The 230686-nt window shown below is 64.0% G+C and carries 204 protein-coding genes, 1 tRNA gene, 2 pseudogenes and 1 riboswitch (1 of these 208 cut by a window edge); of the genes and pseudogenes, 100 read left to right on the top strand and 107 right to left on the bottom strand.

The genetic code is table 11. The features are described from left to right. Positions 1-3148 carry the 5' portion of a YhdP family protein gene (locus AWB75_RS09275; protein ID WP_061123775.1) on the bottom strand. It extends 1160 nt beyond the left edge of the window, so only the first 3148 of its 4308 coding nucleotides appear in the window; it begins with the start codon at positions 3146-3148; its stop codon lies beyond the left edge, outside the window. A gap of 141 nt (positions 3149-3289) precedes the next feature. On the opposite strand from AWB75_RS09275, the gene glnE reads away from it, so the two are divergent. Further along, complete coding sequence (gene glnE / locus AWB75_RS09270; protein ID WP_456061777.1) at positions 3290-6130, top strand: bifunctional [glutamate--ammonia ligase]-adenylyl-L-tyrosine phosphorylase/[glutamate--ammonia-ligase] adenylyltransferase; 2841 nt, start codon at positions 3290-3292, stop codon at positions 6128-6130. A 3-nt stretch (positions 6131-6133) separates the two neighbouring features. Here the strand turns inward: glnE and recN are convergent, their stop codons facing one another. Further along, positions 6134-7786, bottom strand: coding sequence for a DNA repair protein RecN (gene recN / locus AWB75_RS09265; RefSeq protein WP_061123773.1), 1653 nt, complete (start codon positions 7784-7786; stop codon positions 6134-6136). 31 nt (positions 7787-7817) lie between these two features. Continuing rightward, positions 7818-8714 (bottom strand): NAD kinase, encoded by an 897-nt coding sequence (locus AWB75_RS09260; RefSeq protein ID WP_061123772.1) that lies wholly within the window; start codon positions 8712-8714, stop codon positions 7818-7820. Positions 8715-8900: 186 nt separating this feature from the next. Here AWB75_RS09260 and hrcA point away from each other — a divergent pair, with 186 nt between their 5' ends. From hrcA to AWB75_RS09245, 3 genes are all read left to right on the top strand, one after another. After that, entirely contained in the window at positions 8901-9917 is a 1017-nt protein-coding gene (hrcA, locus tag AWB75_RS09255) for a heat-inducible transcriptional repressor HrcA (protein ID WP_061123771.1), read from the top strand. A 136-nt stretch (positions 9918-10053) separates the two neighbouring features. Then, on the top strand, positions 10054-11121 hold the full coding sequence (gene hemH / locus AWB75_RS09250) for a ferrochelatase (RefSeq protein WP_061123770.1): 1068 nt from the start codon (positions 10054-10056) through the stop codon (positions 11119-11121). A 25-nt stretch (positions 11122-11146) separates the two neighbouring features. Further along, positions 11147-11554: an RNA-binding S4 domain-containing protein gene (locus AWB75_RS09245; protein WP_061123769.1), complete on the top strand. Its 408-nt coding sequence runs from the start codon at positions 11147-11149 to the stop codon at positions 11552-11554. Here AWB75_RS09245 and AWB75_RS38060 read toward each other — a convergent pair. Further along, the gene (locus tag AWB75_RS38060) at positions 11526-11687 is read right to left on the bottom strand and encodes a hypothetical protein (protein ID WP_200821986.1); all 162 of its coding nucleotides are present in this window, start codon (positions 11685-11687) and stop codon (positions 11526-11528) included. The two genes, AWB75_RS09245 and AWB75_RS38060, sit on opposite strands and share 29 nt — an antisense overlap. A gap of 381 nt (positions 11688-12068) precedes the next feature. Here AWB75_RS38060 and grpE point away from each other — a divergent pair, with 381 nt between their 5' ends. The 4 genes from grpE to pabB all read left to right on the top strand — a co-directional run bounded on the left by grpE (position 12069) and on the right by pabB (position 18041). Beyond that, complete coding sequence (gene grpE, locus AWB75_RS09240) at positions 12069-12671, top strand: nucleotide exchange factor GrpE (RefSeq protein ID WP_061123767.1); 603 nt, start codon at positions 12069-12071, stop codon at positions 12669-12671. Between the two features lie 213 nt (positions 12672-12884). Continuing rightward, positions 12885-14840, top strand: coding sequence for a molecular chaperone DnaK (gene dnaK, locus AWB75_RS09235; protein WP_061123766.1), 1956 nt, complete (start codon positions 12885-12887; stop codon positions 14838-14840). A 239-nt stretch (positions 14841-15079) separates the two neighbouring features. Continuing rightward, complete coding sequence (gene dnaJ, locus AWB75_RS09230) at positions 15080-16216, top strand: molecular chaperone DnaJ (RefSeq protein WP_061123765.1); 1137 nt, start codon at positions 15080-15082, stop codon at positions 16214-16216. 37 nt (positions 16217-16253) lie between these two features. Next, complete coding sequence (gene pabB / locus AWB75_RS09225; RefSeq protein ID WP_061123838.1) at positions 16254-18041, top strand: aminodeoxychorismate synthase component I; 1788 nt, start codon at positions 16254-16256, stop codon at positions 18039-18041. Positions 18042-18047: 6 nt separating this feature from the next. Here pabB and dgoD read toward each other — a convergent pair whose 3' ends face one another. Next, the gene (dgoD, locus tag AWB75_RS09220; RefSeq protein ID WP_061123764.1) at positions 18048-19196 is read right to left on the bottom strand and encodes a galactonate dehydratase; all 1149 of its coding nucleotides are present in this window, start codon (positions 19194-19196) and stop codon (positions 18048-18050) included. Between the two features lie 139 nt (positions 19197-19335). Between dgoD and AWB75_RS09215 the strand changes: the two genes are divergently transcribed. Further along, positions 19336-20013, top strand: a complete 678-nt coding sequence (locus tag AWB75_RS09215; protein ID WP_087086544.1) for a FadR/GntR family transcriptional regulator — start codon at positions 19336-19338, stop codon at positions 20011-20013. Positions 20014-20022: 9 nt separating this feature from the next. On the opposite strand, the gene AWB75_RS09210 is transcribed toward AWB75_RS09215, so the two are convergent. Further along, positions 20023-20883, bottom strand: a complete 861-nt coding sequence (locus AWB75_RS09210) for an MBL fold metallo-hydrolase (RefSeq protein ID WP_061123837.1) — start codon at positions 20881-20883, stop codon at positions 20023-20025. 142 nt (positions 20884-21025) lie between these two features. Between AWB75_RS09210 and AWB75_RS09205 the strand changes: the two genes are divergently transcribed. Further along, entirely contained in the window at positions 21026-22039 is a 1014-nt protein-coding gene (locus AWB75_RS09205) for a DedA family protein/thiosulfate sulfurtransferase GlpE (protein WP_061123762.1), read from the top strand. Between the two features lies 1 nt (position 22040). Here the strand turns inward: AWB75_RS09205 and AWB75_RS09200 are convergent, their stop codons facing one another. The 14 genes from AWB75_RS09200 to AWB75_RS09135 all read right to left on the bottom strand — a co-directional run bounded on the left by AWB75_RS09200 (position 22041) and on the right by AWB75_RS09135 (position 36879). Further along, on the bottom strand, positions 22041-22970 hold the full coding sequence (locus tag AWB75_RS09200) for a DMT family transporter (RefSeq protein WP_061123761.1): 930 nt from the start codon (positions 22968-22970) through the stop codon (positions 22041-22043). Positions 22971-23108: 138 nt separating this feature from the next. Continuing rightward, entirely contained in the window at positions 23109-23495 is a 387-nt protein-coding gene (gene gloA / locus AWB75_RS09195) for a lactoylglutathione lyase (protein ID WP_061123760.1), read from the bottom strand. A gap of 79 nt (positions 23496-23574) precedes the next feature. Beyond that, the gene (locus AWB75_RS09190; RefSeq protein WP_061123836.1) at positions 23575-24504 is read right to left on the bottom strand and encodes a M48 family metallopeptidase; all 930 of its coding nucleotides are present in this window, start codon (positions 24502-24504) and stop codon (positions 23575-23577) included. Positions 24505-24589: 85 nt separating this feature from the next. Beyond that, positions 24590-25363 (bottom strand): lysophospholipid acyltransferase family protein, encoded by a 774-nt coding sequence (locus AWB75_RS09185; RefSeq protein WP_061123759.1) that lies wholly within the window; start codon positions 25361-25363, stop codon positions 24590-24592. Positions 25364-25377: 14 nt separating this feature from the next. After that, positions 25378-25935 (bottom strand): D-glycero-beta-D-manno-heptose 1,7-bisphosphate 7-phosphatase, encoded by a 558-nt coding sequence (gene gmhB / locus AWB75_RS09180; protein WP_061123758.1) that lies wholly within the window; start codon positions 25933-25935, stop codon positions 25378-25380. Between the two features lie 12 nt (positions 25936-25947). Next, entirely contained in the window at positions 25948-28047 is a 2100-nt protein-coding gene (gene glyS, locus AWB75_RS09175) for a glycine--tRNA ligase subunit beta (RefSeq protein ID WP_061123757.1), read from the bottom strand. Between the two features lie 17 nt (positions 28048-28064). Continuing rightward, a complete protein-coding gene (gene glyQ / locus AWB75_RS09170) occupies positions 28065-29084 on the bottom strand; it encodes a glycine--tRNA ligase subunit alpha (RefSeq protein WP_087086543.1) in 1020 nt (339 codons plus the stop codon). A 185-nt stretch (positions 29085-29269) separates the two neighbouring features. Then, complete coding sequence (lnt, locus tag AWB75_RS09165; RefSeq protein WP_096031690.1) at positions 29270-30937, bottom strand: apolipoprotein N-acyltransferase; 1668 nt, start codon at positions 30935-30937, stop codon at positions 29270-29272. A gap of 96 nt (positions 30938-31033) precedes the next feature. Beyond that, a complete protein-coding gene (locus tag AWB75_RS09160) occupies positions 31034-31939 on the bottom strand; it encodes an HlyC/CorC family transporter (protein ID WP_061123756.1) in 906 nt (301 codons plus the stop codon). A gap of 185 nt (positions 31940-32124) precedes the next feature. Then, entirely contained in the window at positions 32125-32805 is a 681-nt protein-coding gene (locus tag AWB75_RS09155; RefSeq protein ID WP_061123755.1) for a gamma-glutamylcyclotransferase, read from the bottom strand. A gap of 24 nt (positions 32806-32829) precedes the next feature. Further along, a complete protein-coding gene (gene ybeY, locus AWB75_RS09150; protein WP_061123754.1) occupies positions 32830-33294 on the bottom strand; it encodes an rRNA maturation RNase YbeY in 465 nt (154 codons plus the stop codon). After that, entirely contained in the window at positions 33294-34412 is a 1119-nt protein-coding gene (locus AWB75_RS09145) for a PhoH family protein (RefSeq protein ID WP_061123753.1), read from the bottom strand. Before AWB75_RS09145 ends, ybeY begins: the two co-directional genes overlap by 1 nt. A gap of 12 nt (positions 34413-34424) precedes the next feature. Next, on the bottom strand, positions 34425-35795 hold the full coding sequence (gene miaB, locus AWB75_RS09140; protein WP_061123752.1) for a tRNA (N6-isopentenyl adenosine(37)-C2)-methylthiotransferase MiaB: 1371 nt from the start codon (positions 35793-35795) through the stop codon (positions 34425-34427). 100 nt (positions 35796-35895) lie between these two features. Then, positions 35896-36879, bottom strand: coding sequence for a LysR family transcriptional regulator (locus AWB75_RS09135; RefSeq protein ID WP_061123834.1), 984 nt, complete (start codon positions 36877-36879; stop codon positions 35896-35898). Positions 36880-36978: 99 nt separating this feature from the next. Between AWB75_RS09135 and AWB75_RS09130 the strand changes: the two genes are divergently transcribed. Genes AWB75_RS09130 through AWB75_RS09120 form a run of 3 tightly spaced genes read left to right on the top strand, consistent with a single transcriptional unit; the run spans position 36979 to position 39277 of the window. After that, complete coding sequence (locus AWB75_RS09130; RefSeq protein WP_061123751.1) at positions 36979-37356, top strand: VOC family protein; 378 nt, start codon at positions 36979-36981, stop codon at positions 37354-37356. An 18-nt stretch (positions 37357-37374) separates the two neighbouring features. After that, on the top strand, positions 37375-38553 hold the full coding sequence (locus tag AWB75_RS09125; RefSeq protein WP_061123750.1) for an MFS transporter: 1179 nt from the start codon (positions 37375-37377) through the stop codon (positions 38551-38553). A gap of 37 nt (positions 38554-38590) precedes the next feature. Then, entirely contained in the window at positions 38591-39277 is a 687-nt protein-coding gene (locus tag AWB75_RS09120) for an HAD family hydrolase (protein WP_061123749.1), read from the top strand. Positions 39278-39280: 3 nt separating this feature from the next. Here AWB75_RS09120 and ribB read toward each other — a convergent pair whose 3' ends face one another. Then, complete coding sequence (ribB, locus tag AWB75_RS09115; RefSeq protein ID WP_061123833.1) at positions 39281-40003, bottom strand: 3,4-dihydroxy-2-butanone-4-phosphate synthase; 723 nt, start codon at positions 40001-40003, stop codon at positions 39281-39283. Positions 40004-40176: 173 nt separating this feature from the next. Continuing rightward, a riboswitch (FMN riboswitch) is annotated at positions 40177-40339 on the bottom strand. 102 nt (positions 40340-40441) lie between these two features. After that, positions 40442-41938, bottom strand: a complete 1497-nt coding sequence (gene glpK, locus AWB75_RS09110) for a glycerol kinase GlpK (protein WP_061123748.1) — start codon at positions 41936-41938, stop codon at positions 40442-40444. 207 nt (positions 41939-42145) lie between these two features. On the opposite strand from glpK, the gene AWB75_RS09105 reads away from it, so the two are divergent. Then, on the top strand, positions 42146-42526 hold the full coding sequence (locus AWB75_RS09105) for a hypothetical protein (RefSeq protein ID WP_061123747.1): 381 nt from the start codon (positions 42146-42148) through the stop codon (positions 42524-42526). Positions 42527-42599: 73 nt separating this feature from the next. Here the strand turns inward: AWB75_RS09105 and AWB75_RS09100 are convergent, their stop codons facing one another. Beyond that, positions 42600-42797 (bottom strand): hypothetical protein, encoded by a 198-nt coding sequence (locus AWB75_RS09100; protein ID WP_061123832.1) that lies wholly within the window; start codon positions 42795-42797, stop codon positions 42600-42602. Between the two features lie 460 nt (positions 42798-43257). Here AWB75_RS09100 and AWB75_RS09095 point away from each other — a divergent pair, with 460 nt between their 5' ends. The 4 genes from AWB75_RS09095 to AWB75_RS09080 all read left to right on the top strand — a co-directional run bounded on the left by AWB75_RS09095 (position 43258) and on the right by AWB75_RS09080 (position 48035). Beyond that, positions 43258-44895 carry a gamma-glutamyltransferase family protein gene (locus AWB75_RS09095; protein ID WP_061123746.1) on the top strand — a complete coding sequence of 546 codons (1638 nt, stop codon included), beginning with the start codon at positions 43258-43260 and terminating at the stop codon, positions 44893-44895. 127 nt (positions 44896-45022) lie between these two features. Further along, positions 45023-46348 carry an MFS transporter gene (locus tag AWB75_RS09090; protein WP_061123745.1) on the top strand — a complete coding sequence of 442 codons (1326 nt, stop codon included), beginning with the start codon at positions 45023-45025 and terminating at the stop codon, positions 46346-46348. A 311-nt stretch (positions 46349-46659) separates the two neighbouring features. Further along, complete coding sequence (locus AWB75_RS09085) at positions 46660-47484, top strand: ferritin-like domain-containing protein (RefSeq protein WP_061123744.1); 825 nt, start codon at positions 46660-46662, stop codon at positions 47482-47484. A 41-nt stretch (positions 47485-47525) separates the two neighbouring features. Further along, on the top strand, positions 47526-48035 hold the full coding sequence (locus tag AWB75_RS09080) for a hypothetical protein (RefSeq protein ID WP_061123743.1): 510 nt from the start codon (positions 47526-47528) through the stop codon (positions 48033-48035). A gap of 37 nt (positions 48036-48072) precedes the next feature. Here AWB75_RS09080 and AWB75_RS09075 read toward each other — a convergent pair whose 3' ends face one another. From AWB75_RS09075 to AWB75_RS09060, 4 genes are all read right to left on the bottom strand, one after another. Beyond that, positions 48073-49632 (bottom strand): DEAD/DEAH box helicase, encoded by a 1560-nt coding sequence (locus tag AWB75_RS09075; RefSeq protein WP_061123742.1) that lies wholly within the window; start codon positions 49630-49632, stop codon positions 48073-48075. A gap of 240 nt (positions 49633-49872) precedes the next feature. Next, positions 49873-50493, bottom strand: a complete 621-nt coding sequence (gene trhA, locus AWB75_RS09070; RefSeq protein ID WP_061123741.1) for a PAQR family membrane homeostasis protein TrhA — start codon at positions 50491-50493, stop codon at positions 49873-49875. Positions 50494-50590: 97 nt separating this feature from the next. After that, positions 50591-51889 (bottom strand): c-type cytochrome, encoded by a 1299-nt coding sequence (locus AWB75_RS09065; protein WP_061123740.1) that lies wholly within the window; start codon positions 51887-51889, stop codon positions 50591-50593. Positions 51890-51910: 21 nt separating this feature from the next. Then, positions 51911-52657: a c-type cytochrome gene (locus AWB75_RS09060; protein WP_061123739.1), complete on the bottom strand. Its 747-nt coding sequence runs from the start codon at positions 52655-52657 to the stop codon at positions 51911-51913. Positions 52658-53128: 471 nt separating this feature from the next. Between AWB75_RS09060 and AWB75_RS09055 the strand changes: the two genes are divergently transcribed. Beyond that, entirely contained in the window at positions 53129-54061 is a 933-nt protein-coding gene (locus tag AWB75_RS09055) for a copper resistance D family protein (RefSeq protein ID WP_061123831.1), read from the top strand. Between the two features lie 15 nt (positions 54062-54076). On the opposite strand, the gene AWB75_RS09050 is transcribed toward AWB75_RS09055, so the two are convergent. The 7 genes from AWB75_RS09050 to hda form a co-directional block, all read right to left on the bottom strand. Next, positions 54077-54376, bottom strand: coding sequence for a hypothetical protein (locus tag AWB75_RS09050; protein ID WP_061123738.1), 300 nt, complete (start codon positions 54374-54376; stop codon positions 54077-54079). Positions 54377-54489: 113 nt separating this feature from the next. After that, positions 54490-55305, bottom strand: coding sequence for a 3-methyl-2-oxobutanoate hydroxymethyltransferase (gene panB / locus AWB75_RS09045; protein WP_061123737.1), 816 nt, complete (start codon positions 55303-55305; stop codon positions 54490-54492). Positions 55306-55351: 46 nt separating this feature from the next. Next, complete coding sequence (locus tag AWB75_RS09040) at positions 55352-56032, bottom strand: deoxynucleoside kinase (protein ID WP_061123736.1); 681 nt, start codon at positions 56030-56032, stop codon at positions 55352-55354. After that, entirely contained in the window at positions 56029-56589 is a 561-nt protein-coding gene (gene folK, locus AWB75_RS09035; protein WP_061123735.1) for a 2-amino-4-hydroxy-6-hydroxymethyldihydropteridine diphosphokinase, read from the bottom strand. Before folK ends, AWB75_RS09040 begins: the two co-directional genes overlap by 4 nt. Before the next feature lie 80 nt (positions 56590-56669). Next, positions 56670-58256, bottom strand: a complete 1587-nt coding sequence (gene pcnB, locus AWB75_RS09030; RefSeq protein WP_061123734.1) for a polynucleotide adenylyltransferase PcnB — start codon at positions 58254-58256, stop codon at positions 56670-56672. Next, complete coding sequence (locus AWB75_RS09025) at positions 58249-58935, bottom strand: histidinol-phosphatase (RefSeq protein WP_061123733.1); 687 nt, start codon at positions 58933-58935, stop codon at positions 58249-58251. Before AWB75_RS09025 ends, pcnB begins: the two co-directional genes overlap by 8 nt. Before the next feature lie 11 nt (positions 58936-58946). Next, on the bottom strand, positions 58947-59717 hold the full coding sequence (gene hda, locus AWB75_RS09020) for a DnaA regulatory inactivator Hda (RefSeq protein ID WP_061123732.1): 771 nt from the start codon (positions 59715-59717) through the stop codon (positions 58947-58949). A 237-nt stretch (positions 59718-59954) separates the two neighbouring features. On the opposite strand from hda, the gene purM reads away from it, so the two are divergent. Next, positions 59955-61010 (top strand): phosphoribosylformylglycinamidine cyclo-ligase, encoded by a 1056-nt coding sequence (purM, locus tag AWB75_RS09015; protein ID WP_061123731.1) that lies wholly within the window; start codon positions 59955-59957, stop codon positions 61008-61010. Between the two features lie 474 nt (positions 61011-61484). Here the strand turns inward: purM and AWB75_RS09010 are convergent, their stop codons facing one another. The 3 genes from AWB75_RS09010 to mutL form a co-directional block, all read right to left on the bottom strand. Further along, positions 61485-62684 carry a hypothetical protein gene (locus AWB75_RS09010; protein WP_143746413.1) on the bottom strand — a complete coding sequence of 400 codons (1200 nt, stop codon included), beginning with the start codon at positions 62682-62684 and terminating at the stop codon, positions 61485-61487. Positions 62685-62868: 184 nt separating this feature from the next. Beyond that, complete coding sequence (miaA, locus tag AWB75_RS09005; protein WP_061123729.1) at positions 62869-63810, bottom strand: tRNA (adenosine(37)-N6)-dimethylallyltransferase MiaA; 942 nt, start codon at positions 63808-63810, stop codon at positions 62869-62871. Beyond that, a complete protein-coding gene (gene mutL, locus AWB75_RS09000) occupies positions 63807-65780 on the bottom strand; it encodes a DNA mismatch repair endonuclease MutL (protein WP_061123728.1) in 1974 nt (657 codons plus the stop codon). Before mutL ends, miaA begins: the two co-directional genes overlap by 4 nt. Before the next feature lie 203 nt (positions 65781-65983). On the opposite strand from mutL, the gene AWB75_RS08995 reads away from it, so the two are divergent. Beyond that, positions 65984-66643, top strand: coding sequence for a DedA family protein (locus tag AWB75_RS08995; RefSeq protein ID WP_061123830.1), 660 nt, complete (start codon positions 65984-65986; stop codon positions 66641-66643). A 59-nt stretch (positions 66644-66702) separates the two neighbouring features. On the opposite strand, the gene AWB75_RS08990 is transcribed toward AWB75_RS08995, so the two are convergent. Continuing rightward, the gene (locus AWB75_RS08990) at positions 66703-66954 is read right to left on the bottom strand and encodes a GlsB/YeaQ/YmgE family stress response membrane protein (RefSeq protein ID WP_061123829.1); all 252 of its coding nucleotides are present in this window, start codon (positions 66952-66954) and stop codon (positions 66703-66705) included. Positions 66955-67458: 504 nt separating this feature from the next. Between AWB75_RS08990 and AWB75_RS08985 the strand changes: the two genes are divergently transcribed. From AWB75_RS08985 to AWB75_RS08975, 3 genes are all read left to right on the top strand, one after another. Next, complete coding sequence (locus AWB75_RS08985; protein ID WP_061123727.1) at positions 67459-68391, top strand: peptidoglycan DD-metalloendopeptidase family protein; 933 nt, start codon at positions 67459-67461, stop codon at positions 68389-68391. 71 nt (positions 68392-68462) lie between these two features. Further along, complete coding sequence (bamE, locus tag AWB75_RS08980) at positions 68463-68981, top strand: outer membrane protein assembly factor BamE domain-containing protein (protein WP_061123828.1); 519 nt, start codon at positions 68463-68465, stop codon at positions 68979-68981. Between the two features lie 56 nt (positions 68982-69037). After that, positions 69038-69385, top strand: coding sequence for a hypothetical protein (locus AWB75_RS08975; RefSeq protein ID WP_235012046.1), 348 nt, complete (start codon positions 69038-69040; stop codon positions 69383-69385). 7 nt (positions 69386-69392) lie between these two features. On the opposite strand, the gene AWB75_RS08970 is transcribed toward AWB75_RS08975, so the two are convergent. From AWB75_RS08970 to AWB75_RS08955, 4 genes are all read right to left on the bottom strand, one after another. Next, positions 69393-70013, bottom strand: coding sequence for an isochorismatase family cysteine hydrolase (locus tag AWB75_RS08970; protein ID WP_061123725.1), 621 nt, complete (start codon positions 70011-70013; stop codon positions 69393-69395). A gap of 372 nt (positions 70014-70385) precedes the next feature. After that, the gene (locus tag AWB75_RS08965) at positions 70386-71411 is read right to left on the bottom strand and encodes an IS110 family RNA-guided transposase (protein ID WP_061123724.1); all 1026 of its coding nucleotides are present in this window, start codon (positions 71409-71411) and stop codon (positions 70386-70388) included. A 372-nt stretch (positions 71412-71783) separates the two neighbouring features. Continuing rightward, positions 71784-72275 (bottom strand): hypothetical protein, encoded by a 492-nt coding sequence (locus AWB75_RS08960; protein ID WP_087086540.1) that lies wholly within the window; start codon positions 72273-72275, stop codon positions 71784-71786. Positions 72276-72411: 136 nt separating this feature from the next. After that, on the bottom strand, positions 72412-73089 hold the full coding sequence (locus tag AWB75_RS08955; RefSeq protein ID WP_061123723.1) for a glycine zipper 2TM domain-containing protein: 678 nt from the start codon (positions 73087-73089) through the stop codon (positions 72412-72414). A gap of 191 nt (positions 73090-73280) precedes the next feature. Between AWB75_RS08955 and AWB75_RS08950 the strand changes: the two genes are divergently transcribed. Then, the gene (locus tag AWB75_RS08950; protein ID WP_061123722.1) at positions 73281-74186 is read left to right on the top strand and encodes a glutamate/aspartate ABC transporter substrate-binding protein; all 906 of its coding nucleotides are present in this window, start codon (positions 73281-73283) and stop codon (positions 74184-74186) included. A 7-nt stretch (positions 74187-74193) separates the two neighbouring features. Here the strand turns inward: AWB75_RS08950 and AWB75_RS08945 are convergent, their stop codons facing one another. The 3 genes from AWB75_RS08945 to AWB75_RS08935 all read right to left on the bottom strand — a co-directional run bounded on the left by AWB75_RS08945 (position 74194) and on the right by AWB75_RS08935 (position 77086). Continuing rightward, entirely contained in the window at positions 74194-74748 is a 555-nt protein-coding gene (locus tag AWB75_RS08945) for a carboxymuconolactone decarboxylase family protein (RefSeq protein ID WP_061123721.1), read from the bottom strand. 8 nt (positions 74749-74756) lie between these two features. After that, a complete protein-coding gene (locus AWB75_RS08940) occupies positions 74757-76088 on the bottom strand; it encodes an aspartate aminotransferase family protein (protein ID WP_061123720.1) in 1332 nt (443 codons plus the stop codon). A gap of 137 nt (positions 76089-76225) precedes the next feature. Then, the gene (locus AWB75_RS08935) at positions 76226-77086 is read right to left on the bottom strand and encodes a MurR/RpiR family transcriptional regulator (protein WP_061123719.1); all 861 of its coding nucleotides are present in this window, start codon (positions 77084-77086) and stop codon (positions 76226-76228) included. A 346-nt stretch (positions 77087-77432) separates the two neighbouring features. Between AWB75_RS08935 and AWB75_RS39635 the strand changes: the two genes are divergently transcribed. The 3 genes and pseudogenes from AWB75_RS39635 (at position 77433) to AWB75_RS39425 (ending at position 78697) form a co-directional block, all read left to right on the top strand. Further along, a complete protein-coding gene (locus AWB75_RS39635) occupies positions 77433-77966 on the top strand; it encodes a hypothetical protein (protein ID WP_061123718.1) in 534 nt (177 codons plus the stop codon). Beyond that, positions 77938-78198 (top strand): annotated as a pseudogene (locus AWB75_RS39630) (hemagglutinin repeat-containing protein); the annotation flags it as partial. The gene AWB75_RS39635 and the pseudogene AWB75_RS39630, both read left to right, overlap by 29 nt. A 58-nt stretch (positions 78199-78256) precedes the next feature. Further along, on the top strand, positions 78257-78697 hold the full coding sequence (locus AWB75_RS39425; protein WP_087086552.1) for a hemagglutinin repeat-containing protein: 441 nt from the start codon (positions 78257-78259) through the stop codon (positions 78695-78697). Here the strand turns inward: AWB75_RS39425 and AWB75_RS08915 are convergent. The 4 genes from AWB75_RS08915 to AWB75_RS08900 form a co-directional block, all read right to left on the bottom strand. Beyond that, positions 78654-78730: transfer RNA gene (locus AWB75_RS08915), tRNA-Met, on the bottom strand. The two genes, AWB75_RS39425 and AWB75_RS08915, sit on opposite strands and share 44 nt — an antisense overlap. 89 nt (positions 78731-78819) lie before the next feature. Then, positions 78820-80478, bottom strand: a complete 1659-nt coding sequence (locus tag AWB75_RS08910; RefSeq protein WP_061123716.1) for an MFS transporter — start codon at positions 80476-80478, stop codon at positions 78820-78822. Between the two features lie 231 nt (positions 80479-80709). Then, positions 80710-82281, bottom strand: coding sequence for a sensor histidine kinase (locus AWB75_RS08905; RefSeq protein WP_061123715.1), 1572 nt, complete (start codon positions 82279-82281; stop codon positions 80710-80712). Between the two features lie 10 nt (positions 82282-82291). Beyond that, complete coding sequence (locus AWB75_RS08900; protein ID WP_061123826.1) at positions 82292-83023, bottom strand: response regulator transcription factor; 732 nt, start codon at positions 83021-83023, stop codon at positions 82292-82294. A 34-nt stretch (positions 83024-83057) separates the two neighbouring features. On the opposite strand from AWB75_RS08900, the gene AWB75_RS37650 reads away from it, so the two are divergent. From AWB75_RS37650 to AWB75_RS08860, 9 genes are all read left to right on the top strand, one after another. Then, positions 83058-83216 carry a hypothetical protein gene (locus tag AWB75_RS37650; protein WP_159462774.1) on the top strand — a complete coding sequence of 53 codons (159 nt, stop codon included), beginning with the start codon at positions 83058-83060 and terminating at the stop codon, positions 83214-83216. Positions 83217-83307: 91 nt separating this feature from the next. Further along, positions 83308-84378, top strand: coding sequence for a recombinase RecA (gene recA, locus AWB75_RS08895; RefSeq protein ID WP_061123714.1), 1071 nt, complete (start codon positions 83308-83310; stop codon positions 84376-84378). Positions 84379-84397: 19 nt separating this feature from the next. Then, a complete protein-coding gene (gene recX, locus AWB75_RS08890) occupies positions 84398-85396 on the top strand; it encodes a recombination regulator RecX (protein WP_061123713.1) in 999 nt (332 codons plus the stop codon). 114 nt (positions 85397-85510) lie between these two features. Then, the gene (locus AWB75_RS08885; protein WP_061123712.1) at positions 85511-86140 is read left to right on the top strand and encodes a DUF2889 domain-containing protein; all 630 of its coding nucleotides are present in this window, start codon (positions 85511-85513) and stop codon (positions 86138-86140) included. 123 nt (positions 86141-86263) lie between these two features. After that, on the top strand, positions 86264-87430 hold the full coding sequence (sucC, locus tag AWB75_RS08880) for an ADP-forming succinate--CoA ligase subunit beta (protein ID WP_014190527.1): 1167 nt from the start codon (positions 86264-86266) through the stop codon (positions 87428-87430). A gap of 95 nt (positions 87431-87525) precedes the next feature. Then, a complete protein-coding gene (gene sucD / locus AWB75_RS08875; RefSeq protein ID WP_061123711.1) occupies positions 87526-88407 on the top strand; it encodes a succinate--CoA ligase subunit alpha in 882 nt (293 codons plus the stop codon). Positions 88408-88513: 106 nt separating this feature from the next. Beyond that, complete coding sequence (locus AWB75_RS08870) at positions 88514-89224, top strand: TerC family protein (RefSeq protein WP_061123710.1); 711 nt, start codon at positions 88514-88516, stop codon at positions 89222-89224. A gap of 108 nt (positions 89225-89332) precedes the next feature. Next, positions 89333-89923 (top strand): pilin, encoded by a 591-nt coding sequence (locus AWB75_RS08865; RefSeq protein ID WP_096031689.1) that lies wholly within the window; start codon positions 89333-89335, stop codon positions 89921-89923. Between the two features lie 177 nt (positions 89924-90100). Further along, complete coding sequence (locus AWB75_RS08860) at positions 90101-91906, top strand: PglL family O-oligosaccharyltransferase (protein ID WP_061123709.1); 1806 nt, start codon at positions 90101-90103, stop codon at positions 91904-91906. A gap of 15 nt (positions 91907-91921) precedes the next feature. On the opposite strand, the gene moaC is transcribed toward AWB75_RS08860, so the two are convergent. Then, positions 91922-92419, bottom strand: coding sequence for a cyclic pyranopterin monophosphate synthase MoaC (moaC, locus tag AWB75_RS08855; protein WP_061123708.1), 498 nt, complete (start codon positions 92417-92419; stop codon positions 91922-91924). Positions 92420-92595: 176 nt separating this feature from the next. Between moaC and AWB75_RS08850 the strand changes: the two genes are divergently transcribed. Beyond that, the gene (locus AWB75_RS08850; protein ID WP_061123707.1) at positions 92596-94572 is read left to right on the top strand and encodes a M48 family metalloprotease; all 1977 of its coding nucleotides are present in this window, start codon (positions 92596-92598) and stop codon (positions 94570-94572) included. Here AWB75_RS08850 and AWB75_RS08845 read toward each other — a convergent pair. The 6 genes from AWB75_RS08845 to AWB75_RS08820 form a co-directional block, all read right to left on the bottom strand. Beyond that, the gene (locus tag AWB75_RS08845; RefSeq protein WP_061123706.1) at positions 94569-95159 is read right to left on the bottom strand and encodes a DUF2946 family protein; all 591 of its coding nucleotides are present in this window, start codon (positions 95157-95159) and stop codon (positions 94569-94571) included. The two genes, AWB75_RS08850 and AWB75_RS08845, sit on opposite strands and share 4 nt — an antisense overlap. Before the next feature lie 6 nt (positions 95160-95165). Next, positions 95166-96239: a YheT family hydrolase gene (locus AWB75_RS08840; RefSeq protein WP_061123705.1), complete on the bottom strand. Its 1074-nt coding sequence runs from the start codon at positions 96237-96239 to the stop codon at positions 95166-95168. Positions 96240-96288: 49 nt separating this feature from the next. Beyond that, a complete protein-coding gene (locus AWB75_RS08835) occupies positions 96289-96735 on the bottom strand; it encodes a nuclear transport factor 2 family protein (protein WP_061123704.1) in 447 nt (148 codons plus the stop codon). Between the two features lie 209 nt (positions 96736-96944). Next, entirely contained in the window at positions 96945-98018 is a 1074-nt protein-coding gene (gene waaF / locus AWB75_RS08830; protein WP_061123703.1) for a lipopolysaccharide heptosyltransferase II, read from the bottom strand. A gap of 129 nt (positions 98019-98147) precedes the next feature. Beyond that, positions 98148-98345, bottom strand: a complete 198-nt coding sequence (locus AWB75_RS08825; protein WP_008351333.1) for a zinc-finger domain-containing protein — start codon at positions 98343-98345, stop codon at positions 98148-98150. 66 nt (positions 98346-98411) lie between these two features. Next, positions 98412-99332: a branched-chain amino acid transaminase gene (locus tag AWB75_RS08820; protein WP_087086539.1), complete on the bottom strand. Its 921-nt coding sequence runs from the start codon at positions 99330-99332 to the stop codon at positions 98412-98414. Positions 99333-99702: 370 nt separating this feature from the next. Here AWB75_RS08820 and AWB75_RS08815 point away from each other — a divergent pair, with 370 nt between their 5' ends. From AWB75_RS08815 to AWB75_RS08775, 9 genes are all read left to right on the top strand, one after another. Further along, positions 99703-100458, top strand: coding sequence for an AzlC family ABC transporter permease (locus tag AWB75_RS08815; protein WP_061123824.1), 756 nt, complete (start codon positions 99703-99705; stop codon positions 100456-100458). Next, complete coding sequence (locus AWB75_RS08810; protein WP_061123701.1) at positions 100455-100778, top strand: AzlD domain-containing protein; 324 nt, start codon at positions 100455-100457, stop codon at positions 100776-100778. Before AWB75_RS08815 ends, AWB75_RS08810 begins: the two co-directional genes overlap by 4 nt. Positions 100779-101163: 385 nt before the next feature. Next, on the top strand, positions 101164-102360 hold the full coding sequence (locus AWB75_RS08805) for a phosphoglycerate kinase (protein ID WP_061123700.1): 1197 nt from the start codon (positions 101164-101166) through the stop codon (positions 102358-102360). Positions 102361-102703: 343 nt separating this feature from the next. Further along, positions 102704-104140 (top strand): pyruvate kinase, encoded by a 1437-nt coding sequence (pyk, locus tag AWB75_RS08800; RefSeq protein ID WP_061123823.1) that lies wholly within the window; start codon positions 102704-102706, stop codon positions 104138-104140. A gap of 177 nt (positions 104141-104317) precedes the next feature. Further along, complete coding sequence (gene fba / locus AWB75_RS08795) at positions 104318-105382, top strand: class II fructose-bisphosphate aldolase (protein WP_035497826.1); 1065 nt, start codon at positions 104318-104320, stop codon at positions 105380-105382. A gap of 155 nt (positions 105383-105537) precedes the next feature. Then, on the top strand, positions 105538-106428 hold the full coding sequence (locus AWB75_RS08790) for a phosphoribosylaminoimidazolesuccinocarboxamide synthase (RefSeq protein ID WP_061123822.1): 891 nt from the start codon (positions 105538-105540) through the stop codon (positions 106426-106428). Positions 106429-106438: 10 nt separating this feature from the next. Next, positions 106439-106951: a 5-(carboxyamino)imidazole ribonucleotide mutase gene (gene purE / locus AWB75_RS08785; protein WP_061123821.1), complete on the top strand. Its 513-nt coding sequence runs from the start codon at positions 106439-106441 to the stop codon at positions 106949-106951. 137 nt (positions 106952-107088) lie between these two features. After that, complete coding sequence (locus tag AWB75_RS08780) at positions 107089-108276, top strand: 5-(carboxyamino)imidazole ribonucleotide synthase (RefSeq protein ID WP_061123699.1); 1188 nt, start codon at positions 107089-107091, stop codon at positions 108274-108276. 21 nt (positions 108277-108297) lie between these two features. Further along, positions 108298-109320 carry an L-threonylcarbamoyladenylate synthase gene (locus AWB75_RS08775; RefSeq protein ID WP_061123698.1) on the top strand — a complete coding sequence of 341 codons (1023 nt, stop codon included), beginning with the start codon at positions 108298-108300 and terminating at the stop codon, positions 109318-109320. A 1002-nt stretch (positions 109321-110322) separates the two neighbouring features. On the opposite strand, the gene AWB75_RS08770 is transcribed toward AWB75_RS08775, so the two are convergent. The 4 genes from AWB75_RS08770 to dacB form a co-directional block, all read right to left on the bottom strand. Further along, the gene (locus AWB75_RS08770; protein ID WP_235012044.1) at positions 110323-110823 is read right to left on the bottom strand and encodes a GNAT family N-acetyltransferase; all 501 of its coding nucleotides are present in this window, start codon (positions 110821-110823) and stop codon (positions 110323-110325) included. Next, entirely contained in the window at positions 110813-111121 is a 309-nt protein-coding gene (locus AWB75_RS08765) for a type II toxin-antitoxin system TacA family antitoxin (protein ID WP_061123697.1), read from the bottom strand. The genes AWB75_RS08770 and AWB75_RS08765 overlap by 11 nt, the downstream gene beginning before the upstream one ends. A gap of 300 nt (positions 111122-111421) precedes the next feature. After that, positions 111422-112528, bottom strand: a complete 1107-nt coding sequence (locus AWB75_RS08760; RefSeq protein WP_061123696.1) for an SGNH/GDSL hydrolase family protein — start codon at positions 112526-112528, stop codon at positions 111422-111424. A gap of 245 nt (positions 112529-112773) precedes the next feature. After that, positions 112774-114399: a D-alanyl-D-alanine carboxypeptidase/D-alanyl-D-alanine endopeptidase gene (dacB, locus tag AWB75_RS08755; protein ID WP_061123695.1), complete on the bottom strand. Its 1626-nt coding sequence runs from the start codon at positions 114397-114399 to the stop codon at positions 112774-112776. Between the two features lie 262 nt (positions 114400-114661). Between dacB and AWB75_RS08750 the strand changes: the two genes are divergently transcribed. From AWB75_RS08750 to AWB75_RS08720, 6 genes are all read left to right on the top strand, one after another. After that, positions 114662-115324, top strand: coding sequence for a response regulator (locus AWB75_RS08750; protein ID WP_061123694.1), 663 nt, complete (start codon positions 114662-114664; stop codon positions 115322-115324). Further along, on the top strand, positions 115324-116625 hold the full coding sequence (locus AWB75_RS08745) for an ATP-binding protein (protein WP_061123693.1): 1302 nt from the start codon (positions 115324-115326) through the stop codon (positions 116623-116625). The genes AWB75_RS08750 and AWB75_RS08745 overlap by 1 nt, the downstream gene beginning before the upstream one ends. A gap of 547 nt (positions 116626-117172) precedes the next feature. Further along, positions 117173-118690, top strand: coding sequence for a DegQ family serine endoprotease (locus tag AWB75_RS08735; RefSeq protein WP_061123692.1), 1518 nt, complete (start codon positions 117173-117175; stop codon positions 118688-118690). 140 nt (positions 118691-118830) lie between these two features. Further along, positions 118831-119325, top strand: a complete 495-nt coding sequence (locus AWB75_RS08730) for a peptidase associated/transthyretin-like domain-containing protein (RefSeq protein WP_061123691.1) — start codon at positions 118831-118833, stop codon at positions 119323-119325. A gap of 145 nt (positions 119326-119470) precedes the next feature. Further along, positions 119471-119848, top strand: coding sequence for a DUF427 domain-containing protein (locus AWB75_RS08725; protein WP_061123690.1), 378 nt, complete (start codon positions 119471-119473; stop codon positions 119846-119848). A 75-nt stretch (positions 119849-119923) separates the two neighbouring features. Beyond that, a complete protein-coding gene (locus AWB75_RS08720; protein WP_061123689.1) occupies positions 119924-120724 on the top strand; it encodes a CoxG family protein in 801 nt (266 codons plus the stop codon). Here the strand turns inward: AWB75_RS08720 and AWB75_RS08715 are convergent. After that, positions 120721-121676, bottom strand: a pseudogene (locus AWB75_RS08715) (GlxA family transcriptional regulator). The gene AWB75_RS08720 and the pseudogene AWB75_RS08715 sit on opposite strands and share 4 nt — an antisense overlap. Before the next feature lie 128 nt (positions 121677-121804). Here AWB75_RS08715 and AWB75_RS08710 point away from each other — a divergent pair. After that, positions 121805-122437, top strand: a complete 633-nt coding sequence (locus AWB75_RS08710; RefSeq protein ID WP_061123688.1) for a cysteine hydrolase family protein — start codon at positions 121805-121807, stop codon at positions 122435-122437. Here AWB75_RS08710 and AWB75_RS08705 read toward each other — a convergent pair. Further along, positions 122420-123064 (bottom strand): TetR family transcriptional regulator, encoded by a 645-nt coding sequence (locus AWB75_RS08705; protein ID WP_061123687.1) that lies wholly within the window; start codon positions 123062-123064, stop codon positions 122420-122422. The genes AWB75_RS08710 and AWB75_RS08705 overlap by 18 nt on opposite strands. Positions 123065-123528: 464 nt before the next feature. On the opposite strand from AWB75_RS08705, the gene AWB75_RS08700 reads away from it, so the two are divergent. The 6 genes from AWB75_RS08700 (at position 123529) to AWB75_RS08675 (ending at position 136055) form a co-directional block, all read left to right on the top strand. After that, positions 123529-124833, top strand: a complete 1305-nt coding sequence (locus AWB75_RS08700) for an efflux RND transporter periplasmic adaptor subunit (protein WP_061123686.1) — start codon at positions 123529-123531, stop codon at positions 124831-124833. 15 nt (positions 124834-124848) lie between these two features. Further along, a complete protein-coding gene (locus tag AWB75_RS08695) occupies positions 124849-128034 on the top strand; it encodes an efflux RND transporter permease subunit (protein ID WP_061123685.1) in 3186 nt (1061 codons plus the stop codon). A 1-nt stretch (position 128035) separates the two neighbouring features. After that, entirely contained in the window at positions 128036-129562 is a 1527-nt protein-coding gene (locus tag AWB75_RS08690) for an efflux transporter outer membrane subunit (RefSeq protein WP_061123819.1), read from the top strand. Between the two features lie 595 nt (positions 129563-130157). Further along, positions 130158-131369 carry an efflux RND transporter periplasmic adaptor subunit gene (locus AWB75_RS08685; RefSeq protein ID WP_061123684.1) on the top strand — a complete coding sequence of 404 codons (1212 nt, stop codon included), beginning with the start codon at positions 130158-130160 and terminating at the stop codon, positions 131367-131369. A 17-nt stretch (positions 131370-131386) separates the two neighbouring features. Then, positions 131387-134566: an efflux RND transporter permease subunit gene (locus AWB75_RS08680; RefSeq protein WP_061123683.1), complete on the top strand. Its 3180-nt coding sequence runs from the start codon at positions 131387-131389 to the stop codon at positions 134564-134566. 1 nt (position 134567) lies between these two features. Next, positions 134568-136055 carry an efflux transporter outer membrane subunit gene (locus tag AWB75_RS08675; protein WP_061123682.1) on the top strand — a complete coding sequence of 496 codons (1488 nt, stop codon included), beginning with the start codon at positions 134568-134570 and terminating at the stop codon, positions 136053-136055. 199 nt (positions 136056-136254) lie between these two features. Here the strand turns inward: AWB75_RS08675 and AWB75_RS08670 are convergent, their stop codons facing one another. Then, the gene (locus tag AWB75_RS08670; protein WP_061123681.1) at positions 136255-137646 is read right to left on the bottom strand and encodes a nucleobase:cation symporter-2 family protein; all 1392 of its coding nucleotides are present in this window, start codon (positions 137644-137646) and stop codon (positions 136255-136257) included. 335 nt (positions 137647-137981) lie between these two features. Between AWB75_RS08670 and AWB75_RS08665 the strand changes: the two genes are divergently transcribed. The 4 genes from AWB75_RS08665 to fghA all read left to right on the top strand — a co-directional run bounded on the left by AWB75_RS08665 (position 137982) and on the right by fghA (position 142765). Beyond that, positions 137982-139427 (top strand): xylulokinase, encoded by a 1446-nt coding sequence (locus tag AWB75_RS08665; protein WP_061123680.1) that lies wholly within the window; start codon positions 137982-137984, stop codon positions 139425-139427. A gap of 105 nt (positions 139428-139532) precedes the next feature. Next, entirely contained in the window at positions 139533-140762 is a 1230-nt protein-coding gene (locus AWB75_RS08660) for an AGE family epimerase/isomerase (protein ID WP_061123679.1), read from the top strand. A 36-nt stretch (positions 140763-140798) separates the two neighbouring features. Beyond that, positions 140799-141905, top strand: a complete 1107-nt coding sequence (locus AWB75_RS08655; protein ID WP_061123678.1) for an S-(hydroxymethyl)glutathione dehydrogenase/class III alcohol dehydrogenase — start codon at positions 140799-140801, stop codon at positions 141903-141905. A gap of 14 nt (positions 141906-141919) precedes the next feature. Further along, the gene (fghA, locus tag AWB75_RS08650; protein WP_061123677.1) at positions 141920-142765 is read left to right on the top strand and encodes an S-formylglutathione hydrolase; all 846 of its coding nucleotides are present in this window, start codon (positions 141920-141922) and stop codon (positions 142763-142765) included. Between the two features lie 719 nt (positions 142766-143484). Here the strand turns inward: fghA and AWB75_RS08645 are convergent. The 4 genes from AWB75_RS08645 to AWB75_RS08630 are packed head-to-tail and all read right to left on the bottom strand — an operon-like array spanning position 143485 to position 146528. Continuing rightward, positions 143485-144273, bottom strand: coding sequence for a metal ABC transporter permease (locus AWB75_RS08645; RefSeq protein ID WP_061123676.1), 789 nt, complete (start codon positions 144271-144273; stop codon positions 143485-143487). Positions 144274-144275: 2 nt separating this feature from the next. Further along, entirely contained in the window at positions 144276-145166 is an 891-nt protein-coding gene (locus AWB75_RS08640; RefSeq protein ID WP_407642139.1) for a metal ABC transporter ATP-binding protein, read from the bottom strand. Next, on the bottom strand, positions 145154-146035 hold the full coding sequence (locus AWB75_RS08635) for a metal ABC transporter solute-binding protein (RefSeq protein ID WP_061123675.1): 882 nt from the start codon (positions 146033-146035) through the stop codon (positions 145154-145156). The genes AWB75_RS08640 and AWB75_RS08635 overlap by 13 nt, the downstream gene beginning before the upstream one ends. Positions 146036-146069: 34 nt before the next feature. Next, positions 146070-146528 carry a Fur family transcriptional regulator gene (locus tag AWB75_RS08630; RefSeq protein ID WP_061123674.1) on the bottom strand — a complete coding sequence of 153 codons (459 nt, stop codon included), beginning with the start codon at positions 146526-146528 and terminating at the stop codon, positions 146070-146072. 311 nt (positions 146529-146839) lie between these two features. On the opposite strand from AWB75_RS08630, the gene AWB75_RS08625 reads away from it, so the two are divergent. The 8 genes from AWB75_RS08625 to AWB75_RS08590 all read left to right on the top strand — a co-directional run bounded on the left by AWB75_RS08625 (position 146840) and on the right by AWB75_RS08590 (position 155013). Further along, on the top strand, positions 146840-147613 hold the full coding sequence (locus AWB75_RS08625) for an L-iditol 2-dehydrogenase (RefSeq protein WP_061123673.1): 774 nt from the start codon (positions 146840-146842) through the stop codon (positions 147611-147613). A 370-nt stretch (positions 147614-147983) separates the two neighbouring features. Then, complete coding sequence (locus AWB75_RS08620) at positions 147984-149243, top strand: ABC transporter substrate-binding protein (RefSeq protein ID WP_235012047.1); 1260 nt, start codon at positions 147984-147986, stop codon at positions 149241-149243. Positions 149244-149306: 63 nt separating this feature from the next. Beyond that, a complete protein-coding gene (locus tag AWB75_RS08615; protein WP_061123672.1) occupies positions 149307-150245 on the top strand; it encodes a carbohydrate ABC transporter permease in 939 nt (312 codons plus the stop codon). Then, on the top strand, positions 150242-151093 hold the full coding sequence (locus tag AWB75_RS08610) for a carbohydrate ABC transporter permease (protein ID WP_061123671.1): 852 nt from the start codon (positions 150242-150244) through the stop codon (positions 151091-151093). The genes AWB75_RS08615 and AWB75_RS08610 overlap by 4 nt, the downstream gene beginning before the upstream one ends. 10 nt (positions 151094-151103) lie before the next feature. Further along, positions 151104-151817: an HAD family hydrolase gene (locus AWB75_RS08605; protein ID WP_087086537.1), complete on the top strand. Its 714-nt coding sequence runs from the start codon at positions 151104-151106 to the stop codon at positions 151815-151817. Between the two features lie 48 nt (positions 151818-151865). Beyond that, a complete protein-coding gene (locus tag AWB75_RS08600; protein ID WP_061123670.1) occupies positions 151866-153002 on the top strand; it encodes an ABC transporter ATP-binding protein in 1137 nt (378 codons plus the stop codon). 130 nt (positions 153003-153132) lie between these two features. Next, on the top strand, positions 153133-153984 hold the full coding sequence (locus AWB75_RS08595; RefSeq protein ID WP_061123815.1) for an MOSC domain-containing protein: 852 nt from the start codon (positions 153133-153135) through the stop codon (positions 153982-153984). A gap of 147 nt (positions 153985-154131) precedes the next feature. Beyond that, positions 154132-155013, top strand: a complete 882-nt coding sequence (locus AWB75_RS08590) for a glycosyltransferase family 25 protein (RefSeq protein WP_061123669.1) — start codon at positions 154132-154134, stop codon at positions 155011-155013. 1 nt (position 155014) lies between these two features. On the opposite strand, the gene AWB75_RS08585 is transcribed toward AWB75_RS08590, so the two are convergent. From AWB75_RS08585 to dalD, 3 genes are all read right to left on the bottom strand, one after another. Beyond that, positions 155015-155962 carry a sugar-binding transcriptional regulator gene (locus AWB75_RS08585; protein WP_061123668.1) on the bottom strand — a complete coding sequence of 316 codons (948 nt, stop codon included), beginning with the start codon at positions 155960-155962 and terminating at the stop codon, positions 155015-155017. A gap of 814 nt (positions 155963-156776) precedes the next feature. Beyond that, on the bottom strand, positions 156777-158258 hold the full coding sequence (gene xylB, locus AWB75_RS08580) for a xylulokinase (RefSeq protein WP_061123667.1): 1482 nt from the start codon (positions 158256-158258) through the stop codon (positions 156777-156779). A 176-nt stretch (positions 158259-158434) separates the two neighbouring features. Next, a complete protein-coding gene (gene dalD, locus AWB75_RS08575; protein ID WP_061123666.1) occupies positions 158435-159814 on the bottom strand; it encodes a D-arabinitol 4-dehydrogenase in 1380 nt (459 codons plus the stop codon). A 366-nt stretch (positions 159815-160180) separates the two neighbouring features. Between dalD and AWB75_RS08570 the strand changes: the two genes are divergently transcribed. The 3 genes from AWB75_RS08570 (at position 160181) to AWB75_RS36960 (ending at position 163378) form a co-directional block, all read left to right on the top strand. Next, the gene (locus tag AWB75_RS08570; protein WP_061123665.1) at positions 160181-161722 is read left to right on the top strand and encodes an FGGY-family carbohydrate kinase; all 1542 of its coding nucleotides are present in this window, start codon (positions 160181-160183) and stop codon (positions 161720-161722) included. A gap of 307 nt (positions 161723-162029) precedes the next feature. After that, a complete protein-coding gene (locus AWB75_RS36965; protein WP_143746412.1) occupies positions 162030-162992 on the top strand; it encodes a hypothetical protein in 963 nt (320 codons plus the stop codon). A gap of 8 nt (positions 162993-163000) precedes the next feature. Next, entirely contained in the window at positions 163001-163378 is a 378-nt protein-coding gene (locus AWB75_RS36960; protein ID WP_143746411.1) for a hypothetical protein, read from the top strand. A 105-nt stretch (positions 163379-163483) separates the two neighbouring features. Here the strand turns inward: AWB75_RS36960 and AWB75_RS08550 are convergent, their stop codons facing one another. Together AWB75_RS08550 and AWB75_RS08545 are read right to left on the bottom strand one after the other, a co-directional pair. Continuing rightward, positions 163484-164308: an EAL domain-containing protein gene (locus AWB75_RS08550; protein ID WP_061123814.1), complete on the bottom strand. Its 825-nt coding sequence runs from the start codon at positions 164306-164308 to the stop codon at positions 163484-163486. A gap of 44 nt (positions 164309-164352) precedes the next feature. Further along, a complete protein-coding gene (locus AWB75_RS08545) occupies positions 164353-164562 on the bottom strand; it encodes a hypothetical protein (RefSeq protein ID WP_061123661.1) in 210 nt (69 codons plus the stop codon). Here AWB75_RS08545 and hmgA point away from each other — a divergent pair. Both hmgA and fahA read left to right on the top strand, forming a co-directional pair. Then, on the top strand, positions 164561-165886 hold the full coding sequence (gene hmgA, locus AWB75_RS08540) for a homogentisate 1,2-dioxygenase (protein ID WP_061123660.1): 1326 nt from the start codon (positions 164561-164563) through the stop codon (positions 165884-165886). The two genes, AWB75_RS08545 and hmgA, sit on opposite strands and share 2 nt — an antisense overlap. Next, positions 165883-167169, top strand: coding sequence for a fumarylacetoacetase (gene fahA / locus AWB75_RS08535; RefSeq protein WP_061123659.1), 1287 nt, complete (start codon positions 165883-165885; stop codon positions 167167-167169). The genes hmgA and fahA overlap by 4 nt, the downstream gene beginning before the upstream one ends. A gap of 3 nt (positions 167170-167172) precedes the next feature. Here fahA and AWB75_RS08530 read toward each other — a convergent pair whose 3' ends face one another. Both AWB75_RS08530 and AWB75_RS08525 read right to left on the bottom strand, forming a co-directional pair. Continuing rightward, positions 167173-168318, bottom strand: a complete 1146-nt coding sequence (locus AWB75_RS08530) for an MFS transporter (RefSeq protein WP_061123658.1) — start codon at positions 168316-168318, stop codon at positions 167173-167175. A 22-nt stretch (positions 168319-168340) separates the two neighbouring features. Further along, the gene (locus AWB75_RS08525; protein WP_061123657.1) at positions 168341-169513 is read right to left on the bottom strand and encodes an MFS transporter; all 1173 of its coding nucleotides are present in this window, start codon (positions 169511-169513) and stop codon (positions 168341-168343) included. Positions 169514-169786: 273 nt separating this feature from the next. Here AWB75_RS08525 and AWB75_RS08520 point away from each other — a divergent pair, with 273 nt between their 5' ends. Continuing rightward, positions 169787-170230, top strand: coding sequence for a hypothetical protein (locus AWB75_RS08520; protein ID WP_407642138.1), 444 nt, complete (start codon positions 169787-169789; stop codon positions 170228-170230). On the opposite strand, the gene pdeM is transcribed toward AWB75_RS08520, so the two are convergent. The 4 genes from pdeM to AWB75_RS08500 form a co-directional block, all read right to left on the bottom strand. Beyond that, on the bottom strand, positions 170193-170888 hold the full coding sequence (gene pdeM, locus AWB75_RS08515; RefSeq protein WP_061123656.1) for a ligase-associated DNA damage response endonuclease PdeM: 696 nt from the start codon (positions 170886-170888) through the stop codon (positions 170193-170195). The genes AWB75_RS08520 and pdeM overlap by 38 nt on opposite strands. A gap of 263 nt (positions 170889-171151) precedes the next feature. Continuing rightward, positions 171152-173755 (bottom strand): ligase-associated DNA damage response DEXH box helicase, encoded by a 2604-nt coding sequence (locus AWB75_RS08510; protein ID WP_061123655.1) that lies wholly within the window; start codon positions 173753-173755, stop codon positions 171152-171154. Beyond that, complete coding sequence (locus AWB75_RS08505) at positions 173752-175407, bottom strand: ATP-dependent DNA ligase (protein ID WP_061123654.1); 1656 nt, start codon at positions 175405-175407, stop codon at positions 173752-173754. The genes AWB75_RS08510 and AWB75_RS08505 overlap by 4 nt, the downstream gene beginning before the upstream one ends. Continuing rightward, positions 175404-176447 carry a ligase-associated DNA damage response exonuclease gene (locus AWB75_RS08500; RefSeq protein WP_061123653.1) on the bottom strand — a complete coding sequence of 348 codons (1044 nt, stop codon included), beginning with the start codon at positions 176445-176447 and terminating at the stop codon, positions 175404-175406. The genes AWB75_RS08505 and AWB75_RS08500 overlap by 4 nt, the downstream gene beginning before the upstream one ends. A gap of 278 nt (positions 176448-176725) precedes the next feature. Between AWB75_RS08500 and AWB75_RS08495 the strand changes: the two genes are divergently transcribed. Beyond that, complete coding sequence (locus AWB75_RS08495; RefSeq protein ID WP_087086535.1) at positions 176726-177232, top strand: plasmid fertility inhibition factor family protein; 507 nt, start codon at positions 176726-176728, stop codon at positions 177230-177232. A gap of 114 nt (positions 177233-177346) precedes the next feature. On the opposite strand, the gene AWB75_RS08490 is transcribed toward AWB75_RS08495, so the two are convergent. Then, entirely contained in the window at positions 177347-178345 is a 999-nt protein-coding gene (locus AWB75_RS08490; protein WP_061123651.1) for a LysR family transcriptional regulator, read from the bottom strand. 728 nt (positions 178346-179073) lie between these two features. Here AWB75_RS08490 and AWB75_RS08485 point away from each other — a divergent pair. Beyond that, entirely contained in the window at positions 179074-179922 is an 849-nt protein-coding gene (locus tag AWB75_RS08485; RefSeq protein ID WP_061123650.1) for an aldo/keto reductase, read from the top strand. An 18-nt stretch (positions 179923-179940) separates the two neighbouring features. Here the strand turns inward: AWB75_RS08485 and AWB75_RS08480 are convergent, their stop codons facing one another. From AWB75_RS08480 to AWB75_RS08435, 10 genes are all read right to left on the bottom strand, one after another. Beyond that, positions 179941-180360, bottom strand: coding sequence for a hypothetical protein (locus AWB75_RS08480; protein WP_061123649.1), 420 nt, complete (start codon positions 180358-180360; stop codon positions 179941-179943). Between the two features lie 80 nt (positions 180361-180440). Beyond that, positions 180441-182510 (bottom strand): ABC transporter ATP-binding protein, encoded by a 2070-nt coding sequence (locus AWB75_RS08475; protein ID WP_061123648.1) that lies wholly within the window; start codon positions 182508-182510, stop codon positions 180441-180443. Continuing rightward, positions 182507-183364, bottom strand: coding sequence for an ABC transporter permease (locus AWB75_RS08470; RefSeq protein WP_061123647.1), 858 nt, complete (start codon positions 183362-183364; stop codon positions 182507-182509). The genes AWB75_RS08475 and AWB75_RS08470 overlap by 4 nt, the downstream gene beginning before the upstream one ends. Then, positions 183361-184368 carry an ABC transporter permease gene (locus AWB75_RS08465; protein WP_061123646.1) on the bottom strand — a complete coding sequence of 336 codons (1008 nt, stop codon included), beginning with the start codon at positions 184366-184368 and terminating at the stop codon, positions 183361-183363. The genes AWB75_RS08470 and AWB75_RS08465 overlap by 4 nt, the downstream gene beginning before the upstream one ends. Positions 184369-184382: 14 nt before the next feature. Further along, a complete protein-coding gene (locus AWB75_RS08460; RefSeq protein ID WP_061123645.1) occupies positions 184383-186044 on the bottom strand; it encodes an ABC transporter substrate-binding protein in 1662 nt (553 codons plus the stop codon). 132 nt (positions 186045-186176) lie between these two features. Then, on the bottom strand, positions 186177-186659 hold the full coding sequence (locus tag AWB75_RS08455; protein WP_061123812.1) for a cupin domain-containing protein: 483 nt from the start codon (positions 186657-186659) through the stop codon (positions 186177-186179). Positions 186660-186756: 97 nt separating this feature from the next. Beyond that, a complete protein-coding gene (gene fusA, locus AWB75_RS08450) occupies positions 186757-188862 on the bottom strand; it encodes an elongation factor G (protein ID WP_061123644.1) in 2106 nt (701 codons plus the stop codon). Between the two features lie 213 nt (positions 188863-189075). Next, positions 189076-189615, bottom strand: a complete 540-nt coding sequence (locus AWB75_RS08445; RefSeq protein WP_235012038.1) for a DUF192 domain-containing protein — start codon at positions 189613-189615, stop codon at positions 189076-189078. A gap of 122 nt (positions 189616-189737) precedes the next feature. Continuing rightward, positions 189738-189944 (bottom strand): hypothetical protein, encoded by a 207-nt coding sequence (locus tag AWB75_RS08440; RefSeq protein ID WP_061123642.1) that lies wholly within the window; start codon positions 189942-189944, stop codon positions 189738-189740. A 384-nt stretch (positions 189945-190328) separates the two neighbouring features. Next, positions 190329-190904 carry a pseudouridine synthase gene (locus AWB75_RS08435; protein WP_061123641.1) on the bottom strand — a complete coding sequence of 192 codons (576 nt, stop codon included), beginning with the start codon at positions 190902-190904 and terminating at the stop codon, positions 190329-190331. A gap of 181 nt (positions 190905-191085) precedes the next feature. On the opposite strand from AWB75_RS08435, the gene icd reads away from it, so the two are divergent. After that, positions 191086-192342 (top strand): NADP-dependent isocitrate dehydrogenase, encoded by a 1257-nt coding sequence (icd, locus tag AWB75_RS08430; RefSeq protein ID WP_061123640.1) that lies wholly within the window; start codon positions 191086-191088, stop codon positions 192340-192342. Between the two features lie 160 nt (positions 192343-192502). On the opposite strand, the gene AWB75_RS08425 is transcribed toward icd, so the two are convergent. After that, positions 192503-192709, bottom strand: a complete 207-nt coding sequence (locus tag AWB75_RS08425) for a cold-shock protein (RefSeq protein ID WP_061123639.1) — start codon at positions 192707-192709, stop codon at positions 192503-192505. Between the two features lie 524 nt (positions 192710-193233). Here AWB75_RS08425 and clpS point away from each other — a divergent pair. Together clpS and clpA are read left to right on the top strand one after the other, a co-directional pair. Next, complete coding sequence (gene clpS / locus AWB75_RS08420) at positions 193234-193548, top strand: ATP-dependent Clp protease adapter ClpS (RefSeq protein WP_008351199.1); 315 nt, start codon at positions 193234-193236, stop codon at positions 193546-193548. Then, on the top strand, positions 193545-195848 hold the full coding sequence (gene clpA / locus AWB75_RS08415; RefSeq protein ID WP_061123638.1) for an ATP-dependent Clp protease ATP-binding subunit ClpA: 2304 nt from the start codon (positions 193545-193547) through the stop codon (positions 195846-195848). The genes clpS and clpA overlap by 4 nt, the downstream gene beginning before the upstream one ends. Positions 195849-196105: 257 nt before the next feature. Here the strand turns inward: clpA and dut are convergent, their stop codons facing one another. From dut to AWB75_RS08380, 6 genes are all read right to left on the bottom strand, one after another. After that, a complete protein-coding gene (gene dut / locus AWB75_RS08405) occupies positions 196106-196552 on the bottom strand; it encodes a dUTP diphosphatase (protein ID WP_061123636.1) in 447 nt (148 codons plus the stop codon). After that, complete coding sequence (locus tag AWB75_RS08400) at positions 196549-197565, bottom strand: LLM class flavin-dependent oxidoreductase (protein ID WP_061123635.1); 1017 nt, start codon at positions 197563-197565, stop codon at positions 196549-196551. Before AWB75_RS08400 ends, dut begins: the two co-directional genes overlap by 4 nt. Beyond that, positions 197562-198830, bottom strand: a complete 1269-nt coding sequence (coaBC, locus tag AWB75_RS08395) for a bifunctional phosphopantothenoylcysteine decarboxylase/phosphopantothenate--cysteine ligase CoaBC (protein ID WP_061123634.1) — start codon at positions 198828-198830, stop codon at positions 197562-197564. The genes AWB75_RS08400 and coaBC overlap by 4 nt, the downstream gene beginning before the upstream one ends. Continuing rightward, positions 198830-199342, bottom strand: coding sequence for a signal peptidase II (lspA, locus tag AWB75_RS08390; protein WP_061123633.1), 513 nt, complete (start codon positions 199340-199342; stop codon positions 198830-198832). The genes coaBC and lspA overlap by 1 nt, the downstream gene beginning before the upstream one ends. Continuing rightward, entirely contained in the window at positions 199342-202173 is a 2832-nt protein-coding gene (gene ileS, locus AWB75_RS08385) for an isoleucine--tRNA ligase (RefSeq protein WP_061123632.1), read from the bottom strand. Before ileS ends, lspA begins: the two co-directional genes overlap by 1 nt. A gap of 101 nt (positions 202174-202274) precedes the next feature. Continuing rightward, complete coding sequence (locus tag AWB75_RS08380; RefSeq protein ID WP_061123631.1) at positions 202275-203270, bottom strand: bifunctional riboflavin kinase/FAD synthetase; 996 nt, start codon at positions 203268-203270, stop codon at positions 202275-202277. 161 nt (positions 203271-203431) lie between these two features. On the opposite strand from AWB75_RS08380, the gene purN reads away from it, so the two are divergent. The 6 genes from purN to nadC all read left to right on the top strand — a co-directional run bounded on the left by purN (position 203432) and on the right by nadC (position 210299). Beyond that, the gene (gene purN / locus AWB75_RS08375; protein WP_061123630.1) at positions 203432-204082 is read left to right on the top strand and encodes a phosphoribosylglycinamide formyltransferase; all 651 of its coding nucleotides are present in this window, start codon (positions 203432-203434) and stop codon (positions 204080-204082) included. After that, positions 204079-205377 (top strand): RsmB/NOP family class I SAM-dependent RNA methyltransferase, encoded by a 1299-nt coding sequence (locus tag AWB75_RS08370; RefSeq protein ID WP_061123629.1) that lies wholly within the window; start codon positions 204079-204081, stop codon positions 205375-205377. Before purN ends, AWB75_RS08370 begins: the two co-directional genes overlap by 4 nt. A gap of 3 nt (positions 205378-205380) precedes the next feature. Then, complete coding sequence (locus AWB75_RS08365) at positions 205381-206751, top strand: mechanosensitive ion channel family protein (RefSeq protein WP_061123628.1); 1371 nt, start codon at positions 205381-205383, stop codon at positions 206749-206751. Between the two features lie 234 nt (positions 206752-206985). Beyond that, positions 206986-208182 (top strand): DesA family fatty acid desaturase, encoded by a 1197-nt coding sequence (locus AWB75_RS08360; RefSeq protein WP_061123627.1) that lies wholly within the window; start codon positions 206986-206988, stop codon positions 208180-208182. A 126-nt stretch (positions 208183-208308) separates the two neighbouring features. Beyond that, positions 208309-209436 (top strand): quinolinate synthase NadA, encoded by a 1128-nt coding sequence (gene nadA / locus AWB75_RS08355; protein ID WP_061123626.1) that lies wholly within the window; start codon positions 208309-208311, stop codon positions 209434-209436. Then, the gene (nadC, locus tag AWB75_RS08350) at positions 209436-210299 is read left to right on the top strand and encodes a carboxylating nicotinate-nucleotide diphosphorylase (RefSeq protein WP_061123625.1); all 864 of its coding nucleotides are present in this window, start codon (positions 209436-209438) and stop codon (positions 210297-210299) included. The genes nadA and nadC overlap by 1 nt, the downstream gene beginning before the upstream one ends. Here nadC and nadB read toward each other — a convergent pair. The 4 genes from nadB to radC form a co-directional block, all read right to left on the bottom strand. After that, positions 210296-211894, bottom strand: a complete 1599-nt coding sequence (gene nadB, locus AWB75_RS08345) for an L-aspartate oxidase (RefSeq protein WP_061123624.1) — start codon at positions 211892-211894, stop codon at positions 210296-210298. The two genes, nadC and nadB, sit on opposite strands and share 4 nt — an antisense overlap. Positions 211895-212088: 194 nt before the next feature. Next, positions 212089-212256, bottom strand: a complete 168-nt coding sequence (gene rpmG, locus AWB75_RS08340) for a 50S ribosomal protein L33 (protein WP_014190626.1) — start codon at positions 212254-212256, stop codon at positions 212089-212091. 11 nt (positions 212257-212267) lie between these two features. Then, positions 212268-212501, bottom strand: coding sequence for a 50S ribosomal protein L28 (gene rpmB / locus AWB75_RS08335; protein WP_008351171.1), 234 nt, complete (start codon positions 212499-212501; stop codon positions 212268-212270). Positions 212502-212749: 248 nt separating this feature from the next. Then, positions 212750-213496: a RadC family protein gene (gene radC, locus AWB75_RS08330; RefSeq protein ID WP_061123623.1), complete on the bottom strand. Its 747-nt coding sequence runs from the start codon at positions 213494-213496 to the stop codon at positions 212750-212752. Between the two features lie 213 nt (positions 213497-213709). On the opposite strand from radC, the gene AWB75_RS08325 reads away from it, so the two are divergent. The 7 genes from AWB75_RS08325 to AWB75_RS08295 all read left to right on the top strand — a co-directional run bounded on the left by AWB75_RS08325 (position 213710) and on the right by AWB75_RS08295 (position 220653). Next, on the top strand, positions 213710-214165 hold the full coding sequence (locus tag AWB75_RS08325) for an FKBP-type peptidyl-prolyl cis-trans isomerase (RefSeq protein ID WP_061123622.1): 456 nt from the start codon (positions 213710-213712) through the stop codon (positions 214163-214165). Positions 214166-214167: 2 nt separating this feature from the next. Further along, positions 214168-215130 carry a 4-hydroxy-3-methylbut-2-enyl diphosphate reductase gene (gene ispH / locus AWB75_RS08320; protein WP_061123621.1) on the top strand — a complete coding sequence of 321 codons (963 nt, stop codon included), beginning with the start codon at positions 214168-214170 and terminating at the stop codon, positions 215128-215130. 425 nt (positions 215131-215555) lie between these two features. Then, a complete protein-coding gene (locus AWB75_RS08315) occupies positions 215556-216776 on the top strand; it encodes a branched-chain amino acid ABC transporter substrate-binding protein (protein WP_061123811.1) in 1221 nt (406 codons plus the stop codon). Positions 216777-216992: 216 nt separating this feature from the next. After that, positions 216993-217943: a branched-chain amino acid ABC transporter permease gene (locus tag AWB75_RS08310; RefSeq protein WP_061123620.1), complete on the top strand. Its 951-nt coding sequence runs from the start codon at positions 216993-216995 to the stop codon at positions 217941-217943. 24 nt (positions 217944-217967) lie between these two features. After that, positions 217968-219137 carry an ABC transporter permease subunit gene (locus AWB75_RS08305; RefSeq protein WP_061123619.1) on the top strand — a complete coding sequence of 390 codons (1170 nt, stop codon included), beginning with the start codon at positions 217968-217970 and terminating at the stop codon, positions 219135-219137. Between the two features lie 16 nt (positions 219138-219153). Further along, positions 219154-219930, top strand: a complete 777-nt coding sequence (locus AWB75_RS08300) for an ABC transporter ATP-binding protein (protein WP_014190633.1) — start codon at positions 219154-219156, stop codon at positions 219928-219930. Continuing rightward, a complete protein-coding gene (locus AWB75_RS08295) occupies positions 219931-220653 on the top strand; it encodes an ABC transporter ATP-binding protein (protein ID WP_014190634.1) in 723 nt (240 codons plus the stop codon). It abuts the gene before it with no gap. Between the two features lie 54 nt (positions 220654-220707). On the opposite strand, the gene AWB75_RS08290 is transcribed toward AWB75_RS08295, so the two are convergent. The 3 genes from AWB75_RS08290 to AWB75_RS08280 form a co-directional block, all read right to left on the bottom strand. Continuing rightward, entirely contained in the window at positions 220708-221130 is a 423-nt protein-coding gene (locus tag AWB75_RS08290) for a GNAT family acetyltransferase (RefSeq protein ID WP_061123618.1), read from the bottom strand. Beyond that, complete coding sequence (locus AWB75_RS08285) at positions 221127-222311, bottom strand: acetylornithine transaminase (RefSeq protein ID WP_061123617.1); 1185 nt, start codon at positions 222309-222311, stop codon at positions 221127-221129. The genes AWB75_RS08290 and AWB75_RS08285 overlap by 4 nt, the downstream gene beginning before the upstream one ends. A 273-nt stretch (positions 222312-222584) precedes the next feature. Further along, positions 222585-223616 (bottom strand): CDP-6-deoxy-delta-3,4-glucoseen reductase, encoded by a 1032-nt coding sequence (locus AWB75_RS08280; RefSeq protein WP_061123616.1) that lies wholly within the window; start codon positions 223614-223616, stop codon positions 222585-222587. Positions 223617-223698: 82 nt separating this feature from the next. On the opposite strand from AWB75_RS08280, the gene AWB75_RS08275 reads away from it, so the two are divergent. Continuing rightward, positions 223699-224826, top strand: a complete 1128-nt coding sequence (locus tag AWB75_RS08275) for an NAD-dependent epimerase/dehydratase family protein (protein ID WP_061123810.1) — start codon at positions 223699-223701, stop codon at positions 224824-224826. Here the strand turns inward: AWB75_RS08275 and AWB75_RS38055 are convergent. From AWB75_RS38055 to AWB75_RS08260, 4 genes are all read right to left on the bottom strand, one after another. Further along, entirely contained in the window at positions 224823-224999 is a 177-nt protein-coding gene (locus AWB75_RS38055) for a hypothetical protein (RefSeq protein ID WP_200822948.1), read from the bottom strand. The two genes, AWB75_RS08275 and AWB75_RS38055, sit on opposite strands and share 4 nt — an antisense overlap. 164 nt (positions 225000-225163) lie before the next feature. Continuing rightward, positions 225164-225886 (bottom strand): pseudouridine synthase, encoded by a 723-nt coding sequence (locus tag AWB75_RS08270; RefSeq protein WP_061123615.1) that lies wholly within the window; start codon positions 225884-225886, stop codon positions 225164-225166. 189 nt (positions 225887-226075) lie between these two features. After that, entirely contained in the window at positions 226076-227170 is a 1095-nt protein-coding gene (locus AWB75_RS08265; RefSeq protein ID WP_061123614.1) for a TIGR03118 family protein, read from the bottom strand. 107 nt (positions 227171-227277) lie between these two features. Then, positions 227278-228945: a hypothetical protein gene (locus tag AWB75_RS08260; RefSeq protein WP_061123613.1), complete on the bottom strand. Its 1668-nt coding sequence runs from the start codon at positions 228943-228945 to the stop codon at positions 227278-227280. A 279-nt stretch (positions 228946-229224) separates the two neighbouring features. Here AWB75_RS08260 and AWB75_RS08255 point away from each other — a divergent pair, with 279 nt between their 5' ends. The 3 genes from AWB75_RS08255 (at position 229225) to AWB75_RS08250 (ending at position 230612) form a co-directional block, all read left to right on the top strand. Further along, positions 229225-229644 (top strand): hypothetical protein, encoded by a 420-nt coding sequence (locus tag AWB75_RS08255; protein ID WP_061123612.1) that lies wholly within the window; start codon positions 229225-229227, stop codon positions 229642-229644. Beyond that, a complete protein-coding gene (locus AWB75_RS37645; RefSeq protein WP_159462773.1) occupies positions 229638-229796 on the top strand; it encodes a hypothetical protein in 159 nt (52 codons plus the stop codon). The genes AWB75_RS08255 and AWB75_RS37645 overlap by 7 nt, the downstream gene beginning before the upstream one ends. Positions 229797-230207: 411 nt before the next feature. Beyond that, on the top strand, positions 230208-230612 hold the full coding sequence (locus tag AWB75_RS08250; RefSeq protein ID WP_061123611.1) for a hypothetical protein: 405 nt from the start codon (positions 230208-230210) through the stop codon (positions 230610-230612). Positions 230613-230686: the final 74 nt, after the last annotated feature.

Here is a 230686-nt window from a genome sequence, read left to right as displayed (position 1 = left end):
TGAAATGGATGGCGGCGCGCGTCGGGATGAACTGCCTGACGTTCTCGCTCATTGGCGGGCGCGGCGTGTCGGCAACGGCTGTGGATGACGGCGCGGCCGCGCTGATTTCGGCGAAGGTCTTGCGCCAGGCGTCGGCATCGAGTTCGTTCAGATCGACGGCCGCGCTCACGCCTTCGGCCGGCAAGTCCGCGTGTTTGTTCACGCCGATCGCGCCGCGTGCCACCTTCAGGCGCGCGCGCATGTTCATCGGCTCGGCGGCGTCCTGCGGATCGATCTTCACCTGCGCGCGGCCGATCTGCTGCAGCACGTAATGCGCTTCCAGCGGCCCGACGCTCAGCTTCGCGTCATGCAGATCCGAAGCGCCGCCCGCCGCGGGCTGGAACGTGAAGGAGAGGGGCATCGGCGTGCCTTTCGCCTTGCCGAGCGGCGCGGGCAGATCGATGCCGAGACCCGTCAGATCCGAGCTCGCCTGCACGTTCGGCAACGCGTTCTTCGCGCCGCGCACGTGCAACTCGTAAGGCGCGGCGCCGTCGATGCGCTTCATGAACTGCGCGAGCTGCGGACTCATGCGCACGTTCAGGCGTTCAGCCGCGTCCGCGCCGATGCGCCCGTTCACGTCGATCGCATAACTGCCGTCGGGCTGCACGCCGCCCTTCGCGCGCACATCGCCGCCGAGCAGTTGCGCGGTCAGGCCGTCGAGCGTGACGGTTTTCGCGGCAAAGTCGGCGCGACCGCGCAGATGCGTGAGCGGCGGCAGCGTGCCGTACGTGACTTCGTCGTTGGCGAACGTGATCGAGCCTTTGTATTCGGGCTTCATCGGCGGCAGCGGCGCGGGCGGACGGTAGCGCGGAATGCCGAGCGTGAGCGCGAGGTCGGCGTCGCCCTTCGCCTCGATCTTGCGCGTCGCGTGCTTCGCCATCAGGCCGAGCGAGCTGTCGTCGACGTACTGGAGCATGTCGGCGAGCGGCCCGCGCGCTTTGCCGTCGATCCACAGCTTCGTCTCGCGATTGCCGGTGTCGTCGATCCGCCCGACGACCTTGGACACCTGCACGCGGCGGTAATGTCCTTTGTCGATATCGAAGCCGAGCTTGTTTTGCGCGAGCGTGAAGGTGCCGTCGATGCCCTCGAACGCAGGCCAGAAATTCGGCAGGCCGTTGGCCATCTTGCGCGGCGGGAATGGCGTCGGATCGAACTTGCCGCCGCTGAAGGGCGCGTTGATGCGAAAGATTCCCGCATCGGGAAACTTGGCGTACGGGAAGCGCGTGAGATCGCCGTGCACTTCGATCGTCCCGTTCCTCGCGACGCCCGCCTGCAGCGCATGGCCGAGATACACGCGCACGCGCTCGGTCAGGCTCGTCGGCAGATAGCGCACGAGGCTCGTCACCTTCAGATGCGCGACCTTCGCTTTCAGATCGAGATTGCCGCGCCCGTGGCCCTGGTTCCAGTAATCGGCGGTGACTTCGCCTTCGGCGTCGGCGTTCTTCACGTGCAGCGTGTCGAGATGAATCGTGAACGCGCGGCGCAGTTCACCCGGCGCGACCGCGTCCGCGACGGTCCAGCGCGCCTTGCCCTGCAGCGAATCGAAGGTGAGGCGCGGATCGTCGAACGCGCCCGGAATGATGACGGCCGCGTTCTTCGTGTCGATGGTGATCCTGCCTTCCTTCTCGTTCGCGTCGACGCTGCCCCACAGATTGTCGACGCCCGGAATGCCGGCGCGCGGATGATTGTTGATCGTGAGGCCGGGCGGCGGTTCCTGCGCCTGCACGCTGATTCCCTCGAGGTCGGCCTTGAGCGCGTAACGCACCAGCGGCGCGTCGCCTTGTCTGCGCTGTCGCTGCGCTTCTTCCTCGGTCTTCGGCGCGGCGCGCTCGGAAAAGAGCGTGTAGTTCGACACCTGGCCGCGCGGATTGATGCGCACGAGCTCGTTGAGCACCTTCGCCGGCACCGGCAGCGCGCGCACGAACTCCGCGAGGATGCCGATATCGACGGTATCGCCCGTCAGCCGCAGCAGTTGCCCCTTGCCGACGCTCGGCGGCCGATACGTGCCCGTGAGCGCGCGCGACACCAGCAGGCGCGACACCGGCGTACCGCCGTCGAGCGGCAACTGGCCGAGCTCCGCGTGAAGATCGCGCAGATTCAGCGTGTATTCGGTGTCCTTCCTGTCGATGCTCCAGCCGAAGCGCGCGATCGGCAGATCGAGACGCGGCTGCGTCGCACGCACGCGCAGCGCGACGTTCGAGCCGGTCAGCGCGCCGGACGCGTTTTGCAACTCGCCGCCCGCGAAGTTCAGCCAGATCTCGTTGTTGATGCGGCCGCTGTACATCTGGAACGGCGTCTTAACGTAGCGCGCGAGCGTCGGCAGATCGACGGGGCCGGTCGACACGTAGAGCTGGCCGCTCCAGTTCGCGGGCGCGCCCATCGCGGAAAACGGCTGATGACGGAAGTCCGCGCGGAAGTCGAGCGGGCCGTGCAGCACTTCGCCGTCGGCGGGCGCCTGAAGCGCCAGCCGATGCCGCGTGCCGTCGTTGATGATCGCGAGATGCAGCCGCTTGAACGCGATCTCGGGCGCGGCGCGTCCGGCGTCGCGCCAGCGCAGCGTGCCGTCGCGCAGGAGGATGCGGTCCTGGCCGAGCAGCCAGGTCGTGAACGCGTTGGAGCCGGTGCGATGCGTGGGAATCGGCACGCCCGCGACGGAGAGCGCGCCGTCGGCGTTGCGCGCGATGATGACATCGGGGCCATCGACGGTCAGATCCGCGAGCTTTGGCCGCAGATGCAGGAGCGACGCCCACGCGATGCTCGCGCTCGCATGCGGCACGGCGAGCCCCGGCGCGCCGTCGGCGGCGTCGATGCGCAGATTGTCGATATCGAGCGTCGGCGAAAGCCCCGACCATCGCGCGGAAATCCTGCCGATGCGCAACTGCGCGTGAATCTTCGACGAGACCAGTTGCTCGATTTGCGGCCGGAACGAATCGACCTGCGGCATGACGATGTAGCGCAGGCCGACATACACGCCCGCGACCGCGAAATATGCGATGGCCGCGATGACGAGAACGAACTTGAAGACGCGTGAAAGCACGCGCTCGGCGTTGCCGCTGGGCTTGGCTTGTCCAACTTCGGTCGGGTCGACGGATGGTCTGCTGTCGGACATGCTGCGGCTGTTCGGCGATATGGTAGTTTTGCGTGTTTGACGCTGAAATGTAACACGGGCATGGCGGGGACGGCCGCTGCCTGCGCACTCGTAAATGCTCGCTAAGCCGCGCCCGGCAAGACTCGCGGCGCGTTGCGCGAACTGCTATGTGTTTCCCGAAGCAATGAGCGAACCCAATCTTTCATGACCGACGCCACTCTTCTCAGTTCCGACTATTCCAACTATGCGGCGCGCGCGTATGCGGCGCGTCCCGAACTGGCGTCGTACGTCGCGCAGTGGGCGCAATCGCGCATCACGCGCGCATGGATCGAAGCGCGGCTCGATGCGCACTGCGCGCCGCGCACCGAAAACGGCGTGCTCGACGAAGCCGCTTTGAAGACCGCGCTGCGCCGCCTGAGAACCGACGTCTTCTGCACGGTGATGGAGCGCGATCTTGCGGGCGCGGCCGATGTCGCCGAAGTCACCGGCGCGATGACCGATCTCGCCGAAGTGACCGTGCAGCGCGCGCTTGCCGTGCTGTCGGCGGATCTCGAAACGCTGTTCGGCGAGCCGCGCGGACCGGACGGCGAACGTCTCACGCTTGGCGTCGTCGGCATGGGCAAGCTCGGCGGGCGCGAGCTGAACGCGTCGTCGGATATCGACCTGATCTTCGTTTATGAAGAAGATGGCGAAACCTCGGGCGGCACGCGCTCGCCGCTGCCGACGCAGGAATTCTTCACACGGCTAGGCAGACGGCTGATCGGCGCGCTCGCGGAAATCACGCAAGACGGCTACGTGTTTCGCGTCGACATGCGGCTGCGTCCCAATGGCGATTCCGGCCCGCTCGTGTGCAGCCTCGGCATGCTCGAAGAATATTTTTACGTGCAGGGCCGCGAGTGGGAGCGCTACGCGTGGATCAAAGGCCGGCTCGTATCGGAGACGCACAGCGATTCGGCGAAGCGCCTCGTGAAGCAGCTCGAAGCCATCGCGACGCCGTTCATTTACCGGCGCTATCTCGACTACGGCGTGATCGCGGCGATCCGCTCGCTGCATCAGCAGATCCGGCAGGAAGCAAAGCGGCGCGCGTCGATGCGTCCCGACAAGGCCGACGACATCAAGCTCGGGCGCGGCGGCATTCGCGAGATCGAATTCAGTGCGCAGGTATTTCAACTGATCCGCGGCGGGCAGGCGGCGGATTTTCGCATTCGTCCGACGCTCGCGGTGCTCGAACGCGCCGCCGCCCACGGCCTGCTCGCGTCGAACATATGCGATGCGCTGTCCGACGCCTATCTCTTCTTGCGCACGGTCGAGCATCGGCTGCAATACCGCAACGACGCGCAGACGCACGCGATGCCCGTCGCCGACGACGAGCGCGCGCTGCTCGCGAAATCGCTCGGCTTCGCGGACTATGCCGCGCTGATGAAAAAGCTCGACGCGCATCGCGAACTGGTCGAGCAGCAGTTCGACGCGATCTTCGCCGACAAGGTCAGCGGGCAGGGCGGCTGTGGCGTCGCGGAAGATTCGGTGGCGTCGTGGATCTGGAGTAGCGCGCTCGCCGACGACTCCGCACAGGAAGAGCTCGCCGCGCGGCTTGTGGAACTCGGCTTCGCCGATCCCGCGCCGGTGCTTGCGCGTCTGACGGGCGTGTGGAATTCGGCGCGCTATGCGGGCTTGCCGTCGCGCAGCCGCGAGCGCTTCGATATCGTCGCGCAGCGGGGGCTCGAAGCCGTGCAGTCGATCGACGCGGCACGGCGTGTCGACACCATCACGCGCCTTTTCGATCTGCTGGAAGCCACAGCCAGGCGGGGCGCGTATCTCGCGCTCCTGACGGAATATCCGGCGGCGCTCGCGCGCGTGCTGTCGGTGCTGTCGGGTTCGCGCTGGGCGGCGGGCTATCTGATCCGCCATCCGCAGTTGCTCGACGAACTGCTCGACGACGAAGCCATCGCGAGCCCGTTCGACTGGGCTGCGTTCAAGCGCTCGCTGACCGCGCGGCTCGACGCCGCCGAGGACGCGGAGCATCAGATGGATCTGCTGCGTCACGCGCATCAGGCCGAAGTGTTCCGCATTCTGCTGATCGATCTCGCCGGGCATTTGAGCGTCGAGCACGTGAGCGACCGCCTGTCCGAGCTCGCCGATGCCGTGCTCGACGTCACGGTTCAGACCGTGTGGAAGCAGTTTCCGAAGCGGCATTGCGAGACGCCGCGCTTTTCCGTCATCGCGTATGGGAAGCTTGGCGGCAAGGAGCTGGGCTACGCGTCGGATCTCGACCTCATCTTTCTCTACGACGATCCGCACGATTCCGCCGCCGATATCTACGCGATGTTCACGCGCCGTCTCATCACGTGGCTCACGGCCGCGACCGGCGCGGGCACGCTGTTCGATGTCGATCTGCGTTTGCGGCCCAACGGCGAATCCGGGCTGCTCGTGACCGATCTAGCATCGTTTCGCCGCTATCAGATTCGCGAGGGCGACGCGGCGAACACCGCGTGGGTCTGGGAGCACCAGGCGCTGTCGCGCGCGCGTTACAGCGCCGGCGATGCCGATATCGGCGCGCAGTTCGAAGCGATTCGCGCCGACGTGCTCGTGATGGAGCGCGATGCGGCCGCGCTCGCCCGCGAGATCGTCGCGATGCGCGAGCGGGTGCTCGCGGGGCATCCGAACCACACCGATCGCTTCGATCTGAAGCACGATCGCGGCGGCATGGTCGATATCGAATTCATCGTGCAGTACTGGGTGCTGCTGCACGCGCGCGAGCATCGCGAATTCTTGCGCAACGCGGGCAATATCACGCTGCTGAAGATCGCCGCGCGAAGCGGTTTGATCGCCGAGGAAGAAGCCGATGCGATCGGCGCGGCGTACCGGCATTACCGCAAGCTTCAGCACACGCTGCGGCTCGACGGCATGGAAAAGGCGCGCGTCGATCCGGCCGAAGTTCAGGCCGAACGCGACGCGGTGACGGCGTTGTGGGAGCGGGTGTTCGCGGTAGCGTCTGAAGCCTGAGGCTCAGGCCGCCAGCATTTCCTTCGCGTGCTTGCGCGTGGTCGCGGTGATCTCGATGCCGCCGAGCATGCGCGCGACTTCCTCGATGCGCCTGCCCTTGTCGAGCGACGTCACGGTGCTGACGGTGCCGCCCGCGTCGTCGGAAGACTTCGCGACCTGGAAGTGCTGATCTCCGCGCGCGGCCACTTGCGGCAAGTGCGTGACGCACAAGACCTGGCGGTCGCGCCCGAGCTGATGCAGCAGACGCCCGACCACTTCCGCGACGCCGCCGCCGATGCCCGTGTCCACTTCGTCGAAGATGAGCGTGGGCGTGGGGCTCGCGGTGCTCGCGATCACGGCGAGCGCGAGGCTGATGCGCGCGAGCTCGCCGCCCGATGCCACTTTCGCGAGCGGCCTCTTCGCCACGCCCGCATGACCCGCGACGCGGAATTCGATCTGCTCCAGCCCGTTCGCGCCGCCTTCGACGAGCGGCACGAGCGCGACTTCGAAGCTTCCGCCCGCCATCGACAATTCCTGCATGCCTTCCGTGACCGCTTTCGACAGGCTCTTCGCGGCCTTCGCGCGCGCCTTCGACAGCACTTTCGCCTGTTCGAGATAGGCGTTCTTCGCTTTTTCGGCAGCGGCGTTGAGCGCGTCGAGATCGGCGGCGGCGTCGAGATCGGCGAGCTGTTTGCGGCGCGCGTCGTGCTCCTCGGGCAGCGTTTCGGGCGGCAGCCGGAACTTGCGCGCCGTCGAATGCAACTGGTCCATGCGCCGTTCGACCTGCGCGAGACGGTCGGGATCGAGCTCCAGCCGCTGCGCGTAATGCGACAGCGAGTACGACGCTTCCTGCAACTGAATTTCCGCGGGTTCGAGCGACGCGAGCACGTCGTTAAGCGCCGGATCGATATCGGCGAGACCGCGCACCTTCGAGATGATCGCGCCGAGCTGCGAGATCATCGCTTCGTCGGATTCGGAGAGCGCGCCGAGCGCACCCTGCACGCCGTCGATGAGACTCGCCGAATGCGATAGCCGATGATGCTCCGCGCTCACTTCTTCCCATTCGCCGGGCTGCGGCGCGAGCTTGTCGAATTCGCTGAGTTGCCACGCGAGGCGCTCGCGCTCCAGTTGCAGTTCGCGATCGCGGCTTTGCGCAGTCTCGACGGCTTGCTGCGCCTCGCGCATCGCGCGCCACGCGCGATTCACCGCGGCGGCGGGTTCGAGCAGTTGCGCGTGCGTGTCGAAGAGTTCGCGTTGCGCGTCCGGCCGCATCAGCAATTGATGCGCGTGCTGTCCGTGAATATCGACGAGCATCTCGCCCACTTCGCGCAATTGCGCGAGCGTCGCGGGCGTGCCGTTGATGAACGCGCGCGAGCGGCCGCCCGAATCGATCACCCGGCGCAGCATGACCGAATCGCAGTCTTGCGTCAGCGCGTGTTCTTCGAGCCAGCGCGTCACTTGAGGATGCGTCGAGAATTCGGCGGTGATGTCCGCGCGCGCTTGGGCCGTGCGCACGACGCTCGCGTCGCCGCGCGAGCCGAGCGTGAGGGCGAGGGCGTCGATCAGGATCGACTTGCCTGCGCCGGTTTCACCCGAAAAGACCGTGAAGCCTGGGTCGAAATCGATATCCAGTGTTGCGACGATGACGAAATCTCGAATCGAAAGATGACGGAGCATGGACGCTTCGGGGAGGGAAAATTCGGGGAGTTCAGAGGGAAGAGGCGTCCTGCGACGGATGCTCGTTCCAGTGCAGCTTTTTGCGCAGCGTCGCGTACGTGCTGTAGCCGACCGGATGCAGCACCGGCACCGTATGCTTCGAGCGCCGCACTTCGATGGCGTCGTTCAGTTCGACCGCGGTGAACGACTGCATGTCGAAGTTCACGTTCACGTCGCGCCCGCCGATGATCTGAATGGTCACCTTTGAATCGTCGGCCAGCACGATCGGACGATTCGACAGCGAATGCGGCGCGATCGGCACGAGCACGAAGCCCTGCAACTGCGGATGCAGGATCGGCCCCGCGGACGAAAGCGCGTACGCGGTCGAGCCGGTCGGCGTCGCGACGATCAGTCCGTCCGAGCGCTGGTTGTACATGAAATGGCCGTCGACGGACACGCGCAGCTCCGCCATGCCGGAGAAGCCGCTGCGGTTCACGACGACGTCGTTGAAGGCGAGCGCGTGGTAGATCGGCTTGTCGTTGCGCACGATGCGCGCTTCGAGCAGGCTGCGCTCTTCGCGCTCGAACTGGCCGGCGAGCATTTGCGGCACGATCTCGCGCATGGCCTTGAGCGGAATGTCAGTGATGAATCCGAGCCGCCCGTGATTCACGCCGATGAGCGGCGTCTTGTATGGCGCGAGCTGCCGGCCGATGCCGAGCATCGTGCCGTCGCCGCCGAGCACGATCGCGACGTCCGCGCGCGCGCCCATCTCGGCGATGGACAGCGCCGGAAAGTCCGTCACGCCGACTTCCTTCGCGGTGCCGGCCTCGAACACGACCTCGAAGCCCTGGCTTGCGAGGAGATCGGCGAGCGCTTTCATCGGCGACTCGATGCCTGGCGTGTTGGTGCGCCCCACGAGCGCGACGGTTTTGAATTGGCCAATTTCCATGCCGGCATTACACCATAGTCAGAGAGCGAAAAGAACCGCGGGCGATGGCCTGTGCGCGTGCTTGCGCAGGGCCGCGCGGTATCGCACGAGCGGGCCCGTCGTTTCTCGCTAGAATGGAGCGGACGTTGAACGCGGCGCACGCGGCGCGCCTCGCCGCCCCCCGACTCGTTGAGCTAGAATTTGCCCATGCTAGATCCACGTGCACAAACCCTCCTCAAAACGTTGATCGAGCGCTACATCGCCGAAGGTCAGCCGGTCGGTTCGCGCACGTTATCACGTCATTCCGGCCTGGAACTGAGCCCGGCGACGATCCGCAACGTCATGTCGGACCTCGAGGAGCTCGGCCTCGTCGCGAGCCCGCATACATCGGCGGGCCGCATTCCCACGCCGCGCGGCTACCGGCTCTTCGTCGACACGATGCTGACTGTAGAAGGGCCCGAAGACGAAGCGATGACCACGGCGGTCAAGACCCGCCTGCAAGGCGAGGAACCGCAGAAGATCGTCGCGGCGGCGGCGAGCGTGCTGTCCAGTCTGTCGTCGTTCGCGGGCGTCGTGCTCACGCCGCGCCGCAGCCACATGTTCAAGCAGATCGAGTTCATGCGGCTGTCGGACAAGCGCATTCTTCTCATCATCGTCACGCCCGAGGGCGACGTCCAGAACCGCATGATGGCGACGCAGCGCGACTACTCGCCCTCGCAACTCGTCGAGGCGTCGAATTACATCAATGCGCATTTCGCGGGCCTGTCCTTCGACGAAGTGCGCCGGCGCCTGCGCGAGGAAATCGACCAGTTGCGCGGCGACATGACCGTGCTCATGCAGGCGGCCGTGGTCGCGAGCACCGCCGAGACGGACCCCACGGACACCGTGCTCATTTCCGGCGAGCGCAACCTGCTCGAAGTGGCGGACCTTTCGTCCGACATGGCGCGGCTGCGCAAGCTTTTCGATTTGTTCGATCAAAAGACGAGCCTCCTGCAATTGCTGGATGTGTCGAGTCACGCTCAAGGCGTGCAGATTTTCATAGGCGGAGAATCGAATCTCGTGCCGATCGAAGAGATGAGCGTCGTGACGGCGCCGTACGAAGTCAACGGAAAGATCGTCGGCACGCTCGGCGTGATCGGCCCGACGCGCATGGCGTACAACCGCGTCATTCCGATCGTGGACATTACCGCGCGGCTGCTGTCGATGTCGCTCAGTCATCAGTGACGTGAATCAGTGACGTCATCTTGGCGCGGCACGCCGGGCCGCGCCACTAGGCCGTTCGGCCAATGATGCATGCGGAAACGCGCCGCTATAATGGTCCTCACCTTTTCCGACGATCTTCTTCCGGCCCGCGTCCCCTATGCGTTTCGACCTCGAGTTGCCGTCGCAGCCCAGCGCTTCGCATCGCGTCGCGGTGCTGCTGATCAATCTCGGCACGCCGGACGCGCCCACGCCGCGAGCGGTGCGCAAGTATCTCGCGCAGTTCTTGTCCGATCCGCGCGTCGTGGAAATTCCTTCGCTCGTGTGGCAGATCATCCTGCGCGGCGCGATCCTGCCGTTTCGCTCCCGGGCGTCGGCGAAGAAGTACGCGCAGGTGTGGATGCCGGAAGGCTCGCCGCTGCGCGTGCACACGGAAAAACAGGTCGACGGTTTGCGGCGGCTTTTCGCGGCGAACGACTATCACGTGATCGTCGACTATGCGATGCGTTACGGCACGCCTGGCATCGGCGCAATGCTCAATCAGCTGAAGCTCGAAGGCGCCGACCGCATCCTGCTTCTGCCGATGTATCCGCAGTATTCGTCGTCCACGACAGCCACCGCGTTCGACGACGCTTTCGCCGCCTTGAAGCGCGTGCGCAACCAGCCGGAAATCCGCACGATCCGCCATTACGCGGATCATCCGGCATATATCGCCGCGCTCGCGGAGCAGGTGCGCGACTATTGGCGGCATCACGGCGCGCCGGACTTCGCCGCCGGCGACAAGCTCGTGCTGAGCTTTCACGGCGTGCCCAAGCGCACGATGGATCTCGGCGATCCTTATCACGACCAGTGTCAGCTGACCGGCTCATTGCTCACGGCCGCGCTCGGCCTTACACCGGTGGAGTGCCGCGTGACGTTCCAGTCGCGCTTCGGCCGCGCGGAGTGGCTTCAGCCGTACACCGCCCCGACGGTCGCGGAACTGGGCGCGGGCGGCGTCGCGCGCGTGGACGTGTTCTGTCCTGGCTTCACGGCCGATTGCCTGGAGACGATCGAGGAAATCGGCATCGAGGTCCGCGACGAGTTCCTGAAGGCCGGCGGCAGGCATTTCCACCGCATCGCGTGTCTGAACTCCGCGCCGGCGTGGATCAAGGCGCTGGGGGAAATCGCCGCGCAACATCTGCAGGGATGGCCGGTGCAGACCGTGCATCCGCTGACGGCGGTGGCCTGAAAGCGGTTTTTGGAAAGATTCGCTGATGAACTACAAGATTTCGACGGAACCCGGCGCGCGTTTGCGCATCGACAAATGGTTGTGGGCGGCGCGTTTCTTCAAGACGCGTTCGCTCGCGAGCGACGCGGTCGAAAAAGGGCGCGTGAAAATCGGCGGTGCGAACGTGAAGCCGTCGAAAGAGGTGCGTGTCGGCGATATTGTCGAGATCGATATCGAGCGGCTCGTCTGGCAGGTCGAAGTGCTGGGCGTTTGCGACGTGCGCGGCCCGGCGACGGTCGCGCAGACGCTTTACGCCGAAACGGAGGAAGGGCGCGCGAAGCGCATGGCCGAAGCCGAACGCCGCAAGAACTTCCGCGAGCCCGCTGCCGGCTTGCAGGGCAGGCCGACGAAGCGCGACCGGCGCGTCATCGACAAATTTTCAGGTCCGGACTGAAGAAGCTTTCCATGGTCGCGTGGACCCCGCCGTACTCGGTGTTACGGTCGGTCACGGCGCCGGACATGCAGATGGTGGTCGTTCCCGCGACGAGTACCAGGGCGACCACCGCAATAGCAAAGGTCAGTTTCATGGTATCCCCGGAGAGCGGGTTGCCCGGTCAGAGTTCGGCCGGGTCAGGAAACGGGCATGGGCTGAAAGCGGATTGAAGCATTCGTAGGATTAGGGTAAACGTGCTTCCTGCGGTGCTTTTTCGAAGTGTAGGCGACTCAGGGCTTTCCCTCAATCTCAACTTTGCGTCTGTCACGGTGCGTGCGGCGAAGCGTCCGTTACTGGCCATTACCGAACCATCGCGGGCGGGCAAAAAGTCCGAAAAATTCCGCATGGAGGGTTGAAAAGGCCCTCGACGCCCCAATTTCCGCCGCTAGTGCGAAAAACGCAACCGGCGCGACCGACGTGCGCGAACAGCGCTTTTCGCATCCGACTCAACTCACAGCAATACACATTCAGCGACATGGAAAACACGCAAGAGAATTCAGCGAGCCAGAACCCGACGCCCGCCGACGATAACGCGCGCCAGGCCGCAGACACGACCAACGCCGCGGCTCAGCAGCCTCAACCCGCACCGGCAGACGCGGCCGCCGCGCCGCAGGCGGCGCCGAACGAGGCCGAGACCGCGCTCGCCGCGGCGCAGGCCAGGATCACGGCGCTCCAGGAAGACTTCCTGCGCGCCAAGGCCGAGACGGAAAACGTGCGCCGCCGCAGCCAGGAAGACGTCGCGAAGGCGCATAAATTCGCCATCGAAACCTTCGCCGAGAATTTGCTGCCCGTGCTCGACAGCCTGGAGGCCGCGCTCGCCGACCAGTCGACGGATCTCGGCAAGGTGCGCGAGGGCGTCGAACTGACGCTGCGGCAGTTGACCGGCGCACTGGAGAAAGGCCGCGTGATCGCGGTGAATCCGGTCGGCGAAAGATTCGATCCGCATCGTCACCAGGCCATTTCGATGGTGCCGGCCGAGCAGGACCCGAATACCGTCGTCACGGTGCTGCAAAAGGGTTATGTCATCGCCGACCGCGTGCTGCGTCCGGCGCTCGTGACTGTCGCCGCGCCGAAGTAACGTGCAGATCGCGCCGTTCGGACTGGTGGCGAAGGCCACGCAAAAAAGTTATAGACCGCATAGTCGGCAGGGTCTTGAAATCGAAACTGGCGCTCTTATCTTGCGTACAGGTATGAATTTTGGGCGTTCGGCCCGGTAAATCGGCAAAAGCCGGCGCGGGGCAACCCCGCCCGCCGCAACGCCATGCGATCAAAGTCAGGAGAGTGACAAAAAATGGGCAAAATCATCGGTATCGACCTCGGCACCACGAACTCGTGCGTGGCGCTGATGGAAGGCAATCAGGTCAAGGTCATCGAAAACTCGGAAGGCGCGCGCACCACGCCGTCGATCATCGCGTACATGGATGACAACGAGATCCTCGTCGGCGCACCCGCCAAGCGCCAGTCGGTCACCAATCCGCGCAACACGCTGTACGCGGTCAAGCGCCTGATCGGCCGCCGCTTCGACGAAAAGGAAGTGCAGAAGGACATCGGCCTGATGCCCTACAAGATCGTCAAGCACGACAACGGCGACGCATGGGTCGAAGCGCACGGCTCGAAGCTCGCGCCTTCGCAGGTTTCCGCCGAAGTGCTGCGCAAGATGAAGAAGACCGCTGAAGACTACCTCGGCGAGCCGGTGACGGAAGCCGTCATCACGGTTCCGGCGTACTTCAACGACAGCCAGCGTCAGGCAACCAAGGACGCGGGCCGCATCGCCGGTCTGGAAGTGAAGCGCATCATCAACGAGCCGACGGCAGCCGCGCTCGCGTTCGGTCTCGATAAGGCCGAAAAGGGCGACCGCAAGATCGCGGTGTTCGACCTGGGCGGCGGCACGTTCGACATTTCCATCATCGAAATCGCGGACGTGGATGGCGAGATGCAGTTCGAAGTGCTGTCGACGAACGGCGACACGTTCTTGGGCGGTGAAGACTTCGACCAGCGCATCATCGATTACATCATCGGCGAGTTCAAGAAGGAGCAGGGCGTCGACCTGTCGAAGGACGTGCTCGCGCTGCAACGCCTGAAGGAAGCCGCCGAAAAGGCGAAGATCGAACTGTCGTCGACCGCGCAGACCGACATCAATCTGCCGTACATCACGGCGGACGCGTCGGGTCCGAAGCACCTGAACCTCAAGTTCACCCGCGCCAAGCTCGAAGCGCTCGTCGAAGAGCTCATCGAACGCACGATCGAACCGTGCCGCATCGCGATCAAGGATGCGGGCGTGAAGGTCGGCGAAATTGACGACGTGATCCTCGTCGGCGGCATGACGCGCATGCCGAAGGTGCAGGAGAAGGTGAAGGAGTTCTTCGGCAAGGACCCGCGCCGTGACGTGAACCCGGACGAAGCCGTGGCCGTGGGCGCCGCGATTCAGGGCCAGGTTCTGTCGGGCGACCGCAAGGACGTGCTGCTGCTCGACGTCACCCCGCTCTCGCTCGGCATCGAGACGCTCGGCGGCGTGATGACGAAGATGATCAACAAGAACACCACGATCCCGACGAAGCACGCGCAAGTGTATTCGACGGCGGACGACAACCAGGGCGCCGTGACGATCAAGGTGTTCCAGGGCGAGCGTGAAATGGCCGCGGGCAACAAGCTGCTCGGCGAATTCAACCTCGAAGGCATTCCGCCGGCACCGCGCGGCACGCCGCAGATCGAAGTGACCTTCGACATCGACGCGAACGGCATTCTGCACGTCGGCGCGAAGGACAAGGCGACGGGCAAGGAAAACAAGATCACCATCAAGGCGAACTCGGGTCTGACCGACGCGGAAATCGACAAGATGGTGAAGGACGCCGAAGCCAACGCCGAGGAAGATCACAAGCTGCGTGAGCTGGCCGACGCGCGCAATCAGGGCGACGCGCTGGTTCATAGCACGAAGAAGGCCGTCGCCGAATACGGCGACAAGGTCGACGCTTCGGAGAAGGAGAAGATCGAAGCCGCGCTGAAGGACCTCGAAGACGCGCTGAAGGACAACGCGAGCGACAAGGCCACGATCGAAGCGAAGGTCGAAGCGCTGGCGCAAGCCTCGCAGAAGATGGGCGAGAAGATGTACGCCGACATGCAGGCGCAGCAAGGCGCGGCGGGCGCGGCCGCGGGCGCGGCAGGCGCGGGCGCATCGGCGGAAGCGGGCGCGAGCCAGCAGCACGACGATGTCGTCGACGCCGACTTCAAGGAAGTGAAGAAGGACTAAGCCGAAAAAAGGCGCGCGGATGGCGACATCCACGCGCCTTTTCGGTGATGACCGGGACGCGCGACGCGTCTTACGTGTAACGCGCCTGGCGAGCTTCGCGGCTCTCCGGGCACGTTGTTTTTTGAGGCGTTTCGCTCGAATTCGCATTCGGGCGGGGCGTCGGAGTGTCAAGCGCGGATCATTCGATCCGCAGCATTTGAGAGGAACCGTCGCGTGACGCGCGGCGGCATCGAACCGACATGGCGAAACGGGATTACTACGACATTCTGGGCGTCGCGAAAAACGCGAGCGACGACGAGATCAAGAAGGCGTATCGCAAGCTCGCGATGAAGTATCACCCTGACCGCAATCCGGACAACAAGAAGGCGGAAGAGAATTTCAAGGAGGCGAAGGAAGCCTACGAAATGCTCTCCGACCAGCAAAAGCGCGCCGCATACGATCAGTACGGTCACGCGGGCGTGGATCCGAACATGGCGGGCGCGGGTGCGCAAGGGTTCGGCGGTTTCGCCGATGCCTTCGGCGATATCTTCGGCGACATCTTCGGACAGGCGGCGGGCGGCGCGGCGCGCGGCGGTCGCGGTGGTCCGCAGGTGTATCGCGGCGCGGACTTGCGCTACAGCATGGAAATCACGCTCGAGCAGGCGGCGCACGGCTACGACACGCAGATTCGCGTGCCGAACTGGACGAACTGCAATGTCTGTCATGGCTCGGGCGCGAAGCCGGGCACCAAGCCCGAAACCTGCCCGACCTGTCACGGTCAGGGCCAGGTGCGCATGTCGCAGGGCTTCTTCAGCATCCAGCAGACGTGCCCGAAGTGTCACGGCAGCGGCAGCTACATTCCCGAGCCGTGCGCGAACTGCCACGGCGCGGGCAAGGTGAAGGAAACGAAGACGCTGGAAGTGAAGATTCCGGCGGGCATCGACGACGGCATGCGCATCCGCTCGGCGGGCAATGGCGAGCCGGGCATCAACGGCGGTCCGAGCGGCGACCTGTATGTGGAGATCCACATCAAGCAGCACTCGGTGTTCGAGCGCGACGGCGACGACCTGCATTGCCAGATGCCGATTCCGTTCACCACGGCGGCGCTCGGCGGCGAGATCGAAGTGCCTACGCTTGCCGGACGCGCCAGCTTCACGGTGCCGGAAGGCACGCAGTCGGGCAAGACTTTCCGTCTGCGCGGCAAGGGCATCAAGGGCCTGCGCTCGAGCATCGCCGGGGATTTGTACGTGCACGTGCAGGTGGAAACGCCGGTCAAGCTCACCGAACAGCAGCGCGATCTGCTGAAGCAGTTCGAGAAGTCGCTGGAGCAGGGCGGCGCGCGGCACAGTCCGCAGAGCAAGAGCTGGTTCGACCGCGTGAAGAGCTTCTTCGACTGATGCGGTTGAATGCGTTGTACGTCGTGCGGTCATGACGATGAAAACCGAAGAGCGCAGCGCGGTGTTCGCGCTGCTCGACGATTGCGATGCGACCGCCGAAAGGCGGTCGAGTCGTTTGTACACGGACTTCGCGCACGAACGCGTGTGCGTGGACAGCCATGCGCTCGAAGCGGTGTGCGGCGATATCGAGCGCGATCTGCAAAGCGGGCTGCATGCGGTCGTCGTGGCGGACTACGAGTTCGGACGCAATCTGCAGTTCGGGAAAATCGGGCGCGGCGACGATCACGCGTTGCGCGTGCTGATGTTTCGCTCGTGCGCGCCGTTGTCGCGCGAAGAGGCGAGTGCGTGGCTCGCGTCGCGGAACATCGAAGACGTTGCGGGCATCGCGGGCATCGAATCGAGCGTCACGCGCGACGAGTTCGACCACGCCATCGGCGCCGTTCAGGAAGCGCTGAGAGAGGGCGAGTCGTATCAGATCAACTACACGTATCGACTGAACTTTGACATGTTCGGCGCCCCGCTCGCGCTCTACCGGTGTTTACGCGAACGGCAGGCCGTGCATTACGGCGCGTTCATCGCGTTGCCGGATGGCAGATCGGTCGTGTCGTGCTCGCCGGAATTGTTCGTCGAGAAGAAAGGCGATCTCTTGCGCGCGCGGCCGATGAAAGGCACCGCGCCGCGCGAGTCCGATCCCGAAGCGCTCCGCAACGATCCGAAGAACCGCGCCGAAAACGTGATGATCGTCGACTTGCTGCGCAACGACATGTCGCGCGTGGCGGCCACGGGTTCCGTCAGCGTGCCGGCGCTGTTCTCGGTCGAACCTTACGCGTCGGTGTGGCAGATGACCTCGACCATCGAAGCGCGCGTGATGCCCGGCACGTCGTTCGCGGGAATCGTGCGCGCGCTGTTTCCGTGCGGCTCGATCACCGGCGCGCCGAAGTACCGCACGATGCAGTTGATCGACGAGATCGAGAGCACGCCGCGCGGTCTCTATACGGGTGCGATCGGCTGGCTCGATGCGAACGGCGACTTCTGCATGTCGGTGGCGATTCGCACGCTCGTCGTCGATGCATCGAAGACGCGCGGCGTGCTGGGCATCGGCGCGGGCATCGTGCTCGATAGCGTCGCCGCCGACGAATACGAGGAGTGTCTGTTGAAAGCACGCTTCCTGACCGGCGCGGACCCGGGCTTCGAACTCTTCGAGACGGCCTTTGCGACGCGCGATGAAGGCGTTCGCCACTATGCGCGTCACGTCGCGCGGCTGAGGGGCAGCGCGGCGTATCTCGGTTTTGGCTTTGACGAGCGTGCGCTGGCAACGCAGGTCGAAGCGCAGTGCGCGGCGTTCGACGCGGGCAAGCCGTATCGATTGAGAATCGCGCTGAACAAGGATGGGCGCATCGCGATCACGAGCGCGCCGCTCGGCGCGTTGCCGTCCGATACCGTCGATGTATTGCTGGCGTCGGAGCGCGGCTTCGCGCCGCAATCATCCGTCGATCCGCTGCTCAGACACAAAACCACGCGCCGCGCCGACTACGACCGCGCATGGAAAGCGGCCGAAGCCGAGGGCGCGTTCGACATGCTGTTCGTCAACGAACGCGGCGAGCTGACCGAAGGCGGGCGTTCGAGCGTCTTCGTGCGGATCGACGGCACATGGTTCACGCCGCCGATCGACGCCGGCGTGCTGCCGGGCGTGATGCGCGCGGTGCTTATCGAAGAACTCGGCGCCGCCGAGCGCACGCTGACGCCCGACGACTTATCGAAAGCGCAAGACTTGCTCATCAGCAACGCACTGCGCGGCGGCGTGAAGGCGCACCTCAAGCGCTAAGCAGAATCACCATTCGGCCACGCTGCCGTCCGCGTGACGCCACACCGGATTGCGCCAGCGGTGGCCCACCTTCGCCATCTCGCGCACCTTTTCCTCGTTCACCTCGATGCCCAGGCCCGGCCCCTGCGGAATCGACACCATGCCGTCTTCATACTTGAAGACCTCGGGATTCCTGATGTAATCGAGCAGGTCATTGCCCTTGTTGTAGTGAATCCCGAGGCTCTGTTCCTGGATGAACGCGTTGTAGCTCACCGCATCGATCTGCAGGCAGGTCGCGAGCGCGATCGGACCGAGCGGGCAATGCAGCGCGAGCGCGACATCGTAGGCTTCGGCCATCGTCGCGATCTTGCGGCATTCGGTGAGACCGCCGGCGTGCGACGCGTCCGGCTGAATGATATCGACGTAACCGCCCGCCAGAATGTGCTTGAAGTCCCAGCGCGAGTAGAGCCGCTCGCCGAGCGCGATCGGCGTGCTCGTCTGATTGACGATATCGCGCAGCGCCTCGACGTTCTCCGACAGCACCGGCTCTTCGATGAACATCAGCTTGAACGGATCGAGCTCCTTCGCGAGCACTTTGGCCATCGGCTTGTGCACGCGCCCATGAAAGTCGACGCCGATGCCCACGTTCGGCCCGACCGCCTCGCGCACCGCGCGCACGTTGTCGATCACGCCCTGAACCTTGTCGAACGTATCGATGATCTGAAGCTCTTCCGAGCCGTTCATCTTCACGGCCTTGAAGCCGCGCTCGACCACGGCGCGTGCATTGTTCGCGACATCGCTCGGCCGGTCGCCGCCGATCCACGAATACACCTTGATCTTGTCGCGCACCTGGCCGCCGAGGAGCGCGTGGACCGGCACGCCGTGATGCTTGCCGAGAATGTCCCACAACGCCTGATCGACGCCCGCGATCGCGCTCATGCCGATAGGACCGCCGCGATAGAAACCGGCGCGATACATCACCTGCCACAGGTCTTCAATATGGCGCGGGTCCTTGCCGATCAGATAGTCGGCGAGCTCGTCGACGGCGGCGGCCACCGCATGCGCGCGGCCTTCGACGACCGGCTCGCCCCAGCCGGTGATGCCTTCGTCGGTTTCGATCTTGAGGAAGCACCAGCGCGGCGGAACGACGAAGGTCTCGAGTTTCGTGATTTTCATTGAGCGTCTCCTTGAAGGGTTTTACATGGTAGCAAAAACCGTCTCTTGGGCATATTAATAGTATTATTCGATGCATTCTGGACTTTCGAAACATCAGGCGAATACCGGATAATCGTGCGAAACCTAGAAGGAGAGCATCATTCACCGGGATCTGCATGGCCATGTGGCGCATGAACTGGGCACGGCGATTCTGCGAGGCGACTTCCAGCCTGGCCTGCCGTTGCCGCGCGAAGCGGAACTGATGGAGCGCTTCGGCGTGAGCCGCACGGTGCTGCGCGAGGCGTTGCGCACGCTGACATCGAAAGGGCTGATCGAGTCGCGTCCGAAGGTCGGCACGCGCGTGCGCGCAAAAGATGCGTGGAATCTGCTCGACGCCGACATGCTCGACTGGTACTCGCGCGTCGCCCCGCCGCTGCAATTCGCGCTGAAGCTTCAGGAAATGCGCGAAATGATCGAGCCGTACGCGGCCGCGCTCGCCGCCGGCAATCACGAGGCGCGCACGCGCGAGCGGCTCACGCGCGCGCATCAGTCGATGGCGGACGCGCAGAACGTCGACGAATGGGTGCGCGCCGACCTCGACTTCCATCTGTGCGTGCTCGCCGCGTGCAGCAATGAATTGCTCATCCCGCTCGGCGCGCTGATCGAGCGCACGCTCGAAGGCCAGTTGCGCCTGAACGCGAAGCGCGCCGATGTGTACAACGCGTCGCTTGCGGAACACACCGCCGTGTTCGAGGCGATCATCGCACGCGATGCCAGCGCGGCGCGCCGCGCGATGGCCAGTTTGCTCGGCGTGACGCGCGGAAGGATCGAAGCCTGAAGCCGAAGGTCAGAGCGCGTTCAGCGGAATCTTCAGATACGTCGTGCCGTTGCCGGACGCTTCGGGAAAGTGGCCCGCGCGGATGTTCACCTGAATCGCGGGCAGGATGAGCGTCGGCATGCCGAGGGTGGCGTCGCGCGCTTCACGCATCGCGACGAACTGGTCTTCCGTCTTGCCGCCGCCGACGTGAATGTTGTTCTCGCGCTGCTCGCGCACGGTGCTTTGCCATTGCGGGTCACGCGTGGCGGGCGGATAGTCGTGGCAGACGAACAGCCGCGTATCGGGATCGAGCGCGAGCAGACGCTGAATCGAGCGATACAGCCTGCGCGCGCTGCCGCCCGGAAAATCGCAGCGCGCGGTGCCGACATCCGGCATGAATAACGTATCGCCGACGAACACCGCATCGCCGATCCGGTACGCCATGTCGGCCGGCGTGTGGCCCGGCACGAAGAGCGCGCACGCGTCGATATCGCCGATCATGAAGCGCTCGCCGTCGGAAAAGAGATGATCGAATTGCGAGCCGTCGAGCTGAAACTCGGGTTCGAGATCGAAGATCTTCTTGAACACGCCCTGCACCGTGCGTATCGATTCGCCGATGCCGATCTTCCCGCCGAGCATGCGCTTCATATACGGCGCCGCCGAAAGATGATCGGCGTGCGCGTGCGTCTCCAGAATCCAGTCGACGGCGAGCCGTTGCTCCCGCACGAACGCGATGACGGCGTCGGCGGAGCGCGTCGACGTGCGTGCGGCCTTCGGATCGTAGTCGAGAACCGGATCGACGATGGCCGCGGGCGCGCCGGCCTTCTCGTAGACGACATAGGTCATCGTGCCGGTGTTGAGATCGAAGAAGGGCTGAATGATGGGTTGCACGATGATTCCCCGGCTTGCGCTCGATTCTGCTCTCGTCGTCCAGACCATTTGGGCAAGTTCGGCAGATTGTCGATACAGTGTAACCCTTTGTGCCGGGGCCGCTGCGCGCCGGCGCCTACCCTCACGAAACCAGAGGTTCCGAATGCCGCACGTCCCGACTTCGCTAGCGTCGTCGTGGGGCGCGTGGGCCGTCTTCGTCAGCGTCCTCGCGACGCAACTCGGCGTGCCGGTCCCCGCCGCGCCGATGCTGATTCTCGCCGGCACGCTCGTCGCCGCCGGCAACGCGCCGTTCTGGCAAATGCTCGCCGCGGCGGTGCTCGCCGTGCTGATCGCGGATTCGCTCTGGTTCGCCGCGGGACGTCTCTACGGCCGGCGCTTTCTCAATTCGCTCGTGCGCTTCTCGCTGTCGATCGATTCGACGCTGCGCACCGCGCGCCGCTGGTTCGAACGGTTCGGCGTGCCGCTGCTCGCGCTGTCGAAGTTCGTGCCGGGGCTCGGGCTCGTGTCGGCGCCGTTGCTCGGCACGACGCAGATCGAAGTGCGCGTATTCATCCTGTGGGATCTGATCGGCGCGACGGCGTGGGCGAGCTTCTGGATGCTGGGCGGCGCGGCGTTGCAGGAGCAGATCGGGCGGCTCGTCGCGCTGGTGCGCGCGAATGGCACGACGGTGATCGATATCCTCGTGATCATCGCGCTCGGCTTCATGCTGTACCGGTGGGTCCGCCGCGTGCAGTTCCGCCAATGGCTGGAGCAATATCACATCACGCCCGACCAGCTCGACGCGATGATGCGTTCCGCGACGCCGCCCGTCGTCTACGACGCGCGCCCGGCCGAGATTCGCCGACGCGAGCCGTATCGCATCGCGGGCGCGATTTCGCTCGATCTCGATTCACCGGATCGCGCCGATCAGTTGTATGCGGAGCACGAGGTCGTCGTGTACTGCGTGTGTCCGAACGAAGCGACGGCGAAGATCATCGCACGGCAGTTGCGCGCGAAGGGCTTCCATCATGTGCGGCCGCTGAAGGGCGGGCTGGATGCGTGGGAGAAGCACGGCTATCCGGTCGAGCCGATTCCGCCCGAGCATCAGCGCGTCGCCGTCGATCACGACGACATCGATCACGACATGATCACGATTCGCGCGACGGCGCCGGAATGAGCTACGTGCGCCGCGCCGGCCGGTTCACGAGCGCGATGCCCGCGAGCACCATCGCCGCGGCGACCATGAAGCGCGCGGTGAAATGCTCGCCGAGCAGCAGCACGCCGAAGGTGACGCCGAAGATCGGCGTGAGAAACGAGAACACCGAAAGCCGCGACGCCATGTAGCGCGTGAGCAGCCAGAACCACGTCAGATAGCTGATGAACGCGACGACGATCGCCTGATACGCGAGACTCGCGAGCGCGAGCGGCGACACGGCTTCGACGTGCGTCTGCCCGATGCCCGCAGCCAGCAAGAGCAGCAACACCGCCGATACCGCCAGCTGATAGAACAAGGTCTTGCTCGCGCTCGCATGCGCAAGCGACGACGCGCGCACGACGACCGTCGTCGCGGCCCAGAAGATGCCGGCGAGAATGCCGAGCGCATCGCCCGCGATGCCGCGCAGCGTCGATTCACTGTTCGGATTGCCGTGCAGGAAGCCATCGGCGAACGCGAGCGCGATGCCGCAGAACGCGAGCACGATGCCGCTCCACTGCGCGCGCGAGAGCCGCTCGCCCGCGACGAACCAGTGCAGGCCGAGCGCGGTGAAGCACGGCGCGGTATAGAGGAACACGGCCATGCGCGTCGCGGTGGTGAGACTCAGGCCGAAGAAAATGCAGACGAACTCGCCGCCGAACAGCAGGCCCGCGAGCAGACCGGCGGGCAGGGTGTCGTCGCGCTGAAAGAGCGGCACGCCGCGCGTGCGCGTCCAGATCCAGACGAGAAACGTGGCGATCAGCGAACGGATGCCCGCCTGCAGCATCGGCGGAATGGATGCGTTCGCTTCCTTGATCGCGACTTGCTGGAATCCCCACGCGCCGCACAGCGCGATCATCACGATGATGGCGGTGGCGTCGGGGGCGCGGCGCAGGGCGAGGGTGGGCGTGCTCATCGGCGGGCTCGGTCAGGCGTGCACTGATTTGGAGCGTCGATTGTGCCAGCGAACGGGCTTCGATGAGCGAAAGGTCGGGATGAGCCCGTGGAGATTGCGCGCCGCGACGAACGCGCGGCGCGCGACGTGAAGCGTACTTTACGAATGCTTTTCGATCAGCTCGACCTTATAGCCGTCTGGATCTTCGACGAACGCGATCACGGTCGTGCCGCCCTTCACGGGACCGGCTTCGCGCGTGACCTTGCCGCCCGCCTGACGGATGCGCTCGCACGCATCGGCGGCGTCGTCGACTTCGAGCGCGATATGCCCGTATGCCGTGCCGAGGTCGTACTTCTCGGTGCCCCAGTTATAGGTCAGCTCGAGCACGCTGTTCTCGCTTTCCGGGCCGTAGCCGACGAACGCGAGCGTGTACTTGTACTCGGGGTTTTCGCTTTGACGCAGCACCTTCATGCCGAGAACGCGCGTGTAGAAATCGATGGAACGCTGCAGGTCGCCGACGCGCAGCATCGTGTGGAGGAGTCGCATGGTGGAGTTCCTGTTTAGGGAATTGCGGGGGACAGGAAGGAAATTGTACCGTCGGCGCTTTTCATGCGCTGACGATCGATCAAAGCGCCGGCAGCAGATCCGGCGGATGATGCTTGAGGGTATGGCGCGCTTCGCGAAACTCGGGGAAGATGGATTCGACCGTCTGCCAGAAACGCGGGCTGTGATTCATCTCACGCAGATGCGCGAGCTCGTGCGCGACCACGTAATCGATGATCGACATCGGAAAATGGATGAGCCGCCAGTTCAGGCGGATCTTGCCGTCGCTGGAACAACTGCCCCAGCGCGTCGCCGCCGACGACAGCGCGTACGCGCGATACTCCACGCCAAGCTTCGCCGCGTACACCGCGAGCCGCTCGCCGAAGATGCGCTTCGCTTCCGATTGCAGCCAGCCTTGCACGCGATCCTTGATCTGCTGCGCGTCCGCCAGCGCGGGCAGCGCGAGCGAGAGCAGGTTGCTTTGGTCATCGAAAGAAAGCGCGCTTGCAGACGAGCCGAGCGACACGCTGATCGTCTTGCCGAGATACGGAAACTGCGCGCCGTCTTTCCAGACGATCCGCGGCAGCGCGCGCTGCTCGACGCGCGTCTGCCATTCGGTGAGCTTCTTGACGATCCAGTTCTGCTTGTCGAGGATCGCGCTTTCGATGTCCGCGATCGTCACCCAGCGCGGCGCGGTGATCGCGAGCCCGGTGCCGTCGATGCAAAAGCCGATCGTGCGCCGCGACGAGCGCCTGAGCCGGTATTCGAGCGCGCCCGCCTTGAGCGCGATGCGGCGCAGGCGCACGCCATCAGGCAGCGGCGCGGCGGGTGCGAGCGGTGTCGGCGGTGTGAGCACGGGAACGGGATCGGCGGCCGGCACGTCACCGCGCAGCGGAGCCGGGCCGCCCGCGGGCGGCGCGCCGGAGTAGGCCGGCGCATGCTCGAACGGCAGATCGAGCTGCAGGGTATCGAGCGCGACGGCGGGGCGCTGTCGCGAAGGGGCTTTCTGCATCGGCTCGGCTTTGCGCTCACGGCGCAGAAATGACGAGAAGAATGAGTAAGGCACGCCGCGGCTCGATATGAAAGCGTGAGCCGCTTCAGCGGCCCGCGCCCGCGGCGCCGGCTTCACCCGGCTGTGCGTTCGGCGCGAGATAAGCGTGCGGATCGATGCGGCGCATTTCCGTCTCGATCCAGCTTTCGACGCGCGTGTTCACTTCCTCGGGTGTGAGGCCGGCCGTATCGATCGGCTTGCCAATCGATACCGTGACTATACCCGGATACTTGGTGAAGGAATTGCGTGGCCACACGTGCCCTGCGTTGTGCGCGATCGGCACGACGGGCGCACCGGTCGCCACCGCGAAGCGCGCGCCGCCCGTCTTGTACTTGCCCTGGCTGCCCACACGCGTGCGCGTGCCTTCGGGAAACATGATGACCCATGCGCCTTCGTCCATGCGCGCGCGTCCCTGACGCGTCACCGACACGAACGCGTCGCGGCCCTGCTTGCGGTCGATGTGCACCATCTTCAGGAGTCCGAGCGCCCAGCCGAAGAACGGCACATAGAGCAGTTCGCGCTTGAACACGTAGCAGAGCGGACGCGGCATCAGCGCGGGGAACGCGAGTGTTTCCCATGCGGACTGATGCTTCGAGAGCAGCACGGCCGGACCGTCCGGCAGGTTCTCCATGCCTTCGATCGTGTAGCGGATGCCGACCAGATAACGCAGCACGACGATCGTCGATTTGCACCAGCCCGCCGCCATCCAGTAGCGCTTGTCGGCGCGCATGAACGGAAACGCGATGAAGCACGCGATCGCGTACGGCGCCGTGTATACGACGAAGTACAGCATCAATAGCAAGGAACGGATGAAGCGCATGGATGAAGCCAGGGTCAGTCTTGGTGGCGCATGAGAAAGTGCAGCGCGAATGCGCGCAGATCTTTGTGAACGACGGTGCCTTCGGGCAACTGACCTTCTTCGCGCGTCTTTTCGCCTTTGCCGGTGAGCACGAGATGCACGGGAAAACCGAGCGCCGCGCCCGCCTGCAGATCGCGCAGCGAATCGCCGACGACGGGCGTGTCCTCCGGATCGATCTCGAAGCGGTCGATGATCTGCTGCAACATGCCGGGGCGCGGCTTTCTGCAATCGCACTGATCTTCAGCCGTGTGCGGGCAGAAGAACACCGCGTCGATACGCCCGCCGACGGCCGCGGCCGCGCGATTCATCTTCTGATGCATCGCGTTGAGCGCGGCCATGTCGAAGAGACCGCGCCCGATGCCCGACTGATTCGACGCGATCGCCACGCGATAGCCCGCCTGATTCAGACGCGCGATTGCTTCAAGGCTGCCGGGAATGGCGACCCATTCGTCCGGCGACTTGATGAACGCATCGGAATCGACGTTGATGACGCCATCGCGATCGAGGATCACCAGTTTTCTGTTCATGACCATGGGCGGCGTTTCTTATGCAGCGAGCTTCGAAATGTCCGCGACGCAGTTCATCTGCTGATGCAATGCGCTCAGCAACGCGAGACGATTGTTGCGCAGTGCGGGGTCTTCGGCGTTGACCATGACGTCGTCGAAGAACGTATCGACGCTTTCACGCAACGCGGCGAGCGCCGTCAGCGCTTCCGTATAGTTGCGCGCGGCGAGCTGGCTTTGCACGCGCGGCGCAACCGCTTCGATCTGCGCGTGGAGATTTTTCTCCGCCGCTTCGACGAGCAGTTCCTTGTTCACCGCGGACGGCGCGCCCTGTTCCGACTTCTTCAGGATGTTCGAGATGCGCTTGTTGGCCGCCGCGAGCGCCGCCGCTTCCGGCAACGCAGCGAACTCGCGCACGGCGTCGAGGCGCGCGACGATGTCATCGAGCCGTGTCGGGTTCAGGCTCAGCACGGCTTCGATATCGTTCGCTTCGAAGCCGCGTTCGCGCAACAGGCCGCGCAGGCGGTCGATGAAGAACGCATACACCGCTTCCTGCGAATCCGCGACTTGCGGCACGTTGGCGAACTGGCGTTGCGCCGCGCCGACGAGATTGCGCAGATCGACCGGCAATTTCTTTTCGAGCAGGATACGCAAGACGCCCAGCGCATGGCGGCGCAACGCGAACGGATCTTTCTCGCCGGTCGGCGCGAGACCGATGCCCCAGATGCCGACGATCGTTTCCAGCTTGTCCGCGAGCGCGACCGCCGCGCCGACGCCCGTCGACGGCGTTTCATCGCCCGAGAAGCGCGGCTGATAGTGCTCGGAGCACGCGAGCGCGACTTCTTCCGGCTCGCCGTCGTGACGCGCGTAGTACGTGCCCATTGTGCCTTGCAGCTCGGGGAACTCGCCGACCATGTCGGTCAGCAAATCGGCCTTCGCGAGACGCGCGGCGCGGCGCGTCAGCGCGGCATCGACGCCGACCATCGGCGCGATCTCGCCCGCGAGCGCTTCCAGACGTTCGACACGTTGCAGCGCGGAGCCGAGCTTGTTGTGATAGACGACGTTCGCGAGCAGCGGCACGCGATCTTCGAGACGCTTCTTCTTGTCTTGCGTGAAGAAGAACTTGGCATCGGCGAGGCGCGGGCGCACGACGCGCTCGTTGCCTTCGACGATCTCGCCGGGCGTCTTCGTATCGATATTCGACACGATCAGGAAGCGCGAGCGCAGCTTTCCGTTCTGATCCGTGAGCGCGAAGTACTTCTGATTCGTCTGCATCGTGAGGATCAGACACTCCTGCGGCACTTGCAGGAATTCGTCGTCGAAGCGGCATTCGTAGACGACCGGCCATTCGACGAGCGCGTTCACTTCGTCGAGCAGCGCTTCGGGCATCACGACGCGGTCTTCACCCGCGAACGCCTGAAGCTGCGTGCGGATCGATTCGCGGCGATCGTCGAAATTGGCGACGACATGGCCTTTGTGACGCAGCGTGTCGGCGTAGTCGTCGGCGTGTGCAATCGCGACGAGGCCGTGCGACATGAATCGATGACCGATGGTCGTATCGCCCGAATCGACGCCGAGCGCGCTGACCGGCACGACGTCGCGCCCGTGCATCGCGACCAGGCGCTGCACCGGACGCACGAACTGCACGCTGGTGCCGTCCGGACGCTGATAGGTCATGACCTTCGGAATCGGCAGCTTGCCGAGGGTTTCGTCGAGCGCGGCTTGCAGGCCGTCGGCGAGCGTCGCGCCCGGCGCCGCGTAGCGCAGGAAGAACGCTTCGGCCTTGCCGTCCTGCGCGCGTTCGAGCTCGGACAACGGGAAGTCCGGGAAGCCGAGCGCCGCGAGCTTCTTCGCGAGCGGCGGTGTCGGGTTGCCTTCTTTATCGAGCGCGACCGTGACCGGCAGCACTTTCTCGCGCACCTGCTTTTCCGGCGCGACATCGCGCACGTTCTTGATAAGCACGGCGAGGCGTCGCGGCGTCGCGTACTTTTCGAAGTCGGGCGTGCCGTCGATCAGATCGCGGGCGGCGAGCCGCTCCACGATGCCATCGGCGAAAGCGGTGCCGAGACGCCCGAGCGCCTTCGGCGGCAGTTCTTCGGTGAGCAGCTCGACGAGGAGCGAAGCGTGGTTGGATTGCGTCATTGTTCTGTCGAGCCTCGTCAAACCTGTTCGTTGTTACCCGTGGGCGCGCTTTCGACCTTCAGCGGCGGCGCCCATGCGGGACGCTGCGCTTCCTGTTCGTCGGTGATGAGGTCGCGGTCGCCCCTGACCGGATTGCCGAGCATCGGGAAGCCGAGCGCCTCGCGCGAGTCGTAGTAAGCCTGAGCGACGAGACGCGACAGTGCGCGGATGCGGCCGATATACGCCGCGCGCTCCGTCACGGAAATGGCGCCGCGCGCATCTAGCAGATTGAACGTGTGGCCGGCCTTCAGCACGAGTTCGTAGGCGGGCAGTGCGAGCTTCGCGTCGATCATCTTCTTCGCTTCTTCTTCGTAACTCTTGAAGAACGTGAAGAGCAGATCGACGTTCGCGTGCTCGAAGTTATACGTGGATTGCTCGACTTCGTTCTGGTGATAGACATCGCCATACGTGAGCTGACGCAAGACGCGACCGGAGGGGCCGTCTTCTTCCCATTCGGTCCAGATGAGGTCGTATACGTTCTCGACCTTTTGCAGATACATCGCGAGACGTTCGAGACCGTAGGTGATTTCGCCGAGCACCGGCTTGCAATCAATGCCGCCGGCTTGCTGGAAGTACGTGAACTGCGTCACTTCCATGCCGTTCAGCCACACTTCCCAGCCGAGGCCCCACGCGCCGAGCGTCGGGTTTTCCCAGTCGTCTTCGACGAAGCGCACGTCGTTCTGCTTCAGATCGAAGCCCAGCGCTTCGAGCGAGCCGAGGTACAGGTCGAGGATGTTTTCCGGCGCCGGCTTGAGCACCACCTGATACTGATAGTAGTGCTGCAGGCGGTTCGGGTTCTCGCCGTAGCGGCCGTCCTTCGGGCGGCGCGACGGTTGAACGTAGGCCGCGCGCCACGGCTCGGGGCCGATCGCGCGCAGGAACGTGTGGACGTGCGAGGTGCCCGCGCCGACTTCCATGTCGATCGGCTGGAGCAGCGCGCAGCCCTTCTCGTTCCAGTAGGACTGCAGCGTCAGGATGATTTGCTGGAAAGTGAGCATGATTGCCTTTTGCGGGGCGCGGCCATCGTCGTGAGGACGCGACTCGGAGGCTCGGCCGAAGTGCTAAAACGTTGAATTTTAGCCGAATGGAGGGGCGGGTGCGGCTTTTTGGGAGAAGCGCGGCCTTGGGCGGGTGATGCGCGAGCCGCGTCGCGGGGCGCGACGCGGCTTCTTTTCAGTCGATGTCAGCGCGTGCCCGAACGTTTCCGGTTCGGCGCGAACGCAAACCCGAACGCGAGCAGAATCAGCGACACCGCGATCACCGTCATATTCCCGCTCGTCACATACGGCGTGGCACCCGACGTGCCCTGCACGCGCGCTTCCAACACGCCGGTCGTGAACGTCGGCAGCTTCGAGATGACATCGCCGTTGGCCGCGATCACCGCCGTCATCCCCGTATTGGTCGCGCGCAGCATCGGCCGGCCGGTTTCGATCGAACGCATGCGCGCGATCTGCAAATGCTGGTCGAGCGCGATCGTATTGCCGAACCACGCGAGATTCGTCGAGTTGACGAGAATGCCCGCGGGCGTCTCCTGCTCGCGGATCGTGCGCGCGATCTCCTCACCAAAAATGTCCTCGTAGCAGATGTTCACGGCAACCGGCTGGTTATGCACGATGAACGCCTTCTGCGCGATCGGGCCGCGCGCGAGGTCGCCGAGCGGAATGCCCATCATCCGCACGAACCAGTGAAAGCCAAGCGGCACGAATTCGCCGAACGGCACGAGATGATGCTTGTCGTAGCGATAGACGCCGTTCACATGCGGCGTGACGCCGAAGAGGCTGTTGGTGAAGTCGGTCGCGCGGCCGTCGGGGAGAATCGTGACGCCGATCGCGCCGAAGAGAATCGACGAGTTCGTCTCGTCCGCGAAATTGCGGATCGCCACGGCGAAATCCTGCGGAATCTGCACCGAGAGCACGGGCAGCGCCGTTTCCGGCGTGACGATCAGATCGGCGGGCTTTTCGGTGATGATCCGCTTGTAGAGCGCGAGCGATTCATCGACGCCTGCCTGCTCGAACTTCATTTCCTGCTTCACGTTGCCTTGCAGGAGGCGCACATCGAGCGGCGCGTTGGCGGGCGTCGTCCATTGCGCGAGCGACAGCAACATGCCCGCGACGATCAGGACAACTGCGACGATGCCCGGCGCGAACGCGAGCCGCCGCGTTTTGCGGAACTGCCAGAGCGCCTGCACCATCAGCGCCGCGACGAGCGCGAGCACCCAGCCGACGCCATACACGCCGACGATCGCGCCGAAGCCCTTGAGCGGTCCTTCGACCTGCGCGTAGCCGCTCGCGAGCCACGGAAAGCCGGTGAACACGAGCCCGCGCAACCATTCGCCGAGCGCCCAGGCGCTCGCGAACGCGAAAGCGCCATGCCATGTCGGTGCGTAGCGCGGCGAGGCTTCGATGTCGCGTGCGGTGGCGGCGTCTTCATCGCCGAATCTCGCGCGGCCCGCGACGCACGACCAGACCACGCTCGACAACGCCGGATAAAGAGCCAGATACAGCGAGAACAGCGCGACCGCGGCGGCGGCGAGCGGCGCAGCCATGCCGCCGTACACGTGCATGCTCACGTAGAGCCACCACACGCCGGTCACGAAGTTGCCGAAGCCGAAGGCCCAGCCGGTCGCGGCGGCGCTCTTCCAGCCGTCGGTGCGCGAGAGCCACGCGAAGAACAGCGCGAAGATGACGAGCTCGATCCAGCCGCCGTGCGGCGTCGGCGCAAAGGAGAGCGTGTTCGCGGCGCCAAGCACGGCGGCGGCGAGGTAATGCCAGAAGGGCAGCGCGCGCGGCGCCGTGGCGTTCACGGACACGTCGCGTTGACGGGAGGGAATGCGAAACGATGAATCGGCCATTGATGACGGTCGCCGGGGCAAACCCGGAGTAAAGCAGAGGTGGGCGAAGGCTTCATGACGGACACCGATGTATTCCGGCGTCCGTTCGCGTGCGCGTCAGTCGCGCAGTTCGTCTTCGTCGTCGCCCGCGTGATGATGTTGCTGCGCGAGATTCGGCACGCGCCGCACAAGGAGAACGTGAATCTGTCGGGCGTCGCCGCGCAGGATCTCGAACACGAAATCGTCGATGCGGACCTTCTCGCCGCGATGCGGCACGCGTCCGAAGCGATGCGTGACGAGCCCGCCGATGGTGTCCACTTCGTCGTCGGAGAAATCGGCGCCGAACTCCTCGTTGAACTGTTCGATGCCCGTGAGCGCGCGCACGCGATACTTGCCGTCGGGCGTCGCGATGATATTGCCGGCTTCCTCGTCGAAGTCGTATTCGTCCTCGATGTCGCCGACGATCTGCTCCAGCACGTCCTCGATGGTGATGAGGCCGGCGACGCCGCCGTATTCATCGACGACGATCGCGATGTGATTGCGGTTCACGCGGAAGTCGTGCAGCAGCACGTTCAGGCGCTTCGATTCGGGAATGAAGACGGCGGGGCGCAGCATGCCGCGCACGTCGAATTCCTCTTCGGCGTAGTAGCGCAGCAGGTCTTTGGCGAGCAGCACGCCGATGATGTTGTCGCGGTTGCCTTCGTAGACGGGATAGCGCGAGTGTGCTTTTTCGAGCACGAAGGGAATGAACTCGGCGGGCGTCTCGGCGATATTGATGGCGTCCATCTGCGCGCGCGGAATCATGATGTCGCGCGCGCTGAGATCGGACACCTGGAAGACGCCTTCGATCATCGAGAGCGAGTCGGCGTCGAGCAGGTTGCGCTCGTGCGCGTCCTGAAGTACTTCGAGGAGTTCGTCGCGCGATTCGGGCTCGTGCGAGATGAAATCGGTCAAACGTTCGAGAAGCGAGCGCTTTTCCTGCGGTTTGTCGGTATGGCGTCGACTGGGATAGGGTTCGTTCATAGCGGAGCGCCCGGAAGCGACCGGGCGCGGGTTTTCGGAAAGTTAAGCATACACCAAGGGAAACGGCGGGCTGCGTGGCGCGGCGCGCATCTCATGAGCCATGCTAGCCGATAAATATGCGACGGGTATGTCCATCCGCGAGCACTGGCTGAACGGCCGATGGGCAGGAGCAAAAATCACACAGATCACTGCGGCTTCTGCGCCTGACACCGCCGCAACAACGCCTCCAGCGCCCGATCCGGCATGCCGCTTTCACGCAGCGCCTCGACGGTCCGGCTGACGTAATCGAGCGTCGTGCCGTAGCGGCCGCTCGCGCATCCGAGCACTGTGCGCACGATCGGATCGGCGAGCTTGCCCGTGTAAGACGCCGCTTCCCGCCGCATCACGAACGCGAGCGCCTCGACGCGCCGTCCGTCCGCGAGCGTGCACGGCAGCCACGCGGGTCGATACGAACCCATCGCCATTTCGCGGCGCCACAACACGTCGAGATGTTCGGTCGCCCCGACGCCCTCGAGACGAAACGCCATGCCGGTGCACGATCCGCCGCGATCGAGCGCGAGCACGAGGCCCGGCTGCTCCGGCGTGCCGCGATTCACGCGCGACCACAAATAAAGCCCGCGATGATAGCCATGAACCTTGCCGCGCACGGCTTCGACCGTCGGCAGTCCGGGGTTCCAGATCAGCGATCCGTAGCCAAAGAGCCAGACATCCGACTTGCCGTCCCAATGGGCGAACGCCGCTTCGCGCGATGCCGCGAGTTCGGCCTCCGTCCACAACGCGGATTCACCGAGCGCGGGCGGATAGTCCGGGCAGGGCGCGGACGCAATTTCAGTGAGTGATGAGGGTTCGGGCAGCTTGTCGTTCACAGCGCGTTGGGGCTTTGGACCGGATCAGGTCAGAGGCACGTAAGGATCGGAAAATCCCAGAGACTGCATGATATCCGTCTCGATCGACTCCATCTCTTGCGCCTCGCTCTCGACTTCGTGGTCGTAGCCTTGCGCATGCAGCGTGCCGTGGACGATCAGATGCGCGTAATGTGCCGCGAGCGGCTTGCCCTGTTCCGCCGCCTCGCGCTCGACGACCGGGCAGCACAGGATCAGGTCGCCCGCGACGGGATCGTCTTCGGATTCCGCATAGGCGAACGTGAGCACGTTGGTCGCGTAATCCTTCTGCCGATACGTGCGGTTGAGCATCCGGCCTTCGTTCTCGTCGACGAAACGCACCGTCAATTCGGCATCCGCGAAAAGCGCCGCCTTGATCCAGCGCGCGACGGTCGCGCGCGGCAGGATCGCCTTGTGCGACGGGAACGCCTTCGCGGCGGGGAACTGCATCGTCAAGGTGAGGCGTGGCGTCATCAGGATTTCTGCTGCGCCTGTTGCGCCTGACGTGCCGCTTCGGCCAGTGCGGCGTCTTTCTGCGCCTGCGCGTCGTAAGCCTCGACGATCCGCGCGACGAGCGGATGCCGCACCACGTCCGCCGACGTGAAGTGCGTGATCGCGATGCCGCGCACTTCCGACAATACGTGCTGCGCTTCGATCAGCCCGCTCTTCTGGCCGCGCGGCAAGTCGACCTGCGTCGTGTCGCCGGTGACGACCGCCTTCGAGCCGAAGCCGATACGCGTCAGGAACATCTTCATCTGCTCGGGCGTGGTGTTCTGCGCTTCGTCGAGAATGATGAACGCGTGGTTCAGCGTGCGGCCGCGCATGTACGCGAGCGGCGCGATTTCGATCATCTGGCGCTCGAACATCTTCGCCGTCTTGTCGAAGCCGAGCAGATCGTAGAGCGCGTCATAGAGCGGCCGCAGATACGGATCGACCTTCTGCGCGAGATCGCCCGGCAGAAAGCCGAGCCGCTCGCCCGCTTCGACGGCCGGACGCGTCAGCACGATACGCTTGACCTGATCGCGCTCGAGTGCATCGACCGCGCACGCGACCGCGAGATACGTCTTGCCCGTGCCCGCCGGCCCGATGCCGAAGGTCACGTCGTGCTGAAGAATCTGTTTCAGATATTCACGCTGTGCCGGCGTGCGGCCGCGCAGATCGGCGCGGCGCGTATAGAGCTTCGGACCGTGATCCTCATCGTCGCCGAGGTCTATCGTGGCGCTCGGTTCATCGAACGGATGGTCGGGATCGTCGGCGCGAAAACGCGGATCGGCTTCGCCCTCTTCGCCATTGGCTTCGCGCGCTTCCCGCGCCCGGCGCGTCGCATGACGCGCTTCGACGAGCGCGAGCTGAATATCGTCGACGGAAATCGGATCGCGCGCGCGGTTGTAGAAGTTTTCGAGCGCCGCGAGCGCGACTTTCGCGCCACGGCCGCGAATCGAAATCTTGTGGCCGCGCCGCGAGAGCGTCACGTCGAGCGCCTGTTCGATCTGCCGCAGGTTTTCATCGAGCGGGCCGCAGAGGTTGGCGAGCCGCGCGTTGTCCTCGCGCGGTGCGGTGAATTCCAGATGCTGCGTAGGAGCGTTCTTCAAAGTGTCCTGTCTTTAATTTGCGACTGCGGTCGTCTCTGGCACGAGCACCAGCTCGCCGCGCAGCGAATGCGGATACGCATGCACGATCTTCACGTCGATCATCTGGCCGATCAGGCGCGCGTGCGATTCCACCGGCGCGGGGAAATTGACGACGCGATTGTTCTGCGTGCGCCCGGCGAGCTCGTTCGGGTCCTTGCGCGCCGGGCGCTCGACCAGAATGCGTTCGACTTTTCCGACCATCGATTCGCTGATGCGCTGCACGTTTTCCTCGATCGTCGCCTGCAAATGTTGCAGCCGCTTGAGCTTGATTTCGCGCGGTGTGTCGTCGTGCAGGTTCGCGGCGGGCGTGCCGGGGCGCGGACTGTAGATGAACGAGAAGCTCGTGTCGTAGCGCATCTCGTCGACGAGCGCCATCATCCTGTTGAAATCGTCTTCCGTCTCGCCAGGGAAGCCGACGATGAAGTCGGTCGACAGCGACAAATCCGGACGGATCGCGCGCAATTTGCGAATGACCGACTTGTATTCGAGCACGGTGTAGCCGCGCTTCATCGCCATGAGGATGCGGTCCGAGCCGTGCTGCACCGGCAAGTGCAAGTGCGAGACGAGCTTCGGCACCTTCGCGTAGGTATCGATGAGGCGCTGCGTGAATTCCTTCGGATGCGAAGTCGTGTAGCGAATGCGTTCGATGCCCGGCACGTCGGCGACGTACTCGATGAGCGTCGCGAAATCCGCGATCTCGCTCGAACCTAAAGTCAGCGCGCCACGATAAGCGTTCACGTTCTGCCCGAGCAGCGTGACTTCGCGCACGCCTTGATCGGCGAGTCCGGCGATTTCGGTGAGCACGTCGTCGAGCGGGCGGGAGACTTCCTCGCCGCGCGTGTACGGCACGACGCAATAGCTGCAATATTTCGAGCAGCCTTCCATGATCGACACGAACGCGCTCGGGCCGTCGACGCGCGCGGGCGGCAGATGATCGAACTTTTCGATTTCGGGGAAGGAGATGTCGACTTGCGCGCGGCCGGTGGCGCGGCGCTGGTCGATCATCGCGGGCAGACGATGCAGCGTCTGCGGACCGAACACGAGATCGACATACGGCGCACGCGCGACGATCGACGCGCCTTCCTGGCTCGCGACGCAACCGCCGACGCCGATCAGCAGATTCGGGTTCGCTTCCTTGAGCTCGCGCACGCGGCCGAGATCGGAGAACACTTTCTCCTGGGCCTTTTCGCGCACCGAGCACGTGTTGAACAGAATGACGTCCGCGTCTTCGGGCGTGTCCGTCTTGACGAGGCCTTCAGCGGCGCCGAGCACGTCGACCATTTTGTCGGAGTCGTACTCGTTCATCTGGCAGCCAAAGGTCTTTACATAAACTTTCTTGGTCATGAATCGTCGCCGGTCGCAGTGGTTAACCTGGGGGCGCTGGTAAGAGATTGAAGGGTTTCGCGAGCGCTTCTACGGTGAACGGCCCGCTTTTTACTGCAATTTAGCCCGATATTATAGCGCCGGCGGCCATTCCTGACGCCGTGCCGCGCTTGTCCGGCGGATAGGCGAGCTCGCCGAGCAGGTCGTCCGTCGTCTTCTGGAACCGCTCGACCAGAAAGTCCAGCAGCACGCGCACGCGCGGCGCCATGTAGCGATTCGCGTGAAAGAGCGCATGGACGGCGGCCTCGTGCGTGCACCAGTCGGGCAGGACCATCCTGAGCGTGCCGGCGCGGACATCGGCGGCGATATCCCAGATCGACTTGTGCGCGATGCCGTGCCCAGCCAGCGCCCACTCGCGCAGCAGCGCGCCGTCGTTGGTTTCCCAGGCATCCGCGAGCGGGATCGTGTACGCGTAGCGCTCGTCGCCGCGCCGGAAGCTCAGTTCGTTGAGCGGTCCGGCCGCCGTGACCACGACGACGAAATCGTGCCCGACGAGTTCGGCGGGCGTTTCTGGCGTGCCTTTGCGCGCGAGATAGTCCGGCGATGCGCACAACACCCGGCGATTCGGCGCGAGCGCGCGCGCGGCAAGCCCGCTGTCGGGCGGCGCGCCGAAGCGGATCGCGAGATCGATTTCCTCCTGCAGCAGATTCGACACGGAATCGGACAGCGTCAACGCGAACCGCACGTCCGGATGCAGCGCGCTGAATTCATCGAGCCAGCCGCGCAGCAGCGAGCGTCCGAAATTCGATGTCGCCGAAATGCGCACCTTACCGCGCACGACGTTCTGGCCGGCCTGAAGCGCGGCTTCTGCGTCGTCGATCGCCTGCAGCGCGACGCGGCAATGCTGCAGATACAGGCGGCCTTCGTCGGTGACGCGCAACTGGCGCGTCGTGCGCTCGAAAAGCCGCGTGTGCAGCGCTTTCTCCAGCTTGATGAGGCGCGCGCTCGCCGCCGCCGGCGACAGCCCGAGCTTGCGCCCCGCCGCCGAAAGACTGCCTGCCGACGCCGCTTCCACGAAAAGGCGCATGTCGCCGAGCCGATCCATCGTCATTTTCAAATTCAACTTGAGAATGATTCAAAGCGTAGACCAATTCTCAATCGTGCGCTGCAACCGGACAATGCGCTCAGTCCCTGGAGACAAGTCATGCAACTCGACCACGTCACCCTCGTCGCGCCCGACTGCGAGGCGCTCATGCGCTTTTTCGTCGATATCGCCGGGATGCGAGTCGGTCCGCGGCCGCCGTTTGGAGTCGGCGGTTACTGGCTGTATCTCGGCGCGCGGCCGGCGGTGCATCTGATCGCATCGGGTGTCGCGGCTTCTTTGGACAGCCCGAACGCGACGCGCATCGACCATCTGGCGTTGCGAATCGACGATGGAACCGAGTGGCGCGCCTTGCTCGAACGTCTCGACTGCCGCGGCTACGCGTATCGGCTCGCCGACGTGCCGCTCGCCCGCGAGCATCAGCTTTTCGTGCGGCTGGCGCCGGCCGTCGTCGTCGAATTCGTGACCGCGCAATCCTGAATCTGATCTGGAGCCATCATGCCTCTTCCGCTTCTCGCGCTGGCGATCAGCGCCTTCGCCATCGGCACGACGGAGTTCGTCATCATGGGCCTCTTGCCCAACGTCGCGCACGATCTCGCCGTATCGATTCCTTCGGCGGGCCTGCTCGTCACCGGTTACGCGCTCGGTGTCGCGGTCGGCGCGCCGCTGCTCGCCGTGCTGACCGCCAAAATGCCGCGCAAGCTCGCGCTGCAATTGCTGATGGCCGTGTTCATCGTCGGCAACGTGCTGTGCGCGGTCGCGCCGGACTACGGCCTGCTAATGGTCGCACGCGTCGTGACGTCGTTCGCTCACGGCGCGTTCTTCGGCATCGGCGCGGTCGTGGCCGCGTCGCTCGTGCCGGCGGAAAAGCGCGCGAGCGCCATCGCCCTGATGTTCACCGGGCTCACGCTCGCGAACGTGTTGGGCGTGCCGTTCGGTACGTTCGTCGGACAGGAATTGGGCTGGCGCGCGACCTTCTGGATCGTCGCCGGTCTGGGCGTGCTCTCGGCGCTCGGCGTGACGGCGCTCGTGCCGAACCGGCATGACGCCGGGCCGAGCGGCCTCGGCCGGGAAGTGCGCGTGCTGCGCGACGGCCAAGTCTGGCTCGCGCTGACGATGACCGTGCTCGGCTTCGGCGGCGTGTTCGTGGTGTTCACTTACATCGCGCCGATTCTCGAACAGGTCGGCGGCTTCTCGCCACGCGCCGTCACGCTGATTCTGGTGCTGTTCGGCGTTGGGCTGACGATCGGCAATACGATTGGCGGCCGACTCGCCGACCGCGCGCTGATGCCGTCGCTGATGGCCATTCTGTTCGCGCTCGCCATCGTGATGGCGGTGTTCGCGACGACGAGCCACAGTCAGATCGGCGCGATCGTCACGATTTTCGTGTGGGGCATTGCGGCTTTCGCGACGGTGCCGCCGCTGCAGACGCGTGTCGTCGAGAAGGCGAAGGATGCGCCGAATCTCGCGTCTACGCTGAATATCGGCGCGTTCAACGTGGGCAATGCCGGCGGCGCGTGGCTCGGCGGCTCGGTGTTGACGCACGGCCACGGACTCGACGCGCTGCCGTGGGCCGCCGCCGCGGTGGCGGTCGCCGCGCTCGCCGTGACGTGGCTCGCCGCGCGGCTGGATGCGCCGCGCGTTACTTCGGACATAAAAGCAGCCGACGCCTGCTGAGCGCTTATCATGTTGGCTCAACGTAATCCGAGCCAACATGATCGATCATCTCATCTGCGATTGCGACGGCGTGCTCGTCGACAGCGAAATCATCGCGGATCGCGTGATGCTGGACGTCCTCACCGAGACGTTTCCCGGCATCGACTTCAAACCGGACGTCAAGACGGCTTTCGGCCAGCAAACCTCACGCTTTCTAGCCCACCTCGAGACGAAGTTCGGCATCGCGATGCCGCCGAATTTCGTCGGTACGATCGAGGCGCACGTCTCCGCCGAGCTCGCGCGTTCGGTCGGACCGATCGCCGGCGTGCGCCCCGCGCTGGAAGGCTGCGGGCTGCCGGTCGCGGTGGTGTCGAACAGCCGCATGGAGCGCGTGCGCGCATCGGTGCGGCGCGCGGGTCTGTCCGAGATCGTCGGCGCGCGCGTGTTCAGCGCGCAGCAAGTCGAGCGGCCGAAGCCTTATCCGGATGTCTATCTGCTCGCCGCGCGCACCCTCGAAGTCGATCCGGCGCGCTGCCTCGTCGTGGAGGACAGCGTCGCCGGACTGACGGCGGCGCGCGCGGCGGGCATGAAGACGATTGCGTTCGTCGGCGCGAGCCATATTCCGTCCGGCTATGCGCAGGTGCTGCGCGAAACCGGCATCACACGGATCATGGAGCACATGGACGAACTGCCCGCGCTCGTCGCGGCAGGCGTGCGCGGGGATTTCGGCGACGTCCTGTCCTGATTGTTACGCCGCTTCTTCGACTGATTCTTCGATCGATGCACGCGCGGCCGCCAGCGCCTCGCGAAATTCCACCAGCTCCGCGATGGTCAGCATCGGCAGGCCGTGCTCCTTCGCGAAGCGCTCGACTTGCGCGCCGCGCGTCATCGTGCCGTCGGGGTTCATCAGTTCGCACAGCACGCCGGCGGGCTTGAGACCGGCGAGAATCGCCAGGTCGACGGTGCCTTCCGTGTGCCCGCGCCGCGCGAGCACGCCGCCTGGCATGGCGCGCAGCGGAAATACGTGACCGGGCCGGACGATATCGCCCGGCTTCGCGTGATCGGCGATGGCCGCGCGAATCGTCGTCACGCGATCGGCCGCCGATACGCCCGTGGTCACGCCTTCGCGCGCTTCGATCGACACAGTGAACGCGGTGCCGTAGCGGCTGCCGTTGGCGGCGGCCATCGGCGGGAGTTCGAGCGCGCGCACTTTCTCGTCGGGCAGGCAAAGGCACACGATGCCGCTGCATTCGCGGATGAGCAGGGCCATCGTGGCGTCGGTGAGCTTCTCGGCGGCGACGATCAGGTCGGCTTCGTTCTCGCGGTCGTCGTCGTCCTGCAGGACGACGGGGCGGCCTTCGCGCATGGCGTCGAGCGCGGCGGCGATGCGCGCCGGAACATCGAACGATGCGAGTTGCGAAAGATCAGAGGCGGCGTCATCGGCGATGACGGCGGGGGTGGCGAACGACAGGCTGCTGGTAGCTTGGGTCTGGAACATGTGAAACGCTCTCGCGCAAAAATTTAAGCGAAAAACGTTTCAGGGCATTGCAAACAGACAGAACGACACCCCGCGGCGACGCTTGAGCGGCGTCGTCCGGTTCGGCGCGATACATGAATCGCGGAGGGGAACGGACATGACCATCTGCACATCTTCTCTCATCCGGACTGTGACCGTCGGCTCTGGCGTCTCACCAGATCTGCTGACCCCGCGCATGGTGCTCGCGCGGGCGCTCGCGGGCTCGTGGTTCGGCCCAAAGCCTCGCCACATACCGCCGGTGGGGAATTACACCCCGCCCTGAAGACGTACTGAATGCCTTCGAGCCGTGTGACCCGTCAGCTTTTTTAGGATACCGCACGCGCGACCTTTTTGCACCGCCGCATACGTCATAAGCTTTGCAAAAAGCGCTGTCTAGCTATCGGCCCAGGCCTTCGCCGCATTGACCGCGCGTTGCCATCCGGCGAGACGCGACTCGATTTCCCGGGCAGGCATCGACGGCGCGAAACGCCGTTCGAGCTGCCATTGCGCCTTCAGCTCGCCAACATCCTTCCAGTAACCGACCGCGAGCCCCGCGAGATAGGCCGCTCCAAGCGCGGTCGTTTCCGCAACGCGAGGGCGCGCGACATCGACGCCGAGCAGGTCTGCCTGAAACTGCATCAGCAGATCGTTCGCGCAGGCGCCGCCGTCGACGCGCAGTTCGCCGATGCACATGCCCGAGTCAGCTTCCATCGCCTTGAGCACGTCGAGCGACTGATACGCGATCGAGTCGAGCGCCGCGCGCGCGATATGGCTCGATGTGGTGCCGCGCGTCACGCCGAAGAGCGTCCCGCGCGCCCGCGCGTTCCAGTGCGGCGCGCCGAGCCCGGCGAACGCGGGCACGAAGTAGACGCCGTCGCTATGCGGCACGCCGCGCGCGAGCGTCTCGATTTCGCTCGCGCGGCGGATGATCCCGAGTCCGTCGCGCAGCCATTGCACGACCGCGCCCGCGATGAAGATGCTGCCTTCGAGCGCATAGTCGACCCGGTCGCCGATCTGCCATGCGATTGTCGTGACCAGGTTGTTGCGCGACTCGATCGGCTTTTCTCCCGTGTTCATGACGAGAAAGCACCCGGTGCCGTAGGTGTTCTTCACCATGCCGGAGTCCGTGCACATCTGCCCGAAAAGCGCCGCGTGCTGATCGCCGGCCAGCGATGCGAGCGGCACGTCCGCGGCGAACACCGTGCCTTGCGTCGTCCCGTACACCTCGGACGACGTGCGCACTTCGGGCAGCATGCGGCGCGGAATATCGAGCGCGTCGAGCAGTTCGTCGTCCCAGCGCCGCTCGTGAATGTTGAAGAGCATTGTGCGCGAGGCGTTCGTGATATCGGTGATATGCATGCCGTGCCGCGTGAAATTCCACACGAGCCAGCTATCCACGGTGCCGAAGGCGAGCCGCCCTTGCCGTGCCTTGTCGCGCGCGCCTTCGACGTTGTCCAGGATCCAGCGGATCTTCGTCGCGGAGAAGTAGGCGTCGATCGGCAGGCCGGTTTTTGCGCGAACCATCGCTTCGAGACCACGCGACTTGAGTTCGTCGCAAAGGCCCGCCGTGCGCCGGTCCTGCCAGACGATGGCGTTATAAACCGGCTTGCCTGTGTCCCGATCCCAGACGATGGTGGTCTCGCGCTGGTTCGTGATGCCAACCGCCGCGATCGACGAGGCGTTCACGCCCGCGCGCGTGACGGCTTCCGCGGCGACGCCGGCCTGAGTCGACCAGATCTCCAGCGGATCATGCTCGACCCAGCCCGCTTGCGGATAAATCTGCCGGAATTCCTTCTGCGCCACGGACACGACGTTGCCGTTCCTGTCGAACAGCATGGCGCGCGAGCTGGTGGTGCCCTGGTCGAGCGCGAGAACGTACTGATCCTGCATGGTCTCCTCCGGTCTTTACGGACATGGACACGTTGTCCGTCTGCGCAATCTATCGGAGCGAGGCCACATGGACAACCTGGCCGAATGGCATAGGCCGCGCGACAGGTCTGGCGTCGCGCGCAAAATGCCTATGCCATTTGGCCGAGTGGCGCAGCGCTGCCGATGGGCCGATACTGGCGGCATCAGATCGATCGAAGGGTGAGTGCGATGCGAATGTCGTTGGTTTCAGGCGTGCTGGGTGCGGCGCTGCTGGCGGGCTGCGTGAGCACGCCAAGTCTCGATGGCTCCACGGGCGCGCCGTCGTTCAGCGCGCTGCAAGCCATGTGCGCAACGCCTCCGGTCGATTACGGCGCGGACGCCCAATCCGTCTACTCGGCCTTCTACGATGCCTATGTGGCCGAGCGTCGGGGCGGGCTGTCCACAGAGCGCCTCTGCGCGTTCCAGACGGCGATCGCTGAACGGTATCGCGCCTATCGGGCGAATCCTGGCCCAGACGCGCAAAGTGCCTGGGCGAAATTCTTCCTCGATCAGCGCGCGCAGGCGTTGAGTTGGCGTGCCGCGGTCGACCCGACACTGCGCGCCGGATGAAGCGGCTTGCTTTGAGGTAAGAGAGGTAGAACGGACGCGGCAGCGGGCCACGTCCTGAGTCCCGCTGCGCCTGCTACGAGTAGCGTTTGAAAGCCTTGACGGTGGAATCACCGGTGGCCGTGAGGCGCCATTGCTGACGTCCGGAGGCGAGATTCTCGAGTTGAACGAGCTGGCGTTCGAGCAGGGCATCGAGTTCTGCGCGTTCCATGTCGACTTGATTAGGTGCTTCCTGAACCAGTAGCAGCGTGGCAAATTCGTGCGGACTCAGCATTGTGTTCTCCATGACGACCGAACGGCATAAGCAGCCGGCTTTGTAAGCCGGATCTTTTTGCTTCGAAACGTTGTACGGGGAAACTGAAAAACTGCCGGGCAAAGGCGTTGATTTTGTACTGCGTTTGCCGGGAATTGGGATTGTAGGCAAGCGTCTGACAAGTGCCAAATTTGCAGTGAAAATTTTGGCTTTGACTTTTTACACGCGCGGAGGCGGTCTATCGTTGGCGCGAATTCGGAGAATCCACTCGAACTTCGTGCGGCGGCGCACACAAACGCCGCCGCTGCGGAAGAGCGAATCCGCATTGTGCATCGGCGCAATTCATGCGCATTGTTCATCAATTTATACGATAAATGAATTTGTTTTGGATTAAGCGGACAATGCAATATTTCTCTTTTGCCCGGTCGCTGCCCAAAGGCAGCCGGGACGCTCGGCCTCTTCGCATTTCGGACGCTATTCAATGACTCGCTTCAACTGGCAAAACCCGTATCCCACGCCGCGCCTGCCGGTGTTCGCCCGCAATGTCGTTTCGACGTCGCATCCGCTCGCCGCGCAAGCGGGCCTGCGCATGCTCTGGAAGGGCGGCAATGCCGTCGATGCGGCCATCGCTGCGGCGGCGGCCATCACCATCGTCGAGCCGGTGTCGTGCGGCCTGGGCGGCGATGCCTTCGCGCTCGTCTGGGACGGCAAGAAGCTGCATGGGCTGAACGCATCGGGAGTGTCGCCGGCGGCCTGGAATATCGACTACTTTCGGCGCAAATACGGCGAGGAAGACGGTCTCGCGCGCCAGCCGAAGCGCGGCTGGGACACGGTCACGGTGCCCGGCGTCATCGCGGGTTGGGAAGCGCTGCACGCGAAGTTCGGCTCCCTGCCTTTCGCCGATCTGATGGAGCCGGCCATCGAGATCGCCGAGCGTGGTCATGCGGTGGCGAGCATCGTCGCGTACAAGTGGGCGGCGGCGGTGCCGGAACTGAAGGATCAGCCGGGCTTCGCGGATGTCTTCATGCCGCGCGGCCGCGCGCCCGAAGTGAGCGAACTCGTGCGTTTTCCCGGCCACGCGAAAACGCTGCGGCTGCTCGCGCAGCACGGCCCGCGCGCGTACTACGAGGGCGAGATCGCGGAGCGCATCGTGTCGTTCGCGCGCGAGGGCGGCGCGGCACTCTCGATGGACGACTTGCGCAACTATCGAGCGGACTGGGTCGAGCCGATCAGCAAGGACTATCGTGGCTACACGGTGCATGAGATTCCGCCGAACGGGCAGGGCATCGCGGCGTTGATCGCGCTCGGCATTCTCGACAAGTTCGATGTGAGCGCGCTTACCGTCGATCGCATCGAGTCGCAGCATCTGCAGATCGAGGCGATGAAACTCGCCTTTGCCGACGTCTATAGCTATGTCGCCGATCCGCGTTCCATGGAAGTGACGCCCGAGCAGATGCTCGACGACGCGTATCTTGCACAGCGCGCGAAGCTCATCGACCCGGCGAAGGCCACGCACTTCGACTTCGGCATGCCGAAGGCGGGTGGCACCATCTACATGTCGGTCGCCGACGAGCGCGGCATGATGGTGAGCTTCATCCAGTCGAATTACATGGGCTTCGGCTCGGGCGTGGTCGTGCCGGATACCGGCATCAGCCTGCAAAACCGCGGCTGCGGTTTCTCGATGGACCCGAAGTCCGCAAACGTCGTCGAAGGCGGCAAGCGCCCGTTCCATACGATCATTCCCGCGTTCCTGACGCAGGAAGTGGATGGCCGTCGTGAAGCGGTCATGAGCTTCGGCGTCATGGGCGGCGACATGCAGCCGCAGGGCCATCTGCAATCCGTCGTGCGGATGCTCGACTACGGCCAGCAACCGCAGGCCGCGTGCGATGCGCCGCGCTGGAAGGTCAACCGCGACTTCACGATCGACATCGAGGCTACGCTCGATCTGGACACCGCGCGTGCGCTCGAAGGCCTCGGCCATACGATCAAGTCCGTTGACGATCCCTACATGGACTTTGGCTCCGGCCAATACATCTGGAAGCTCGATCGCAACGATCCCGAGCGCGGATATGTCGCGGCCAGCGACAGCCGGCGCGACGGACTCGCCGCCGGGTTCTGAAATCACTTCGGAGGCCGCGCCGCGTGAGCGGCCTCCATTCACGACGACCTCGTGTTCATTCGCTGCGTTCGGGCACGCGAAAAGGACCGTTCTTGCCCGCATCGGGCGAAAAGAGAGATGAGACGCCATGAGCGAACAGGTGTATCGAGCGCCGGATACGGAGACGTCCCCGGCGAAAGCAGCGCCCTCCAAGGCGATGATCCGCCGCATCGTGTTTTCGTCGTCGGTCGGCAACGCGCTGGAATGGTTCGACTTTCTCGTCTACGGCTACTTCGCGACGGTCATCGCGAAGGCGTTCTTTCCATCGAACGACGAGTGGCTTTCGACCATGCTGGCCATCGGCACGTTCGGCATCTCGTTTCTCATGCGCCCGCTCGGCGCAGTCGTGCTCGGCGTCTACGGCGACCGCGAAGGGCGCAAGGCCGCGCTCACGCTCGCCATTCTGCTGATGATGGTCGGCACGCTCACGATGGCGGTGATGCCGTCGTATCAGCATATCGGCGTCGCGGCGCCGGTTCTGATTCTGCTCGCTCGGCTCGTTCAAGGCTTCGCGGTCGGCGGCGAGTTCGGCAGCGCGACTGCGTTCATGGTCGAACACAGTGAAGCGCGGCGCGGCTATTACGCGAGTTGGCAGTTCGCGAGCCAGGGACTCGCCGCGATCATGGCCGCGGCGTTCGGTTCGATTCTGAGCGCGTGGCTGCCGCAGCCGCAACTCGAAAGCTGGGGATGGCGCATTCCGTTCGTGTTCGGTCTGCTCGTCGGTCCGGTCGGCTACTACATCCGTTCGCATCTTGACGAAACGCCGGAATTTCTCGCGACGCGTGCCGCGACGAAGGCGAGCGCGCCCGGCGTCTCGTTCTCGAATCAATGGCTGAATCTGCTGCTCGCCGTGGGCATCGTCGCGCAGTCGACAGTGGGCGTGTATGTCCTGCAGCTCTACATGCCGATGTACGCGGTCAAGCAGCTGCATTTGCCAGCGGCCGCATCGTTTGCCGTCGTCGTGCTCAATGGCGGACTGCAGTTCGTCTTTTCCCCGCTGATGGGCGCGCTGTCCGACCGGCTCGGACGTATTCGCATCATGCTCGGCACGTCGATCTTCATGGGTGTCACGATTTATCCGATGTTTGCATGGCTGCAAACGCATCCGACAGTCGCCTCGCTCGTCGTGCTGCAAGCCGTCGCGGGCATTTTGAAGGCCGCATACTCCGGTCCGATGCCCGCGCTGATGTCCGAAATCTTTCCGACACGCGTGCGTTCGACCGGTCTTTCGATTGGCTATGCGCTCGGCGTGACGCTCTTTGGCGGTTTCGCGCCGACAATCGTCGAGGCGTTCATCCACGTCACCGGCGACAAGCTCGCGCCGAGTTACTACGTGTTGATGGCCGCGGTGCTGTCGGGCGTGTCGCTGGCGATCGTCGCGTGGCGCATGCGCGCGGTGCGACGAGCGACGTAGCGACGCATCCAGATTGCGTTCCTAATTCCCAGGTATCGACTTCAAGCAACAGTCGGCACGTTTCATGCTGCGCTGCAACGATGGCCGCCACCCGAGTCGTAAGAATTTGGCCGAAACGGAACCGGCGCACCGCGCATGAGTCTGTCCCCATGTCTGCAAACTCGTTGCAGGGCGGCTAAGATGGAAAGACAAGCCGCTAACACTTGAAGTCAAAGATGCCGGGGCCGAACCGATCCTGGCGTCACCTGAACCTCGGCCGTCCTCTTGTTGGCCGATGGCGCGTTCAGTCCAGCCTGGGAGCGCGGATATATATGCACACAGACAGTACTCACGTGATGCCGTGGCGCATCGAAGACATCGATCTCACGCGAATCGATCGCAAGAAGGCAGCGTCCAACGAGCATCTTCTTTTGTTGTTGTGCGCCTGCTCGTTCATCGAGAGCGGTACGGACCTTTATACGAGCAACCTCAGCAAGTATTTTCATGACGACCCCGAGATCTCGGCGTGGCTCAACAATGAGTGGGAGCCCGAAGAGATGCAGCACGGCAGGGCGCTCAAGACTTACATCAATTACGTGTGGCCCGGATTTGACTGGGACACGGCGTTCAGGAATTTCTTCGACGAATACTCGCTCACCTGCTCTTACGAGGCATTCGAGAAGAAGCGCGCGCTGGAGATGGTGGCGCGTTGCGTCGTCGAGACGGGCACCGCCACGCTGTATCGAGCGATCAACGAATGTTCCGACGAACCGGTGCTCAAAGAGATCACCGACAACATTCGCACGGACGAAGTGCGGCACTACAAGCACTTTTTCCACTTCTTCAAGAAGTGGAACAAGATCGAAGGCAATGGCCGCATGGCCGTGCTCGGGGCGCTCGTGCGGCGCGTGGCGGAACTGAAGAGCGAAGACTCGGAAATCGCGCTACGGCATGTCTTCGCCATTCGTTATCCTGAGCATGCGCAAGATGCGCAGTACAACCGCGAGCTCTCCGCGCGCGTGAATGCGCTCGTGCGGCGCAATTTGTCGGCGGATCAGGCCATCAAGATGCTGCTCAAGCCGCTCGATTTGCCCGCGCGGATTCAGCCCGGCGTGCACTATCCGCTTTCGAAGATGACGCAGTTGTTCTTCCGCTAACCCCTCACCCGACGATGCCGGCCCCATGCCGGCATCTTTATATGACCGATCCCCACGCGCCGCCCTCGCTTGCCTCGCATTCAATTTTCGATGAATGGCCGCCCGAGTTGCGCGCGCTCTTCGACGGTACGCTCGCGGGCGCCGATGCCGGTTTCACCGCATCGCTCTGCGCCGCCGATCACGGTCATCGCGTGCGAACCGCGTTATTGGGCGCCGGCGAACTGCTCGCGCCCGACGCGCGCACACTCGCGTTCGCACTGTGGCCGACATCGCGGACCGCGCAGGCCGTCATCGCGACGGGACGGGCGACGCTCACCTTCGTCTTCGACGAGGCGTTCTATCAGGTGCATCTCGACGCGCGCCAGGTGTCGTTGGACGACGTGCCGCTTGCGTGCTTCGTCGGCACGATCGAGAGCGGTGAAATGCAGCGGGTGGGTTATGCGCGGCTCACGAATGGAATCGCGTTCGAACTGACTGATGCCCAATCGGCGCTCACGCGTTGGCGCGAGCAACTCGAATGGCTGAAGCGGGCGGCGAGCGCCGCCGCCTGAACCACCGGTGCGGCGCACCGGTTCACTGACAACTCGCTTATCGGCTGCGATCGCCCGAACGCAGCGCATCGCGCCGGCCGCCGAGCAGCGCGCCGGGGTTGCCCGTCGGCTTATGCGGATTCGCGACGTGGCCGGCTTGCTGCGATTCCGCGCGGCGCGGGGTCGAGTTCGGGTTCACGTTCGGCTTGCTCTGGCTGCGCGCTTCACGGGAAGGCTGAGCGCCGGGCTTGCCGCCATTTCCCGCATTCCCGCCATTCGACGGCCGCGCGCCACGACCCTCGCCGCTCGGCCGGCCACCGTCGCGACGCGGTTCACCGCTACGTCGCGATTCGCCGCCCGAACGCGCTTCGCTGGTCGCGCGTCCTTCGCCGGCGCGCTGACCCTGACGTCCTTGCCCTTGACCCTGACCGCGTCCCTGGCTGCTGCGGCGCTGGATCGGCTCCGGCTTCGCGTTGGGGTCCGGCTCGAAGCCGGGAATGACTTCGAGCGGAATCGGCCGCTTGATGAGGCGCTCGATATCCTTAAGCAATTGATGCTCGTCCACGCACACGAGCGACACCGCTTCGCCTTCGGCGCCCGCGCGTCCCGTGCGGCCGATGCGATGCACGTAGTCTTCCGGCACGTTCGGCAGATCGAAGTTGACGACGTGCGGCAGCTGATCGATATCGATGCCGCGCGCGGCAATATCGGTTGCGACCAGCACCTGCAGCGTTTCAGCCTTGAATTCGGCGAGCGCGCGCGTGCGGGCCGACTGGCTCTTGTTGCCGTGAATCGCGAGGGCGCTGATGCCGTCCTTCGCCAGTTGCTCGGCGAGGCGGTTCGCGCCGTGCTTCGTGCGCGTGAAAACGAGCACCTGGAACCAGTTGTTGCCGCGGATGAGATGCGTGAGCATTTCGCGCTTGCGGTCGCGATCGACCGGATGGATCTTCTGCTCGACCGTCTCGGCCGTCGTGTTGCGGCGCGCGACTTCGATGAGCGCGGGCGAATCGAGGAGGCTGTCGGCGAGCGCCTTGATCTCGTCGGAGAACGTGGCCGAGAACAGCAGGTTCTGACGCTTCGCCGGCAGCTTCGCGAGCACGCGCTTGATGTCGTGGATGAAACCCATGTCGAGCATGCGATCGGCTTCGTCGAGCACGAGAATTTCGAGCTGCGAAACGTCGATCGTCTTTTGCTGCATGTGATCGAGCAGACGTCCCGGCGTCGCCACGACGATATCGACGCCGCGGCGCAGCGCGTCGATCTGCGGATTGATGCCGACGCCGCCGAACATCACCGTCGACTTGAGCTTCAGGTACTTGCCGTACGCACGCACGCTTTCCTCGACCTGCGCGGCGAGCTCGCGCGTCGGCGTAAGAATGAGCGCGCGCACGGGACGCTTGGCGCCGCCGCTGGCGGGCGCAAGCTGCGACAGGCGCTGCAGGATCGGCAGCGTGAAGCCGGCGGTCTTGCCGGTGCCGGTTTGCGCGCCCGCGAGCAGGTCGCCGCCTTTCAGGACTGCGGGAATCGCCTGGAGCTGGATCGGGGTGGGACTGGAATAGCCGAGTTCGTTGACGGCGCGAAGCAAGGGTTCGGACAGGCCGAGTGAATCAAAAGACATAAATTGGGCGTTCTATTCGTTGTGTCGAACGGCGCGCATGCGAAACGAGGCTGCGGCGAATCAGGTTCGGCCGGCAGAGCGCATGTGCAACGCTCGGAAATGAATCGGGCGGCGGGCCATTCGGCGATCAGCGATCGCCCGGCGTTGCCGCGGAGTTCGACGTGCTATCAAGACACGTCATCTGGCGCTAAGTTGCATCGAAGACATTTCGACGCAGCGGCGCCCGTTACAGTCCGGCGCTCACGCGACATAGCGCGCGACGCTCACGAACTGGCACAGGCTGCCTGCGAGCACGAACAGATGCCAGATTCCATGTCCGTGCCGGATGCGCTCGTCGTTGATGAAAAAATAAATGCCAGCGCTGTAAATCACGCCGCCCGCGACCAGCCATGCGGTTCCCGCGGCCGGCAGCGCCGTCACGAGCGGATGAACGGCCACGAGCGCGAGCCATCCCATCAGCACGTAGAGCACCATCGACACGCTGCGGGTTCGGCGCCCGAGCGTGAGTTCCTGCGTGATGCCGAGCGCGGCGAGCCCCCAGCTCACGCCGAAGAGCGACCAGCCCCAGGGGCCACGCAAGGTCACCAGTGTATACGGCGTGTAGCTGCCGGCTATCAACAAGTAGATGGCCGAGTGATCGCACTTTTGCAGTACCGCTTTCAGGCGCGGCGTGCGCGCCCAGTGATACAGCGTGGAGATGATGTAGAGCGCGCAGAGCATCGCGCCATACACGGCAAAGCTCACGACCTTGTACGCGTCGCCGTCGAGCGCGCCCATCGTGACGAGCGCCGCCAGCCCCGCCACCGACAGCAGCGCGCCGATCAAATGGCTGATGCTGTTGAAACGCTCACCGACATGCATATCGAATCCACCAAAAGACAAGGGGCGCGGCCCCAACTACGAAGGCTGCGCCCCAGAGCGTATTGTACGCTGTCCCGGTGAAGGACCTAAAAAGCCGTTAGTCGAGCGGCGCCGAACGCAGGTTGCTGACCTGTTGCGGCGACACCGGCGTGCCGTGGTTGCCCCACGACATGCGGATGTAGGTCACGACCGAAGCGACTTCCGTATCCGACAGCGACTGCGCGAACGGCGGCATGCCGTGCGGCATCGGGTTGCCTTCCGTGCTCGGCGGATAGCCGCCGTTGAGCGTCATGCGGATCGGGTTGACGGCCGACGGCATCTGGATCGACTGGTTGTTGGCGAGCGGCGGATACGCCGGCGGCTTGCCGAGACCATTTTCCTGATGACACTTCGCGCAATTCTCGGTGTAGACCTTCTTGCCGAGCGTGAGCAACTCGCCGCCGAACTTGTCGGACGTCTCCAGCTGCATGACTTCCGGCGCTTCCTTCTTCTGCGGGATCGACTTGAGATACGTTGAGATCGCGTTGATGTCCGCGTCGGTCATGTACTGCAGGCTGTTGTGAACCACTTCGGCCATCGGGCCGAACACCGCGCCGCGCTGCGACACGCCGGTCTTCAGCAGATCGTTGATGTCCTTCAGGTCCCAGTCGCCCAGGCCCGCTTCCTTGTTCGACGTAAGCGACGGCGCATACCAGTTCTGCAGCGGGATCAGGCCGCCCGCGAAGGCCGCCGAGTTGACTGGGCCGCCCATCGCGTTGATCGACGTATGGCACATGCCGCAGTGGCCGAGGCCTTCGACCAGATACGCGCCACGGTTCCATTCGACCGATTTGGTCGGGTCCGGCTTGTACTCGCCTTCCGAGAAGAACAGCGTGCGCCAGCCGATCAGCAGATTGCGGTTGTTGAACGGGAAGCGCAGCTCATGCGGACGGCTCGGTTCGGAAACCGGCGGCACCGAGCGCAGATACGCGTAGATCGCGTCCGAATCGGCGCGCGTGACCTTCGTGTAGCTCGTGAACGGGAAGCCGGGGTAGAGCAGCGAACCGTCTTTCGAGCGGCCCGTGTGCATCGCGCGGTAGAAGTCGTCGGAGGTCCACTTGCCGACGCCGTATTGATCGTCCGGCGTGATGTTCGGCGTGAACATCGTGCCGAACGGCGTGGCCATCGGCAGGCCGCCGGCGAATTCCTTGCCGCCACGCACCGTGTGGCAGGCGATACAGTCGCCGGCGCGCGCGAGGTACTCGCCTTGCTTGATGAGCGCGGCTTTATCGGCAGGCGTCGCCGCGATGGCGCCGCCCGAATGCAGATTGTCGCCGCCCGACCAGAGGACGGCGCCGGCTGCGACGGCTGCCACCACGACAGCCGAGGAAAGTGCGAACAGGGACTTGCGTTTCATTATGTTGTCGCTCCAGACGCCTTATTGCAGTTCGCTGCCGCACTTGAGCGGCATCTTCAACGAGCCAGCAGGCGCGGGCACCGGATTGGCAGGTGCTTGTTGCGTGGACAGCCAGGCGGCGACGGCGGTCACGTCGTCATCCGTCAGGCGCGAGGCGATCTGCTGCATGCAGTCGGGCGCCTTGGCGTGACGCGTGCCCGACTTCCATGCGCCGACTTGCGCACTGATGTAGTCCGAATGCAGGCCGACCAGACCCGGAATCGCCGGCTGCATGCCGGTCAGGCCCTTGCCGTGGCAAGCCGCGCACGCGGGAATGTTCTTCGCCGCATCGCCGTTCAGCACGATCTGCTGGCCGCGCGCGAGCGTCGTCGACGAGACGTTCGACTTGGCGGGCGCCGGATACGGCGGACGCTGGTTCGAGAAGTACGTCGCGATCTGATGAAGGTAATCGTCCGAGAGATACGTGACGAGGTAGTTCATCGGCGGGTACTTGCGCCGGCCTTCGCGGAAATTCTGGAGTTGGTTGTACAGATAGTCGGCGGGCTTGCCGGCAAGACGCGGGAAGTAGTCGTTGTCCGTGCCTTCACCGTGAACGCCGTGGCATGCCGTGCAGCCTTGCACGCGCGCGGCCATCGTGTCCGGTGCGATGGGCTGGTTCTGCGCCTGCGCGGCGGAGCTGAAAACGCCAGCACTGCCTACCAGAGCCGAGGCAAAAGCCATAGCGAGCAGCGGACGAAAAATGCGTCTTGAAAACACGCGACACTCCATGAAATTCGGGGACCTGCCGAGCTTCGTGCGGCTCGGTGCGAAGGTGGCGAACCACGGCCACGCAGGGGGCTGTAAGTGGCGACAAGTGGCGGACCACGGCCACAGCGGCTCTCGTCGAGCCTCTGATGCGACGCGGCATTCTATCATCGAAGCATGATGGTGACTATTTGACACAATCTCGCTCTAAGTCCCTGTGCAGCACATTCGCGACAATTTGCCGCGCGGCGCTTGACCATCCGCGACGAACTTCCTGAACGAGGAAAGTTCATTGCCTATCGACAAATATTCGACCGTTCAGGGCGCGCCGGTTCGACGTGCTTCATGCAGTTTCGGAAGCGCCCGGCAAAAATTCAAGGCGTTTCGTTGGTGTTCGATGCTGTGCTGCGTCGTGCGCGCTCGTTTAGACTTCGCAAATTCTTCTATGACCTTCCCTTCAGCAATGCGCGTTCACGCCTCGAACCGTCCCGCACGATGAACGACGATCCGCTCTGGTTCGCGCAGACGGCGTTCGCGGCACTCGCCGATCTGTCGTTCGCCTGCGCGCTCGGCGCGTTGGTCCTGAACGCCTGGCTGTCTCGCGAACAGGCGTTCGCGCCTGTCTCTCCGGCGCGAAACAGCTGGCGGCGCGCGTCGCGAGGCGGCCTGGCTGCCGCGCTCGCGCTGACGCTGTGCAATTTCGTTTCGCTGTGGCTCCAGTCGGCGGCGATGAGCGGCGCGCCGGTCATGCAAGCGGGCGCGTCGCTGTGGCTCGTCGCAACGGGCACGCATGCGGGCGTCGGCTGGTCGGTGGCGCTGGCGGGCAGCGTGCTCCTGCTTCTCGCAGCGGCAAGCGGCGGCGCGCTATCGGCTTCGCGGATCGGATCGGCGATACTCGCGGCGCTGATCGTCGCGGCGGGCAAATCGGCGATCGGCCATGCCGCCGACGCGGGCGCGTTCTCCCTCGCGGAAGGCGTTCAGACGCTGCATCTGCTGGCGACCGCGGTGTGGGGCGGCATCGTCATCGCGGGTGCGTTCGTGCTGCCGGCGCTCGATACGTCGGTGGCGCGCGCCTTTCTGATTCGCATTGTCGCCCGCATGTCGCGCACGGCGGCGATCGCGGTCGCGTTCGTGCTACTGACGGGCATGTGCAACGCGTGGCGCGGCATCGGCGGTTCGTTCGCCGTGCTGGGCGCGAGCACGTGGGGTCATGCGCTGATCGTGAAAATCGTGCTGGCCGCGATGGCGCTCGCTTTCGGCGCGCTGAATCGCTGGTCGGCGCTGCCGCGCCTGCAACGCTCGGCCTCGACGATGGACGCGCATACGGTCATCAACGTGATGCGCATCGAAGCGGTGATGATGGCGGGGGTGTTCGTGGCAGCGGCTGTGCTGTCGCACAGCGTGCCGGGCTCGGCGCTCGCGGGATAAAAAAGCGCGGGCGCGTTACTCGTAGCCGAGCTTGTGACTGACGATCGGCGCGCAAAAGAGCGCCACCGCGCAGCCGATGACCTTGCCTTGCAGCTCGACGAACGCCGTATGCGAATCGGCGACGAAAATGACTTCGAGCAGTTGCGGCAGGCAGAAAAACACTGCCGCGCCGATGAACCAGCGCGTCACCGCCGCAATGCGCCAGCCGTGTTGCGCGCCGATTCCCGCCGCCACCACGCGCGCGACGCCCAGCGCGACGAGCGAGCCGACCGCCAACTGAGCGCGGACGTATTCATCGGGAAGGACGTGCCACATGGTCGTTCTCGCTTTTTTCTGGTGACTATGGCCGAGCGTATGCGCAAGAAGCTCGCCAGTATGTACGAGAAAACGCAGATCGTGAAGCGCGGCCCGCGCGGGGCCGCATGCGCTCAGAACGTGTGCTCGGGACCGGGGAAGCTGCCGTCCTTCACCGCGCGCACGTAGGCATCGACGGCCGCGAAAATGCTCGGCTGACCCTGCATGAAATCCTTGACGAAGCGCGGGCGCTTGCCGTGGAAGATACCGAGCATGTCGTGCAGCACGAGCACCTGCCCGGAGCAGTCCACGCCCGCGCCGATGCCGATTGTCGGAATCGCGAGCGCTTCGGTGACTTCGCGGGCGAGCAGCGTCGGCACGGCTTCGATCACGATGAGCTGCGCGCCCGCTTCCTGCAGCGCGATGGCGTCGCGCTTCATCTGCTGCGCCGCCGCTTCGGACTTGCCCTGCACCTTGAAGCCGCCGAACGCATGCACCGATTGCGGCGTGAGCCCGACGTGCCCGCACACCGGAATCGAGCGCTCGACGAGAAAGCGCACCGTCTCCGCCAGCCATTCGCCGCCTTCGATCTTCACCATCTGCGCGCCGGCGCGCATCAGTTGCACGGCGTTCGCGTAGGCATCTTCCTTCGAGCCGATCGTGCCGAACGGCATGTCCGCGACGATCAGCGCGCTGCGGTTGCCGCGCGCGACCGACGCCGTGTGATAAGCGATGTCGGCGAGCGTGACGGGCAGCGTCGTGTGATGACCTTGCAGCACGTTGCCGAGCGAGTCGCCGATCAGCATGACATCGACGCCCGCGCGCTCGAGCAGCGCCGCGAAGCTTGCGTCATAGCATGTCAGCATCGCGATGCGCTCGCCTGTCTCGCGCATGGCCTGGAGCTTGGGGACGGTGATCGTCGAGCGATTCGTTTCCTGCAGATACGTCATGATGATTTCACTAGAGAGAGCGTGACCGGGCTACGAGACTGCAAGCTCAGGCCGAAACGCCTTTGACAAAGAATTCCTTGCGTCCGCGCATCGTCCCGATGCGATCGAGCAGAAGCGCGAGATCTTCATCCGATGCAATCGGATTCAGGTGCTCCGCGTTCACCGTGAGCAACGGCGTCGCGTCGTAGTGATAGAAGAAATCGTTATAAGCATCGCAGAGCGCGCGCAGATAGGAATCCGAGATTTGCAGCTCCATCGGCAGCGCGCGCTTCTGGATGCGCGCGAACAGCACCTCCGGGCTCGCCTGCAGATAGATGACGAGATCGGGCGCGGGGCCGCTCGAATGAATGCGCGAGGCGACATCCTTGTAGAGCTGGAACTCGTCGTCGGGCAGCGTGAGACGCGCGAACAACTCGCTCTTCTGCGTGACGAAGTCAGTCATCAGCGCGGCGCCGCTCATCGCGATATCGGCGGCTTCCTGCGTCTGCGATGCGCGCTGCAACGCAAAGCTCAACTGCGTGGCGAGCGCGTGACGCGTGGTGTCGCGATAGAAACGCTCTAGAAACGGATTGTCTTGCGGACGCTCGAACAGCGTGCGCATCGACCAGCGTTCGGCGAGCAGCGTCGCGAGCGTGGTCTTGCCGACGCCGATCGGGCCTTCGATCGCGATGTAGCGATGCGGCGGCCGTAGTTGCGGCGCGGTGACGGTGAGTGGCGGAACGCTCATCGGCAGTCTGTCTTGTTGGATGGGGTGGCGCTTGCGTTTGCGTTCGTGCCGCGCGCCGGCGCGCCGGCCATGCACTGACACGTCGCGACCTTCTCGATGCGCTGATCGGCGACGCCGGCAATGAACGCATCCGCGCGGTCGCGTTGAGGAAGAATGAGCTCGGGTTCGAGCTCGACGAGCGGCACGAGCACGAAGGCGCGTTCGGTCATGCGCGGATGCGGCACGACGAGATCCGCTTCGTCGATGCTCGATGCACCGTACAGCAAAATATCCAGATCGAGCGTGCGCGGCGCATTGCGATAGGGCCGCTCGCGCCCGAACTGCTCTTCGATGTGATGACACAGACGCAGAAGCGATCGCGCCGGCAGACTCGTTTCGAGCTTGACGACGCAATTGAAGTAATCGTCGCCCGATGCGTCGATCGGAGCGGTGCGATACACGCTCGATTTCGCGAGCACGGTGATCGTGTGCTGCTGGGCGAGACACACGACGGCGTCTTTCAGGGTCTGGCGCGCATCGCCGAGATTCGCTCCCAGGCCCAGATAAGCAATCGTCATGGCAGAAGTCCTACGCGTAGGTTGCAGCGAAAAGCGCGAAAGCAAAGATCGCTCTCTCGCTACTGTAACCAAATCCGGCCTTACCCGTTGTCGGCGCCGCCGGCGTCTTCGCGCCTGTCTGCCGCATCGGGCATTGCTTCGCCTTCGCTTCCCGGTGCGGCCTGTTCGGTCGACTCACCGGACCGGCGCTTCGCGTTGCTGCGACGCCGCCGCTTCTTCGGGCCGCTCTTCTCCTTGCCGCCTTGCGACAACAGCGCTTCGCGTTCGGCGTGATCGCCGCTGATGAAATCGCTCCACCATTGACCGATCTCGGCATCGAGCTCGCCCGATTCGCAACGCAGTAGCAGGAAATCATACCCCGCTCTGAATCTTTGGTGTTCCAGCAGCTTCAGCGCGCCGCGGCCGCGTTTTTCCAGCCGATGCTGAAGCCCCCAGATCTCGCGCATGTCCGACGAGAAGCGCTTATGGATCGCGAGCTTTTCGGTCTGCATGTCGAGCACGTCGTCCATCGCGCGATGCAGCGCGGGCACCGGATACTCGCCGTTGGCCGTGAATTGCTGCCAGCGCGTCTGCACGTCATGCCACAAGAGCGTGGCGAACAGGAAGCCCGGCGAAACCGGCTTGCCCGCGCGCACGCGCTCGTCCGTGCTGGTGAGCGCGAGCGTGACGAACTTCTCGCCGTGGGGCTGTTCGAGCACGACATCGAGCAAGGGCAGCACGCCATGATGCAAGCCTTCCTGACGCAGCCGTGTGAGACAGGCGAGCGCGTGACCCGACAGAAGCAGCTTCAGCATTTCGTCGAAGAGACGCGCGGCTGGCACGTTGTTCATCAGGTCCGCGAGATCCTTGATGGGCGCGCGCGTGGCTTCGTCGATCTCGAAGCCGAGCTTCGCCGCGAAGCGCACGACGCGCAGCATCCGCACCGGATCTTCGCGATAGCGCGTGGCCGGATCGCCGATCATGCGCAACAGGCGCGCGCGGATATCGGCCATGCCGTCGTGATAATCCAGCACGGTTTGCGTGGCCGGATCGTAGTACATCGCGTTGATGGTGAAATCGCGGCGCGTGGCGTCTTCGTGCTGCTCGCCCCAGACGTTGTCGCGCAGCACGCGGCCGCTCGAATCGACGGCGTGCGTGCGGCCATCGAGCTCGCCGCGTCTGAGTCGCCGCGGCGGTTCGGCGGATGGCTCCGGCGGCGCGTCCATCAGCGCGCGAAAAGTGGATGTCTCGATGATCTCCTGCCCGAACTGCACGTGCACGATCTGGAAGCGCCGCCCGATGATGCGCGCGCGGCGGAACAGCTTCTGCACCTGATCGGGCGTGCCGTCGGTGGCGACGTCGAAGTCTTTTGGCGCTACGCCGAGCAGCAGATCGCGCACCGCGCCGCCGACGATGAACGCGCGATGCCCCGCGTGTTGCAGGCCTTCGGTCACGCGCACGGCGTTCTTCGAGATCAGCGACGGATCGATGCCGTGAATCTCCGACGACAGGATCACCGGCACGTTCGGGTCGCGCTTCACGGGCGCGGCGGCTTTCTTGCGCGTGCTCTTGCGAGCGGGCTTCGTGTCGGTCGAAGCAGTCGGAGTGTCGTTCGCCGCGCCCTCGTTGCCTGCGTCGGCAGGGGCGCTTTCTTGCCCGAACAGCTTGCGGATGAGTTTTTTAATCACGTGTGTCGAACAGGTTCAGGATGCGCCAGCCTTTGGCTTGCGCGTGCGCGCGCAGGGTGTCGTCGGGATTGGTCGCGACCGGGTCGGTGACGCGCTCGAGCAGCGGAATGTCGTTGTGCGAGTCGCTGTAGAAATAGCTGTGCCTGAAGTCGCCGAGCGTCTTGCCGATCGACGCGAGCCATTGCTCGACGCGCACGATCTTGCCTTCGCGATAGCTTGGCGTGCCCGTCGGCCGGCCGGTGAGCGCGCCCGCCGGATGATTGTCGACGGTTTCGACTTCGCAGGCGATCAACGTTTCGATGCCGAAGGCTTCCGCGATCGGCGCGGTGATGAACGCGTTGGTCGCGGTGACGAGGCAGCACAGATCGCCGTCGTCCTGATGCTCGCGCACCAGCGTCACGGCGGCCGGCACGATGCGCGGGTTGATCACCTCGCGCATGAACTGGGCGTGCCAGTCGGTCAGTTGCTCGCGCGAATATTTCGCGAGCGGCGCGAGCATCGCATGCAGATACGCGTTGATGTCGAGCACGCCCGCCTTGTAATCGGCGTAAAAGGCATCGTTCTGACGCGCGAAGGAATCCGCTTCGACGATGCCGAGTTTCACCATGAAGCGACCCCATTCGTGGTCGCTGTCAGTGGGAATGAGCGTGTGGTCGAGATCAAAGAGGGCGAGGTTCATGGGTGCGCATTTTACTTGAAGCGGGTCGGAGCGTTGTCCGGCGCGGCTAGCGGGGATTGCGCATCGTCCGTTGCGACGAATGCGAGCGGCGCGGCGCGTCCCGTTTGCTGGAGCATCGCGCGCAGGAGAGGGCGGGTCACCGCACGCTTCTGTTCCAGCGAGAAGCGGTCGAGCTCGTCGAGCAGCGCCATGAGGCTCGGCATGTCGCGACGGAAGTGCGTGAGCAGATAGCCCGGCACGTCTTCCGCCAGAACGATGCCACGCTCGCGCGCCGCGTGTTTCAGCACCGACACCTTCGCATCGTCCGAAAGCGGCTGGAGATGGAAGACGAGGCCCCAGCCGAGCCGCGTGCGCAGGTCTTCGCGCACGGTGAGGGCGAGCGGCGCGCCGTTGCCGGTCGCGACGAGCGCGCTCGTGGGATGCGCGCGCACTTCGTTGAAGAGATTGAAGAGCGCGATCTGCTGGGCGGGCGACAGGCGGTCGCAATCGTCAACGGCATAGAGCGTCACGCGCGGATCGAAGCCGAATGCGTTGAGCGCGCTTTGCGGGCTCAGATAGCGCGCATGGCCGTTCGCTTCGTGCGTGAGCGCCTGCAGCAAGTGGCTCCGGCCGCTGCCCGGCTCGCCCCACACGTAGAACGTGCGGTCCGCGACGGGACCTGCCGCGAGCGCCCCCTCGAGCTCGCGCAGCCGCGCGATCACCTCGTGATTGCCGGCGGCGAAGAAATTGTCGAAAGTGGCGGGCGGCGGCGTGCCCAGATCGAGCGTCAGTTGGCGTTGCACGGGAGATCGGTGTCGTCGGGCCTTGCGTCGGGCATATCTTGAAAACCGGCAGATGAGCCATGCGGGCGCGCGCAAAGCCGCTTCGGACCGTTCCGTGCGCGTTTCGCGGCTGCGCTCATTCGATCACGCTGGATCTCGAAAAGAGCGCCGCCGGCGCATGTCGCGCGCGCGGGAAATCCGGTCGTCGGGTCATCATCGGGTAAAATCGCATTTTACCGACCTTCTCGCACTCCCCCCATGAATCAACCAAAATCCGCCTCTGACACCCAGGGTTTGTCGTATCGCGACGCGGGTGTGGACATCGACGCGGGCGATGCGCTCGTCGACCGCATCAAGCCGTTTGCCAAAAAGACGTTGCGCGATGGCGTGCTGGGCGGCATCGGTGGGTTCGGCGCGCTGTTCGAGGTGCCGAAGAAGTATAAGGAGCCGGTGCTCGTGTCGGGCACGGACGGCGTCGGCACCAAGCTGCGCCTCGCGTTCACGCTGAACCGGCACGACACGGTCGGCCAGGATCTCGTCGCGATGAGCGTGAACGATATTCTCGTGCAGGGCGCCGAGCCGCTCTTTTTCCTCGATTACTTCGCGTGCGGCAAGCTGGATGTCGATACGGCCGCGGACGTCGTGAAGGGCATCGCGCAGGGTTGCGAATACGCGGGCTGCGCGTTGATCGGCGGCGAGACGGCGGAAATGCCCGGCATGTACCCGGACGGTGAATACGACCTCGCCGGTTTCGCGGTCGGCGCGGTGGAGAAGAGCAAGATCATCGACGGCAGCACGATCAAGCCGGGCGATGTCGTGCTGGGGCTCGCGTCGAGCGGCATTCATTCAAACGGGTATTCGCTGGTGCGCAAGATCATCGAGCGCGCGAACCCGGATCTGGACGCCGATTTCGACGGCCGAACGCTTGCCGATGCGTTGATGGCGCCCACGCGCATCTATGTGAAGCCGTTGCTGTCCGCGATGCAGAGCGTCACGGTGAAGGGCATGGCGCATATCACGGGCGGCGGTCTCGTCGAAAATATTCCGCGCGTGCTGCGCGAAGGGCTGACCGCGGAGCTGGATCATCGCGCGTGGCCCTTGCCGCCGCTCTTCGCGTGGCTGCAGAAGCACGGCGGCGTGGCGGATGCGGAGATGCATCGCGTGTTCAACTGCGGCATCGGGATGGCGGTGATCGTCGCGGCCGAAGATGCCGATGCGGCTACCGGGTTGCTGTCGGGTGCGGGTGAGCAGGTCTGGAAGATTGGCGTCGTGCGCGAGAGCAAGGAAGGGGAGGCGCAGACGGTGGTGGTTTGAGTCGTTTGCTCCGGCTGTACAGACAGAACCCTCGCCTGGTGCGAGGGTTCTGTCTTTGAGGGGTCACATAGGCCGCATGTATTTCGACGCAACCTGCTGCGGATTCGGTCCCAATTGCTTGACGAGGAAGTCGGTAGCAATCTTGTTGTAGGCTGGTCTCGGATCGACGTGCGAAACGCCGTTCGTCAGGCGAGGCGGACGCATTCGGGCATGAACCATCCGCCCGGTACAGCGCGCCGTCGATTTCGACGATCCAGTTCGCGTCCTCCACGTGCAGACCGGTAGAGGCGCCGATCACCCTCATGTAGCAATGGCCGCCGAACGGCCACTTCGGTGCTTTCTTGGCTTAAGAAACGATCGCGCACGAGCTTTAGATATGACTTTTCAGACTCTTGCAGTCCGCGTGATCGCTGCCACCGGCCGCTCCGTCGCGTCCCCCTGCGGCAATCGACGAGGACGCGCCAGCGTGAGTCGCTACCAATTGCAGGTAGCGCCATATTGGTAGCAACCGCTCGGCTTCACATTCACCTTGTGGGTCTGCTGAGGACTTGCGCCGAGCTGCCCGATAAGAAACGCGGCGGCGGTCTCGTTGAACGCAGGACTCGGAGCGACGATCGGGAAAGGCTTGGTCGACATCGGATCGGACACCGGGAGCGCCATGCTGTCGCCAGCCGTAATCATCGTTGCGCTATACATTTCACCGTTGTACTCGACGAGGTATCGATCGGTCGTCGTGAATGAATACGCGGCGGCCCCCATGCCCGGAGCCGTCGTGTAGCGATAACCGCCCAACGTGGCAACCTGTTTGCCAAACGACTTGACAAACTGGTCGAACGTATAGTTCGGCCACGGTTTTTTCGAAAGGTCGACGCGAAGGAACGTCGTCTGAGCCGTGTAAGTCGGCACGTACATCCGCGAGCCCGCCGGCATGAGCGTCGTGTCGCCTGCCGGGAAGACCAGCCTGGGCATATTCACCGTGAGCGGATTCACTACCCCCACGATCATGGGAGCTACACCAGCGAGGGGCAGAAGTCCCCCTGGTCGCGCTTCCTCGTGTCCTCCCTGAAAGTGATCGGCGACCGAGGTCACGGTCTGTCCGGAAACATCCTGCACATCGAACTTCACCCGATAGAGCGGCGTGGACATGCCCGATACGCCGAAATCGAAGCCATCTGGCAGTTTCTGGAATATCTTCGTTGCAGGGCCGAGATCATCGTAGGGCAGCACGTCGGCAGGGAATGCGCCTTCGGCTGCGACAAACACGACCTTGCTGGTTTGCAGCGCGTCGTTTCCGGTGAGCGGTGTGTAGGATTGGCGCAGCGTAGTATCGAGTCCGTCAATGACTCCAAGCCGGGTGCGCGTCATGCCGGTTTCGCCTCGGGCGCCGCCCGTTTCCGTGCTCTGAATGGAATTCCACCCGAATATGTAATACCCGCTCCCGGCCTGCGTGTTGAAAATATCATCGAAAAAACCCGCGGCGGTGCTCGTTTGATTCGCGGCGTCCGAAGCACCCGACGGTGCACTTGCGCTCTTCGCCACGCTCGCGATATCACCGCTGCTCACACCATCGGCGCCGCCGCATGCGCTTAAGATTGCCGCGGCCATCAAGGCGACGATGGGCATGAGACGCGTGCGCATCAGAGGCCGGCCATTTCGTTCGTTTCTTGTCTTCATTGCGTTTCACCTGGTTTCAATCAGTTTTACGGGTTCGTCGTCAACAACTGTCTAAAAGCAATCATTATGGATTGCTAAATAAAATACCTGTTTGAAGACAGCCGGCGCGATAACACGCCGCTCGGCGAAGCGCTTGAATGCTAAGCTCAAGAAACGATCGTGCGCAAGCTTTCGATATGACTTTTCAGACTTTCGCAGTTCGCGTGATGGCTGCCACCGCCCGCTCTGTCGCGTCCTCCGCGCAGCAATCCACGACGACTCTCTCCGGCATCGCCCTCAACCACGTCAACTGCCGCTTGCACAACTGCCGCGTCGCGAACACGCCCTTGTCGCACATTTCGTCGTAAGCGAAGGCGCCGTCGAGGTACTCCCACGCCTGCCGATAGCCGACGCAGCGCATCGACGGCATCGAAAGATTCAGATCGCCGCGCGCACGCAACGCGCGAACTTCGTCGATGAAACCGTGCGCGAGCATCGCATCGAAGCGTGCCTCGATACGCCCGTGCAGCACCGCGCGATCCGACGGCTCCAGCGCGATCGGCACGAAGCGATACGGCGTATCCGCGTCCTGCGAACGCGGCGCGGCGAGCAGCGCGGACATCGGCTTGCCGGACAGCATGAAAATTTCGAGCGCGCGCTGAATGCGCTGAGAATCGTTCGGTGCGAGCCGCGCGGCCGTCGACGGGTCGACCACGGCCAGACGCGCATGCAACGCGGGCCAGCCGTCGCGCTCGGCGTCGGCATCGAGCGCGGCGCGCACGTCGGCGTCGGCGGAGGGAAGGTCGTTGAGGCCTTGCGTCAGCGCCTTGTAGTACAGCATCGTGCCGCCGACCAGCAACGGCACCTTGCCACGCGCGACGATCTCGTCGACGAGCCGCAGCGCGTCCGCGCGAAACTGCGCGGCGGAATACGTATCGGCGGGATCGATGATGTCGATCAGATGATGCGGCGCCGCCGCACGCTCCTCCGCGCTCGGCTTCGCCGTGCCGATATCCATCTCGCGATAGACGAGCGCCGAATCCACACTGACGATCTCGACCGGATGCCGCGCCGCGAACGCGAGCGCGGCGGCGGTCTTTCCAGACGCCGTCGGTCCGAGCAGACAGGCTACCGGCAAAAGGCTCATTGTCCGCGCATGAAAAGCCGGTCGAGATCGGCGAGTGTCAACTGATACCACGTCGGCCGGCCGTGATTGCACTGATCCGCGCGCTCGGTCGCTTCCATCTGGCGCAAGAGCGCGTTCATTTCATCGAGCGTGAGGCGGCGATTCGCGCGCACCGCGTTGTGGCAGGCGAGCGTGCCGAGCAGTTCGTGCTGGCGTTCGGTGAGCACGCGCGAACCGCCGTAAGCCAGCAGATCGGCGAGCACGGCGCGCGCGAGCGACTGCAGATCGGCATCCTTCAAGAGCGCGGGCACGGCGCGAATCGCGATCGATGTCGGCGAAAGCACCGCGAGATCGAAGCCGAGCGCGTCGAGCGTGTCGCGCTCTTCCTCGACGATGCCGATTTCGACCGGCTCGGCCGTCATTGTCACGGGAATGAGCAGCGGCTGCACCGCGATCGCGCGATCCACGAGCGCGTGCTTGAACTGTTCGTAGAGAATGCGCTCGTGCGCCGCGTGCATGTCGACGATGACAAGTCCGCGTGCGTTCTGCGCCAACACATAGATGCCGTGAATCTGGCCGACGGCGAAGCCGAGCGGCTGTTCGTCGTTGCTATTGAGCGGCGCGTGGTAAGCGGGCGTTTCCTCTGCTGCCCACGCCACAGCCGGCGACGGTTCATCGCGCGTGGTCGTCGCGTCAAGCGTGCCCGCGCCGGCATCCTTGCGGCCGAAGAGCGCGTCGTACAGCGCGAGCGGCTGCGCGACCGGCAGCGTGCCTTGCGTCATGCGCGACTGACGCATCCATGTCGAGCCGTTCTCGCTTCTCAGGCTCAGCGTTTCCGGCGCGCTGGTGAAAGGCTTCGCACTGAACGATGCCGGCCCGGTCGGCTGCAACTGCGCCGCGTGCCCGCCCGATGTAGTCTCCGGCGACGCGCCCGCATGCCGCGCGAGCGCGCGCTGCACGGCGTGAAAGACGTACTGGTGGATCGAGCGCGAATCGCGAAAGCGCACTTCGATCTTCGACGGATGCACGTTCACGTCGACCGACTCGGGCGGCAGATCGAGAAACAGCACGTACGCGGGATAGCGGTTGCCGTGCAGCACGTCCTCGTACGCGGCGCGCACGGCGTGCGTGAGCAGCTTGTCGCGCACGAAGCGGCCGTTCACGAAGAAATATTGCTGATCGGCGCGGCCGCGGCTCGCGGTCGGCAAGCCCGCGCAGCCATACACGGCAAGCGGTCCGGCGCGCTCGTCGAGCGGCAGATGCGAGGTTTCGAACACTTCGCCGAGAATCTTCGCGACGCGCGCCTGCGGATCGCTCGCGTTCCAGTGCTCGACGGCGCGGCCGTTGTGCATCACCGAAATCGCCACGTCCGGCCGTGCGAGCGCCGTGCGCCGGATCACTTCCAGGCAATGCCCGAGCTCGGTCTGCTCGCTTTTCAGGAACTTGCGGCGCGCGGGCGTGTTGAAGTACAGCTCGCGCACTTCCATCGTGGTGCCGACGGTGCCCGCGGCGGGTGAGATCGCGCCGGTCTGCGCGTCGATGCGCGTGGCGTGCGGGCAGCTTTCGGTGCGGCTCGTGATGAACAACTCGGCGACGGACGCGATCGACGCGATCGCCTCGCCGCGAAACCCGAGCGTGGCGACGGCTTCGAGCTCGGCGAGCGAGCGGATCTTGCTCGTCGCGTGGCGCATCAGCGCGAGCGGAAGTTCGTTCGGCGGAATGCCGCAGCCGTCGTCGGCGACCATGATACGTTTCACGCCGCCTTCGTCGAGCGTGATGCGCAGCGTGCGCGCGCCCGCGTCGAGCGCGTTTTCCAGCAGTTCCTTGACCACCGACGCCGGCCGCTCCACGACCTCGCCCGCCGCGATCTGGCTGATGAGCTGGTCGGGCAGCGGGGCGATGGCGCGCGAACGGCGCGCGTCATCGCCTGTCAAAGCGGCTGCCGAGCTGTCGGCTGCGGCGCCGGCGAAGGGTTCGTTGAGATCGGCCATGACGAAATTATAACGTTCGCGACCCATCGCCTTCTTCGCGGGTCCGCATCCGTCCAAGTCCGCCAACCTGACGCATGTGAGCGTCGGGACACGGTTTTTTAACCGGCGCGACGCGTCACTTCGGTATCATGGCGCGACTCCCACGTTCGTTGCCGATGCGCCTTTTTTGCGGCGCCGGCGCAATTTCTTTCGAGGAAAGCTTTTTGGACACGCTGCTGCAATTCCTGGGACTCATCCTTCACATCGACAAGTCGCTCGGTGTCTTCATCCAGAATTACGGCGCCTGGGTCTACGCGGTCTTGTTCCTGATCGTGTTCTGCGAAACCGGGCTCGTCGTGTTTCCGTTCCTGCCGGGCGATTCGCTGCTGTTCATCGGCGGCGCGTTCGCCGCATCGCACGAGATGGATCTGTTCGCGCTGATCGCGCTGCTGCTCGTCGCGGCGGTCTTCGGCAACACGGTGAATTACTGGATCGGGCGAGCGATCGGGCCGAAAGTCTTCGACACGAACATCCCCGTGCTCGAACGCTTTCTCGACCGGGCGGCGCTTCAGAAGACGCATAACTTCTACGAGAAGCACGGCGGCAAGACCATCGTGATCGCGCGTTTCGTGCCGGTGGTGCGGACCTTCGCGCCGTTCGTTGCGGGCGTCTCGTCGATGAGTCACGCGCGCTTTCAGCTCTTCAATATTATGGGCGCGCTCATCTGGGTGCTGCTGCTGGTATTGCTCGGCTACTTCTTCGGCAACATTCCGTTCATCAAGCAGTATCTGAACGTGATCGTGCTGGTGGGCATCGGTGCGGCGATCGTGCCGGTCGCGATCGGCGCGCTGTGGAAGATGAGCCGTCGCAATTCGAAGGCATGAGGTTGAATCGACTGCCGCGAGGCCGCCGGACGACGGCCTCGCGCGCGCCGTGAGCCGCTTCAGCGGCGGCGGAACAGGCGGACGATGAAAAGCAGCACCACCGCGCCGATGACGGCCGTGATCAGCGTCCCGAAGATGCCGCCGCCGAACGAGATGCCGAGCGTGCCGAAGAGCCATCCGCCGATGACGCCGCCGACGATGCCCACGATGATGTCGACGATCACGCCGAAGCCGCTGCCGTTCATGATGAGACCGGCGAGCCAGCCGGCCACGCCGCCGATGATCAGACTGAGGATGATGCCGTGTTGCATGATTTGCATACGCTGAAACTCCTGTGAAATTGAGAATGGCGGGATGCGGGCGGCGCCTGCACCCGGGCGCGGGGAATGTAGCGGAAATGACGGCGGCGGGGGGCATGATGACTGTCACAGATTGTCAAGCCAATCGGACGCGATGAATCTCGGCGGCAGACGCCGCGAGCTCCGGCGGTTTACGTCAAAAATTTAGAATGCCAAAGGGTTATGTCGGCCATTTCGCGAAGTGTGTCGTTTAGGTCACTGTGACGAAATTAGTTCTGTAATGTTTTATGCTGGCGGGGTTTGTGTTTCTTCAGATTTTGGGATTCGTTTGGGGCGAGCGGGCACGGGCGGTGGCGAAGGCGTTCGCCGTTCTCGCGCTCACGGCGCCGATATCGGGCTGCGGCATCTTTCAATGCGTCGGCACCGCGATATACGGCGTCGGCTTGAACATTTGTTCGTGATGAGGGCGCCGCGTGCGAGCGCGGCAGACAAGTTAGAAGAGTCAAGACGACGAGCATGGAAAAGCTGGTGATGGCGCACAAGAAAGCATGCGGACCGAAGCCCCGCGCGGCAATTGCGAGCATGACGCTCGTGACGGCGATTGCGGCCGGATTGGCGGGATGTACATCGACGCCGCGCACGCCCGCGCCGATCGTCGAGAATTCGGCGTTGAGCGCGCCGCCGGTCGTGCAGAGCACGTCGCCAAGCGTGACGCCGGCGCCAGTCGTGCCGCTCGGGCCGGCCACGGGCGCGGCTGCATCCGTCGAGCCGGGCTTTTACCGCGTGAAGCCGGGCGATACGCTCTACGCCATTTCGCGCAACTTCAAGCAGAAGCCCGCCGATCTGGCGAAGTGGAACAATCTGCCCGAAAGCAGGCAGGTCAATGTCGGGCAGGTGCTGCGCGTGACGCAGCCGGGTACATCGGCGCCATCGAGCGCTGCCGCGGCCTCCACGCCGTCGAAGATCGCGCAGCCGCCGCTCTTGCCCACGCCGGAAAAATCCGTGGCCCAGAAGCCGGCGACGGAAAAACCTGCGGCGAGCGAAGAGCATCAGCCCGCCGTCGCCGCGAACGCGCCCAAGGGCACGTTCGTCTGGCCCGTGCATGGCGAGGTCGTGCGCAAGTTCGGCGCGAGCGGCAACAAGGGCATCGATATCGAAGGCAAGGTCGGGCAGCCCGTCAAGGCGGCGGCCGCCGGCAAGGTCGTGTACGCGGGCAGCGGCTTGCGCTCCTACGGGCGCATGATCATCGTCAAACACGGCAACGATTATCTGACCGCTTATGCCTATAACGAGAAACTGCTCGTGAAGGAAGGCGATTCCGTCAAGCAGGGCTCCACGATCGCCGATATGGGCACCGGGCCGAGCGGCACGCCGGCGCTGCATTTCGAAGTGAGGAAGTCGGGCGCCGCGGTCGATCCGATGCCGCTGCTCGGCGCCGCCGGCGGCTGATCCGGCGCGCGCGCAAAGGGAGTATCGAGGTGAAAAAGACCGTGATTGCCGCGCTGGCCGCGGCGGTGTCGATGTCGCTGCTGTCCGGCTGCGATCAGCAGCAGAGCGAGGAAGCGTTGAACAAGCTCAAGGCGTTTTTCAATGCGGTTAAGCCGGACAATCTGCTCCTCAAGAACCTGCAGCCGGGGATCACGACCGAAGCGCAGATACGCGATCAGATGGGCGAGCCCGAGACCGAGCGCACCTTCACCGATGGCAGCAAGCGGCTCGAATATCCGCGTGGGCCGGCGGGCACGAACACCTATATGGTCGATCTCGATGCGAACGGCCGCTTCGTCTCCGTGACGCAGGTGCTGACCGCGGAGAATATCGCAAAGGTGCGGCCCGGCATGACGATGGACGAAGTCCGCAGACTGCTCGGCAAGCCAACCGAGATCGCGGAATACCGGCTGAAGAAGGAGCGCGTCTGGAGCTGGCACTGGCTCGAAGACGGCGTCAATCAGGACGCCATGTTCAACGCCCATTTCGGACCCGAAGGCACTGTCGTGACGACGTCACGCTCCGAGTCGATCCGCGGCGGCCAGCGCTGATCTCACATATACGTACGATGACCGATTCTCCTATTCTCGAAACCCGTCTTCGGCTGATGGACGAAGCGGCGAGTTATCGCGAGCAGATGCTCAAAAACGCCGGTCAGAAACCGGTTCCGGTCTGGGAATGCGGACGCGGCCATCGCTGGGACAAGACGCTCGACATCACGCAGAATGTGCGCTGCATGAATTGCGCGTCCGAGCGGCGCGACCTCGAGACCAGGCGCTTGCGCGAACTGGCGGACGTGCGCGGCGGCGTGCTGCTCTCCCACCATTATGTGGACGCCGCGACGCCCTTGAACTGGAAATGCGCCTACGGCCATGTCTGGGACGCCCATCCTGACGCGGCATCGCGCCACTGGTGCACCCAATGCGCGCGGATGGTGTTTGCCAGCTATCGCTGATTCCGGCTCAGGCGCCGTTCAGCGCCGCGATCAGTTCGTCCGTCGCCAGTAGCGCGTGCGCGAAGGTGCGCGCGTTGATTTCGTGCGCGGCGTGCAGCGCTTCGTCGGAGAAGGCGGCGGTCGCGTCGCGCACGAGCGTGACGTGATAACCGAGTTCGGCGGCGAACCGTCCCGTCGCTTCGATGCACGTATTCGCAACGAGCCCGATCAGGATCACGTGCGAAATGCCGCGCTGCTTCAGCAGGAAATCGAGGTCGGTGTTCGCGAAGCCGCTGCTCATCCAGTGCTCTTTCGCGATGACATCGCCGGGCTGCGGCGCGAACGCCGGAAACCACTCGCCGCCCCATGTTCCCTTGCCGAAGACGAGTGATTGCGCCGCCGTCGACAGATACGGCGACGGATGCGCCCACGCGTCGATGTCGCCTGGCTCGAAACGTCGATGCGGCACGATGAACACGGGCAGGCCGAGCCCCCGCACGGCCGAGGTCACGCGCTTCAGGTTTTCGTGCAGATGCGCCGCGTTGCGCGTCTGCGCGACGCGCGGCCAGAGCTTGCCGCCATCGGCGAGAAAGTCGTTGTAAGGGTCCACGAACAGCAGAGCCGTGCGGTCGTTCGGATAAGCGCTCATTGTCTGTCTCCGCTCGCTACATCGGGAACCACCGCGCCAATACGCGCGGTTCGGCGTCGGCTCATGTTACGCGCGCCAGGCGGCGGACATCGCAAACCGTGCAACGCGGGCATCACGGAAAAAGAAATGTATGGTCAGCCGTCACTTTGCAACCTCGAACCGTGCACTAAGATAAAAGGGCTTGCGCAAATGTATCCGGGCTCGAAATGGGCGCGGATCAGAGCGCCCGGCCCTCGATGAGAAGCCGCACCCGACTGTCCTTAAAAAAGCCTCAGTCTGCAGGACTGGATCATTTATCAGGTTTTCAGTCGGGTCGTGAGCCGTTTATCTTCATCACAGGTTAGTGGTCGCAAAAGCAGGCGGTAAGACGGTTCAGGCGATCGCTGGTTGCGCCCGGTATTCGCCGCCCTTGGCCAGAATCGCCCAAACGATTCTGGCCATTTTGTTGGCGAGTGCGCAGGCCACGACGTTGCTATGACGACGTAGCAGCAACGCCTGCAGCCAGCGACCCAATGCATCCGTTCGGCGATCGGCGTAACGCATCACGGCTCGCGCGCCTTGCACGAGCAAGCTGCGCATCTGCTTGTTGCCCCGTTTGGAAATGCCCAGCAGGTTCGCTCGGCCGCCAGTCGAATGCTGGCGCGGCACCAATCCCAGGGACGCGGCGAAGTCTCGGCCGCATTTAAACGCACGCGCATCGCCCGCCATCGCAAGCAAGCTGCTGGCGGTGATCGGGCCGATTCCAGGAATGGTGAGCAGGCGTCGGCCGGCTTCATCATCGATCGTCTGCTGCTTGATCTGAGTCTCAAGCTCGGCGATTTCGCCGCCCAATTGTGCGTAGCGCTGATGCAGGCGTAGCAACACGCTCACGATCGCGGGCGGGAGTGCGTGCACCGGATCATCGAGCAGCACCGGCAAGCGGGTGATGGCCAATGCGCCGACCGGCAGATCGATACCGAACTCAAGCAGGAATGCGTGAATCTGATTGCTGGTTGCCGTGCGTTCGGCAACGAGCGATTCACGCTTCCGATGTAGGGCGAGCAGCGTCTGTTGCTCGGCCGTCTTGACTGCAACGAACCGCATGGCGGGACGCGAGGCGGCTTCGCAGATGGCCTCGGCATCGGCGAAATCGGTCTTGTTGCCTTTGACGAATGGCCTGACGAACTGTGGCGCGATCAAACGAACCTGATGTCCATAAGCCTGACATTTGCGGGCCAGCCAATGCGCGCCTGCGCAAGCTTCCATCGCTATGACGGCAACGGGGCAGCTCGCTAAACATACGTAGAGTTGTTTGCGCGTCATCTTCTTGCGCCACACCTGCGCGCCGCGCGCATCCTGCGCGTGCAGGAAAAAGCAGTGCTTGCCCAGATCGATGCCGATAAGCGTCGCGTTTGACATGATGGCCTCTCAAAAGGAAATGGCCCGATCAGCGTATGCCAATCGGGCCATTTCGGTCAGGCTGACCATCTCATTAAAGCCGGCGAACGCCGGCTTTTGAGCTTCTTTGTCGGGACGATGGCTTCCTTCACCTGCGACTCGCCGCGTCGTTGGCAAAAACTCGCGCTTTGATCTTGTTGTTGCGCTCTGCTTTCACTCACGACCCGGCGGAGTGCCGTCCTTCCTGTTCTTCGGTCTCTCGGCGCGTTTTGCTGCTTCCCCCCGTGCGCTGGAATGAGTATTGCCGAGCTCGTGTCATAACAATGTACGCTCGCAAACACATTCGCAAATTGATAAGCGTATTGGGGGAAAGTCCTGATTCACGCCCGGTCTTCAGCCTGCCGACGACACCGGCTGCGCATGCGCGATGCCGGAACGCATGTTCGCCGCGACGAGCGATTGCGTGACCATGCTCGCCTCGGCCTGCGCGATATGTTCGAGTGTCGCTTCTTCGAGTTGCTGGGCGAACAGGTCGAGCGCCGCGCAAAGCCGGGCGTGTTCGTCAGCGTCGAGCGTCCACGCCGCTTCGGCCGCGTGACGCGCGTCGAGTGCGACGAGCGCTTCGTGCGCGAGCGTGATCCCGTGCTCGGCCTCCGGCACATGTCCGAGCTGGCACAGCTCCTCCGCGACCAGCATGTGACGGCAGAGCGACAGGAAAAGCGGCTGCGAGCCATGGCCGCGATGAAACGCGTCGAGCGCCGCATAGCATTGCAGCAGCATCGCGTCGATCATCGGCTCGCGCGCCGCACGGCTGTAGGTCAATGCGCGCAGCAGCGGCGACATCGCCGGACGGCTGGACTTCTTGTTCGTCGTTTTCTTCTTCACGACAGTGCTCCCGAAAAGGCTTTTTGCGTGGACCGGGCCGGTCGCCGCGCCGCTGCATGCGGACTGGATGCGTTGAACGTGGAAAGCATCATCGCACTGGAAAATTAGGCGCGTCTTAAGGCTTGCGAACGCTTTCTCACGCGGGCGTCAGCGTCTCGCCGGACACATGCACCTTCTGGCCGACCGCCACGCCGGGCGCGGCCTCGTAGTTGAAGCTGCGCACGCTGCCGTCGTTCATGCGGACCTGCACCTGATACGTCGTCGTCTTGTGAACCGCGTGCTCGATCTGATTGCCCGCCAGCCCGCCGCCGATCGCGCCGATGATCGTCGCCGCCGTGCGTCCGCGGCCATTGCCGATCTGCGTGCCCGCGAGCCCCCCGACCACCGCGCCGCCTACTGCGCCGAGACCGGTCGTCGGCTGGGCGGTCTGGACGGCGTTCACGGCGGTCACTTCGCCGGCGTACGGATCGTAGGCAGGCGCGGCGGCGGGTGTATAGGAAGCGCTCGATGGTTCAGGCGCGGGCCGGTGAACCGGCGTCGGATGATGTCCGCGCACGGCGCGCGGCAGCGATGCGGGCTGTTGCGGCGCGGATTGCGTTACGGGCTTTGCAGCGGGCTCGGTGGCGGGTTTGGCCGTTTGCGAATCGACGAGCGGCGAGGCCATAACCGCGGCGGCCGTCGCCTTCGACGATGGCAGCAGGCCCGTCATCGCCGCGACGCCCGTGCCGCACGCGAGGATGACTGACACGGCGGCGGCCGCGACGAGCGGGTGAATGCGGGACGGCTTCGTTTGAATCTCGGTTGCGGCGTTCATGGCGGCGACTCCTGTAGGTGCCTGCCAGCTATAACGCCGTGCAACGCGCGCGGTGCACGCGATTGCTGTGACATTTGTAAGCAAAACTCGCAGCGTCACAATGGCGTGACGTGGATAAGGGTGAATACATATGTTGCGCTAATTTTGTCGATGGCAACATATGTATCATTCCATCCTGAAAAGAGAACGTCATGAAATCCACGCCGCTCGTCGCATCCGCTGTCGCGTTCGCCGCGCTTTCGCTCGTCACGGGCGCGAGCTACGGACAGGACGGCCAGAGTACGCTCGCCAAGGTTCAGGGCGTCAATCTGATCGCGATCGGCCATCGCGAGACGTCCGTGCCGTTCTCTTATGTCGATGCGAACAACAATGTCATCGGCTTCTCGCAAGATTTGTGCAACAAGGTGATCGACGCGGTCAAGGCGAAGACGAAACATCCCGATTTACGCGTGCGCTTCATTCCGGTGACGTCGCAGAACCGCATTTCGCTCGTGCAGAACGGCACGGTCGATCTCGAATGCGGCGTGACGACCAATCTCACGTCGCGGCAGAACCAGGTCGCTTTCTCCGATACGTTCTTCGTCGCGACGACGCGTCTGCTCACGAAGAAGGATTCCGGCATCAAGGACTTTCCCGATCTGGCGGGCAAGACCGTCGTGACGAATCAGGGCACGACGTCCGAGCGCATTCTTCGCAAAATGAACGAAGAGAAGAAGATGAACATGAGCATCATCAGCGCGAAGGACTATGGCGAAGGGCGCGCGACGCTCGAGACCGGGCGCGCCGTCGCTTACATGATGGACGACGTGCTGCTCGCCGGCACGCGCTCGCTGACGGCGAAGCCTTCGGACTGGGTGCTGGTCGGCACGCCGCAGTCGTCGGAGGCGTACGGCTTCATGATGCGCAAGGACGATCCCGAGTTCAAAAAGCTCGTCGACGACACGATGAGCCAGGTCATGAAAAGCCCCGAGATCAGGACGATGTACGACAAGTGGTTCATGAAGCCCGTGCCGCCGAAGAACATCAATTTCGATTTCCCGATGAGCGAGACGATGCAGAAGCTCTACGCCGAGCCGAACGACAAGGCGTTCGAATGACGATCGTTCATTCCGCGAAGGGCAAGCTGCTTTGCCCTTCGGCGCGCATGCCGAACGTGTTGAGCGTCATCGCGACGAGCGCGTAATAGCCCAGCAGTCCGACGAGATTCACCACCACCGTATGACCGAAGCGCGCGACGGCGGCGTCGTAGGTTCCGTCGCTCACGCGCTTCGTTTCATAGAGTTCGGTCGCGAAATCGTGGATGAGCTTGTCGTCCGCATCGGCGAAAACGGGCGTCTGGCCGGTGCGCAGCGCTTCGGCGAGTTCGGCGGGCAGGCCGGCGTCGAGCGCGATCGGATGATGGATGTGCCATTCCGCCTGTGAGCGCCAGCGCGCCGCGGTCACCAGAATCGCGAGTTCCGAAAGGCGCAGCGGCAGGCCCGTCTTGTAGCGGCAGAACGCGCCGAGTTTTTGTGCGTTCTGCGCGAGCTCCGGGCTGAAGATCCAGCCGAGGAACGGACCGTTGAGATTGCCGCGCGGACCGCTCAGGATGTCCTGCAGCACGGCTTTTTGTTCGTCGGATGCGGTGGCGGCGTCGAAGTCGGGAAGTCGCTTTTTCATGATCGTTCTCAGGCGATAGAGGCAAGCGCGCCGTCGATCGCATCGGAGAGCCGCTCGACGATGGTTTCGATCTGCGCGCCCGTCGTGATGAAGGGCGGCGCGATGAGCACGTGATCGCCGATTCGGCCATCGACGGTGCCGCCCATCGGATAGACCATGAGGCCGCGCTTCATCGCCTCGCTCTTGATGAGCGCATGCAGCTTGTGCTTCGGATCGAACGGCGCCTTGCTCGCGCGATCCTGTACGAGCTCGACGCCGGTGAAGAGGCCGCGCCCGCGCACATCGCCGATGAACGGATGATTCGCGTGCCGCTCGCGCAACAGCGCGCGCAGTTGCTCGCCGCGCGCCTTCACGTTGTCGAGCAGCTTGTCTTCCGCGATGACCTTCTGCACTTCGAGGGCCGCCGCGCACGCCGTCGCGTGACCGATATAGGTATGACCGTGCTGAAAGAACCCCGAGCCGCCGACGATCGTATCGAAGATCTCGTTGGACACGAGCGTCGCGCCGATCGGCTGATAGCCCGCGCCGAGCCCCTTCGCGATCGCGAGAATGTCGGGTTCGACGCCGTCTTCCTCGCAAGCGAAGAGATGGCCGGTGCGGCCCATGCCCGACATCACTTCGTCGAGAATCAGCAGCACGCCGTATTTGTCGCAGACCGCGCGGATCTTGCGGAAGTACTCGCGCACCGGCGGCACCGCGCCCGCCGTCGCACCGACGACCGTCTCCGCGACGAACGCCGCCACCGACTCCGGCCCGAGTTCGAGAATCTTCGCTTCGAGTTCGTCGGCGAGACGCTGCGCGAAGGCTTCGTCGCTTTCGCCCGCCTCCTGCTCGCGATACGCGAAGCAGGGCGTGACGTGGTGCGCTTCGATGAGGATCGGCAGGAACGGCTCGCGGCGCCACGCGTTGCCGCCGATCGCGAGCGCGCCGAGCGTGTTGCCGTGATAGCTCTGCCGCCGCGCGATGAAATGCCGCCGCTCGCGCTCGCCCTTTTCGACGAAATACTGACGCGCGAGCTTGAGCGCCGCTTCCATCGCTTCCGAGCCGCCGGACACGAAATACACGTGACCGAGATTCTTGGGTGCGTGGTCGACGAGGAAATCAGCGAGTGCTTCAGCGGGTTCGGTCGTGAAGAACGAAGTATGCGCGTAGGGCAATTGCTGCACCTGGCGCTGGATCGCTTCGATCACACGCGGATGGCTGTGGCCGAGACACGAGACCGCCGCGCCGCCGCACGCGTCGATATAGCGTTTGCCGTCCGAATCGACGATCTCGATGCCGTCGCCGCGCACGGCGACGGGAAGCCTGGCGCGCGGCGCGCGATGAAATACCGTGGTCATGGTGCCTTGCCTTGTAAGTGCGTGCACAACACGCGATGTATCATTCTAGCTCAATAACAACATATGTTGTCAATGGCGCGTGCGTTGGCAACGCATGCGCAGCTTTCGATGCTGCGCACGGCAAACGCGAGGATCGGCTAGCTTGCCGCGTAAGCGCCTTGCGAATGGAGCGCGGCCTCGGCTTGTTCGAGATTGGCGATCGCGTCCTTGCCTTCGAGCGCGAGCAGTTGCGCGACGAGCATTTCGGCGAGCGCCGATGCCGCGACGAGCGACGGAAAGAACGACGGCGACTCGTGCGAGAAGATCAGCGTGTGATCCGCATTCAACGCGATGGGCGATACGGCGCTGTCGGTGAGCGCGATGAGCTTCGCGCCGCGCTCGATCGCCGCCTGCGCGACGCGCACCGCTTCGACGGAATATGGCGCGAAGCTGACGACCACGGTCGCGTGCCGTTTTTCGATGCCGCGCAACTGCATTTCGAGCGTGCCGGCTTCGCCCGAGATCAGGCTGACGGTCGGACGAAACAGCCGATAGCCGTAGAGCAGGCCGAACGCGACGGGATAGCACGATCGAAAACCCGCGACATGCACGTGCGGCGCCTTCTTCAATGTCTTCGCCGCCTCGACGACGCTCTCGGCGTTTTGCGCCAGCGTGAGCTCGAGATTGTGCGCCTGGGCTTGGGCGAGATCGCGGTTGAGGTGATTGTCGGCGCCGCTTTTGACGAGCGAGCGCGCGCGCGTAGTCAGCGGTTCGGGGCGCGTGCGCACGCGGCTCACGAAGATTTCGCGCAACTCGTTCCAGCCGGGAAAACCGAGCTGCTGCGATAGACGGACCATCGCGGCGGGCTGGACTTTCGCGCGTTCGGCGACCTTGCGCATCGAGAGGACGGCGACTTCGTCGGGGTAGTCGAGCAGGAACGCGGCGCCCGCCTGGAATTGCGGGCTCAGGTCGGGGAAGCGGTCGCGGATGGTCGCGGCGAGTTGATCGAAGGTGGGCACGTTGGGCTCGTGATGGGGCGCAGCGGATGCGCTATTTAAACACGCCGTCGGCGGTTGACAGGCGTTTGGCGCTTCGCCCTGCGAGAGCCAGCCAAAATAGGACCGGTTGGAATATGGCGCGGGTTTGATGCCGGACAAATACCCGCCCGACCCCGAACACATGCATGCGTCGCACGCGACTGAACAACAAGATGAATAAGAATTCCTACAAATTGGTGTCTTCATCGCGGTGGCTGAGTTTGCAATGGCTCACGGTAGCGGCCCGGCGCGGGGCAGAGGCGCTGCAAGATGCACGCATACGGCGTCGAGTACCGCGCCGGCGGTGCATGCGGTGGCATGAGCTGCCATGTCGTTGCTCGGAACGGCTTCGACGTTCGCAGTGGCGCAGATCGTCGCCGCGCCGGGTTCGGGCGCCGTCATCGCGGGTGCGAACCAGGTCGATCACGACACGCTCGCAGCCACGCCGATCGCAGGCAACGGCGCTGCGAGCGCGCTCGCCATCGACGTGAGCGCACTGGGCGGCATGTATGCGAACCGAATCTATCTCGCATCGAACGAATATGGCGTAGGTGTCAGTACGCGCGGCGTGCTCGCGGCGCAGGCCGGCGACTTGACGCTCCAGTCCAACGGCCAGCTCGTGGTCGCGGGCCAGACCAATGCGCGCGGCAGCATCGGCGCGCGGGCAGCCGGCGGCATCGATAACAGCGGCGTGACTTACGCGCAGCACGACGTGATCGCGACGGCGGGCGGCGCATTGACCAACAGCGGGACGCTTGCCGCGCAGCAGAACACGACCGTCAACGCCGGGAACGTGACTTCGACGGGCACGCTCGGCGCTGGCGTCAACACCGATGGCTCGATCGCGCCGCGCTCGGACTGACAGCCACCGCGGGCGATGTGAACCTGTCCGCCGCGTCCTCGACCGCGGGCGGCGCAATCAACGCGAACGCAACCGGCTCGCTCACGAACGACAATGGCGCATTGATCACCACTGGGAAGCACACACGACGCTCAACCAGACGAGCGGGATCAGCGCGGGCGGCGCTCTGGCGATGCAGTCGGGCAACGACATGAGCTTCAAGGGCGCGACGGTCAGCGCGGGCGCAGACGTGTCGGTGGTGGCGGGCGGCAATCTGACGGCGACGACAGTCACGGACAGCCAGAAGCTCAATCGAACGATGGGAAAGGCAGCTCGTCAGCGGCAACGCGGGCGCGATCATCGCGGGCAAGGACGTCACGGTGCAGGGCAGCGACGTGGTGGCGACCCACGACATGTCCATCGCAGCACTCGGCGACGTGAACATCACGGCCGCACAGAGCCAGTATCGCGACGTCGGGCAGCACGAAGTGAAGACGTCGGGGATTCCAGGCAGCGGCGGCATTGGCGTGTCGATCGGTTCGAGCGAGCAGAAAGCTTCTTACGACGGCAGCGCCGTCACCGAAAGCCAGTCGCGCAGCACGATAGGCAGCGTGCAGGGCAACGTGTCGATTACCGCGGGCAAGGATCTGCGGGGATCAGACGCAAAAAAGCCGCTGTCCTTGAGAGACAGCGGCTTTTTCTTGAAGCTGGTGGCGAATCAGGGACTCGAACCCCGGACCTGCGGATTATGATTCCGTCGCTCTAACCGACTGAGCTAATTCGCCGAAAGGAGACGAGATTATGGCGAGCGTCGAACCGGCTGTCAACCCCTTCTACGCGATTTGTTAAAAGCCCCGTCAAACTCCGGCCCGCTTCAATCCTCGTGATAGACATTGGACTTCCTCGTATCCTTCACGAACAGCATGCCGATCACAAACGTCGCGAGCGCGATCACGATCGGATACCACAAGCCCGAGTAGATATCGCCCTTGGCCGCGACGATCGCGAACGCCGTCGCTGGCAGGAAGCCTCCGAACCAGCCGTTGCCGATGTGATACGGCAGCGACATCGACGTATAACGGATCCGCGCCGGGAACATCTCGACGAGCATCGCCGCGATCGGGCCGTACACCATCGTCACGAAAATCACGAGTATCGTCAGGATCACGATCGCCATCGGCCAGTTGATCAGCGCCGGATCGGCCTTCGCCGGATAGCCCGCGCTCTTAAGCGTTCCGGCGAGCGTCTTGTCGAACGTCGCGCCTTGCGCCTTCGCATCGGCGGCTTTGCCGTCATAGGTATTGACGACCGTCTCGCCGACCTTGATCTGCGCGAGCGTGCCCGCCGGCGCGGCTACGTTCTCATAGTTGAGACCGGCCTTCGACAACGCGCTCTTCGCGATATCGCACGATGACGTGAACTTCGACGTGCCCACCGGATTGAACTGGAACGAGCACTCATCCGGATTGGCGATGACGACGATCGGCGACTTCTGCGTCGCGGCTTCGAGCGTCGGGTTCGTATAGTGCGCGAGCGCCTTGAAGAGCGGGAAGAAGCTCAAGGCGGCGATCAGACAGCCCGCCATGATGATCGGCTTGCGCCCGATGCGATCCGACAGCGACCCGAAGAACACGAAGAACGGCGTGCCGATCAAGAGCGCCACGGCGACCATGATGTTCGCGCTGGTGCCGTCGACCTTGAGCGTCTGCGTGAGGAAGAAGAGCGAATAGAACTGGCCCGTGTACCACACGACCGCCTGGCCCGCCGTCAGGCCGAAGAGCGCGAGCAGCACGATCTTCAGGTTCTTCCATTCGCCGAACGCTTCCGTCAACGGCGCCTTCGACGTCTTGCCCTCAGCCTTGATGCGCTCGAACACCGGCGATTCATGCAGCTTCATCCGGATCCACACGGACACGGCCAGCAGCAGGATCGACACGAGGAACGGAACGCGCCAGCCCCACGCGCCGAACTGCTCTTCGCCCAGGATCGTGCGCACCGCGAGAATCACGATCAGAGAGATGAAGAGGCCGAGGGTCGCCGTCGTCTGAATCCATGCCGTCCACGCGCCGCGCTTGTTCGAAGGCGCATGCTCCGCGACATACGTCGCCGCGCCGCCATACTCGCCGCCGAGCGCGAGGCCTTGCAGGAGACGCATCGCGATGAAGATGACCGGCGCCGCGATGCCTATCGTCGCGTATCCCGGCAAGAAGCCGATCAGGAACGTCGACAGACCCATGATCACGATCGTCACGAGGAAGGTGTACTTGCGCCCGACCATGTCGCCGAGCCGCCCGAACACGATCGCGCCGAACGGACGCACCGCGAAGCCCGCCGCGAAGCCGAGCAAGGTGAAGATGAAGCCGGCCGTCGGATTGACGCCGGAGAAAAACGTCTTGCTGATGTATACCGCGAGCGAGCCCGCCAGATAGAAGTCGTACCATTCGAACACCGTGCCGAGCGACGAAGCGAAGATGACTTTCTTCTCCTCCGACGTCATCGGTGCGTGTGAAACGCGCCCCTCAACCGTAGCCATGTATCGTCTCCTGATTTGATTTTCGAATACGACGGTCCGCGGCAACGCGGCTCCGGTGCATGGATTATTGGAACGAAAACTTACGGCGTTCTGACGCGTCGCGGGGCGGACATCGGCATGTCGAAAAACCTGAACTGCGCGATATTGCGGCAAAACTGATTCGAACGATCGTTTAAATTCGTCTAAGTTCGTTCTTCGCGCGCGCTGGCGAAAGTCGCGCGACGCTTGCGCTCAGGGTTTGTCCCGGGCAGGAAAAACCCGCTGCAGACTTACGCGGACAAGGGTTCCGGCCAGACGCGGACTCTCCTGATACACGTGGTCCTCGATGGCGAGCGCGCCGCCGTGCATCGCAGCGATTTCCTTGACGATCGCAAGTCCCAGGCCGCTGCCGTCGCCCTCGCGCCCGAGAATGCGATAGAAGCGCTCGACCACGCGTCCGCGCTCCGCCGCCGGAATACCGGGACCGGTATCTTCCACTTCGAGATGAACGAGGTCGAGATCGTCGTCGTCGGTCCGCACGCGCACGGTGATGCGCCCGCCGGCGGGCGTGTAGCGGATCGCGTTGTCGATCAAATTCGACAGCATCTCGCGCAGCATCACCACATTGCCTTCCACGTCGACCGGAAACGGCGGCTCTTCGTAGCCCAGGTCCATGCGCTTCGCGAGCGCGGCCTGCACCCAGTCGCGCACGGCGAGCCGCGCAAGCGTCGTCAGTTCGATGCGCGAAAAGATCTGCCCCGTCGCGCGATTCTCCGCGCGCGCGAGCGCGAGCAATTGCGTGACGAGCCGCGCCGCGTGCTCGGAACTCGTCGCGATCTGTTCGAGCGAGCGCTGCACTTCCGTCGATACATCCTGGCGCATCGCCAGTTCCGCCTGCATGCGCAGGCCCGCGAGCGGCGTCTTCATCTGATGCGCGGCATCGGCGATGAAGCGCTTCTGAAACTCCATGTTCTGTTCGAGGCGCGTCAGCAGATCGTTGAACGACGCGACGAGCGGCGCGATCTCCGGCGGCGCGCGGTCCGCTTCGAGCGGAGAGAGATCGTCGGGACGGCGCGCGCGGATGTTCGACTGCAACGCATGCAGCGGCGCGAGCCCGCGCGACAGCCCGAACCACACGAGAATGATCGCGAGCGGCAGGATCACGAACTGCGGCAGGATCACGCCCTTGATGATGTCGTTGGCGAGCTGGCTGCGCTTGTCGAGCGTCTCGGCGACCTGCACGAGCACCGGCTGCGCGTTGCCGGGATCGCGTCCGGGCGCGAGGCCGGGCAGATCGACGGTCGTGTACGCGACGCGGATATCGTTGCCGCGCAGCACATCGTCGCGAAATTCGACGATGCCCGGCTGCGGCCGGTCGTCGTCGTGCGGCAGCGGCATGTCGCGGTCGCCGCCGACAAGCTCGCCGCGCGTGCCGAGCACCTGAAAGAACACGCGATCGACGTTATCGGCGCGCAGGAAATCGCGCGTCGCGTCGGGCAGACGCAGTTCCGCGACGCCGTTGACCGGCTGGATCTGGCGCGCGAGCACGTAGGCATCGGCTTCGAGCGCGCGATCGAACGGCCCGTTCGCGATCGACTTCGCGACCAGATACGTCACCGCGATACTCATCGGCCAGAGAAGAAGCAGCGGCGCGAGCATCCAGTCGAGAATTTCGCCGAAGAGCGAGCGCGGATGCGCTTCGTCGTCGGGCTCGAGCTCGTCGGGCGGCGCGAAGGGATTGGCGTAGCGCGCGTCGCGTTCGGCGTCGGAATCGGCGTTCGCTTCCGTCTTTCGATGAGATTCCGTGGTTGCGTGCGACGCCATGCGGCTTCACTTAATGATGGCTGGCGGTTTCGCCGGACGGATGCGCACCCGTGCCATTCGCGCCGTTCGTCGGCGCCACGGCCTTCTCGAGCGTGTAACCCAGACCGCGTACCGTGATGATCTTCGCGCCGCTCGGCTCGATCTTCTTCCTCAGCCGATGCACGTAGACTTCGATCGCGTTGTTGCTGACTTCCTCGCCCCATTCGCACAGGTGATTGACGAGCTGTTCCTTCGACACGAGCCGGCCGGTTCTCTGTAACAGCACTTCGAGCACGCCGAGCTCGCGCGCGGAGAGATCGATGACCTGATCGCCGATCGTAGCTATCCGCCCGACCTGATCGAAGGAGAGCGAGCCGTGCTTCACGACGGTCGGCCCGCCGCCCGCGCCGCGCCGCGTCAGCGCTCGCACGCGCGCTTCGAGCTCGTTGAGCGCGAAGGGCTTGGCCATGTAATCGTCGGCGCCGAGGTCGAGGCCTTTCACGCGTTCGTCGACGCTGTCGGCGGCGGTGAGGATCAGCACGGGCATCTGCGAGTTGCGTGCGCGCAGACGTCGCAATACTTCGAGACCGGGCATGAGGGGCAGGCCGAGATCGAGGATCAGCAGGTCGAAAGTTTGCAAGGAAAGCGCGGTGTCCGCCTCGACGCCATGCTTCACATGGTCAACGGCGTATCCCGATTGGCGGAGTGATCGGACGAGACCGTCCGCGAGTATGCTGTCGTCTTCGGCAATGAGGATTCGCATCGTCGTGTGCGCCTTTGTACGCCATGCATGCGCGATGAAGCGCATCGGCATTGCCGGCACCGTTCGTCGCCCGGCGCGGCGGTCTCCAGGTGTTTCGTGGTTTTTGCGCGGCTCGCGCGACGTGGAAAAAAAGCAGCGCCACGCCATACACAGCTTGCAAAAACTACTGTTTTTTTATACAGTGTCTGCGTGAGTGTAAAGGCGGCTTTCGAGAAGCTCAATGAGCAGTCGAAAAGCCCGTGAACACTGCCTCAGACGCCGTTCATCATAGCAAAGGACGATTCATGGAAGAAAGCAAGAAAGGCCCGGCTGGAATGACTGCGGAGAAGAGCAAGGCCCTGGCCGCCGCGCTCTCGCAGATCGAAAAGCAATTCGGCAAAGGGTCGATCATGCGGCTCGGCGCGGGTGAGGCGGTCGAAGACATTCAAGTGGTGTCCACCGGCTCGCTCGGACTGGACATCGCGCTCGGCGTCGGCGGCTTGCCGCGCGGCCGGGTCGTGGAAATCTACGGTCCCGAGTCGTCGGGCAAGACCACGCTCACGCTGCAAGTGATCGCGGAGATGCAGAAGCTCGGCGGCACCGCGGCGTTCATCGACGCGGAACACGCGCTCGACGTGCAATACGCGAGCAAGCTCGGCGTGAACGTGCAGGAACTGCTGATCTCGCAGCCGGACACGGGCGAGCAGGCGCTGGAAATCACGGACGCGCTGGTGCGCTCCGGCTCCATCGACATGATCGTGATCGACTCGGTCGCGGCGCTCGTGCCGAAGGCGGAAATCGAAGGCGAAATGGGCGACTCGCTGCCTGGTCTGCAAGCGCGTCTGATGTCGCAGGCGCTGCGCAAGCTCACCGGCTCGATCAAACGCACGAACTGTCTCGTCATCTTCATCAACCAGATCCGCATGAAGATCGGCGTCATGTTCGGCAACCCGGAAACCACCACGGGCGGTAACGCGCTGAAGTTCTACTCGTCGGTGCGTCTGGATATCCGCCGCATCGGTTCGATCAAGAAGAACGATGAAGTCATCGGCAACGAGACGCGCGTGAAGGTCGTGAAGAACAAGGTGTCGCCGCCGTTCCGCGAAGCCATCTTCGACATCCTTTACGGCGAAGGCATCTCGCGTCAGGGCGAAATCATCGATCTGGGCGTGCAGGCCAAGCTGGTCGACAAAGCGGGCGCCTGGTACAGCTACAACGGCGATCGCATCGGTCAGGGCAAGGACAACGCGCGCGAATTCCTGCGCGAAAATCCGGACATCGCACGCGAGATCGAGAACAAGATTCGCGAATCGCTCGGTGTGGCCGCAATGGGCGAGGCGGTCGTCGCGGGCGCCGCAACGGCCGACGGCGAGTAAGCGTCGAGTCTGAAGGACGATGCTTAGTCGCCGGTCCCGATCGAAAGCCGCTACGGCGGATGAAGGAACTGGCGACAGTTCCGAATCTGCCGATCGCTACGAACGAAGCAGCGAGCGGCGTGGTGCATCGTCGAAGCAGGGCGGATTTGGGCGGAGTAGTAAGAAGCGCGCCGACGCGAAGTCATTCGCGTCGGCGCGTCGCGTTTTTGAGCCTGCCGATGCGGATGCCGAAGCCAAGGCAAGCCGCATCGAGGAGCAAGCCGACCCGAGCGATCGAACGGCGCGTCTCGAGCAGGCGCGTGCCTTGTTGAAACAGGCGGCCGAGCAGCCGAAGGCCGAGCGTGCTTCGAACGTCGTCGCGCGAACGAACAGCGTCATCCAGCCGGATCACGTTCCCCTCTCGGACCCATTCGAAGATGCCGATCCCTTCGAGCCTTTCGAGCAATGCGCGCCCATTGCGGCCGCGCCGGCCGCATCGGATGAATCGGTCTACAGCCGCTCCAGCCAGCGCAAGCGCAAGACTCCGGCAAACGAAGCCAACAATCCTAAACGCCCGCAACGCTCACTCAAAGGGCGTGCGCTCGCATTTCTCTCGCGTCGCGAATACAGCCGCGCGGAACTGTCGCGGAAGCTGCGGCCGTACGTCGAAGAAGCCGATTTGCTCGAAAACGTGCTCGACAGCCTCGAGCGCGAAGGCTGGCTCTCGAACCAGCGTTTCGTCGAGAGCGTCGTGCATCGGCGGGCGTCGCGCATGGGCGGCGGCAGGATCATCAGCGAACTGAAGCGCCACGCCGTCGGCGACGAACTCATCAGCGAAACCGCCGACAAGCTCGCGCAATCCGAAACCGCACGCGCACAGGCGGTCTGGGAGAAGAAATACGGCGTGCTGCCCCAAACGCCCGCCGAGCGGGCCAAGCAGGCGCGTTTCCTGGCCGCGCGCGGGTTCTCGGGCGGCACCATCGGCAAGATCCTCAAAGGCGGCGACGAAGACTTGAGCGACGAATTCGTCGACGACTGACCGCAGAATTTGCGTCAGTCCCGCACGCGCGTGCCATTCGTCAGGCGCACGCCCGGTTCCAAATACCCAATATGCTAAAATTCCACGGTTTTCCCGTACCGGCTCACTTCCAGCATGCCTCTCTCGCCTCCCGCTCCCCGACAGCTGCGCCACCGTCGCGCGATTCGGCTGGAAGCGTTCGAGCGTGATGACGGCCTCTGGGATATCGAAGCCTGTCTAACCGATGAGAAGCCGCGCGACTTCCCTCTCACGACGGGTGTCCGGCTACACGGCCTGCCGATCCATGAACTCTGGCTGCGCATCACCATCGACCGCAAGCTCACCATCGTCGACGTCGAGGCGGCGTCCGACTGGTCGCCCTATGGCGGTCTGTGCGCCGAGTCCAATTCCGCGTATCGCAAGCTCATCGGCCTCAATCTGCTCCAGAGTTTTCGCCGCGAAGCCAACAAGGTGTTGCGCGGGACGGCCGGCTGCACGCATCTCACCGAATTGTGCGGCGTCCTTCCGACCGCCGCCGTCCAGGCCTTCGCCGGCGACGTCTGGAAAATCGAAGACGGAAACCCCTTCAAGCAAGCCAACGAAGCAAGCGCGCCACAGGACGAGCCGCCGTTTCAGCTCGGCCGTTGCCATGCGCTGCGCTTCGATGGTCCCGCAGTCAAAGAGTTCTATCCGCGCTGGTTCGGCTACACACCCGCGGATCAGACAGACAACCAAACAACGGCACAAGACAGGCCGGAGACATGATCCGCTTCGTTGCGCGTAAGGAGCGCTCGCGCGCGCACGCACGGCATTCGAATAAAGAATCGAAGAATCAGCGGTTCAAGCAAACAGAAGTTCACTCCAACTCTCAGACTGAAGGAATCACGCATGAAGATTCACGAGTACCAGGGTAAGGAAATCCTGCGGAAATTCGGCGTCGCGGTCCCGCGCGGCAAACCCGTGTTCTCGGTGGACGATGCGGTCAAGGCCGCGGAAGAGCTGGGCGGCCCGGTCTGGGTCGTCAAGGCGCAGATTCACGCCGGCGGCCGCGGTAAGGGCGGCGGCGTGAAGGTCGCCAAGTCGATCGAGCAGGTCCGCGAGTACGCGAACCAGATCCTCGGCATGCAGCTCGTCACGCACCAGACCGGCCCGGAAGGCCAGAAGGTGAATCGCCTGCTCATCGAAGAAGGCGCGGACATCAAGAAGGAACTGTACGTCGGCCTCGTGCTCGACCGCGTTTCGCAGAAGATCGTCGTGATGGCGTCGAGCGAAGGCGGCATGGACATCGAGGAAGTCGCGGAAAAGACGCCGGAACTGCTGCACAAGTTCGCCGTCGAGCCGTCGACGGGTCTGCAGGACAAGGACGCCGATGACCTCGCACGCAAGATCGGCATCCCCGATGCGTCGATCCCGCAAGCGCGCGCGATCCTCCAGGGTCTCTACAAGGCGTTCTTCGAAACCGACGCATCGCTCGCGGAAATCAACCCGCTGATCGTGACCGGCGACGGCAAGGTCATCGCGCTCGACGCCAAGTTCAACTTCGATTCGAACGCGCTGTTCCGTCATCCGGAAATCGTCGCGTACCGCGATCTGGACGAAGAAGATCCGGCTGAAGTCGAAGCGTCGAAGTTCGACCTCGCCTACATCTCGCTCGACGGCAACATCGGCTGTCTCGTGAACGGCGCGGGCCTCGCAATGGCGACGATGGACACCATCAAGCTGTTCGGCGGCGAGCCGGCCAACTTCCTGGACGTCGGCGGCGGCGCCACGACGGAGAAGGTGACCGAAGCGTTCAAGCTGATGCTGAAGAATCCGAACCTGAAGGCGATTCTGGTGAACATCTTCGGCGGCATCATGCGCTGCGACGTGATCGCGGAAGGCGTGATCGTGGCGTCGAAGGCGGTGGACCTGAAGGTGCCGCTCGTCGTGCGCATGAAGGGCACGAACGAAGACCTCGGCAAAAAGATGCTGGCGGACTCGGGCTTGCCGATCATTTCGGCCGACAGCATGGAAGAAGCCGCTCAGAAGGTCGTCGCGGCAGCCGAAGGCAAGTAAGCGTATTCGCTTGCTTGGCCTAAGAGAGCGTTCCACCAGATACGAATGGCGGCGCTGTACTCATATAGCGACGCCAAACGAACAGAGGTCACTACATGTCGATTCTGATCAACAAAGACACGAAGGTCATCACGCAGGGCATTACCGGAAAGACCGGCCAGTTTCACACGCGCGCGTGCCGCGAGTATGCGAACGGCCGCGAAGCGTACGTCGCGGGCGTGAACCCGAAGAAGGCCGGCGAAGACTTCGAAGGCATTCCCATTTACGCATCGGTCAAGGAAGCGAAGGCCGAAACCGGCGCGACCGTTTCCGTGATCTACGTGCCGCCCGCAGGCGCTGCCGCTGCGATCTGGGAAGCCGTCGAGGCCGATCTCGATCTCGCGATCTGCATCACGGAAGGCATTCCGGTTCGCGACATGCTCGAAATCAAGGACCGCATGCGCCGCGAAAACCGCAAGACGCTGCTGCTCGGACCGAACTGCCCCGGCACGATCACGCCGGACGAGCTGAAGATCGGCATCATGCCGGGTCACATCCACAAGAAAGGCCGTATCGGCGTCGTGTCGCGTTCGGGCACGCTGACGTACGAAGCGGTCGGCCAGTTGTCGGCGCTCGGCCTCGGCCAGTCGTCGGCGGTGGGCATCGGCGGCGATCCGATCAACGGCCTCAAGCACATCGACGTGATGCAGATGTTCAACGACGATCCGGACACGGACGCCGTCATCATGATCGGCGAGATCGGCGGTCCGGACGAAGCGAACGCCGCTTACTGGATCAAGGACAACATGAAGAAGCCGGTCGTCGGCTTCATCGCGGGCGTGACGGCGCCTCCGGGCAAGCGCATGGGCCACGCTGGCGCGCTGATCTCGGGCGGCGCGGACACGGCTGACGCCAAGCTCGAAATCATGGACGCGTGCGGCATCAAGGTCACGAAGAACCCGTCGGAAATGGCTCGTCTGCTGAAGTCGGTTCTCTGATCGACGCGGGCACAATACGCGAGGGTTTGGTACTCTTACTGATTCCTTTCGTATAAGCGACAAAAAGCGAGGGAGCGTTGCTTCCTCGCTTTTTTATTTTTGCCTCATGCTCGAATTCTTCTCGACGCTCCATTGGGGCGCGGTCGTTCAGATCATCGTGATCGACATCCTGCTCGGCGGCGACAACGCCGTCGTGATCGCGCTCGCGTGCCGCAATCTGCCCGACCAGCAGCGCACGCGCGGCATCGTGCTCGGCACGCTCGGCGCGATCCTGTTGCGCGTGGTGCTGATCGCTTTCGCGGTCATGCTGCTCGATGTCCCGTTCCTCAAGTTCCTCGGCGGTGTGCTGCTCCTGTGGATCGGGGTGAAGCTGATGCAGCCGGACCACGACGAGCACCACATCAACGCGTCGGACCGTCTCTGGGCGGCGGTGAAGACGATCATCATCGCCGACGCGGTGATGAGCCTCGATAACGTGATCGCAATCGCGGGTGCGGCGGAGGCTGCGGACCCGCGGCATCGTCTCGCGCTGGTGATCTTCGGCCTGATCGTGAGCATTCCGCTCATCGTGTGGGGCAGCACGCTGGTGCTCAGGCTGCTCGACCGCTTTCCTGTCGTCGTGCTGCTCGGCGCGGGCTTGCTCGGATGGATCGCGGGCGGACTCATCATCGACGATCCGTTCGTCGACCGTTGGCCCGCGCTCAATACAGACTTGGCGAACTGGGCGGCGCACGTCGCGGGCGCGCTGTTCGTCATCGCCTTTGGCTGGATGCTCAGGCGCCGTGCACTCGCCGATGTCAATCGCGCGGCAGGCTGAATGCGCCTAGGCCGTCTGGCCGACTGCCCCTCGTCTCGCGCCCTGAATACGATCGAAGCGTCTGTCCGCATTGCGCGGCGGGCGCTTTTCGACTTTCTGGGAGCAGCAATGACGACGATGGTGTGTGATGTGAGCGTGCCGCGTGAGCGGTGCGCATTGTGGTTCGGACGCGCGCAGGCAGTGCTTTCGCGAGGCTTCACCTTGATCGAACTGATGATCGTGCTTGCGATCGTCGGCGTGGTCGCGGCGTATGCGATACCCGCGTATCAGGATTATCTGGCGCGCAGCCGCGTGGGCGAGGGCATGGCGCTCGCGGCGTCGGCGCGGCTCGCGGTGGCGGAGAACGCGGCGAGCGGTGCGGATCTCGCGGGCGGCTATGCATCGCCGCCGGGCACGCGCAACGTCGAGTCGATCCACGTCGACAGCGACACGGGACAAATCACGATCGCCTACTCGACGCGCGTAGCGGCGGCCGGATCCAACACGCTAGTGCTCGTGCCGTCGACGCCCGATAACGCGGATACGCCGACCGCGCGCATCGCGCTCAGTCGGGGCGCGATGCAGGCGGGATCGGTGACATGGGAGTGCTTCGCGGGCGCGAAGACCGCATCGTCGCTGCCCGCGCCGGGTGCGGGGCCGCTGCCGGCGCAAGCGCCGACGTTGCCCGCCAATCTGGCTCCGCCGGAGTGCCGTGCGTAAGCGGGCGAACTGTGCGAAGTGTGGGAAGCGCGGCGGCAGGAATTACGTCGCCGCCGCGCCTTCGCGAGCGTCGTTTTTGCACGAAAGGCAGCGATTTCGTAGCAATTACGGCCGTTCGCCGGACAGCCGGGGCAAAGTTTTGTATAGTGCGCCGGTTGCCGACGTTCCCAGTCCCTCATGCCCTCCCAATACGCGCGTTTTCTCTGCTTTGCCGTCCTGTGCGTTGCGTTGACGTTTCCTTTCGCGGTCGTCAACCACACGTATCCGATTCCGACCTTCTACGCCGAGTACAGCGCACTCGCGCTTTATCTGGCGCTCGGCGCGACAGTCGCGCTGCTCGTGCGCGTATCCGAGCCGAAAGTGCAGTTCGCATCGCCGGTCGTCGCGCTGATGCCGCTCGCGTTTGCCGTGCTGCTCGTCGCGCAGACGGTGCTGTTGCCGGTCGCGCAGCCGTCGATGAACTGGCTTGGCGGCGCCTTCCTGCTGGCGTCGTTCGTCGCGGTGCATACGGGCTTCGGACTCGTGCGCGCGGGCCTTGCGGAGAAGACGCTGCGTGTCGGTGCCGCCGCGCTGATGGTCGGCGGCCTGTTCGCGGTCTTTTGTCAGATCGTGCAGTTGCTGCATCTCGAAGTGAAGTTCACGCCGTTCGTGGTCGCGTACAACGTGATGATCGAAAGGCGTCCCTTCGGCAACATGGCGCAGGCCAACCATCTCGCGACGGTCATCGCGTTCGCGCTGGCCGCCGCGTTGTATTTCGTGCAGACGCGGCGGCTGCCGGTCGTGCTGTGGCTGATCCTGTCGGCGCTGTACTCGCTTGGGCTCGCGCTCACGGTGTCGCGCGGGCCGTGGCTGCAAACGGCGGTGATCGTCGTCGCGGGATTCTGGATGGCTTTCGTTCTGGGCCGCCCGATCGCATCGGAAGGCTTCGACGGGCCGGGCCGGCGTGACGTGCGAGCGTGGATCGTCCCGGTCCTGCTTGCCATCTTGTTTTTCGCCGTGAATGCTGCCGTGCGCTGGGCGAATGTGCGCTACGACTTCGGTCTCGCGCAATCGGCGGCGGAGCGCATGCAGGACGCCAACCAGATCGCGCCGCGTCTCGCGCTCTGGAAGTACGGCTGGACGATGTTCAAGACTCATCCGCTGCTGGGCGTCGGCTGGGGCGAGTTTCCGCGCTATCAGTTCGATCTCGTGCGCGATTTGGGCGGTGTGGAGATCGCGAACAACGCGCACGACATCTTCATCGACCTGCTCGCCAAGACGGGGGCGCTCGGTGTGGCGATTCTGGTGGCGGGCATCGTGTTGTGGCTGATTCGCGTGCTGCGCGCGCCGCAGACGCCGGCGCGCATTTTCGCGCTGTCGCTGCTCGGCGTGCTGCTGATGCACGCGCTCGTCGAGTATCCGCAGCAGTACATGTTCTTTTTGATGCCCGCGATGTTCATCATCGGTCTGTTGGAGACGCGGCCTTTGCGGCTCGTCGCGCGGCCGCTGTCGTATGGCGTGTATGTCGCGCTCGTGTTCGGCGGGCTCGCGGCGCTTTATCCGACGATGCGCGATTACAACCGCGCCGAAGTGCTTTATTATGGCGCGCGGCCGGCGGAGCAGTATCGCGAGAATCCTTCGTTCCTGTTCACGGCGTGGGGGGAGTACGGCGCGGCGACGCTCTTGCCGATCAACGCGCAGAATGTCGAGGAGAAGCTCGCGGCGCATCGGAAGGCGATTGCATTGTTGCCGGGCGAGACGGTGTTGCGTCGCTATGCCGTGCTGCAGGCGCTCGCCGGGCAGAAGGCCGAGGCGCTCGACACGATGGCGCGGCTCAAGATCTTTGCGATGCAGTTGCATGACTGGCCGAAACAGCTTGCGGCCGTCTATCAGCTCGTCGATGAGGCGGGCAAGCCGCTGCAGTCGTTCCGAGCGGATCTGGCGAAGCTGTACGGCGTGCCGGCGGAAAGCGAGTCGCCCGCCGCAGAGGATGACGAGGAGTGAGGTGAGGGGACGCGGTCAAGGTGCGGGCGGTGTGTGATCGCCCGCCACCCAGTCCCCCGACTTCCCGCCATGCTTCTCCATCACCCGCACATTGGTAATGACCATCCCCCGATCCACCGCCTTGCACATGTCGTAAATGGTCAGCAGCCCGACCTGCACCGCGGTCAGCGCTTCCATCTCGACACCCGTGCGCCCGACCGTCTCCACGCGCACTTCGCAATGCACACCGGGCAGGGCTTCGTCGACGGAAAAATCCACCGCGACGCGCGTGAGCGCCAGCGGATGACAAAGCGGAATCAGATCGGCGGTGCGTTTCGCGCCCTGAATCGCCGCGATGCACGCGACTCCGAGCACGTCGCCTTTTTTCGCGCGGCCTTCGCGGATCAGCGCGAGCGTGCCTTCGAGCATCGCGATCGAGCCACGCGCAACGGCAACCCGCCGCGTTTCGCCCTTCGCGCCGACATCGACCATGTGCGCCTCGCCGGCGGCATCGAAATGAGTGAGTCCGGACATAGCGTCTCCTTCGAGTGGGCGCCTATCATACCAGCGTGAATTCGCGCGGTTTTTCGTAAAACCGCACGGTCTCGCTCAACGCACGCCGCAGACGGGACGCCTCGTGCGCAACACTTGATACGATAAGCTCGTTCTCATTTTCGAGCCGACGATCGGCGCCTCGACAGTTCCGCGCCATGCATCCGACACGTCCGAGCCGCGTGCTCGTATCCTTCCTTTGCGTCGTCCTCGCCATGCCGCCCGCCGCGCTGGCGCAGACAGGCACGGCCGCCGCCAGCGGATCGAACGCCGTGAGCGGAGCCGGCACGCTCGCCGCCTCGCAATTGCGCGCATCGCAGGAAAAAAACGACGTACCCGGCAATGTCGCGGAAGGCGTGTTCGGCGTCTACGGCGGCGCGGAAAGCCGCTTTGCGAATCGTCCCGGCACGATGTCCGGCTTGCGCGCACCGCTCGCATCCGTGCAACTGCCCGATCTGGGCGACGGCTCCGGCGGCTCGCTCACGCCGCAAGCCGAGCGCAAACTCGGCGAGCGGATGATGCGCGAAGTACGCGTCGATCCCGACTATCTCGACGACTGGCTGCTGCGCGACTATCTCGACTCGATCTCATCGAAGCTGTCCGCGGCGGCGGCCACGCAGTATCTCGGCGGCTATCAGCCGGACTTCGATCTCTTCGCGGTGCGCGATTCCCAGATCAACGCGTTTTCGATGCCGGGCGGCTTCATCGGCGTGAATACGGGGCTGATCGCGGCGACGCAGACCGAATCCGAACTGGCGTCGGTCATCGGCCACGAAATGGGGCACGTGCTCCAGCGCCATATCGCCCGGATGCTCGGCACGCAGGAAAAGAGCGGCTACGCCGCGCTCGCCGGCATGCTCGCCGGCATGCTCGCGGGGCTGCTGGCGCACAGCGGCGATCTCGGCATGGGCATCGCGATGGGCGGCCAGGCGTTCGCCGTCGACAATCAACTGCGCTTCTCGCGCGCGGCCGAGCACGAGGCCGATCGCGTCGGCTTCCAGATGCTCGCGGCCGCCGGCTACGATCCATACGCCATGACCGCGTTTTTCGAACGCCTCGACCGCTCGACGATGGGCGACAACGGCGTGCCGCCGTACGTTCGCACGCATCCGCTGACGACCGACCGCATCGCCGACATGGAAGGCCGCGCGCGTCGCGTGCCGTACCGGCAGCCGCGTCAGTCGGCGGAATACGCGTTCGTGCGCGCCCGCGCGCGCGTGCTGCAGGTGAGCTACGCGAGCGATTATCGCGATGTCGCGAGCCGGCTCAAAACGGAAATCGAGGATCAGACGGCGCTCAATCCGGCATCGAACTGGTATGGCATCGCGCTCGCGCAATCGCTGATGGGCAACTACGACGCCGCCAGCGATGCCCTCGCGAAAGCACGCCGTTTGTTCGAGGGCGAGGAGGCGAGCGCGGCGGCGGCATCGGCGCAGATTCAGCAGGAAGATCGCGTGCGATCGCCGAAGGAAGTCCTCGCGACGAAACCGCCCGCGCCGGCACCGCGCAGTCTCGATGCATCGATGACCGCGACGCCGCTCGACCACGCGCGCGCGACGCTCGACATCGGTGGCGCGGCGGCGACGAGCGACATCACCCTTCCGGCGATTCACGTCTACGGGCGCGCGGCGCCGCAGGACAAACCGGCGCCCGCGCCGTCCGTAGCCACGCCGCAGCCGCTGCGCAGCACGCCAAGCCTCGACGTGCTCGCGGCCGAGATCGCGCGCCGCGCGGGCCGTAACGACGACGCGATCCGTCTCGCCGAGATTGCCCAGAAGCGCTGGCCGGAGTCGCACGCGGCCATCGACGTGCGTCTGCAGGCGCTGCTTTCCGCGCGTCGCTACGCCGAAGCGCAGACGCTCGCGCGCCGCCAAACGCGCGCAGAACCGGCGCGGCCGGACTGGTGGCTGTATCTCGCGCAGGCGAGCAAGGGGCTCAACGACCCCTTGCAGCAGCATCAGGCGATGGCCGAGAAATTCGCACTCGACGGCGCGTGGCCGTCCGCGATCCGCCAGCTCAAGGAAGCGCGCGACGTGAAGAACGCCAGCTTTTACGATCTGTCGACGATTGCCGCGCGGCTGCGCGATTTCGAGTCGCGCTACAAGGAAGAGCGCGACCAGGAGAAAAACGGCTAGCTTTCCGATGCAGCGCGGGTGGCGGGACTCGCGACGAAGCCGAAGCGCTCCGCAACGCGAGCGCGGGCGATCGGCTGCACGGGCAGATCGACGCCATCGCGCCAATGAAAGACGCCGCCTGTGCCGGCATCGTCGAGCGAGGCGTGATCCGCGAACGGTTCGAGATCGTGATCGTGCAGCGCGGCCACACGCGCGGGCGATGCGCCGTCGGAAAAGAGGATGCCGCCTTCATCGTCGATCCAGGCGTGCGCCGGTTCGAATGGCGCGCCGGCCTGATCGGTCAGGCGCAGCGTGCCATCACCGACGTCCGCCGCATGCAGGCGCACGATCCACGGCGTGTACACCAGCTCGACATACACGCGCTGCGGCCCGTTCTGAAAGAACCACTGTCCCTGCGCATCGCACTCGTAATTGCGATTGATGAAGCCCAGCAGCGCTTCATGCCGGATCGGCTCGCCGAGCTCGCCGGCAGCCTGCGCGTCGTCGTCGCGCAGGCGCCATTGGCCGCGTCGGTCGAGCAGCAGCCAGCCCGTGCAATGCGGAACGTTGGGCCATTTGGCGAGCGCTTGCCTGACGATGTCATCCATGGTCGTTCACGAAACGAAGTTCTCCAGATAACCGAACACGCGCAGCGACAGCCAGTCGATCCGCCCCGGAAACGGCCCGGTCATGAAGCCGACGTGCCCGCCGTGGTTCGGCTGATCGAGGGTCACGCGCGCCGACACTTCCGCCATCGACGGCAGTGCGAACTCCGGCAGGAACGGATCGTTGCGGGCGTTCAGCAGCAGCGCCGGCACCTCGATGTGCTTCAGATGCGCGCGTGTCGTCGCGGTCGACCAGTAATGGTTCGTATCGCGAAAGCCGTGCAGCGGCGCGGTGACGACGTTGTCGAATTCGTACAGCGTGCGCGCGGCGAGCACCGCGTCGCGGTCGTAGAGGCCGGGATACTGGCCGAGCTTCGCGAGCGCCTTCATCTTGAGCGACTTCAGGAAGCTGCGCGTATAGACCATGCCGAAGCCCTGCGAGATCGCCATGCCGCCCGCGTGGACATCGAGCGGCGCGGAAATGGCCGCGGCCGCGCTGATGATCGACGCGTCCTTGCCGCGCTCGCACAGCCAGTGCAGCAGCACGTTGCCGCCGAGCGAGACGCCCACCGCGACGATCGGCCCGCGATGGGCTTCGCGAAGCCGCCGCAGAATCCAGTCGACTTCGGCGCTGTCCGCGAGATGGTAGAAGCGCGGCAGCAGATTGAGCGGCCCGCTGCAACTGCGAAAGTGCGGCACGACGCCGTGCCAGCCGCGCGCTTTCGCGGCGGCCATCATCGTGCGGGCGTAGTGCGAATCGGAGTTGCCTTCGAGGCCGTGAAAGAGCACGAAGAGCGGGGCGGTCTCGGGAGGCGCGTCGGCGGAATCGTGCGCAAGAAAATCGAGGTCGATGAAATCGCCGTCGGGCGTATTCCAGCGCTCGCGTCGATAACGCACGGCGGGCTTGCGTCCGAACAGCGCGGGAACGATGGTCTGCGCGTGGGCCGTCGGCAGCCAGCGCGGTGCGCTATAGAGCCACTCCGCGTCCGCAAGCGCGAGCACGCGCGCGGCTTCTTTCAGCGCCACGGCGGGCGCTCTGTCCACGAACGACGAATCGTGTTTCAACAACGGATCGCGCTTCATGGTCCCTCCCCGACGAACGTCTTCTTCGATGCTTCGATGTTTCTGATCTTCAGTGCAGCGGTCCCTGACCGTGACGCATTCTGGCAGCGAACTGGCCCGCCGTTTCCAGCGGCATCTCGCTCGCGTGAATATGCGCGATGCGCCACTCACCGCGCTCGTGGACCATCACGTAGGTCGTGTAGATCATGCGCGGCGCGCTCGTGGACGGCGCCGGCTGATGCGCCTCCGCGATCGCATACACGACCGTGCCGAGGCTGTCGTACACGCGGATATCGAGCGGCTCGATGGTCACGGGCTGCGTTTCGAATTGCTTGCCGAGACCGGCGCGGATGCTCTCCAGCCCATGCAGATGGATGCCGTCCGCGCAGATGCAGGTGGCGAACTCCTCGTCGATCCACAACGACATCACACTGTCGATGCTGCTGTCCGCGACTGCCTGATAGTAAGCGTTGAGAGTATCGGCGGCGGCTTCGAAGAGGCGGGCGAAACGTGGCATGGCTCGTGGGTCTCTGGCATTCGGTGCGCGCGCCGGGCGAAGCCGCTCGTGGCGGCATGACGAAACGGCGCGCTGCATCGGTCATTGGTCAAAGCATGCCCCCGTTCGGAGACATTCGCGTGTCCGCACCCGCACACACGGCTGGAAACCGCCTGAAAACGCCGCTCGAAGGACGATGCGGACGCGCGATTCGACGCGCAAACGCAACATCAACGATGCGCGAGCAGCATCCCGCGCAGATCGCCGAAAACCTGTTCGGCCGAGAGTTCGCGAAGGCAGTTCAGATGACCGAGCGGACACTCGCGGGCAAAGCACGGACTACATTCGAGATGCAGCCATTGTACCTTTGCGAGATCGGACAAGGGCGGCGTGTGGCGCGGATCGGTCGAGCCGTAGACCGCGACGAGCGGCCTGCGCGACGCCGCCGCGACGTGCATCAGGCCCGAATCGTTCGTGACGACCGCGCTCGCCCGCGAAATCAGCGCGCACGCCTCGCCGAGCGAGGTCTGGCCGCACAGGTTGCGCACCATCGGCGCGCGGTCGGCGATGGCCTGCGCGATCGGCGCATCCTTGTTCGAGCCGAGCGCGATGATGCGCGCATACGGAAACGACTGCGCGATGAACTGCGCGAGCGACGCGAAGTGTTCCGGCGGCCAGCGCTTGGCCGGGCCGTATTCCGCGCCGGGGCAGAACACGACGAGCGGCGTGCGCGTATCGAGATCGAAGCGCGCCGACACACGCGCGGCTTCGTTCGGATCGGACTCGAGGCGCGGCACAGGCAGCGTCTGCGCGTCGGGCTGCGCGGCGGCTTCCGGCTGCGCGAACCGGTCGACGAACGGCAGCTTCGCGCCCGGTGTGTAAGCGAGCGCGGCGTAGTGCGCGGTCATCGGCGGACGCTCGGTCTTCGGCGGATTCGCATGCAGCACGTTGAGCAGCCCGTAGCGGCTCTCGCCCTTGTACCCGATGCGCAGGTTGATGCCCGCCATCCACGGGATCAGCGCCGATTTCACGGAGTTGGGCAGCACGTAGGCGGCGTCGTAGCCGACATCGCGCAAATCGCTCGCGAGCTGCCAGCGGCGCAGCAGTTGCAGCTTGCCGTGGGCGAGGTCGGTGGCGTAGACGTCGCGGATTTCCGGCATCCGTTCGAGCACGGGCGCGACCCAGGTGGGCGCGACGGCGTCGATCGCGATGCGCGGATGGAGCTTGCGCAAAAGCGTGAAGAGCGGCTGCGCCATCAATGCGTCACCGATCCAGTTCGGTGCTATAACCAGCGCGCGGCGCATCTTTTGTTATCCGATCTCAAAATGAACGCGGCCCGCCGCCTTGGGGCGAGCCGTCGATTGTCGTGGGTCTGATCTGCGCCTTGGCTTGCGGCGCAAACGGGAAGGGCGCGGCCGGCGCCCGTAGGGTTTTCAGTGACCGCCCTTGAGCACTTCGCCGTCTTTCAGCTTGTAGCGCGTGCCGCAATACGGGCAGCGCGCCTCGCCGTGCGTCACGTCGATGAACACGCGCGGATGCGTGCTCCAGCGCTGCATCTTCGGGTTCGGGCAGAAGGCGGGCAGGTCCTTCGCCGACAATTCCACCAGCGGCATTTCCTTCAGGTCGCTCATTGCACTCTCTTTTCCTGATGTCCAGCGGACGGCGAGCCGACGGCCCGCCGCGTCGCATGAGATCGATTAAACCTTCGCGAGCCAGCTCGCGTATTTCTCGTTCTTGCCGCCGACGGCGTCGAAGAACGCGCTTTGCAGCTTTTCCGTGATCGGGCCACGCGCGCCCGAGCCGATGGTGCGGTTGTCGAGCTCGCGGATCGGCGTGACTTCGGCGGCGGTGCCGGTGAAGAACGCTTCGTCGCAGGTGTAGACCTCGTCGCGGGTGATGCGCTTTTCAATCACCGGAATGCCGAAGTCGCGCGCCAGCGTGATGACGGTGTCGCGCGTGATGCCATCGAGGCACGAGGCCAGGTCCGGCGTGTAGATCTTGCCGTTGTTCACGAGGAAGAAGTTTTCGCCGGAGCCTTCGGAGACGTAGCCGTCGACATCCAGCAGGAGGGCTTCGTCGTAGCCGTCGGCGACAGCTTCCTGGTTCGCGAGAATCGAATTCACGTACCAGCCGGACGCCTTCGCGCGGACCATCGACACGTTCACGTGATGGCGCGTGAACGACGACGTCTTCACGCGGATGCCCTTCGCCAGGCCGTCTTCACCGAGATACGCGCCCCACGGCCACGCGGCGATGGCCACGTGAATGGTGTTGCCCTTGGCCGAGACGCCGAGCTTCTCCGAGCCGACCCAGATGATCGGACGGATGTAGCAGCTTTCCAGCTCGTTCGCCTTGACGACTTCCAGTTGCGCGGCTTCGAGCGTGGCGGCGTCGAACGGGACGTCCATCTGGAAAATCTTGGCCGAGTTCAGAAGGCGCTTCGTGTGCTCCTTCAGGCGGAAGATCGCCGTGCCCCGCGCGGTCTTGTACGCGCGCACGCCTTCGAAAACGCCCATGCCGTAGTGCAACGTGTGGGTCAGAACGTGGATCTTGGCGTCACGCCAGTCGATCAGCTTGCCATCCATCCAGATCTTGCCGTCGCGGTCGGCCATTGACATACGGTTCTCCTAGCTGTCTCGTTCAAGTGATTCGGGCTGACCGCCCGGCGGGGGCGCGGGCGGCGGCTCGCGCGCCGCGTTTTCGCGGGCTTCCCCGTGGGCACTGCTGCCGGGGAATGCGCGCATCGAAGGCGCAAAGGCGGCGAAAGACCGTCATTTTAGCGTCTTTTCGCGACGAAACCGATCTTGAAGCGCCTTTCACGACGCTATAATTTCCCTTTCGCCGCCCGCTTAATTGGTGGGATGAAATGGCGAAGCCCGCCATTTCCGATTTTTCCCGGTTTTTCCCGATCCATCGCGCAATCGATCGAGGCCGCGCGATGACATCACGGGCTCTCTCTTGCGCCTCGCACTGGCCCCGAATCCGCTCATGCCCGACCGGCTGTCTCACACGAATCGCCGCGCATTTTTCGAGGGCGTCCGCACTTTCTCTCCCGCCATCCTCGCGACGTTCTCCTGGGGCCTCGTCACCGGCGTCGCGATGACGAAATCCGTGCTCACGGTGCCGCAGGCGCTCGGTATGTCGTTCATGGTGTACGCCGGGTCGTCGCAACTGGCGGTGCTGCCGCTCTTCGCCGCGAAGCTGCCGCTCTGGACCGTGCTCCTGACCGCCGCGATGGTCAATCTGCGCTTCGTGATCTTCAGCGCGGGGCTCGCGCCGCACTTCGCGTATCTTTCGCTGCGGCGGCGTTTGCTGCTCGGCTATTTCAACGGCGATATCATCTATCTGATGTTCTCGAAGCGGAATTTCCCGGCAGGCTGGCAGCCCGGCAAGGAAGCGTTCTTCTGGGGGCTCGCGGTGTCGAGCTGGCTTTCCTGGCAGAGTTCGTCCGTGATCGGGATTCTGCTCGCGAGCATGATTCCCGATAACTGGGGCCTCGAACTCGCCGGCACGCTCGCGCTGATTCCGCTCATCGTCTCGGCGATCGCGACGCGCTCGACGCTCGCAGCCGTCGCCGTGGCGAGCATCGTCGCGCTGCTGACCTTCGACCTGCCGTATCGCTTCGGCTTGCCGCTTGCGGTGTTCGCGGCGCTCATCGCCGGCACGCTCGCCGACGTCATCGCCGAAAAGCGCGGCAAGCAGCGAGAGCACGATAAGCCCGCCGCCACGAGAACCACGCGATGAGCACGCTGCAAATCTGGCTCGCGATCATCGGCATGGGGCTCGTCACGGCGGTGACGCGCGCGCTTTTCCTGATCGGCGGCGAGCGCATGGTGCTGCCGCCGCGCGTGCTGCGCGTGCTGCGCTATGCACCGGCGGCGGCGCTCGCGGGTGTCGTCGTGCCGGATCTGCTCGCGACGCCCTCGGGGATCTCGATCGGGCTGGGCAATCACGCGCTGTGGGCATCGCTTGCCGGGTTGGCGTATTACCTCAAGCGGCGCGGCATGATGGGCACCATCGTCGTCGGCATGATCGTGTTCACCGTTCTGCGGCTCGTTGCGTGAGGCGCGATTCGACCGCCACCGCGCTGCGGCAAATACGCGTCATCAACGATTGCACGCTAAAAGCGGTCAGGTTGATCGGTTAAAATGGCGGTCTTTCCCGAGTGAGCGAGGTCGAAAGTGAGTCCGGCAGTCACCGCGCTACGGTTGTCATCGCTGTACGGTTCGCAGCACATCGCTCCGTCGCTCACGGCTGCATCGGCGTATCTGCCCGATTCCTTTCTTCTGCTTTCCGCACGCGTGTCCGGTTTCACCGCGCGCTCATCGCCCCCAGCTTGATCCGCGCGCGTGCCGTCCTGCCCGGCGGCCCGCGCGCGGCGATTCCCCGAACCGGCCAAGCCCCGCGGCCGTTCCCGCCCGAACCGCTTTTCTATCTACGTTGACTCCCATGACGAAAGTACTGCGTTTCACCGATCTGATCGCCGAAGGCAAAGTCTCCGGCAAGCGTGTGTTCATCCGCGCGGATCTCAACGTGCCGCAAGACGATGACGGCAACATTACGGAAGACACGCGCGTACGCGCCTCGGTGCCGGCGATCAAGGCCGCCCTCGACGCCGGCGCGGCCGTGATGGTCACGTCGCACCTTGGCCGTCCGACCGAAGGCCAGTTCAAGCCGGAAGACTCGCTCGCGCCCGTCGCGAAACGTTTGTCGGAACTGCTCGGCCGCGACGTGCCGCTCGTCGCCGACTGGGTCGATGGCGTGAACGTGCAGCCGGGCCAGGTTGTGCTGCTGGAAAACTGCCGCGTGAACAAGGGCGAAAAGAAGAACGACGACGGCCTCGCGCAGAAACTCGCGAAGCTGTGCGATATCTACGTCAACGACGCGTTCGGCACGTCGCATCGCGCGGAAGCCACGACGCACGGCATCGCGAAGTACGCGCCTGTCGCCTGTGCGGGCCCGCTGCTCTCCGCCGAACTCGACGCGCTCGGCAAGGCGCTCGGCAACCCGAAGCGCCCGCTGGTCGCGATCGTCGCGGGCTCGAAGGTGTCGACCAAGCTCACGATTCTCAAGTCGCTCGCCGAGAAGGTGGATCAGCTGATCGTCGGCGGCGGCATCGCCAATACGTTCATGCTCGCGTCTGGCCTCAAGATCGGCAAATCGCTGGCCGAAGGCGATCTCGTGAACGAAGCGAAGGAAATCATCGAGCAGGCGCGCACGCGCGGCGCATCGGTGCCGATTCCGAGCGATGTCGTCACCGCGAAGGAATTCGCCCCGACCGCGAAGGCGCAAACCAAGCCCGTCGCGGATGTCGCCGACGACGACATGATTCTCGACATCGGCCCGGACACCGCGAAGGCGCTCGCCGCGCAACTGGAAACGGCCGGCACGATCGTGTGGAACGGACCCGTAGGCGTGTTCGAGTTCGACCAGTTCGGCAACGGCACGAAGACGCTCGCGCAAGCCATCGCGAATTCGTCGGCGTTCTCGATCGCGGGCGGCGGCGACACGCTCGCTGCCATCGCGAAGTACGACATCGCCGACAAGGTGAGCTACATCTCGACCGGCGGCGGCGCGTTCCTCGAATTCCTGGAAGGCAAGAAGCTGCCCGCGGTCGAAGTGCTCGAATCGCGCGCGGGGGCCTGAGGCCTTGGCCGCCCGACAGAATCCGGCGAAAGCAGAAAAGAAGGGCGCGCCAGCGGCCGGCGGCGCGCAAGACGACGTACTCGACAACGGCAATCCACTCGACGCGGCCGCCGAAGCGGCTGCCATCATTGCAGAAGCAGCGAAACCGGACGGCGAAGCGGCGCTTCCGAACACGGAAACGCCTCCGGTCATCATCGGCGGCGTGCCCGCACACGCCTTGAAAGATATCGACAAAGCGACGCCGGCACGAACCGGCGCGCGCGCGCAACCGGTGAGCAACACCTCACTGCAAGCGCAACGTGCCCGCAGCGTTACGGGTAATCCTACTGAGACGAGGAATTCCATGCATCGCGCTACAAAGATTGTTGCCACCATCGGTCCGGCTTCGACGAGCCCGGACATCCTGCTGCAAATGCTGCAGGCAGGTCTCGACGTCGTTCGCTTCAACTTCTCGCACGGCACCGCCGACGATCACCGCCAGCGCGCCGAAATGGTCCGCGAGGCGGCGCGTCAGGTGGGCCGCGAAGTCGCGATCATGGCGGACCTGCAAGGTCCGAAGATCCGTGTCGGCAAGTTCGAGAACAACAAGACCGTGCTGGTCGCGGGCAATCCGTTCATCCTCGACGCGGGTTGCCAGCTCGGCAACAGCGAGCGCGTCGGCCTCGACTACAAGGATCTGCCGCGCGATCTGCGCGCGGGCGACGTGCTGCTGCTCAACGACGGCCTCATCGTGCTCGACGTCACACGCGTGATCGGCGAAGAGATTCACACGACCGTGAAGGTCGGCGGCGAGCTGTCGAACAACAAGGGCATCAACCGCCAGGGCGGCGGGCTGACCGCGCCCGCGCTGACCGAGAAGGACATGGAGGACATCAAGACGGCGATGTCGCTCGGCGCGGATTTCGTCGCGGTGTCGTTCCCGAAGAACGCGACCGACATGGAAATGGCGCGGCAACTGGCGAATATCGCGGGCGCGCCCTACGGCATCAAGCCGAAGATGATCGCGAAGATCGAGCGCGCCGAAGCCATTCCGGCGCTGCAAGGCATTCTCGATGCGTCCGACGGCATCATGGTCGCGCGCGGCGATCTCGCGGTGGAAGTCGGCAACGCGGCGGTGCCTGCCTTGCAAAAGCGCATGATCCGCATGGCGCGCGAGTCGAACAAGCTCGTGATCACCGCCACGCAGATGATGGAATCAATGATCCACGCGCCCGTGCCGACGCGCGCCGAAGTCTCCGACGTGGCGAACGCCGTGCTCGACGGCACCGACGCCGTGATGCTCTCCGCCGAAACCGCCGCCGGCAAATACCCGGTCACGACCATCGAAACGATGGCCGCCGTGTGCATCGAAGCGGAGAAGTCGGAAGAGTCGCAGCTCGACCGCGATTTCCTCGACCGCACGTTCACGCGCATCGATCAGTCGATCGCAATGGGCGCGCTTTTCACCGCGTATCACCTGGGCGCGAAGGCTGTCGTCGCGTTGACGGAATCCGGGTCGACCGCGCTGTGGATGTCGCGTCACTGGACGCACGTGCCGATCTTCGCGTTGACGCCGCGCGTGTCGAGCGAGCGCACGATGTCGCTGTACCGCAATGTCACGCCGCTGCACGTCGACACCAACATGGACCGCGACGCCGCGCTGAATTCGGCGCTGGAAGTGGTCGTGTCGAAGGGTTACGCGGCGCGCGGCGACATGGTCGTGCTGACGGTCGGCGAGCCGATGGGTCAGGCGGGCGGCACCAACACGCTGAAGATCGTGCGCGTGGGCGATCATTTCTGAGTTTTATCGAGAAAGATGCGCGGTCAACGGCCGCGCGGTTCGTCGCAGGTCCCGAGGCGCGCGCCGTACCAGCAGCGGCGCCCGCCTCGATCAAGCGCGCAAGACGGCGAACACGCCAGAAACCGCCCGAGAGCGGCGCGCTGAAGAATTCGTTTCACATCATGGAGTCTCACCACAATGCCTCTCGTATCAATGCGTCAACTGCTGGATCACGCTGCGGAACACGGTTATGGTCTCCCGGCGTTCAACGTCAACAATCTGGAACAGGTGCAGGCGATCATGTCGGCCGCGAACGAAGTGAACGCGCCCGTCATCATGCAGGCGTCCGCCGGCGCGCGTAAGTACGCGGGCGAAGCGTTCCTGCGTCATTTGATCGAGGCGGCCGTCGAGTCGTATCCGCATATTCCGGTCGTCATGCATCAGGACCACGGCCAGTCGCCCGCCGTGTGCATGGCCGCGATCCGCTCGGGCTTCACCAGCGTGATGATGGACGGCTCGCTCGAAGCCGACGGCAAGACCGTCGCGTCCTACGAGTACAACGTCGCGGTGTCGAAGCAGGTCGTGGAGTTCTCGCATTCGATCGGCGTGACTGTCGAAGCCGAACTGGGCGTGCTCGGCTCGCTCGAAACCATGAAAGGCGACAAGGAAGACGGCCACGGCGCCGAAGGCACGATGACGCGCGAGCAGCTTCTGACCGACGTCGAGCAGGCCGCCGACTTCGTGAAGCAGACGCAGTGCGATGCGCTCGCGATTGCGATCGGCACGTCGCACGGCGCGTACAAGTTCTCGAAGAAGCCCACGGGCGATATCCTCGCGATCGACCGCATCCGCGAAATCCACCAGCGCATTCCGAACACGCATCTGGTGATGCACGGTTCGTCGTCGGTGCCGCAGGAATTGCTGGCCGAAATCCGCGAATTCGGCGGCGACATGAAGGAAACGTATGGCGTGCCCGTCGAAGAGATCCAGGAAGGCATCAAGCACGGCGTGCGCAAAGTGAATATCGACACCGACTTGCGGCTCGCGATCACCGGCGCGATCCGCCGCTACCTGTTCGAGAATCCGTCGAAGTTCGATCCGCGCGACTATCTGAAGCCCGCGCGCGAGGCGGCGAAGGAAATTTGCCGTCAGCGCTACATGCAGTTCGGCTGCGAGGGCATGGCAGGCAAGATCAAGCCGGTTTCCCTCGACAAGATCGCCGAGAAGTACAAGTCCGGCGCGCTCGCGCAGATCGTAAAATAAGCATCATCTGAGACAGGCGGGTTTTGTAAAGTAAAATCAACGGGTTCCGGGTTCGGAGCCCGTTCGTCTTTTTTGGTTTCGCCTCTTGCCCTTTGGTTGATTCCTCGCCGCTTTGCGTCTCCAGGCGGCAAATCACTTTTTTCCGGTACATGACGATGTCCACGCTATACGAATCCACGATCAAATCGCTGCCGCTGCTCGGCCGCGGCAAGGTCCGCGACAACTACGCAGTCGGTCAGGACAAGCTCCTGATCGTGACGACCGACCGCCTTTCCGCATTCGACGTCGTCATGGGCGAGCCGATTCCGAACAAGGGCCGCGTGCTGAACACGATGGCCGATTTCTGGTTCGAGAAGCTCGGTCACATCGTGCCGAACCACAACACGGGCATCGATCCGTCGACGGTCGTGTCAACCGATGAAGCCGCGCAAGTGAAAGGCCGCGCGGCCGTCGTGAAGCGTCTGGAGCCGATCCTGGTCGAAGCGGTCGTGCGCGGCTATCTCGCGGGCAGCGGCTGGAAGGACTATCAGGCGACCGGTTCCGTGTGCGGCGTCGAACTGCCGCCGGGTTTGCAGAACGCGCAAAAGCTGCCCGAGCCGATCTTCACGCCCGCCGCGAAGGCCGAAATGGGCCATCACGACGAAAACATCACCTACGATGAGATGGAACGCCGCATCGGGACGGAGCTCTCCGCGACGATCAAGCGCATTTCCATCCAGTTGTACGAGGAAGCGGCGGAATACGCGGCGACGCGCGGCATCATCATTGCGGATACGAAGTTCGAGTTCGGCCTCGACGACAAGGGCGAGCTCTATCTGATGGACGAAGTGCTGACCGCCGATTCGTCGCGTTTCTGGCCCGCCGATGGCTATCAGGTCGGCACGAATCCGCCGTCGTTCGACAAGCAGTTCGTGCGCGACTGGCTCGAAACGCAGACGTGGAAGAAGGAACCGCCCGCGCCGAAGCTGCCGGACGACGTGATCGCGAAGACGTCGGAGAAGTATCAGGAAGCGCTGCAGCGCTTGACGGGCAAGACGCTCGATTGAGTTGAAAGAGATGACGAACGAAGTTCATACGCATGACAAACCGCTCATCGGTGTATTGATGGGCTCCAGCTCCGACTGGGACGTGATGAAGAACGCCGTCGCGATTCTTCAGGAATTCGGCGTGCCGTACGAGGCGAAGGTCGTGTCGGCGCATCGCATGCCGGACGAGATGTTCGCTTACGCCGAGAGCGCGCGCGGTCGTGGCATCGTCGCGATCATCGCGGGTGCGGGCGGCGCGGCGCATCTGCCGGGCATGCTCGCTGCGAAGACGACGCTGCCGGTGCTCGGCGTGCCGGTCGCGAGCCGGTATCTGAAGGGTGTCGATTCGCTGCATTCGATCGTGCAGATGCCCAAGGGCGTGCCGGTCGCGACGTTCGCCATCGGCGAGGCGGGCGCGGCGAACGCGGCGCTGTTCGCGGTATCGATTCTGAGCGCGACGGATTCGAAGTACGCCGATGCGCTCGCCGCTTTCCGCGTGAAGCAGAATCAGGCCGCGCGCGACATGGCGCTGCCGCCGCTTTGATGCGCTTTTCAATGTGATGTGATGCCAGTGCGCGGCGAAGTTGCTGTTCCCACTTCGTCGCATCGTTTAATGTGAAATCAGCAGTTGGCAGTGCGCGTCGCCCACGAAACGCAACGTAGCCCACGTTCAGCCCCACGATGAATCCACAAAACTCCCCAATCTCCCCGATTCTGCCGGGCGCGTGGCTAGGCATGGTCGGCGGCGGCCAGCTCGGCCGCATGTTCTGCTTCGCCGCGCAATCGATGGGCTACCGCGTCGCCGTCCTCGATCCGGACGAGACGAGCCCCGCGGGCGCCGTCGCGGACCGCCACATCCGCGCGGCCTACGACGACCGCGCCGCGCTCATCGAGCTTGGCCGGCTGTGCGCGGCGATATCGACGGAATTCGAGAACGTGCCGTCCGCGAGCCTCGAATTCCTCGCGTCCTGCACGTTCGTCAGTCCCGCCGCGAGTTGCGTGGCGATCGCGCAGGATCGCGTCGCGGAGAAGCGCTTCATCGCGGAATCGGGCGTGCCGGTCGCGCCGCATGTGGTGATCGAGTCGGCGCAGGCGCTCGCCGCGATTCCCGACGAGAAGATCGCCGCCGTGTTGCCGGGCATTCTGAAGACCGCGCGCCTCGGATACGACGGCAAGGGCCAGGTCAGCGTGCGCAATGTCGCTGAAGTGCGCAACGCGCATGCATCGCTTTCTGGCGTGCCGTGCGTGCTGGAAAAGCGCATGCCGCTCAAGTACGAAGTGTCCGTGCTGATCGCGCGCGGCGGCGACGGCAAGTCCGCCGTGTTTCCGCTCGCGCAGAACGTGCACGTGAGCGGCATTCTCGCGAAGACGGTCGTGCCCGCGCCCGATGCCTCCGATGCGCTCGTCGCTCAGGCGCAGGACGCGGCGCTGACCATCGCGGCGAAGCTGGGTTATGTCGGCGTGCTGTGCGTCGAGTTCTTCGTGCTGGAAGATGGCTCGCTGATCGCCAACGAGATGGCGCCGCGTCCGCACAATTCCGGCCACTATACGGTCGATGCCTGCGCGACCAGCCAGTTCGAGCAGCAAGTGCGCGCGATGACCGGCATGCCGCTCGGCGACACGCGCCAGCATTCGCCTGCCGCGATGCTGAATCTGCTCGGCGATATCTGGTTCGATGGCGACAAAGCTCGCGCACCCGCGTGGGCCGAAGTCGCCGCGATGCCATCGGCGCGGCTGCATCTGTACGGCAAGGAGGACGCGCGCCGCGGCCGCAAGATGGGTCACATCAATTTCACGGCGGCGACGCTCGAAGAAGCGCGCACGGCGGCGCGTGACTGCGCGCGCATGCTGCATATCGCGCTCGATTGAGTTTCTTTCGTTGTCGAAGCAATGACCATCATTTATCCGAGTGCGGCGCAGATCGATGAAGCCGCAGCCTTGCTCGATGCCGGCGAACTCGTCGCGTTTCCGACCGAGACGGTCTACGGGCTCGGCGGCGACGCCGAAAGTCCCGATGCCATCGCGCGCATCTATGCGGCGAAAGGGCGGCCGGCGAATCATCCGGTGATCGTGCATCTCGCGCCCGAAGCCGATCCGGGGTATTGGGTGCGCGAGCTGCCCGCCGATGCGCAAAAGCTCATCGATGCGTTCTGGCCCGGCCCGTTGACGCTGATTCTCAAGCGCGCCGCGCATATTCCGGCGGCTGTGAGCGGTGGTCAGGATTCGGTGGGCGTGCGGTGTCCGTCGCATCCGGTGGCGCAGCAGTTGTTGTCGGCGTTTCACGCGCGGCGTCTTGCTAGCGGGAAGCAGGGCGGGGTGGCGGGGCCATCGGCGAATCGCTTCGGGCACGTGAGTCCGACGACGGCCCAGCATGTGCGCGATGAGTTCGGCGGCGCGGTGCATGTGCTCGATGGCGGCGCGGCGGATGTCGGCATCGAGTCGACGATTCTGGATTTGTCGCGTGGGTTTCCGGCGTTGCTGAGGCCGGGGCATGTGAGTCCGCGGGAGATTGCGGATGTGATCGGCGTTGCGCCGAAATTGCCCGATGGGTCGGATGCGACGGCGCCGCGGGCTTCGGGGACGTTGAAGGCGCATTACGCGCCGAGGACGCCGCTCTTGCTGCTGCCGTTTTCGTCGATCGAGGCGATGCTTCGTCGTGATGGCGGGAGGAAGATCGCGCTGGTGGCGCGGCCGTCGAGTGCGGGGGAATGGGCGCGGGCTGCGCATGTTCACTTCGTGGCGGCGCCGGAAGATCCGCAGTCGTATGCGCGGGGGCTTTATGGCTTGCTGCGGGCGCTCGATCGGGCGAATGTGGAGCGGATCTTGATCGAGAAGCTGCCGGAGACGGTGGAGTGGATTGCTGTTAATGACCGGTTGGGAAGGGCGGCGGCGGCGTTTGAGGCTGAGGAGTGATTTGCTGCGCTTTTTTTGGCGCTCAACTGTGAAGATGGATTGCAGGGATTTCGCTTTTGGATCAGATGGTTATGATTTAGGTTTCCTCCGCGTGCGCGGAGATAGACCTTGCTTGGCCGCCACCCCACCCGTCTGGATGAAGTTTCCTCCGCGTGCGCGGAGATAGACTCCCGTGCCGCGTCGACTCCGTCATCGGCGATGCGTTTCCTACGCGTGCGCGGAGATAGACCTCCGGCAGGCGTCAGACTCGTGAGATTGCAAGGGTTTCCTCCGCGTGCGCGGAGATAGACCTGAGGGCGCGGCGAACGAGATATTCGAGAAGTAGTTTCCTCCGCGTGGGCGGAGATAGACCCGTATCGGCGGGCGAAGTGGGCCCGACGAGTGTGTTCCTCCGCGTGGGCGGACATAGACCCGGATCGCGGCGTTTGAAGCACGGCGGGCGAGCGTTTCCTCCGCGCGCGCGGAGATAGACCCTTTTGGCCGTCGATGAGTTTCAATTGCGGCAGGTTTCCTCTGCGTGCGCGGAGATAGACCGGTGCGCTACGAGGACGGTGTGATGCCGCAGGGGTTTTCTCCGCGTCCGCGGAGATAGACCCGGCATTTCAGACGCACGCCAGCGCGCCAAATCGTTTCCTCCGCGTGTGCGGAGATAGGCCGTATCGCGCGAGCGACTATCAGAAAAAGCTCGCGTTTCCTCCGCATGCGCGGAGATAGACCCTCGACGCAGGTCTTTCAGGGAATGCCTCCCGTGTTTCCTCCGCGTGCGCGGAGCTTAACCCTCACTCGCCGGGCTTGAAAACGCCGCGCGAACACGCCCGCCTACCCCTTCATGTCTGGGCCGAGGAAACCATTCTCTCTCTGGTGACGCAAGGGCCGCTCATGCCAATTGTGTAGTAGCGCGCATGGCGTGCGCTGGCGACGGGTGGGAGAAAACTTGTAAAACAGAAAATCCGCCCAGCGCCGCCACAGTGCAGGACACCAGTTTCCCGGCGCGCCCTATCGCTACTCCGGCTCTGTATCGGGTTCCGGTATGGATGCCACCGGCAGGAACAGCGTCAGCGGTTGATCGGTAAGCGGCTCGAAACCATACTTCTTGTAGAAGCGGGCCGCGTCATCGTTGATGGCGTCAACGATGACGCACTGAACACCGATGGTTTTCGCCGTGCCGACGATCGAATCGAGCGCGTGCATCAGAAGGTATTCGCCGAGGCCCTGACCTTTATGGTTCCTGTCAACGGCGAGCCGTGCCAAGAGCACTGCGGATACATTCCGTGGAAGTTTCTTGCCAGACATGCCCGCGGTGCCAACCGAGGTGGCGGCGAGAGCATAGTACCCGGCGATTCCAGACGGATCGCCGGGCAAAATCGCGACGAATGTGCGCGACAGGTTCTTTTCTTGATGCTGCTTGGCTGTCCTCTGCAGCCAATCGTTCAGTGAAGGAACGCCACAGTCAAAGCTACTGCGATCGTCCTTCGATTCCAGGCTTCGAATTTCAGCTTCCAATTTTATTTTTCCGAAAACGTTCCATCGCGCGCTGCAGCGCTTCGTTCGGCTTCGGAGGTGCATCGAGTAACGCAAAGAAGCGTTCGGACTGCTTCACCGACAAGCGGATGTTCCGAATGACGTCATCATGCTCGATCACCTGCTCTGCCGCCCGTAGTGCTGCCTGCACGACGAACTGGTTGAGGGTACTCCCCTGAAGATCTGCAGCGAGTTGCAGGATTTCTTGGTTCTCCGCACTTAACCGGGCAGTGATCCGCCCGCGAACGGAGGTTTCCGTATCGCTGTGCTTGATAGCCATCGTTTGTTCGTTCCTCTAAGTGACTCGGCCTACGACGCCTCCCGGCGGTTGCAGCCTGTGGTTTCTCGTGTAAGTGACTAATTTGGGCTTTAACCCTGACTTCTCCAGCCTTAATAGGCTGATCCTATGCGCACAGGAAGTCCAAGTGTATCACTTTTGGTGTCAAAATGCCACCACCCGGCGTTAATTTGACGCCACCAGGTTCCCTCCGCTCCAGCGGAGATCACTGCATCAACAAAAACAAAAACCGCCCGGACGATCCCTCGTCCGAGCGGTTTTTACATTCTCAAACGGAATCGCTTACTTCCCCAACCCCGCTTTCGCAACCGCCTGCTCCGCCGCCTGCGCATACAACGCGCCCAGATGCGTCGTCGGATGCACGGTATCGGCGTACATATACGTCTGATCCGCGCCAGCAACGGTCAAAGTCTCCGGCGAGCAAAAAAGCGAAGTCGCAAAAGCAGCCGGATTCGGCTCGCCGAACTTCTGCGCCGCCGCCGCCATCGCCTGCAGATTACACGCCGTGCCCGTGTTCGACACCGTGAATCCGAACTGCGAAAAATTCGCCGTGACATTGGCAAGCACCGGCACGATGTCGAGATAAATCACCTTCGACATCAGCCCTGATTGCGTCAGCGCTGCCGCGAGCGCCTGGTTGAACCCGAGCGATGCCTGCGTGAGCAACGCGCGATTCGCCGCCGAGCTCATCATGCCCTGCGGCGTCGCGCCGATGTCCGGCACGTTCGACACCAGCACGTGCGTCGCGCCGCTTTGCACGACTTTGCCGATCACGCCCGCAAGATCGATTGCCGCCTTGCCGATCGCCGCGCTCGCCTGGGCAGGCGTAATTGCGCCGGCCACGGCCAATTGAAAGTTATAGAGGATGTCGTTGCCGCCGCCATTGACGATCACGAGCTGCCCCGAATTGAAACTCCCATGCGCGCTGAGATAGTTCGTGACCTGCTGCACGATCGGCACAGTCAACGCACCGGTGTAATTCGCCGGATCGGTCGAAACGTGGTTGATCCCGATCGGATTCGTCACCAGCGCGCCGCCCTGCGCATAACCCAGCCCCGCCTGCGTCGCCGGCGCGACCCCGAAACCGCCCGTCATCGCGGGCGTCAGCGTATCGCCGTAATACTGCGCGACGTTCTGCACCCAGACCTGTCCCGGATTCGTCGTGAATCGCCCACCGCCGAAATTCGCCGCCGCGACGGGCGCGTACGTGCCGACATCGGAGAGACTATCGCCGAAGGACACGATCTGCAGCTTGACGCCGCCCGCCGGCGTGGAGTTGTTGTCGTCACCGCCGCCGCCGCACGCGGCGAGCAGGGTGAAGGCCGCGCTGGCCGTCGCGACTTGAGCAAAGCGCACCAGAGCGGCGCGCATCGAGCGTTGTTTCTTCATGGACCTCGTCTCCCTTCTTCGGTGTTTTCTAGTTCGGTTGCGGCGCCCGACCATCTTGCGGTCTTCACGCCGCATAGCTGCATATTAAGCGATGCCGCACGCCCTTCTGAAGCGCGATGCACCCCGGCCGTGCGCCGTGCCCGACACCTTACACGCCGCGCGCGCCTTATCGAACGCGACTTCGTAGAAGAAATCTTCGGTCGCGCCGGGCGATCATGCCCGCGCAGCACATCGCAAAGCGAGACTTACTCCGCCGCATCCGCGCGGCGCGCGCCCTCATAAACCCATTCGAGCAGCGCGTCGTGCGCGGCGCGCGCAGCTTCGGCGCGCGGATCGTTGATGAAGCTCACGACCACGTAACTCTCGCCGTTCGCCGCGCCGACATAACCCGCGATCGCCCGCACGTCGCGCAGCGTGCCGGTCTTGATATGCGCGTTGCCGAGCGCGCCCGCGTTGGTGAGACGGTTGCGCATCGTGCCGTCGACGCCCGCGATCGGCAGCGATTCGACGAACACCTGAGCGACCGGGCTCGCGTTCGCCGCCTGCAGGAGATCGGCGAGCGAAGTTGCGGTGATGTGCTCATCGCGCGAAAGGCCCGAGCCGTTGTCGAGCGCGAGGCCGTTCATCGGCAGGGCGCTGCGCTTCAGGAACGACTGGATCGCCGCGGCGGATTTCGCCGTCGTCGCGGGCGGCTTCGCTTGCGACGCGCCGATCGTGAGGAACAGGTTGCGCGCCATCACGTTGTTGCTGAACTTGTTGATGTCGCGCACGACATCCGACAGCACCGGGCTGCGATGCGTGCCGACGAGCCTCGCGTTCGACGGCGTCGGGCCTTCGCGCGTCGTGCCCTGGAACGTGCCGCCCGCCTGCTTCCACAGCGCCAGAAAACCGCCCGCGAAGAAGGTCGAATGATCGAGCGCGGCGACGTTGACCGTGCGCGAGCCGCAGCGCAGCGGATAGTCGCCGATGAACGACGCCTGCACGAACCCGCCCTGCGTCTGCGCGACGCTCGGCGACGCCGCCTGCAGCGATCCCGTGCACGCGCCGCGCGTGACGCGCAATTCGTTGTCGATCTGCAGTTGCGCGAGCTGCGGCAATACGTCGATGGCCACCTGACCGTCCGCGCTCGGCGTCAAGGTGAAGGACAGCGATTTGAACGCATAGAGCAGGGGATCGGGGCCGACGTTGTAGGGCGCGCTGTCGTCGTTGTCGAAGGCGGGCAGATCGCGGGTGGAGGCGTCGAAATAACGTTTGTCGAGCACGAGCGCGCCGTCGATGCCCGTGATGCCGTTCTTGCGAATCTGCTCGACGAGATCGATCAGTTCTTCCGGTACGAGCTTCGGATCGCCCGTGCCCTGAATGTAGAGGTTTCCGTGCAGCACGCCTTGCGCGTCGGGCTCGCCGTCGGCGTACGCGGTCGTCTTCCAGCGATAGTCGGGTCCGAGTATCGAAAGTCCCGCATACGTGGTGACGAGCTTCATCGTGGAGGCGGGCAGCATCGGCTCGTTCGCATTGACCGAGACGAGCGGGACCGGCGCGCCGACCCGCTGCACGACTACGCTTATCGACGAGAGCGGCACGTGCGCGCGCGCGAGCGCCGTCATCACCGATGCGGGCAGCGGGCCGGCCGGCACGCTCGCTTTCGCGATGTGCCCGGCTTTTTTGCCCTTGGCTTCGCCCTTCGTCTCGCTCTTCGCGGGGCGCTTGCCCTTCGCCGCGCGCTCCGGCGACTGCGCCTGCGATTCGGCTTTCGTGCCGCCGCGCGCGAAGGCGTCGGGCACGTGGCCGAGCGCCGCGCAGACGAGGGCTGCGGCGAGCGCGAACGAAGAAAGACAGCGGTGCGAGGGCGAGGAGCGGGAAGCGAGCGGCATGGACGAGCGTTGTTCTTGGGCTGATGGCTGGCTGCGGCGAGCGCGCGGGCAGGCGTCGCGGCGTGGGAAGCGGCTATTGTAGACAAGCTGGCTTGCGAAAATCGTACGGGCGGGAAATCGTCGTCGTTATTGATCCGTGAAAGTGGACGATGCGCGCGGTTAAGTCCCGTTTAAGCCTGTGGCGCGGCCTCGCGGCTACAATGAATCGCGGTCCCAGGGCTGCCTGCCTCCTATAAACCGTAACCACGAACAGACATGTGCCATGCGAATCCTGCTTGTCGAAGATGACCGGATGATCGCCGAAGGCGTGCGCAAGGCGCTGCGCGCGGACGGCTTCGCAGTCGACTGGGTGCAGGACGGCGAGGCCGCGCTCACGGCGGTGGCCGGTGAGTCCTACGACCTGATGTTGCTCGATCTCGGCCTGCCCAGGCGCGATGGCCTCGACGTGCTGAAGACGTTGCGCGCGCGCGCCAACGCGCTGCCGGTGCTGATCGTCACCGCGCGCGACGCCATCGCGGACCGCGTGAAAGGACTCGATGCCGGCGCGGACGATTACCTCGTGAAGCCCTTCGACCTCGACGAGCTCGGCGCGCGCATGCGTGCGCTGATCCGCCGTCACGTCGGGCGCGGCGAATCGCTCGTGCGGCACGGTGAACTGACGCTCGATCCGGTCGGCCATCAGGTGACGCTCGCGGGCAATCCCGTCGCGTTGTCCGCGCGTGAGTTCGCGCTGCTCGAAGCGCTGATGGCGCGGCCCGGCGCGGTGCTGTCGAAGAGCCAGCTCGAAGAGAAAATCTACGGTTGGGGCGAGGAAATCGGCAGCAATACCGTCGAGGTGTATATCCATTCGCTGAGGAAGAAGCTCGGCGCCGATCTCATCCGCAACGTGCGTGGCCTCGGCTACATGGTCGCGAAGGACGCCTGATGCGGTCGATCCGCCGGCAATTGCTGATCTGGCTGCTTGCGCTCGTGATCGTCGGCGTGGGCTTCGCCGGATGGCTCATCTATCGGCAGGCGCTCGCCGAAGCCAACGAACTCTTCGACTATCAACTGCAGCAGATCGCGGCGGCGTTGCCGTCGGAGCCGTTTTCGTCGGTGCTGAGTTCGCGCAGCGAGAGCGACGAGGGCGTCGTCATCCAGATCTGGAATCGCAATGGCGTGCTGATGTACTACTCGCATCCGCGCGTGCCGCTCGCGCCCCACGCGGAACTCGGCTTCTCCACCGAAATGACCCCGCGCGGCGAATGGCGCGTGTATAGCGCGATCGTCGGCGATAACGTCGTGCAGCTCGCGCAGCCGCTGTCGATCCGCAATCGCGTCGCGGCGGGGGTCGCGTGGCGCACCTTGTGGCCGCTCGTGCTGCTGCTGCCGCTGCTCGGCGTCGCGATCTGGGTGATCGTCGGACGCGGGCTCGCGCCTTTGCAGCGCGTGACGCGCGCGCTCGATACACGTCATCCCGAAGCGCTCGATCCGCTCTCCGATCAACGTCTGCCGCAGGAAGTGCGGCCCGTGGTGCGGGCGCTGAATGCGCTGCTGTCGCGTTTGTCGGCGGCGCTCGATACGCAGAAGGCCTTCGTCGCCGATGCCGCGCATGAATTGCGCACACCGCTTGCGGCCGTGCAGATCCAGGCACAGCTCGTCGGCCGTGCGCAGGACGACGTGACGCGGCGCGAGGCGCTCGCCGACCTGAACGAAGGCATCGCGCGCGCGACGCGGCTCGCCGAGCAGTTGCTCGCGCTGGCGCGGTCGGAGCCGGATGGCAAGGCGGTGGAAACACGCGTCGACCTGAAGGAACTGCTGGAAGAATGCGTGCGCGGCTACGTGCTCGTCGCGCAGGAACGTGGCGTCGATCTCGGCATCGAGGCGGGCGAATCCGCCATCGTCAACGGCGATCCGGATTCGCTGCGCGTGATGTTCAACAATCTCATCGACAACGCGACGAAGTACACGCCGAAGGGCGGCAAAGTCGATGTCTGCCTGACACTCAAAGACGGGCGTCCCGTCGTCGAAATCGCCGATACCGGTCCGGGCATCCCCGCCGAAGAACGCGAACGCGTGTTCGACCGTTTCTATCGCGTGGGCGAAAGCGCGAACCGCCCGCGCACCGATGTGGCCGGCAGCGGCCTCGGCCTCGCGATCGTGCGGCGCATCGCGGTTCAGCATGGCGCATCGGTTTCGCTCGGGGAATCGGAAGCGGGCGGCCTCAAGGTCGCCGTCAGGTTCTGAAGCCGCGTTCGCGGCCTCAACCTCTGCAATGAAGTTTCGGATTTGTCTGCTTCGAATGAGACTTCCTAATCGCTAATATCTCTCTTGTTGGTTGAGTGTTCTGAAGCAGCAGGCAGCAGGCAGCAGGCAGTAGCAGTGAAGAAGTTGAAGTACGTAGTCGTGCAGGAAATTGAGGTAAGCAGCAGAAGGCAGTTGTCGTAGCAGTCCGTAGTAAGGAAGTTGCAGTTGGCAGTAGCAGCAGTGAAGCAGTGAAGCAGTGAAGCAGTGAAGCAGTGAAGCAGTGAAGCAGTGAAGCAGTGAAGCAGTGAAGCAGTGAAGCAGTGAAGCAGTGAAGCAGTGAAGCAGTGAAGCAAAACAGTACCCGCGGTAAATCGCAGAAGCAGCAAGTCGCAGTGCCAAGGGCGCCTGTTCATTCGAACAGGCGCCCTTTTTGTTCAAAGTTCCCGCCGAACCTCCATTTTTAAGAAAGGTTTAAGCGACACCCCGTAAGCTCCTTTCATTGATATAGCGCGCTCTTACGGAGCGCATCCCTCGTCAGGAGCACACGATGAAAGCAAAGATCCTCACCCGTAGCGCCGTCGCGGCCGCCGTTGCCGTTGCCTTGTCGGCGGGCTATGTGGCCGGTCATAACAACGTGCCTGCGCCGCAGGTCATCTCGCCCGCGACCGCGGCGGCGATGATGCCCGCCGAAGCCGCAGCCAAGACGGGCGTCCCCGATTTCTCCGGCCTCGTCGAAACCTATGGCCCGGCGGTGGTGAACATCAGCGCGAAGCATGTCGTCAAGGAGACGTCGGCGCGCAGCAGCCGCAATCAGTTGCCGATGGACCCCGACGATCCGTTCTATCAATTCTTCAAGCGCTTCGGCGGAATCCCGGGCTTCGGCGGCCCCGGCGGTCCTGGCGGTCCCGGCGCGGATCGTCCGAGCGAAGGCCTCGGCTCCGGCTTCATCGTGAGCAGCGACGGCTATATCCTCACGAACGCGCACGTCGTCGATAACGCCAATGTCGTCACCGTGAAGCTCACGGACAAGCGCGAGTACCGCGCGAAGGTTATCGGCGCGGACAAGCAGTCGGACGTCGCCGTGCTGAAGATCGATGCGAAGAGCCTGCCGACCGTGAAGATCGGCGATCCTAACGGCAGCAAGGTCGGGCAATGGGTCGTCGCGATCGGCTCGCCTTACGGCTTCGACAACACCGTGACCTCGGGCATCATCAGCGCGAAATCGCGCGCGCTGCCCAACGAGAACTACACGCCGTTCATCCAGACCGACGTGCCGGTGAACCCCGGCAACTCGGGCGGTCCGCTCTTCAACCTGCAAGGCGAAGTCATCGGCATCAACTCGATGATCTATTCGCAGACGGGCGGCTTCCAGGGTCTTTCGTTCGCCATCCCGATCAATGAAGCGATCAAGGTGAAGGATGCGCTCATCAAGACGGGGCACGTGGATCGCGGCCGTCTCGGCGTGACGGTGCAGGGCATGAACCAGACGCTCGCCAATTCGTTCGGCATGAAGTCGCCGCAAGGCGCGCTCGTGAGCTCGATCGAGCCGGGCGGGCCGGCGGCGAAGGCAGGCCTGCAGCCGGGCGACGTCATCACTGCGCTGAACGGCGTGGCGGTGACGGACTCGACCTCGCTGCCGTCGCAGGTCGCGGGCCTCTCGCCCGGCACGTCGGCGAAGGTGACGGTGTGGCGCGACAAGAGCGCGAAGGACCTGAGCGTGACGATTGGCGCGCTCAAGGACGCGAAGACCGCGAGCGCGAAAGCGAGCGCGGGCGGCGACGACGAAGCGTCGGCGCAGGACGCGCGGCTCGGCGTCGCGGTGCGGCCGCTCACGCCGGAGGAAAAGCAGAACGATTCGCTCTCGCGCGGGCTGCTCGTGCAGCAGGCGGGCGGCGCGGCGGCGAACGCGGGCATCCAGCCGGGCGATGTGATTCTCGCGGTCAACGGCCAGCCGGTCACGTCGGTGCAGCAGTTGAAGTCGATGGTGCAGCGCGCCGGCGACAGCATCGCGCTCCTGATCCAGCGCGACGACGCGCAGATCTTCGTTCCGGTCGATCTCGGCTGAGCGCGGCTGGGTCACGCGATTCGGGCACGAACCATGCTCTACCGTTGCCTGGTGCCCCATCGCGTGGTCTCGGCGCATCGGGCGTGACGCCGCTGGCGCGCTTTTCGAGGCGCGGCGGCATCGGATAAAGGAGCACGAACATGACGAGCAGAACCACGGGCAAGCTGGCGGCCGCGCTGGTCGTTGCCGGGATGAGCGCAGGCATGGCGGGCGGCGCCTGGGCGCAGGCGTCGGGCGCCACGACAGGCGGAACCACGAGCGATACCTCGAGCGCAGGCAACACCAACGGCGGCGGCCTGCCGCAAGTCCAGCAGCAAGGCGACGTTTCCTACACGTCGGGCGGCGTCGGACTCGACGAATCGCGCGCACTGTTGCGCGAACAGGCGCATTGGCCGCTTTCGCTGCGCTTCACGGGCCCGACCACCGAATACCTCTCGGGCGTGACCGTGCGCGTCGTCGGCGGGAAGGGCGGCGAAGTGCTCTCCACCGAATCAATGGGTCCGTACATGCTCGTCAAGCTGCCGCCCGGCAGCTATACGGTCTACGCGAAGTACAAGGATCAGGAGAAAAAGCAGACGGTGAGCGTCGCCGGTCCGGGCACGGCCAAGGCCGCGTTCCACTGGAACATTCAATAGGCGCGCGCGTCCAAGAGAGAACGCGCGGGGCATAGAAAGCGCTCACCCAGCATCCGAAGTTTGTCTCATAATTAAGCCACGGGTATCTCGATGCCGCGTGGCTTTTTCTTGGGCATTTCGGTTCAGACGCGGGAGGCGCATCAGGATGGGCACGGAACTCAACGACGGGCACGAAGCGGCGCATCGGATCGAGGTCACGCCGAACGGCCGGCGCTGCCGCGTGATCCATCAGGGCGTCACCTACGCCGATACCCACGCCGCTCTCACGCTCGTCGAGACGGACGCCGAAAAAGTGCACTACTTCCCGCGCGCCGACGTCAACATGGCGCGCCTCGAACGCTCGATCCACATCACGCATTGCCCGATCAAGGGCCAGGCCACGCACTATCATCTGCTGACGGAAGACGGCCCGGTCGAGAACGCCGCGTGGAGTTACGAGTCGCCGCCCGACGCCGCCGCGAAGATCAAGGGCTATCTCGCGTTCCACCGCGCGCGGGTCGATCGGATCGACGAGACTTCTTAGGCGCGCCTTCGAACAGACATTGACACACCGCTCAGCCATAACGAACGCATGCGATCCCTGCCAGCGGAGGCTCGAATGGAAGTCACCGATGCATTGCGCGTTCCGCTCGACCCGGCGCATGTCCGGGACGCGCTGGGCGATCTCGCGCTGCTGCGGGCGAGTCTGGACAACTGCGAATCATTCACGCGCACGCCCGGCGGCGAGTATGCCCTCACGCTGATCGTGCCGCTCGGCGCGCTGCGGGCACGCTACGAAATCCGCGCGCATGCCGCGGGGCGCACGCGTCAGGCTGCGCATGCCGAGGGCGACACCACGGAACCCGCCGATGCCGATGTCGCCTACGCGCGCACGCTGAGCTTCAAGGCGCGCGGCGAGGGCGTGGGTTCGCTGCGCGGGCAGATCGCGGTTGCGCTCAATCCCGACGAAGACGACGGCGATTCGACCTGGATCGAGTACACGGTCTGGGCGACGGTGTCGGGCCCGCTGGCCGGCTTGCCATCACGGCAGATCGAGAACGCGCTGCGCGAAGGCGCCGACGACTTCTTCGCGGAATTCTGCGAAGTGGTGCGCGCGAAGCACGGCTTGCCGTCGATGCGCGCCGCGGGCGAAAGCGCCGCGCGCCGGCATGTGTTTCTGCGGCCCAGCTCGATGTCGGTGGCGTTCTCGCGTCGCTCGGGCGCGCTGCGCGCGCCATCCGCCGATGCGCATGCGAGCGGCGTGCTGCGGCATCGTCTGCACGGGCATGGCTTCGTGCATCACGACCGCGATCATTCACACGACCCGCATCCGCTCGGCCTGCCGGTGTGGGCGTGGGCCGCGATGCTCGTGTGCATCGCGCTGTTCGCGTATCTCGCGCAGCACGTGGGCTTGCGCTAAACCCCACGAAACGCGCGTCGATAAGCCGAGGGCGACGTCTTCAGCGTCTGTGCGAACTGCTGGCGCAGCGTCGCGCCGGTGCGAAAGCCGCTCGTCTCCGCAATGCGATCGACCGGCAAATCCGTGTCCTCGAGCAGCCGTTGCGCCAGCGCGACGCGTTGCCCGACGAGCCACGCGCCGACCGTCGTGCCCGTCGTCTGCCGAAAGCGCCGCGTAAAGTTGCGGCGGCTCATCGCCATGCGCGCGGCAAGCGCATCCAGCGAATGATCCGTTTGCAGATTGGCGCGCAGCCAGTCGAGCAGTCCGGCGAGCTTTTCGCCGTTCGCGCGCTCGGGCAGCGGTTCATCGATGAACTGCGCCTGCGAGCCCTGCCGATGCGGCGGCACCACGAGCCGCCGCGCAACCTGGTTCGCCGCGTGCGAGCCGGCCAGCTTGCGCAGCACATGCAGACAGCAATCGAGCCCCGCCGCGGTGCCGGCGGAAGTCGTGATGTTGTCGTCGTCGATATAAGCACGTTCGGGTCGAGCCGCACGCGCGGAAAGCGGCGCGCGAAATCGTCGGCCCACGCCCAGTGCGTCGTGGCCGCGCGGCCGTCGAGCAGGCCCGCCGCCGCAAGGACGTAGGAGCCAAGACACAGCCCAACGACCCACGCGCCGCGTGCGTGCGCCGCGCGCAGCGAAGCGAGCAGCGCGGCCGGCGGCGTTTCGGCGGGATCGCGCCAGGAAGGGACGATGATCACGTCGGCGGAATCGAGCGCATCGAGCGCATGGCGGGCCGCGATCGTGAATCCCGCCGATGTCGACAGCGCCTGCGGCTCGGCGGCGCAGACCCGGAAATCGAACGACGGCACGCCGATCGCGCCGCGCTCCTCGCCGAACACGATGCACGGCACCGCGAGATGAAACGGGCTGATGCGGTCGAACGCGACGACGGCGATCGAATGGCGCTTCATGGCTCGGCCCTTCCGAAACGATGGATTCGGGTATTTTGGCCCGGTTTCGTCGAAAGATGGCGATCGGGCCACTTCTCGGCTTCGCACGCACGCGGCGACAATGCAGCGACACCTAAAGGAGATGAACCATGCCGCGCCGCGCCCTGATCGTCATCGACGTGCAGAACGAGTACGTCGAAGGCAACCTGCTGATCGAATATCCCGATGTGAACGTGTCGCTCGCCAATATCGGCCGGGCGATGGACGCCGCCAAAAAGCACGGCGTGCCGGTCGTCGTCGTGCAGAATTTCGCGCCCGCGAGCGCGCCGATCTTCGCGCGCGGCTCGGCGATGGCGGAACTGCATGAAACGGTGGCATCGCGGCCGCGCGCGCATTACGTCGAGAAATCGCTGCCGAGCGCGTTCGCGGGCACCGATCTCGCGGAATGGCTCGCGGCCAACGACATCGACACGATCGTGATCGCAGGCTACATGACCCACAATTGCGACGATTCCACCGTGAAGCACGCGGCGCATGCGGGTTTGTCAGTCGAATTTCTCGCGGATGCGACGGGCGCCGTGCCCTACGAAAACCGCGCGGGCAAGGCGAGCGCCGAGGAGATCCACCGCGTGTTCACGGTGGTGATGCAATCGCGCTTCGCCGCCGTGCTCGACACGCACGAGTGGATCGGCGCGCTCGAAAGCGGCGAGCCGCCCGCGCGCGACAACATCTACGCGTCGAACCAGCGGGCGCTCGCGGCGAACTCAGCCGCCAGCCGGTGACAGCAGGGCGGGGCTGCAACGCAGGGCATCGAAGCACGCATCGATGAGCGCTTCGGCGTCGCGTTCCGGATGCACGAGATCGGGCAGCATCAGCGAATCGTGCAGGATGCCGGTGAAGAGGCAGTGCAGCATGACGGTCGCGCGCGACGTGTCGAGCGTCGCGGGCAACTGCTTCTGTTCGACGGCGTTGCGCAGCGCGCGCTCGATGCGCTCCATGCCGTCGCGCATGTTGTTCTGATGCCGCTCGCGCACAGGCCCCATTTCCTCGACGAACTCGCACTTCAGGAAAAGGATGTCGAACACGCGGCGGCGCTGCTCGTCGCTCGTGATATTGCGCATGCACCAGACGAAAAGCTCGCGCAGACGCGCGAGCGGGTCTTCTTCCTTGCCGTCCAGCGTCGCTTCGACGAGTTCGTCCAGCGGCAGCAGGCTGCGGTCGAACATCGCGTTAAAGAGATCGCCCTTATTGGCGAAGTGCCAGTAAATTGCGCCGCGCGTCACGCCCGCGGCCTGCGCGATATCCGCGAGCGTCGTCCGCGACACCCCCTTTTCGTAAAACACGCGCTCGGCTGCGTCGAGCACGCGGTTGCGCGTCGCCTGCGCTTCTTCCTTGGTTCGTCTGACCATATCGTGCGGCGGTGGCCGTCTTCTCCTGCATGTCTCGCCCCGACGACGCGCGAAAGGCGTTCCCTTCGTCGAGATTCTGTCTAATTGATTGTATGTTCAAGCGAATTTCGCCTAACACGCTGTAAGATCGGGTTGTGCTTGTTTTTTACATTCATTCGTGAATGTATATACAATACCACCCACCGACCAGTAAGCCCAAGTTGTAACGGCGGCGTGGTGTGCAGCGCGCCTTATTTTTGAGATGGCCGTTCTGGCCGCTCTTCGATGTTTCTGGCTGTTTTCAGTCTTCGGCGGCGTTCGAAGGCGTCGCGTGAAAAACAAGGAAGCGCCCGTTGCAAGCCGGCCTTGGCGCCACTGGTCTCACTGCTTTTGGTCAGCGTCTTTACGACGCTTTGTGCGCGGCATCGCCCGGGGAAGGCGGCCGCGCACTTACTTCACTCTCAGTCTTAGACAGAGGTCGCTCCATGCGCGTCGAACGGGTTCCACTCCGCTTAATCACCGCCGCGACGGCTGCCGTGTTTCTGGCAGCGTGCGGGCAAAAACAATCAGCACCTCCGCCGCAAACGCCCGAAGTGGGCGTCGTCACCGTGCAGCCGACGAGCGTGCCGGTCGTAGTCGACTTGCCGGGCCGCACCAGCGCGTATCTCGTCGCGCAAGTGCGTGCACGGGTCGACGGCATCGTGCAGCGCCGAGAGTTTACCGAAGGCGCCGAGGTCAAGGCCGGTCAGCGGCTCTACAAGATCGATCCGGCGCCGTACATCGCGCAGTTGAACAACGCGAAGGCGTCGCTGGCGAAGGCGCAGGCGAACGTCGCGTCGCAGAACGCGCTCGTGTCGCGCTACAAGATCCTCGTCGCGGCGAACGCCGTGTCGAAGCAGGACTACGACAACGCCGTGGCCGCGCAAGGTCAGGCCGTCGCGGATATCGCCGCTGGCAAGGCTGCCGTCGATACCGCGCAGATCAATCTCGGCTACACCGACGTCGTCTCGCCTATCACCGGCCGCACGGGTCTGTCGCAGGTCACGCCCGGCGCGTACGTGCAGGCGAGCGCGGCGACCCTGCTCACGACCGTGCAGCAGCTCGACCCGATTTACGTCGATCTGACGCAGTCGAGCGTCGAAGGCCTCAAGCTGCGCCGCCAGATTCAGGAAGGGCGTCTGCAGACCGAGGGCATTCACGCCGCGAAGGTCTCGCTCGTGCTGGAAGACGGCCGCACTTACACCGAGCAGGGCAAGCTGCAGTTCTCCGACGTGAGCGTCGACCAGAGCACCGGCTCCGTCACGGTCCGCGCGATCTTCCAGAACAAGGACCGCGTGCTGCTGCCGGGCATGTTCGTGCGCGCGCGCATCCAGGAAGGCGTGAACGACCGCGCGCTCGTCGTGCCGCAGATCGGCGTCACGCACGATCAGAAGGGCCAGCCGACGGCGCTCGTCGTGGGCAAGGACGACAAGGTCGAGATCCGCCAGCTCGTCACGGGCGGCACCTTCGGCAACAACTGGGTGGTCGACAGCGGCCTGAACGCGGGCGACCGCGTGATCGTGAACGGCGTCGACAAGGCGAAGCCCGGCATGCAGGTGAAGCCGGTCGCCGCGAAATTCCCGTATCCCGCCTCGGACGCGCAGGCTGCCCAGGCGCCGGGCGCCGCATCGGGCGCGCAGGGCGCGGCGGCGGCTCCGGCTGCGGCGAATGGAAGCGGTGCAAGCGGTACGAGCGGTACGAGCGGCGCAAGCGGCGCACAACCCGCATCGGCCGCTTCGGGCGCGCAATAAAAGGGAGCCTGTTACATGGCAAAGTTTTTTATCGATCGACCGATCTTCGCATGGGTGATCGCGATCATCCTGATGCTCGCGGGGATGGCGTCGATCTTCACGCTGCCGGTCTCGCAGTATCCGACGATCGCGCCGCCTGCGATCCAGATCAGCGCGAACTATCCGGGCGCATCGGCGAGCACCGTGGAAAACACGGTGACGCAGGTGATCGAGCAGCAGATGACCGGTCTCGATCACTTGCTGTATCTCTCGTCGACCTCCGATGACTCGGGCACGGCCACCGTCACGCTGACGTTCGCGGCCGGCACGAATCCGGACATCGCGCAGGTGCAGGTGCAGAACAAGCTGCAGCTCGCCACGCCGCTCTTGCCGCAGGTCGTGCAGCAGCTCGGCACCAAGGTCACGAAGTCGAGCTCGAGCTTCCTGCTCGTGCTCGCGTTCGTGTCCGAAGACGGCAGCATGAGCAAGTACGACCTCGCGAACTACGTGGCGTCGAAGGTGGCGGACCCGCTCTCGCGTCTCGATGGTGTCGGCACCACGACCTTGTTCGGCTCGCAGTACGCCATGCGCATCTGGCTCGACGCGACCAAGCTCACGAACTACGCGCTCACGCCCGTGGACGTGAAGACGGCGATCAGCAATCAGAACGTGCAGGTGGCGGCGGGTTCGCTCGGCGGCACGCCGTCGGTGCCGGGGCAGATGCTGCAGGCGACCATCACCGAGGCGACGCTGCTGCAGACGCCGGAGCAGTTCGGCAACATCCTGCTGAAGGTGAATCGGGACGGCTCGCAAGTGCGCCTCAAGGATGTCGCGAGAATCGAGCTCGGCGGCGAAAACTACAACTTCGACACGAAGTACAACGGCCAGCCTACCGCCGGCTTCGGTATCCAGCTCGCGACGGGCGCGAACGCGCTCGCCACGGCGAAGGCGGTCCGCGCCAAGATCGACGAGTTGTCGAAGTACTTCCCGAACGGTCTCGTCGTGAAGTACCCGTATGACACGACGCCGTTCGTGCGCCTGTCGATCGAGGAAGTGGTCAAGACGCTGATCGAAGGTATCGTGCTCGTGTTCCTCGTGATGTATCTGTTCCTGCAGAACCTGCGGGCGACGATCATCCCGACGATCGCGGTGCCGGTCGTGCTGCTCGGCACGTTCGCGATCATGTCGGCGGTGGGCTTCTCGATCAACGTGCTGTCGATGTTCGGCCTCGTGCTGGCGATCGGTCTCCTGGTCGACGATGCCATCGTGGTCGTCGAGAACGTCGAGCGGGTGATGTCGGAAGAGCATTTATCGCCGCGCGAAGCGACACGAAAAGCGATGGGCCAGATCACCGGCGCGCTGATCGGCGTGGCGCTCGTGCTGTCGGCGGTGTTCGTGCCGGTGGCGTTCTCGGGCGGCTCGGTCGGCGCGATCTACCGGCAGTTCTCGCTGACGATCGTCGCCGCGATGGTGCTGTCCGTGATGGTCGCGCTGATTCTCACGCCGGCGCTGTGCGCGACGATCCTGAAGCCGCATCCGGAAGGGCACGAGCCGGAGAAGAAGGGCTTCTTCGGCTGGTTCAACCGCAACTTCAACAAGAGCCAGGACAAGTATCACAAGGGCGTGCAGCACGTGATCCGGCGCTCGGGACGATGGCTCATCATCTATATCGTCGTGATCGTCGCGGTGGGCATGCTGTTCCTGCGTCTGCCGAAGTCCTTCCTGCCCGATGAAGACCAGGGCACGATGTTCGTGCTCGTGCAGGCGCCGCCCGGGTCCACGCAGGAATACACCGCGCACGTGCTCAAGGACGTGCAGGACTGGCTGCTGACCGACCAGAAATCGATCGTCGAATCGGTGTTTACCGTGAACGGCTTCTCGTTCGCGGGACGCGGCCAGAACTCCGGTCTCGTGTTCGTGCGGATGAAGGACTACGCGGAGCGCCAGCACAGCGACCAGAAGGTGCAGGCCCTCGTCGGCCGGATGTTCATGCATTTCGCGCCGTACAAGGACGCGCTGATCTTCCCGGTCAATCCGCCGTCGATTCCGGAACTCGGCACCGCCGCGGGCTTCGACTTCGAGCTGCAGGACCGCTCGGGCGTCGGTCACGCGAAGCTGATGGAAGCGCGCAACATGCTGCTCGGCATGGCCGCGAAGGACCCGACGCTCGCGCAGGTGCGGCCGAACGGCCTGAACGACACGCCGCAGTTCAAGGTGAACATCGATCGCGAGAAGGCGAATGCGCTCGGCGTATCGGTGTCGGACATCGACCAGACGTTCTCGGTCGCATGGGCGTCGCAGTACGTGAACAACTTCCTCGACGTCGACAACCGGATCAAGAAGGTCTACGTGCAGGGCGATGCACGGTTCCGCATGAATCCGGAAGACCTCGAGAAGTGGTACGTGCGCAACGGCGCGGGAACGATGGTGCCGTTCGGCGCGTTCGCGACCGGCAACTGGATTTACGGCTCGCCGAAGCTCGAGCGCTACAACGGCATCTCGTCGGTGGAAATCCAGGGCGCGGCGGCTCCCGGCAAGTCGACCGGTCAGGCGATGACCGCGATGGAAGCGATCGCGGCGAAGCTGCCCGCGGGCATCGGCTACGAATGGACGGGCTTGTCGTATCAGGAGCGCCAGTCCGGTTCGCAGGCGCCGATCCTGTACGGCATCTCGATTCTCGTCGTGTTCCTGTGTCTTGCGGCGCTGTATGAAAGCTGGTCGATTCCGTTCTCGGTGATCATGGTCGTGCCGCTCGGCGTGCTGGGCGCGCTGCTCGCCGCCACGCTGCGCGGTCTGGAAAACGACGTGTTCTTCCAGGTCGGCCTGTTGACGACGGTGGGCTTGTCGGCGAAGAACGCGATTCTGATCGTGGAGTTCGCGCGCGAGCTGCGCATGCAGGGCATGTCGACGGTCGAAGCGGCAATGGAAGCGTCGCGTCTGCGGTTGCGCCCGATCCTGATGACGTCGCTCGCGTTCATTCTCGGCGTGCTGCCGCTCGCGATCAGCAACGGCGCGGGCTCGGCGAGCCAGCACGCGATCGGCACCGGCGTGATCGGCGGCATGTTGACCGCGACCTTCCTCGCCATCTTCCTGATTCCGATGTTCTTCGTCGTTATCAGCAAGTTCAGCAAGAGCAAGGATGTGCCGTCGCCGGGTACGTCGGGCGATTTCGAAGGTCCGCATGGCGGCTCGCAGAATGGGTCCGAAAAGGAAGGACACTGAGATGCTTAAACACTCTTTGATCACGGCCGCCGTGGCCCTGTTCGCCGCCGGCTGCACGCTGCAGCCGAAGTATGAGCAGCCGGCGGCGCCCGTCACGCAGACGTTTCCGGAAGGCGGCGTGTACGCGCACCAGCCGGACGCGTCGTCGACGGCGAGCAATGGCCGCACCGCGAACGGGCAGAGCGCGCCGGATATCGGCTGGCGCGACTTTTTCGCCGATGCGCGCCTGCAAAGAATCGTCGAGCTCGCGCTGAAGAACAACCGCGACCTGCGCGTCTCGGTGCTCAACGTCGAGGCGGCGCGCGCGCAGTATCAGATCACGCGCGCGGGCCTGTTCCCGACGCTCGATGCGTCCGCGTCGCAGAGCAAGCAGCGCACGCCGAGGAACCTTTCGTTCCTCGACCGGACGATCTCGAACCAGTATTCGGTCGGGTTGAACGCGTCGTGGGAAATCGACTTCTTCGGGCGCATCCGCAGCCTGAAGGATCAGGCGCTCGCGCAATATCTGTCGACGGCGGAATCGCGCAAGGCGGCGGAGATCGCGCTGGTGTCGTCGGTGGCGGATCAGTATCTGACGATGATCGCTTTCGACGATCAGCTCGTCGTCACGCAGAACACGCTGAAGACGGCGCAGGAGTCGTTCCGTATCACGAAGCTGCAGTTCGATAACGGCACCGGCACCGAACTGGATCTGCGTCAGTCGGAAGGCGTGGTCGAAGAGGCGCAGGCGAATCTGCAAACGCAGTCGCGTCTGCGCGCGCAGGCGGAGAACGCGCTCGTGCTGCTCGTCGGCGAACCGTTGCCGGCCGATCTGCCGACGGGCATGCCGCTCGACACGCAGAACGTGCTGTCGGACATTCCGGCGGGCCTGCCGTCCGAGCTGCTCACGCGCCGTCCCGACATCGCGGCGGCGGAGCAGTCGCTGCTGGCCGCGAATGCGAACATCGGCGCGGCGCGCGCGGCGTTTTTCCCGCGCGTGTCGCTGACGGGCAGCTTCGGCACGCTGTCGCCGACGCTCGGCGGCCTCTTCAAGCCGGGGTCGGCCGCGTGGTCGTTCGCGCCGCAAATCACGGTGCCGATCTTCGAGGGCGGCCAGAACAAGGCCAACCTCGATCTTGCGAACGTGCAGAAGCGCATCGAGATCGCCAATTATGAGAAGGCGATCCAGACCGCGTTCCGCGAAGTCGCCGATGGTCTCGCCGCGCGTGGCACCTTCGATGAGCAGATCAAGTCCCTCGAACGCTTCGTGAATTCGCAGAGCCGTCGTCTGGAGCTGTCGGACCTGCGATATCGCAACGGCGTGGATAGCTATCTCTCCGTGCTGACCGCGCAGACGGCGCTCTACGAGGCGCAGCAGTTGCTCATCACGGCGCGCCTGAACCGGCTGACCAACCTCGTCGATCTGTATCAGTTTCTCGGCGGCGGATGGATCGAGCGTTCGGGCGATGCCCCGCGCCCGGCGGATGTGCCCGTCGACTACGGCTCGCAAGGCGCGCCGCAGCCCGCCTCGGCGCCTGCGGCGAGTTGATCCGCCTCGACGCGATGTAGAGAGCCCGGCCGCGTGCCGGGCTTTTTTTACATGTGCGCTTCGATCGAGCGCGGGCTCGCAGCGCGGTTCCCGATCGCGCGCGCCTGCGCTGCATTTCTTCTAATCTCCATCAAATCTTCACACATCTGCCTGTCGATTAGGCATCCTCATCGCGGGTGGTATCTATAATCGGCTGCTTGTCTCGGCCATCATCGTCAGCCGGTTTCGCGCGACCCGCTCCAGCGGTCCTTTAAAGACAATTTGTCACGAAGTCCGGTCAAGGCATCGACCAGACGCCGTTTTCGTTGTCGCTGCATCCGGCTCGATGATTTTCGCTCTAGGGCTAATCTTAAATTTAGGTATCCAAAAAATAAGGGCTGTCATCCCGGAAGGGAAATGACTCCGCTGGATGTCCGGCGGCGCCTTGCCATGCGACGCGGCGATCAGCCACTTACGACGCGCATCCGGCCCATCGGTACGGACAGCGCCGCCATCTGTTTCCCGCATCGCACGAGAACACGTCGCGTGCGCGGCCCGCCATGAGCGCGAGGACCGCACGCCATTCATTTTCAGTAATCACGGAGGTCTGCGTCCCATGTATCTCAAACGGATTCCATACCGCCTCGTCGGTGTCACGGCGGCCGCCCTGCTTGCGGCGGGCTGCGGGGAGAAGCATCCCCCGATGGCGCAACACACGCCGGAAGTCGGCGTCGTCACACTTCAACCGGCCGCCGTGCCGGTCACCGCGGAACTGACGGGCCGCACGAGCGCGTTCCTCGATGCGCAGGTGCGCGCGCGCGTCGATGGCATCGTGCTGCGCCGCGAGTTCACCGAGGGCAGCGTCGTCAAGCAAGGCCAGCGTCTGTACAAGATCGACCCCGCGCCGTTCATCGCGCAGTTGAACACCGCGAAGGCGTCGTACGCGAAAGCGCACGCCAATCTGCTTTCGACGACCGCGCAGGCGGAGCGTTACAAGGTGCTGGTCGCGTCGAACGCGGTCAGCAAGCAGGACTACGACAACGCGGTCGCGGCGATGGGCCAGGCCGAAGCCGACGTCGCATCGGCCAAGGCCGCGATCGACACCGCGCAGATCAATCTCGGCTACACCGACGTGACGTCTCCCGTGACGGGCCAGGCGGGCATCTCGCAGGTGACGCCGGGCGCTTACGTGCAGGGCGCGCAGGCCACGCTGATGGTCACCGTGCAGCAACTCGATCCGATGTATGTCGATCTCACGCAATCGAGCCTCGACGGTCTGAAGCTGCGGCGTCAGATCCAGGAAGGGCGTCTGTCGACGAACGGCCCGAACGCCGCGAAGGTCACGCTGATTCTCGAGGACGGCCGCGTCTATTCCGAGCAGGGCAAGCTGCAATTCAGCGATGTGACCGTGGACAAGTCCACCGGCTCCGTCACCGTGCGGGCGATCTTCCGCAACGCGGACCGTGTCCTCCTGCCGGGCATGTTCGTGCGCGCGCACATCGAGGAAGGGGTGAATCCGGAAGCGCTCGTCGTGCCGGTGCAGGGCGTGACGCACGACCAGAAGGGCACGGCGCTCGCGATGGTCGTCGACAAGGACGGCAAGGTGGCGATGCGTCCGCTCGTGACCTCGGGCACCTATGGCCAGAACTGGGTCGTCGACAGCGGCCTGAATCCGGGTGACCGCGTGATCGTCGAGGGCATCGACAAGGTGCGGCCGGGCATGCCGGTGAAGGCGGTGCCCGCGCATCTGCCCGCTGCGCCTGCCGCTCCGGCAACGGCGGCGGCTCAGGCGTCGGGTGCGCAGGCCGCCTCCGCCGCCGGCGCGTAAGGAGGGGAGTACGCCTCATGGCTAAATTTTTTATCGATCGCCCCATTTTCGCGTGGGTGATCGCCATCATCATGATGCTGGCGGGCCTCGCTTCGGTGACGTCGCTGCCGGTCGCGCAGTATCCGACCATCGCACCGCCCGCCATCTCGATCACCGCCAACTATCCGGGCGCTTCGGCGCAGACGGTGGAAAACACCGTCACGCAGGTGATCGAGCAGCAAATGAGCGGCCTGGATCACCTGCTCTATCTGTCCTCCACCTCCGATGACACCGGCACCGCGACCGTCACGCTGACTTTCTCGGCCGGCACCAACGCGGATATCGCGCAGGTGCAGGTGCAGAACAAGCTGCAACTGGCGACGCCGAACCTGCCGCAAGTGGTGCAGCAGTTGGGTATCACCGTGGCGAAGTCGAGCAGCAGCTTCCTGCTCGTGCTGGCGTTCGTGTCCGAGGACGGCAGCATGAGCCGCGACGACCTCGCCAACTACGTGGCGTCGAACGTCCAGGACCCGATCAGCCGCCTGAACGGGGTCGGCACGGTGACGCTGTTCGGCTCGCAATACGCGATGCGCGTCTGGCTCGATCCGAACAAGCTGAACAAGTTCAACCTCACGCCGATCGACGTGCAGAACGCGCTGCAACAGCAGAACGTGCAGGTCGCGGCCGGCCAGTTGGGCGGCACGCCCGCGGTGCCGGGCCAGTCGATGCAGGCGACCATCACCGAGGCGACCCTCTTGCGCACGCCGGAGCAGTTCGGCAACGTGCTGCTGAAGGTGAACCAGGATGGCTCGCAGGTGCGCATCAGGGATGTGGCGCGCATCGATCTCGCCGGCGAGAACTTCAACTTCGTGACGCAGTACAACGGCAAGCCTGCCGCCGGCTTCGGCATTCAGCTCGCGACCGGCGCGAACGCGCTCGCGACCTCCAATGCGGTGCGCGCGAAGGTGGCGGAGCTCTCGAAGTACTTCCCGCATGGTCTCGTCGTGAAGTATCCGTACGACACGACACCCTTCGTGAAGCAGTCGATCTCCGACGTGGCGGTGACGCTGTTCGAAGCGATCGTGCTCGTGTTCCTCGTGATGTATCTGTTCCTGCAGAACCTGCGGGCGACGCTGATCCCGACCATCGCCGTGCCGGTCGTGCTGCTTGGCACGTTCGCGATCATGGGGGCGGTCGGCTTCTCGATCAACACGCTGTCGATGTTCGGCCTCGTGCTCGCAATCGGCCTTCTCGTGGACGACGCGATCGTGGTCGTGGAGAACGTCGAGCGGGTGATGAGCGAGGAGGGCTTGTCGCCCAAAGAGGCGACCCGCAAGGCGATGGAGCAGATCACCGGCGCGCTCATCGGTGTTGCGCTCGTGCTCGCGGCGGTGTTCGTGCCGGTCGCGTTCACGGGCGGATCGGTCGGCGCGATCTACCGGCAGTTTTCGCTCACCATCGTCTCGGCAATGGGCCTTTCGGTCTTCACCGCGATGGTCCTGACACCGGCGCTGTGCGCGACCTTGCTCAAGCCGCTGCCGAAGGGCCACGAGGAGAAGAAGACGGGCTTCTTCGGCTGGTTCAACCGTACTTTCGCGAAGAGCCAGGAGAAGTATCACAGCGGCGTCGCGCATGTGCTCAGGCGCTCGGGACGCTTCCTGATTGTCTATCTCGTGATCATCGTCGGCGTCGGCATGCTGTTCAACCGCTTGCCGAAGGCGTTCCTGCCCGACGAGGATCAGGGCACGATGTTCGTGCTCGTGTCGACGCCCGCCGGGTCCACGCAGGAAATGACGCAGCGCGCGCTGGACGATGTGTCGGACTACCTGCTGAAGAAGGAAAGCGCCGTCGTCGATTCCGTATTCACGGTGAACGGCTATAGCTACGCGGGACGCGGCCAGAACTCGGGCCTCGTGTTCGTGCGGATGAAGGACTTCGACAAGCGCACGAAGGCGGACGAGAAGGTGGCGGCGCTGGTGGGCCGCACCTACGGTCACTTCGCGGGTTACAAGAACGCGCTCGTGTTTCCGATCAACCCGCCGTCGATCCCCGAACTCGGCACCGCCTCGGGCTTCGACTTCGAACTTCAGGACCGTGCGGGCCTGGGTCACGAGAAGCTCATGGAGGCGCGCGCGATGCTGCTCGGCATGGCCGCGAAAGACCCGTCGCTCGCGCAGGTGCGTCCGAACGGCCTGAACGACACCGCGCAGTTCAAGGTGAACATCGACCGCGAGAAGGCGCAGTCGCAGGGTGTGGATCCGTCGACGATCGACCAGACGTTCTCGATCGCGTGGGCGTCGAAGTATGTGAACAACTTTCTCGATACAGACAGCCGGATCAAGAAGGTGTACATGCAGAGCGACGCGCCGTTCCGCATGTCGCCGGAAAACATCAACAACTGGTACGTGCGCAATACCTCGGGATCGATGGTGCCGTTCTCGTCGTTCGCGACCGGCGAATGGAGCTACGGTTCGCCGAAGCTCGAGCGCTACAACGGTCTTTCGGCGATCGAAATCCAGGGCGTCGCGGCGCCGGGCAAATCGACCGGCCAGGCGATGACCGCGATGGAAGCGCTCGCGGCGAAGCTGCCGCAGGGCATCGGCTACGAATGGACGGGGCTGTCGTATCAGCAGATCCAGTCCGGCTCGCAGGCGCCGATTCTCTACGGCATCTCGATCCTCGTCGTGTTCCTGTGTCTGGCGGCGCTGTACGAGAGCTGGTCGATTCCGTTCTCCGTGATCATGGTCGTGCCGCTCGGCGTGCTCGGCGCGCTGCTCGCCGTGTCGATGCGCGGTCTGGAAAACGACGTGTTCTTCCAGGTCGGCCTGCTGACGACGGTCGGGCTATCGGCAAAGAACGCGATTCTGATCGTCGAGTTCGCGCGCGACTTGCAGATATCGCAAAAGATGGGGCCGATCGAGGCGGCGATGGAAGCGGCGCGCCTGCGTCTGCGCCCGATCCTGATGACCTCGCTCGCGTTCATTCTCGGCACGATGCCGCTCGCGATCAGCAACGGCGCGGGTTCGGCGAGCCAGCACGCGATCGGCACCGGCGTGATCGGCGGCATGGTGACCGCGACCTTCCTCGCGATCTTCATGGTGCCGATGTTCTTCGTCGTCGTGCGCGCGCACTTCGGCGGCGACAAGGAAGACGCTGCGACGGCGCTCGCGCGGTACGAGGAACAGCGGCGCGCGCAACAAGGCAAGGAAGGACATTGACATGCGTAGACTTACCCTGATCGCAACGGCGGCCATACTGGCGAGCGGCTGCACGATGGCGCCGAAGTACGAGCGCCCCGCCGCGCCCGTGACGGCGAATTTCCCGACGGGCGGCGTGTACGCGACACAGCCCGGCGCCGCAGGCGCGCACAGCGCCGAGGGCGTGGCGGCCGCCGATATCGGCTGGCGCGACTTCTTCGTCGATGCGCGGCTGCAGCAGCTCATCGACATGGCGCTGAAGAACAACCGCGATCTGCGCGTCGCCATGCTCAACGTGCAGGCTGCGCAGGCGCAATATCGCATCGTGCGCTCGGAGCTGTTCCCGACGCTCGGAGCGCAAGCCGGGCAGAACAAGGCGCGCACGCCGCGGGATCTGTCGTTCTTCAACCAGACCATCTCGAACCAGTATTCGGTCGGGCTGAACGCGTCGTGGGAGATCGACCTGTTCGGCCGCGTGCAGAGCCTGAAGGATCAGGCTCTGGCGAAGTACTTCGCGACCGCGTATGCGCGCAAGGCGGCGGAAATCTCGCTGGTGTCGCAGGTCGCGACGCAGTATCTGCAAGTGCTGCAAGCCGATGACCTGCTCGCCGTCACGCGTCAGACGCTCAAGAGCGCCAGCGATTCGTACGGCATCGTGAAGCTCCAGTTCGACAACGGCACGGCGTCCGACCTGGACCTGAGCCAGGCGCAGACGGTGATGGAGAGCGCGGCGGCGAATCTGCAGTCGCAGGAGCGTGCGCGCGCGCAGGCGGTGAATGCGCTCGTGCTGCTGCTGGGCGAGCCGATGCCGGCCGATCTGCCGGGCGGCCTGCCGCTCGGCGGTCAGAACCTGCTTACGGACATTCCGGCAGGGCTGCCTTCGGATCTGCTGCTGCGCCGTCCGGACATCATGGAGGCCGAGCAGAACCTGCTGGCGGCCAACGCGAACATCGGCGCGGCGCGCGCAGCGTTTTTTCCGAGCATCTCGCTGACGGGCAACTTCGGCACGCTGAGCCCGACGCTGGGCGGGCTGTTCAAGGCGGGCTCGGCGGCGTGGGGTTTCGCGCCGACCATCACGTTGCCGATTTTCGAAGGCGGGCAGAACCTCGCGAATCTCGATCTCGCGCACATCCAGAAGAAGATCGAGGTCGCGCAGTACGAGAAGGCCATTCAATCGGCGTTCCGTGACGTAGCCGATGGCCTCGCCGCGCGCGGCACCTACGACCAGCAGATCGCCGCGCTCGAGCGCGACACGGCGGCGCAGCAGCGTCGGCTGGATCTGTCGACGCTGCGATACCGGCAAGGCGTCGATAGCTATCTCGGCGTGTTGACGGCGCAGCAGGATCTGTATTCGGTGCAGCAGACGCTGATTACGGCTCGCACGCAGCGCCTGTCGAATCTCGTGACGCTGTATCAGGCGCTGGGCGGTGGGTGGATCGAGCGGACGGGGGATCAGCCGCGGGCGGTGGATGCCGCTTCGGCGAGTGACGCACGCGTTTCGGCGGGATAAGCGCGGCCAAGCCATCGCGCAATAAAGCGCCTCAAGCGCGGGAAGCCGCTCTTGAGGCGTTCTACTTTGAATCGCCACTTTGCAGAGAACGGGCGCGTCGCGTACCGCCACGCTCGCTTCGCAAAAGCAAAAAAACGCCGCGGCTCCCACCGCGGCGCATAACGCAAACAGCCAGCAAGCACTCCCAGCGGCCAACTCCTCAGTGCGCGTCGCCCGCATGAGCCGCGCCTTCAAATTCGTGCGCGGCTTCGATCGCATCGCGCCGCGCCTCGCGCTCCTTGCGCACGCCGTTGAACACGATGTTCAGCACCACCGCCGTCACCGACGCCAGCAAAATTCCGCTATGCAGAATCGGTTCGAGCGCGTGCGGCAGTTGCGTGAAGAACTTCGGCGCGACGACCGGCACCATTCCCATCCCCACGCTCACAGCGACGATGAACAGGTTGTGCTGGTTCTTCGAAAAATCCACGCGCGACAGCGTCTTGATGCCGTTCGCCGCGACCATGCCGAACATCACGATGCCCGCGCCGCCGAGCACGAACGGCGGCACCGAAGCGACGACCTGCGCCATCTTCGGAAAGAGGCCGAGCGCCACGAGAATCACGCCGCCCGTCGCGCAGACGAAACGGCTCTTCACGCCCGTCACGCCGATCAGACCGACATTCTGCGAAAACGACGTGTGCGGAAACGAATTGAAGATGCCACCGATCAGCGTGCCGAGCCCATCGACACGCAGGCCGCGCACCAGCGCTTTCTGATCGACGGGACGCTCGACCAGATCGCCGACCGCGAGGAACATCCCCGTCGATTCGATGAATGTCACGAACATGACGATGACCATCGTCGCGACGGAAAGCGCATCGAAATGCGGCAGGCCGAAGTGAAACGGCAGCACGATGCCGACCCACGGCGCGTGCGCGACGCCATCCATGTTCACGCGGCCGAGCATCGCGGCGATGCCGAACCCCACGACGATTCCGAGCAGCACCGAGATATTCGCGATGAAGCCGCGCGCGAACTTGTTGATGAGCAGGATCAGCGACAGCACGACGAGCGACAGCAGCAGAAACACGGGATTGCCGTAATCGGGATTGCCGATGCCGCCCGCCGCCCAGTTGATGCCCACGCCCATCAGCGAGAGCCCGATCACCGCGATCACCGTGCCGACCACGACCGGCGGAAAGAAGCGCAGCAGCTTGCCGATCATCGGCGCGAGCACGATGCCGATCACGCCCGCCGCGATAGTCGCGCCGAACACGTCGAGAATGCCGAGCGAGGGATTCGTGCCGATCGCGACCATCGGGCCGACGGCCGCGAACGTGCAACCCATGATGACAGGCAGGCGGATGCCGAAGATCCACAGCCCGAGCGTCTGGATCAGGGTGGCGATGCCGCACGAAAACAGGTCCGCGCTGATGAGAAACGCGACCTGATCTTTCGGCAGGTTCATCGCGGCGCCGAGAATCAGCGGCACCGCGACCGCGCCCGCGTACATCACGAGAACGTGCTGGATGCCGAGCGTCAACAACTGGCCGGTCGGCAACCGTTCGTCGACGGGATGCACCGTGGAATCTGTCGAACCCAACGCCATGTCTCTCTCCTTGTATGCCAATCCATTTGAATGGCCTCCAAGTTAAGTGCATCAAAAAGCACAAACAAGACCGCAGGGCGCTATACGTCGCGTTCGCGGGGCGATATGGGTTTCGCGCGCCACCGGTGGCGCAAAGCTGCGCAAGCCCTTGCCGCAAGGGGTTTGACGCATGCGCGAGGAATTTCGTCGCGTGACGGAAGGCCGCAATCTTGGGGCGCTCGTTATGATGTTCATCACGCCGCGCGTATAGTCCGTTTTTCGCCTTCATCGCGAGATGGCGGGGTATACCCCCGATTTACGCGTTTTCCCTAACGTCTTTTCAGACTCGGCATCCCATGCGTTTTTTAGGCATCGATCTCGGTACGGGCTCTCTGAAACTCGCCATCATCGACGAAAACGGGCGCGAAACCGCGTCCGCGAGCGCATCGTACGCAGTGACGAGCGCGCGTCCCGGCTGGGCGGAAACCACCGTCGACGCGTGGCACTCGGCGCTCGTCAATGCGGCCTCGCGCCTCCCCGCGAACGAGCGCGATACAGTGCGCGCGATCGGCTTTTCCGGGCAGATGCACGGCGTCGTGCCGGCCGCCGCCGATGGCCGAGCGCTGCGCGCCGCGATGCTCTGGCCCGACACGCGCGCCCGCGATCTGCTCGACGCCTGGGGTTTGCCGCAACCGAATCCGGTTGCGCCCGGCATGGCGGGGCCGTTGTTGCGCTGGCTCGTGCAGAACGAACCGCACGTCGCCGCCGAAACACGCTGGGCCTTGCAGCCGAAAGACTGGCTGCGCGCGAAGCTCGGCGGCGCCGCTTCCGCCAGCTTCGTCACCGATGCCTCCGATGCCTGCGCCACCGCGCTCGCGATGCCCTCCGGCGCATGGGACGACGCGCTCATCGAGCGGCTCGGCTTGCCGCGCGCGTGGTTCGCGCCGCTCGCGGCATCGCATGAAAGCGGCGGCGCGTTGTCGGACGAAGCGGCGTCGGAACTGGGCTTGCGCCCGGGCATTCCGCTGGCCGTCGGCGCGGGCGATACGCCGTGCGCCGCGCTCGGCAGTGGCCTGTCATCCGATGGCGATGCGCTGCTCACCACCGGCACCGGCGGCCAGATCGTCGTGATGTGCGACGAAGCGCCGACGCCCGTTCACGGCCTGCATACGTATCGCGCGGCGACTGGCGCTTGGTATCGCATGGCGGCGATGCAGAACGTCGGCGTCGCGCTGGAAGCGGTGCGCGGCTGGCTCGGCTATGCGTCGTGGCCCGAAGCCTACGAGGACGCGTTCGCCGCGAGCGCCAGCGCATCCGTGAGCTTCCTGCCGTACCTGAGCGGCGAGCGTTCCCCGTGGATGAACCCCGACGCGCGCGGCGGCTGGCTCGGTCTCGGCCTCGACGACACGCGCGGCACGCTGATGCGCGCCGCTTTCGAAGGCGTGGCATTCGCATTGCGTGCGGGACTCGATGCGATACGCGAGAACGGCACACCGCTCGACTCGATGCTGCTCGCGGGCGGCGGCTCGGTCGATCCGCGCTGGCGCCAACTGCTCGCCGATGCACTGCGCGTCGATCTGCATGCCATCGATTGCCCGAACGCCGCGACGCGCGGCGCGGCGATACTCGGCGGCATCGCGGCGGGCCACTGGCGCGTGGACGATCTCGCGGCGCTCGCGCCTGGCGCCACGCTCGCCGCCACGCCGCGCGCGGATGCATCGCTCGATGAACGGTTCGCGCGTTTCATCGATCTGTACAAGCGTGTCGAAGACTGGTTCACGCCCAAGCGCAAGTCCGCTTAAACTTGGGCGCTCTGCAGTATCGCGTCGCCATTCCCGCTCATGAAGCGCGGCTTCATATGAGCGGACCATGATGTTTGCTTCATCACGACAACGTCGACATCTGCCATGCCCACACCCTCACCGTCGCATCCGGACGCAGCGCCACCCGATTTCCGTTCGCGTGAGTTTCTGCTCGATCACGCGTTGCGCACGATGACCTTCTATCACCCGCACTGCATGGACCCGGCGGGCGGCTTCTATCACTACTACAAGAACGACGGCACGGTCTATGACCGCACATCGCGTCATCTCGTGTCGAGCACCCGCTTCGTCTTCAACTACGCGATGGCGTACAAGCATTTCGGGCTCGATGAATATCGCGGCGGCGTGGCGCATGGCGTCGAATACCTGCGCGAGTTTCATCGCGATCCGCGTACGGGCGGCTACGCGTGGACGCTCAAAGGCCGCGACGTCACCGATGCGACGAATCATTGCTACGGCCTCGCGTTCGTCGTGCTCGCGTATGCGAAGGCGGTCGAAGCCGGGTTTGACGAAGCGCGCGCGTATCTCGACGAAACCTGGAACGTGATGGAAACGCGCTTCTGGGACGCGCAGCACGGCCTCTACAAGGACGAAGCGGGCGCGGACTGGCGGGTGTCTGACTATCGCGGCCAGAACGCGAACATGCATACCTGCGAGGCGTTGCTCGCCGCGTTCGAAGCGACGGGCGAAGCGCGTTATCTCGATCGCGCGGCCTTGCTCGCCGATAACATGGTGAACCGTCAGGCGTCCCTCGCGGGCGGGCTCGTGTGGGAACATTACAAGCCGGACTGGTCGATCGACTGGGACTACAACAAGGGCGATCGCAGCAACATCTTCAGGCCGTGGGGCTTTCAGCCGGGACATCAGACGGAATGGGCGAAGCTGCTGCTGATCCTCGATCGTCATCGGCCAGAGGCGTGGCATGCCGTGAGAGCGCGCGAAATGTTCGACCGCGCGCTGGCGCTTTCGTGGGATCACGAGCACGGCGGCATGGTGTACGGTTTCGACACGGAAGGCAAGTTCTACGACGAGGACAAATACTTCTGGGTTCAGGCGGAATCGCTCGCGGCGGCGGCCTTGCTCGCCGATCGTGCGCAACGCGATGGCGATACCGCGCGGGCCGCACGTTACTGGAACGATTACGACCGTCTGTGGACCTATAGCTGGAAGCATTTCGTCGATCACAAGTGGGGCGCGTGGTATCGCATCCTCACGCGCGACAACCGCCAGTACAGCGACGAGAAAAGCCCGGCTGGCAAGACCGACTATCACACGATGGGCGCATGTTACGAAGTCCTGAACGTCGTGCGCTGAAGACATTCAACACATTCATAACCTGGGAGTTCAACGATGAAGACGAAAGCAGCAATCGCATGGGAAGCCGGCAAGCCGTTGACGATCGAGGAAGTCGATCTCGAAGGCCCTCGCGCGGGTGAAGTGCTGATCGAAGTGAAGGCGACGGGCATCTGCCACACCGATTACTACACGCTTTCCGGCGCCGATCCCGAAGGCATTTTCCCGGCGATTCTCGGGCATGAAGGCGCGGGCGTGATCGTAGATGTCGGGCCGGGTGTCGGCACGTTGAAGAAGGGCGATCACGTCATTCCGCTCTACACGCCGGAATGCCGGCAGTGCAAGTTCTGTCTGTCGCGCAAGACGAATCTCTGTCAGGCGATTCGTTCGACGCAGGGCAAAGGCTTGATGCCCGATGCGACCTCGCGCTTTTCACTCGATGGCAAGCCGTTGTTCCATTACATGGGGACATCGACGTTTTCGAACTACATCGTCGTGCCCGAGATCGCGGTGGCGAAAGTGCGCGAAGACGCGCCTTTCGACAAGATCTGCTACATCGGCTGCGGCGTGACGACGGGCGTTGGCGCGGTCGTCTATTCGGCGCAGGTCGAGGCGGGCGCGAATGTCGTCGTGTTCGGTCTCGGCGGCATCGGCCTGAACGTGATTCAGGGCGCGAAGATGGTCGGCGCGGACAAGATCATCGGTGTCGATATCAATCCGGGCCGCGTCGAGCTGGCGAAGAAGTTCGGCATGACGCACTTCATCAACCCGAAGGAAGTCGAGAACGTCGTCGACCATATTGTGCAACTGACCGATGGCGGCGCGGATTACTCGTTCGAATGTGTCGGCAACGTGAAGCTGATGCGTCAGGCGCTCGAATGCACGCACAAGGGCTGGGGGCAGTCGTTCATCATCGGCGTGGCGGCGGCGGGCGAAGAGATCAGCACGCGTCCGTTCCAGCTCGTCACGGGGCGCGAGTGGAAGGGCTCGGCATTCGGCGGCGCGCGCGGCCGCACCGACGTGCCGAAGATCGTTGACTGGTACATGGAAGGCAAGATCAATATCGACGATCTGATCACGCATCATCTCAAGCTGGAGCAGATCAACGACGGGTTCGACCTGATGAAAAAGGGCGAGTCGATCCGCTCGGTCGTCATTTATTGAGCGAGGAGAAAGCGATGCTGGAGCTCGTGGAAGAACATCGTTGCTTCGATGGTGTGCAGCGCGTTTATCGTCACGATTCGCGGACGATCGGCCTGCCGATGCGGTTTTCCGTCTTCCTGCCTGCGCGGGCGGCGTCGGGGAAGGTGCCGGCGCTGTTTTATCTCGCCGGGCTCACGTGTACCGAAGAGACGTTTCCGATCAAGGCGGGCGCGCAGCGTTACGCCGCCGAGCACGGCATTGCGCTGATCGCGCCGGACACGAGCCCGCGCGGCGCGGATATTCCCGGCGAGAAAGATGCGTGGGATTTCGGCGTCGGTGCGGGCTTTTATGTCGATGCGACGCGTGAGCCTTGGGCGCGGCGTTATCGGATGTATTCGTATGTGCAGGAGTTGCGGGACGTCGTGCTTGCGGAGCTGCCGGTGCGGGAGGATCGCATCGGTATCTTCGGGCATTCGATGGGCGGGCATGGTGCGCTCGTTCTTGCGTTGCGCAATCCTGGTCTCTATCGCAGTGTGTCGGCGTTTGCGCCGATCGCGGCGCCTTCGCTGTGTCCCTGGGGCGTTAAGGCTTTTACCGGCTATCTCGGGGATGATCGCGCCGCCTGGGCGAAATACGATGCCAGTGAGTTGATCAAGAGCGATGCGGCGGCGCGGTTCGAAGGCGGGATTCTCATCGATCAGGGACTGGCGGATCAGTTTCTCGCGGAGCAGCTTTATCCCGAGGTGTTGGAGCGCAATGCGCTTGCGGCAGGGCATAAGGTAACCGTGAGGCGGCATGAAGGTTATGACCACGGGTACTTCTTTATTTCGACATTCGTCGGAGAGCATGTCGCGCATCATGCGCGGGTTTTGGGTGGGTGATTTTTTGGTTTTTTATTGTTTTTTTTGTGGAATCCTGATTTCGTGTCGGTCTATTAGCACTGCCCCTATGCGGGGCGGCACCTACTTTCTTTGCTGCTGCAAAGAAAGTAGGCAAAGAAAGCAGCTGTCCCCAGCCTAAGCACTTCACACCGGCCGCGGCACAGGCGATTGATCTAATGGCCCCCGGAGTAGCGAGTGTTCTCGAAGGTCTAACGGGGCTTGGATCGCGCACGGTCTGCCGTGCGGGAACGTTGGGCGTGCAGGTTCAGCACGAGAGAGTTCCGGCACAGCGCTACGCGCTGCCGTTGGGTATGCAGGGCGAACCAACTTGTGCGTGTGCAGTGAGATAGAGATTTAAGCAAAGAAGCACGCGCAGACCCGATTGACCGATCGGCCGCGAAGCGGGCCGGAGCTTGAGTTGCCGAACCAGTCAGTAGTGCGGTGCGATGTGACGGACCGTGCGCGATCCAAGCCCGGTGAGTTTTGTGAGGGCACTCGCTACTGCCGGACCACGAGAGTAGTTCTGTGCCGCGGCCGGCATGAAGTGCTTAGGCTGGGGATAGCTGTTTCTTTGGTTACTTTCTTTGCGTCGACCAGAGTTGGCGCTTTAGCGCTTACTCTGGTCCCGAGCAAAGAAAGTGACTGCCGCCCCGCACAGGGGCGAAGCTAATAAACCGACACGAACACGGGATCCGGCGAAAGCAGAAGCAAAAAAACCTTCAATGCCCCCGCCGCCCAAGCAAACTCGCGCCATACACAAGCGCGGCAAGCATGGTGATCCAGAAACTCGTCGGCCAGTCGGTGTAGTAGGCGAGCGTAAGTCCAACCCACGCCTGCCCGAGCGCAAACAGCGCCGCGAGCATCAACCCCGACGACAAACGTGTCGTCACGTTCTGCGCCGCCGCCGCCGGCCCGACCATCAACGCAAAAACCAGCAACACCCCAACGATCTGCGTACAAGCCGCAACCGCGAGCGCGGTGATCGCGAGAAACAGCACCGACACGAGCCGCAGCGACACGCCCTTGGCTTCGGCAAGCTCCGGCTGCAACGACGCGAACAAAAGCGGCCGCATGATGAACGCCAACGCCCCGAGGCTCACGAGCGCAAGCCCCGCCAGCACGACCAGCGTGTCATGACTCACGCCGAGCACGTTGCCGAATAACAGCGCCGTAGCCTGCGTCGCGTACGCGGTGAAGAAGTGCAGAAACAGCAGCCCAAACCCGAGCGAAAGCGAAAGAATCACGCCGATCGCGACATCGCGGCCCGACAGACGCTCGCCCAACGCGCCCATGCCCACGCCCGCCGCGAGCGTAAAGCCGACCATGCCCCAAAGCGGCGGCATGCCGAGCAGCACCGCGCCGGTCGCACCCGTGAAGCCGACGTGCGATAGCGCGTGACCCGCGAAAGTCTGCCCGCGCAGCACGAGAAAGTACCCGACGATCCCCGCCAGCACCGCGACGATTCCCGACGCCGCGAATGCGTTCACCATGAAGTCGTATTCGAACATTGTTACTTCTCGTGACTGTGGTGGTGATCGTGCTCATGACCGTGGTCATGCTCATGCTCGTGTTCGTCGCCTTCTTCGTGCGCGTGATCGAGCTTGTCGATCTCGACATCGCCCGACATCACGAAGATGCGGCCATTCACGCGCATCACGTCGATGGGCGAGCCGTACAGCCGCGAGAGCACCGGCTTCGAAATGACCTCGTCGACGGTGCCGAGCGCCGCCCTCCCGCTGCCAAGATAAAGCACGCGGTCGAGGGAATTCAGAAGCGGATTGAGCTCGTGCGCAGAAAACAGCACGGTGATGTTCAACTCGCGCTGCACGCGCCGCACAAGCTCGACGACGCCCGTCTGATGCCGCGGATCGAGACTGATGAGCGGTTCGTCGAGCAGCAGCAGACGCGGATTGCCGAGCAGACATTGCGCGAGGAGAAGCCGCTGGCGCTCGCCGCCCGACAGTTCCGACAGCGGACGCGACGCCAGCTGATGCGCGCCGACAAGTTCCAGCACGCGCTCGACATCCGCGCGAATGCGCGCATTGCGATGCGGCAGCCCCCAGTGATGCCCGTCCGCGGCCATCGCGACGAAATCGCGGCCGAGCACGCGGCGGTTGGCGAGCCCCGTGCGGATCTGAGGCATATAGCCGATCGACGCGTTACCGCGCACGACCGCCTCGCCATTCACGCGTATCGATCCGCTCTTCAGCGGCACGAGCCCGAGCAGCGCGCGCATCAGCGTGGTCTTGCCCGCGCCGTTCGGCCCGAGCACGCCGATGAACTCGCCGTTGCGCACGGTGAAGCTCGTATCGTTGAGAATCTCGCGGCCGCCGAGCGCGAGCGTCACACGGTCGACTTCGAGCGCGGCTTGCGTCGTTGCAGCGGCGTTCATCGTTGCCATCCTTGCAGCGCGCCCGCAAGCGCGTCGAGCTGCGACTGCATCCATTGCTGATACGTCTTCTTCGCGGGCAAGGTCTCCGTCACGCTGACGCTCGGCACATGCGCGTCCTTCGCGACGTCGAGCAGACGCTTCGTCAGCGCGCCCGTCGCCTGGCTGTTATAGATAAGCACGTGCACGCGGCGCTCGCGCAGGTCTTTTTCGAACGCGGCAATATCGCCGGCGCTCGGCTCGGTCTCGTTCATCTCCGCCATCTGGAAGCGCTGATTGCGCATCTCGAAGCCGATCGCATCGGCCATGTAGCCGAACACCGGCTCGGTCGCCGTGACCGGCACGCCCTTGTAGTGCGCCTTCATCTGCGCAATGCTCGCGTCGATGGGCTTCAGCGTGTCGAGAAAGGCCGCGAGGCGCGCGTCGTAATCGCTCTTGTGCGACGGGTCCGCGCCCGACAAATACGCGCTCACCGCTTTCGCGACGGCGGGCATCGTCGACGGGTCGTACCAGAGATGCGGATTGTCGCCGGCCTTCTTGCCGACGAGCTGCGCCGCGACGATCACCGTGCGCTTGTCGTTGCTTCGCGATACCGCGAGCAGCTTCTCCATCCACGGATCGTAGTCCGCGCCGTTATAGACGACGAGCGCCGCATGCTGCAATAAACGCGCGGTCTTCGGGCTCGCTTCGAAGAGATGCGGGTCCTGGTCCGGATTGTTCAGGATGCTCGTCACCTGCACGTGATCGCCGCCGAGCTGACGGATGACATCGCCATAAAAATTCTCTGCGGCGACGACCGGCACGCGCGCCGATTGCGCTGAAGCCACGTCGCAAAAGCCGAGCGCGAGGGCGAAGCAGGTCAGGAGATGCGCGAGTTTCATTGAATTCCTTTTGTGATGGTGATGGATGACGCGCTCAGACACCGTGATGCTTCTTCTGACAATCGGCGCACAGCCCGCTCAGTTCGACGACCTGGTGATGCACCTGAAAGCCGTGCGCGGGCGGGCTCGCGGACAGCGACGACGCAAGCTCGCGGCCCTGGATTTCGAGCGTATTGCCGCATTCGTCGCAGATGAGGAACTGGCTCTCGTGCGGCTTGCCCGCGTCGCAGCACGCGATGAACGCGTTCTTCGATTCGATGCGATGCACGAAGCCGTTTTCGACCAGAAAGTCGAGTGCGCGATACACGGTGGTCGGTGGCACGCGCGCGCCGCGCTGCGGCTCCATCGCGTCGATGAGGTCGTAGGCGCCGATTGGCTTGTGTGCCTTCAGCACAAGTTCGTACACCTGGCGGCGCAGCGGCGTGAGCGCGACACCGCGTTCGGCGGAGAGGGCTTCGGCGCGGGCCAGCATGGTTTCGACGGATGCGGTCATGTCATGACGGCCACGGTGACGCGGCCTCGGCAAGGTAGGACGATTTGGCGATGATATAACGTATCACATCGACGTGCACGCCCTAAGGCGCGTCTTTCTTCATCGGCACGGAACGTTGCTTGCTCGGCTGCGCCTTGCCAGACGGGTTTTCCCGAGGTTCCAGACGATTGCGCGTTGCAGCATCGAAAACTGTGCCGATTCCTTGACACGATCACGCGCAGCGCCGATCATTCGATCAAACAACGAGCAATTGTTCATCCGCGGAGCGTTCGCTCACTGCGAGAGAGCGAGGCAAAAACTCGGAGACATCGGTGAGACTGAAAGAGAAGGTCGCCATCATCACGGGCGCGGCGAGCGGCATCGGAGAAGCTGTCGCGCGGCGCTATCTGGAGGAAGGCGCGCGAGTCGTCATCGTCGACGTTAAGGATGAGCACGGCATGGCGCAGCGCTTCGCCGACGTCTCGGCGCACGTGCTCGCGCTGCAGGCCGACGTTACGCGCCGCGACGATATCGAACGCATCGTGGCGCGCGCCATCGAGCGTTTCGGCGGCATCGACATTCTCTTCAACAACGCGGCGCTCTTCGACATGCGCCCGATCCTCGACGAATCCTGGGACGTCTACGACCGCCTCTTCGCGGTGAACGTCAAAGGCATGTTCTTTCTGATGCAGGCCGTCGCTAAGCGCATGGTCCAGCAGGGGCGCGGCGGCAAGATCATCAATATGTCATCGCAGGCCGGGCGGCGCGGCGAAGCGCTCGTGTCGCATTACTGCGCGACCAAGGCGGCGGTCATCAGCTACACGCAATCGGCGGCGCTCGCGCTCGCGAAAGAGCGCATCAACGTAAACGGTATCGCGCCGGGCGTCGTCGATACACCCATGTGGAACGAGGTCGACGCACTTTTCGCGCGCTACGAGAATCGTCCGCTCGGCGAGAAGAAACGGCTCGTCGGCGAGGAAGTGCCGCTCGGGCGCATGGGCTTGCCCGCCGACCTGACGGGCGCGGCGCTTTTTCTGGCGTCATCGGATGCGGATTACATCACCGCGCAGACGATCAACGTCGACGGCGGCAACTGGATGAGTTGATGCACCGCTTGTGCGCTGCATGCGGCTTGAAGCGCGGAAAGCACCGTCTATAGTGAAACGGCGTCGCGTCGAATGCGGCGATGCTGCAAAGGACGAAAGGTCCACTACGGTGATGGCAGGCGCTGCACAAGGATAAACACGGCAACCACGCGATTTTTCGATCGCGCACCCTCGAAAGCAGGCAGCGGCATACACGGCACGCGCGGTCTTGTCACGAGAGACACCGCTCGCGCCCGTGCCAACAAAAAGGAGACGAACCAGCATGAAACCGACTCAAAAGCGCACTCAACGCATCGTTCGGGCACAACCGCGGGCACGTCGCGCCGCCACCGCGTTTTCCGCCGCGCTGGCCGCCGCCGCGCTCGTGCCGATGTCGGCGCATGCCGCGACCATCACCATCGCCACGTTGAACAACCCGGACATGATCGAGCTGAAAAAGCTCGCGCCGGCCTTCGAGAAGGCGAATCCGGACATCCAGCTGAAATGGGTGATTCTCGAAGAGAACGTGCTGCGCCAGCGCGCGACCACCGACATCACCACGAACAGCGGCCAGTTCGACGTGATCACGATCGGCACCTACGAGGCGCCGCAATGGGGCAAGCGCGGCTGGCTCTCGCCGATGACCGGTCTGCCCGCCAACTACGATCTCGACGATGTCGTGAAGACCGCGCGCGATGGCCTCTCGTACAACGGCACGCTGTTCGCGCTGCCGTTCTACGTCGAAAGCTCGATGACGTATTACCGCAAGGACCTGTTCCAGGCCGCGGGCCTGAAGATGCCCGATCAGCCGAACTACGATCAGATCAAGCAGTTCGCCGACAAGCTCACCGACAAATCCAAAGGCCAGTACGGCATCTGTTTGCGCGGCAAGGCGGGCTGGGGCGAGAACATGGCGTTCGTAACGACGGTCGTGAACACGTTCGGCGGCGAGTGGTTCAACGAGAAGTGGCAGGCGCAGCTCGATACGCCCGAATGGAAGAAGGCGGTCGGCTTCTACGCGGATCTCCTGAAGAACGACGGCCCGCCGGGAGCGAGCTCGAACGGCTTCAACGAGAACCTCACGCTGATGTCGTCCGGCAAGTGCGCGATGTGGATCGACGCGACCGTCGCCGCGGGCATCCTCTACAACAAGGCGCAATCGCAGGTGTCGGACAAGATCGGCTTTGCGGCCGCGCCCATCGCCGTCACGCCGAAGGGCTCGCACTGGCTGTGGTCGTGGTCGCTCGCGATCCCGAAGACGTCGAAGCAGCAGGAAGCGGCCAAGAAGTTCGCCGCGTGGGCGACCTCGAAGGAATATATCGAGATGGTCGGCAAGGATGAAGGCTGGGCGTCCGTGCCGCCGGGCACGCGCAAATCGACCTACGCGCGCCCCGAGTACAAGCAGGCCGCGCCGTTCGGCGACTTCGTTTTGAAGGCGATCGAAACCGCCGATCCGAACGACGCGACGCTCAAGAAGGTGCCGTACTCCGGCGTCCAGTTCGTCGGCATTCCGGAGTTCCAGTCGTTCGGCACGGTCGTCGGTCAGTCGATCGCGGGTGTCGTCGCGGGGCAGACGAGCGTCGACAACGCGCTGAAGGCGGCCAATGCGGCGGCGGATCGCGCGGTCAAGCAGGCCGGTTATCAGAAGTAACGTCGGTACGCGGGCCGTGTCTTTCGATGCGGCCCGACAGCATCATCATCGAGAGGTGTCACGATGAGTCAACTGAATCCCCCCATCACCGATCATCATCTGGAGGAGTCCGCCGCCGAGCGTGACAAGCGGCGCGCGAAGTCGGTGCGCTGGCTGATCTCGCCATCGACGGGACTGCTTTTCCTGTGGATGGCCATTCCGCTCGCGATGACGATCTGGTTTTCGTTCTCGCGCTACAACCTGCTGAATCCGGACGTAAAAGGCTTCGCGGGCTTCGACAACTTCGAGTTCCTCGTCACCGATCCGGCGTTCGGGCCATCCATCGGCCATACGCTGACGCTGATCATTTCGGTGCTGGTCATCACCGTGGTAGGCGGCACGCTGCTCGCCGTGCTGTTCGATCGCAAGTTCATCGGGCAGGGCATCGCGCGGCTGCTCGTGATCGCGCCGTTCTTCGTGATGCCGACGGTCTCCGCGCTCATCTGGAAGAACATGATCCTGCATCCGGTGTACGGCCTGATCGCGGGACTCATGCGCTCGATGGGCATGCAGCCGATCGACTGGTTCGCCGAGTATCCGCTCTTCGCGGTGATCGTCATCGTCGCGTGGCAGTGGCTGCCGTTCGCGTTCCTGATTCTGTTCACGGCGATTCAGTCGCTCGATCAGGAACAGAAGGAAGCGGCGCGCATCGATGGCGCAGGTCCCTTCGCGATGTTCTTCTTCATCACGCTGCCGCATCTGAAACGCGCGATCGCAGTCGTCGTGATGATGGAAACCATCTTCCTGCTGTCGATCTTCGCGGAAATCTACACGACGACCGGCGGCGGCCCCGGCACCGCGACGACCAACCTGTCGTACCTGATCTATGCGCTGGGTCTGCAGCAGTTCGACGTCGGTCTCGCATCGGCGGGCGGCATTCTTGCGGTGATTCTCGCCAACATCGTCGCGTTCTTCCTCGTGAGAATGCTCGCGAAGAACCTCAAAGGGGAGTACGAGTCATGAGCACGCAATCGGTTTCCGCACCGCCGCGAGCCTCCGCGCTCGATCACGTCAAGAACATCGTGCCGGGCATCGTTGCGTGGATCGTGTCGATCCTGCTGTTCTTCCCGATCTTCTGGATGACGATCACCGCGTTCAAGACCGAGCAGCAGGCGTATTCGTCGTCGCTGTTCTTCACGCCGACGCTCGATAGCTTCAAGGAAGTGTTCGCGCGCAGCAACTACTTCGGCTTCGCGTGGAATTCGGTGCTGATTTCAGTCGGCGTCACGCTGCTCTGCCTGATTCTGGCGGTGCCGTGCGCCTACGCGATGGCCTTCTTCCCGACCAGGAAAACGCAGTCGGTCCTGCTGTGGATGCTTTCCACGAAGATGATGCCGTCGGTCGGCGTGCTCGTGCCGATCTATCTGCTGTGGAAGAACACGGGCCTGCTCGATACGGTTTCGGGTCTCGTCATCGTGTACACGCTGATCAACTTGCCGATCGCGGTGTGGATGGCCTACACGTACTTCAACGAAGTGCCGAAGGACATTCTCGAAGCGGGCCGCATCGACGGCGCGACGACGTGGCAGGAGATCGTCTATCTGCTGATGCCGATGGCGCTGCCCGGCCTTGCATCGACGGGCCTGCTGCTCATCATCCTGTCGTGGAACGAGGCGTTCTGGAGCATCAATCTGTCGAGCTCGAACGCGGCGCCGCTTACCGTGTTCATCGCGTCGTATTCGAGTCCGGAAGGCCTGTTCTGGGCGAAGCTCTCGGCGGCTTCGCTGCTGGCGGTCGCGCCGATCCTGATCGTCGGCTGGGTCTCGCAGAAGCAGCTCGTGCGCGGTCTCACGTTTGGCGCGGTGAAGTGAGGATGCGAGCGTGAATCTCACTCCACTGGAACGGGCCAATCTCGAAGATCGTCTGCTGATCTGCGATTGCGACGGCGTGCTCATCGACAGCGAAGCGGTGGCGGCGCGCATGCTCGTCGCGGAGTTGCAGGCGGTGTGGCCAGGCGTCGATGTCGAGCCGGTCGTGATGCCGCTGCTCGGCCTGCGCATCGAGGCGGTGCTCGCGAGCGCCGCCGATACGGTCGGCCGCACGCTGACGCACGATCAGGTCGTCGTGATCCGGCGCTCTGTCGAAGCAGCGGCGATGCAGGCGCCGGCGGTGCAGGGCATCGCCGAGGCGCTCGCGGCCGTGCCTTTCACGAAGGCGTGCGCGAGCAACAGCTTTTCGACGTATGTCGATGCCGTGCTGCAACGCACCGGCCTCGTGCGCTTCTTCGGCGAGCGGCGTTTCTGCGCGGACATGGTCGAAAACCCGAAGCCCGCGCCGGACGTGTACCTCGCGGCGGCGCGCGCGATGCGCATCGATCCGCTGCGCTGCCTCGTCGTCGAGGACAGCGTGACGGGCGTCACGGCGGCGAAGGCGGCGGGCATGCCGGTGCTCGGCTTCATCGGCGGCGGCCATGCAACGGAAGGGCAGATCGGCGCGCTGGAGCGAGCGGGCGCGCAGCTCGTATTCGATGACATGACGCGCCTGCCTCTCCTGGTCGATCAATGGCTGCAAAACGCGACGTTCGAAATCAGATAGCGCCGGACGCGGTTCGACACCGCGCCGAAAGCATAGGAGACACACATCATGGCTAGCCTGACACTGCGCAACATCAGCAAGCGTTACGAAGAAACCGAGGTGATGCGCAACATCAACCTCGATATCGACGACGGCGAGTTCGTCGTGTTCGTGGGCCCGTCGGGCTGCGGCAAGTCGACGTTGATGCGCATGATCGCCGGTCTGGAAGACATCAGCGGAGGCGAACTGATGATCGACAGCGCGCGCGTGAACGAGTTGCCGCCCGCGAAGCGCGGCATCGCGATGGTGTTCCAGTCGTACGCGCTCTATCCGCACATGACGCTCTACGACAACATGGCGTTCGGCCTCAAGCTCGCGGGCGAGAAGAAGCCCGCGATCGACGCTGCGGTGAAGAATGCCGCGAAGGTCTTGCACATCGACCATCTGCTCGATCGCAAGCCGAAGCAGCTCTCCGGCGGACAGCGTCAGCGCGTGGCGATCGGCCGCGCGATCACGCGCAAGCCGAAGGTGTTTCTCTTCGACGAACCGCTTTCGAACCTCGACGCCGCATTGCGCGTGAAGATGCGCCTCGAATTCGCGCGCCTGCACGACGATCTCAAGACGACGATGATCTACGTGACGCACGATCAGGTCGAAGCAATGACGCTCGCGGACAAGATCGTGGTGTTGTCGGCGGGGAATATCGAGCAGGTCGGCACGCCGAACACGCTGTATCACGCGCCGGCGAACCGGTTCGTGGCGGGTTTCATCGGTTCGCCGAAAATGAACTTCATGTCGGGAACGGTGGCCGCGGTGCAGAACGACGGCGTGCTCGTGAAGTATGCGACGGGCGAGACGCAGCTCGTCGGCGTGTTGCCGGGCAATGCGAAGCCGGGCGATGCGGTGACGGTCGGCGTGCGTCCGGAGCACTTGCAGCCGAATTCACCGGAGGCGGGCGAGTATGGTTTGTCCGCTTCGGCGATGACGGTCGAAACGCTCGGGGATGCGGCTTATCTCTATGCCGAAACCGAGGTCGCGCCGGATGGATTGATCTCGCGCATTCCGCCGCTGGAAAAGCATGCGCGCGGGGAGAAGCTGAAGCTCGGCGCAGCGCCGGATCATTGCCATCTGTTCGACGCGCAAGGGCAGGCGTTCACGCGCAAGGTCGTCGATTCGTGGCTGCGGGAGCATGCGACGGCGGCCTGATGTGCGTCTGATGGCATGCACAGCGCCGTTCGGGAGAGCGGCGCTTTTTTCTTGAACGTTGTATACGCGCGATAATCGCGGTTCCGACTGGCCACACCCGATGGCCGGCGCGCTCCCACACGCTATCGCCATGCCTGTCCTGAACGAACTCTTCGTCTATCCGATCAAGTCTTGCGCGGGCATTTCGCTGCGCCGCGCGATGCTCTTCGACACGGGGCTCGAATACGACCGCCACTGGATGGTGACCGACGCGCAGGGCGGCATGTTCACGCAGCGCGCGCATTCGCGCATGGCGTTGATCAAGACCGCGTTCGATGGCGACGATCTCGTCATCGATGCGCCCGGCATGCCGACGCTGCGCACGCCCTTGCAAGCCCAGGCGCTTGCGGATGCGCGGCCGATGCGCGCGACCGTCTGGCGCGACACCGTCGATGCGCTCGACACCGGCGAGCACACGGCGCAATGGTTCACGGCGTTCCTCGGCCTGCCAGCGCGCCTCGCGCGGTTCGCACCGTCCGCACGCCGCGATGTCAGCGACGAATGGACCGCGCCGCTTTCCGCGCACACGCGTTTCGCGGATCAGTTCCCGCTGCTGGTGGTTGGCCAGTCATCGCTCGACGATCTCAACGCGCGCTTGTCGATCAAGGGCGCGCCGGGCATCGCGGCGAATCGCTTCCGGCCGAATCTCGTGATCGGCGGACTCGATGCCTACGAGGAGGATTATGTCGCGGAGATGCGCATCGGCGAGGCGCAATTGCGGCTCGTGAAGCTTTGCACGCGCTGCCCGATTCCGTCGATCGATCAGGACACGGGCGCGCCAAATCCGTCGTGGCCGCACGAACCACTCGACACGATGAGCGCGTATCGCGGCAGCGATCAGTTCGACGGCGCGCTCACGTTCGGCAAGAACGCGATCGTCGTGGGTGGCGAGGGTGTCGTGCTTGAGGTTGGGCTGGAGGTGGAGGCGGAAATCGGATATTGATGAGTCCGTGTCGCGGGGGCGGCACCGATGACGGCGGTGTGGAATTTTTTCTCAAATGGGATCGCCGTATCCTTGATTAGCCAAGTCGATACTACGATGTTGCTTTTCAATTCCCTTAATACGGGAACGACAACAGGAACATAAGGCATGCGGTTGGACGGGTACTACATCAACCTGGCGTCGAGCCGCGACAGGTTTGAACGCATGGAGGCGCAATTGAGCGCGCTTGGCTATCAGGGCTGCATCACGCGCTTCCCGGCGATAGATGGCCTTACGCAAGGACCACTCGATAACGCGGGGACAAACGGCGTCTGGGCCTGCCGGCGTTCGCACGAGGAGGCGATCTTTCAGTCGCCGCCGCTTTCTGCAACCTTGATTCTCGAAGACGACGTGGAGATCAGCCGTCAATTTCCGACAGTGTTCAACGAGAGCGTGATCGACGCCTTCGTCAATGGGAATGCGGATGCTGACGTGTTGTTCTTCGATTGCTGTCCGTTCAATCATCAGGCTCCGTTTCTCCTTAGTCTTGCGGAGCAGCAGATGCGCGGACGTTGCGCAGCCGCGGGAGAAGAGGCGGATCGACACCGCATTTCCGGCGTCAATCTGCTGGACGCGAAAGGTATTTACGCCTATTGCGCAGCGTCTTACCTCGTCACTCCGAAGGGGAAGCAGACACTCAGAGAATTGTTCCCGGCCGAGCGGAGTGAAATCGCAGTGGATGTGTTGTACAAGGAGTGGATCGCGCGCGGGAAACTGCAGGCAAGGATCACCGTGCCGTTTCTCGCCACGCCGAAGTTCAGAAACGAATCCACGATCGCTTACGCGGAACTCGAATCCTTGAATCTGGGGGAGCGGGAAGGACTTCTCAGCAACGGTATTCGACGACTCCTGTTTGCCGGCGACGCGGATCTGAGTGAGCAGGACATCCTGCAGCTTGCGATCGATCCGCTGACCGAGCCTTCACCGGAATATCGACTCGGCATGCGATTCTATGAGGCGTGCCGGAGGTTGTTGGCCGAGCGGCAATGAATCACGCGTCCAGCGCCGCCTTCGCGCACAACTCATCGGTCACGAGCCCCGACAGCCATTGCCCGTTCAACGCCGCGATCAGCGCGTTGCGCTTGCGCTGCCCGCCCGCGAAGCCGATCGTCGGGCGTTTGGGCGGCGAGTCGAGTGCGAGGCTCGTCGCGCGCGCGCCGGTTTTCGACTGCACGCGGCGTCCGTTGGCATCGATCGGCAGGCCGAGGCATTCGGCCACCGCGCCCGCCGACACCAGCTCGTCGACTTCCGCGCTCGTGATGAAGCCGTCCTCGTGCAGCGGGCAGTTCATGCCCACATTGCCGATGCCGACGAACGCCACGTCGGCTCGGTGCGCGAGTTCATCGACGATGCGATACAGCCGGTGATTGACCCATTGCGCGCGCTCGGCGACGCTGTCGGCCATGAGCGGCGCGGGCAGCATGAAGTGCTTGCCGCCGGTTTTCTCCGATAGCTGCTGCGCCACGTCATAACGGTTCGACGAGCCGTCCTGAGCAATCGCGCCGACCATCGACACGAAGCGATGCTGCGGCCGGTCGATCTGCCCGATCTGCTCGACGCAAGCCTTGAGCGTGCGGCCGCTGCCGATCGACACGACGAGCGGCTTCTCATCGAGCAGATAGCGCTCCATGACCTGCGCGCCTGCCACCGCGAGCTTGCGGTCGACTTGTTCGGGCGCGTCGCCGTCGATGGGCACGACTTCGCACATCGCGAGGCCGTAGCGGTCGCTGAGCGCTTTTGCGAGCGACAGGCAATCCGCGATGCGGTGATCGACGCGCACGCGGATGAGGTTCTTTTCGACCGCGAAGGCGACGAGCCGCTGCGCCACCGGGCGCGAGATCTGGAGCTTTTCGGCGATCTCGTTTTGGGTGTTGCCGGCGACGTAGTAGAGCCACGCTGCGCGTGTTGCGAGATCGAGTTTTTCGGTGGATTTGGGCACTGTGGGTATGGTTTGGTTTTTTTGCTCTTTGCTCTTTGCTCGTTGCTTTCGCTTTGGTTTTTGCCGGATCCCGTATTCGTGTCGGTTTATTAGCATTGCCCCTGTGCGGGGCGGCACCTACTTTCTTTGCTCGGGACCAGAGTAAGCGCTAAAGCGCCAACTCTGGTCGACGCAAAGAAAGTAGGCAAAGAAAGCAGCTATCCCCAGCCTGAGCACTTCATGCCGGCCGCGGCACAGAACTACTCTCGTGGTCCGGCAGTAGCGAGTGCCCTCACAATACTCACGCGGCTTGGATCGCGCACGGTCCGTCACATCGCGCCGCACTACTGACCGGTTCAGCACCAATAGCTCCAGCCCGCTTCGCGGCCGACCGGTCAATCGGGTCTGCGCGCGTTTTCTTGCTGACGTCTCAATCTCACTGCATGTGCCTGCCTACCGTTGGTTTCCCTTGCAGACCCGGCGGCAGCGCGTAGCGCTGTGCCGGAGCCATTTGTGCTGAACCAGTGTGCGTAGAGTTATGGCTGGTCAGACCGTGTGCGATCCACGCCCGGTTCGACCTTTGGAGGCACTCGCTACTGCCGGACCACTTATCGATCGCCTGTGCCGCGGCCGGCATGAATGCTTAGGCTGGGGATAGCTGTTTCTTTGGTTACTTTCTTTGCAGCGGTGTAAAGAAAGTGACTGCCGCCCCGCACAGGGGCAACACAAATAGACCGGCACGAAAACAGGATTCCATAGAAGCCCAAAGCAGGCAGAGCAAACAAGGAAACCAACACGGCCGCAAGTTCCATAGAAGCTCAAACGAACCCCAAAATCAAGCCAACCGCGGCCGAGCGGGATCGAACAACGGCCTCACATGCTGATACAACTCCCGAAACCCCTTCAACCGGTCCCGCAACATCTCATGCCGCGCCGCATTCGGCGCGAATTCCTGCTTGATCTCGGGCTTCGCGAGCACCGTCGCCGGATCGCCGCCCGCCGCGAGCCAGCCGAGCCGCGCCGCGCCCAGCGCCGCGCCGGTCTCACCGCCGCCATGCGTGCGCGTCGGGGTATCGAAGGCATCGGCGAACATTTGTGCCCAGTAGGCGCTGCGCGCGCCGCCGCCAAGCATCGACAATGCACGCGCCTGCGTACCCGCCGATTCCAGCGCATCCAGTCCATCGGTCAGCGAGAGTGTCACGCCCTCGAGCACCGAATAGCCGAGCAGCGCGCGATCGGTCGCGTGCGTCATGCCGAAGAACACGCCCTGCGCATACGGATCGTTGTGCGGCGTGCGCTCGCCGCTCAGATACGGCAGAAAGAGCGGCGCGGAAGGCAGCGTATCGGCGGGCAAGGCTTCGATTTCCGCGAGCAGCGTCGGCTCGTCGGTGGACGTCAGCTTGCACGCCCAGCGCAAACAGCTCGCCGCCGACAGCACCACGCTCATCTGATGCCACCGATCCGGAATCGCATGGCAGAACGCATGAACCGCCGATGCGGGATTCGGCCGGAAGCGATCGCCGATCACGCACAGCACGCCCGACGTGCCGAGCGACAGGAAGCCGTCGCCGGGATCGGTCGCGCCGATGCCCACCGCGCTCGCGGCATTGTCGCCGCCGCCTGCCGCGACCACCACGCCATCGCGCAAACCGAATTCGCGCGCAAGCTCGGGTCGCAACGTGCCCGAAGGCGCGCTGCCCTCGGCCAGCGACGGCATCTGCTGGCGCGACATCCTGCACGCGGCAAGCAGTTCGTCGGACCAGTCGCGGCGCGCGACATCGAGCCAGAGCGTGCCGGCGGCATCCGAAGGATCCGACACTTTCGTGCCCGTCAGATGCATGCGCAGATAGTCCTTCGGCAACAGCACGCACGCGGTCCGATTGAAGATTTCAGGCTCGTTGTGCGCGACCCACAGAAGCTTCGGCGCAGTGAAACCAGGCATCGCCAGATTGCCGGCGATCTCGTGCAGGTTCGGCGCGCGTTCGTAGAGCTCGGCGCATTCCTTGTCGCTGCGCATGTCGTTCCAGAGGATCGCGGGGCGCAGCACGTTGTCGTGCGAATCGAGCAGCACCGCGCCGTGCATTTGTCCCGAGAGGCCGATGCCGCGCACTTGCGCGAATTCGTCGGGAAACTTCTCGCGCAGCCTGGACAGCGCGGCGCGCGTGCCTTCCCACCAGTCGAGCGGATTCTGCTCGGACCAGCGCGGCTTCGGACGCGAAACGGTGAATGGCGTGCCCGCCGTGCCAACCACGGCGCCGTCGGCGGCGAGCAGCAGAACTTTCACTTCGGACGTGCCGAGGTCGATGCCTAAGTACATGAACGAACCCTTAGTCGTTGCGGGAGGAAACCCGGCGAAAAACCAGGAGCGAAGCCAGTGCAGTGCGGCGGGAGGCGCTAATTTACCGCCGCGCGCCGCGCCGCGCCATGAGCACATTACCCGAGCGGCGCGGCGCGCGCTTCACGATGGCGCTTAACGCAGTGATAACAACCTGCTTATGGCCGGTTCTTCAGCCACGCATCGACCTTCGCGACTGCGTTTCGCATCACGCGCTCTAGCCCTTCCGACTGCGCCATGCTGCCCCACAAGAGCTTGTCGGCGGTGAACGCCTTGATCGGATCGGACGCCGTGAAGAAGCCGTGCGCGACGGCCGGGTCCATCACGCCGTCCTGATACGTGTAGGGTAGCTTGCCTTCATGCCAGCGTTCGAGAAAGCGGAAGAAGAGCGCGGGCAGGATCGCGGTCGAATCCGGATCGACGTTGCGCGCGAAACATTCGGACAGCGTCGGCGCGATGAAGCCTGGCAGCTTCGAAAAGCCATCGGCCGCGACGCGCTGATTGGTGTCCTTGATATACGGATTGCTGAAGCGGTCGAGCACGACATCGCGATACTTCGCGAGATCGATCGGGCTCGGCGTGAGGCAGGGAATCACGTCGTCGGTGACGTAGGCGTCCGCGAGCGCGCGAATCTCCATGTCCTGCGTGCCCTCGTGAATGTATTGAAGGCCGACGAGCGTGCCCGCCCACGCGATGCAGCTATGGCTCGCGTTGAGGATGCGGATCTTCGCCTCCTCGTACGGATGCACCGATTCGACCATCTCCGCGCCGACCTTTTCCCACGCGGGCCGTCCCGCGATGAAGTCGTCCTCGATCACCCACTGGATGAACTTCTCAGCCATCACGGGCGCTTTGTCGTCCAAACCGGTTGCGGCCTTCACGCGCTCGGCGACATCGGGCGTCGGGCGCGGCGTGATGCGGTCGACCATCGCGTTCGGGCACGAGGTATTCGCGATCATCCACTCACGCAGCGCGGTCTCGCCACGCCGTTGCAGGAATTCGAGCATGCCGGCCTTGAAGCGGTCGCCGTTGCTGCGCAGGTTGTCGCAGTTCTGCAGCGACACCTTGCCCGCGCCGTTCTTCATGCGCGCATCGAGGATCGCGGCGAGCGCGCCGTAGATCGTGGTCTTCCCGCCTTTGAGATCGGCGGCGAGGTCGGCGTTGGCGGTGTCGAGCTTGTCGTGTTCGTCGAGGTAATAGCCGCCTTCCGTGACGGTGAAAGAGACGATCTTCGTTGTCGGGTCCGCGCCCACGGAGATGAGCTCAGCCAGATCCGCCGACCATGGCACGACCTTCCTGATCGCGCGGATGGTCTCGTACTCGCGCTCGCCCTTCGGCGTAACGGTTTCGAGCGTGTATTCGCCGTTTTGCGCGGCGAGGGCGTCGAGCACGGCGTTCATGTCGCCGCGAATATTGCCGACGGCGAGCGACCAGCTTTTATCGCCTGACTCGTTCAGTCGATGCAGATACCACGCCTGATGCGCGCGATGAAAAGACCCGGCGCCGATGTGCAGGATCACGTTGGCTTCGCTAGTCATGTCTTCTCTTCCTCTGATTGGCTGTGCGTCCGTTCTTGCGGACGGCAGCTCGCATCGCCGCGCGATGGCGGTCAAAGCGGATGAATGAGCATTTGCTCATTGAATGATCGAATGATCGTATTCGCACTCTGGAAAGTCAAGGCGCCGCGTTGCGTGTCATTTCTTGCGATGCGGCGCAATTCGCGCGCCGTGCGGCATGCGATTGCGGCGTGCAGGCGCGCGGCGGGGCCGCGCTGCGCCGCACCAATTTCGACGACGAGCGTGGATCGGGAATAACCCGGATAGGCAACGTGACGGCCATTGAACGAAGGTGCGTGAGCCAGTGCTTCAACGATAGGCGCAAAAAACAGCCCGCGGGAGACAGACATGGATTACGTGATCGGCATCGACATCGGGACGCAGAGCACGAAGGCATTGCTCGTCGATACGAACGGCGCGATCGTCGCGCACCATTCGAGCGCCTACCATCCCGATACGCCGAAGCCGTTATGGGCCGAGCAATGGCCGTCGGTCTGGTTCGATGCCGTGACGGAGTGCATCGCCGGCGTCGTGTCGAAGGCGCGTGAGAAGGGCGTTGCCGCGAGCGATGTGAAGTCGCTCTGCGTGAGCAGCCTGTACGGCGGCTCGGGCATTCCCGTCGACGAGAACATTGAGCCGCTTTATCCGTGCCTCATCTGGATGGACCGGCGCGCGACCGCGGAAGTCGACTGGGTGCGCGAGCATGTCGACATGAAGCGGCTGGAGTCGATCACGGGCAATGGCGTCGACAGTTACTACGGCTTCACGAAGATGCTCTGGCTGCGCAAGAATCAGCCGGACGTGTGGAAGAAGACGCGCTATTTCCTGCCGCCCAACGCGTTCGTGATTCAACGCCTGACGGGCGAGCTCGCTGTCGATCACAGTTCGGCGGGCAATCTCGGCGGCGTATACGACGTTGCGAAGCGCGCATGGTCGCACGAGGCGCTCGACATGCTCGGCATTCCCGCATCGATGATGCCGCAGCGCCTCGTCGAGTCATCGGACGTGGTGGGCGGACTTTTACCGCGATGGGCCGGCGAACTCGGTCTTGCTGTGGGCACGCCGGTCGTCGCGGGCGGCGTCGATGCAGCCGTGGCGACGTTTGCGGCGGGCGTGACGAAGGCGGGTCATCATGTCGCGATGATCGGCACGAGCATGTGCTGGGGTTACATCAATCAGACCGTCGATGCGAGTCATGGACTCGTATCGATGCCGCACGTCTATAACGGCAAGCACGATCTGTATGTGTTCGGCGGCGCGAGCACGGCGGGGCAGTGCGTCGCGTGGTATCGCGATCAGTTCTGCCAGGGCGAAATCGCCGCAGCCAAGGCGACGCCGCATGGCGATCCGCATCGGTTGCTGGAAGAGGCGGCGTCGAAGGTCGCGGCGGGTTCGGATGGCGTCGTGTTCCTGCCTTATCTGATGGGCGAGCGCAGTCCGGTCTGGGATGCGCGCGCTTCGGGGACGTTCGTCGGGTTGAATCTGTTTCATACGCGGGCGACGCTCTATCGTGCGGTGCTCGAAGGGGTGGCGTTCGCGTTGAAGCACAACATGGAGGCGGGGCGGCGTGGAGCGCAATCGCTCGATGACCGGCTGATCGTCGTCGGCGGTGCGGCGCATTCGGATCTGTGGATGCAGATCATTGCGGATGTGACCGGGTATCCGGTGCTGTCGATCGAGCAGGACGTCGAAGCACCGATGGGCGCGGCGTTGTTGGCCGCGTTGGGCGCGGGGCTGGTTTCTCGCGAAACGGCTGAAGGCGGGTGGGTCACGTTGGTGGAAAGGGCTCAGGTGGATGCTGAGCGGCAACTCGTTTATTCGGAACGGTTTGAGGTTTATCGGGAGCTTTATCCGGCTTTGAAGCCGTTGATGCATCGGTTGAGGGGGTAATGGTTTTGGGTTTTTTCTCTCGCTCGTTGCTTTGGCTTTCGGAGAATCCCGTGTCGCGTCGGTTTATTAGCTTCAAGACCGGTCGCGCGCGGTTTGGCTCCCCTATGATCTTCCGAACGTTATAGCGATTCCTACGCAATTTTTCTCGCATGGAATTCGAGCAGGAGCGAACATCGGCGTCGCCCCCCTCGTTTTTGCGATGCACTTGCGAACGTCGCATTGCTGTCCGCTACGCTTGGCACTCCTGCTAAACGTGGAGGTGACATGTCGTTTCCCGATTGGGCAATACTCATACAACGCGCCGTGGTTGTCACTCACGAGCGACTGGGAATGTTCGCTCGTACCTGCCCGTGACGTGCAGGACGTTGATCGCGGCTGGAAGCTCTCCTATGAGGAACGGCAGAACGCACGCAAGCAGCGCGAAGAGCAGATCGAACAGGATCGGCAGGACTTCGACCGGCTGCTCCGGCTTTCCGTCAGTCGTCGCGACGCTCGTGCTTGTAGCGACTTCAGCACGTATGTCACCTTTATAAGTGATCATTTGCGCATCGCGCGTTCGGCTGATGGAGAAGATCTGACGCGTATCCTCCGCGATGCGGTACGCGATGGCCAGCTCATTCCTGCTATTGACCGTGCTTGGCGGGGCAGCCGGCGGGTTGCCCGGCAATATGCGCCGCAAAGCTGGGCGAAGCGTGCGCCAGACCCAAAGCCGACCGTCTACGGGGTCCGCAACGGTCAGTACCTACCGCTTAACGCGGACGGGTCCTTTGTCGATGACTCGCCCTACATTCCCGTTCGGGTTGCGGCCAAAGCTGCCACAGCGAGCGCGGGCGCTTGTTTCGGCGGGAGTGGTGACGAAAGCGGCTTTGACTGGCTTGGCGCTGCGGAGACGATAGCCGGGGCCACGTTCGGTGGCGCGGCTTCGAGTGACGATGACCACGGCGATTCGATGCTCAAGAGCTTCCGCGATACTGACGACGGCGACAGCGCATCGTTGCTCGGTGATGCGCAGCCTCTTGGATACTCGCCCGGGATGCCAGGCGGCGAGGCGATCGATGTCGCCGGGATTCCCAGCATGAACGGCGATCCCAATTCGTGGATCGAAAGTGGTCCCGGCATGAAAAAGCAATGGCGCATGTACGGTACTGACGGATCGGCAGCAGTTGACATCGACTTTGATTCTCATCACGGACAGCCAAATCCGCACGCGCATAATTGGGACGGCACTTCGCGCGACCAAGGATGGCCGGTATCGATTTTTCCTCGTTGAGGTGAGCAGTGACTGACATTAATGTGACGCTGAAAACGTTCGACTATTTTCACGATTGGTATGTGGACAGTATTGCATTACAAGGCAATGACGCGTCCACTTGTCCTGACACGTTGACGCTGGGTCTATGCCTCGCTAGTCGTCGTGTTTCAATCACCTTCGCAGGCATGACTCGCCTTGGCATTGAGAACGGTGGCACCGTCAACATCGTGCTATCAATGGAGGAAGCTCGGCCTAACACCGAGGTCAATGCAATTGCTCAGCTTCTTCTGAAGCAATCGTTGCGAGGCAAACGGACAGCGCAACACGTTGTCTACTTGCATCCGACAGCGGGATTTGCGATAGCCGTTGAATTTGATGCGCTTGCAATTCAAGAAATCGCATAGGTGCCGAGAAGGCGCATCGCTGCGTTTGTTGTTTGTGGTCCGTATCTTCGCTTCACGAGTTGCCAGTCTGCCCACGTCAGTCGTGTACGGGATCCGGCAAAAAGCCTACCGCGCATTAAGAATCGGATGCGCATCAAACACCGGCCCTTGCACGAAATGCACATCGAACTGCTGAAGCGCGTTAAACATCGCTTCATCGGTAACATTCGAAAAAATGAGCGGAATCTTCAGCCGATGCGCATAAGCCACGAGATGCTTTACAACAGAATCACGTAAAGCCGCACCCGCATCCATCTTGATGAAATCAAGCCGCGCCATATCCGACACAGCCATGATCTGCCCGGCATTCGGCAGATTCCCCGCGACCTTGAACCCGTAATGCTGATAGCTCTTGGTGAGATAGCCAAGAAACGTCTTGTGCGCGACCGCCGCCGCAGGCAATTCGATCACCACGCGCGACGGGCTCAAGCCGAACTCCATCAGCACGGAAGAGAAATGCTGCCCGTGATCGTATTTCACGCTCTTCAGAAGCCGCTCATGCACCCGCAAGAACAACAACCCCGGCCGATGCGGCCCGAAGAAATTGAACGCATGCAGCGCCCGCGATAACCGGTCCAGAGCCACGAGCTCCCGATCATCTTCGAGCTGCCCGAAAGGATCGCGCGGCGCGTCGCCCTGAATGAGCGTCAACGCCTGCACGCCGAGTTCATCGCCGAAACGCTCCGCACTCTCCGGCGACGCGCTCAAAGTCTGCGGAAAGCTGTGCGTGCCGACATCGAAAATCGGCTCGTAGGCGCTCGAAATGCACAGCTCGTGGTAATGCGCGATGGCCTGCCCCGCATGCCCGTTTTCTCCAAGCACGACATGCGCGCCGAGAAACGGATGCTTCGAGGCGCGGGCAACGAGTTCAGGCAAGGAAGGCGCAATCATGAATGGGCGATCGGGTTCGCAAGGCGGGCCGTACCAGGCGATTGTCATTGGAATTGGTCGATGGTATCAGCGCGCAACACCGCGTCCAGCACCAAATTCACATATTGATATGCCGTAGCGAATGCGTCGATCAAGGGTTTACGAGACATTTCACTAATCGTAATTAGTTTTACCATGCGTAAAACGCAGCGACATGCAGCGAAATGCGTGTCGTCGCCAGACCTGTCGTTCTTTTCGTCGAGGATTTCGACCATGCCAACGTTCGAGACGCACACGGACGCGAACCAGCACTATCAATCCGGCTTCGCCAACGACTTCGCCACGGAGGCGTTGCCGGGCGCGCTGCCGATCGGCCGCAACTCGCCGCAGCGCGCGGCCTACGGTCTGTACGCCGAGCAGTTGTCCGGCTCGGCGTTCACCGCGCCGCGCGCGCATAACCGGCGCTCGTGGCTCTATCGCATCCGGCCGGCCGCCGTGCACAAGCCGTTCACGCAGATCGGGCGCGGCAAACTCGTCGCGAACTTTGCCGAGGTTCCGCCGACGCCGCCGAATCAACTGCGTTGGGACCCGCTGCCGATGCCCGCGGCGCCGACCGATTTCATCGACGGCTGGGTGACGATGGCCGGCAACGGCGCCGCCGAATCGATGACCGGCTGCGCGATTCATCTGTACGCCGCCAACCGGTCGATGCAGGACCGCTTCTTCTACAACGCCGACGGCGAATTGCTGATCGTCCCGCAGCAGGGCCGGCTCGCGATCTTCACGGAACTAGGCAAACTCGATATCGAACCGTACGAAATCGCCGTGATTCCGCGCGGCGTGCGTTTCGCAGTGGGCTTGCCCGATGGCGAAGCGCGAGGCTACGTCTGCGAAAACTTCGGCGCGCTCTTGCAACTGCCGGATCTCGGGCCGATCGGTTCGAACGGGCTCGCGAATCCGCGCGATTTCCTCACGCCGAACGCCGCGTATGAAGACCGCGAAGGCAAATTCGAACTCGTCACGAAGTTGAACGGCGTGCTCTGGCGCGCCGATATTGGCCACTCGCCGCTCGATGTCGTCGCGTGGCACGGCAACTATGCGCCGTACAAGTACGACCTGCGCCACTTCAACACCATCGGCTCGATCAGCTACGACCATCCCGATCCGTCGATTTTTCTCGTGCTGCAATCGCCGAGCGACACGCCGGGCGTCGATACCATCGACTTCGTGATCTTCCCGCCGCGCTGGCTCGCCGCCGAGGATACGTTCCGTCCGCCGTGGTTCCATCGCAATGTGGCCAGCGAATTCATGGGCCTCGTGCACGGCGTGTACGACGCCAAGGCCGAAGGCTTCGTGCCAGGCGGCGCGAGCCTGCACAACTGCATGTCCGGGCACGGCCCGGACGCCGAGACGTTCGAAAAGGCATCGAAGAGCGATACATCGAAGCCCGCCAAAGTCGACGCCACGATGGCCTTCATGTTCGAAACGCGCACGCTCATCAAGCCCACGCAGTTCGCGCTCGAAACGGCGCAATTGCAGGCCAATTACTACGAGTGCTGGCAAGGTCTCACGAAACACTTCAACCCGGAGCAACGATGAACGACGCGCTCAAAGCCACGCTTGCCCCCGCATTGAAAAGCTGGATCGAATCCGCGAACGATCCGGCGAGCGATTTCCCGATACAGAATCTGCCGTTCGGCATTTTCAGCGACGCGGTGAACGCGCGACCGCGCGCGGGCGTCGCGATCGGCGACTGGATCGCCGATCTGGCCGCGCTCGAAGACGCACGTCTCATCGACGGACACGGCACGTTCAGCGCGTCGCGCCTGAACGACTTCATCGCGCTCGGCCAGCAAACCTGGCGCGATGTGCGTATCGCGCTTTCCGCGTTGCTCGCGCAAGGCAACGCGACGCTGCGCGACGACGCCGGCTTGCGCCGCCGCACGCTCGTGCCGCGCAAGGATGCGACGATGCATCTGCCCGTCGAGATTCCCGGCTACACGGACTTCTATTCGTCGAAAGAGCACGCGACGAACGTCGGCTCGATGTTCCGCGATCCGAAGAACGCGCTGCTGCCGAACTGGTCGGAGCTTCCCGTCGGCTATAACGGGCGCGCGTCGTCGGTCGTGGTGAGCGGCACAAAGGTGCGGCGCCCGAACGGCCAGATCAAGCTGCCCAGCGACGAGCGGCCGGTGTTCAGCGCGTGCCGCAAGCTCGATATCGAACTGGAGACGGGTTTCATCGTCGGGAAGAGCAATGTGCTCGGCGAGCCGATCCCATGTGAAGACGCCGAGGCGCATATCTTCGGCATGGTGCTGCTCAACGACTGGAGCGCGCGCGATATCCAGCAATGGGAATACGTGCCGCTCGGGCCGTTCAATTCGAAGGGTTTCGCGACGACCATTTCGCCGTGGATCGTCACGCTCGATGCGCTCGAACCATTCCGCACCGCGACGCCCGCGCAGGAGCCGCAGCCGCTCGCGTATCTGCGTCATCAAGGCGATCACGCGTTCGATATCGAGCTGGAAGTCACGCTTCGTCCGGAAGGCGCGCAACGGGCGACGACCATCTCGCGCACCAACTTCCGGCTGATGTACTGGTCGATGGCGCAACAGCTCGCGCATCACACGGTCGGCGGCTGCAACACGCGCGTCGGCGATCTGATGGGCTCGGGCACCATCAGCGGACCGACGCCGGATTCATGCGGCAGCTTGCTCGAAAGCACGTGGAACGGTCAGCGGCCGGTCAAGCTGGAAGAGGGCGGCGAACGCGCGTTCCTGCTGGACGGCGACGAAATCACCTTGCGCGGATGGTGTCAGGGAGAGGGGTATCGCGTCGGGTTCGGGGAGTGTGTCGGGGAGATTTTGCCGGCGCGTGGGTGAGTTTCACGACGCGGCACGCCATTCCCACCACGCCGCCACGAGAAACGCCCCCGCCGCCGCCGTCAGCACGCCGATCAGCGCATCGGCGCCGATGCGCTCCATCAGCGTGCCCGCGACGATCGACCCGCCGAAGCTCGCGACGCTCCACGACGCGCCGATGATCGCCGTCGCGGAAACGAGCGTCGGACCGCGAAAGCGTTCGCCGCACGCGACGAGCGACAGCGTATAGACGCTGCCCGCCGCCGCGCCGGTCACGAAGAGCAGCGGCCAGCAAATCCAAGGATGCGCGACGGCCCACGGCAAGAGCGGCAACAGCAGCACCACGACGACGCCCGCGCCCGCATGCACCTTCGCGCGCCCGATGCGGTCGGCGAGCCAGCCGATCGGAAACTGCATCGTCGTGTCGCCGAGCAGGATCGCCGATGCGAACAGCACGCCGGTTTCCTCGCCGATGCCGTGCGACATCGCGAAGAGCGGCATCAGCGAAAGGGCGAGCGTGTCGAAAAGCGCGAAGAAGCCCGTGCCGATCACGAGCGCCGGCATGCGCGGCAGCACGCTGCGCCAGTCGCCGTGTTCGCCTTCTTCCGCAGCCAGCGCATGCGGCGTGCCGCGTATCGAGGCGAGCGCGGGCAGCGCCAGCAGAAAGATCGCGCCGCAGATCGCGAAGCGCATCGTCGGCAATCCGCCGATCACGGTGATGAGCACCGGGCCCGTCATCTGGAACAGCGTGAAGTTGGTCGCGTAAATGGCGACGACACGGCCGCGCGTCGAATCGTCGGCGAGTTGCGTGACCCACGCCTCGCCGATGGTGAAGAGCAGCATCAGCGCCCCGCCGCACAGGAAGCGCAGCACGGCCCACAGCCACAGGTTCGCGGTGAACTGCATCGCGATGGTGGACAGCGCCGCGACGATCACCGTGCCGGCGATCGTCTCGCGCGCGCCCAGCCGATGCGCCACACGGCTCGCGAACGGCGCGATCGCGAGCCCGCCGCCTGCCTGCATCGCCGTCATCAGGCCGACGATGTCGGTGCCGTGGCCCGCCTGCGTCAGCGCCAGCGCGGTGAGCGGCAGCGTCGCGCCGAGACCCAGCCCGACGACCGCCACGCTCAGAATCAGCGCGAGAAAGTCACGCGAGAGAATGCCCTTCATTCACCGCACCGCATCGACGAAATCAGGCAGTTTGCCCGACCGACAGACGGCGCGCGCGCTTGTCGAGCGTCGCCGAGAGCAGCGTGAGGCCGAACGCGCTTGCCGCCATCAGAATGCCGACCCACGGCAGCGACGTGAGCGGCGCGCCCGCGCTGATCACGCAGCCGCCGAGCCACGCACCCGTCGCGTTGCCGAGGTTGAACGCGCCCTGATTCAACGTCGACGCGAGATTCGGCGCATCGCTCGCGCGGTTCACGATCAACATTTGCAGCGGCGGCACGATCGCGAACGCGAGCACGCCCCAGAAGAAGATCGTGATCATCGCGGCGATGGGCTCGTGCATCGTGCCCGCGAAGATCGTCAGGATCGCGACGATCGCCAGCAGAAACGACAGCAGCGAGCGCAGCAGCTTCCAGTCCGCGAGCTTGCCGCCGAGCGTGCTGCCGACCGTGAGACCCAGACCGAACAGGAGCAGCACATAGGTGACCGCGTGCGGCGTGAAGCCCGTGACGTCTTCGAGAATGGGCGTGATGTACGTGAACACCGAGAACAGGCTGGCCGATGCCAGCACGCTGATGCCGAGCACCATCAGCACTTGCGGATTCTTGAGCACGTCGAATTCGCGCAGGATGCTGGTTTCGCGCATCTCGATGTGCTTCGGCAGGCACACGGCGAGCGCGCCCGCCGCCGCGACGCCGATCAGCGTGACGACCCAGAACGTCGAGCGCCAGCCGGCCGCCTGGCCGAGCGCCGTGCCGAGCGGCACGCCGAGCACGTTGGCGAGCGTGAGGCCGGTGAACATCAGCGCGATGGCCTGCGCGCGGCGGTTCGGCGCGACGAGATCGGCCGCGACCACCGAGCCGATGCCGAAGAACGCGCCGTGACAGAACGCGGTGACGATGCGCGCGCCCATCAGCACCCAGTAGTTCGGCGCGAGCGCGCACAGCAGATTGCCGATGATGAACACGCCGATCAGGCTCATCAGCGCCTTTTTGCGCGGCATCTTCGCGGTCACGACGGCGAGAATCGGCGCACCGACCGTGACGCCGAGCGCATAGCCGGACACGAGCATGCCCGCCGCCGGAATCGACACCGCGAGGTCGCGCGCGACGTTGGGCAACAGGCCCATGATGACGAATTCGGTCGTGCCGATGCCGAACGCGGCAACGGCGAGAGCGAAAAGAGGCAGAGGCATGGCGGGAAAAGGAGAGTGGCGCGCGAGCGCAAGGAAGGCTCGAATTCTACCGAAACGTCAATTTTGATGCTGGTATAAACCCTGATTCGCGACGGCCGCGCGCCGCCTCGCGCAGAACGGATATTCTTGCGGATGACGCGGCCGCGCAGGACTGTTGCCCGCGCGCGTCCGGGATGCGTCAGATGTTTCCGGTAACACACGCGCCGACGCTCATTCCTTGCGCATGAAGAATGCCGGTGAGTGTTGGAAAAACGCAGCAAACCCATGAGAACGATGTCTCTGAAACAACTTTGCCTGACGGCCGTTTTCGCCGGCGCGATGTCGCTGGCCCCGCAGATCCACGCCCAAAGCAGCGAGGCCGGTCCCATCGCCACGAAAGCGGGCACGCTGCATTTCCTGCGTGACGAATCCGGCATGGCGGCGCTCATCGACACGCAGGTGTTTGATCGCTTCGACGCGAAGCGCGTCGCGCATTTCGATGAAACCTCGGCCACGGCCGACACCGTCACGCGCATGCTGGTGCAATCCGACACCGGCCCGCTGCTCTACGACTTCCGCCGCAATCCGCCGCTCGTGCAGCGCGTGGGCCAGCGCATGACGGTCAAGCGCGTCTTCTGGCAGGGCGACGAGGTCGTGATGCAGTCGAATCTCGGCTGGTACGGCTATCAGCGCGGCAAGCTCACGAAGCTGCAATCGTCGACGACGATCTATCACTGAGCGGGAACACGCGTTCGCCGGCGATCACGTAGACCGCTTCGCCGCGCGCATCGAGATTGACTTCGAAGCCGCCCGTGAACGCGCCGAACGCGGGAAGCACACCCGCGCGCCGGCCGAAGCGAAAGCACGGCAGGCGCGCGCTGTCGACGCGCGTCGCGAGCCGGTACACCGGATGCTCGTGCCCGGCGAGCGCGTAAGCGCCGTCGACCGTTTGCGGATGATGGCAAAGCGCCCACGGGCCGAGCCTATGCGGCTCTTTCACGACATCGACGCCGAAGAGGGCGGGTAGTGCACCCGCGTGCTTGTCGTGATTGCCTTCGACGAGCACGAGCCGCAATTCGCGATGCTTCGCGCGCCATGCGGCGAGGGCGTCGAGGGTTTCGTCGGCGTGGGATTCGCGTGCGTGGAGCAGGTCGCCGAGGAAGACGATTTGCTCCGGCCGATGCGCGGCGACGAGCGCATCGAGCCGCGCGAGGCTTTCGGGCGTCGTGCCGACGGGCACAGGGATGCCGCGGGCGCGGAATACCGCGTCCTTGCCGAAATGCGCATCGGCGATGAAGAGGCTTTTCGATTGTGGATCGAAGGCTGCTCGGTTTGCTGAGAGCAGCAGCTTGTGGCCGGCTAGGTCGATCGTCAGGGATTCTGGTGGTGGGCTCATTTTTGCTGCTGCTGTCTCGCTTTTTCGTTCAGTAGCCGCCTCCCCGGCGGAGGGGAAAGCAGCTCTCCCCAGCCTAAAGCACTTCACACCGGCCGCGGCAGAGGCGATTGGTTGAATGGAACCCAAAGTAGCGAGTGCTCTCGAAGGTCCCACCGGGCTTCGATCGCGCACGGTCCGCCAAGCCGCGCGTTTAATCGCGCTGGTACAGCGCCCGCAAGCTCCGGCCCCGCTTCGCGGCCGACGGGTCTGTTTTGTCGGTCTGCCTAGTTCCTCGCCGCCTTCTCCAGATCCGCCAGCATCCTCTCGACGCGATCCGACAGCTTTTCCGTGCTCACTTTCTCCCGCAAGCGCGCGACGATCAGCGGAAACGCAAAAGGCGTCGGCTTCTTCGGACGCGTCAGCGCCAGGCGGCTCTCGTTCATTCTTTCGAGCGCCGCGCGGATGCGGCCCAGTTCCAGTTCCTGCAGCATCACTTCCTGATCCGCCTGCGCGAGCAGCAGATTGCCGCTGTCGTGCTTGCGGAAAACTTCGAAGAACAAACCGCTCGACGCCTGCAACTGCCGCGCGCTTTTCTGCTGCCCCGGATGCCCCTGATAAATCAGCCCCGACACGCGCGCGATCTCCCGAAAGCGCCGCGCCGACAGCTCCGATGCGTTGAGGCTCGCGAGAATGTCGTGCTCCAGATCGTCCGGCGAGAATAGCCCTTCCGCGATCAGCGTCTCCCAATCGAACGGCCGCGCCGACAGCAATTCGAAGCCGTAATCGTTCATCGATATGGAGAACGTGCCCGGTTGATCGCGTGCGGCGCGCCAGCCGATCAGCGAACCCAGCCCGATATGCGCCATGCGTCCCGCGAACGGATAGCAGAACAAATGATGCCCCTCGCGCGAGCGCACCAGTTCCACGACGAGCACGCCCGGCCCCGGCAGCGCGGACCATTTCGCCTGCAAGTCGAGCAACGGCCTGATCGCGCGCATCTCGGGCTCGTCGTAGATGCCGTCGTTCGCGCGCGCCAACATCACGAGCGCGGCGTCCGCGAGTTCGGACGACAGCGGCATCTTGCTGCCGGCCCATTGCGGCATCGCACCGCGCGATGAGGTCGCGCGCTTCACATAGGCGGTCATGTCGCGCACACGGATCAGTTCCAGCGCGCGTCCGCCGAACGTGAAGACATCGCCGGGCTTCAGACGCGAGATGAACGATTCCTCCATCGCGCCGATTCTTCCGCCCGTCATGTAAGCGACGTTGATGGTCGCGTTCGCGACGATCGTCCCGACGTTGTTGCGATGCCTGCGCACGAGATCCTCGCGCGGCACGCGGTACACGCCGTCATCGTCCTTCACGACGCGATGAAAATCGGGATACGCCGCGAGCGACGCGCCGCCGCGCTCGACGAACGCGAGCGCCCAGTCGAACGCCTGCTGCGTCAGATCGCGATACGCGTAGGCGCTTCGCACCTCATCGAGCATATCGGCGGGCGTGAAACCGCCGCCGATCGCCACCGTCACGAGATGCTGCACGAGCACGTCGAGCGGCTTCAGCGGCATGTCGCGCCCTTCGATGCGCCGTTCCTCGATCGCCCAGCGCGCCGCCGCCGCTTCGACGAGCTCTAGCGCGTGCGTCGGCACGATCGTCACGCGCGATACGCGGCCCGGCGCGTGCCCCGAGCGTCCGGCACGCTGCATGAGGCGCGCGACGCCCTTCGGCGAGCCGATCTGAAACACGCGATCAACCGGCAGAAAATCGACGCCGAGATCGAGACTCGACGTGCACACGACCGCCTTCAGTTGGCCGTTCTTCAGGCCAAGCTCGACCCAATCGCGCACTTCCTTGTCGAGCGAGCCGTGATGCAGCGCGAGCAGTCCGGCCCATTCCGGGCGCAACTCCAATAGCGCGCGATACCAGATTTCCGATTGCGAGCGCGTATTGGTGAAGACGAGCGAGCTTTGCGCATGTTCGATTTCATCGGCGACGGGACCGACCTGCCGCACGCCGAGATGCCCGCCCCACGGAAAGCGCTCGATGGTCTCGGGAATCAGCGTATCGACGACGAGCGTCTTCGGCTGCGCGCCGCGCACGACGACGCGCGGCGTTTTCACGGGATGCAGCAGCGCGTCGTGCGCGAGCGCGAGATTGCCGAGCGTCGCCGAAAGCCCCCAGATTTGCAGCTCCGGCCGCCAGCGCGCAAGCCGGGCGATAGCGAGTTGCGTCTGCGTGCCGCGCTTGTTGCCGAGCAATTCATGCCACTCATCGACGACGATCATGCGCAGATGCTTCAGTTCTTCCTGCGCGTTGGCGCGCGTCAGCATCAGCGTGAGGCTCTCGGGCGTCGTCACGAGCGCGGACGGCATGCGGCGGCTCTGACGCGCGCGTTCGGTCGAAGTCGTGTCGCCGGTGCGCAGGCCGACCGACCACGGCACGTCGAGTGCAGTGACCGCGGCCTGCAACGCGCGGGCGGTGTCGGCGGCGAGCGCGCGCATCGGCGTGATCCAGAGGACCGTCAGCGGCGCGGGCAGCGCGTTCGGTTTCGGCGGCTTGCCGGCATAGGCGGTGAGCGCGCCGAGCCATACGGCCCACGTCTTGCCGGCGCCGGTCGTCGCGTGCAGCAGGCCGCTCGCGCCGCGCCCAATCTCGCGCCACGCTTCGCGCTGGAATTCGAACGGCTGCCAGCCGCGTTCATCGAACCAGCGCGCGATGCGTTCTTCGATCGGCTTCGCGGCTTCGGTCGCGTCGTAAGCGAAAGGCGCGGGCGTGAACGACTCTGCGGCGGCATCGAGTTTCGCCTGAGCGGCGCGCGTGCGCGGCACGCGGCGAGGGCGCGGCGCGCGGCGTCGTTCCTTGTCCGCGGACTCGGGCGCGTCGTTCATGCCGTGACCTCGTTCAGGAAGCCTTTTAGCATGTCGAGCGTATCCGCGTCTTCGATCTTTTTGTCCGTGCGCCAGCGCAGCATGCGCGGAAAGCGCACCGCGATGCCCGATTTGTGACGCGGACTCGCCTGTATGCCTTCGAAGCCGATCTCGAAGACGAGCGTCGGCGTAACGCTCCTCACCGGCCCGAACTTCTCGATGGTCGTCTTGCGCACGATCGCGTCGACCTGGCGCATTTCCTCGTCGGTGAGGCCTGAGTACGCCTTCGCGAAGGGCACGAGGGTGCGCATGCCGTCCGCTTCGTCCCATACGGCGAAGGTGAAATCCGTGTAGAGGCTCGCGCGGCGTCCGTGGCCGCGCTGCGCGTAGAGCAGCACGGCGTCGATCGCATACGGATCGATCTTCCACTTCCACCACGTGCCCGATGCCTTCGTGCGCCCGACGCCGTACATCGACTCGCGCTCCTTGAGCATCAGCCCTTCGACGCCGCGGGCGCGGCTTTCTTCGCGCAACGCGGCGAGTGCGCTCCAGTCCGGCGCGACGACCATCGGCGACACGCGCAGCACGTCCACCGCGAGCGACGACGCGAGCGCGTCCAGTCGAGTGCGCCGCAGATGCAACGGCTCGGTGCGCAGGTCACGGCCATCGGCTTCGAGCAGATCGTAGGCGAGCAGCGCGGCGGGCGAATCGGCGAGCACTTTCTTCGTGAGCGACTTGCGCGTGATGCGCGGCTGCAGGCGCGCGAACGGTAACGGCGCGGCGGCGTCCGGCTCCCACGCGAGAATCTCGCCGTCGATGACCGTGCCGTCGGGCAGCGCCTCGCCGAGGGCCGCGAGTTCCGGAAAGCGCTCGGTGACGAGATCCTCGCCGCGCGACCAGATCCACACGCGGCCCGCGCGCTTCACGAGTTGCGCGCGGATGCCGTCCCACTTCCATTCGGCGATCCAGTCCGATGGCGCGCCGAGCGTCGCAGGATCGGCCTGCAACGGATGCGCGAGAAAGAACGGATAGGGCAGGCCGATATCGCTTTCGTGCGGCGTGTCGACATCGTCGCCTTCGGCGGCGGGCGCGATGAGCCGCAGATAGCGCGCGGCGCTCGGCGCCTGCCGTGAATCGGTCCAGCCGACCATGCGTTGCGCGATGCGCTTGTGATCGACACCCGCGACTTGCGCGAGCGCGCGCACGACGAGCTGCCGCGCGACGCCCACGCGAAAGCCGCCGCCGATCAGCTTCGTCAGCAGGAAGCGCTCGCTCCAGTTCAGCTCGTCCCAATACGACAAGAGCCGCTCGCGCAGTTCGACGGGAGCCACGCCGCGCAGCGTCAGGACGCGCTCCTCGATCCACTGCGCGAGCCCGAGCGACGATTCGCCCGACGCCGGCGGCAACACGTGCGCGATGGTTTCGGCGAGATCGCCGACCGCCTGATACGACTCTTCGAAGAGCCACTCCGGCAAGCCCGCGCGTTCGCGCGCGAACTCGACGAGCATGCGCGTCGGCACCGACTGGCGCGGCTTGCCGCCCGCGAGAAAGTACGACGCCCACGCGGCGTCTTCCGGTTCCGCGCCCGAGAAATACGCGATGAGCGCCTCGAGCTTCTCGTTGGTCGATGTCGTCGCGTCGAGCGCGGTGTAGAGCGTCGCGAAGCGTTTCATGCCGCGCTCCCGGCGGTGTCGACGATGCTGTCCGCTTCTACGGCATCGTCGCCGTATTCGGTCTTGAAGGCGCCCGCGTCGAGCCCTTGCTCGCAGAGCCAGCGCACCATCGGCTCGATCTGCCCATGCGTGACGATCACGCGCTCGGCGCCCGTCGCGCCGATGGCGAGCTGCAGGCCCGGCCAGTCCGCGTGATCCGAGAGCACGAAGCCGCGATCGACGCCCTTGCGACGTCGCGTGCCGCGCAGGCGCATCCAGCCGGACGCGAAGGCGTCGCTGTATTCGCCGAAGCGGCGCATCCACGTGCTGCCTTGCGCGGACGGCGGCGCCACGATCAGCGCGCCTTTGAACGCCGCCTTGTCTTTCGCGGCGATCTCGCTGACGAGGCGCGTCGGCGGCAGCGCGACGCCCGCTTCGCGATACGCGCGATTGAGCGGCTCGACCGCGCCGTGGCAGAAGATCGGGCCGATGGCGGCATCGACGCCCGCGAGAATGCGCTGCGCCTTGCCGAACGAATACGAGAACAGCACCGACGCGCGTCCTTGCGCTGCGTTGTGACGCCACCATGCGTCGATGCCGTCGAAGACTTCGCGCGAGCTGTCCCATCGGTAGATCGGCAAGCCGAACGTCGATTCCGTGATGAACGTATCGCAGCGCACGGGCTCGAAGGGCGCGCAGGTCGGATCGGGTTCGACCTTGTAATCGCCGGACGCGACCCACACGCGCCCCTGGTATTCGACGCGCACCTGCGCCGAGCCGAGCACGTGTCCCGCGGGATGCAGCGACACGCGCACGCCGTTCACGACGATCGCTTCGCCGTAGGCGAGCCCTTGCACGTCGATGCCCGGCAGCCGCGACAGCAACACGCCGACGCCCGGCTCGGCCGCGAGATAACGCGCATGGCCGAAGCGCGCGTGATCCGCGTGCGCGTGCGTGATGACGGCGCGTTCGACAGGCCGCCACGGGTCGATATGGAAGTTGCCCGGCACGCAGAAGAGTCCTTCTGGCCGCGCGACGATGAGATCGGAAGAGGTGTCCACGGATCCTGGAACGAGGCGAGCGTGACAGCGGCGTGACGGGCATATCGTCAGGCCTTGTCGTGTGTTCGATTCTGGCAACAAAAGCACGCGACGTGCCCGTCATGGCGCTTTCATGAATCGCAGCTAGGGTGTAAAAGTTTAACTGACGTCGGCGTCCTCGTCGGCGTCCTCGCCGGCCTCATATCGCGGCGGTTATTCAAGATCGCAAGGCGTTTGCCGATAGTCGTTGGTATGCGAAACACGCGCGCACGGGGCGCGCGCGCCGCAGTCTTCTTCTCATGACGAACATGGACACGATGGTTGCGCCGACCGCCGCAGAAGCGGTCTGGATCGTCAGGCTCCAGAGCCATCCGCTGTATGACTTCGTGCGCCTGAAACGCGTTTTCTCCGGCGTTGGCTCGCGCCATCAGGTCGTGCTCGTCGACGTGAGAAAGCTGCTCGCGTGCGCCGACCGCGACGACACCGACTACGTGCTAAAAGCCGTCGACGACTGGCACGCGGGCAAAGCGCGCGGCATCCGCGAATTTCTCGACCCGGATAATCCCCGCGTGCCGGAAATGCCTTACGTGACGATCAGCGTGCGCCGCTCGCCGGGTTTGCTCGGACTTTTGGGCGTGCATCGTGAAGGCGTCGTCGCGTTTCGCAACGGGCAGCATCGCGCGCGCTATCTGGCTTACGCAGGCGCGCTGTGCATGCCGGTCGAAGTGCACGAGCGCGAGGCGGCGCTTTTGCGCGAGATGTGCGCGGCGCCGGATGCGTCGAACTCGGAGTACGGGGAAATTTGAGTCTGGCGTGGCTTGAGAGAGCGGATTCGCGCCGGGATGGATGGGCCAGACGGTCGACTCGCCGCGCTGGCCCCAGAGCCGGCTGCGCTCAGCCGGCGTATGACTTCACTTCTTTCAGTTCGCGGTCGCCGACGCGTGCATCGTGGTCTGCAGCGGCATCATCGGCGGCATGGGTTGCCGCATCATTTCGTCGGGACGGCTGTTGCCCATTCCGAACTCCTTGCTCAAATAATCGAGCGCGTAATCAATGAAATAGCGCGTCTTGGCTGGCAAATACTGCCGCCCCGGATAGACGATCGACACCTTCATGTCCGGGTCGTCGATCGAGTAGTCATCCAGCAGGCGCACGAGCGTGCCGTCCTTCAGATCCGCATGCACGATGCCTTCGGGCAGAATCGAAAAACCCATGCCTTTCAGGGTCGCCAGGCGCACCATCAGACCGTTGTTGACGGTGTAGACGGGCGCCAGCGTGATCTGATCGGCGGAGCCGCGGTTGTGTCTGAAGTGGCAGGTCTGACTGCGGATGTCGTTCGGGAGTCCGACGGACGGCAAGGTCTGCAGATCGGTGGGCGCGGCGGGCATGCCGTGCTCGGCGATGAAAGCCGGCGTGGCAATCGGGATGAGCGTGCTGGTGCCGACCGGCCGTTCGATGAGCGCCGTGCTCGACACCATGAACGCCGTGACGATGCCGACGTCGTAGCCGTCCTCGACCAGATCGACATGTCGCTCGGCAAGCGTGAGGCGCACGTTGACCCTTGGAAAGAGCTTGCGGAAGCCGTCAATGAGCGGTGTCAGCGTGAGCAGCGACAGCGCGCTCGAGGCGACCACGCGCAAAGTGCCGCTAGGCTCGCCCTCGGTATGCGTGACGGTCGACTCTAAATGGTCGAGTTCTTCCAGAAGCGCACGACAACCTTCGAGATAACGCGTGCCGGCTTCCGTAAGTGAAAGATTGCGCGTAGTGCGATTGATGAGGCGCGTTCTCAAATGCGCTTCGAGCATGGCAATTGCCCGAGTGACGAGCGCATTGGAGACATCGAGTTGCTGAGCGGCGCGGCGAAAGCTTTCCGTATCCGCCACTCGCACGAAGACGCGCATTGCGTGGATCTGATTCATCTTTATTGCCCTCTCAGTGGTGCCACAGGATCCGGACGAGATGTTCTTCGACACGCTTGTGTCCGGCTTTGGAACATGCTGTGAAGTCGATAATATTGAGAGCTGACCAATATTGCAATATCTACTTGCACGTTCGTGAAGGTTCTTTATGGGCCCGGCATTATCGGAAAAGAATTTCAATCGAAGTAGCCCGATGCGCTCTCGCAGGCGCTATTCGAAATTTACATGTCCGAAAGGCATGCGTTAAGAAAATACGTCCTTCATCTCTTCCTTTTTTTGTCACATGTTCGCATCGCTTAATTCATGGTGATTCGTGTGGTTGTTGACTCCGAACTTCGTTCGTTATATCAAGATGGCGCTCAAAATGTTTTCATATATCAGATGCGTCGCGCGAAGAGAAGATTTTTTAATGAATGCGGCGGTCTTTTCGATTTTCTAAATTAACGCGCCTGATTCAATCGACGACTGACTCGATAAAGAAGTGAATTCTACTCGTGCAATGCACAAGGATGAAGGCTTGGATGGTTTGCCGGACGTTGCGGCTCGCTAATAAATTCGCTTGTGAGGATTCGCCCATTCGAGCCCCGTAACGCCTGCCGCATGCTCGACGTGCGCTGATTACCGAGGGCCGCGGCATGTATATCCCTTCCGTTGTCAAGGACATCCCGTCGCGCGCTTCATTCTCTGGCCTTGCGCCATAATCGACCGATACACAAGGAGGCTTCTTCATGGCGCAATCCATTCCGACGACCGTCGCGCTCCCATCGGGTGAAGCGATTCCCAAACTCGGTCAGGGCACCTGGGAAATGGGCGAGCGCCCGAACGCGCGCAAGAGCGAGATCGCCGCGTTGCGCGAAGGCGTCGATCTCGGCATGACGCTCATCGATACCGCCGAAATGTACGGCGACGGCGAAAGCGAAAAGCTCATCGCCGAAGCGCTCGGTGACCGGCGCGATGAACTGTTCATCGTCAGCAAGGTGTATCCGCACAACGGCAGCGAGCGCGGCGTGCAGGCTGCGTGCGAGCGCAGCCTGAAACGCCTGAAGACCGATCGCATCGATCTTTATCTGCTGCACTGGCGCGGCGGCGAGGATCTGCAAGGCGTGGTCGCGGGTTTCGGGCGATTGCAGCGCGACGGCAAGATTCGCCACTGGGGCGTGTCGAACTTCGATACCGACGACATGGAAGAGCTCGTCTCACTCGACGGCGGCGACGCCTGCGCGACCGATCAGATTCTCTACAACGTCGCGCGGCGCGGGCCGGAATTCGATTTGCTGCCGTGGCTGCGCGAGCGGCGCATGCCCGCGATGGCGTATAGCCCCGTCGATCACGCGCGCCTGCCGCGTGGTGGCGCGCTCGAAAGAATTGCGGCGGCGCGCGGCGTGTCGGCGTTTCAGGTCGCGCTCGCGTGGGTGCTGCAGCAGCCGCAAGTCTTAGCGATTCCGAAGGCGGCGGACGTCGCGCACGTGCGCGAGAATCGCGCGGCGCTCGACCTGTGTCTGTCCGCCGACGAACTCGCGGACATCGACCAGCAGTTCAAGCCGCCGAAATCGAAGCGCTCGCTCGAGATGCTGTGATGCCGCGTCGGATCAGGTTCACGTACACGCGTGATGCGCGTGCACCGACCCGAGCACGGCGACTTCCGCGGGTGTGCGCCGGAGATCCGCTTCGTTGACCTGTTTCGCGTCGGCGAGGAAGTCGTCGACGATCGACGACACCTTCGTGTCCGTCAGGCACAGCGACACGCGCTTGGTCTCGCCAACGGGCAGCGATGCGCGCTGCGACAGGAACAGCACGCCGTATTGATAGCCGCGCACGATGCCGCGCACCGCGCCCACGCATTGCCCTTGCGCGGTGTCGTCGGACTTGGCGGCGCATTGCTGCGCGAGCGAGTAGGCGGAGAAGGTCGGATCGGACGCGCCGGGCGCCGGAGGTTGCGGCGCGTTCTGCGCGTGGGCGGCCATGGCGACGCCGAACGTAAGTGCAAAGAGCGTGGCGGAAAGGGCGGGTTTCATCGATTGAATCCTCGTTGTTTTGAACGGTGAACCGATGAGAGACGCGCAAGGCCGCTTTGGTTCCGATGAATAACCCGCGCTCAGCTTTCCTGACGCTGCAAGGCGCGCAATTCGTCGACGGGAATGTGGCAGTGAATGGTGTGGCCGTCGCCGGCATTGCGGCAGGGCGGCGCTTCGGTCTCGCAAATAGCGCCGATCTTGCGCGGGCAGCGCGTATGAAAGACGCAGCCCGAAGGCGGATTGGCCGCGCTCGGCAATTCGCCCGACAGCCGGATGCGCTTCGCGAGCGTCCCGTCGATCGACGGCGCCGACGACAGCAACGCTTCGGTGTACGGATGTTGCGGGCCATCGAAGACGGCGGCGGCGCGTCCGATCTCCATGATGCGCCCGAGATACAGCACCGCGATGCGATCCGACAGATAGCGCACCACATGCAGATCGTGCGAGATGAACACGTAGCTCACGCGCCGTTCGCGCTGCAGATCGGCGAGCAGATTGAGGATCGCGGCCTGCACGGAGACGTCGAGCGCGGACGTGGGCTCGTCGCAGACGACGACGCGCGGATCGCCCGCGAACGCACGCGCGATCGCGACGCGCTGCTTGAGCCCGCCGGACAGTTGCCGCGTGCGCGCGCTCAGATAGCGCTCCGGCAGGCGCACGGCCTGAGTCAACGTATGCAGGCGTGCTTCCTTCGCCTCGCCGCGCAGCGCGCCCAGCTTCGACAGCGAACGCGCGATCAGTTGCCGCACCGAATGCGCGCGGTTCAGCGCGGAATCCGGATTCTGAAACACGATCTGCAGCGACTTGACCTGCTCGCCGCTGCGCTGGGTCACGCGTTCGGGCAGCGCCGCGCCGTCGAGTTCGAGCGACGCGCCCTTGTCCGGCGATACGAGGCCGAGCAGCAGCTTCGCGAGCGTGGTCTTGCCGCTGCCCGATTCGCCGACGAGCCCGAGCGTTTCGCCTTGCACGAGATCGAGCGAGACATCGTGGACGGCGCGCACGTCTTCATCACCGACACGGAAGGTCTTCGACAGATTGCGCGCCGACAAGGCAAGCGGCTGATTCTCGCCGTTCGCGATCGGCACGGGCGCTTCATCGGCCGAGCGCGGCAGCGTTTCCGCGCGTTCGTGATAGTGGCAGCGCGCCATCTGATCGCCATGCGCCGACGCGACGCGATAGGGCGGCGGCGCGTCCTTCAGGCAGCGCTCGTCGGCGAGCTTGCAGCGCGGCGCGAAGATGCAGCCCTGCGCGATCGATCCCGGCAGCGGCAGCGAGCCCGGAATCGTGTCGAGACGACCGGTTTCCTTCGAGCGTCCTTCGCGCGGCAGGCAGCGCAAGAGGCCGACCGTGTACGGATGACGCGGCTTCGCGAAGACATCGGCGGCGGCGCCTTCTTCCACGAGCTTGCCCGCATACAGCACGCCGACGCGGTCACACATGCGCCCGATCACCGCGAGGTTGTGACTGATGAACAGCACCGCCGTGCCGATCTCGTCACGCAACTGCGCGATCAGATCGAGCACTTCGGCTTCGACGGTGGCGTCGAGGCCGGTCGTCGGTTCGTCGAGAATCAGCAGTTCGGGATTGCACGCGAGCGCCATCGCGATGACGACGCGCTGCTGCATCCCGCCCGAGAGTTGATGCGGATAGCTTTCCATCACGCGTTCCGGCGACGCGATGCGCACGCGCCTCAGCATCTCGGCGGTGCGGGTGAGCGCTTCGTCGGCGGAGGCGCCCGTGACCTCGAACGCTTCGGAGACCTGCCGCGCGATCGTCAGCGACGGATTCAGCGCGCGCCCCGGGTCCTGATAGACCATCGACACGGCGTTGGCGCGCATGCCGCGCAGTGCGTCGGCGCCGAGCGTGGCGACGTCGCGCCCGGCGATCGAAATGCGGCCAGCCTTCACGCGGCCATTGCGCGGCAGGTAGCGCAGCACCGCCAGCGCGGCGGTCGACTTGCCGCAGCCCGATTCGCCGACGAGCCCGTACGTCTCGCCGCGCCTCACGCGCAAGGTGACGTCCTGCAGCACTTCACGCTCACGTCCGCGCGCCCGGTATGCGACCGTGAGCCCGACGACCGTCAGCGCGTCGGCCTGATCGCCTTTCGCGGCGCCAAAAGTGGGGAATGCCGATGGCGGCGGTCCGTTCATCGGTCGAGCACTCCTTGCACGGCATCGGCGACGAGATTCACGCCGACGACCAGCGACGCGATTGCGGCGGCGTCGAACACGACGGTCCACCACGCGCCGCCCGCCATCAACGTATAGCTTTCGGAGAGCGCGAGGCCCCAGTCGGCTGATGGCGGCTGGATGCCGAAGCCGAGGAACGACAGCGTCGCCACGGCGAAGATCGCATAGCCGAGCCGCACCGTCGCCTCGACGATGATCGGCGGCAGCACGTTCGGCAGGATCTCCGCGAACATGATGTAGAGCGCGTTCTCGCCGCGCAGTTGCGCCGCCAGCACGTAGTCGAGGTGACGTTCGCTCAGCACGGCGGCGCGCACGGTGCGCGCGGTGATCGGCGCGAACGTCAGGCCGATGACGATGATCACCGTCGTGTTGCTCGCGCCGACGGCGGCCAGCGCGAGCAGCGCGACGATCACGAGCGGCAGCGCCAGCAGCGCATCGATCGCGCGGCCGATGACGGCATCGACCCAGCCGTCGAAATAGCCGACGACGAGCCCGATCGCCGTGCCCGCCGCCGTGCCGAGCAAGGTGGCCAGCGGCGCGATGGTGAGAATGTCGCGCGAGCCTACGATCACGCGCGCGAACACGTCGCGGCCGAGTTGATCGGTACCGAACCAGTGATCGGCGGACGGCGGCGTGAGCGAGTTGAGCGGATCGGACGCATAGGGATCGTGCGGCGCGAGCCAGTGTCCGAAAAGCGCGCAGACGACCCAGAACAGCAGCATCAGCACGCCGATGTCGAAGGTGGCCGAGCGCATCAGCGCGCCGAGCGCTTCGAAGCGGCGCGGTTTCGACGCAGGAGCGGTCGCGGTGCTCATTGCGCGTCACCCGAGCGCAGGCGCGGATTGAGCACGACGTAGAGCGCATCGGCGATCAGATTCGCGGCCGTATAGATGACGCCGATCGTCAGCACGCCCGCTTCGAGCATCGGAAAGTCCTTCGCCTTCGCGGCGTTGTAGATCAGCGAGCCGATGCCCTGATAGTGGAACAGCGTCTCCACGACGACGAGACCGCCGATCATGTAGCCGAGCTGCGTCGCGGCAACGGTCACGGTCGGCAGGAGCGCGTTGCGCAAGACGTGCCGCAGAATCACGACACGTTGCGGCAGGCCCTTGAGAATCGCGGTGCGCGTATAGTCGGCGTCGAGCGCTTCGACGGTGCCCGCGCGCGCCATCCGGGCGATATAGCCAAAGAACACGAACACGAGCGGCAGAACCGGCAGGATCAGATGTTCGAGCTGCGTCAGGAAGCCCGAGCCGGCGGGCGCGGTCGCTTCGATCGGCAGCCATTGCAGCCACACGCCGAAGATCAGAATCAGCACGATCGACGACACGAACTCGGGAACCACCGTTGCCGTCAATCCGCCGATGCTGATCACGCGGTCGATCCAGCGTCCCGAGTGCAGCGCCGCAAACACGCCGCCCGCGATGCCGAGCGGCACCACGACGACGAACGCGAGCGCGCCGAGCTTCGCCGAATTCCACAGCGCATCGCCGATGAACGGCGCGACCGGTGCGCGAAACGCGTACGACTCGCCCATGTCGCCGCGCAGGAAGTGGCTGATCCAGCCCGTGTATTGCGTGAGAAGCGGCCGGTCGACACCGAGTTGATGGTTCAGCGCCGCGACCGCGCGCGCATCGGCGAGCGGCCCGAGAATCGCGCGGCCGACATCGCCGGGCAAAAGCTGGCCGCCTGCGAAGACGATCATCGACAGAAGCCACAGCGTGACGAGCGCGAGCAGCAGCCGCACGCCGATGAAGCGCGCGACGCGTTTCATTTTGGCGAAATCGGCGACGTGCGCCGTCGGCGTGGCCGTGCTCATGGTTATGCGCTCATTTATGCCGATACCGTCGCGCGGTCGAACCACATCTGCGAGATCGCGTTGAAGCGCACGCCGGACACGTTCGCGCGCGTGACGATCAACTGGTCGTAGAAGTAGGGGATCACGACCGGCGTTTCATCGAGCAGCAGGTGCTGGATCTGACCGGAAAGCTTCTTCTGCGACGCGACATCCAGCGCCGCGACGAACTGCGCGACGAGCTTGTCGTACTCCGGATTCTTGAAGTGCGCCGCGTTCCAGGTGCCGCCGCTCGTCAACGGCGCGTTGAGGAACACGTTCGGCACGCCGCGATGCCCGTAATCCGTGATGCCGAGCGGCGAATCGAGCCAGTCCGACTTGCCGAACGTGCCCGAGCCGTAATACAGGTCCTGACTTTCCACTTTCAGCGTGATGCGAATGCCGATCGCCTTCGCCGCGTTCTGGATGACGACCGCGAGATCGGGAATCTCCATGTACTTTTCGGTCGTCAGCGTGACGTCGAAGCCGTTCGCGACGCCCGCTTCGCTCATCAGCTTCCTGGCCTGCGCGACGTCGATCTTGCGTTGCGGCACGGACAGATCGCTCGATGGAAACACCGGCGCGAACGGACTGTCGTTGCCGACTTGCGCGCGTCCGCGGAACAGGCCCTTCACGATGACTTCGCGATCGATCGCGAGCGCGAGCGCCTGACGCACGCGCTTGTCCTTGAACGGCGCCATGTCGCAGCGCATGTGCATCTGGCGATGCGAACTCGATTTCGTGCCGAGCACCTTGAACTGCGGATTCGTCAGCATCGCGATGCCGCCTTGCACGGTGAAGTCGCCCATCACGTCGGCCTGGCGCCCTTGCATCGCGAGAAGTTGCGCCTGGTGGTCCGCATAGAAGGAAAACTGCACGCGATCCGGCAGCGCCTTCTCGCCCCAGTAGTCGGGATTACGCACGAACGACGCGCCGACCTTCGGCGTGTATTTCTCCAGCTTCAGCGCGCCCGTGCCCATGAAGGTCTTCTCGTAGGGTCCGGTGAAGTTCGCGGGAAGAATCACCGCGTTATACGTATTCGAGGAGACGTAATACGGGAAATTGCCGTTGGGCGCGTCGAGATGGAATTCGACAGTGTGGTCATCGGTGGCCTTCGCCGAATCTTTGGACAGCACGCCCTTGAGCACGGAAAGCGCCGCCGAGCCCGCGCCCGGATCGGACAGCCGGTTGAAGGTCGCGACGACGTCTTTCGCGGTCATCGGCTGGCCGTCGTGGAACTTCACGTTCGGGCGCAGCTTGAAGGTCCATACGTCGCCCTTGTCGTTCGACTTCCAGGATAATGCGAGCGCCGGCCGCAAGGCGAGATGCTCGCTGTCGTCGTCGATGAGGAATTCGCCCGTCTGATTGATGAGCGCGAGACCGGCCGCGTCCGTCACCGTGAGCGGATCGACGGCGCCCGCGGGCGTCAGATGCGCGACGCGGATCGTGCCGCCGGGTTTGCCCGCGCCCTGCGCGCGCGCCGCCGGCAGGCCGAAGAGACCGCCCGCGGCCAGCGCGAAGCCGAGCATGCTCGCATGGCGCAGCAGCTCGCGGCGCGTGAGGCGCCCAGCCATGAATTCGTCGATCGCGTGATTGCCCAGTTCGCCCGCGCCCGCGCGGGCCATGTCGAGAAGATGCGCGTCGGTCGAAGGTTTCTTCATCGGTGTTTTCCGTTGTAGTTGTTTGCTGGCCGTCGCCCACGCGCGAACGGCTCGACCGCGCCTTCATGCGGCGCATTCAGGCGCAATTAGCAAGGAACGCGCCGCATTGCCGTCGCGCGTCCTTCGCCCGCTTCAGTGATCGTGTGGATGCTTGTGAATCGGATCGACCCAATAGACTTCCTCGGGCTTCTCCACCGCATCTATGTTCAGATTCACGACGACCGCTTCGTTGTCGCTGCGCACGAGCACGCATTCGAGCGGATCGTCGGTGCTCGCGTTGATCTCCTGATGCGGCACGTAGGGCGGCACGAAGATGAAGTCGCCCGGACCGGCCTCCGCGACGAATTCGAGATGCTCGCCCCAGCGCATGCGCGCCTGCCCGCGCACGACATAGATCACGCTCTCGAGCGCGCCGTGATGGTGCGCGCCCGTCTTCGCATTCGGATGGATCGTGACCGTCCCCGCCCAGATCTTCTGCGCGCCGACGCGCGCCGCGTTGATCGCCGCCGCGCGGTTCATGCCGGGCGTCTGCGGAGTGTTGGTGTCGAGCTGATCGCCCTTGATGACCTTGACGCCGTGTTCGCGCCAATCGATGTGCTGATGTGCGTCGCTCATGTCGCTCATGCCGTTTTCATCTGCGGATATGAAAAGTCCGTTGCCGCCACCAACGAGCCGACAACGGACTTCCGATACTACACGCATCAAGCGCCGATTATTTCGCTTTCGAATTGATGATGGCCTCGGATACGTTCGTCGGCGTCTCCGCGTAATGCTTGAACTCCATCGTGTAGGTGGCGCGGCCCTGCGTCAGCGAACGCAGCGACGTGGAATAGCCGAACATCTCGGCGAGCGGCACTTCCGCGCGGACGAGCTTGCCGCCGCCGCCCGCGATGTCTTCCATGCCCTGCACGATGCCGCGCCGTCCCGACAGATCGCCCATCACGTTGCCCATGAATTCCTCGGGCGTCTCGACTTCGACGGCCATCATCGGTTCGAGCAGGACCGGCCTGGCCTTGCGCATCGCTTCCTTGAAGGCGATCGAGCCGGCCATGCGGAACGCGTTTTCGTTCGAGTCGACATCGTGGTACGAGCCGAAGGTCAGCCGCACTTTCACGTCGACGACCGGATAGCCCGCCAGCACGCCGGCCTTCAGCGTTTCCTGAATGCCCTTGTCGACGGCCGGAATGAATTCGCGCGGAATCACGCCGCCCTTGATCTGGTCGACGAACTCGTAACCCTTGCCCGGGTCCGGCTCCAGCGCGATCACCGCGTGACCGTACTGTCCGCGTCCGCCCGACTGCTTGACGAACTTGCCTTCGATGTCCTCGACCTTGTTGCGCACCGTCTCGCGATATGCGACCTGCGGCTTGCCGACCGTCGCCTCGACGTTGAACTCGCGCTTCATCCGGTCGACGAGAATTTCGAGGTGCAGCTCGCCCATGCCGGAGATGATCGTCTGGCCGGATTCCTCGTCGGTCGCGACGCGGAACGACGGGTCTTCCTGCGCGAGACGATTGAGAGCGATGCCCATCTTTTCCTGATCGGCCTTCGTCTTCGGCTCGACGGCCTGCGAAATCACCGGCTCCGGGAAGATCATCCGTTCGAGGATGATGACGTTCTGCGGATCGCACAGCGTGTCGCCCGTCGTCGCTTCCTTGAGACCGACGGCCGCGGCGATGTCGCCCGCGCGCACTTCCTTGATTTCCTTGCGCTCGTTCGCATGCATCTGCAGGATCCGCCCGAGCCGCTCCTTCTTGTCCTTCACGGGATTGAAGACCGTGTCGCCCGAATTGACGACGCCCGAATACACGCGGAAGAAGATGAGCTGGCCGACGAACGGGTCCGTCATGATCTTGAAGGCGAGCGCGGAGAACGGCTCGTCGTCGCTCGGATGGCGTTCGGCTTCCTTGTCGTCTTCCGTGTGACCGAGAATCGCGGGCACGTCGACGGGCGAGGGCAGGTAGTCGATCACCGCGTCGAGCATCGCCTGCACGCCCTTGTTCTTGAACGCGCTGCCGCAGAGCATCGGCACGATCTCGTTCGCGATGGTGCGCTTGCGCAGACCCGTCTTGATCTCGTCTTCCGTCAGGCTCTCGTGATCGGTCAGGTATTTCTCGAGCATCTCTTCGCTCGATTCCGCCGCGGCCTCGACCATCTTTTCGCGCCACTCGTGCGCGAGGTCCTTCAGGTTGTCGGGGATCTCTTCGTAAGTGAACTTGATGCCCTGGCTCTCGTCGTCCCAGAGGATCGCCTTCATCTTCACGAGGTCGACCACGCCCTGAAAATGGTCTTCCGCGCCGATGGGAATCTGAATCGGCACCGCGACGCCCTTCAGGCGCTCGCCGATCTGCCGCTGCACGCGAAAGAAGTCCGCACCGACGCGATCCATCTTGTTGACGAACGCGATGCGCGGCACCTTGTATTTGTTCGCCTGACGCCACACGGTTTCCGACTGCGGCTGCACGCCGCCGACGGAGTCGTACACCATGCACGCGCCGTCGAGCACGCGCATGGAGCGCTCGACCTCGATCGTGAAGTCGACGTGCCCCGGCGTGTCGATGATGTTGATGCGATGCTCCGGATAATTCCCGGCCATGCCCTTCCAGAAGGCGGTCGTCGCCGCCGACGTGATCGTGATGCCGCGCTCCTGCTCCTGCTCCATCCAGTCCATCGTGGCCGCACCGTCGTGAACCTCGCCGATCTTGTGCGTCACGCCGGTGTAGAAAAGGATGCGCTCGGTCGTAGTCGTTTTGCCGGCGTCGATGTGAGCGCTAATCCCGATGTTCCGATAGCGCTCGATGGGAGTCTTGCGGGGCACGTGAACCTCCTGTTGAAGATGTCAGCACGGCGTGCGTGAGAGCCGTGAAAGCGTCGCGCTGAATCTTTTTAGGATAGCGCGTCGGCAGGCTCTTTGCAGGAATCTTGCCAGCTCGCGGGAAGGCGCGCGGCGGCTTGCGGCAGGCGAAAAAAAACCGGCGAGGTTCGATTGAACCGCGCCGGCTTTTGGCATCGTGAGGTCACGCGACCGCGCTCACTGCGCGCGCGGCAAGCCCTTGATCTGCGTGCCGGGCTTGATGCCCTTCGCCGCGAACCAGCCCTTCGGCATTTCGAGCGCGTACACGCCGTTGTTGCGCGGGCAGTGGTTGTTCTCCGTCTCGGCCTGCATCTCGTCGATGTCGGTGATCGTGCCGTCCGCGCGGATGAACGCGATCGACAGCGGGATCAGCGTGTTCTTCATCCAGAAACAGTGCACGGCGTTTTCGCCGAACACGAAGAGCATGCCTTCGTTCGGTGCGAGCTTCGTGCGATACATGAGGCCTTGCTCGCGATCCGCATCGTTCGCGGCGACGGCGGCGTCGATCACGTACATGCCCGCGGTCAGCTTCGCGCGCGGAAAGTCGGACGGCTGCTTGGCGCCCGGCGGCAGAGATTGCGCCTGCACGAGCGGCAGTGCGGCGAACGGCAACGCGAGCGCGATTACGGCTGCGCGTGCGGCGCGCAAGAAGTGCTGCAGATTCACGACGAAGCTCCTTTGACGATCTATGCGCCGAAAACCAACGGCCCCGCGCATGTTACTCGATGGGCCAGGACAAAACAAAAGGGCAGAGGCCTCGCGGCCATCTGCCCTTCAACGCCGTACAGACGGCGGTAATGCTCGTTCTTGACTTCGCTATACCGCGTCTTACAACGAACTTACTGAGCTGCCGAAGCGGCTTCCGGAGCCGAAGCGGCTGCCTTCTTGTGCGACTTCTTCGACGACTTGTGCGACTTCTTGTGCGCCGACGACTTGTGAGCCGACGAAGCAGCTGCCGGAGCAGCAGCGGCCGGTGCCGAAGCTTCTTGTGCGAAAGCAGCGGTTGCGAACAGGCCAGCGACGAGAGCAGCGATCAGTTTGTTCATGTGTGAACCTTTAGCTTTGAGTTGATTAACCAAACGACCCGGTCAATGAGTCATGTCGGTAAACGAGCCACCTACCTTTCGGTTGACAGTCGCATCGATAAATCGGTGTCGATACTTCTGTGAACGCTTGAACCTTTCAAACACCCTGGAGCACACAGGTTGCTGTAATCAGTTATTCGCTCATGCCGGATAGCTTTGCGCGGCATCTGAGGCCCTTAACGCATCGCGCAAAGAGTCGGTTGACGCGATTTACAGAGAATTGCGCAGCAGACCAAAAATTTTTTTCGAAGCACGAAATGGACTAGCCGATCTTCATGACATGTGCGTTAAGCGCGATCAACGAATGGCGCAAGGCGGCTTAATTTCAGGATAGTTGAATGGGATTCACCCAACGCGTCGCCATGGCGCCTGCGGCGAAACCTCCACGGTCTCGCCGGGCGCGAGCCCCAGCGCGAAGAGATCGAGCGCGCCGATCGCGATACGCACGAGCCGCAACGTCGGATGACCGACGGCTGCCGTCATGCGCCGCACTTGCCGGTTCTTGCCCTCGGTGATGGCGAGTTCGATCCATGTGGTCGGGATGGCGGCGCGGTAGCGGACGGGCGGATTGCGCGGCCAGAGCGCGTCGCTGTCCCCGGACGCGACGAATGCGGTGCGGCACGGCCGCGTCACGCAGTCGCCGAGATCGACGCCTTTGGCCAGCCGCGCGAGCACGGCATCGTCGGGTGCGCCTTCGACTTGTGCCCAGTAGCGCTTCACCAGCTTGTGGCGCGGCTCCGCGATGCGCGCCTGCAACGCGCCGTCGTCGGTCAGGAGGAGCAGGCCTTCGCTGTCGGCATCGAGCCGGCCGGCCGGATACACGTTCGGCGTCTTCACCCAGTCGCCGAGCGACGCGCGCGTCTCATGCGCGGAAAACTGGCAGATGGTGCCGAAGGGCTTGTTCAGAGCGATGAGTGACATGCAGGGCGGCGCGCGGCGTGAATCGGATGCGGCAATCTTAAAGCATGCGATTGGACGCCCCAGGGCGCGCCGGGACAGGCCAGCATGGTTAGAATGGTGTTCTGGCCATACTCGCGCGCTATCGCCGCGCGTGCTGCATCCAGTTTGCTTCCATTCAAGCCCGGCCTTATTGGAGTCGACCATGCCGTATCAGCACATCCAGGTTCCGGCGGACGGTGACAAGATCACCGTCAACGCGGATTTCTCGCTCAACGTCTCGGATCAGCCGATCATCCCGTACATCGAGGGCGACGGCACGGGCGTCGACATCACGCCGGTGATGATCAAGGTCGTCGATGCGGCGGTGGAAAAGGCCTACGGCGGCAAGCGCAAGATTCAATGGATGGAAATATACGCGGGCGAGAAGGCGACGCGCGTCTACGGCCCGGACGTGTGGCTGCCGGACGAAACGCTCGATGTGGTGAAGGATTACATCGTGTCGATCAAGGGCCCGCTCACGACGCCGGTCGGCGGCGGCATCCGTTCGCTGAACGTGGCGCTTCGCCAGCAGCTCGACCTGTACGTGTGCTTGCGCCCGGTGCGCTACTTCAAGGGCGTGCCGTCGCCGGTGCGCGAGCCCGAGAAGATCGACATGGTGATCTTCCGCGAGAATTCGGAAGATATTTATGCGGGCGTCGAATGGCCCGCGGAGTCGCCCGAAGCGAAGAAGGTCATCAAGTTTCTGCGCGAAGAAATGGGCGTGACGAAGATCCGCTTCCCGGATTCGTCGGGACTCGGCATCAAGCCGGTGTCGCGCGAGGGCACGGAGCGTCTCGTGCGCAAGGCGATCCAGTACGCGATCGACAACGACCGCCGCTCGGTCACGCTGGTGCACAAGGGCAACATCATGAAGTTCACCGAAGGCGCGTTCCGCGACTACGGTTATGCGCTCGCGCAAAAGGAGTTCAACGCGGAGCTGATCGACGGCGGCCCGTGGATGAAGGTCAAAAATCCGCGGTCGGGCAATGATATCGTCGTGAAGGACGTGATCGCCGATGCGTTCCTCCAGCAGATCCTGCTGCGCCCCGCCGAATACGACGTCATCGCCACGCTCAACCTGAACGGCGACTACATCTCGGACGCGCTCGCGGCGCAGGTTGGCGGCATCGGCATTGCGCCGGGCGCGAACATGTCGGATTCCGTCGCGATGTTCGAAGCCACGCACGGCACAGCGCCGAAGTATGCGGGCAAGGATTATGTGAATCCGGGCTCGGAGATTCTCTCGGCCGAAATGATGCTGCGCCATCTCGGCTGGTTCGAGGCGGCGGACCGCATCATCGCGTCGATGGAGCGGTCCATTCTCTCGAAGCGCGTCACCTACGACTTCGCACGCCTGATGGAAGGCGCCACACAAGTGTCATGCTCGGGATTCGGACAGGTGATGATCGACAATATGTGAGGACTCACCTCGATTCGTGATGTTAAATAACGACCCCGGAAGGCCTACGCTTTCCGGGGTTTTTTATTTCGCGCGAATGCCTCATATATCTGTCTGTCGCAGGCGAAAAAAAACCCGGCGCCAAGGCCGGGTTTCACGAGGCAAAGTTTCGATCGAACGGTCAGAGAGCGTCCTGGATGTTCGAAGCCTGCTTGCCCTTCGGTCCCTGGACGATCTCGAAGCTGACCTTCTGGCCTTCTTTGAGCGTCTTGAAACCGTTCATTTGAATCGCCGAGAAATGTGCGAACAGATCCTCGCCGCCTTCATCGGGCGTGATGAATCCGTAGCCTTTCGCGTCGTTGAACCACTTGACCGTACCAGTAGACATTCGTACTTCCCCTCTAACTCTCGTCGCAACCAGAGCACGCTCGAAAAGCTCGACGGCCCACCCCACACGTGAACCGCCCCCTCCTCACAAGCTCACCTCGGCCTCTTTTTTTCCTCCGTGGTTGGCCCCCGGAAAAAAGTGCCAGTTTGATTGTTAAATCTCTTAAATCGAGTGTCAAGGAATTTTTGGGATAGCCGTTAAGCTCGTTGCATAGAGCGCATTTGTAGGGTAATTCCTGCTTTGCGTGTGCGCTGCCGTCCAAGCACGTCATCTTGAAAAGTCGCATAATCGACTCACTTGTGTGATACCCGGCGGCCCGCGGCGCCTGGTGCCCGGTTTGTTTTTTTTGAAGCTGTGCGATACTGATTTCGACGAGGTGCAAGCGGGCCGCGCCGAAATGTCGGGCAGCGGCAGGAATCGATGGGCAGTCACCGCGCAAGGGCAGTTTCAGCGTGTCATTCCGACCGGGCGGTCGGTGCTGGAGCGGCAATTGCGGAGCTGTCCGTGTTGTTTAGAATGGGTGTATGGCGATCAATCCCAACAAGCAGGATGGCACGGTACTGGAACGGCAGGAGCAGAAGCTCAAGAAGCCGGCCATGTACAAGGTGGTGCTGCTGAATGACGACTTCACGCCGATGGAATTCGTCGTGATGATCGTGCAGGAATACTTCAATAAAGATCGTGAGACTGCGACGCAGATCATGCTGAAGGTTCATCGCGAAGGCAGGGGAGTTTGTGGGGTCTACACGCGAGATATTGCGTCGACCAAAGTTGAGCAAGTCGTTAGCCATGCACGGCAAGCGGGGCATCCGCTGCAGTGCGTGATGGAGGAAGCATGATTGCCCAGGAACTGGAAGTCAGTCTGCACATGGCGTTTATGGAAGCACGTCAGGCGCGGCATGAGTTCATAACGGTCGAGCATCTGTTGCTCGCCCTGTTGGACAATCCGACCGCGGCTGAAGTGTTGCGCGCCTGCGCAGCCAACATTGAAGATTTGCGTCAGAACCTGCGCAATTTCATTCACGACAACACGCCGACCGTGCCGGGCACGGACGACGTCGATACTCAGCCGACGCTTGGTTTCCAGCGCGTGATCCAGCGCGCGATCATGCACGTGCAATCGACCTCGAACGGCAAGAAGGAAGTGACCGGCGCGAACGTGCTGGTGGCGATCTTCGGCGAGAAGGACTCGCACGCGGTGTATTACCTGCAGCAGCAGGGCGTCACGCGTCTCGACGTCGTGAATTTCATTTCGCATGGCATCGCGAAGACGAACAGCGGCGAAGCTGCCAAGGCGAACAGCGAAGCGAACCCGGAATCGGAAGACGCCGCCGCGCAGAAGGAAACGCCGCTTGCCCAGTTCACGCAGAATCTCAATCAGCTCGCGAAGGACGGCAAGATCGATCCGCTGATCGGCCGCGAGCTGGAAGTCGAGCGCGTGGTGCAGGTGCTGTGCCGCCGCCGCAAGAACAATCCGCTGCTCGTCGGTGAAGCCGGCGTGGGCAAGACGGCGATCGCCGAAGGTCTCGCCTGGCGCATCACGCGCGGCGAAGTGCCGGACATCCTCGCCGACGCGCAGGTGTACTCGCTTGACATGGGCGCGCTGCTCGCGGGCACGAAGTATCGTGGCGATTTCGAACAGCGTCTGAAGACGGTGCTCAAGGAACTGAAAGAGCGTCCGCACGCCATTCTGTTCATCGACGAGATTCACACTTTGATCGGCGCGGGCGCGGCTTCGGGCGGCACGCTCGACGCATCGAACCTGCTGAAGCCGGCGTTGTCGTCGGGACAGCTGAAGTGCATCGGCGCCACGACGTTCACGGAATATCGCGGCATCTTCGAAAAGGACGCGGCGTTGTCGCGGCGCTTCCAGAAGGTCGATGTCACCGAACCGTCAGTCGAACAAACCATTGCGATACTGCGCGGTCTCAAGACGCGCTTCGAAGAGCATCACGGCGTGAAGTATTCGTCGGGCGCGCTCTCGGCGGCGGCTGAACTGTCGGCACGCTTCATCACGGACCGTCACTTGCCGGACAAGGCCATCGACGTTATCGACGAAGCGGGCGCGGCGCAACGCATCCTGCCGAAGTCGAAGCAGAAGAAGACCATCGGCAAGAGCGAGATCGAAGAGATCATCTCGAAGATCGCGCGCGTGCCGCCGCAAAGCGTGTCGCAGGACGACCGCAGCAAGCTCCAGACGCTGGATCGCGATCTGAAGGCCGTCGTGTTCGGCCAGGACCCGGCCATCGATGCGCTGTCGGCATCGATCAAGATGGCGCGTGCGGGTCTCGGCAAGCTCGACAAGCCGATCGGCGCGTTCCTGTTCTCCGGCCCCACGGGCGTCGGAAAGACCGAGGTCGCGAAGCAACTGGCGTTCACGCTCGGCATCGAACTGCTGCGCTTCGACATGTCGGAGTACATGGAGCGTCACGCGGTGAGCCGGTTGATCGGCGCGCCGCCGGGCTATGTCGGATTCGATCAGGGCGGCCTGCTCACCGAAGCCGTCACGAAGAAGCCGCATTGCGTGCTGCTGCTCGATGAAATCGAGAAAGCGCATCCGGATATCTACAACGTGCTGCTGCAGGTGATGGATCACGGCACGCTGACGGACAACAACGGACGCAAGGCGGACTTCCGCAACGTCATCATCATCATGACGACGAACGCGGGCGCCGAGGCGATGGGCAAGGCGGTGATCGGCTTCACATCGCGTCGCGAGTCGGGCGATGAAATGGCCGACATCAAGCGCATGTTCACGCCGGAGTTCCGCAATCGTCTGGACGCGATCATCAGCTTCCGCTCGCTGGACGAGGAAATCATCCTGCGCGTGGTCGACAAGTTCCTCATGCAGTTGGAAGATCAGTTGCACGAGAAGAAAGTCGACGCGGTCTTCACCGATGCGCTGCGCAAGCATCTCGCGAAGCACGGTTTCGATCCGCTGATGGGCGCGCGTCCGATGCAGCGTCTGATTCAGGACACGATTCGTCGCGCCCTGGCCGACGAGCTGCTGTTCGGCAAGCTGGTCAACGGCGGTCGAGTGACGGTGGATGTCGATGCGGACGACAAGGTGCAGTTGACGTTCGACGAGAACTCGACGCCGCCGCGCAATCCGAATCCGGAAGCGATCGAAGTCGACTGAAGCCGTCCGAAGGACAGCAACGCCAAAAGCGGCGCGAGCGTAAGCTCGCGCCGCTTTGTTTTACGGCTTGCCGCTGAATGGATTGCTCAGCGGCGCGAACGTGCCGGTGTGCCGAAAGGTAGCGGATTGTTCATGTAGGCGTTCAGCTTGTCGCGCGTCCACGGCTCGGAAATGTTTGGATACCAAAATGTTGAAGAAGCGAGAAATGCGCGCCGGCGGCGAAACAATGCCCGCCGGCATAATCGAAAACACGAAAGTCAATGCTTGCCCGTGCTGCCAAACCCGCCCGCGCCGCGCTCGCTCGCTGCGAAGTCATCGACGATATTGAACTCCGCCTGCACGACTGGCACGATCACCATTTGCGCGAGTCGTTCCATCGGATTCAGCGTGAACGCGGTGTCGCCACGATTCCATGTCGAAACCATCAGTTGACCTTGATAATCCGAATCGATCAGCCCGACCAGATTGCCGAGCACGATGCCGTGCTTGTGACCGAGGCCCGAGCGCGGCAGGATCAGCGCCGCATAGCCGGGATCTTCCAAATGGATCGCGAGGCCGGTCGGCACGAGCACCGTCTGATGCGGCTCGATGACGAGCGGCGCATCGAGACAGGCGCGCAGGTCGAGGCCCGCGCTGCCGGGCGTGGCGTAGGCGGGCAGGTAGTCGCGCATGCGCGCGTCGAGAATCTTGACGTCGAGTTTCATGTGTTCGGGATTCGGCGGCCGAGCTCGAAGGCATCGGCCAGAAGTTCATAGGAGCGCGTGCGCGCGGCGTAGCTGCCGGCGACCGTGATCACGATTAGTTCGTCGGCGTTGAAGCGTTGTTGCAGGGTGTGCATCTGCTCGGTCACGCGCTCCGGCGTGCCGATGATGCTGCGCGCCTTCTCTTGCGCGATCACCGCGAGCTCGCGCTCGCCGTACACCTGCGCGATGCCTTGCGCGATCGACGGAATCGGTTGATTGACGCCATACGCCATTTGCACGCGACGCAGATCGACGGCGCGTTCGAGCGCTTCGGCTTCGCGATCCGTATCGGCGCAGATGACGAAGACCGCCGCGGCGAGATACGGCTTCGCCTCATGTCCGGCGACGAAGCGCTCGCGATACGCCTCGGCCACGCGATGCCCATACTGCGCGTTGATGAAGTGCGCGAACGCGAAGCGGATGCCGAGTTGCGCCGCAAGCAGCCCGCCGAAGTCGCTGGAGCCGAGCATCCATAGTTCGGGACGCGTGGCGATCTGCGGTTGCAGCAGCACGCCTTTCGCCAGGGAATCGTCGGGAAGCTTGCCGTCGAAAAGGGCGATCAGTTCCGCGACCTGCTGCGGGAAGATATCGCCGCGATTATACGAACCCGCCGCGACCGCCTGCGCCGTGCGCATGTCGCCGCCGGGCGCGCGTCCCACACCCAGATCGACGCGATTCGGAAACAGCGCTTCGAGCATCAGGAATTGCTCGGCGACCTTGAACGGCGAGTAATACGGCAGCATGACGCCGCCCGAACCGATGCGAATGCGCTTCGTCAGACTGCCGATGCGCGCCAGCATCACTTCAGGGCACGGATTCGACACGCCGTACAAGCCGTGATGTTCCGCGCACCAATAGCGCGTGTAGCCGAGGTCGTCGGCGAGTTGCGCGAGATCGAGCGTCGCGGCGATGGCGTCGGCGACGGTGTGTCCGTGGATGACCGGCGTCTGGTCGAGTACTGAAAGTCTGGTCATGAGAGCAATGAACCGCCATTGCGAGGCGCACGTTTCGCGATCTCCGCGATCAGCGTGCGCGCGAGTTCCTGCTTGTCGGCGCGCGGCAGCGGCGTCGAACCGGATGCTTCGAAGAGCACGACTTCGTTGTCGTCGCGGCCGAAGGTCAGTTGCCCGATATTGCCGATGAGCAGCGGCACGTTCTTGCGCTTGCGCTTCTCTTCGCCATGCACTTCGAGATCGCCGCTTTCGGCCGCGAAGCCGACGCAATAAGGCGGATCCGGCAGCTTCGCCACCGAGGCGAGAATGTCCGGATTTTCGATGAAATTGAAGGTCGGCTGCGTCGCGCCCGGAAGCTTCTTGATCTTCTGCTCGCTCACATGATCGACGCGCCAGTCCGCGACCGCCGCCACCGCGATGAAAATATCGGTGTCGGGCGTGGCGGCCATCACGGCATCGTGCATCTGCTGCGCGGTCTGCACGTCTTCGCGATAGACGCCCCACGGCGTCGGCAACGAGACGGGGCCGGCGACGAGATGCACGTCCGCGCCCGCCTGCGCCGCCGCGCGCGCGAGCGCGAAACCCATCTTGCCCGACGAGCGATTCGTGATGCCGCGCACCGGATCGAGCGGCTCGAAGGTCGGACCCGCGGTAATGAGCACGCGCTGACCGCGCAGGAGCTTCGGCTGGAAGAATGCGCAGATCGCTTCGAAGGCGGCTTCGGGTTCGATCATGCGGCCATCGCCGACTTCACCGCACGCCTGCGATCCCGAATCCGGCCCGAGCACTTCGACGCCGTCCGCGCGAAGCTGCGCGACGTTGCGCTGCGTCGCCGGGTTCTGCCACATCTGCCGGTTCATCGCGGGCACGACGAGCAGCGGACAATCACGCGCGATGCACAGCGTCGAGAGCAGGTCGTCGCATAGGCCGTGCGCGAGCTTCGCGAGAAAGTCGGTGGAGGCGGGCGCGATGACGATCGCATCCGCTTCGCGCGAGAGGTCGATATGCGCCATGTTGTTCGGCATGCGCGCATCCCATTGCGACGTGTAGACGGGGCGGCCCGAGAGCGCCTGCATCGTGACGGGCGTGATGAACTGCGTGGCCGCCTCGGTCATCGCGATCTGCACCGTCGCGCCGGCCTTGATGAGCCGCCGCGTGAGTTCGGCGATCTTGTAGCAGGCGATGCCGCCGGTCAGCCCCAAAACGAGATGTTTACCCGCGAGTTCCAACTTGCCTCCATCGCAAAAAAAGCGCGGCTCCGAGGACGGAGCCGCGCCAGGGAACATCACTTTGAACCGCGTACGCGCCGCAGTTCGTCGAAGATCAGGAGCACCGCGCCGATGGTGATCGCGCTATCGGCGAGATTGAACGCGGGCCAGTGCCACGCGTTCACGTGAAAGTCCAGAAAGTCGATCACGTGCCCGTACGCGATCCGGTCGACCACGTTGCCGATCGCGCCGCCCATGATGAGCGAGAGCGCGAGGCAGAAGAGCCGCTGCGCCGCGTGCTTCTTCAGCAGATAGCAAATGACGATAGCCGCGACGACGCCCAGCGCCGTAAACGCCCAACGCTGCCAGCCGCCCGCCATCGCGAGGAAGCTGAACGCCGCGCCGCGGTTGTAGACGAGCAGCAGGTTGAAGAAGGGCGTGAGCGCATGCGGATCGCCGTAGGCGAACACGCGCTGCACGGCGATCTTCGTCAACTGATCGAACAAAATCACGATCAGCGCGACGCCGAGCCACGGCGCGAGCGATCCGCTTGCACTGCTGGAGGTTTGTTTCGCCATCGTTCGAGCCATTATGCTGCGCCTCGCGTTTCGCCGGCGCCGAAGAGGTTGGAGAAGCAGCGGCCGCACAGGCCCGGATGATCGGCGTGCGAGCCGACGTCCGCGCAATAGTGCCAGCAGCGCTCGCACTTCATGTAGCTCGACGCGGCGACATCGACGCCTTCTTCCGCTTCGCCCGCCACTTTCTCGACTTGCGCCGATGAGGTGATGAGCACGAAGCGCAGCGCATCGCCGAGGCTCGCCAACGCGTCGTAACGCGCGCCGCTCGCACGCACCACGACCTCGGCTTGCAGAGACGAACCGATCTGATTCGCCGTGCGCGCTTCTTCGAGCGCCTTGGTCACGTCGCTGCGCGCGCTGCGGATGAGTGTCCACTTGTCGAGCAGGTCGCCGCCGTGCGCGATGTCCGGATAGGTCGCGAAGACTTCCGTGAAGATCGTGTCCTGACCGGGCTTGAGCACCTTGTACGCTTCTTCCGCCGTGAACGACAGATACGGCGCGACGAGCCGCAGCAAACCGTGCGCGATATGGAACAGCGCGGTCTGCGCGCTGCGGCGCTCGCGTGAATCGGGCTTCGTCGTGTAGAGGCGGTCCTTCAGCACGTCGAGATAGAAGCCGCCGAGATCCTCCGAGCAGAACGTCGCGATCTTCGCCACGACCGGATGGAACTCGTATTTCTCGTAATGCGCGAGCGCGTCGTCCTGCAGATTGCGCGTGAGCGCGACGGCGTAGCGATCGATCTCGAGCCACTCGGCGACCGGCACCGCGTTCTTGCCGATATCGAAGTCCGACAGATTCGCGAGCAGGAAGCGCAGCGTGTTGCGAATGCGTCGATACGTCTCCGTCACGCGCTTCAGGATTTCTTCCGAGATCGCGAGCTCGCCCGAATAATCCGTCGACGCGATCCACAAACGGATGATTTCCGCGCCGAGCCGGTTCGACACCTCATGCGGATCGATACCGTTGCCGAGCGACTTCGACATCTTGCGGCCTTCGCCATCGACGGTGAAGCCGTGCGTGAGAAGGGCGTCGTAGGGCGGACGGCCGTCGAGCATCGATGCCGTCAGGAGCGACGAATGGAACCAGCCGCGATGCTGGTCCGAGCCTTCGAGATACAGATCGGCCGGGAACTGCAGCGAATCCTTGTGCGAGCCGCGCAGCACGTGCCAGTGCGTCGTGCCGGAATCGAACCACACGTCGAGCGTGTCGCGGTTCTTTTCGTACATGTTGGCGTCGTCGCCGATCAGCTCGCGCGGATCGAGCGATTGCCACGTCTCGATGCCGCCTTCCTCGACGCGCTTCGCCACTTCCTCCAGCAGTTCCAGCGTGCGCGGATGCAGCTCGCCGGTTTCCTTGTGGACGAAGAACGCCATCGGCACGCCCCATTGACGCTGACGCGAGAGCGTCCAGTCCGGGCGATTCGCGATCATGCTGTAAAGCCGCTGCTTGCCCCACGACGGATAGAACGCCGTGTTTTCGACGCCTTCCAGCGCGGTTTCGCGCAGCGTCTTGCCGCCGTGCTTCGGCTTCACATCCATGCCGGCGAACCATTGCGAGGTCGCGCGATAGATGATCGGCGTCTTGTGGCGCCAGCAGTGCATGTAGCTATGCGTGTACTTTTCGCTCTTCAGGAGCGAGCCGGCGCCGTCGAGCGCCTCGACGATCTGCGGATTCGCCTTCCAGATCGACAGCCCGCCGAAAAGCGGCAGCGATTCGATGTAGCGGCCATCGCCCATCACCGGATTGATGATGTCCGAATCCGCCATGCCGTGCGCCTTGCACGACACGAAGTCTTCCACGCCATACGCCGGCGACGAATGCACGATGCCCGTGCCGCTTTCCGTCGTCACGTAATCGCCGAGGTAGACGGGCGCAGTCCGCTTGTAGCCCGGATGCGCCGCCGCGAGCGGATGATGGAAGCGCAGGTTCGCGAGCTTTTCGCCGGTCGCCGTCGCGATGACGTCACCGCTGAGGCCGTAGTTCTGCAGGCACGCCTCGACGCGCTCCTGCGCGAGGATCAGCAATCCGCGCGGCGTATCGACGAGCGCGTAGACGATCTCCGGATGCACGTTCAACGCCTGGTTCGCGGGAATGGTCCAGGGCGTCGTCGTCCAGATGACGATGCCGCCTTCCTGCTTCGGCAACGCCTTCAGCCCGAACGCCTGCGCGGTCTTTTCCGGCTCGGCGAAGGCGAACATCACGTCGATGGTCGGATCGGTCTTGTCCTTGTACTCGACTTCCGCTTCGGCCAGCGCCGAGCCGCAGTCGAAACACCAGTTCACCGGCTTGAGGCCGCGGAACACGAAGCCCTTCTCCATGATCTTGCCGAGCGCGCGGATTTCGCCCGCTTCGTTGGCGAAGTTCATGGTCTTGTACGGATTGTCCCAGTCGCCGAGCACGCCCAGACGCCGGAAGCCGAGCTTCTGCTTTTCGATTTGCTCGCCGGCGTAGGCGCGCGCCTTCTGCATCACTTCGATGGCGGGCAGCGTCTTGCCGAACTGCTTTTCGATCTGGATTTCGATCGGCATGCCGTGACAGTCCCAGCCCGGCACATAGACCGCGTCGAAGCCCGCGAGATTGCGCGCCTTGACGATCATGTCCTTCAGGATCTTGTTGACCGCGTGGCCGAGGTGGATGTCACCGTTCGCATAAGGCGGGCCGTCGTGCAGGATGAACTTCTTGCGTCCCTTGCTGGCCGCGCGGATCTTCTCGTAGATCTGCTTGTCCTGCCATTCCTTGACCCACGCGGGCTCGCGCTTCGGCAAATCGCCGCGCATCGGGAAGGGCGTGTCGAGCAGGTTGACGGGGTACTTCGAGGAGGCTTTCTCTTTCTTGTCGCTCATGGGTGACTCAGTGAATTCGATGAGACGGCGCTTGTCGACGCGCGATGATTCGGAAGGCGGGGCAGCGGGCGGCGCGCTTTTCTCAAAGCGGCACCGCGCGCTCACCTAATTCGATCGGTGGCCGAAATGGCGAAGCCAGTGGCGCGGCTGCCCGCATTGCTCGCCGGCGGCAGGCCGAAGTACGCGCGCGCGTTGTCGACATCTTTCGCGATGGCCGCGCCGAGCGTTTCGAGGTCGACGTACTTTTCCTCGTCGCGCAGCTTCTTCAGGAATTCGACGCGCACGAGCTTGCCGTAGGCGTCGCCGTGCCAGTCGAGCACGAAGACTTCGAGCAGTACGCGGCCGGAATCGTCGACGGTCGGACGCAGGCCGAGACTGGCGACCGCGGGCAAAGGCTCATCCGCGAGACCGTGCACGCGTACCACGAAAATGCCCGCGAGCGCCGGCCGCTTGTGCGCGATCGGCAGATTCAAGGTGGGAAAGCCGAGATCGCGGCCGAGCTTCGCGCCGTGCACGACGTGCCCGCTGATGATGTACGGCCGCCCGAGCGCGACTTGCGCCGCGTCGAGATCGCCCGCGACGAGCGACGTCCGCACCGACGACGACGAAATGCGCGTGCCGTTCGGATGCGCGACGGTCGCCATCTGCTCGACCTCGAAGCCGTATTGCTCGCCCGCGCGTTTGAGCGAGGCGAAATCGCCTGCGCGCTTCGCGCCGTAGCAGAAGTCGTCGCCGACCATGACCCAGCGCGCGTGCAACCCGTCGACGATCACGTTCTTCACGAACGTATCCGGCGACTGGCTCGCGAACGTCTTGTTGAAATGCTCGACCACCACGCGATCGACGCCGTTGGTGCGCAGCGCTTCCAGCTTGTCGCGCAGCATCGCGATGCGCGGCGGCGCGCCTGCCGGATTGAAGAACTCGCGCGGATGCGGCTCGAAAGTCATCACGCAGACCGGCAGGCCGCGCGCGTCGGCGGCGGCCCGCACGTGCGCGAGCAGCGCCTGGTGACCGCGATGGACACCGTCGAAGTTGCCGATGGTCAGTGCGCAGGGCGCCCGGCTTTCGGCATTGGGGAGGCCGCGAAAGACTCTCACGATAGGCGTTGGTCGGTGGGAGGGGCTGATGCTGCAAAGCGTTAGATTATAGACGCTCGCACGCATCGACGGGCGCGCGCGGCCCGGCGCGTTCCTCGCGCGTTGCCTGTGGATTGCCGTTTGGCACGATTTTCGCACCCGTCGAATGATAAAATCCGCGGATGAAAAAAATCGTCATTCTGATCTCCGGACGCGGGAGCAACATGGAGGCCGTCGTGCGCGCATGTGCGCGCGAAGGCTGGCCGGCCCGCGTCTGCGCGATCATTTCCAACCGGCCCGATGCCGCCGGGTTAGGCTTCGCGGCCGCGAACGGCATCGAAACCAAAGTGGTGGATCATCGTCAGTTCGATGGGCGCGAATCGTTCGATGCCGCGCTCGCGCGTGAAATCGATCGCTTCGATCCCGATCTCGTCGTGCTGGCGGGGTTTATGCGCGTGCTGACCGATGCCTTCGTCGGGAAATACGCGGGGCGCATGCTCAATATTCATCCGTCGCTGTTGCCGTGCTTTCCGGGCCTGCGCACGCATCAGCAGGCGCTCGACGCCGGCGTGCGCGTGCACGGCGCGAGCGTGCATTTCGTGACGCCGACGCTGGATCACGGGCCGATCGTCGCGCAAGGCGCGATTCCGGTCGTCGCCGGCGACGACGCCGCCGCGCTCGCCGCGCGCGTGCTGAAGGTCGAGCATGTCATCTATCCGCGCGCGGTGCGATGGTTCATCGAAGGGCGACTTTGTATCGAGGGCGAACGTGTCGCCCTCACGCCGTCTGAGCCGCAATGGCTCTTTGCCGACATTGCCGGGGAGGGCGCATGAGGCTGCATGGATTTCTGATCGGACAAACCGAAACTCTGCTCGCGGACGTGCTCCGCTTTTCCGGCGCCGCCGATGCCGCGACGAGCCGCTTCTTCCGCGCGCATCCGAAGCTCGGCCACGGCGAGCGCGGCGTGATCGCGGAGGCCGTGTTCGCCGTGCTGCGCCGGAAGATGGAGTTCTCGCATCTCGCGGAAAGCGGCAGCGGCAACCAGGCGCGCCGTCTCGCGCTGCTCGGCCTGATGCAGACGGCGGGCCTCTCCGCGTTGAAGCCGTTCGTTTCCGCCGACGAGTATCAATGGCTCGCTCAAGTCTCGAAGATCGATCCGGCGAGCCTGCCGGTGCGCGTGCGCACGAACCTGCCGCAGTGGATCTACGACGCGATGGGCAAGCGTTTCGCGCCCGAGGAGCTCGCGCAGCTCGCCGCCGCGCTGAACTACCCCGCGCCGCTCGACCTGCGCTCGAACCCGATCAAGGCGGATCGCAAGGTCGTGCTGAAGGCGCTGACGGAGGCCGGCATCGACGCGGGCGAAATGCCGTTCGCGCCGTTCGGCATCCGCGTGGACGGCAAGCCGGCGCTGACACGTCTCGCGCCGTTCCAGGAAGGCTGGATCGAGGTTCAGGACGAAGGCAGCCAGTTGCTCTGTTCGCTGATGGCGCCGCGCCGCGGCGAGATGATCGTCGATTTCTGCGCGGGCGCGGGCGGCAAGACGCTGGCGCTCGGCGCGATGATGCGCTCCACGGGCCGTCTCTACGCGTTCGACGTGTCCGACCGCCGGCTCGCGAAACTGAAGCCGCGCCTCGCGCGCAGCGGCCTGTCGAACGTGAATCCGGTACTGATCGACAGCGAGCACGATGCGAAGATCAAGCGCCTCGCGGGCAAGATCGACCGCGTGCTTGTCGATGCGCCGTGCTCCGGCCTCGGCACCTTGCGCCGCAATCCGGACCTGAAATGGCGCCAGTCGCCCGCAACCGTCGCGGAGCTGACGCCGAAGCAGCTCTCGATTCTCACGAGCGCCGCGCGCCTCGTGAAAACCGGCGGCCGGCTCGTCTACGCAACGTGCTCGATGCTCGAAGCGGAGAACGAAGGGGTCGTCGCACAGTTCCTGGAGGCCCATCCGAACTTCCGCGTCGTGCCCGCGCGTGACGTGCTCGCGGAACAGCGCATCGATCTGGACACGGGCGAATATCTGTCGCTGTGGCCGCACAAGCACGGCACCGACGGTTTCTTCGCAGCGGTACTGGAGCGCGTGCCGGACGCCGCCAAAGCGCCGAAAGCAGCCGACGAAACCGCGTAAGCGATGCAGAACCGCCTCCTGACCGAACTCTCCGCGCGAATTTTCCGCGATTTCGGCGAGCCGGAAGTGATCTGGCAGGTGGCGGTTCTGGTCGGCCTGCTCGCGGTGGCCTGGTGGTGCGCGCGTCTGCTTCGCAAGAAGCTCGATGCGCGCCGTCAATCACGTTTCGAAGCCGTGCGCTTCGGCGCGGAAAGTCTCAATAAGGCGCTTTTTCCGCTGCTCGGCGCGGTTTTCGTGTCGATCGCGCAAATCGCGCTGGCGCCGTTCATCCATACGTCGTTTCTGCGCCTCGCGCTCGTGCCGCTGTGCGGCATCACCGTCATCTATACGATGCTCTATGTCGCGCGGCGCGTGTTCAGCCGCGGCCAGGCGGAGCACGAGGCCAACGCGCTGCTCTATCTCTTCGAGAAGCTCGTGACGGTGATCGTCTGGGCCGCGATGGCGTTCACCGTCATGGGCATCCAGGACGACGTCGTTCACTGGATGGCGAGCGTGCGGTTCAATTTCGCGAACGCGCACATGACGCTGCTCTCGCTCGCCTCCGGCGTGCTGTGGGTGTGCGTGACGCTGATCGTCGCGATGTGGGCGGGCGCGCTGCTCGACGACCGCCTGATGCGCGCCCGCTCGCTCGACGCGAATCTCAAGGTGGTGCTCGCGCGCTTCGGACGGGCGCTGATGATCCTCGCCGCCATTCTGGTGAGCCTGTCGATCGTCGGCATCGACATCACGGTGCTCGGCGTGTTCGGCGGCGCGTTGGGCGTCGGGCTCGGCTTCGGCTTGCAGAAGATCGCGAGCAACTATGTGTCGGGCTTCATCATCCTCCTGGATCGCTCGTTGCGGCTCGGCGACATGATCAACGTCGCGGGCAGTCAGGGCACGGTCACGCAGATCCGCACGCGCTACACGGTCGTGCGCGGGCTCGACGGCATCGAGACGCTGATTCCGAACGAGAAGCTCATCACCGACGTGGTGCAGAACCACTCGTCGTTTCTCACGCGCGGCAACGCGAAAATCGCGGTGCAGGTGAGCTACCGGTGCGACGTCGAGCGGGCGATGCAATTGCTCGCCGACGCGACACAGGGCATCGAGCGCGTGCTGCAGGACCCGGCGCCCGCGGCGCTGCTCGCGAGCTTCGGCGCGGACGGCATCAATCTGGAGCTGAGTTTCTGGATCGAGGATGCCGCAAAAGGCACGGGCGGCGTAAAGTCGCAGGTCAACCGGGCGGTTTGGCGGTTATTCTCGGAGAACGGCATCGAAATTCCGTACGCCCAGCGAGAGATCAGGATTGTCGATGGCGTCGTCCGGGCCGGCGGCGATTCGGTATTAACTGCCGGAAAACGAGAACCCGGCGCGGCGTCCGCGACCCAAGCATGACCGACTGCTTCCTATCTTTCGATCTGACCTGGGAATCAGCACCAATTCGAGGCGTGAGTTTTTCCTCGTTTTGCTACGATTCAAAAAATTTCACCTTTAGGACAACGACTTGGAACGCATGCAGTAGAATGCGATCGAACTTGCGCATAGACCTTTCATGCGCGCAACACGTCGTTCGAGGTCGGTCAGGCCGGCCATTTTTCCCGAATTTCACAGCTATACAGGTAAAACGCCTTGCTGAATTCTTCGCTCGAATTTCTCGCTAACGGATTGCTCGACCTTTCCTGGTGGCAGATTCTGCTGTTCACGCTCGCGATGACGCACGTCACCATCGCCGGCGTCACGATTTATCTTCACCGTTGCCAGGCGCATCGCGCGCTGGACCTGCATCCCGTCGCGGCTCATTTCTTCCGCTTCTGGCTGTGGATGACCACCGGCATGCTGACCGGCCAGTGGGCGGCCATCCATCGGAAGCATCACGCCAAGTGTGAAACCGAGGAAGATCCGCATAGCCCGCAGACGCGCGGCATCTGGAAGGTGCTGCTCGAAGGCGCGGAGCTTTATCGCACGGAAGCGAAAAACGAAGAAACGATGCGCAAGTTCAGTCACGGCACGCCGAACGACTGGATGGAACGCAACGTTTACACGCGTTATCCGATCCTTGGCATCAGCGTCATGATGGTCATCGACGTCGCGCTGTTCGGCATCGTCGGTCTGTCGGTGTGGGCCGTGCAGATGATCTGGATTCCGTTCTGGGCGGCGGGCGTCGTCAACGGTCTCGCGCACTGGTGGGGTTATCGCAACTTCAACTCGTCGGATGCCTCGACGAACATCTTCCCGCTCGGCATCCTGATCGGCGGCGAAGAGCTGCATAACAACCACCACACGTTCGCGACGTCCGCGAAACTTTCGAGCAAGTGGTACGAGTTCGACATCGGCTGGATGTACATCCGCCTGATGTCGATGGTCGGCCTCGCGAAGGTGAAGAAGGTTGCGCCGACGCCGAAGCTCGCCGCAAGCAAGGCGGTCGTGGATCAGGACACGCTGCAGGCCGTGCTGGCGAACCGCTACGAAGTCATGGCGCGTTACGGCAAGGCGCTCAAGCACGCCTACGCGCAGGAACTGTCAAAGCTGAAGGAAGCGGGCGCGCGCGAGAAGTACCAATTGATGCGCGGCGCGCGCAAGTGGTTCCACAAGGACGAAGACGGCCTGAACGAGCCGCAGCTCAAGCAACTGCCGGAACTCACTTCGGATAACCAGAAGCTGCGCACGTTCATCGAGCTGCGCAAGGACCTGTCGTCGATGTGGGATCGCTCCAACGCATCGCGCGAGCAACTGGTCACGCAATTGCAGGACTGGTGTCATCGCGCGGAAGCGAGCGGCATCAAAGCGTTGCAGGATTTCGCGCTGCGTCTGCGCCGCTACGCCTGACGCGCGTAATCCGTTAAAATTCAAGGACGTCACAAGACCCCGCTCTGGCGGGGTCTTTGTTTTTGGGCGACGGATTTTCGCATTTCGCATTTCGTTTTGCTTGAGCAGCAAGCAGGGGACAGGGACATGGAAGCGATCAGAAGCGTCGAGTACGACCGGCCGATAGGCCTGACGTGTGGAGTGGGCGAGGCGTGGGCGCGCGTGCCGCAGGCGCCATCGCCGGAAGAGCGGCGAGCGCTCAAAGAGCGCATTCGCGCGTTATTGCAGCGGGAAAAGGCGGTTCTGGTCGCTCACTATTATGTCGATGCCGAACTCCAGGAACTCGCCGACGAAACCGGCGGCTGCGTCGCCGATTCGCTCGAAATGGCGCGCTTCGGCCGCGATCACGCAGCGAGGACGCTGGTCGTCGCGGGTGTGCGCTTCATGGGCGAGACGGCGAAGATCCTGAGCCCGGACAAACGCGTGCTGATGCCCGATCTCGATGCGACCTGCTCGCTCGACCTGGGCTGCCCCGTCGACGAGTTCTCCGCGTTCTGCGATGCGCATCCAGACCGCACGGTCGTCGTGTACGCGAACACGAGCGCGGCGGTGAAGGCGCGTGCGGACTGGATGGTCACATCGTCGATCGGTCTCGAGATCGTCGCCGATCTTCACGCGCGCGGCGAGAAGATCCTGTGGGCGCCGGACCGTCACCTGGGCGGTTACATCCAGAAGAAGACCGGCGCGGACATGCTGCTGTGGCAGGGCTCGTGTCTCGTCCACGACGAATTCAAGGGCATCGAGCTCGATCTTCTGCGTAACGAGTACCCCGGCGCGAAAATTCTCGTGCATCCCGAATCGCCCGAAGGGGTCGTCGCGCTCGCGGATGTGGTCGGATCGACCACGCAACTCATCGACGCCGCTGTGAAGCTCGACGCGAAGCGCTTCATCGTCGCGACGGATCTCGGCATTCTGCACAAGATGCGGCTCGCCGCGCCGGGCAAGACGTTCATCGAAGCGCCGACCGCCGGCAACAGCGCGACTTGCAAAAGCTGCGCGCACTGCCCGTGGATGGCAATGAACGGCCTCGCCAATCTCGCCGACGCGCTCGAACGCGGGCACAACGAAATTCACGTCGATCCGGCCATCGGGCTGCGCGCGCGCGTGCCGATCGACCGCATGCTCGACTTCGCGGCGCGTCACAAGAAGCGCGTGCGGACGAGCGGCGATCTCGCGAAAGACGCGACGTTGTTCACGAACGTGGGGGCGGCGTGATGTCACTCTTCGAAGAAGTCCGCGCCCAGTACGGCGAAGCGTTCGATGCGGCGCTCGCGCGCAATGTCGAGGACGCACTGAACGAAGACGTCGGCAGCGGCGATGTCACTGGCCGTCTCGTGCCCGCCGATGCGCGGCGCACGGCGCGGATCATCGTGCGTGAGGAAGCCGTGCTGTGCGGCGTGCCGTGGTTCGACGAGGTCATGCGCCGCGTCGATCCGTCGATCAAGGTCGAATGGCAATATCGCGAAGGCGAGCGCGTGGCGGCGAACGCGCCGGTCGTGCTGCTGCACGGCCCGGCGCGCTCGCTGCTGACGGCCGAGCGCAACGGCCTCAATTTTCTGCAATTGCTGTCCGGTGTCGCGACCGCGACGCGCCGCTATGTCGACGCGATCGAAGGCACGCGCGCGCGCATCCTCGACACGCGCAAGACGTTGCCGGGCCTGCGGCTCGCGCAGAAGTACGCAGTGCGCGTGGGCGGCGGCGCGAACCAGCGGCTCGCGCTCTACGACGGCATTCTGATCAAGGAAAATCACATCGCGGCGGCGGGCGGCGTGGCCGCGGCGATGGGCGCGGCGCTCGCGCTGGATGCTGGCGTGCCGATACAGACCGAAGTGGAAACGCTGGAGCAGCTCGAAACGGCGCTCGGCTCGCGCGCGGAATCGATCCTGCTCGACAACTTCACGCTCGACATGATGCGCGACGCCGTGCGCATCACGGCTGGTCGCGCATTGCTGGAAGTTTCCGGCGGCGTGAATTTCGACACGGTGCGCGCCATTGCGGAAACCGGCGTGGACCGCATTTCCATCGGCGCGCTCACGAAGGACGTGCGCGCGACCGATTTCTCGATGCGTCTGCTTTAAACGGCGCGGCGGCGCGCGGCCGGTGGCATGAGCACCGTCGGCAGCGCCTTCGGCAAGGTTCCGGGCCAGTCGCGGCTGTAGTGCAGTCCGCGGCTCTCGCGCCGCGAGCACGCGCTCTCCACGATCAGCGACGCTACATCGACGAGATTGCGCAGTTCCAGCAGATCGCGGCTCACCTTGAAGTTTGCGTAGTACTCGTGGATCTCGTCGCGCAAAAGAGCGATGCGATGTTGCGCGCGCGCGAGGCGCTTGTCCGTACGGACGATGCCCACGTAATTCCACATCAGGCGCCGCAGTTCGTCCCAGTTGTGCGCGACGACCACTTCTTCGTCGGGATCGGACACGCGGCTTTCGTCCCAATCCGGCAGTTCGGCGTGACAGCCGTTCGAGAAACCGTCCGCTTCGATGGCCTGCGCCGCCGCGCGGCCGATCACGAGACATTCGAGCAGCGAGTTGCTCGCGAGCCGGTTCGCGCCGTGCAGTCCCGTGTACGACGTCTCGCCGACCGCGTACAGCCCCGGCCGATCCGTGCGCCCCGCGAGGTCCGTGACGACGCCGCCGCACGTGTAATGCGCGGCGGGGACGACCGGGATCGGCTCCTTCGCGATATCGATGCCGAATTCGCGGCAACGCGCGAGGATCGTCGGGAAGTGCTCTTCGAGGAAGGCGCGCGGCTGGTGGCTGATGTCGAGATAGACGCAATCGATGCCGCGCTTCTTGATCTCGAAGTCGATCGCGCGCGCGACGATATCGCGTGGTGCGAGCTCGGCCCGCTCGTCGTGCGCGGGCATGAAGCGCGTGCCGTCCGGCAGGCGCAGGATGCCGCCTTCGCCGCGCACGGCCTCGGAGATGAGGAACGACTTCGCGTACGGATGAAACAGGCATGTGGGATGAAACTGGATGAACTCCATGTTCGCGACGCGGCAGCCCGCGCGCCACGCCATCGCGATGCCGTCGCCGGTCGCGGTGTCGGGGTTCGTCGTATAGAGATAGACCTTGCCCGCGCCGCCTGTCGCGAGCACGGTATGCGGCGCCTGAATGGTCACGGTGCGGCCCGTGCCCAGGTCGAGCGCGTACAGCCCGTGACAGCGATGGCCGGGCAGCCCGAGGCGATCGGACGTGATCAGATCGATCGCGACGTGATCCTCGAGTACGGTGATGTTCGGATGGTTGCGCACGCGCTCGGCGAGCGTCGTGACGACCGCGTGGCCAGTGGCGTCCGCCGCGTGAATGATCCGGCGATGGCTATGGCCGCCTTCGCGCGTCAGGTGGAAGCCGAGTTCGGCGGAGACATCGCGCGTGAAGGGCACGCCTTCGTCGATGAGCCATTCGATCGCCGCGCGCCCGTTCTCGACGATGAAGCGCGTCGCCGCCTCGTCGCACAGGCCGCCGCCCGCGACGAGCGTGTCGTCGACGTGATTGTCGACGCTATCGGCCGAATCCAGCACGGCCGCGATGCCGCCTTGCGCCCAATCGCTCGCGCCGACGCTCGCCGCGCGCTTCGCGAGAATCGCGACACGCCGCGTCTGAGCCAGATTCAGCGCGACGCTCAGACCCGCGAGCCCGCTTCCCACGATCGCTACATCGAAATTCATGCTGCCGGTTCTCCGTCCGTATGCTTGTCGATAGCCGGCAAGCATACCCCGCATGAACATTCGGTGACAGTGAAAACCCCCGCACGGTCGTGTGCAAAGCGTGTGAAATAACGCTGCGGAAAAACAAAAGGCCCCGCGATTGCGGGGCCTTTTTGCTGTCTTCGCCTTTCGGCGGGTCTCAAAATCAAGTGGGCTTACTTGATCTTGGTTTCCTTGTAGTCAACATGCTTGCGGGCGACCGGATCAAATTTTTTGATCAGCATCTTTTCCGGCATGTTGCGCTTGTTCTTGGTCGTCGTGTAGAAGTGACCCGTGCCTGCGGTCGACTCCAGCTTGATCTTGTCGCGTGCGCCTTTGGCCATGTGCGTGCTCCTTAGATTTCACCGCGTGCGCGCAGGTCTGCGAGCACGGCGTCAATACCGTTCTTGTCGATCAGGCGCAGACCGGCGTTCGAGACGCGCAGACGGACCCAGCGATTTTCGCTTTCAACGAAGAAACGGCGGTTCTGCAGGTTCGGCAGGAAACGACGCTTGGTCTTGTTGTTTGCGTGGGAAACATTGTTGCCCGACATCGGGCCTTTCCCAGTTACTTGGCATACGCGTGCCATGAGGACACTCCTAATACACGTTAAGTCTGAGTCGAACGCTCGATTGAAGGCAACGCCTTCTTTCGATGCCTCGTTTCGCCCGACTTGCCCATCGGGGATTTGGCAGCACGGTTATGCCAATGAGGACTGCGCTCTGTTTCACCGGTTCGTTACTCCGGCACTCAGAACAGGCGGGTTGAAAAAAGCAAACGAGGAGTTTAGCAGAAAAAACGCTGCAATATCAAACCATTTATGGCCTTGCGTGTAGGTCAGAGCCAGCCCTGGCGCGCAAACGAGAACACCTCGTTGGCCGCCACGACGATGTGATCGAGCAGCCGCACGTCGATGAGCGTCAGAGCATCCTGCAGCGTCTTCGTCAGCTGCCGGTCGCTCGCGCTCGGCGCGACTCCGCCCGACGGGTGATTATGCGAGACGATGAGCCCAGCCGCGTTGAGCGTGAGCGCGCGCCGCACGATCTCGCGTGGATAGACCGCCACGCGCGTGAGCGAGCCGCGCGCGGACTCCTCGGCGTGCAGAAGCTGATGCCGCGCATCCAGATACAGGCACACGAACACCTCGTAGGGCCGCGTGCCGATCAGGAGCCGCAGATAATCCTCGACGGCGCCCGGCGCGTTCAGCAGTTCGCGATCGCGCGCTTTTTCGGCGAGCGCGCGACGGCACAGTTCGGACACCGCCAGCAGGGTTGCGGCGCGCGCCGGGCCGATGCCACGCTGCTCGCGCAATTCCATCGCCGACGCGTCCAGCACGCCGCGCAGCGACCCGAAGCGGCGCATGAGCTGGCGCGCGACATCGACGGCAGACGCGCCCGAAACGCCGGTGCGCAGGAACAAAGCGAAGAGTTCCGCGTCGGAGAGGGACGCCGGGCCCGTGTCCAGCAGCCGCTCGCGCGGCCGGTCGGCGCGCGCCCATTTGTGGATCGGCGTACGGGGCGCGCTCGCGGGAGTATCTGCGTCGGGCATGGCGGGCGCCTTGACGAGCCGGAGATCGGCGCTCATTGCGGACCTCCGGGACGTCCGGGACGTCTTGTCGCGCGGGCGAGCGCACGCAGGACACGGCCGCGAGACACGTCCCGACACAACTCTGTCTTACAATAGCGGTTTTGGCGTCCGGTTCGCACCGGCGCCGCGCGGTTCGCTGCCTCGCGCCGAAGAGCCGCCTCACGCGGGGTGTCCATCCCGCCTTCAAACGAACGGCCACATTCAATATTCATGAGCATCATCGATATCTCCGAGGTGAAACCCGGTTCGCACGTCACGCTTCATTACCGGCTCGCACTGGCCGATGGTGCTGACATCGTCAACACGTTCAGCGACAAGCCCGCGACGCTCCTGCTCGGCGCAGGCCAACTCGCGGAACCGTTGGAAGAGATTTTGCTGGGCCTGAAGGTCGGCCACCATTCGACCTTTCAGCTAACGCCCGATCAGGCTTTCGGGCCGCGCAATCCGGAGCTCGTTCAGTGGGTGTCGCTCGCGACGCTGCGCGAAAACAGCATGATCGGCGAGGATTTTTCTCCCGGCGATCTCGTCGAATTCAACGCGCCGGGCGGCGGCCGCTACGCGGGCGTGCTGAAGGAAGTCGGCGAGACCGCGGCGCTGTTCGATTTCAACCACCCGCTCGCGGGCCAGGCGCTCGTCTTCGAAGTGAAAATCATCGGAATTCTGTAACCATGATTGAAAGCCTCAACGAAGTTCAGACCGACGTCGAAATCCTGCTCGCGCAGCCGCGCGGGTTCTGTGCAGGCGTCGATCGCGCGATCGAAATCGTCGAGCGCGCGATCAAGCTGTTCGGCGCGCCCATCTACGTGCGCCACGAGATCGTCCATAACGCGTATGTCGTCGCGGACCTGCGCGAGAAGGGCGCGATTTTCATCGAAGAGCTGTCCGACGTGCCCGAAGGCGCGACGCTCATCTTCAGCGCGCACGGCGTCTCGAAGGCGGTGCGCGGCGAAGCCGAGGCGCGCGGCCTGCGCGTGTTCGATGCGACGTGCCCGCTCGTGACCAAGGTGCACATCGAAGTGGCGAAGATGCGTCAGGAAGGCTTCGACATCGTGATGATCGGCCACAAGGGTCACCCGGAGGTCGAAGGCACGATGGGCCAGTCGGGCGAGGGGATGCATCTCGTGGAAGATATCGAGGACGTGCTGAAACTCGATCTGCCCGACCCGCAGCGCATCGCGTACGTCACGCAGACCACGCTCTCGGTCGACGATGCCTCCGCGATCATCGACGCGCTCAAGACCAAGTATCCCGAGATCAAGGAGCCGAAGAAGCAGGACATCTGCTACGCGACGCAGAACCGCCAGGACGCAGTGAAGTTCCTCGCGCCGCAGTGCGATGTCGTGATCGTCGTCGGCAGCCCGAACAGCTCGAATTCGAGCCGCCTGCGCGAAGTGGCCGAGAAGCGCGGCATCCCTTCCTATATGGTGGATTCGCCGACGCAGATCGATCCGAAGTGGGTCGAGGGCAAGAAACGCATCGGCGTGACGGCGGGCGCATCGGCGCCGGAAGTGCTGGCGCAGGCGGTGATCGCACGGCTGCGCGAGCTCGGCGTGCGCAATGTGCGCTCGCTCGAAGGCATCGAGGAGACGATCTCGTTTCCGCTGCCGCGCGGGTTGTCGCTGCCGCAGTAAATTAGACAGATGCTTCGAAAAAGCGCCTCCGGGCGCTTTTTTTTCGACCGCGTGGGATAGCACACCCGCCCGGAGGCACCCTCGCGCGCAAGATGAAACCAATCGTGAGCACCGCTTTGGGGCGTGCGTCGCAGCCGGCATTTTCGTTAATGCGTTCAGGGTTTGCCCTTAATTCCGATACGCAAACGTAACCCTAAAGTTCAGCCGATTAAACCCGCGCCCGTTATGGTGCAACTACTGCACAAAACGGAAGCGCAACCTAGTTGCGCCTTTGCTGAAAAATCGCCGGAAAATCGAGGTTGCAATGCTGGAAAACCCCGCCACGCCGGAATATTGCCCGTCTCATATTTAGCGTTACAATGCGCGCGTCTTGAGGCCAGAAGGCTTCGCGACAACAGTTTTTAGAGCCGCAGGAGACCTATTTGATGCGATTCAAGTTTGCTGACGCCGTGTCCATCGCGGCTGCGGTTGCAATGACGACCGCATGCGGCAAGAAGGACGAAAGCGGGGCGAATACGGCAGCATCGGCAGCGAGTTCGGCTGCCGTGCCGGTCGCGTCCGCGCCGGCGCCGGCAAGCCAGGCAACTGTCGTGAAGATCGGTCATGTGGCGCCGCTGACGGGCCTGCAAGCTCACCTCGGCAAGGACAATGAAAACGGCGCGCGTCTCGCACTGGAAGAGATCAGCGCGCAGGGTCTGACGATCGACGGGCGTTCCATCCGCCTCGAGCTCGACAGTCAGGACGATGCGGCCGATCCGCGCGTCGGCACGGAAGCCGCGCAGAAGCTCGTCGACGACCACGTGATCGCGGTGATCGGCCACCTGAACTCGGGCGTGTCGATTCCGGCGTCGAAGATTTACAGCGATGCGGGCATCGCGGAGATTTCGCCGTCGACGACGAACCCGGAGTACACGAAGCAGGGTTACAAGACGACGTTTCGCGTCGTCGCGACCGACGCGCTGCAGGGCCCCGTGCTGGCCGGCTACGCGATGAAGACGCTGCATGCGAAGAAAGTCGTCGTGGTGGACGACGCATCGGCTTACGGCCGGGGACTGGCCGATGAATTCTCGAAGTCCGTTCAGACCGGCGGCGTGAAAATCGCCGCTCGCGAGCAGACTACCGAGAAAGCGCGCAATTTCAAGGCGATCCTGACCAAGATCAAGCGCATCCAGCCGGATGTCGTGATGTACGGCGGCATGGACGTGACGGGCGGCCCGTTCGCGAAGGAAGCGGCGGCGCTCGGCATCAAGGCGAAGATTCTCGCGGGCGACGGCGTTTGCACCGCGAAGCTGGCCGAGCTCGCGGGCGACGCGGTGCAGAACATCGTCTGCTCGGAAGCGGGACTCGCGCTTTCGAAGATGGACAAGGGCGCGGACTTCGAGAAGAAGTACGAAGCACGCTTTCATGCGCCGGTGCAGATTTATGCGCCGTTCACGTATGACGCGATGTACGTGATCGTCGACGCAATGAAGCGCGCCAATTCGATCGAACCGCCCAAGGTGCTCGCTGCGATCGCCACGACGGACTACAACGGTCTGACCGGGCACATCGCATTCGACGACAAGGGCGATTTGAAGGCGGGCACCATCACGCTTTACGACTTCAAGGACAAGAAGAAGGACGTGCTCGACGTCGTAAAGCAGTAAGTAGCAGCAGGCTGGCGGCGCTCAATCGACAGCGCCGTTTTCGTATCCGTCCGGGAAACGCCCGCAGCCTCATCCGGCAGCGAGCGGACGATCGGACGATTGACCCTTACCGGTTTTTCAAAAGTACGCGCAGTGCCGTTTCAGATTTCGCTTCACACCGGTTTATCGGCCGGTGATAAAGGCGTTATCCGAACGCACGGGGCTAAGGAGCTTTAGATGGATATTTTCATCCAACAGATCATCAACGGTCTGGTGCTTGGCAGCGTCTACGCCATCATCGCGTTGGGTTATACGATGGTGTACGGCATTCTCGGCATCATCAACTTTGCGCACGGCGACGTGCTGATGGTCGGCGCGATGGTCGCGTTGTCGGCCATCGGCGTCATGCAGAATCACGCGCCCGGCATACCCGGACCGATCATGCTGACGATCGCGCTCGTCATCGCCGCGATCGTCTGCGCGCTCGTCGGCTACACGATCGAAAAAGTCGCGTACCGGCCGCTGCGCAAGGCGCCGCGCCTCGCCCCGCTGATCACCGCGATCGGTGTGTCGATCCTGCTGCAGACCATCGCGATGATGATCTGGGGCCGTAACCCGCTCGCCTTCCCGCAGCTTCTGCCGACCGATCCGATCAACGTGATCGCCGCCGACGAAACCCGTCCGGGCGCCGTCATTTCGATGACCGAAATCGTGATCATCGTCGTTGCGTTCATCGTGATGGCCGGTCTGCTGCTGCTCGTGCACAAGACCAGGCTCGGCCGCGCGATGCGCGCCATCGCCGAGAACCCGGCCAACGCCTCGCTGATGGGCGTGAACCCGAACTTCGTGATTTCCGCGACCTTCATGATCGGCTCGGCGCTGGCGGCGCTCGCGGGCGTGATGATCGCGTCGGAATACGGCAACGCCCACTTCTACATGGGCTTCATTCCCGGCCTCAAGGCGTTCACGGCGGCGGTGCTCGGCGGCATCGGCAACCTGGGCGGCGCGATGGTCGGCGGCGTGTTGCTGGGTCTCATCGAACAGTTGGGCGCCGGCTATATCGGCAACCTGACGGGCGGCGTCTTCGGCAGTAACTATCAGGACGTGTTCGCCTTCATCGTGCTGATCATCGTGCTCGTGTTCCGTCCGTCGGGTCTGCTCGGCGAACGTGTCGCGGACCGCGCTTAAAGACTGTGTGAGGAGCTCATAAAAATGACTTCGATTCAACCGATTGAGCCGTCCACGACGCTCATCCCCGAGAAGAACATGACGAAAACGCTCGTCGTGGGCATTCTCACCGCCGTGTTCGTCATTGCCGCGCCGATGGTCATCGGCGCCGCGGGCGGCAACTACTGGGTCCGCGTGCTCGACTTCGCGATGCTGTACGTGATGCTCGCGCTGGGCCTGAACGTGGTGGTCGGCTTCGCCGGCCTGCTCGACCTGGGCTATATCGCGTTCTACGCGGTCGGCGCCTATACGGCGGCTTTGCTTTCGTCGCCGCAGCTTTCGACGCAATTCGAATGGATCGCGGCGCTCGCGCCGACCGGACTCCACTTCCCGTTCTTCATCATCGTGCCGATCGCGATGGCGCTCGCGGCGACCTTCGGCGTGCTGCTCGGCGCACCGACGCTGCGTCTGCGCGGCGACTATCTCGCGATCGTGACGCTGGGCTTCGGGGAAATCGTCCGGATCTTCATGAACAACCTCGATCGTCCGATCAACATCACGAACGGCCCGAAGGGCATCACGGGCATCTCTCCGGTGCACGTCGGCGACTTCAGCCTTGCGCAGACGCACGAGTTTCTCGGCTTCAAATTTCCGTCGGTGTACTTGTATTACTACCTGTTCGTGCTGTGCGCGTTGTTCGTGATCTGGGTGTGTACGCGTCTCCAGCACTCGCGCATCGGCCGCGCGTGGGCGGCGATCCGCGAAGACGAAATCGCCGCGAAGGCGATGGGCATCAACACCCGCAACGTGAAGCTGCTCGCGTTCGCGATGGGCGCGTCGTTCGGCGGTTTGTCCGGCGCGATGTTCGGCGCGTTCCAGGGCTTCGTGTCGCCGGAATCGTTCACGTTCTGGGAATCGATCGTCGTACTGGCGTGCGTGGTGCTGGGCGGCATGGGCCATATTCCGGGCGTGATTCTCGGCGCGGTGCTGCTCGCCGTGTTCCCCGAATTCCTGCGCACGACGATGGGTCCGCTGCAACACGCCATCTTCGGTCATCAGATCGTGGATACCGAAGTCATCCGCCAGTTGCTGTACGGCCTGGCGATGGTGCTGATCATGCTGTATCGCTCGGAAGGCCTGTGGCCCGCCGCGAAACACGAAGACAAGATCGCGAAGATCGCGAAGCGCGGCAATAAAAAGCCGGTGCGCGCATAAGCGGGGGATACAGAAAATGAGCCAAAAGCAAACGCGACTTTCCGTCAAGGGCGTCAACAAGCGCTTCGGCGGCTTGCAGGCATTGTCCGATGTCGGCCTCGAAATCGAGGAAGGCACGATTTACGGGCTGATCGGCCCGAACGGCGCAGGCAAGACCACGTTCTTCAACGTGATCACCGGCCTCTACACGCCGGATTCCGGCGAGTTCCGTCTAGACGGCACGGCCTACACGCCGACCGCCGTGTATCAGGTGGCGAAGGCGGGCATCGCGCGCACGTTTCAGAACATTCGCCTGTTCGGCGGCATGACGGCGCTCGAGAACGTGATGGTCGGCCGGCACGTCCGCACGAAGCACGGTCTGCTCGGCGCGGTGTTCCAGACGCCCGCTGAACGCCGTGAGGAGCGCGAGATCAAGGAACGCGCGCTGGAGCTGCTCGAGTACGTCGGCGTGCTGCAATACGCGGATTACACGTCGCGCAATCTGTCGTATGGCCATCAGCGCCGTCTGGAGATCGCCCGCGCACTGGCGACCGATCCGAAGCTGCTCGCGCTCGACGAACCCGCCGCCGGCATGAACGCGACGGAAAAGGTGGAACTCACGCGTCTGCTCGACAAGATCCGCTCCGACGGCAAGACGATTCTTCTGATCGAACACGACGTGAAACTCGTGATGGGATTGTGCAACCGCATGACGGTGCTCGATTACGGCAAGGTGATCGCCGAGGGTCTGCCGCAGGACGTGCAGAAGGACCCGAAGGTGATCGAGGCATATCTGGGTGCGGGGGTGCACTAAATGGCGACCATGAATGCGATGTTGAAAGTCAAAGGTCTGCAGGTGAATTACGGCGGCATCCAGGCGGTGAAGGGTGTCGATCTGGAAGTTGGACAAGGCGAACTCGTCACGCTGATCGGCGCGAACGGCGCGGGCAAGACCACGACGATGAAAGCCATCACGGGTCTGAAGCCGTACTCGGGCGGCGATATCGAGTACATGGGCCAGTCGATCAAGGGCGTGCCGACGCACGAACTCCTGAAGCGCGGTCTTGCGATGGTGCCGGAAGGCCGCGGCATCTTCGCGCGCATGTCGATTCTCGAGAACATGCAGATGGGCGCGTATCTGCGCAACGACACGGACGGCATCCAGAAGGACACCGAGCGCATGTTCGGTTTCTTCCCGCGTCTGAAGGAGCGCGCGTCGCAGTATGCGGGCACGCTGTCGGGCGGTGAGCAGCAGATGTTGGCGATGGCGCGTGCTCTCTTGTCGCGTCCGAAGCTGCTCTTGCTCGACGAACCGTCGATGGGTCTCTCGCCGATCATGGTCGAGAAGATCTTCGAAGTGGTGCGTGAAATCTCGAAGGAAGGGCTGACGGTGCTGCTCGTGGAGCAGAACGCGCGGCTTGCGTTGCAGGCGGCGAATCGCGGTTATGTGATGGATTCGGGCACGGTCACGATGTCCGGCGACGCGAAGATCATGCTGGATGATCCGAAGGTCAGGGCGGCGTATCTGGGCGAATAATCGCGCTTCTCGTCGATGAAAGGCCGGCTCTTGCAGCCGGCCTTTTCATTTAAATCAAAGCCGCTTCCCCAGACTCACGACCTCATCCATCCGATAGCCGAGCTTTTCATAAAACCCGCGCAAGTCCGTCTTGACGCTCAGGATTTGCAAGTTGACCTTCGGGCAACCGAGCTTCATCAATGCGACTTCCGCATGCCGCATCAACGCGCTGCCGTAGCCGCGTCCGCGCAACATCGAAGCGACGGCAAGCGAATACACCCATCCGCGATGCCCGTCGTACCCGGCCATCACCGTGCCGATGACTTCGCCGGCGAGCACGCCGACAAAGAACAGTTCCGGCTGCGTCTTCATCTTGTTGTCGATCGACAGCGCCGGATCGCGCTGCGGCCGCGATGCATCCGCGTATTCGGGAAACACATCGCGCCACAGGGCGATCACGGCGTCGCGATCGCCTGCATCGAAGGTGCGGATGATCACAGCGAATCGAGCACGGAGCGCAGCATCGCGAGCATCTGGTCGATCTCGTCTTTCGTGACGTTCAAGGCGGGCATGAAACGCAGCAGGTTCGGACGCGCCGCATTCAACAGCACGCCATCCGGCTGCATCAGACGCGCCTTCTCGACGATCTGCGAACCCTTGTCGCTATCGAGCAGCAATGCGCGCAGCAGGCCTTCGCCGCGCTCGCCCTTGAAGCCGCGCTCGTCCGACAGCTTCAGCAGTTCCTGCTTCAGATAGTCGCCTTTCTCGCGCACGCTTTCGAGAAAACCCGGCGCGACGAGTTGCGAGATCACCGAATGACCGACTGCCGTCATCAGCGGATTGCCGTTGTAGGTGCCGCCCTGGTCGCCTGCCTCGAAGCACGCGACATCCGCCGTCGACAACAGCGCCGCCAACGGCACGCCGCCGCCAATGCCCTTGCCGAGTGTCATGATGTCCGGCTCGATCCCCGACAGCTCGTATGCGAACAAGGTGCCCGCGCGGCCGCAGCCGCTTTGCACTTCATCGACGATCAGAAGCAGGTTGTGCTTCTTCGTCAGCGCGCGCAGTTGCTGCATGAATTCGCGCGTGGCGGGAATCACGCCGCCTTCGCCCTGAATCGGCTCCAGCATCACACCGACGGTCTTCTCGTTGATGAGCTTCTCGACCGACGCAATGTCGTTCAGATCGGCCTTCGGGAAGCCCGGCACTTGCGGCGCATAGATGGTGTCCCAGCCGGTCTTGCCGCTTGCGGACATCGTCGCGAGCGTGCGGCCGTGGAAGCTGTGATCCATCGTGATGATTTCGTACGCGCCGTTCCTGAACTTCTTGCCCCACTTGCGCGCGAGCTTGATCGCGCCTTCGTTCGCTTCGGCGCCGCTGTTCGCGAAGAACACTTTGTCGAAACAGCTGTTCGCGGTGAGAAGGCCGGCGAGCTGCGCCATCGGACCGTTGTAGAACGCCGGCGACGGATTGATCAGCGTGCGCGCCTGCTTCTCCAGCGCTTCGATCATGCCTTCGTTGCAGTGGCCGAGCGAATTGACGGCCCAGCCCTGGATGAAGTCGAGATAGCGCTTGCCCGTGTTGTCGTAGAGCCAGGAACCCTTGCCGTGCGTGAACACGATCTCGGGACGGTTCGTGATGTACATCAGCGAATCAACGGGGTACTCATTGAAATTCATGACTGCGGGCTCCACGAGGCGAGTGCGGGAAGGAGGAAAGGGGCGGTGAAAAAAACAAAAGCCACGGATTTCCGTGGCTTCATTTCATGCGCGTCGATAAACCGAATCTTTGAGCGCAAGTGCGTGACGAGCCAGCGGCATCCCTAGGGAAGCGGCGAGCGGCGGCGTCGAAGTGCGTTCAGGATTCGGATCATCCGCGAAGGATACGTTATGACGTTCCTGCATGTAAACCGGGCACGCGGACTTTTTTCCGCGCGCACGGTGCATGCCGCGTCAGACCGGATGCGCGAGATCGGCCGCGCTCGTGAACGAATCGGCGTAGAACTCGTCTTCCGGCAGCCGATGATGTTGCGTGAAGTCGCGTTGCGCGGATTCGACCATCACGGGCGCGCCGCATGCGTACACCTGGTAGCCGCTCAAGTCTGGCAGATCCTCGATGACAGCCCGATGAACGAAGCCCGTGCGGCCCGTCCAGTTGTCGCTCGCATCGGGCTCGGACAGCACAGGCACGAACCTGAAGTTCGGGATGTCCTTCGCCCATTGAGCGGCGAGATCCATCATGTACAGGTCTTTCGCGCGGCGGCCGCCCCAATACAGCGTCATCGGGCGGTTCAGATTCTTGAAAACCGCATGCTCGATGATTGCCTTGATCGGCGCAAAGCCCGTGCCGGACGCGAGCAACACGATGGGCTTCTCCGATTCATCGCGCAGGAAGAACGTGCCGAGCGGGCCTTCGAAGCGCAGGATATCGCGCTCTTTCATCGCGCCGAATACGTGATCCGTGAACGTGCCGCCCGGCATGTGGCGGATATGCAGTTCGAGCGGGCCCTCGTGATGCGGCGGGCTCGCCATCGAATAGCTGCGGCGCTTGCCGTCCTTCAAAATGAACTCGATGTACTGCCCGGCGTAATACTGCAGGCGCTCGTTGGCGGGCAACTGCAGCTTCAGCTCAATGACGTCGTCGGCCTTGCGTTCGAGCGCGTTCACGCGGCACGGCAGTTTCTTGACCTGCACGTCGCCGACGCCCGCGACTTCGCGCACGTCGATTTCGAGGTCGGTCTGCGCGGTTGCGCAGCAGAAGAGGGCCAGGCCGCGCGTTTTTTCATCGTTCGAGAGCGCGGACGACGAATGCGGCGCCTGCTCGACTTCGCCGCTGACGACGGCGCCCTTGCAGGAGCCGCACGCGCCGTTCTTGCAGCCATACGGCAGGCCGATGCCCTGGCGCAGCGCGGCGGTCAGCACCGGTTCGTCGGGTTCCACTTGAAACTGCCGGCCGCTTTGCCGGAGCGTTACGTTAAAAGCCATAGATCGATGTCGTGCAATGGGGTGAATGTGTCTCTCGATGCGTCCGAGCGCGCTCGCCGAAGCGGCGGATACAATGACCGGCATGATCGCCACTCGAATCCTGCGCCGCGCGCGCGTGCTGATCGTCGGATGCGGCGATGTCGGCATGCGCGCGCTGCCGCTTCTCCAGGCGCGCGCCGCGGCGCCTCGCGTGATCGCGCTCACGCATCATCCGGAGCGCGCGAGCGCGTTGCGTGCGGCGGGCGCAACGCCCATTCCCGGCGATCTCGATGTTCGCGCCAGCTTGCGGCGTCTTGCCGGTGTTGCGCCGAGCGTGCTGCATCTCGCGCCACCGCCGCGCGACGGCGCAGCCGATAGCCGCACGCGTGCGCTGATCGCCACGTTGCGCGCCCGGCATCACTCGGCGGCCCGTCCGGCGCAAACGCCGGTCATGGCGCAGCGGCTGGCTCGCGGCTATATGCGTGCCGCGAATCTGCGCGCCCGCCACGCGCTGCGCGATGCCGTGCGTGCACCTGGCGCGCCTTTGAAACGGCACGGTCAACGCCCGAGTTCGTTTGCGAAAACGTCTTTCATTGTACCCGACGGCCCTTTCTCGGCCAGCATTCGCGCGGCCAGCTTTCGCCCCGGCCTGCGCTTCGTCTATGCGAGTACGACGGGCGTCTACGGCGATTGCGGCGGCGCGTGGATCGACGAGACGCGTCCCGCGCGGCCGGAGAACGAGCGCGCGCGGCGGCGTGTATCGGCGGAAAATCAGTTGCGCGCGGCGGGCGTCGCGAGCGGCTGGCGGGTGTCGATCGCGCGCATTCCGGGAATCTACGCGGCCAATCGGCTGCCGCTCGCGCGCATCGAGCGGGCGCTGCCGGCGCTCGTCGAATCCGACGATGTCTACACGAATCATATTCACGCCGACGATCTCGCCGCGATCCTCGTGCGGGCGCTCTGGCGCGGGCGTCCGCAGCGCACGATCAACGCATCGGACGACACCGACCTGCGCATGGCGGATTATTTCGATCGCGTGGCCGATGCGTACGGCTTGCCGCGCGTGCCGCGCATCACGCGGAAAGAGGCGCAAACGCGACTCGAGCCGATCACGCTCTCGTTCATGCGCGAATCGCGACGGCTTTCCAACGCGCGCCTGAAGCGCGAACTGGGCTACGTGCTGCGCCATCCGACGGTCGACGATTTCCTGCGCAGCGGCGCGCGGCGCTAGATCAGCGCCGGTATCGTTTCGAGCAGGACGAAGCACATCAGCGCGCCGATCAATGCGCCGATGAGGTTAGGCGAATACTTGTGGCGCACGTGCATGACGGCAGCCAGCACGCCGATGAGGACAGCGCTCAGCGCGACGAACGCAATCAGCGCAACGGTCGAGTGGGAGACCATGATGCCCTCCTGCTTTTTTGATAGTCATTTTTGGTATCCGTTAGACCAGTATATGAGGACGGCCGGCGGAACGCATGCTGCGCCGCAGCGCCCGGAATTAGGGGCTTTCACGGATTTGCATGTTCAATGACCGCCGCTACGGACGGCGGCGCGCGCGCGGCGCGTTACCGCGTCCTGTCGGACTCGCCGCGCAGAGCGGCGAGATCGGTTTCATCGAGCCACCGCCATGCCCCTTCGGCTAGTGTGTCGGGCAACGCGTAACCGCCGACCTGCTCGCGATGCAGCTTTTCGACACGATTGCCGGCGGCCGCGACCATGCGCTTCACTTGATGGTATTTGCCTTCGAGCACGGTGAGTTCGAGCAGACGTTCGTCGCGCTGCACGACGGCGAGTGCGGCGCTCGGCCTCGTTTCGCCGTGCAGCAGCACACCTTCGCGCAGTTTCGCGAGCTGTCCGTCGTCGAGCGGATGACGCACGGTCGCGAGATAAACCTTCGGCACCTTGCGCTTGGGCGATGTGAACGCGTGAACGAACGCGCCGTCGTCGGAGAGCAGCAGCAGGCCGGTCGTGTCCTGATCGAGCCGGCCTACGGCCTGCACGCCGCGCTCGGCCAATTGCGGCGGCAGCAGATGGAACACGCTCAGGTGATGCTGCGGATCGCGCGAGCATTCGTAGCCCGCCGGCTTGTTGAGCGCGATATACGCCTTCTCGCGATACGTCCAGAGATGATCGTCGACTTCGAATTCGAGGCCGGGCGCGACGGCGAAATCGGCGTGCGGATCGTCGCGCGCTTCGCCGTCGATGCGCACACGGCCTTCGGCGACGATCCCGCGGCACTGGCGGCGCGACCCGAAGCCTTGGGAGAAGAGGAGGGTTTCGAGGTCCATCGGATGAGCGGAGTTGAAGCGCGCATTCTAGCAAGCCGCGCTTTTGGCAGGCGCTCGCCAGCCCTTCGCTCGCCGGGGACAAAAAAGCGCCATCCATACAGCGGACGGCGCGCAGGCTGGCGATGCGCAGCCGGACAAGGAGGCGTCCAGGCCGGCGTCATCGCCCAGGGAAAAGCGACGCGTGCTTCACTACATGTCGATGCGGCCGTACACGCCGTCGGCCTCGTCGTTTGGTCCCGCGGCGAAGAAGAGCGTGTTGGAGGGCTGCGCGCTCAGGTTGTTGCCGAACGCGATGCCCCACAAGCCGCGCTGCACGAGCGGCGTGCCGTCCGTGTTCATCAACTGGCCGACGGACGCGCCGGTGTTCGGGTCGAACGCGTTGATCGTGCCGTCGCCGAAATTGCCGACGAGAATGAAGTTGCTGAAGGTGCCGAAGTTGGCCGGCGCCTGCGCGACGCCCCACGGCGCGTTCAACGGCCCGTTCGGCGCAAGGCGCAGCATGAGATTGCCGTCGAGATCGAACACGTCGACGAAACCCTGGCCCGCGCCGGGCACGTTGTCCTTGGCGTCGCTGTCCTGCTTCGCGTAGGTCACGTAGATCTTCGAGCCGATCGCCTGAATGCCGAAGGGCGCGAAGCCCGCGGGAATCTGCGCATCCGTGAAGCCGCCGGGCACGGCGATCTTCGTGAACGTCCCGTCGAACACATCGATCTTGTTGTTGTGGAAGTCGGCCGCATACAGGCGATGGCCGCCCGATGCGGTCGCCGCGATCGCGAGTCCCTTGTAGATCGCGCCCGAGGCGCTCGAATCGACGACGGTGAACGCATGCGTCCTGTCGACCGCCGGCGCCCACGCGGTGATCGAGCCGCCTTCGCCCGCGAAGAGGAATGCCGCCACGCCGGATTTGCCGTTGCGCGCGAGCGTGAGGTCCGGCCCATTGTTGAAGACGATGCCGGTCGGATTCGCGGGGCCCGCCGCGGACGGCGGAATCGACACGACGAGCGATTGCACGACGCCGTTGCCGTCATAGAGCGTGGCCGTCTGCGTGCCGTTGTTGGCGACCCAGACGAAGCCGGCCGGGTTGAACGCGATGCCCCAGCCGTTCTTCAGGTTCGGGTCCGTGTGCGGCGCGGGGATGGCGCCGTCCGATACGACGATCGACATCTTGAAGCGCGTCGGCGCGGGCATGTTGCCGTCCGAACCGCCGCCGCACGAGGCGAGGCCCGTCAAGCTCACGACCACGGCCGCGCAAGCGACGAGACGGCTCCACAATCCGGTTTGCATGATGGTGACTCCTCGGGTGCGGCGCGCCCTCAGTTTGTTCATCACCTTTAAACGGATAGGCCGCAGGGCTTATTCCGTTCGCAACCGGCAAGTTGTTTCGATGTGCTTCAGTGTGCGTCGCCGCGGCCTTTGGAGACGATCGGCACGCCCCAGCCGAAGAACGTGACGTTCGACGCGTCGTTGTTGCCGGACGCCGGACCGTGTCGCGTGCCGGCGCTCCAGCGGCCGTCGAAGGTCATCGCCGGGAGAGTCGGCTGCGGTATCGCGCTGGCCTGACGGAAGTACTCGCTGTTGGTCTCGTTTTGCACGGCGAGCGCGCGGCGCAGCGTCGACTGCGCCTGCGCGTTGCGCGGGTCGAGCGCCACCGCGCGGCGCGCATGACGCAATGCGCAGGCGGCGTCCTTGTTGGCGGCGCATGAGCGCGCGCTTGCCATCGCGCTGTCGCGCGCGCGTTCCTGACGCGACAAATCGGCCGCAAGCTGCTGGATTTCCGGACTGCGCGGCAGGCTCGCATAGAGGCCGCGCATGTGACGGCGCGCGGACGTGAGATCGCGGCCGGCGAGCGCTTGCTGGACTGCCGCGATACTGTGCGCGACGGCTGCGGGAAGGGGCTCGGCTATGGGCGCGGGCGCGGCGGGCTTTTCGAGCGAGGCGGTCGTCGGCTTGCCTTTGGCGCTTGTCTGCTGCGATGCGACGGCGGGTGCTGGCGTCATCGGCTTTGCAAGCGGTTCCGGCTTTTGTACCGATGCGACGGCAGGCGCCTGTGTCGCCGGTTGCCCTATGAGGGGAGAGGCCGTGACCAGCGTGGTGCTTTCGCGCGGTGTCGGATTTTGTGCGGATGCTTGTGTCACTGGTTTTGCCGTCGCCGGCGTTGCGCTTTCCTGCGGCGTTTGTGCCGTCATCGGCTTCGCTGCGACGGGAGGCGTCGTACTCTCGCGCGCTTCGGGCCTCTGTGCCGATGCCGCGATCGGCGCTGCCTGTTTGATCGATGGCGCGGCGGCAACGACGGAAGCGCCCGTCGTCGTGGCCGGCGCGGGCTTCGTCGCGACGATCGCTGCGGATGGCGCGATGTCGTGCGCAGGCACGTTCGCCGGGGCGGGCACAGCCGGCGCGGCGAACACCGTCGCCGCGACCTGAGCCTCGGCGCGCGACGGAGGCGGCGCGGCTTGAATCGTCGAGCGCGCTGCGATCGCAACTTCGCGCGCAGCGGACGCCTGTAGTTCGGGTGCGGGGCTCGCTTTAGGCACGTCGGTTGACGCGGGCGCGCCGGTATGTGCAGTCGTCGAGTCTGCTCTGGATCGGATCAATGCGGCATGCGGTGCTTGCTCAGCGCCGGACGCGCCGTCGTGGACCGAGCCCGCCGCACTGATGCCGGGCTCCGCGGTCGCCGGAGCGAGATTGCCGTCGAGTGTCGAATAGAAATAACCACCGGCCGCGATGCTCGCGACGACACTGCCCAGCAGCACCGCAATGCCTGTGCGCGCGGGCTTGCGCTGCTGCGCGTCCGGCAGATCGCCCGGCTCCACGAAGTTCGGATAAGTCGTCAGCATCTTGCGGCGCACGAGGCGCTGCAGCCAGCCACTGTCGCTCAGATCGAGGATGTCGAGCGGCGCGGGCATGGGCGCGGCCGCGGTTGCATCGGCGTTGCTCGTGAAAATCGCGCCCTGACGGTCGGCCCCGCACGACGGGCAGTGAGATTCCTCGATCGGAGAAACCGTGCTGCAGCGGCGGCAGATCACGGCGTCGAGCGACAGCGAGTATTCAGGTCGATTCATGTCGCCCCCTTCTTGGAGTTATGGCCCGATGTGTTGCGTGAGCGGCTCACGACATCGAAAGTCCCGAGCAACCCGGAATGCGGGCGCAGCGCGAACGAGCATCCCCGTGATGCTCCGCGCGCCGGGATTCCGAATGCCAATGGTGGCCGATTTTTGCCGGCGTGCCGAAGTGCGTCTACGCGATGGCGCACATTCGCGTGACGAAGGGAATTTGGCCATTCGGACGACTTCCGGCACGTGTCGTCATCGGCGACATTCAGTGGCGTCAGGAATCAAAGGATGATGGCGATGCAATCGAATGGCTTCGAGACGACCGCGCGGCAATTGATCGTCGGACTGCCGCTCTTCATGGGCGCGATCGAATATATCTTGCGCGTGGCGCGGAAACAGCCCGGACGGGACGACTTCTTTCCGATTTCGCTGGTGGCGTCCAGCGTCAGCCTCAATATCGCGCTGACCGTGCTGCCCGGCAAATTTTCATGGGCGTCGGGAAAACGAATCAGACGAGCGACGTTTATCGCGAATATGGGAATTTTCGCCTCTCTGATTGGCTTGCTTCTGTGGATATACTTGCTCGTCGCGTCGTTTAGTCAGGATGTCAGAGAGATTTTGCCTTTGCATCCGCTGCGTGACGCTTTGGTGTACTACGTTTTTTCAATCGGGTTGAATGAAAGCAAGGCGAGGACGGAAATATGCTGAATTTCGTGCTGGGATTCTTTAGAGAGTATTGGCCTGTCGTGCTGGCGTGCGCGATTGCCAAGTTCGTTATACCACCCGCCGTGGACTGGTTTTGGACGCGCGTTGAAGAGGCGTCGCCCGACGAAGCCGAACAGCGTCCGGGTGCCGAGTGAATGCGCGGCGCGCTGAGTTCTTAGTTAAGCGAGGCCTTGAACGACGCTACGAAGACACCCGCCAAACACAAAAAAGCCGCTCACGAGGAGCGGCTTCTTCGAAAAAACCTGGTGCCAGGGCCGGAATGAAACACTACCAGATAACGCCCGTCCAGTAAGGATTGTGCCTCGATCGTTTGAAAATGTGCCCCCAAATGTGCCCCCAGACGTGGGGCGCTGCCCCCCTGATGGCTCCCATCACGGAGTCCTGATTTCCCCGACTCCTGCGCGGCGAGAACCGAACTACAATTCTTCGCAATCGTTGCCGCGTAACGACAACGAGCAGCAACCCGCGCCTAGATCGGCCAATCGAAAACCGGGCACCCTTACCCGGCTGGCGCGGTTCCCCATAGGGCTGTGCGTGAGGGACGCATGACGATACCGACCCAACAGGCCTTTCAGGGCTATCTCGACCGGTTCGAGCAGTGCCATGTACGGCACCTTCAGGACTCGTTTTACGATGTTGATTTCTTATCGAACGATGAGACTCCGGCGCGGACATTGATTCAATCCGCTAGGCAGCAGCTTTCTGAAAAGATAACGGCACTGATACAAGACAACGAAATACTCGAGTGGCTTGGTAGTCAACCTGCATACGAGCGCGCGCGGCGAAAGTTGCAGCCATTTCTGCACGCGAAGCCGAACCCGAGAAACAAGGTTTGCTGCATCGGCGACGAACAGGATGTCGATCAGGTATATCGGCAACTGAGAAAATTAAGCGAACCGAAGGGCTTTGCCTTCAGATACAGCGTAGGACGCATTCTTGAAGCAAATTGAACCGCCCCGGAAATGTAGGAGACTTCGGATCTTGGCTGTAACGGGAGATTTGAAGCATGGAAAGCGAAGGCAAG

The organism is Caballeronia catudaia, assembly GCF_001544755.2.
GTDB lineage: Bacteria > Pseudomonadota > Gammaproteobacteria > Burkholderiales > Burkholderiaceae > Caballeronia > Caballeronia catudaia.
Note: the sequence above shows the minus strand (reverse complement) of the source record. Positions and strands in the feature narration are given on the sequence as shown.

Bases quoted from the DNA above. Each gene is read 5' to 3' on its own strand.
- AWB75_RS08590 (WP_061123669.1), top strand. From the start codon at position 154,132: ATGCGGTTGGACGGGTACTACATCAACCTGGCGTCGAGCCGCGACAGG.
- AWB75_RS08260 (WP_061123613.1), bottom strand. From the start codon at position 228,945: ATGAATCGACCTGAATACTCGCTGTCGCTCGACGCCGTGATCTGCCGC.
- AWB75_RS08550 (WP_061123814.1), bottom strand. From the start codon at position 164,308: ATGATTGCGCCTTCCTTGCCTGAACTCGTTGCCCGCGCCTCGAAGCAT.
- AWB75_RS08675 (WP_061123682.1), top strand. From the start codon at position 134,568: ATGCGTAGACTTACCCTGATCGCAACGGCGGCCATACTGGCGAGCGGC.
- AWB75_RS09135 (WP_061123834.1), bottom strand. From the start codon at position 36,879: ATGGATCGGCTCGGCGACATGCGCCTTTTCGTGGAAGCGGCGTCGGCA.
- gloA (WP_061123760.1), bottom strand. From the start codon at position 23,495: ATGCGACTCCTCCACACGATGCTGCGCGTCGGCGACCTGCAGCGTTCC.
- purM (WP_061123731.1), top strand. From the start codon at position 59,955: ATGAATCAACCAAAATCCGCCTCTGACACCCAGGGTTTGTCGTATCGC.
- AWB75_RS09205 (WP_061123762.1), top strand. From the start codon at position 21,026: ATGCCGCACGTCCCGACTTCGCTAGCGTCGTCGTGGGGCGCGTGGGCC.
- dnaJ (WP_061123765.1), top strand. From the start codon at position 15,080: ATGGCGAAACGGGATTACTACGACATTCTGGGCGTCGCGAAAAACGCG.
- AWB75_RS08370 (WP_061123629.1), top strand. From the start codon at position 204,079: ATGAGGCTGCATGGATTTCTGATCGGACAAACCGAAACTCTGCTCGCG.
- AWB75_RS08630 (WP_061123674.1), bottom strand. From the start codon at position 146,528: ATGACCGCATCCGTCGAAACCATGCTGGCCCGCGCCGAAGCCCTCTCC.
- AWB75_RS08425 (WP_061123639.1), bottom strand. From the start codon at position 192,709: ATGTCTACTGGTACGGTCAAGTGGTTCAACGACGCGAAAGGCTACGGA.
- sucD (WP_061123711.1), top strand. From the start codon at position 87,526: ATGTCGATTCTGATCAACAAAGACACGAAGGTCATCACGCAGGGCATT.
- ileS (WP_061123632.1), bottom strand. From the start codon at position 202,173: ATGAGCGACAAGAAAGAGAAAGCCTCCTCGAAGTACCCCGTCAACCTG.
- purE (WP_061123821.1), top strand. From the start codon at position 106,439: ATGACGAACGAAGTTCATACGCATGACAAACCGCTCATCGGTGTATTG.
- ybeY (WP_061123754.1), bottom strand. From the start codon at position 33,294: ATGACGCCACGCCTCACCTTGACGATGCAGTTCCCCGCCGCGAAGGCG.
- AWB75_RS09100 (WP_061123832.1), bottom strand. From the start codon at position 42,797: ATGCTGAGTCCGCACGAATTTGCCACGCTGCTACTGGTTCAGGAAGCA.
- glpK (WP_061123748.1), bottom strand. From the start codon at position 41,938: ATGCAGGATCAGTACGTTCTCGCGCTCGACCAGGGCACCACCAGCTCG.
- AWB75_RS08780 (WP_061123699.1), top strand. From the start codon at position 107,089: ATGAATCCACAAAACTCCCCAATCTCCCCGATTCTGCCGGGCGCGTGG.
- AWB75_RS08465 (WP_061123646.1), bottom strand. From the start codon at position 184,368: ATGAGCACGGCCACGCCGACGGCGCACGTCGCCGATTTCGCCAAAATG.
- AWB75_RS08640 (WP_407642139.1), bottom strand. From the start codon at position 145,166: ATGGCAACGATGAACGCCGCTGCAACGACGCAAGCCGCGCTCGAAGTC.
- AWB75_RS08485 (WP_061123650.1), top strand. From the start codon at position 179,074: ATGGCGCAATCCATTCCGACGACCGTCGCGCTCCCATCGGGTGAAGCG.
- AWB75_RS08455 (WP_061123812.1), bottom strand. From the start codon at position 186,659: ATGAGCGACGCACATCAGCACATCGATTGGCGCGAACACGGCGTCAAG.
- pyk (WP_061123823.1), top strand. From the start codon at position 102,704: ATGCATCGCGCTACAAAGATTGTTGCCACCATCGGTCCGGCTTCGACG.
- recX (WP_061123713.1), top strand. From the start codon at position 84,398: ATGCTTAGTCGCCGGTCCCGATCGAAAGCCGCTACGGCGGATGAAGGA.
- radC (WP_061123623.1), bottom strand. From the start codon at position 213,496: ATGAGCGCCGATCTCCGGCTCGTCAAGGCGCCCGCCATGCCCGACGCA.
- AWB75_RS08745 (WP_061123693.1), top strand. From the start codon at position 115,324: ATGCGGTCGATCCGCCGGCAATTGCTGATCTGGCTGCTTGCGCTCGTG.
- AWB75_RS08510 (WP_061123655.1), bottom strand. From the start codon at position 173,755: ATGAACGACGCGCCCGAGTCCGCGGACAAGGAACGACGCCGCGCGCCG.
- AWB75_RS09085 (WP_061123744.1), top strand. From the start codon at position 46,660: ATGCACACAGACAGTACTCACGTGATGCCGTGGCGCATCGAAGACATC.
- dalD (WP_061123666.1), bottom strand. From the start codon at position 159,814: ATGACTAGCGAAGCCAACGTGATCCTGCACATCGGCGCCGGGTCTTTT.
- AWB75_RS08365 (WP_061123628.1), top strand. From the start codon at position 205,381: ATGCAGAACCGCCTCCTGACCGAACTCTCCGCGCGAATTTTCCGCGAT.
- AWB75_RS08765 (WP_061123697.1), bottom strand. From the start codon at position 111,121: ATGGCTATCAAGCACAGCGATACGGAAACCTCCGTTCGCGGGCGGATC.
- AWB75_RS09245 (WP_061123769.1), top strand. From the start codon at position 11,147: ATGAACTACAAGATTTCGACGGAACCCGGCGCGCGTTTGCGCATCGAC.
- AWB75_RS08655 (WP_061123678.1), top strand. From the start codon at position 140,799: ATGAAGACGAAAGCAGCAATCGCATGGGAAGCCGGCAAGCCGTTGACG.
- AWB75_RS08845 (WP_061123706.1), bottom strand. From the start codon at position 95,159: ATGGATGACATCGTCAGGCAAGCGCTCGCCAAATGGCCCAACGTTCCG.
- purN (WP_061123630.1), top strand. From the start codon at position 203,432: ATGAAAAAAATCGTCATTCTGATCTCCGGACGCGGGAGCAACATGGAG.
- rpmB (WP_008351171.1), bottom strand. From the start codon at position 212,501: ATGGCACGCGTATGCCAAGTAACTGGGAAAGGCCCGATGTCGGGCAAC.
- AWB75_RS08885 (WP_061123712.1), top strand. From the start codon at position 85,511: ATGCCTCTCTCGCCTCCCGCTCCCCGACAGCTGCGCCACCGTCGCGCG.
- AWB75_RS08670 (WP_061123681.1), bottom strand. From the start codon at position 137,646: ATGGCGTTGGGTTCGACAGATTCCACGGTGCATCCCGTCGACGAACGG.
- AWB75_RS08730 (WP_061123691.1), top strand. From the start codon at position 118,831: ATGACGAGCAGAACCACGGGCAAGCTGGCGGCCGCGCTGGTCGTTGCC.
- AWB75_RS08310 (WP_061123620.1), top strand. From the start codon at position 216,993: ATGGATATTTTCATCCAACAGATCATCAACGGTCTGGTGCTTGGCAGC.
- AWB75_RS08760 (WP_061123696.1), bottom strand. From the start codon at position 112,528: ATGAAGAAACAACGCTCGATGCGCGCCGCTCTGGTGCGCTTTGCTCAA.
- AWB75_RS08530 (WP_061123658.1), bottom strand. From the start codon at position 168,318: ATGAAGGGCATTCTCTCGCGTGACTTTCTCGCGCTGATTCTGAGCGTG.
- AWB75_RS08910 (WP_061123716.1), bottom strand. From the start codon at position 80,478: ATGGCTACGGTTGAGGGGCGCGTTTCACACGCACCGATGACGTCGGAG.
- AWB75_RS08295 (WP_014190634.1), top strand. From the start codon at position 219,931: ATGGCGACCATGAATGCGATGTTGAAAGTCAAAGGTCTGCAGGTGAAT.
- nadC (WP_061123625.1), top strand. From the start codon at position 209,436: ATGTCACTCTTCGAAGAAGTCCGCGCCCAGTACGGCGAAGCGTTCGAT.
- AWB75_RS08905 (WP_061123715.1), bottom strand. From the start codon at position 82,281: ATGGCGTCGCACGCAACCACGGAATCTCATCGAAAGACGGAAGCGAAC.
- panB (WP_061123737.1), bottom strand. From the start codon at position 55,305: ATGACGTATCTGCAGGAAACGAATCGCTCGACGATCACCGTCCCCAAG.
- AWB75_RS08460 (WP_061123645.1), bottom strand. From the start codon at position 186,044: ATGAAGAAACCTTCGACCGACGCGCATCTTCTCGACATGGCCCGCGCG.
- miaA (WP_061123729.1), bottom strand. From the start codon at position 63,810: ATGAGCCTTTTGCCGGTAGCCTGTCTGCTCGGACCGACGGCGTCTGGA.
- AWB75_RS08615 (WP_061123672.1), top strand. From the start codon at position 149,307: ATGAGTCAACTGAATCCCCCCATCACCGATCATCATCTGGAGGAGTCC.
- grpE (WP_061123767.1), top strand. From the start codon at position 12,069: ATGGAAAACACGCAAGAGAATTCAGCGAGCCAGAACCCGACGCCCGCC.
- AWB75_RS09260 (WP_061123772.1), bottom strand. From the start codon at position 8,714: ATGGAAATTGGCCAATTCAAAACCGTCGCGCTCGTGGGGCGCACCAAC.
- AWB75_RS08480 (WP_061123649.1), bottom strand. From the start codon at position 180,360: ATGAAACCCGCCCTTTCCGCCACGCTCTTTGCACTTACGTTCGGCGTC.
- AWB75_RS08835 (WP_061123704.1), bottom strand. From the start codon at position 96,735: ATGCCACGTTTCGCCCGCCTCTTCGAAGCCGCCGCCGATACTCTCAAC.
- AWB75_RS09060 (WP_061123739.1), bottom strand. From the start codon at position 52,657: ATGGAGTGTCGCGTGTTTTCAAGACGCATTTTTCGTCCGCTGCTCGCT.
- AWB75_RS09075 (WP_061123742.1), bottom strand. From the start codon at position 49,632: ATGTCTTTTGATTCACTCGGCCTGTCCGAACCCTTGCTTCGCGCCGTC.
- AWB75_RS08265 (WP_061123614.1), bottom strand. From the start codon at position 227,170: ATGCAAACCGGATTGTGGAGCCGTCTCGTCGCTTGCGCGGCCGTGGTC.
- dacB (WP_061123695.1), bottom strand. From the start codon at position 114,399: ATGCCGCTCGCTTCCCGCTCCTCGCCCTCGCACCGCTGTCTTTCTTCG.
- AWB75_RS08285 (WP_061123617.1), bottom strand. From the start codon at position 222,311: ATGAATTTCAATGAGTACCCCGTTGATTCGCTGATGTACATCACGAAC.
- AWB75_RS08315 (WP_061123811.1), top strand. From the start codon at position 215,556: ATGCGATTCAAGTTTGCTGACGCCGTGTCCATCGCGGCTGCGGTTGCA.
- AWB75_RS08660 (WP_061123679.1), top strand. From the start codon at position 139,533: ATGCCCACACCCTCACCGTCGCATCCGGACGCAGCGCCACCCGATTTC.
- xylB (WP_061123667.1), bottom strand. From the start codon at position 158,258: ATGTACTTAGGCATCGACCTCGGCACGTCCGAAGTGAAAGTTCTGCTG.
- AWB75_RS08970 (WP_061123725.1), bottom strand. From the start codon at position 70,013: ATGAGCGCTTATCCGAACGACCGCACGGCTCTGCTGTTCGTGGACCCT.
- AWB75_RS08475 (WP_061123648.1), bottom strand. From the start codon at position 182,510: ATGAACGGACCGCCGCCATCGGCATTCCCCACTTTTGGCGCCGCGAAA.
- AWB75_RS08520 (WP_407642138.1), top strand. From the start codon at position 169,787: ATGTCTCTGAAACAACTTTGCCTGACGGCCGTTTTCGCCGGCGCGATG.
- AWB75_RS08400 (WP_061123635.1), bottom strand. From the start codon at position 197,565: ATGACCAGACTTTCAGTACTCGACCAGACGCCGGTCATCCACGGACAC.
- clpS (WP_008351199.1), top strand. From the start codon at position 193,234: ATGGCGATCAATCCCAACAAGCAGGATGGCACGGTACTGGAACGGCAG.
- AWB75_RS09105 (WP_061123747.1), top strand. From the start codon at position 42,146: ATGCGAATGTCGTTGGTTTCAGGCGTGCTGGGTGCGGCGCTGCTGGCG.
- AWB75_RS09160 (WP_061123756.1), bottom strand. From the start codon at position 31,939: ATGAACGAACCCTATCCCAGTCGACGCCATACCGACAAACCGCAGGAA.
- AWB75_RS09125 (WP_061123750.1), top strand. From the start codon at position 37,375: ATGCCTCTTCCGCTTCTCGCGCTGGCGATCAGCGCCTTCGCCATCGGC.
- AWB75_RS08495 (WP_087086535.1), top strand. From the start codon at position 176,726: ATGACGAACATGGACACGATGGTTGCGCCGACCGCCGCAGAAGCGGTC.
- AWB75_RS08600 (WP_061123670.1), top strand. From the start codon at position 151,866: ATGGCTAGCCTGACACTGCGCAACATCAGCAAGCGTTACGAAGAAACC.
- AWB75_RS08505 (WP_061123654.1), bottom strand. From the start codon at position 175,407: ATGAAACGCTTCGCGACGCTCTACACCGCGCTCGACGCGACGACATCG.
- AWB75_RS08720 (WP_061123689.1), top strand. From the start codon at position 119,924: ATGGAAGTCACCGATGCATTGCGCGTTCCGCTCGACCCGGCGCATGTC.
- AWB75_RS08695 (WP_061123685.1), top strand. From the start codon at position 124,849: ATGGCAAAGTTTTTTATCGATCGACCGATCTTCGCATGGGTGATCGCG.
- nadA (WP_061123626.1), top strand. From the start codon at position 208,309: ATGGAAGCGATCAGAAGCGTCGAGTACGACCGGCCGATAGGCCTGACG.
- AWB75_RS09065 (WP_061123740.1), bottom strand. From the start codon at position 51,889: ATGAAACGCAAGTCCCTGTTCGCACTTTCCTCGGCTGTCGTGGTGGCA.
- AWB75_RS08710 (WP_061123688.1), top strand. From the start codon at position 121,805: ATGCCGCGCCGCGCCCTGATCGTCATCGACGTGCAGAACGAGTACGTC.
- dgoD (WP_061123764.1), bottom strand. From the start codon at position 19,196: ATGAAAATCACGAAACTCGAGACCTTCGTCGTTCCGCCGCGCTGGTGC.
- recA (WP_061123714.1), top strand. From the start codon at position 83,308: ATGGAAGAAAGCAAGAAAGGCCCGGCTGGAATGACTGCGGAGAAGAGC.
- AWB75_RS08850 (WP_061123707.1), top strand. From the start codon at position 92,596: ATGCATCCGACACGTCCGAGCCGCGTGCTCGTATCCTTCCTTTGCGTC.
- dnaK (WP_061123766.1), top strand. From the start codon at position 12,885: ATGGGCAAAATCATCGGTATCGACCTCGGCACCACGAACTCGTGCGTG.
- AWB75_RS09120 (WP_061123749.1), top strand. From the start codon at position 38,591: ATGATCGATCATCTCATCTGCGATTGCGACGGCGTGCTCGTCGACAGC.
- AWB75_RS08805 (WP_061123700.1), top strand. From the start codon at position 101,164: ATGACGAAAGTACTGCGTTTCACCGATCTGATCGCCGAAGGCAAAGTC.
- AWB75_RS08790 (WP_061123822.1), top strand. From the start codon at position 105,538: ATGTCCACGCTATACGAATCCACGATCAAATCGCTGCCGCTGCTCGGC.
- AWB75_RS08955 (WP_061123723.1), bottom strand. From the start codon at position 73,089: ATGAACGCCGCAACCGAGATTCAAACGAAGCCGTCCCGCATTCACCCG.
- AWB75_RS08705 (WP_061123687.1), bottom strand. From the start codon at position 123,064: ATGGTCAGACGAACCAAGGAAGAAGCGCAGGCGACGCGCAACCGCGTG.
- AWB75_RS08680 (WP_061123683.1), top strand. From the start codon at position 131,387: ATGGCTAAATTTTTTATCGATCGCCCCATTTTCGCGTGGGTGATCGCC.
- AWB75_RS08470 (WP_061123647.1), bottom strand. From the start codon at position 183,364: ATGAGCACCGCGACCGCTCCTGCGTCGAAACCGCGCCGCTTCGAAGCG.
- AWB75_RS08950 (WP_061123722.1), top strand. From the start codon at position 73,281: ATGAAATCCACGCCGCTCGTCGCATCCGCTGTCGCGTTCGCCGCGCTT.
- AWB75_RS09080 (WP_061123743.1), top strand. From the start codon at position 47,526: ATGACCGATCCCCACGCGCCGCCCTCGCTTGCCTCGCATTCAATTTTC.
- AWB75_RS08870 (WP_061123710.1), top strand. From the start codon at position 88,514: ATGCTCGAATTCTTCTCGACGCTCCATTGGGGCGCGGTCGTTCAGATC.
- pdeM (WP_061123656.1), bottom strand. From the start codon at position 170,888: ATGAGCCCACCACCAGAATCCCTGACGATCGACCTAGCCGGCCACAAG.
- AWB75_RS38060 (WP_200821986.1), bottom strand. From the start codon at position 11,687: ATGAAACTGACCTTTGCTATTGCGGTGGTCGCCCTGGTACTCGTCGCG.
- AWB75_RS08635 (WP_061123675.1), bottom strand. From the start codon at position 146,035: ATGAAACTCGCGCATCTCCTGACCTGCTTCGCCCTCGCGCTCGGCTTT.
- AWB75_RS08940 (WP_061123720.1), bottom strand. From the start codon at position 76,088: ATGACCACGGTATTTCATCGCGCGCCGCGCGCCAGGCTTCCCGTCGCC.
- clpA (WP_061123638.1), top strand. From the start codon at position 193,545: ATGATTGCCCAGGAACTGGAAGTCAGTCTGCACATGGCGTTTATGGAA.
- AWB75_RS09055 (WP_061123831.1), top strand. From the start codon at position 53,129: ATGAACGACGATCCGCTCTGGTTCGCGCAGACGGCGTTCGCGGCACTC.
- AWB75_RS09025 (WP_061123733.1), bottom strand. From the start codon at position 58,935: ATGAACCTCGCCCTCTTTGATCTCGACCACACGCTCATTCCCACTGAC.
- waaF (WP_061123703.1), bottom strand. From the start codon at position 98,018: ATGCGCCGCGCGCTGGTTATAGCACCGAACTGGATCGGTGACGCATTG.
- miaB (WP_061123752.1), bottom strand. From the start codon at position 35,795: ATGACCAAGAAAGTTTATGTAAAGACCTTTGGCTGCCAGATGAACGAG.
- AWB75_RS09130 (WP_061123751.1), top strand. From the start codon at position 36,979: ATGCAACTCGACCACGTCACCCTCGTCGCGCCCGACTGCGAGGCGCTC.
- AWB75_RS08270 (WP_061123615.1), bottom strand. From the start codon at position 225,886: ATGGACCTCGAAACCCTCCTCTTCTCCCAAGGCTTCGGGTCGCGCCGC.
- AWB75_RS08645 (WP_061123676.1), bottom strand. From the start codon at position 144,273: ATGTTCGAATACGACTTCATGGTGAACGCATTCGCGGCGTCGGGAATC.
- AWB75_RS08570 (WP_061123665.1), top strand. From the start codon at position 160,181: ATGGATTACGTGATCGGCATCGACATCGGGACGCAGAGCACGAAGGCA.
- AWB75_RS08975 (WP_235012046.1), top strand. From the start codon at position 69,038: ATGGACGAAGCGGCGAGTTATCGCGAGCAGATGCTCAAAAACGCCGGT.
- AWB75_RS08685 (WP_061123684.1), top strand. From the start codon at position 130,158: ATGTATCTCAAACGGATTCCATACCGCCTCGTCGGTGTCACGGCGGCC.
- AWB75_RS08985 (WP_061123727.1), top strand. From the start codon at position 67,459: ATGGAAAAGCTGGTGATGGCGCACAAGAAAGCATGCGGACCGAAGCCC.
- AWB75_RS08990 (WP_061123829.1), bottom strand. From the start codon at position 66,954: ATGCAACACGGCATCATCCTCAGTCTGATCATCGGCGGCGTGGCCGGC.
- AWB75_RS37650 (WP_159462774.1), top strand. From the start codon at position 83,058: ATGAAGCGCATCGGCATTGCCGGCACCGTTCGTCGCCCGGCGCGGCGG.
- AWB75_RS08440 (WP_061123642.1), bottom strand. From the start codon at position 189,944: ATGAACAAACTGATCGCTGCTCTCGTCGCTGGCCTGTTCGCAACCGCT.
- AWB75_RS08840 (WP_061123705.1), bottom strand. From the start codon at position 96,239: ATGAAGCGCGATCCGTTGTTGAAACACGATTCGTCGTTCGTGGACAGA.
- AWB75_RS08690 (WP_061123819.1), top strand. From the start codon at position 128,036: ATGCTTAAACACTCTTTGATCACGGCCGCCGTGGCCCTGTTCGCCGCC.
- icd (WP_061123640.1), top strand. From the start codon at position 191,086: ATGCCGTATCAGCACATCCAGGTTCCGGCGGACGGTGACAAGATCACC.
- AWB75_RS09185 (WP_061123759.1), bottom strand. From the start codon at position 25,363: ATGCGCTTCATCCGTTCCTTGCTATTGATGCTGTACTTCGTCGTATAC.
- folK (WP_061123735.1), bottom strand. From the start codon at position 56,589: ATGACGATTGCTTATCTGGGCCTGGGAGCGAATCTCGGCGATGCGCGC.
- AWB75_RS08305 (WP_061123619.1), top strand. From the start codon at position 217,968: ATGACTTCGATTCAACCGATTGAGCCGTCCACGACGCTCATCCCCGAG.
- AWB75_RS08965 (WP_061123724.1), bottom strand. From the start codon at position 71,411: ATGTCAAACGCGACGCTTATCGGCATCGATCTGGGCAAGCACTGCTTT.
- AWB75_RS08595 (WP_061123815.1), top strand. From the start codon at position 153,133: ATGCCTGTCCTGAACGAACTCTTCGTCTATCCGATCAAGTCTTGCGCG.
- AWB75_RS09095 (WP_061123746.1), top strand. From the start codon at position 43,258: ATGACTCGCTTCAACTGGCAAAACCCGTATCCCACGCCGCGCCTGCCG.
- hemH (WP_061123770.1), top strand. From the start codon at position 10,054: ATGCGTTTCGACCTCGAGTTGCCGTCGCAGCCCAGCGCTTCGCATCGC.
- AWB75_RS08900 (WP_061123826.1), bottom strand. From the start codon at position 83,023: ATGCGAATCCTCATTGCCGAAGACGACAGCATACTCGCGGACGGTCTC.
- AWB75_RS09190 (WP_061123836.1), bottom strand. From the start codon at position 24,504: ATGCAGAAAGCCCCTTCGCGACAGCGCCCCGCCGTCGCGCTCGATACC.
- hrcA (WP_061123771.1), top strand. From the start codon at position 8,901: ATGCTAGATCCACGTGCACAAACCCTCCTCAAAACGTTGATCGAGCGC.
- AWB75_RS08300 (WP_014190633.1), top strand. From the start codon at position 219,154: ATGAGCCAAAAGCAAACGCGACTTTCCGTCAAGGGCGTCAACAAGCGC.
- AWB75_RS08815 (WP_061123824.1), top strand. From the start codon at position 99,703: ATGCCCGACCGGCTGTCTCACACGAATCGCCGCGCATTTTTCGAGGGC.
- coaBC (WP_061123634.1), bottom strand. From the start codon at position 198,830: ATGTTCCCTGGCGCGGCTCCGTCCTCGGAGCCGCGCTTTTTTTGCGAT.
- recN (WP_061123773.1), bottom strand. From the start codon at position 7,786: ATGCTCCGTCATCTTTCGATTCGAGATTTCGTCATCGTCGCAACACTG.
- glyS (WP_061123757.1), bottom strand. From the start codon at position 28,047: ATGACGCAATCCAACCACGCTTCGCTCCTCGTCGAGCTGCTCACCGAA.
- AWB75_RS08700 (WP_061123686.1), top strand. From the start codon at position 123,529: ATGCGCGTCGAACGGGTTCCACTCCGCTTAATCACCGCCGCGACGGCT.
- AWB75_RS08275 (WP_061123810.1), top strand. From the start codon at position 223,699: ATGATCGCCACTCGAATCCTGCGCCGCGCGCGCGTGCTGATCGTCGGA.
- lspA (WP_061123633.1), bottom strand. From the start codon at position 199,342: ATGGCTCGAACGATGGCGAAACAAACCTCCAGCAGTGCAAGCGGATCG.
- trhA (WP_061123741.1), bottom strand. From the start codon at position 50,493: ATGCATGTCGGTGAGCGTTTCAACAGCATCAGCCATTTGATCGGCGCG.
- AWB75_RS08545 (WP_061123661.1), bottom strand. From the start codon at position 164,562: ATGGTCGAAATCCTCGACGAAAAGAACGACAGGTCTGGCGACGACACG.
- AWB75_RS08280 (WP_061123616.1), bottom strand. From the start codon at position 223,616: ATGGCTTTTAACGTAACGCTCCGGCAAAGCGGCCGGCAGTTTCAAGTG.
- AWB75_RS08865 (WP_096031689.1), top strand. From the start codon at position 89,333: ATGACGACGATGGTGTGTGATGTGAGCGTGCCGCGTGAGCGGTGCGCA.
- pabB (WP_061123838.1), top strand. From the start codon at position 16,254: ATGAAAACCGAAGAGCGCAGCGCGGTGTTCGCGCTGCTCGACGATTGC.
- AWB75_RS09010 (WP_143746413.1), bottom strand. From the start codon at position 62,684: ATGAAGACAAGAAACGAACGAAATGGCCGGCCTCTGATGCGCACGCGT.
- AWB75_RS08620 (WP_235012047.1), top strand. From the start codon at position 147,984: ATGTCGGCGCATGCCGCGACCATCACCATCGCCACGTTGAACAACCCG.
- AWB75_RS08820 (WP_087086539.1), bottom strand. From the start codon at position 99,332: ATGTCAATGGCCGACCGCGACGGCAAGATCTGGATGGATGGCAAGCTG.
- hmgA (WP_061123660.1), top strand. From the start codon at position 164,561: ATGCCAACGTTCGAGACGCACACGGACGCGAACCAGCACTATCAATCC.
- AWB75_RS08810 (WP_061123701.1), top strand. From the start codon at position 100,455: ATGAGCACGCTGCAAATCTGGCTCGCGATCATCGGCATGGGGCTCGTC.
- AWB75_RS09200 (WP_061123761.1), bottom strand. From the start codon at position 22,970: ATGAGCACGCCCACCCTCGCCCTGCGCCGCGCCCCCGACGCCACCGCC.
- rpmG (WP_014190626.1), bottom strand. From the start codon at position 212,256: ATGGCCAAAGGCGCACGCGACAAGATCAAGCTGGAGTCGACCGCAGGC.
- AWB75_RS08435 (WP_061123641.1), bottom strand. From the start codon at position 190,904: ATGTCACTCATCGCTCTGAACAAGCCCTTCGGCACCATCTGCCAGTTT.
- AWB75_RS37645 (WP_159462773.1), top strand. From the start codon at position 229,638: ATGCTGAATTTCGTGCTGGGATTCTTTAGAGAGTATTGGCCTGTCGTG.
- AWB75_RS08665 (WP_061123680.1), top strand. From the start codon at position 137,982: ATGCGTTTTTTAGGCATCGATCTCGGTACGGGCTCTCTGAAACTCGCC.
- moaC (WP_061123708.1), bottom strand. From the start codon at position 92,419: ATGTCCGGACTCACTCATTTCGATGCCGCCGGCGAGGCGCACATGGTC.
- nadB (WP_061123624.1), bottom strand. From the start codon at position 211,894: ATGAATTTCGATGTAGCGATCGTGGGAAGCGGGCTCGCGGGTCTGAGC.
- AWB75_RS08445 (WP_235012038.1), bottom strand. From the start codon at position 189,615: ATGCGCGGGGCCGTTGGTTTTCGGCGCATAGATCGTCAAAGGAGCTTC.
- ispH (WP_061123621.1), top strand. From the start codon at position 214,168: ATGATTGAAAGCCTCAACGAAGTTCAGACCGACGTCGAAATCCTGCTC.
- AWB75_RS08825 (WP_008351333.1), bottom strand. From the start codon at position 98,345: ATGAGCGACCTGAAGGAAATGCCGCTGGTGGAATTGTCGGCGAAGGAC.
- AWB75_RS08775 (WP_061123698.1), top strand. From the start codon at position 108,298: ATGACCATCATTTATCCGAGTGCGGCGCAGATCGATGAAGCCGCAGCC.
- fghA (WP_061123677.1), top strand. From the start codon at position 141,920: ATGCTGGAGCTCGTGGAAGAACATCGTTGCTTCGATGGTGTGCAGCGC.
- gmhB (WP_061123758.1), bottom strand. From the start codon at position 25,935: ATGGTCATGAACAGAAAACTGGTGATCCTCGATCGCGATGGCGTCATC.
- AWB75_RS08735 (WP_061123692.1), top strand. From the start codon at position 117,173: ATGAAAGCAAAGATCCTCACCCGTAGCGCCGTCGCGGCCGCCGTTGCC.
- fahA (WP_061123659.1), top strand. From the start codon at position 165,883: ATGAACGACGCGCTCAAAGCCACGCTTGCCCCCGCATTGAAAAGCTGG.
- AWB75_RS08750 (WP_061123694.1), top strand. From the start codon at position 114,662: ATGCGAATCCTGCTTGTCGAAGATGACCGGATGATCGCCGAAGGCGTG.
- AWB75_RS09090 (WP_061123745.1), top strand. From the start codon at position 45,023: ATGAGCGAACAGGTGTATCGAGCGCCGGATACGGAGACGTCCCCGGCG.
- AWB75_RS09040 (WP_061123736.1), bottom strand. From the start codon at position 56,032: ATGAGCGTTCCGCCACTCACCGTCACCGCGCCGCAACTACGGCCGCCG.
- fba (WP_035497826.1), top strand. From the start codon at position 104,318: ATGCCTCTCGTATCAATGCGTCAACTGCTGGATCACGCTGCGGAACAC.
- sucC (WP_014190527.1), top strand. From the start codon at position 86,264: ATGAAGATTCACGAGTACCAGGGTAAGGAAATCCTGCGGAAATTCGGC.
- AWB75_RS08725 (WP_061123690.1), top strand. From the start codon at position 119,471: ATGGGCACGGAACTCAACGACGGGCACGAAGCGGCGCATCGGATCGAG.
- AWB75_RS38055 (WP_200822948.1), bottom strand. From the start codon at position 224,999: ATGGTCTCCCACTCGACCGTTGCGCTGATTGCGTTCGTCGCGCTGAGC.
- AWB75_RS08945 (WP_061123721.1), bottom strand. From the start codon at position 74,748: ATGAAAAAGCGACTTCCCGACTTCGACGCCGCCACCGCATCCGACGAA.
- bamE (WP_061123828.1), top strand. From the start codon at position 68,463: ATGTCGCTGCTGTCCGGCTGCGATCAGCAGCAGAGCGAGGAAGCGTTG.
- AWB75_RS08610 (WP_061123671.1), top strand. From the start codon at position 150,242: ATGAGCACGCAATCGGTTTCCGCACCGCCGCGAGCCTCCGCGCTCGAT.
- AWB75_RS08255 (WP_061123612.1), top strand. From the start codon at position 229,225: ATGATGGCGATGCAATCGAATGGCTTCGAGACGACCGCGCGGCAATTG.
- lnt (WP_096031690.1), bottom strand. From the start codon at position 30,937: ATGGCCGATTCATCGTTTCGCATTCCCTCCCGTCAACGCGACGTGTCC.
- glyQ (WP_087086543.1), bottom strand. From the start codon at position 29,084: ATGCTCACTTTCCAGCAAATCATCCTGACGCTGCAGTCCTACTGGAAC.
- AWB75_RS08250 (WP_061123611.1), top strand. From the start codon at position 230,208: ATGACGATACCGACCCAACAGGCCTTTCAGGGCTATCTCGACCGGTTC.
- AWB75_RS39635 (WP_061123718.1), top strand. From the start codon at position 77,433: ATGTCGTTGCTCGGAACGGCTTCGACGTTCGCAGTGGCGCAGATCGTC.
- AWB75_RS08325 (WP_061123622.1), top strand. From the start codon at position 213,710: ATGAGCATCATCGATATCTCCGAGGTGAAACCCGGTTCGCACGTCACG.
- AWB75_RS08525 (WP_061123657.1), bottom strand. From the start codon at position 169,513: ATGCCTCTGCCTCTTTTCGCTCTCGCCGTTGCCGCGTTCGGCATCGGC.
- AWB75_RS08490 (WP_061123651.1), bottom strand. From the start codon at position 178,345: ATGAATCAGATCCACGCAATGCGCGTCTTCGTGCGAGTGGCGGATACG.
- dut (WP_061123636.1), bottom strand. From the start codon at position 196,552: ATGAAACTCGACGTCAAGATTCTCGACGCGCGCATGCGCGACTACCTG.
- mutL (WP_061123728.1), bottom strand. From the start codon at position 65,780: ATGGCCGATCTCAACGAACCCTTCGCCGGCGCCGCAGCCGACAGCTCG.
- AWB75_RS09050 (WP_061123738.1), bottom strand. From the start codon at position 54,376: ATGTGGCACGTCCTTCCCGATGAATACGTCCGCGCTCAGTTGGCGGTC.
- AWB75_RS08860 (WP_061123709.1), top strand. From the start codon at position 90,101: ATGCCCTCCCAATACGCGCGTTTTCTCTGCTTTGCCGTCCTGTGCGTT.